Annotated in this window: 191 protein-coding genes, 10 tRNA genes and 2 pseudogenes (1 of these 203 running past the window's edge); 77 read left to right on the top strand and 126 right to left on the bottom strand. The window is 68.6% G+C overall.

The features are described 5' to 3' along the window. From VXJ25_RS04425 to VXJ25_RS04375, 11 genes are all read right to left on the bottom strand, one after another. Positions 1-406, bottom strand: the 5' end (the start) of a protein-coding gene (locus tag VXJ25_RS04425) for an FtsW/RodA/SpoVE family cell cycle protein (protein ID WP_407941910.1). It extends 776 nt beyond the left edge of the window; the window shows 406 of its 1,182 coding nt (coding positions 1-406); it begins with the start codon at positions 404-406; the stop codon falls past the left edge of the window. Between the two features lie 57 nt (positions 407-463). Then, the gene (gene mrdA / locus VXJ25_RS04420) at positions 464-2,506 is read right to left on the bottom strand and encodes a penicillin-binding protein 2 (protein WP_330958003.1); all 2,043 of its coding nucleotides are present in this window, start codon (positions 2,504-2,506) and stop codon (positions 464-466) included. Positions 2,507-2,510: 4 nt separating this feature from the next. After that, the gene (gene mreD / locus VXJ25_RS04415) at positions 2,511-3,059 is read right to left on the bottom strand and encodes a rod shape-determining protein MreD (RefSeq protein ID WP_330958002.1); all 549 of its coding nucleotides are present in this window, start codon (positions 3,057-3,059) and stop codon (positions 2,511-2,513) included. Between the two features lie 9 nt (positions 3,060-3,068). Continuing rightward, complete coding sequence (mreC, locus tag VXJ25_RS04410; RefSeq protein ID WP_330958001.1) at positions 3,069-4,139, bottom strand: rod shape-determining protein MreC; 1,071 nt, start codon at positions 4,137-4,139, stop codon at positions 3,069-3,071. Between the two features lie 15 nt (positions 4,140-4,154). After that, the gene (gene mreB, locus VXJ25_RS04405) at positions 4,155-5,198 is read right to left on the bottom strand and encodes a rod shape-determining protein (RefSeq protein ID WP_330958000.1); all 1,044 of its coding nucleotides are present in this window, start codon (positions 5,196-5,198) and stop codon (positions 4,155-4,157) included. A gap of 49 nt (positions 5,199-5,247) precedes the next feature. Further along, on the bottom strand, positions 5,248-6,573 hold the full coding sequence (locus VXJ25_RS04400) for a tetratricopeptide repeat protein (protein ID WP_330957999.1): 1,326 nt from the start codon (positions 6,571-6,573) through the stop codon (positions 5,248-5,250). A gap of 25 nt (positions 6,574-6,598) precedes the next feature. After that, positions 6,599-7,147: a peptidylprolyl isomerase gene (locus VXJ25_RS04395; protein ID WP_330957998.1), complete on the bottom strand. Its 549-nt coding sequence runs from the start codon at positions 7,145-7,147 to the stop codon at positions 6,599-6,601. 112 nt (positions 7,148-7,259) lie between these two features. Further along, a complete protein-coding gene (locus VXJ25_RS04390) occupies positions 7,260-8,228 on the bottom strand; it encodes a zinc ribbon domain-containing protein (RefSeq protein ID WP_330957997.1) in 969 nt (322 codons plus the stop codon). Between the two features lie 119 nt (positions 8,229-8,347). After that, complete coding sequence (gene acnA / locus VXJ25_RS04385; RefSeq protein WP_330957996.1) at positions 8,348-11,023, bottom strand: aconitate hydratase AcnA; 2,676 nt, start codon at positions 11,021-11,023, stop codon at positions 8,348-8,350. Next, positions 11,020-13,434, bottom strand: a complete 2,415-nt coding sequence (locus VXJ25_RS04380; protein WP_330957995.1) for an HAD-IC family P-type ATPase — start codon at positions 13,432-13,434, stop codon at positions 11,020-11,022. Before VXJ25_RS04380 ends, acnA begins: the two co-directional genes overlap by 4 nt. Positions 13,435-13,688: 254 nt before the next feature. Beyond that, positions 13,689-13,765: transfer RNA gene (locus tag VXJ25_RS04375), tRNA-Arg, on the bottom strand. A gap of 136 nt (positions 13,766-13,901) precedes the next feature. Between VXJ25_RS04375 and aroF the strand changes: the two genes are divergently transcribed. The 8 genes from aroF to VXJ25_RS04335 all read left to right on the top strand — a co-directional run bounded on the left by aroF (position 13,902) and on the right by VXJ25_RS04335 (position 23,055). Then, complete coding sequence (aroF, locus tag VXJ25_RS04370) at positions 13,902-14,921, top strand: 3-deoxy-7-phosphoheptulonate synthase (RefSeq protein WP_330957994.1); 1,020 nt, start codon at positions 13,902-13,904, stop codon at positions 14,919-14,921. A gap of 2 nt (positions 14,922-14,923) precedes the next feature. Further along, the gene (locus VXJ25_RS04365) at positions 14,924-15,838 is read left to right on the top strand and encodes a prephenate dehydrogenase (RefSeq protein WP_330957993.1); all 915 of its coding nucleotides are present in this window, start codon (positions 14,924-14,926) and stop codon (positions 15,836-15,838) included. Beyond that, a complete protein-coding gene (gene aroB / locus VXJ25_RS04360) occupies positions 15,835-16,938 on the top strand; it encodes a 3-dehydroquinate synthase (protein WP_330957992.1) in 1,104 nt (367 codons plus the stop codon). Before VXJ25_RS04365 ends, aroB begins: the two co-directional genes overlap by 4 nt. A gap of 10 nt (positions 16,939-16,948) precedes the next feature. Continuing rightward, entirely contained in the window at positions 16,949-18,268 is a 1,320-nt protein-coding gene (gene aroA, locus VXJ25_RS04355) for a 3-phosphoshikimate 1-carboxyvinyltransferase (RefSeq protein WP_330957991.1), read from the top strand. Continuing rightward, a complete protein-coding gene (gene aroC / locus VXJ25_RS04350) occupies positions 18,258-19,394 on the top strand; it encodes a chorismate synthase (protein ID WP_330957990.1) in 1,137 nt (378 codons plus the stop codon). The genes aroA and aroC overlap by 11 nt, the downstream gene beginning before the upstream one ends. 41 nt (positions 19,395-19,435) lie before the next feature. Beyond that, the gene (pheA, locus tag VXJ25_RS04345) at positions 19,436-20,581 is read left to right on the top strand and encodes a prephenate dehydratase (protein WP_330957989.1); all 1,146 of its coding nucleotides are present in this window, start codon (positions 19,436-19,438) and stop codon (positions 20,579-20,581) included. A 2-nt stretch (positions 20,582-20,583) separates the two neighbouring features. Then, positions 20,584-21,918 (top strand): shikimate kinase, encoded by a 1,335-nt coding sequence (locus VXJ25_RS04340; protein ID WP_330957988.1) that lies wholly within the window; start codon positions 20,584-20,586, stop codon positions 21,916-21,918. A gap of 159 nt (positions 21,919-22,077) precedes the next feature. Beyond that, positions 22,078-23,055, top strand: a complete 978-nt coding sequence (locus VXJ25_RS04335) for a type II 3-dehydroquinate dehydratase (RefSeq protein ID WP_330957987.1) — start codon at positions 22,078-22,080, stop codon at positions 23,053-23,055. Between the two features lie 25 nt (positions 23,056-23,080). On the opposite strand, the gene VXJ25_RS04330 is transcribed toward VXJ25_RS04335, so the two are convergent. Beyond that, entirely contained in the window at positions 23,081-23,680 is a 600-nt protein-coding gene (locus VXJ25_RS04330; RefSeq protein ID WP_330957986.1) for a 5-formyltetrahydrofolate cyclo-ligase, read from the bottom strand. 151 nt (positions 23,681-23,831) lie between these two features. On the opposite strand from VXJ25_RS04330, the gene VXJ25_RS04325 reads away from it, so the two are divergent. Next, complete coding sequence (locus VXJ25_RS04325; protein WP_330957985.1) at positions 23,832-24,599, top strand: M48 family metallopeptidase; 768 nt, start codon at positions 23,832-23,834, stop codon at positions 24,597-24,599. Between the two features lie 62 nt (positions 24,600-24,661). Continuing rightward, positions 24,662-25,714 carry a tryptophan--tRNA ligase gene (gene trpS, locus VXJ25_RS04320; protein ID WP_330957984.1) on the top strand — a complete coding sequence of 351 codons (1,053 nt, stop codon included), beginning with the start codon at positions 24,662-24,664 and terminating at the stop codon, positions 25,712-25,714. A gap of 108 nt (positions 25,715-25,822) precedes the next feature. Here the strand turns inward: trpS and VXJ25_RS04315 are convergent, their stop codons facing one another. The 8 genes and pseudogenes from VXJ25_RS04315 to argF form a co-directional block, all read right to left on the bottom strand. Next, positions 25,823-27,031 carry an ATP-binding protein gene (locus VXJ25_RS04315; RefSeq protein WP_330957983.1) on the bottom strand — a complete coding sequence of 403 codons (1,209 nt, stop codon included), beginning with the start codon at positions 27,029-27,031 and terminating at the stop codon, positions 25,823-25,825. Between the two features lie 87 nt (positions 27,032-27,118). After that, positions 27,119-28,801, bottom strand: coding sequence for a dihydroxy-acid dehydratase (ilvD, locus tag VXJ25_RS04310; protein ID WP_330957982.1), 1,683 nt, complete (start codon positions 28,799-28,801; stop codon positions 27,119-27,121). Positions 28,802-28,848: 47 nt separating this feature from the next. Next, a complete protein-coding gene (gene ilvA, locus VXJ25_RS04305; RefSeq protein ID WP_330957981.1) occupies positions 28,849-30,045 on the bottom strand; it encodes a threonine ammonia-lyase in 1,197 nt (398 codons plus the stop codon). Positions 30,046-30,090: 45 nt separating this feature from the next. Further along, positions 30,091-31,809 (bottom strand): biosynthetic-type acetolactate synthase large subunit, encoded by a 1,719-nt coding sequence (ilvB, locus tag VXJ25_RS04300; protein ID WP_330957980.1) that lies wholly within the window; start codon positions 31,807-31,809, stop codon positions 30,091-30,093. 400 nt (positions 31,810-32,209) lie between these two features. After that, positions 32,210-33,241 (bottom strand): annotated as a pseudogene (ilvC, locus tag VXJ25_RS04295) (ketol-acid reductoisomerase); the annotation flags it as partial. An 86-nt stretch (positions 33,242-33,327) separates the two neighbouring features. Continuing rightward, positions 33,328-33,834, bottom strand: coding sequence for an acetolactate synthase small subunit (gene ilvN, locus VXJ25_RS04290; RefSeq protein WP_330957979.1), 507 nt, complete (start codon positions 33,832-33,834; stop codon positions 33,328-33,330). Beyond that, positions 33,835-35,505 (bottom strand): biosynthetic-type acetolactate synthase large subunit, encoded by a 1,671-nt coding sequence (gene ilvB, locus VXJ25_RS04285; RefSeq protein ID WP_330957978.1) that lies wholly within the window; start codon positions 35,503-35,505, stop codon positions 33,835-33,837. A gap of 10 nt (positions 35,506-35,515) precedes the next feature. Continuing rightward, complete coding sequence (gene argF, locus VXJ25_RS04280) at positions 35,516-36,523, bottom strand: ornithine carbamoyltransferase (RefSeq protein ID WP_330957977.1); 1,008 nt, start codon at positions 36,521-36,523, stop codon at positions 35,516-35,518. 296 nt (positions 36,524-36,819) lie between these two features. On the opposite strand from argF, the gene ppk1 reads away from it, so the two are divergent. The 7 genes from ppk1 (at position 36,820) to VXJ25_RS04245 (ending at position 44,965) form a co-directional block, all read left to right on the top strand. Continuing rightward, positions 36,820-39,528, top strand: coding sequence for a polyphosphate kinase 1 (gene ppk1 / locus VXJ25_RS04275; RefSeq protein WP_330957976.1), 2,709 nt, complete (start codon positions 36,820-36,822; stop codon positions 39,526-39,528). 137 nt (positions 39,529-39,665) lie between these two features. After that, entirely contained in the window at positions 39,666-41,009 is a 1,344-nt protein-coding gene (gene rlmD / locus VXJ25_RS04270) for a 23S rRNA (uracil(1939)-C(5))-methyltransferase RlmD (protein WP_330957975.1), read from the top strand. A gap of 264 nt (positions 41,010-41,273) precedes the next feature. Next, positions 41,274-41,780, top strand: a complete 507-nt coding sequence (locus tag VXJ25_RS04265) for a hypothetical protein (RefSeq protein ID WP_330957974.1) — start codon at positions 41,274-41,276, stop codon at positions 41,778-41,780. 12 nt (positions 41,781-41,792) lie between these two features. Next, on the top strand, positions 41,793-42,560 hold the full coding sequence (erm(G), locus tag VXJ25_RS04260; protein ID WP_330957973.1) for a 23S rRNA (adenine(2058)-N(6))-methyltransferase Erm(G): 768 nt from the start codon (positions 41,793-41,795) through the stop codon (positions 42,558-42,560). Positions 42,561-42,880: 320 nt separating this feature from the next. Further along, a complete protein-coding gene (locus VXJ25_RS04255; protein ID WP_330957972.1) occupies positions 42,881-43,066 on the top strand; it encodes a ferredoxin in 186 nt (61 codons plus the stop codon). A 109-nt stretch (positions 43,067-43,175) separates the two neighbouring features. After that, positions 43,176-43,838 carry a Maf family protein gene (locus VXJ25_RS04250; RefSeq protein ID WP_330957971.1) on the top strand — a complete coding sequence of 221 codons (663 nt, stop codon included), beginning with the start codon at positions 43,176-43,178 and terminating at the stop codon, positions 43,836-43,838. A 101-nt stretch (positions 43,839-43,939) separates the two neighbouring features. Continuing rightward, a complete protein-coding gene (locus VXJ25_RS04245; protein WP_330957970.1) occupies positions 43,940-44,965 on the top strand; it encodes a P1 family peptidase in 1,026 nt (341 codons plus the stop codon). Here the strand turns inward: VXJ25_RS04245 and VXJ25_RS04240 are convergent. Both VXJ25_RS04240 and glf read right to left on the bottom strand, forming a co-directional pair. Further along, positions 44,962-45,996, bottom strand: coding sequence for a glycosyltransferase family 2 protein (locus tag VXJ25_RS04240; RefSeq protein ID WP_330957969.1), 1,035 nt, complete (start codon positions 45,994-45,996; stop codon positions 44,962-44,964). The genes VXJ25_RS04245 and VXJ25_RS04240 overlap by 4 nt on opposite strands. Before the next feature lie 59 nt (positions 45,997-46,055). Continuing rightward, on the bottom strand, positions 46,056-47,255 hold the full coding sequence (glf, locus tag VXJ25_RS04235) for a UDP-galactopyranose mutase (protein WP_330957968.1): 1,200 nt from the start codon (positions 47,253-47,255) through the stop codon (positions 46,056-46,058). A gap of 195 nt (positions 47,256-47,450) precedes the next feature. On the opposite strand from glf, the gene pta reads away from it, so the two are divergent. Continuing rightward, on the top strand, positions 47,451-48,431 hold the full coding sequence (gene pta / locus VXJ25_RS04230) for a phosphate acetyltransferase (RefSeq protein WP_330957967.1): 981 nt from the start codon (positions 47,451-47,453) through the stop codon (positions 48,429-48,431). A 128-nt stretch (positions 48,432-48,559) separates the two neighbouring features. Here the strand turns inward: pta and VXJ25_RS04225 are convergent, their stop codons facing one another. Both VXJ25_RS04225 and pckA read right to left on the bottom strand, forming a co-directional pair. Continuing rightward, the gene (locus tag VXJ25_RS04225; protein WP_330958093.1) at positions 48,560-49,081 is read right to left on the bottom strand and encodes a low molecular weight protein-tyrosine-phosphatase; all 522 of its coding nucleotides are present in this window, start codon (positions 49,079-49,081) and stop codon (positions 48,560-48,562) included. 146 nt (positions 49,082-49,227) lie between these two features. Further along, positions 49,228-50,820 (bottom strand): phosphoenolpyruvate carboxykinase (ATP), encoded by a 1,593-nt coding sequence (gene pckA / locus VXJ25_RS04220; protein ID WP_330957966.1) that lies wholly within the window; start codon positions 50,818-50,820, stop codon positions 49,228-49,230. Between the two features lie 290 nt (positions 50,821-51,110). Here pckA and VXJ25_RS04215 point away from each other — a divergent pair, with 290 nt between their 5' ends. Then, positions 51,111-51,986, top strand: coding sequence for an aldose 1-epimerase family protein (locus VXJ25_RS04215; RefSeq protein ID WP_330957965.1), 876 nt, complete (start codon positions 51,111-51,113; stop codon positions 51,984-51,986). A gap of 54 nt (positions 51,987-52,040) precedes the next feature. Further along, the gene (locus VXJ25_RS04210; RefSeq protein WP_330957964.1) at positions 52,041-52,547 is read left to right on the top strand and encodes a GNAT family N-acetyltransferase; all 507 of its coding nucleotides are present in this window, start codon (positions 52,041-52,043) and stop codon (positions 52,545-52,547) included. Positions 52,548-52,557: 10 nt separating this feature from the next. Here the strand turns inward: VXJ25_RS04210 and VXJ25_RS04205 are convergent, their stop codons facing one another. The 7 genes from VXJ25_RS04205 to rnd all read right to left on the bottom strand — a co-directional run bounded on the left by VXJ25_RS04205 (position 52,558) and on the right by rnd (position 58,725). Beyond that, the gene (locus VXJ25_RS04205; protein ID WP_330957963.1) at positions 52,558-53,181 is read right to left on the bottom strand and encodes an HAD family hydrolase; all 624 of its coding nucleotides are present in this window, start codon (positions 53,179-53,181) and stop codon (positions 52,558-52,560) included. A gap of 169 nt (positions 53,182-53,350) precedes the next feature. Beyond that, positions 53,351-54,532 (bottom strand): acetate/propionate family kinase, encoded by a 1,182-nt coding sequence (locus VXJ25_RS04200; RefSeq protein ID WP_330957962.1) that lies wholly within the window; start codon positions 54,530-54,532, stop codon positions 53,351-53,353. A 202-nt stretch (positions 54,533-54,734) separates the two neighbouring features. Then, positions 54,735-55,082 (bottom strand): histidine triad nucleotide-binding protein, encoded by a 348-nt coding sequence (locus tag VXJ25_RS04195; RefSeq protein WP_330957961.1) that lies wholly within the window; start codon positions 55,080-55,082, stop codon positions 54,735-54,737. 33 nt (positions 55,083-55,115) lie between these two features. Further along, positions 55,116-55,397 carry an exodeoxyribonuclease VII small subunit gene (gene xseB, locus VXJ25_RS04190; RefSeq protein ID WP_330957960.1) on the bottom strand — a complete coding sequence of 94 codons (282 nt, stop codon included), beginning with the start codon at positions 55,395-55,397 and terminating at the stop codon, positions 55,116-55,118. 33 nt (positions 55,398-55,430) lie between these two features. Further along, on the bottom strand, positions 55,431-56,774 hold the full coding sequence (xseA, locus tag VXJ25_RS04185; RefSeq protein WP_330957959.1) for an exodeoxyribonuclease VII large subunit: 1,344 nt from the start codon (positions 56,772-56,774) through the stop codon (positions 55,431-55,433). A 1-nt stretch (position 56,775) separates the two neighbouring features. Next, positions 56,776-57,459, bottom strand: a complete 684-nt coding sequence (locus tag VXJ25_RS04180) for a zinc metallopeptidase (RefSeq protein WP_330957958.1) — start codon at positions 57,457-57,459, stop codon at positions 56,776-56,778. A 138-nt stretch (positions 57,460-57,597) separates the two neighbouring features. Beyond that, on the bottom strand, positions 57,598-58,725 hold the full coding sequence (gene rnd / locus VXJ25_RS04175) for a ribonuclease D (protein WP_330957957.1): 1,128 nt from the start codon (positions 58,723-58,725) through the stop codon (positions 57,598-57,600). Between the two features lie 171 nt (positions 58,726-58,896). Here rnd and VXJ25_RS04170 point away from each other — a divergent pair, with 171 nt between their 5' ends. Next, positions 58,897-59,889 (top strand): diacylglycerol/lipid kinase family protein, encoded by a 993-nt coding sequence (locus VXJ25_RS04170; RefSeq protein WP_330957956.1) that lies wholly within the window; start codon positions 58,897-58,899, stop codon positions 59,887-59,889. Here VXJ25_RS04170 and VXJ25_RS04165 read toward each other — a convergent pair. Continuing rightward, positions 59,886-60,620 carry a TetR/AcrR family transcriptional regulator gene (locus tag VXJ25_RS04165; protein ID WP_330957955.1) on the bottom strand — a complete coding sequence of 245 codons (735 nt, stop codon included), beginning with the start codon at positions 60,618-60,620 and terminating at the stop codon, positions 59,886-59,888. The genes VXJ25_RS04170 and VXJ25_RS04165 overlap by 4 nt on opposite strands. A 180-nt stretch (positions 60,621-60,800) precedes the next feature. On the opposite strand from VXJ25_RS04165, the gene VXJ25_RS04160 reads away from it, so the two are divergent. Beyond that, on the top strand, positions 60,801-62,270 hold the full coding sequence (locus tag VXJ25_RS04160) for a radical SAM protein (RefSeq protein WP_330957954.1): 1,470 nt from the start codon (positions 60,801-60,803) through the stop codon (positions 62,268-62,270). A gap of 581 nt (positions 62,271-62,851) precedes the next feature. Here VXJ25_RS04160 and VXJ25_RS04155 read toward each other — a convergent pair. Beyond that, positions 62,852-63,553, bottom strand: a complete 702-nt coding sequence (locus VXJ25_RS04155; RefSeq protein WP_330957953.1) for a TetR/AcrR family transcriptional regulator — start codon at positions 63,551-63,553, stop codon at positions 62,852-62,854. Positions 63,554-63,767: 214 nt separating this feature from the next. Here VXJ25_RS04155 and VXJ25_RS04150 point away from each other — a divergent pair, with 214 nt between their 5' ends. From VXJ25_RS04150 to VXJ25_RS04135, 4 genes are all read left to right on the top strand, one after another. Then, entirely contained in the window at positions 63,768-64,544 is a 777-nt protein-coding gene (locus VXJ25_RS04150; protein WP_330957952.1) for an acyl-[acyl-carrier-protein] thioesterase, read from the top strand. Positions 64,545-64,546: 2 nt separating this feature from the next. Continuing rightward, a complete protein-coding gene (locus VXJ25_RS04145; RefSeq protein ID WP_330957951.1) occupies positions 64,547-64,969 on the top strand; it encodes a (deoxy)nucleoside triphosphate pyrophosphohydrolase in 423 nt (140 codons plus the stop codon). Between the two features lie 103 nt (positions 64,970-65,072). Beyond that, entirely contained in the window at positions 65,073-65,921 is an 849-nt protein-coding gene (thyA, locus tag VXJ25_RS04140; RefSeq protein WP_330957950.1) for a thymidylate synthase, read from the top strand. A gap of 8 nt (positions 65,922-65,929) precedes the next feature. Then, complete coding sequence (locus VXJ25_RS04135; protein WP_330957949.1) at positions 65,930-66,442, top strand: dihydrofolate reductase; 513 nt, start codon at positions 65,930-65,932, stop codon at positions 66,440-66,442. A 92-nt stretch (positions 66,443-66,534) separates the two neighbouring features. On the opposite strand, the gene VXJ25_RS04130 is transcribed toward VXJ25_RS04135, so the two are convergent. Both VXJ25_RS04130 and VXJ25_RS04125 read right to left on the bottom strand, forming a co-directional pair. Next, positions 66,535-67,203: a hypothetical protein gene (locus VXJ25_RS04130; RefSeq protein ID WP_330957948.1), complete on the bottom strand. Its 669-nt coding sequence runs from the start codon at positions 67,201-67,203 to the stop codon at positions 66,535-66,537. Continuing rightward, complete coding sequence (locus tag VXJ25_RS04125; protein ID WP_330957947.1) at positions 67,200-68,084, bottom strand: PLP-dependent transferase; 885 nt, start codon at positions 68,082-68,084, stop codon at positions 67,200-67,202. The genes VXJ25_RS04130 and VXJ25_RS04125 overlap by 4 nt, the downstream gene beginning before the upstream one ends. Positions 68,085-68,289: 205 nt before the next feature. On the opposite strand from VXJ25_RS04125, the gene VXJ25_RS04120 reads away from it, so the two are divergent. Further along, positions 68,290-70,371 carry a DUF3825 domain-containing protein gene (locus tag VXJ25_RS04120; protein WP_330957946.1) on the top strand — a complete coding sequence of 694 codons (2,082 nt, stop codon included), beginning with the start codon at positions 68,290-68,292 and terminating at the stop codon, positions 70,369-70,371. Between the two features lie 146 nt (positions 70,372-70,517). On the opposite strand, the gene thrS is transcribed toward VXJ25_RS04120, so the two are convergent. Further along, positions 70,518-72,281 (bottom strand): threonine--tRNA ligase, encoded by a 1,764-nt coding sequence (thrS, locus tag VXJ25_RS04115; protein WP_330957945.1) that lies wholly within the window; start codon positions 72,279-72,281, stop codon positions 70,518-70,520. A gap of 260 nt (positions 72,282-72,541) precedes the next feature. Between thrS and VXJ25_RS04110 the strand changes: the two genes are divergently transcribed. Further along, entirely contained in the window at positions 72,542-73,408 is an 867-nt protein-coding gene (locus VXJ25_RS04110; RefSeq protein WP_330957944.1) for an HD domain-containing protein, read from the top strand. Between the two features lie 272 nt (positions 73,409-73,680). On the opposite strand, the gene pflB is transcribed toward VXJ25_RS04110, so the two are convergent. The 3 genes from pflB to VXJ25_RS04095 all read right to left on the bottom strand — a co-directional run bounded on the left by pflB (position 73,681) and on the right by VXJ25_RS04095 (position 77,653). After that, entirely contained in the window at positions 73,681-75,948 is a 2,268-nt protein-coding gene (gene pflB, locus VXJ25_RS04105) for a formate C-acetyltransferase (protein ID WP_330957943.1), read from the bottom strand. A gap of 4 nt (positions 75,949-75,952) precedes the next feature. Continuing rightward, complete coding sequence (gene pflA, locus VXJ25_RS04100) at positions 75,953-76,693, bottom strand: pyruvate formate-lyase-activating protein (RefSeq protein ID WP_330957942.1); 741 nt, start codon at positions 76,691-76,693, stop codon at positions 75,953-75,955. Positions 76,694-76,840: 147 nt separating this feature from the next. After that, positions 76,841-77,653 (bottom strand): Crp/Fnr family transcriptional regulator, encoded by an 813-nt coding sequence (locus tag VXJ25_RS04095; protein ID WP_330957941.1) that lies wholly within the window; start codon positions 77,651-77,653, stop codon positions 76,841-76,843. Between the two features lie 193 nt (positions 77,654-77,846). Between VXJ25_RS04095 and VXJ25_RS04090 the strand changes: the two genes are divergently transcribed. Beyond that, positions 77,847-79,391, top strand: coding sequence for a tannase/feruloyl esterase family alpha/beta hydrolase (locus tag VXJ25_RS04090; RefSeq protein WP_330957940.1), 1,545 nt, complete (start codon positions 77,847-77,849; stop codon positions 79,389-79,391). 90 nt (positions 79,392-79,481) lie between these two features. On the opposite strand, the gene VXJ25_RS04085 is transcribed toward VXJ25_RS04090, so the two are convergent. From VXJ25_RS04085 to VXJ25_RS04045, 9 genes are all read right to left on the bottom strand, one after another. Continuing rightward, the gene (locus VXJ25_RS04085; protein ID WP_330957939.1) at positions 79,482-79,913 is read right to left on the bottom strand and encodes a zinc ribbon domain-containing protein; all 432 of its coding nucleotides are present in this window, start codon (positions 79,911-79,913) and stop codon (positions 79,482-79,484) included. Between the two features lie 234 nt (positions 79,914-80,147). Next, a complete protein-coding gene (locus VXJ25_RS04080; protein ID WP_330957938.1) occupies positions 80,148-80,570 on the bottom strand; it encodes a 6-pyruvoyl trahydropterin synthase family protein in 423 nt (140 codons plus the stop codon). A 28-nt stretch (positions 80,571-80,598) separates the two neighbouring features. Continuing rightward, entirely contained in the window at positions 80,599-82,059 is a 1,461-nt protein-coding gene (locus VXJ25_RS04075) for a bifunctional folylpolyglutamate synthase/dihydrofolate synthase (RefSeq protein WP_330957937.1), read from the bottom strand. Positions 82,060-82,082: 23 nt separating this feature from the next. Continuing rightward, complete coding sequence (gene folE, locus VXJ25_RS04070) at positions 82,083-82,736, bottom strand: GTP cyclohydrolase I FolE (protein WP_330957936.1); 654 nt, start codon at positions 82,734-82,736, stop codon at positions 82,083-82,085. Continuing rightward, positions 82,733-83,590, bottom strand: a complete 858-nt coding sequence (locus VXJ25_RS04065; RefSeq protein WP_330957935.1) for a bifunctional 5,10-methylenetetrahydrofolate dehydrogenase/5,10-methenyltetrahydrofolate cyclohydrolase — start codon at positions 83,588-83,590, stop codon at positions 82,733-82,735. The genes folE and VXJ25_RS04065 overlap by 4 nt, the downstream gene beginning before the upstream one ends. After that, a complete protein-coding gene (locus VXJ25_RS04060; RefSeq protein ID WP_330957934.1) occupies positions 83,590-84,222 on the bottom strand; it encodes a cyclodeaminase/cyclohydrolase family protein in 633 nt (210 codons plus the stop codon). The genes VXJ25_RS04065 and VXJ25_RS04060 overlap by 1 nt, the downstream gene beginning before the upstream one ends. A gap of 99 nt (positions 84,223-84,321) precedes the next feature. After that, positions 84,322-85,989 carry a formate--tetrahydrofolate ligase gene (locus VXJ25_RS04055; RefSeq protein WP_330957933.1) on the bottom strand — a complete coding sequence of 556 codons (1,668 nt, stop codon included), beginning with the start codon at positions 85,987-85,989 and terminating at the stop codon, positions 84,322-84,324. A 135-nt stretch (positions 85,990-86,124) separates the two neighbouring features. Further along, a complete protein-coding gene (locus VXJ25_RS04050; RefSeq protein WP_330957932.1) occupies positions 86,125-86,769 on the bottom strand; it encodes a 5-formyltetrahydrofolate cyclo-ligase in 645 nt (214 codons plus the stop codon). 53 nt (positions 86,770-86,822) lie between these two features. Next, a complete protein-coding gene (locus VXJ25_RS04045; protein ID WP_330957931.1) occupies positions 86,823-87,449 on the bottom strand; it encodes a flavodoxin family protein in 627 nt (208 codons plus the stop codon). A 298-nt stretch (positions 87,450-87,747) separates the two neighbouring features. Here VXJ25_RS04045 and VXJ25_RS04040 point away from each other — a divergent pair, with 298 nt between their 5' ends. The 3 genes from VXJ25_RS04040 (at position 87,748) to VXJ25_RS04030 (ending at position 90,951) form a co-directional block, all read left to right on the top strand. After that, positions 87,748-89,037, top strand: coding sequence for a M20/M25/M40 family metallo-hydrolase (locus VXJ25_RS04040; protein WP_330957930.1), 1,290 nt, complete (start codon positions 87,748-87,750; stop codon positions 89,035-89,037). Between the two features lie 83 nt (positions 89,038-89,120). Beyond that, positions 89,121-89,981, top strand: coding sequence for a tRNA threonylcarbamoyladenosine dehydratase (locus tag VXJ25_RS04035; RefSeq protein WP_330957929.1), 861 nt, complete (start codon positions 89,121-89,123; stop codon positions 89,979-89,981). Between the two features lie 118 nt (positions 89,982-90,099). After that, positions 90,100-90,951: a TatD family hydrolase gene (locus tag VXJ25_RS04030; RefSeq protein WP_330958092.1), complete on the top strand. Its 852-nt coding sequence runs from the start codon at positions 90,100-90,102 to the stop codon at positions 90,949-90,951. A 480-nt stretch (positions 90,952-91,431) separates the two neighbouring features. Here VXJ25_RS04030 and VXJ25_RS04025 read toward each other — a convergent pair whose 3' ends face one another. The 11 genes from VXJ25_RS04025 to VXJ25_RS03975 all read right to left on the bottom strand — a co-directional run bounded on the left by VXJ25_RS04025 (position 91,432) and on the right by VXJ25_RS03975 (position 106,644). Further along, the gene (locus tag VXJ25_RS04025) at positions 91,432-94,119 is read right to left on the bottom strand and encodes a valine--tRNA ligase (RefSeq protein WP_330957928.1); all 2,688 of its coding nucleotides are present in this window, start codon (positions 94,117-94,119) and stop codon (positions 91,432-91,434) included. Positions 94,120-94,323: 204 nt separating this feature from the next. Beyond that, positions 94,324-95,931: a coiled-coil domain-containing protein gene (locus VXJ25_RS04020; protein WP_330957927.1), complete on the bottom strand. Its 1,608-nt coding sequence runs from the start codon at positions 95,929-95,931 to the stop codon at positions 94,324-94,326. 222 nt (positions 95,932-96,153) lie between these two features. Beyond that, positions 96,154-97,431, bottom strand: a complete 1,278-nt coding sequence (clpX, locus tag VXJ25_RS04015; RefSeq protein ID WP_330957926.1) for an ATP-dependent Clp protease ATP-binding subunit ClpX — start codon at positions 97,429-97,431, stop codon at positions 96,154-96,156. A 3-nt stretch (positions 97,432-97,434) separates the two neighbouring features. Next, a complete protein-coding gene (locus tag VXJ25_RS04010) occupies positions 97,435-98,055 on the bottom strand; it encodes an ATP-dependent Clp protease proteolytic subunit (RefSeq protein ID WP_330957925.1) in 621 nt (206 codons plus the stop codon). Positions 98,056-98,168: 113 nt separating this feature from the next. Further along, a complete protein-coding gene (gene tig / locus VXJ25_RS04005; protein WP_330957924.1) occupies positions 98,169-99,527 on the bottom strand; it encodes a trigger factor in 1,359 nt (452 codons plus the stop codon). 62 nt (positions 99,528-99,589) lie between these two features. Continuing rightward, a tRNA-Leu gene (locus VXJ25_RS04000) sits at positions 99,590-99,676 on the bottom strand. A gap of 170 nt (positions 99,677-99,846) precedes the next feature. Next, positions 99,847-103,065, bottom strand: a complete 3,219-nt coding sequence (gene carB, locus VXJ25_RS03995; RefSeq protein ID WP_330957923.1) for a carbamoyl-phosphate synthase large subunit — start codon at positions 103,063-103,065, stop codon at positions 99,847-99,849. Then, the gene (gene carA, locus VXJ25_RS03990; protein ID WP_330957922.1) at positions 103,065-104,315 is read right to left on the bottom strand and encodes a glutamine-hydrolyzing carbamoyl-phosphate synthase small subunit; all 1,251 of its coding nucleotides are present in this window, start codon (positions 104,313-104,315) and stop codon (positions 103,065-103,067) included. Before carA ends, carB begins: the two co-directional genes overlap by 1 nt. 439 nt (positions 104,316-104,754) lie before the next feature. Then, positions 104,755-106,083 (bottom strand): NADP-specific glutamate dehydrogenase, encoded by a 1,329-nt coding sequence (gdhA, locus tag VXJ25_RS03985; RefSeq protein ID WP_330957921.1) that lies wholly within the window; start codon positions 106,081-106,083, stop codon positions 104,755-104,757. A gap of 305 nt (positions 106,084-106,388) precedes the next feature. Beyond that, positions 106,389-106,464, bottom strand: a tRNA-Gly gene (locus VXJ25_RS03980). A 103-nt stretch (positions 106,465-106,567) separates the two neighbouring features. Next, positions 106,568-106,644 (bottom strand) — tRNA-Pro (locus tag VXJ25_RS03975). A 209-nt stretch (positions 106,645-106,853) separates the two neighbouring features. Here VXJ25_RS03975 and VXJ25_RS03970 point away from each other — a divergent pair. The 3 genes from VXJ25_RS03970 to VXJ25_RS03960 are packed head-to-tail and all read left to right on the top strand — an operon-like array spanning position 106,854 to position 110,147. Then, positions 106,854-108,182 (top strand): efflux RND transporter periplasmic adaptor subunit, encoded by a 1,329-nt coding sequence (locus tag VXJ25_RS03970; RefSeq protein ID WP_330957920.1) that lies wholly within the window; start codon positions 106,854-106,856, stop codon positions 108,180-108,182. Positions 108,183-108,186: 4 nt separating this feature from the next. Then, a complete protein-coding gene (locus VXJ25_RS03965) occupies positions 108,187-108,930 on the top strand; it encodes an ABC transporter ATP-binding protein (protein WP_407941909.1) in 744 nt (247 codons plus the stop codon). Further along, a complete protein-coding gene (locus VXJ25_RS03960) occupies positions 108,927-110,147 on the top strand; it encodes an ABC transporter permease (RefSeq protein WP_330957918.1) in 1,221 nt (406 codons plus the stop codon). The genes VXJ25_RS03965 and VXJ25_RS03960 overlap by 4 nt, the downstream gene beginning before the upstream one ends. A gap of 179 nt (positions 110,148-110,326) precedes the next feature. Here the strand turns inward: VXJ25_RS03960 and VXJ25_RS03955 are convergent, their stop codons facing one another. The 3 genes from VXJ25_RS03955 to pdxR (VXJ25_RS03945) form a co-directional block, all read right to left on the bottom strand. Then, positions 110,327-111,544 carry an iron-containing alcohol dehydrogenase gene (locus VXJ25_RS03955; protein WP_330957917.1) on the bottom strand — a complete coding sequence of 406 codons (1,218 nt, stop codon included), beginning with the start codon at positions 111,542-111,544 and terminating at the stop codon, positions 110,327-110,329. Between the two features lie 100 nt (positions 111,545-111,644). Further along, positions 111,645-113,129, bottom strand: coding sequence for an aldehyde dehydrogenase family protein (locus tag VXJ25_RS03950; RefSeq protein ID WP_330957916.1), 1,485 nt, complete (start codon positions 113,127-113,129; stop codon positions 111,645-111,647). A gap of 141 nt (positions 113,130-113,270) precedes the next feature. Further along, positions 113,271-114,695, bottom strand: coding sequence for a MocR-like pyridoxine biosynthesis transcription factor PdxR (gene pdxR, locus VXJ25_RS03945; protein ID WP_330957915.1), 1,425 nt, complete (start codon positions 114,693-114,695; stop codon positions 113,271-113,273). A gap of 277 nt (positions 114,696-114,972) precedes the next feature. Here pdxR (VXJ25_RS03945) and VXJ25_RS03940 point away from each other — a divergent pair, with 277 nt between their 5' ends. Continuing rightward, the gene (locus VXJ25_RS03940) at positions 114,973-115,914 is read left to right on the top strand and encodes a diacylglycerol/lipid kinase family protein (RefSeq protein WP_330957914.1); all 942 of its coding nucleotides are present in this window, start codon (positions 114,973-114,975) and stop codon (positions 115,912-115,914) included. Positions 115,915-116,022: 108 nt separating this feature from the next. Here the strand turns inward: VXJ25_RS03940 and ptsP are convergent, their stop codons facing one another. The 5 genes from ptsP to VXJ25_RS03915 form a co-directional block, all read right to left on the bottom strand. Beyond that, positions 116,023-117,726, bottom strand: coding sequence for a phosphoenolpyruvate--protein phosphotransferase (gene ptsP / locus VXJ25_RS03935; RefSeq protein WP_330957913.1), 1,704 nt, complete (start codon positions 117,724-117,726; stop codon positions 116,023-116,025). A 140-nt stretch (positions 117,727-117,866) separates the two neighbouring features. Continuing rightward, entirely contained in the window at positions 117,867-118,793 is a 927-nt protein-coding gene (gene pfkB / locus VXJ25_RS03930; RefSeq protein WP_330957912.1) for a 1-phosphofructokinase, read from the bottom strand. A 47-nt stretch (positions 118,794-118,840) separates the two neighbouring features. Continuing rightward, the gene (locus VXJ25_RS03925; protein ID WP_330957911.1) at positions 118,841-119,296 is read right to left on the bottom strand and encodes a PTS sugar transporter subunit IIA; all 456 of its coding nucleotides are present in this window, start codon (positions 119,294-119,296) and stop codon (positions 118,841-118,843) included. Between the two features lie 258 nt (positions 119,297-119,554). After that, positions 119,555-120,535: a magnesium transporter CorA family protein gene (locus VXJ25_RS03920; RefSeq protein ID WP_330957910.1), complete on the bottom strand. Its 981-nt coding sequence runs from the start codon at positions 120,533-120,535 to the stop codon at positions 119,555-119,557. 30 nt (positions 120,536-120,565) lie between these two features. Next, positions 120,566-121,252, bottom strand: coding sequence for a hypothetical protein (locus VXJ25_RS03915; protein ID WP_330957909.1), 687 nt, complete (start codon positions 121,250-121,252; stop codon positions 120,566-120,568). Positions 121,253-121,444: 192 nt separating this feature from the next. Here VXJ25_RS03915 and VXJ25_RS03910 point away from each other — a divergent pair, with 192 nt between their 5' ends. Both VXJ25_RS03910 and VXJ25_RS03905 read left to right on the top strand, forming a co-directional pair. Then, the gene (locus VXJ25_RS03910; protein ID WP_330957908.1) at positions 121,445-122,932 is read left to right on the top strand and encodes a C1 family peptidase; all 1,488 of its coding nucleotides are present in this window, start codon (positions 121,445-121,447) and stop codon (positions 122,930-122,932) included. Positions 122,933-122,967: 35 nt separating this feature from the next. Continuing rightward, positions 122,968-123,861 carry a LysR family transcriptional regulator gene (locus VXJ25_RS03905; RefSeq protein ID WP_330957907.1) on the top strand — a complete coding sequence of 298 codons (894 nt, stop codon included), beginning with the start codon at positions 122,968-122,970 and terminating at the stop codon, positions 123,859-123,861. 16 nt (positions 123,862-123,877) lie between these two features. On the opposite strand, the gene VXJ25_RS03900 is transcribed toward VXJ25_RS03905, so the two are convergent. From VXJ25_RS03900 to VXJ25_RS03865, 8 genes are all read right to left on the bottom strand, one after another. Beyond that, a complete protein-coding gene (locus VXJ25_RS03900) occupies positions 123,878-124,072 on the bottom strand; it encodes a hypothetical protein (RefSeq protein WP_330957906.1) in 195 nt (64 codons plus the stop codon). A 350-nt stretch (positions 124,073-124,422) separates the two neighbouring features. After that, positions 124,423-125,832, bottom strand: a complete 1,410-nt coding sequence (locus tag VXJ25_RS03895; RefSeq protein ID WP_330957905.1) for a TrpB-like pyridoxal phosphate-dependent enzyme — start codon at positions 125,830-125,832, stop codon at positions 124,423-124,425. 375 nt (positions 125,833-126,207) lie between these two features. Beyond that, a tRNA-Arg gene (locus tag VXJ25_RS03890) sits at positions 126,208-126,284 on the bottom strand. Between the two features lie 23 nt (positions 126,285-126,307). After that, positions 126,308-127,009: an NUDIX hydrolase gene (locus VXJ25_RS03885; RefSeq protein ID WP_330957904.1), complete on the bottom strand. Its 702-nt coding sequence runs from the start codon at positions 127,007-127,009 to the stop codon at positions 126,308-126,310. A gap of 90 nt (positions 127,010-127,099) precedes the next feature. Beyond that, positions 127,100-128,428, bottom strand: a complete 1,329-nt coding sequence (locus VXJ25_RS03880; protein ID WP_330957903.1) for a C40 family peptidase — start codon at positions 128,426-128,428, stop codon at positions 127,100-127,102. A gap of 346 nt (positions 128,429-128,774) precedes the next feature. Then, a tRNA-Lys gene (locus tag VXJ25_RS03875) sits at positions 128,775-128,850 on the bottom strand. A 43-nt stretch (positions 128,851-128,893) separates the two neighbouring features. Continuing rightward, a tRNA-Lys gene (locus tag VXJ25_RS03870) sits at positions 128,894-128,969 on the bottom strand. Positions 128,970-128,988: 19 nt separating this feature from the next. Continuing rightward, positions 128,989-129,064: transfer RNA gene (locus VXJ25_RS03865), tRNA-His, on the bottom strand. 258 nt (positions 129,065-129,322) lie between these two features. On the opposite strand from VXJ25_RS03865, the gene VXJ25_RS03860 reads away from it, so the two are divergent. The 3 genes from VXJ25_RS03860 (at position 129,323) to VXJ25_RS03850 (ending at position 131,729) form a co-directional block, all read left to right on the top strand. Continuing rightward, entirely contained in the window at positions 129,323-130,195 is an 873-nt protein-coding gene (locus VXJ25_RS03860; RefSeq protein WP_330957902.1) for a transporter substrate-binding domain-containing protein, read from the top strand. Positions 130,196-130,261: 66 nt separating this feature from the next. Continuing rightward, the gene (locus VXJ25_RS03855; RefSeq protein WP_330957901.1) at positions 130,262-130,915 is read left to right on the top strand and encodes an amino acid ABC transporter permease; all 654 of its coding nucleotides are present in this window, start codon (positions 130,262-130,264) and stop codon (positions 130,913-130,915) included. Next, the gene (locus VXJ25_RS03850) at positions 130,908-131,729 is read left to right on the top strand and encodes an amino acid ABC transporter ATP-binding protein (RefSeq protein WP_330957900.1); all 822 of its coding nucleotides are present in this window, start codon (positions 130,908-130,910) and stop codon (positions 131,727-131,729) included. The genes VXJ25_RS03855 and VXJ25_RS03850 overlap by 8 nt, the downstream gene beginning before the upstream one ends. 646 nt (positions 131,730-132,375) lie before the next feature. Here the strand turns inward: VXJ25_RS03850 and VXJ25_RS03845 are convergent. From VXJ25_RS03845 to VXJ25_RS03835, 3 genes are all read right to left on the bottom strand, one after another. Continuing rightward, positions 132,376-133,389, bottom strand: coding sequence for an aspartate-semialdehyde dehydrogenase (locus VXJ25_RS03845; protein ID WP_330957899.1), 1,014 nt, complete (start codon positions 133,387-133,389; stop codon positions 132,376-132,378). Between the two features lie 127 nt (positions 133,390-133,516). Further along, complete coding sequence (locus VXJ25_RS03840; RefSeq protein ID WP_330957898.1) at positions 133,517-134,863, bottom strand: aspartate kinase; 1,347 nt, start codon at positions 134,861-134,863, stop codon at positions 133,517-133,519. 1 nt (position 134,864) lies between these two features. Beyond that, complete coding sequence (locus VXJ25_RS03835; protein ID WP_330957897.1) at positions 134,865-135,998, bottom strand: homoserine dehydrogenase; 1,134 nt, start codon at positions 135,996-135,998, stop codon at positions 134,865-134,867. Positions 135,999-136,113: 115 nt separating this feature from the next. On the opposite strand from VXJ25_RS03835, the gene thrC reads away from it, so the two are divergent. The 5 genes from thrC to VXJ25_RS03810 all read left to right on the top strand — a co-directional run bounded on the left by thrC (position 136,114) and on the right by VXJ25_RS03810 (position 141,498). After that, on the top strand, positions 136,114-137,604 hold the full coding sequence (gene thrC / locus VXJ25_RS03830) for a threonine synthase (protein WP_330957896.1): 1,491 nt from the start codon (positions 136,114-136,116) through the stop codon (positions 137,602-137,604). A gap of 3 nt (positions 137,605-137,607) precedes the next feature. Further along, positions 137,608-138,666: a homoserine kinase gene (gene thrB / locus VXJ25_RS03825; RefSeq protein WP_330957895.1), complete on the top strand. Its 1,059-nt coding sequence runs from the start codon at positions 137,608-137,610 to the stop codon at positions 138,664-138,666. Positions 138,667-138,715: 49 nt separating this feature from the next. Beyond that, on the top strand, positions 138,716-139,312 hold the full coding sequence (gene thrH, locus VXJ25_RS03820; protein WP_330957894.1) for a bifunctional phosphoserine phosphatase/homoserine phosphotransferase ThrH: 597 nt from the start codon (positions 138,716-138,718) through the stop codon (positions 139,310-139,312). Positions 139,313-139,350: 38 nt separating this feature from the next. Continuing rightward, a complete protein-coding gene (locus VXJ25_RS03815; RefSeq protein ID WP_330957893.1) occupies positions 139,351-140,265 on the top strand; it encodes a proline iminopeptidase-family hydrolase in 915 nt (304 codons plus the stop codon). Between the two features lie 243 nt (positions 140,266-140,508). After that, positions 140,509-141,498: a hypothetical protein gene (locus VXJ25_RS03810; RefSeq protein ID WP_330957892.1), complete on the top strand. Its 990-nt coding sequence runs from the start codon at positions 140,509-140,511 to the stop codon at positions 141,496-141,498. Between the two features lie 394 nt (positions 141,499-141,892). Here VXJ25_RS03810 and VXJ25_RS03805 read toward each other — a convergent pair whose 3' ends face one another. Further along, the gene (locus VXJ25_RS03805; RefSeq protein ID WP_330957891.1) at positions 141,893-142,723 is read right to left on the bottom strand and encodes a histidine phosphatase family protein; all 831 of its coding nucleotides are present in this window, start codon (positions 142,721-142,723) and stop codon (positions 141,893-141,895) included. A 204-nt stretch (positions 142,724-142,927) separates the two neighbouring features. Between VXJ25_RS03805 and VXJ25_RS03800 the strand changes: the two genes are divergently transcribed. Both VXJ25_RS03800 and VXJ25_RS03795 read left to right on the top strand, forming a co-directional pair. Further along, positions 142,928-143,293 carry an arsenate reductase family protein gene (locus tag VXJ25_RS03800; protein WP_330957890.1) on the top strand — a complete coding sequence of 122 codons (366 nt, stop codon included), beginning with the start codon at positions 142,928-142,930 and terminating at the stop codon, positions 143,291-143,293. 40 nt (positions 143,294-143,333) lie between these two features. After that, on the top strand, positions 143,334-144,512 hold the full coding sequence (locus VXJ25_RS03795) for a toxic anion resistance protein (protein ID WP_330957889.1): 1,179 nt from the start codon (positions 143,334-143,336) through the stop codon (positions 144,510-144,512). Positions 144,513-144,645: 133 nt separating this feature from the next. Here the strand turns inward: VXJ25_RS03795 and VXJ25_RS03790 are convergent, their stop codons facing one another. The 6 genes from VXJ25_RS03790 to VXJ25_RS03765 form a co-directional block, all read right to left on the bottom strand. Beyond that, on the bottom strand, positions 144,646-145,002 hold the full coding sequence (locus tag VXJ25_RS03790) for a DUF1304 domain-containing protein (protein WP_330957888.1): 357 nt from the start codon (positions 145,000-145,002) through the stop codon (positions 144,646-144,648). A gap of 229 nt (positions 145,003-145,231) precedes the next feature. Next, positions 145,232-147,736 (bottom strand): phosphoketolase, encoded by a 2,505-nt coding sequence (locus VXJ25_RS03785; RefSeq protein WP_330957887.1) that lies wholly within the window; start codon positions 147,734-147,736, stop codon positions 145,232-145,234. Between the two features lie 263 nt (positions 147,737-147,999). Then, the gene (locus tag VXJ25_RS03780; protein ID WP_330957886.1) at positions 148,000-148,983 is read right to left on the bottom strand and encodes a D-isomer specific 2-hydroxyacid dehydrogenase family protein; all 984 of its coding nucleotides are present in this window, start codon (positions 148,981-148,983) and stop codon (positions 148,000-148,002) included. Between the two features lie 47 nt (positions 148,984-149,030). After that, the gene (locus VXJ25_RS03775; protein WP_330957885.1) at positions 149,031-149,870 is read right to left on the bottom strand and encodes a TMEM164 family acyltransferase; all 840 of its coding nucleotides are present in this window, start codon (positions 149,868-149,870) and stop codon (positions 149,031-149,033) included. Beyond that, complete coding sequence (locus VXJ25_RS03770; RefSeq protein ID WP_330957884.1) at positions 149,867-150,556, bottom strand: NUDIX hydrolase; 690 nt, start codon at positions 150,554-150,556, stop codon at positions 149,867-149,869. The genes VXJ25_RS03775 and VXJ25_RS03770 overlap by 4 nt, the downstream gene beginning before the upstream one ends. A gap of 10 nt (positions 150,557-150,566) precedes the next feature. Then, complete coding sequence (locus VXJ25_RS03765; RefSeq protein WP_330957883.1) at positions 150,567-151,502, bottom strand: sirohydrochlorin cobaltochelatase; 936 nt, start codon at positions 151,500-151,502, stop codon at positions 150,567-150,569. A 106-nt stretch (positions 151,503-151,608) separates the two neighbouring features. Between VXJ25_RS03765 and VXJ25_RS03760 the strand changes: the two genes are divergently transcribed. Further along, on the top strand, positions 151,609-153,168 hold the full coding sequence (locus VXJ25_RS03760; protein ID WP_330957882.1) for an alpha-amylase: 1,560 nt from the start codon (positions 151,609-151,611) through the stop codon (positions 153,166-153,168). A gap of 49 nt (positions 153,169-153,217) precedes the next feature. On the opposite strand, the gene VXJ25_RS03755 is transcribed toward VXJ25_RS03760, so the two are convergent. Continuing rightward, entirely contained in the window at positions 153,218-153,817 is a 600-nt protein-coding gene (locus tag VXJ25_RS03755) for a uracil-DNA glycosylase family protein (RefSeq protein ID WP_330957881.1), read from the bottom strand. 438 nt (positions 153,818-154,255) lie between these two features. Between VXJ25_RS03755 and VXJ25_RS03750 the strand changes: the two genes are divergently transcribed. Next, complete coding sequence (locus VXJ25_RS03750; protein ID WP_330957880.1) at positions 154,256-154,834, top strand: hypothetical protein; 579 nt, start codon at positions 154,256-154,258, stop codon at positions 154,832-154,834. A 3-nt stretch (positions 154,835-154,837) separates the two neighbouring features. Here VXJ25_RS03750 and hslO read toward each other — a convergent pair whose 3' ends face one another. Then, a complete protein-coding gene (gene hslO / locus VXJ25_RS03745; protein ID WP_330957879.1) occupies positions 154,838-155,830 on the bottom strand; it encodes an Hsp33 family molecular chaperone HslO in 993 nt (330 codons plus the stop codon). Between the two features lie 256 nt (positions 155,831-156,086). Between hslO and VXJ25_RS03740 the strand changes: the two genes are divergently transcribed. After that, positions 156,087-157,337 (top strand): AlbA family DNA-binding domain-containing protein, encoded by a 1,251-nt coding sequence (locus tag VXJ25_RS03740; RefSeq protein ID WP_330957878.1) that lies wholly within the window; start codon positions 156,087-156,089, stop codon positions 157,335-157,337. Positions 157,338-157,434: 97 nt separating this feature from the next. Here the strand turns inward: VXJ25_RS03740 and VXJ25_RS03735 are convergent, their stop codons facing one another. The 4 genes from VXJ25_RS03735 to VXJ25_RS03720 form a co-directional block, all read right to left on the bottom strand. After that, complete coding sequence (locus tag VXJ25_RS03735; RefSeq protein ID WP_330957877.1) at positions 157,435-158,220, bottom strand: SDR family NAD(P)-dependent oxidoreductase; 786 nt, start codon at positions 158,218-158,220, stop codon at positions 157,435-157,437. Continuing rightward, positions 158,217-158,969, bottom strand: coding sequence for a VUT family protein (locus tag VXJ25_RS03730; RefSeq protein ID WP_330957876.1), 753 nt, complete (start codon positions 158,967-158,969; stop codon positions 158,217-158,219). The genes VXJ25_RS03735 and VXJ25_RS03730 overlap by 4 nt, the downstream gene beginning before the upstream one ends. A gap of 140 nt (positions 158,970-159,109) precedes the next feature. Beyond that, positions 159,110-159,904: a lysoplasmalogenase family protein gene (locus VXJ25_RS03725; RefSeq protein WP_330957875.1), complete on the bottom strand. Its 795-nt coding sequence runs from the start codon at positions 159,902-159,904 to the stop codon at positions 159,110-159,112. A 108-nt stretch (positions 159,905-160,012) separates the two neighbouring features. Next, a complete protein-coding gene (locus VXJ25_RS03720) occupies positions 160,013-163,366 on the bottom strand; it encodes a DUF3427 domain-containing protein (RefSeq protein ID WP_330957874.1) in 3,354 nt (1,117 codons plus the stop codon). Between the two features lie 912 nt (positions 163,367-164,278). On the opposite strand from VXJ25_RS03720, the gene VXJ25_RS03715 reads away from it, so the two are divergent. The 4 genes from VXJ25_RS03715 (at position 164,279) to VXJ25_RS03700 (ending at position 167,125) form a co-directional block, all read left to right on the top strand. Then, complete coding sequence (locus VXJ25_RS03715) at positions 164,279-164,710, top strand: Hsp20/alpha crystallin family protein (protein ID WP_330957873.1); 432 nt, start codon at positions 164,279-164,281, stop codon at positions 164,708-164,710. A 242-nt stretch (positions 164,711-164,952) separates the two neighbouring features. Next, positions 164,953-165,669, top strand: coding sequence for a tRNA (cytidine(34)-2'-O)-methyltransferase (locus VXJ25_RS03710; RefSeq protein ID WP_330957872.1), 717 nt, complete (start codon positions 164,953-164,955; stop codon positions 165,667-165,669). 41 nt (positions 165,670-165,710) lie between these two features. Next, positions 165,711-166,490, top strand: a complete 780-nt coding sequence (locus VXJ25_RS03705; protein ID WP_330957871.1) for a putative ABC transporter permease — start codon at positions 165,711-165,713, stop codon at positions 166,488-166,490. Between the two features lie 236 nt (positions 166,491-166,726). Then, a complete protein-coding gene (locus VXJ25_RS03700) occupies positions 166,727-167,125 on the top strand; it encodes a GtrA family protein (protein WP_330957870.1) in 399 nt (132 codons plus the stop codon). A gap of 18 nt (positions 167,126-167,143) precedes the next feature. On the opposite strand, the gene VXJ25_RS03695 is transcribed toward VXJ25_RS03700, so the two are convergent. Next, positions 167,144-167,968 (bottom strand): Cof-type HAD-IIB family hydrolase, encoded by an 825-nt coding sequence (locus VXJ25_RS03695; protein WP_330957869.1) that lies wholly within the window; start codon positions 167,966-167,968, stop codon positions 167,144-167,146. A 270-nt stretch (positions 167,969-168,238) separates the two neighbouring features. Here VXJ25_RS03695 and VXJ25_RS03690 point away from each other — a divergent pair, with 270 nt between their 5' ends. Then, positions 168,239-168,841 (top strand): ribonuclease domain-containing protein, encoded by a 603-nt coding sequence (locus tag VXJ25_RS03690; RefSeq protein WP_330957868.1) that lies wholly within the window; start codon positions 168,239-168,241, stop codon positions 168,839-168,841. Positions 168,842-168,938: 97 nt separating this feature from the next. Beyond that, positions 168,939-169,217, top strand: coding sequence for a barstar family protein (locus VXJ25_RS03685; protein ID WP_330957867.1), 279 nt, complete (start codon positions 168,939-168,941; stop codon positions 169,215-169,217). Between the two features lie 20 nt (positions 169,218-169,237). Here VXJ25_RS03685 and VXJ25_RS03680 read toward each other — a convergent pair whose 3' ends face one another. After that, complete coding sequence (locus VXJ25_RS03680) at positions 169,238-169,840, bottom strand: pentapeptide repeat-containing protein (RefSeq protein WP_330957866.1); 603 nt, start codon at positions 169,838-169,840, stop codon at positions 169,238-169,240. 385 nt (positions 169,841-170,225) lie between these two features. Here VXJ25_RS03680 and VXJ25_RS03675 point away from each other — a divergent pair, with 385 nt between their 5' ends. Further along, positions 170,226-170,387 (top strand): hypothetical protein, encoded by a 162-nt coding sequence (locus VXJ25_RS03675; protein WP_330957865.1) that lies wholly within the window; start codon positions 170,226-170,228, stop codon positions 170,385-170,387. 447 nt (positions 170,388-170,834) lie between these two features. Here the strand turns inward: VXJ25_RS03675 and VXJ25_RS03670 are convergent, their stop codons facing one another. From VXJ25_RS03670 to VXJ25_RS03645, 6 genes are all read right to left on the bottom strand, one after another. After that, on the bottom strand, positions 170,835-171,212 hold the full coding sequence (locus VXJ25_RS03670) for a peptide chain release factor-like protein (RefSeq protein ID WP_330957864.1): 378 nt from the start codon (positions 171,210-171,212) through the stop codon (positions 170,835-170,837). Positions 171,213-171,305: 93 nt separating this feature from the next. Beyond that, entirely contained in the window at positions 171,306-172,472 is a 1,167-nt protein-coding gene (locus tag VXJ25_RS03665) for an iron-containing alcohol dehydrogenase (RefSeq protein ID WP_330957863.1), read from the bottom strand. A gap of 299 nt (positions 172,473-172,771) precedes the next feature. After that, positions 172,772-172,846 (bottom strand) — tRNA-Val (locus VXJ25_RS03660). Positions 172,847-172,948: 102 nt separating this feature from the next. Next, the gene (locus VXJ25_RS03655; protein ID WP_330958091.1) at positions 172,949-173,728 is read right to left on the bottom strand and encodes an energy-coupling factor transporter transmembrane component T family protein; all 780 of its coding nucleotides are present in this window, start codon (positions 173,726-173,728) and stop codon (positions 172,949-172,951) included. Further along, the gene (locus VXJ25_RS03650; protein WP_330957862.1) at positions 173,728-174,603 is read right to left on the bottom strand and encodes an energy-coupling factor ABC transporter ATP-binding protein; all 876 of its coding nucleotides are present in this window, start codon (positions 174,601-174,603) and stop codon (positions 173,728-173,730) included. The genes VXJ25_RS03655 and VXJ25_RS03650 overlap by 1 nt, the downstream gene beginning before the upstream one ends. Further along, a complete protein-coding gene (locus VXJ25_RS03645; protein ID WP_330957861.1) occupies positions 174,594-175,913 on the bottom strand; it encodes a Gx transporter family protein in 1,320 nt (439 codons plus the stop codon). Before VXJ25_RS03645 ends, VXJ25_RS03650 begins: the two co-directional genes overlap by 10 nt. A 178-nt stretch (positions 175,914-176,091) precedes the next feature. Between VXJ25_RS03645 and VXJ25_RS03640 the strand changes: the two genes are divergently transcribed. From VXJ25_RS03640 to VXJ25_RS03615, 6 genes and pseudogenes are all read left to right on the top strand, one after another. Further along, positions 176,092-176,601: a GtrA family protein gene (locus VXJ25_RS03640; protein WP_330957860.1), complete on the top strand. Its 510-nt coding sequence runs from the start codon at positions 176,092-176,094 to the stop codon at positions 176,599-176,601. 63 nt (positions 176,602-176,664) lie between these two features. Further along, positions 176,665-177,315 (top strand): pyroglutamyl-peptidase I, encoded by a 651-nt coding sequence (pcp, locus tag VXJ25_RS03635; RefSeq protein WP_330957859.1) that lies wholly within the window; start codon positions 176,665-176,667, stop codon positions 177,313-177,315. A 195-nt stretch (positions 177,316-177,510) separates the two neighbouring features. Further along, a complete protein-coding gene (locus tag VXJ25_RS03630; protein WP_330957858.1) occupies positions 177,511-177,735 on the top strand; it encodes a nitroreductase family protein in 225 nt (74 codons plus the stop codon). Positions 177,736-177,767: 32 nt separating this feature from the next. Next, a pseudogene (locus tag VXJ25_RS03625) lies at positions 177,768-178,022 on the top strand (nitroreductase family protein); the annotation flags it as partial. Positions 178,023-178,523: 501 nt separating this feature from the next. Beyond that, positions 178,524-179,936, top strand: a complete 1,413-nt coding sequence (locus VXJ25_RS03620) for an AAA family ATPase (protein ID WP_330957857.1) — start codon at positions 178,524-178,526, stop codon at positions 179,934-179,936. A gap of 6 nt (positions 179,937-179,942) precedes the next feature. Continuing rightward, positions 179,943-180,605: an RloB family protein gene (locus VXJ25_RS03615; RefSeq protein ID WP_330957856.1), complete on the top strand. Its 663-nt coding sequence runs from the start codon at positions 179,943-179,945 to the stop codon at positions 180,603-180,605. A 265-nt stretch (positions 180,606-180,870) separates the two neighbouring features. On the opposite strand, the gene VXJ25_RS03610 is transcribed toward VXJ25_RS03615, so the two are convergent. Continuing rightward, a tRNA-Val gene (locus tag VXJ25_RS03610) sits at positions 180,871-180,945 on the bottom strand. A 150-nt stretch (positions 180,946-181,095) separates the two neighbouring features. Next, the gene (locus tag VXJ25_RS03605; protein ID WP_330957855.1) at positions 181,096-181,590 is read right to left on the bottom strand and encodes a YhcH/YjgK/YiaL family protein; all 495 of its coding nucleotides are present in this window, start codon (positions 181,588-181,590) and stop codon (positions 181,096-181,098) included. A gap of 308 nt (positions 181,591-181,898) precedes the next feature. Between VXJ25_RS03605 and brnQ the strand changes: the two genes are divergently transcribed. Beyond that, positions 181,899-183,293, top strand: a complete 1,395-nt coding sequence (brnQ, locus tag VXJ25_RS03600; protein WP_330957854.1) for a branched-chain amino acid transport system II carrier protein — start codon at positions 181,899-181,901, stop codon at positions 183,291-183,293. Here the strand turns inward: brnQ and VXJ25_RS03595 are convergent. After that, entirely contained in the window at positions 183,290-184,078 is a 789-nt protein-coding gene (locus VXJ25_RS03595) for an alpha/beta hydrolase (RefSeq protein ID WP_330957853.1), read from the bottom strand. The two genes, brnQ and VXJ25_RS03595, sit on opposite strands and share 4 nt — an antisense overlap. A gap of 272 nt (positions 184,079-184,350) precedes the next feature. Between VXJ25_RS03595 and VXJ25_RS03590 the strand changes: the two genes are divergently transcribed. The 3 genes from VXJ25_RS03590 to VXJ25_RS03580 are packed head-to-tail and all read left to right on the top strand — an operon-like array spanning position 184,351 to position 186,679. After that, on the top strand, positions 184,351-184,911 hold the full coding sequence (locus VXJ25_RS03590; protein ID WP_330957852.1) for a glutathione peroxidase: 561 nt from the start codon (positions 184,351-184,353) through the stop codon (positions 184,909-184,911). After that, complete coding sequence (locus VXJ25_RS03585) at positions 184,911-185,483, top strand: MarR family winged helix-turn-helix transcriptional regulator (protein ID WP_330957851.1); 573 nt, start codon at positions 184,911-184,913, stop codon at positions 185,481-185,483. The genes VXJ25_RS03590 and VXJ25_RS03585 overlap by 1 nt, the downstream gene beginning before the upstream one ends. Continuing rightward, the gene (locus VXJ25_RS03580) at positions 185,480-186,679 is read left to right on the top strand and encodes a cation diffusion facilitator family transporter (RefSeq protein WP_330957850.1); all 1,200 of its coding nucleotides are present in this window, start codon (positions 185,480-185,482) and stop codon (positions 186,677-186,679) included. Before VXJ25_RS03585 ends, VXJ25_RS03580 begins: the two co-directional genes overlap by 4 nt. A 149-nt stretch (positions 186,680-186,828) precedes the next feature. Here VXJ25_RS03580 and eno read toward each other — a convergent pair whose 3' ends face one another. From eno to VXJ25_RS03565, 3 genes are all read right to left on the bottom strand, one after another. Beyond that, positions 186,829-188,124 carry a phosphopyruvate hydratase gene (gene eno, locus VXJ25_RS03575; RefSeq protein ID WP_330957849.1) on the bottom strand — a complete coding sequence of 432 codons (1,296 nt, stop codon included), beginning with the start codon at positions 188,122-188,124 and terminating at the stop codon, positions 186,829-186,831. 540 nt (positions 188,125-188,664) lie between these two features. Next, positions 188,665-189,792 carry a 5-methyltetrahydropteroyltriglutamate--homocysteine S-methyltransferase gene (locus VXJ25_RS03570; protein ID WP_330957848.1) on the bottom strand — a complete coding sequence of 376 codons (1,128 nt, stop codon included), beginning with the start codon at positions 189,790-189,792 and terminating at the stop codon, positions 188,665-188,667. A 73-nt stretch (positions 189,793-189,865) separates the two neighbouring features. After that, complete coding sequence (locus VXJ25_RS03565; RefSeq protein ID WP_330957847.1) at positions 189,866-190,795, bottom strand: LysR family transcriptional regulator; 930 nt, start codon at positions 190,793-190,795, stop codon at positions 189,866-189,868. A gap of 256 nt (positions 190,796-191,051) precedes the next feature. Here VXJ25_RS03565 and VXJ25_RS03560 point away from each other — a divergent pair, with 256 nt between their 5' ends. Beyond that, positions 191,052-192,311: an Nramp family divalent metal transporter gene (locus VXJ25_RS03560; protein WP_330957846.1), complete on the top strand. Its 1,260-nt coding sequence runs from the start codon at positions 191,052-191,054 to the stop codon at positions 192,309-192,311. A 111-nt stretch (positions 192,312-192,422) separates the two neighbouring features. Here VXJ25_RS03560 and VXJ25_RS03555 read toward each other — a convergent pair whose 3' ends face one another. From VXJ25_RS03555 to ahpC, 6 genes are all read right to left on the bottom strand, one after another. Continuing rightward, on the bottom strand, positions 192,423-193,286 hold the full coding sequence (locus VXJ25_RS03555) for a class C sortase (RefSeq protein WP_330957845.1): 864 nt from the start codon (positions 193,284-193,286) through the stop codon (positions 192,423-192,425). A gap of 88 nt (positions 193,287-193,374) precedes the next feature. Beyond that, entirely contained in the window at positions 193,375-195,036 is a 1,662-nt protein-coding gene (locus tag VXJ25_RS03550; RefSeq protein ID WP_330957844.1) for a SpaH/EbpB family LPXTG-anchored major pilin, read from the bottom strand. 86 nt (positions 195,037-195,122) lie between these two features. Further along, positions 195,123-196,796, bottom strand: coding sequence for an isopeptide-forming domain-containing fimbrial protein (locus VXJ25_RS03545; protein ID WP_330957843.1), 1,674 nt, complete (start codon positions 196,794-196,796; stop codon positions 195,123-195,125). After that, positions 196,783-199,347 (bottom strand): DUF7601 domain-containing protein, encoded by a 2,565-nt coding sequence (locus VXJ25_RS03540; protein WP_330957842.1) that lies wholly within the window; start codon positions 199,345-199,347, stop codon positions 196,783-196,785. The genes VXJ25_RS03545 and VXJ25_RS03540 overlap by 14 nt, the downstream gene beginning before the upstream one ends. A 247-nt stretch (positions 199,348-199,594) precedes the next feature. After that, complete coding sequence (locus VXJ25_RS03535; protein WP_330957841.1) at positions 199,595-201,304, bottom strand: FAD-dependent oxidoreductase; 1,710 nt, start codon at positions 201,302-201,304, stop codon at positions 199,595-199,597. 91 nt (positions 201,305-201,395) lie between these two features. Then, positions 201,396-201,959, bottom strand: coding sequence for an alkyl hydroperoxide reductase subunit C (ahpC, locus tag VXJ25_RS03530; RefSeq protein ID WP_330957840.1), 564 nt, complete (start codon positions 201,957-201,959; stop codon positions 201,396-201,398). Positions 201,960-202,250: 291 nt separating this feature from the next. Between ahpC and VXJ25_RS03525 the strand changes: the two genes are divergently transcribed. After that, positions 202,251-202,646, top strand: coding sequence for a Fur family transcriptional regulator (locus VXJ25_RS03525; protein WP_330957839.1), 396 nt, complete (start codon positions 202,251-202,253; stop codon positions 202,644-202,646). A gap of 107 nt (positions 202,647-202,753) precedes the next feature. Here VXJ25_RS03525 and VXJ25_RS03520 read toward each other — a convergent pair whose 3' ends face one another. Continuing rightward, a complete protein-coding gene (locus tag VXJ25_RS03520; RefSeq protein ID WP_330957838.1) occupies positions 202,754-203,302 on the bottom strand; it encodes a helix-turn-helix domain-containing protein in 549 nt (182 codons plus the stop codon). A 701-nt stretch (positions 203,303-204,003) separates the two neighbouring features. On the opposite strand from VXJ25_RS03520, the gene VXJ25_RS03515 reads away from it, so the two are divergent. Then, positions 204,004-205,722: a DUF438 domain-containing protein gene (locus tag VXJ25_RS03515; protein WP_330957837.1), complete on the top strand. Its 1,719-nt coding sequence runs from the start codon at positions 204,004-204,006 to the stop codon at positions 205,720-205,722. A 170-nt stretch (positions 205,723-205,892) separates the two neighbouring features. Beyond that, entirely contained in the window at positions 205,893-206,321 is a 429-nt protein-coding gene (locus VXJ25_RS03510) for a hypothetical protein (RefSeq protein ID WP_330957836.1), read from the top strand. Between the two features lie 652 nt (positions 206,322-206,973). Here VXJ25_RS03510 and pdxR (VXJ25_RS03505) read toward each other — a convergent pair. After that, a complete protein-coding gene (pdxR, locus tag VXJ25_RS03505; protein ID WP_330957835.1) occupies positions 206,974-208,398 on the bottom strand; it encodes a MocR-like pyridoxine biosynthesis transcription factor PdxR in 1,425 nt (474 codons plus the stop codon). Between the two features lie 243 nt (positions 208,399-208,641). On the opposite strand from pdxR (VXJ25_RS03505), the gene VXJ25_RS03500 reads away from it, so the two are divergent. Continuing rightward, positions 208,642-209,427, top strand: a complete 786-nt coding sequence (locus VXJ25_RS03500; RefSeq protein WP_330957834.1) for an SDR family NAD(P)-dependent oxidoreductase — start codon at positions 208,642-208,644, stop codon at positions 209,425-209,427. 57 nt (positions 209,428-209,484) lie between these two features. On the opposite strand, the gene VXJ25_RS03495 is transcribed toward VXJ25_RS03500, so the two are convergent. Continuing rightward, positions 209,485-210,816 (bottom strand): MFS transporter, encoded by a 1,332-nt coding sequence (locus VXJ25_RS03495; RefSeq protein ID WP_330957833.1) that lies wholly within the window; start codon positions 210,814-210,816, stop codon positions 209,485-209,487. 661 nt (positions 210,817-211,477) lie between these two features. Here VXJ25_RS03495 and VXJ25_RS03490 point away from each other — a divergent pair. Further along, positions 211,478-211,906, top strand: coding sequence for a Dps family protein (locus VXJ25_RS03490; protein WP_330957832.1), 429 nt, complete (start codon positions 211,478-211,480; stop codon positions 211,904-211,906). Positions 211,907-212,124: 218 nt separating this feature from the next. Here VXJ25_RS03490 and VXJ25_RS03485 read toward each other — a convergent pair whose 3' ends face one another. From VXJ25_RS03485 to thiM, 12 genes are all read right to left on the bottom strand, one after another. Next, positions 212,125-212,661, bottom strand: coding sequence for a MarR family winged helix-turn-helix transcriptional regulator (locus tag VXJ25_RS03485; RefSeq protein WP_330957831.1), 537 nt, complete (start codon positions 212,659-212,661; stop codon positions 212,125-212,127). Then, positions 212,661-213,461, bottom strand: a complete 801-nt coding sequence (locus VXJ25_RS03480; RefSeq protein ID WP_330957830.1) for an SDR family NAD(P)-dependent oxidoreductase — start codon at positions 213,459-213,461, stop codon at positions 212,661-212,663. Before VXJ25_RS03480 ends, VXJ25_RS03485 begins: the two co-directional genes overlap by 1 nt. A 155-nt stretch (positions 213,462-213,616) precedes the next feature. Then, entirely contained in the window at positions 213,617-214,273 is a 657-nt protein-coding gene (locus VXJ25_RS03475) for an NAD(P)H-dependent oxidoreductase (protein ID WP_330957829.1), read from the bottom strand. Between the two features lie 177 nt (positions 214,274-214,450). After that, positions 214,451-214,597, bottom strand: a complete 147-nt coding sequence (locus tag VXJ25_RS03470; protein ID WP_330957828.1) for a hypothetical protein — start codon at positions 214,595-214,597, stop codon at positions 214,451-214,453. Continuing rightward, the gene (locus VXJ25_RS03465) at positions 214,567-215,016 is read right to left on the bottom strand and encodes a hypothetical protein (protein ID WP_330957827.1); all 450 of its coding nucleotides are present in this window, start codon (positions 215,014-215,016) and stop codon (positions 214,567-214,569) included. The genes VXJ25_RS03470 and VXJ25_RS03465 overlap by 31 nt, the downstream gene beginning before the upstream one ends. Positions 215,017-215,169: 153 nt before the next feature. After that, a complete protein-coding gene (locus tag VXJ25_RS03460) occupies positions 215,170-216,441 on the bottom strand; it encodes an ATP-binding protein (RefSeq protein ID WP_330957826.1) in 1,272 nt (423 codons plus the stop codon). Positions 216,442-217,181: 740 nt separating this feature from the next. Continuing rightward, positions 217,182-218,276 carry a glycerol dehydrogenase gene (locus VXJ25_RS03455; RefSeq protein WP_330957825.1) on the bottom strand — a complete coding sequence of 365 codons (1,095 nt, stop codon included), beginning with the start codon at positions 218,274-218,276 and terminating at the stop codon, positions 217,182-217,184. Positions 218,277-218,671: 395 nt separating this feature from the next. Next, entirely contained in the window at positions 218,672-219,355 is a 684-nt protein-coding gene (locus tag VXJ25_RS03450) for a TetR/AcrR family transcriptional regulator (protein ID WP_330957824.1), read from the bottom strand. Between the two features lie 8 nt (positions 219,356-219,363). Beyond that, on the bottom strand, positions 219,364-220,146 hold the full coding sequence (locus VXJ25_RS03445; RefSeq protein WP_330957823.1) for a hypothetical protein: 783 nt from the start codon (positions 220,144-220,146) through the stop codon (positions 219,364-219,366). A gap of 133 nt (positions 220,147-220,279) precedes the next feature. Beyond that, entirely contained in the window at positions 220,280-221,005 is a 726-nt protein-coding gene (tenA, locus tag VXJ25_RS03440; RefSeq protein WP_330957822.1) for a thiaminase II, read from the bottom strand. 177 nt (positions 221,006-221,182) lie between these two features. After that, the gene (gene thiD / locus VXJ25_RS03435) at positions 221,183-222,781 is read right to left on the bottom strand and encodes a bifunctional hydroxymethylpyrimidine kinase/phosphomethylpyrimidine kinase (protein ID WP_330957821.1); all 1,599 of its coding nucleotides are present in this window, start codon (positions 222,779-222,781) and stop codon (positions 221,183-221,185) included. Then, positions 222,768-223,661: a hydroxyethylthiazole kinase gene (gene thiM / locus VXJ25_RS03430; protein ID WP_330957820.1), complete on the bottom strand. Its 894-nt coding sequence runs from the start codon at positions 223,659-223,661 to the stop codon at positions 222,768-222,770. Before thiM ends, thiD begins: the two co-directional genes overlap by 14 nt. A 341-nt stretch (positions 223,662-224,002) precedes the next feature. On the opposite strand from thiM, the gene VXJ25_RS03425 reads away from it, so the two are divergent. From VXJ25_RS03425 to VXJ25_RS03415, 3 genes are all read left to right on the top strand, one after another. Next, entirely contained in the window at positions 224,003-224,527 is a 525-nt protein-coding gene (locus VXJ25_RS03425) for a nitroreductase family protein (protein ID WP_330957819.1), read from the top strand. A 360-nt stretch (positions 224,528-224,887) separates the two neighbouring features. Beyond that, positions 224,888-226,234, top strand: coding sequence for an AAA family ATPase (locus tag VXJ25_RS03420; protein WP_330957818.1), 1,347 nt, complete (start codon positions 224,888-224,890; stop codon positions 226,232-226,234). A 55-nt stretch (positions 226,235-226,289) separates the two neighbouring features. Further along, on the top strand, positions 226,290-227,054 hold the full coding sequence (locus VXJ25_RS03415) for an RloB family protein (RefSeq protein WP_330957817.1): 765 nt from the start codon (positions 226,290-226,292) through the stop codon (positions 227,052-227,054). Positions 227,055-227,144 lie beyond the last annotated feature (90 nt).

Raw genomic sequence — 227,144 nt, 5'->3', positions numbered from 1 at the left:
CCGGCTTCGCTATCTCCGAGGGCTGGAACCTGAGCCCGATGACGGGCAGAGAGACCCAGCCCGTCATGCCGAGCGCGCTGTATCCGAGGCCCGGGATGGAGGGCATCAGCATCAGCGCCACGTCGAGCACGAAGAGCGCCCTGGTCATGCCAGCGAACTGCCGGTAGTCGTAGCGCCAGACGAGCGCGGCGACGACGAGGCCCATCGCGACGCCCAGGACGTGGCGCGGGAAGGACGCCTCGCTGATGGTGAGCGACGCGGACCAGATGACCACGGCGCCGAACGCCACGACGAGCAGGTTGGGGACGAGCTCCGCGAGGTAGAGGCCGCCGAGCCGCCCGCGCCTCTGGAGCCTGGTGCCCTGCGTGCCGAACCTGGTGAGCGCGGACTCGAGCGCCGACGCGATCGAGCCGAGGGCCGACCCGAGGTCCCTCACGGCCGAGTTGTCTGCCACTCCTGCCTCCTAGTCGCCCGACGTGATGCCCGCCATGACCTGGAGCTCGTCGTCGGGGGCGTTGTATATGGCGCCGAGGACGTCCCTGACCACGTACATGGCGGAGTACCCGCCCCAGGTCGCGTTCTCGAGCGCGCTCGCAATTACGTACTTGGGGTCGTCCGCGGGGGCGTACACCACGAACCAGCCGGTCGGCTGGTGCCCGCTCCTCTCTGCGGTGCCCGACTTGCCCGCGACGGAGACGGGCAGGCCCGCGAAGTGCTTGGTCTGGTACTCCGACTCCTCGGTGATGACGCCGACGAGGCCTCCCTCTACGAGCTTGCGGTAGGCCTCGCTCTCCTCGCAGCTCCTGAGGACGCTGGGCTTGTACTCCATCACAGAGCCCGTACCGGTCTGCGACTTGACGCACTTGAGGACGTGGGGCGTCCACACGTCTCCCCCGTTGGCGATCGAGGCGTAGACGCACGCCATCTGCAGCGGCGTGACGAGCAGGTCGCCCTGGCCGATGGAGAGGTTGACGTAGTCGCCGCCCTTCCACTGGCGGTCCTCCTCCGGGAACGAGCTGTAGTAGTCGTACTTCCAGGCAGCGTCAGGCACGCGGCCCGCGCTCTCCCCCGGCAGGTCGATCCCCTCCAGCGAGCCGAGCCCGTATTCGCGGAACTTCTCCTGCATGCCGTCGTTATTGGAGGAGGCGAGGTAGTAGCCCTTGCCGATCTCGTAGAAGACGACGTCGCAGGAGTAGGTGATGCCCGTCTGGAGGGTCATCGTGCCGTGCCCCGTCTTCTGCCAGCACCACTTGCCCGACGCCTGCCCCAGGCCGGTCCACCAGCCCGCGCAGTAGTAGGTGGAGGACGGCGTCGCGATCCCGTCGTCGAGCGCGGCGAAGGTCGTCAGGGGCTTGATGGTCGAGCCGGCGGGGTAGGTGCCCGATATCGCACGGTTGACCAGCGGGTAGTCGTTCTCCTCCGACCCGAGGCTCTCCCAGTCGTCGTTGGAGATCCCGCCCACGAAGATGTTGGGCGAGAAGTTCGGGCGGCTCGCCATCGCGAGCACCTCCCCGTTGGTCGCGTCCAGGACCACGACGGAGCCGGACTTGCACTCGGCGCTCACCGAGCTCCGGAGCGCCTTGATCACGGAGTCGAGGGCGGCCTCCGCGGCCTTCTGGAGGTTCGCGTCGAGCGTGAGCACGACGTCGGAGCCGCTCCTGGGCGCGACCGTGGAGGAGTAGTCGAGGACGTTGCCCTTCGCGTCGACGTATACCACCTGCTCGCCCCGCACGCCCTGCAGCACGCTCTCGTACTGGTACTCCACACCCGACTGGCCGACCGTGTCTCCCGTCTGGTACTTGATCGCGCCCTCGTCCTCGTTCTCCTGCGAGGCCTTGAGCTGCTCGGTCGTGACCGTACCGGTGTAGCCCACCACGTGGGAGGCGAGGCTTCCGAGCGGGTAGTAGCGCACCGTCCGCTCCTCGACCGAGACGCCCTGGAAGAGGTCGGGGTGCTCGCCGATGTAGGCGACGACGCGCCGCGAGACGTCGCGCGCCACCGTCCTCGAGGCCTGGGCGCCCTGGGTCTGGTCCTCGATGCTGCGCTTGACAGCCATGTAGGGCATGCCGATGAGGTTGCCCAGCAGCTGCAGCTCCACGTCGTCGTTCGCCACGTCCGGGTCCGCCACCACCGTGAGGCTGGGACGGTTGGACACGATCTCCACGCCGTTGCGATCGAGGATGCGACCACGCGGCGCCGAGAGCGATATGGTCCTCGTGCGGTTGGACTCCGCCTGGCTCGTGTACTCGTCGCCCGAGAGGAGCTGCATCGACCAGATTCTGCCGATAAGGACGACGAAGACCCCGGCGATGACGCCGGCGAGGCCCACGAGACGCCCCTTGATGCTGGAGCCGCCGGACCCGTCCGTACCGCCGGCAGCCTTCGGCGCGGCCCCGCCGATGTCGAAGGTGAAGCGCGCGTCGCCCTTGCTGTGGAAGACGAAGGCGAGCACGCCCGCCACGACGAGGCAGACGACCACGACGACGAGGAGGACCCTGAGCGCCATCACGCTAGAGTCCCTTTACGCTGTAGTGGGACCCGCGGCGCGGCCGAGCGCTCACGCCGCCGGCCGCGTCCTTCGTGAAGTGGTGGTTGAAGGGTAGGTACGCCACGAACGTCAGGGCATAGGAGGGAAGCGTCCTCAGCACGACGACGTCGAAGAGCGAACCGGCCTGGCCCATGGCGAGCATCGCAAGGTGGTAGACGAAGATCACGACGAGCGACGATATGGCGAAGCTCGAGAGGCATGCCGCCGCGCCGTCCGAGAAGCGGTTGCGCTCCTCGAGGCCCAACACGTAGGAGGTCAGCGTCAGGAGCAGCGCCACTAGCCCGACGGGGCCTGTCGTGGAGAGGTCGAAGACGAGCCCGGCGAAGAAGCTGTAGACGACCCCCCTGCGGCCGCCGACGAGCAGCGAAATGCAGAACGCGAAGATCACCGCGAAGTTGAACCGCCCCGACCCGAAGGCGAGGTTTGGGGCGAGGGCCAGCTGCAGGACGAAGCAGAGGGCGGCCAGCGCGACGTTGCCGTACCTGCTCCTGTTGGCGTCCTTCTTCTGCATTGTCCCCCCCTATCCCTGGTCCGAGGTGCCCGAGGCCGTCGTGGACGTGCCCTTCGTGGAGCCGTCCGCCGCGGAGCCGTCCGAGGCGCCCTTCGACGTGGCGGTCGTTGCGGACGAGGAAGTAGAGCCTGCCGTCGAGGAGCCCTGCTTCGTGCTCGTGCCCGACTCTTGGGCGTCCGCGTCCGCGATGTCGCCCGCCGTGGCCTGCTGGTCGCTCGAGAGCGACGTAATGACGAGCACCTCCTCCAGGTTCTCGGGGTTCGCGAAGAGCTTGACCTCGATCGTGTAGTAGAGGGCGCCTGCCGCCTTGGAGACGCTCGTCACCTCTCCGACCGGAAGCCCCTTGGGGAAGACGCCGCCGAGGCCGCTTGTCACGACCGTGTCGCCGACGTTCACCGTCTGGTCGAGCCTGATGAGGGAGAGCCTGACCGTCCCGTCGGGTGAGCCTTCGATCATGCCCTGGGCTCGGCTGGACTGGACCATGGCCGAGATGGACGAGTTCTCGTCGCTCAGGAGCCGGACGGTAGAGGAGGTCGGCGAGCACTCCGAGATCTGGCCGACGGCACCGTTGGCGTCGACGACGCACATGCCGACCGCCAGCCCCGCCGTCGAGCCCTTGTCGATCGTGACGGTGTCGCTCCAGGAGTCCGCTGAGGACCCTATGACAGAGGCTGCGACCGACGTGAGGTTGTAGCTGCTCTGTACGTTCAGGAGCTGCTCGAGCCTGCTCGCGGTCTGCTGGGCCTCCTCCAGCTCAGCGTTCTTCGACTTGAGGCTGGCGTTCTCCGCCTCGAGGTCGGAGAGCGTCCGCTCGTCGGCCGTCAGGTTGTGAAAGACGTTCGCCATCCCGTTGAACGGCAGGCTCGTGACCGCGCCGACGTAGCGAACGGGCGTCGTCACAACACCGAAGACGCTCCTCACGCCCGTGAAAAAGCCCGAGCCCGCCTCCTGGCTGCTGAGCGTGAACATGAAGAGCGACACCACAACGAGCAGCACGGTCGTGAGACCGGCTCCGCTGTTCGTCTCGGCCCTCCTGAAGCCGCTGGTGCTGCGGGGCTTCGAGCCCCCCATCCTAGGCATAGGCGACCCTCTGTCCTACAGGCCCGCGCTCTGGACGAAGCCACCCGAGAGGGCGTTGGCCTCAAGGACCTTCGCGCAGCCGTTGACGACGTTCTCGAGGGCTGTGGGGCTCACGTTGACGGGCACGCCCGTCTCGTCCCTCAGTCTCTGGTCGAGCCCGCGGAGGAGCCCACCGCCGCCGGTCAGGAGGATGCCGTAGTACATGAGGTCGCTCGCGAGGTCGGGCGGAGTCGCGTCGAGCGCGTCGCGCACCGTCTTGGTGACCTCGTCCAGCGGCTTGTCGAGCGCCCGGCGTATCTCCTCGCTCTCGATGCGGACGGTCTTGGGCATGCCGCTCATGACGTCGCGACCGTTCACCTCGACGTCAAGCTCCTCGGCGAGGGGAGCCGCCGAACCGACCTTGATCTTGATGTCCTCGGCGGTGCGCTCGCCGATGGCGAGGTTGTAGACGTCACGGACGTGCTCGAGAATCGTCTGGTCGAACTCGTCGCCCGCGGTCCGTAGCGACTTCGAGACGACGATGCCACCCATGGCGATGACGGCGACCTCGGTCGTGCCACCGCCGATGTCGACGACCATGGATCCGGTCGGGTCCTCGATGGGCAGGTCCGCGCCGATGGCGGCGGCCATGGGTTCCTCGATGAGGTAGGCCTGGCGCGCGCCTGCCTGGATGGTCGCCTCGAAGACCGCGCGCTTCTCGACCGAGGTGACGCCCGAGGGCACGCAGATGACGACGCGGGGGCGCGGCGACCAGGGGTAGCGGTGCGGCCGCGCCTTCTCGATGAAGTAGCGGAGCATGACCTCGGTCACGTCGAAGTCCGCTATGACGCCATCCTTGAGCGGGCGCTCCGCGATGATCGAGCCAGGCGTCCGGCCGATCATGCGCTTGGCGTCGGCACCGACCGCGAGCACGCGGTCCTCGTTCTTGTCGATCGCCACGACCGACGGCTCGTTGAGCACGATGCCCTGCCCCCTGGCGGAGACGAGCGTGTTTGCCGTACCGAGGTCGATCGCGAGGTCTCCCCCGTACTCGCTGAACACTGTGTCGAAAAACGCCATTGCTCCCTATCCTTACCGCGGGACCTGCCCCGAGAAAGAGCTGCTACGACTAGTTGGAAGAGACGGTCCCCGTGGTGGTGGAGCTGCCGTCCTGGGAGGCGAAGTTGGGCGTGACGCTCTCGACCTTCCAGCCGGCGCCGTCACGGGTCAGCTCGACGGTGTACGACTGCGTCCCGCCCTGGGAGAGCGTGGCGGTCACCATCACGGTGGAGCTCTTCATGGAGCGGTTCACGCCGTTGATCGTGAGCGTCGCGTTCATGGGCAGGATCGCCTCTATCTGGCTCGCGTCCGCCTCGGAGACGTCGGCGGCAATGTAGGCCCCGACGTCACCACGGTCGGACTTCGCGGCGAAGAGCTCCTGGACGACGGTCTCCTGCGTGGGCAGGCCGAAGCCACGCCAGTACGCGAGGCCGCAGATGCCGCCGCCGACGATCACGATGATGATCAGCACGGCGAGGACCTTGCGGCCGCGATGGCGCTTCTTGCGCTCGCTCTTGCGGCGCTTGCGGTCGTCCTCCATGAGCTGCTCCTCCGTGACGGAGAAGAAGCCGGTGTCCTCGGGGGACGGCATGAGGTTGCCCGTGGTCTCGCCGGTCGGGTCGAGCGGATCGAAGGAGACGGGGCCGTAGCCGGCGGCCGCGAGGAAGTTGTCCGTGTCGGAGGGCCTGTTGGCGCCCTTCGCGGCGACTGCGTTGCGCGCGGCGTCGAAGGATGCCTGCGCCTCGGGCGCGAGCACGTAGGTCCCGTCCGCCGTAGCGTGCGTGAACGCATCCACCGCCTCGCTCATGCGGTTGGCCGCGACGTAGGCGAGCGCCAGCTCGCAGTAGATCGCGTTCTGATTCTGGACCATCGTGGAGAAGTCGAGCGCAGTGCGATACGACTCGATTGCGTCCGTCGGGCGCCCGAGCTCCATGAAGCAGTCGCCGAGCTTCCGCAAGGCCTCGCAGGGGTCTGGGTTGCTCTCGTCGATCGCGGCGTTGCGGTACGCGATGCCCGCGCTGCGGACGTCGCCCAGGGCGGCATAGGCCGCTCCGAGGGCGAGGTAGGCCTTGTAGGGGGTCTTGTAGCTGGCGTCCTGGGTCGCCGCGGACAGGCTGTTGACCGCCTCGTCCAGGCGGCCGGCAGCGATGAGGGCGCGCCCGCGGTTGGTGCTGAGCGCCCCCTTCTTGCCGTAGGAGTCATCTGCAAGCGCGTCGGCGTAGGCTGCGGCCGCGTCCTCGAAGCGGTGCAGCTTCATCAGGGCGTTGCCACGGAGGTGGTCCGCGCGGCCGGAGGCCTCCCCCGCCGACTTGGCCTGGGCGAGCTGCATGGCGGCCAGACTCCAGTTGCCCTTCTGGTAGGCGGCGACCCCCGCCTCAAACATCTGCTGATTCAACCTGTCCTCCTATGTGAGCCGACGCCTAGGCCTCTCGGTGCTCGATCCTGATAGACCTGATGAGGTCACCGGCCCTGAGCTGGCCGATGACGTCTCTGCCCGCGACCGTCTGGCCGAACACCGTGTAGCCGGAGTCAAGGGAGTGCTGGGGCCCCAGGCAGAGGTAGAACTGGGAGCCCGCGGAGTCGGGGTTCTGGGAACGAGCCATAGCGAGGGCACCGTCGTCGTGGCGGTTCCTCGGGTTGGTCGTGAACTCCTGGCGGATGCGGTACCCGGGGCCGCCCGTACCGGGATAGCCGTCCGGACCCCTGCGGCCCGCGACCACGTCCTCCGCGGACATGTCGCGCGTGTTGGGGTCGCCGCCCTGGATGACGAAGCCGGGCACGTAGCGATGGAACTTGAGTCCGTCGTAGAAGCCGGACAGCGCCAGCTCGCAGAAGTTCGCCACGTGAATCGGGGCGCCCTCCCCGTCGAGGGCGACCTCCACCACGCCCTTGGACGTGTCTATGACTGCGACCTCGTCGCCCTTGACCTCGTACTCCGGCGTGTAGAGGGGCTCTCCGAACAGACCCATGCCAATCCTTTCGCATCAAGCGCGCACACCTTGCGCTGTGCGCCATTTTATCAGCCTGCCCAACCGTTCACACATTGAGCAGACGCGGCTATCAACTATACACGGCGCCGCGCTACTGCTGCCGCACGGGCTTGGCCGCCTCGTACCCCTCGTCGAAGAGTGACTTCCACGTCTCGGAGCCGCTGCCGCTGGAGTTCGAGCCGAGGTAGCCCGTGACCTCCTGGGCGGCGTCGGAGGGCGCGGACGCCGACGCTACGGCATCCCATGCACGCGTGATCGCATCCGCCCGATTCCTGAGGTAGCTTCCGAGCTGGGTCAGAGTCCCATACTCGTCGGAATAGGGCGAGTCGCTCATGTCATACCCGGAGAGCTCAGAGATCTTGTTCGAGAGCTCGATCGAGATGGCCTGTGCGTCAGCCGCACCCTGCTCCGCAGACCCGTCGGCACCCCCGACAAGCTCCTTCAAGGTCGACTCGTTGCCGTCCAGCCTCTGGGAGAGCGATCCGAGACTCTCCCAGAAGCCCGCAAGCTCGTCGTAGTACGCGTCCCCGGATGCGCTCTCGGATGTGTCCGCGCCCTGCTTGCTCTTGTCCTGGCCGGTGAGGGTCTCCAGCACTCCGGGGAAGCCCGCCCAGGAGGTGTCCCTGTCCACCATTGCGTGCGTGATGCGGGAGTTAGGGTTCCAGGGCCTCGTGACGAGCAGGAACCCCCCGCCGACGACGACGAGCGCCGCGGCCGCCGCCACGACGGCCACCCTCAGGTGCGGCATGTGCTCGAGTCGCGAGGCGGCGCTGTACCCGTCGGTCGGCTGGTCCGGAATCACGCTCTCGGGGGTGACCGCCCGTGGCGCCACGCCGCGCTCCTTGGTGCTCCGGGCGAGCGTCAGCTCCACGTCCTCGTCCGCGAGCGGAAAACCGCAGCACGGACAGACCGTCTCACCAGGTGGGACCTGAGCTCCGCAGTTCTTGCAGAAGATGTCTCGCTTCTCCTCGGCATGACGGCTGACGGTTATGCTCGCGTGGCAAGCCGGGCACACCTTTGCGCCCTGCGGCAGCTGCGTGCCGCAGACTGGACATTTCAAGGATTGCCTCCGTGGTACGAGTGTGGTTCGTTGCTGGCTTCGTTTCGCTTGCGGTCCGCGCGACAGCGCCCGGCGTGCGTGGGCTTGAAATCGTACGCCTCCGCCGTCGCGTTTGGCGGCTACGCGAGGAGAATGTTGAGAACGTACGGCAATATTCCACCCGCGGCCAAGAAGCGCCCCTCCATGGGCGTGTCCACGCGCACGACGCAGTCGAAGTCTACCGCCGACCCATCGTCGCGCACGGCCCGCACACGGACCTCGCGTTTCGCGGGCAGCCCACCGGTGAGGTCCACCTCCTCGATCGTGTAGGCCTCCGTCCCGTCGAGGCCGAGGGACTCGGCGCCCTGGCCGTCCTCGAACTGCAGGGGCAGCACGCCCATCTGGACTAGGTTCGACCGATGGATCCTCTCGAAGCTCTCGGCGATGACGGCGCGCACGCCGAGCAGTGCCGGTCCCTTGCCGGCCCAGTCGCGGCTCGAGCCCGATCCGTAGAGCTTGCCCGCCACGACCACCAGTGGCACGTCCTTCTCGCGGTAGTCCATTGCGGCGTCGTAGATGGAGGTCAGCTCCCCCGTCGTGAGGTCGCGCGTCCAGCCGCCGACCCTGCCCTGGGCGAGCTTGTTCTCGAACTTCACGTTGGCGAAGGTGCCCCTCATCATGACCTCGTGGTTGCCCCTCCGGCTCCCGTAGGTGTTGAAGTCCTCCGGGCGCGTGCCGTGCTCGGTCAGGTAGCGCGCCGCGGGCGAGTCCTTCGCGATCGACCCCGCCGGGGAGATGTGGTCCGTGGTCACGAAGTCGCCCGCGAGGACGAGGGCGCGAGCGTCCGCTATGGAGATGCGCTCCTGCTTCCTCGCGAGCTCGAAGTATGGTGCCTTGCGCACGTAGGTGGAGTTCGGATCCCACGGGAAGGTCTCGGAGCCCTCCGCTTCGATCCTCCTCCAGGCCTCGGAGCCCTCGAGAAGCCCCTCCGCACCGTCCCGATACAGCTCGGGCGCAAGGACGCCCTCGAGCGCGGCAGCGATCTCCGCGTCAGTCGGCATGAGCTCGCTCAGCATGACGGGAGTCCCGTCGCTTCCGTACCCGACCGGCTCGTGGGCGAGGTCCACGTCCATGGTGCCCACCAGGGAGTACGCAACGACGAGCGCCGGCTGGCAGAGGAAGTTCTGCGAGACGTCGGGCGATATGCGGCCGTCGAAGTTCCGGTTGCCGGAGAGCACGCTCGTGAGCTCCGCACAATCAGCGACTGCCTTGAGCGCCGGCGCGATCTCTCCGGAGTTCCCGATGCACGACATGCACCCGAACCCGCAGGTGTAGAACCCGAGCCGGAAGAGCGGCTCCGTGAGGTGCGCCCTCTCGAGGAGCAGCTCGGTGGCGTGGCTTCCGGGTGCGAGGATCTTCTTCACCCAGGGCTTGGGGGCGAGCCCGCGCTCCACGGCCTTCCTGGCGAGGATGCCCGCACCCACCATCATGGCAGGGTCGGTCGCCGTCGTGCAGCTCGTAATGGCCGCGATGGCGAGCGCGCCGTGACCGAGCTCGTAGGTCTCCCCTCCCAGCTCCACCTCGAAGGACTCCGAGAAGTCGCGCTCACGCGCGGCGGCCGCAGTGCGGAGCCGCTCCTTGAGGCCGGCCGGCGTCACACGGTTATGCGGCCTGGACGGACCCGCGAGGCTCCATTCGACGTCCGAGAGGTCCAGCTCCACGACGCGGGAGTACGCCCTCCCCTCGGACTGGCCCCAGATGCCCTGGCGCCTGAGGTAGGCCTCCGCAAAGGCGACCTCGCCCTCGTCACGGCCGGTCAGTCGCAGGAACGAGGTGGTGCTCTCGTCGACCGGGAAGAGGGTCGCGGTCGCCCCGTATTCGGGCGTCATGTTTGAGACGCAGGCGCGCTGCGTAGGCGTGAGGCTGGAGACGCCCGGTCCTGACACCTCGACGAGGCACCCGACTACGCCCTCCTGGCGCAGGAGCTGCGCCACCGTCAGCGCGAGGTCCATCCCGGAGACCCCGTCGCGCAGCCGTCCGGTGAGCCTGAGCCCGACGACGGGCGGAACCAGCATCGTGATGGGCTGTCCCAAGGCCGCCGCCTCCGCCTCTATGCCTCCGACGCCCCAGCCGAGGACGCCAAGGCCGTTGGCGGTCGGCGTGTGGGAGTCCGTCCCGACGAGCGTGTCGAAGCACGCGACCTCGGCTCCCTCGGACATGGCGTCGAGCGTGACGACCTTGGCGAATCGCTCGATGTTGAGCTGGTGGCAGATGCCGCCCCCGGGAGGGACGATCTCGACGTTCTGGAAGGACTTCGAGGCCCATTTCAGGAAGGCGAAGCGCTCGCGGTTGCGCCTCGCCTCGAGCTCCTCGTTCCTCTCGCGCGCCCCCGCCTCGCCAGCGCAGTCGGCGATGACCGAGTGGTCGACGACCAGGGTGCACGGGATGTGGGGGTTTACGAGGGACGGATCCCCACCACGCTCGGCCATGGCGTCGCGCATGGCGGCGAAGTCCACGAAGACGGGAACCCCGGTGAAGTCCTGGAAGAGCACGCGCGCGGGCATGAACTCGATCTCCTCGCCCTGCTCGCCCGCGGTGCCGGCGCTCACGACCCGCCAAGCCGCCTCGACCGCCCCCTCGTCCGTGGAGGCGCGACGCACCACGTTCTCGAGGAGGACCACGAGCGCCCGCGGCAACCTGTCCGCGCCGGGGATCCGAGAGACGTCGTACATCGTGCGCTTGATGCCGCCTTCGGCGAGCTCCACGGGCTTGCGGGCTGCCCTGACGGCGTCCTCGAAGGTCTTGTCATACGTCATGAGAAATCCTCCAGCTTCCGGGCGATGCGCATCAGCACGCCGTCCTCGCCCTCGCCCATGTTGTCGTACAGGATATTGAACGTGACGATCGAGCCCACCCCCATGGCAGCCAGATATAACCCCATGGTAACGGTCGGACGCGCGATCATGAAAAGGTCCGGGAAGAGCACGCACCCGCCGAAGAAGATGACGACGACCATGACGGCGAGCAGCGCGCGGTAGGCGTCCATCGGCTGCGAGATCTTGACGATGAGCGCGAGGCCCACGAGACCCGTGAGGGCCATGCAGAGCGTTGAGGTCTCCTCAAATCCGAACACCCCGAGCCACCTCAGCAGCAGCGTGACCGCCACCACGAGCACGATGGTCGCCGACGCCGGGAGGGAGCGCCTGAGGACGTTGTGCAGGAAGGCCCCCTTGACCCGCTCGTGGTTTGGCTCCAGGGCCAGCGCGAAGGAGGGGAAGCCGATCACCGCGGCCGAGACCAGCGTCATCTGGATGGGGATGAAGGGATAGGGGGCGAGGAAGAGGCAGACGAGGGCGAGGAGCGCCGAGAAGACCGTCTTCACGAGGAAGAGCGACGCCGAGCGCTGCAGGTTGTTGATGGAGCGCCTCCCCTCGGCGACTACCTGCGGCAGGTGGGAGAAGTCGTCGTCTACCAGCACAATCTCGGCGATGTTGCGACTCGCTGCCGAGCCTGAGGCCATCGCTATCGAGCAGTCCGCCCTCCTGAGCGCGAGGACGTCGTTGACGCCGTCGCCCGTCATGGCGACCGTATGCCCCTGCTCCTGGAGCGCCGTGACGAGCGAGCGCTTCTGCTGGGGCGTGACGCGGCCGAAGACGTTGCAGGTCCTCGCCGCCCGCCGGACGTCCTCCATCGTGCGGAGCTCGCTCGCGTCCTGCGACCGCTCCGCCCCCTCGATCCCGGCGCGCGCGGCTATCGCGGAGACCGTTGCGGGATCGTCGCCCGAGATGACCTTGAGGCTCACGCCCTGGCGCTTGAAGTACTCTATTGTGCTCGCCGCAGTGGGGCGCATCTCGTCTCGCAGGCACACGAACCCGAGGACCTCGGGCTCGCCGAGGATCTCTCCAGACCCTCCGAAGCCCGACACCTCGCAGACGCAGATGACGCGCTCGTTGGGATCCAGCGCGTGGAGGGACGCCGCGTAGCCCTCGTAGCCCCTGCCGAGGACGAACTGGGCGGCGCCCATCACGAAGGCGCGACCGCGCTCGGTCACGCAGCCCGAGTACTTCCTCTCGGAGCTGAAGGGGACGACGCGTACCGAGGCGTCCGCCTCGACCCCCTTGCCGCTGAGGTAGGAGTCGATGGCCACGGCCGTCTGGTTCGCGTCCGCGCGATTGGCCGCGCACACCGTCGCCGCCGCACCCTCGAGCGGGCCCAGGCCGGCGCCTTCGCACGGACGCAGGTCGCTGCCGAGCTCGCGCGCCACCTCCATGCGCCCGCTCGTGATGGTGCCCGTCTTGTCGAGGCAGAGCATGTCGACCCTTGCGAGCGCCTCCACGCAGTAGCTCTGCTGCACGAGCACCTCGTGGCGTGCGAGCCGGGTCGTCGCGATCGCGAACACGGAGGACGTGAGCAGCACGAGGCCCTGCGGCACCATGCCCAGCACGGCCGCCACCGTCGAGAGGATCGCACCGTTCACGCCCACCTGGCCCTGCAGGTACGTGCGCAGGAAGAGGGCCACCCCGAGCGGGACGAGCGCGTAGGTCGCCAGCCTGATGACGAGCCTGAGCGAGCTCAGGATCTCCGACTCGACCTCCTTCGCCGCACGCGCCTCGGCGTTGATCTTGGCCGCGAAGCCGTCCATGCCGACCTCCGACACACGCGCGCGCACGGCGCCGGTGGCAACGTAGCTCCCCGAGAGGAGGCGGTCGCCCGGTCGCTTCTGCACGAGCCGGCTCTCGCCCGTGAGAAGGCCCTCGTCGACCTCCGGCGACCCTTCCACGACGACGGAGTCGGCGGGTATCTGGTCTCCGTGCCTCAGGATGACGAGGTCGTCGAGGACGAGTTCCTCGACGCCGACCTCCGACTCCCGCCCGTCCCTCACGACGCGAACCTTGTCGGCCGTCAGGATGGAGAGCTTGTCCACCATGCGCTTGGCACGCAGCTCCTGGGTAACGCCTATCAGGAAGTTGGCGACGACGAGCGGCATGAAGGTGATGTTCTCGTAGGACCCCGTGAGCGCCACCAGTGCGGCGAGGGCCAGGACGACCCCGTTGAAGAGGGTGAACAGGTGCTTGGAGACGATCTGCCCCACCGACGCCGTCTTGACGTCGGTGTTCGCGTTGACCTCGCCCGCCGCACGCCTGCGCTCCACCTCCTCCGAGGTGAGCCCGCGGGTCCCAAGGGAGCCTTCGCCGGCGCCCGCGCCCTTGGTTCGCCCGTCTGCCAAAGCGCCCACCCCCTACCAAGCGTCGTCCCAGCCACGAAAGAAGACAGGCACCCATTGTAGGCAAGGCGCCCGACCGCTGATTACGACAGGGAGACCATTTGTTACAAGCCATAGGCCTGGATGGCTGTGGACACCTACCATCTCTGGCACAAGCCCCACGCGGAGTCGCGAGAGGAGCCAGCGCGCCTCCGTCCAAATGGGACCATGCCCGTGACATACGTTGGAAAAGAAGCTGGAGTATAAGGGAAAAGAAATGGTGATCCCGGTGGGGCTCGAACCCACGACCTTTCGCTCCGGAGGCGAACGCTCTAATCCGCTGAGCTACGGGACCACTTAGCAAGCACGGCACTGCCGGCAACTCCGAGAGGAGAGTATATCGCTCTTCTCGCGGATTTGTAGTATGACATACCAACTATCCATCAACCCGGCGACGCGCGCCGTCCGCCGAGGGAGGCCATCTAAGACACATGATCGCAGTCATCAAGCAGAGCGCAACGAAGGACCAGCTCGACGGCCTCGTCGACTGGATCGAGGGCCGTGGGTTCAAGACCAACGTCTCCCAGGGCGACAACGAGACGATCGTGGGCATCATCGGCGACACGACCCAGATCGACCCCTTCCTCCTCGAGTCTATGGACATCGTCGAGCGCGTGCAGCGCGTCACGGAGCCCTTCAAGAAGGCAAACCGCAAGTTCCACCCCGAGGACACCGTCGTCGACTGCGGTCACGGCGTCTCCATCGGCGGCGGCAGCTTCCAGGTCATCGCAGGGCCCTGCTCCGTAGAGGGCGAGAACCTCCTCCGGATTGCGCGGGCCGTCAAGGCCGCCGGCGCCACCATGCTGCGCGGCGGCGCCTACAAGCCCCGGACGAGCCCCTACTCCTACCAGGGCATGGGCCCTCATGGGCTCGACCTGCTCATGGAGGCGGGCGGAGAGCTCGACATGCCCGTCGTCACGGAGGTCATGGACCCGCGCGACGTCGCCCTGTTCGTCGACAAGGGCGTCGACGTCATGCAGATCGGAGCCCGCAACTCTCAAAACTTCGCACTGCTCAGGGAGGTCGGAAAGACCCGGGTGCCGGTGCTGCTCAAGCGCGGCTTCGCGATGACCATCGACGAGCTCCTCATGGCGGCCGAGTACGTGATGAGCGAGGGCAACCCCAACGTCATCCTCTGCGAGCGCGGAATCCGCACCTTCGAGACGCGCACCAGGAACACGTTCGACGTCAACGCCATCCCCGTCCTGCATCACCTCTCCCACCTGCCCGTCGTCGGGGACCCGAGCCACGCGACCGGCTACACCCGCTACGTGCGCCCGATTGCCTACGCCGCCTGCGCCGCCGGCGCCGACGGCCTCGAAATCGAGGTCCACGACCGGCCGAGCGAGGCGTGGTCTGACGGTGCCCAGGCCCTGACGCCCGCCCAGTTCGCCGACGCGATGAGGCGCCTCGCCCTCATCCGCGAGGCCGCCTGCGCGGAGACGGAGTAGCTATGGCAGAGGAGACAAACGCCCGCGTCCTCGCCTCTGGGCCCACCATCCCAGAGAACCCCGCATTCGTGCCCGGGCGCGTGGGCATCGTGGGGCTAGGCCTCATGGGAGGCTCCTTCGCCCGCGCCCTCCACCAGGGAGGCCGCGAGGTGTACGCCTGGAACCGGACGCGCCAGACGCTCGAGCTTGCCATGATCGACACCGTCGACGGCGAGCTCACCGACGAGGCGATACCCACCTGCGAGCTCGTCATCCTGTGCGGCTACCCCGCAGTGAGCATCGAGTGGCTCGAGAAGATGGCGGACCTGATCTCCCCGGGTGCCATCGTCATCGACACGGTCGGCGTCAAGCGCGTCATCTGCGAGAGATGCTTCGCCATCGCCGAGGGGCGTCCCTGGTACTTCGTGGGCTGCCATCCCATGGCGGGGACGCAGTACTCGGGCTACGCGCACTCGCGCGCGAACATGTTCCACAAGGCGCCCATGGTGATGGTGCCGCCACCGGGCCTCGACGACCTGACCCGCCTCGACCTTCTCGACCGCGTCGAGCGACTGCTTTCGCCCGTGGGCTTCGGCCAGTACACCGTGACCACGGCGGAGCTGCACGACGAGGTGATCGCCTTCACCTCCCAGCTCGCCCACGTGGTCTCCAACGCCTACGTCAAGAGCCCCTCCGCGAAGGTGCACAAGGGCTTCTCGGCCGGTTCCTACCGCGACCTCACGCGCGTCGCGCGCCTCAACGCCCCCATGTGGACGGAGCTCTTCCTCGATGACGCCGACAACCTCTCGCGGGAGATCGGCATCCTCATCGACAACCTGCAACAGTACAAGGACGCGATCGACGCCCGCGACGCGAACGCCCTGGAGGCGCTCCTGCGCGAGGGCGACCGCCGCAAGAGGGAGGTCGAGGGACGATGAGCACGCGCAAGGATACGGTCGTACCCGTGAGGACGCCCTCTCGGTCCTATGAGGTCCACGTAGGGCGCGGGATGCTCGACGAGGTGGGCCGGCTCGTGCGCGAGTCGGCGGGAGGCGAGGTGGCTGCCGTCGTCACGGACTCCAACGTAGGGCCGCTCTACGCCGAGAGGGCGCTCTCCTCCCTCGCGGCCGCGGGCTACAGGACCGCGCTCGTGAGCTTCCCGGCGGGAGAGCGGAGCAAGCGGCTCTCCACGCTCGGGGACGTCCTCGAGAGCCTCGCCGAGGAGGGGCTCGGCCGCGACGATGTGGTTGTCGCCCTCGGCGGCGGCGTCTGCGGCGATATGGCGGGCCTCGCGGCCGCCCTCTACCAGCGCGGCTGCAAGGTCGCGCAGGTGCCGACCTCCCTTCTCGCCATGGTCGACTCCTCGGTCGGCGGCAAGACGGCCGTGGACCTCGAGGCGGGCAAGAACCTCGCAGGCGCCTTCCTACAGCCCTCGGTCGTCGTCGCAGACGTGGACTGCCTCGACACCCTCTCGCCCGAGCTGCTCCGAGACTCCTGCGGCGAGGTCATCAAGCACGGCGTCATCGCGGACGAGTCGCTCTTCGAGGAGGTGGGGCGCCGCCCGCTCTCCTCGGCCGGCTACCCCAAAGACGAGCTCGTCCGCGTCGTCGCGCGCAACGTCGAGATCAAGCGCGACGTCGTCGTGGCGGACGAGCGCGAGCACGGGCTCAGGCAGACCCTTAACTTCGGCCACACGATCGGCCACGCCATCGAGGCCGCGAGCGAATTCAGGCTGGGACACGGCACCTGCGTCGCGGCCGGCATGTGCTGCATGTCGAGGGCCGCGGCGGCGAAGGGCTGGTGCTCTCAGCAGACGGCGCGCGCGGTCGAGAGGGTCGTCGCCGCGCACGGGCTCCCCCTCGACACCGACCTCGACCACGACCTGATCATGCACTTCGCCACCCACGACAAGAAGCGGCACGGCGACTCCGTGAACGTCGTCGTCCCCAGGCGCATCGGCTCGGTCGAGATCCGCAAGACCTCCCTCGGGGAGCTTCGCGAGCTCGTCGACCTCGGCTGCGGCACCTGCCCACTCTAGTTGGAGGACCATGGATATCGTCTGTCATCCCACGCCCCTCTCAGGAGCGCTCCCCGCGATATCGTCCAAGTCGATTGCACACCGACTGCTCATCCTCGCGGCCGTCTCCTCGTGCACGACCGACGTACACTGCTCGACGACGTCCGCGGACATCGAGGCGACCGCAGGCTGCCTGCGCGCGCTCGGCGCCCGCGTGACCCGGACGCAGGTCGGTTACCGCGTCGTCCCCGTTCCGGAGGCGACTCGTCGCCCCGCGCGCCCGGTGCGCGTCGACTGCGGCGAGTCCGGGTCCACCCTGCGCTTCCTCGTCCCCGTCATCTGCGCGCTGGGCGGGCCAGTCGAGGTCGTCGGCCACGGAAGGCTCGCCGACCGGCCCCTCGAGCCGCTCCTCTCCGAGCTGCGCGCCCACGGGGCGACAATCTCGGAGGAGGGAAGCTTCCCGCTCAAGGTCTCAGGCCCGATCTCCTCCGGCCGCTTCCGCCTGCCTGGCGACGTCTCCTCGCAGTTCGTGAGTGGTCTCCTGCTCGCGGCGCCGCTGCTCAGAGGCCCCGTCGAGGTCGCCGTCACGGAGCCGGTCGAGTCCCTCCCCTACGTCAACCTCACGACGAGCGCCCTCGCCACCTTCGGCGTCGACGTGTCGGTGCGCCACGAGGAGGAGGGCGGCGAGGGCCTCACGGTCTTCTCCCTCGCGCCCACAGGCGTCCGGCCCGCCTCGCCGGGGCTCTGCGAGGTCGAGGGCGACTGGTCAAACGCCGCGTTCTGGCTCGCAGCCGGTGCGCTCTCGGACGGCGGCGTCGCCGTCACGGGGCTCGACCTCTCGAGCGCCCAGGGCGACCGTTCGATCCTCGCCGCGCTCTCCTGCTTCGGCGCGCGCGTCGCAAGGAGGGGCGGGGCGGCGCGCGTCACCAAGGACAGGCCGCGTGCCACGACCCTGGACGTCTCCGACTTCCCCGACCTCGTGCCGCCGCTCGCCGCCGTGGCGGCGCTCTGCCCCGGAACGACGCGCCTCACGCACGCCGGCAGGCTCCGCCTCAAGGAGTCCGACCGCCTCGAGACGGTGTCGGCCGCGCTCCGTGCCCTCGGCGCGGACGCGCGCGCCGTGGGGGACGACCTCGTGATTGTGGGGCGCGAGTCTCTTCTCGGCGGCGAGGTCGACGCCGCAAACGACCACCGGATCGCGATGATGGCCGCCATCGCCGCCACCCGCGCCACCGGGGACGTGACCATCCGAGGCGCGGAGTGCGTCTCAAAGTCCTACCCCGCGTTCTTCGAGGACTACGAGCTGCTCGGCGGCTCCGTCACCAGGAAGGGGGACGAACATGCCCTCTAGCTTCGGCACCACGCTCAGGGTCACCGTCTTCGGCCAGTCCCACTCGGAGGGGATCGGCTGCGTCGTGGAGGGGCTGCCGGCAGGCTTCGGCGTCGACCTCGACGCCCTCGCTGCCTTCATGGCGCGTCGCGCGCCGGGCCAGGGACCCTGGTCCACCCCGCGCAAGGAGCCCGACGCCGTCCGCGTGCTCTCGGGGCTCAACGTGCAGGGCGAGACGTGTGGTGCGCCGCTTGCCCTGGCGATCATGAACACCAACACGCGCTCGCGCGACTACGACAACCTCCTCGCGGTGCCGCGCCCAGGCCACGCCGACTTCACCGCGTGGGCGAAGTGGCACGGAAGCCAGGACGTCCCAGGTGGCGGGCACTTCTCCGGCAGGCTCACGGCCCCGCTGTGCGCGGCCGGTGGGATCGCGCTCCAGCTGCTCGAGGAGAAGGGCGTCCGCATCCGCTCCCACCTTGCGCAGGTGGGGTCCGTGCGTGACGAGCGCTTCTCGGCCCTCGACAACTCGCCGGAGTCGGCGCGCGCCTTGGCTTCGCAGATGGAACGCTTGGCCACAGCGTCACCGCTGCCGACCATAGACCCCGAGGTGGGCCGGGCGATGCTCGACGAGATCGAGTCCGCGCGACGCGACCTCGACTCGGTCGGCGGCCTCGTCGAGTGCGTCTGCTGCGGCCTCCCCGCGGGGGTGGGGTCCCCCATGTTCGACGGCATCGAGAACACCATCGCCCGGGCGGCCTTCGGCATCCCCGCCGTCAAAGGCATCGAGTTCGGGGCGGGCTTCGGCGTCGCCGCGATGCGGGGCCACGAGGACAACGACCCCTACGTGGTACGCGACGGGCGCTGCGCCCCCGCGACGAACAACGCCGGCGGCGCCCTCGGCGGGATAAGCACCGGCGCCCCCATAGTCTTCCGCATCGCCATGAAGCCGACCTCGAGCATCGCCCGCGAGCAGGACTCGGTCGACCTCACCACGATGGAGCCTGCCAAGCTCAGGGTCCACGGCAGGCACGACCCCTGCGTGGCGGTGCGCGCCGTCCCCGTGAGCGAGGCCGTGTGCGCCCTCGCCGTCCTCGACTCCTGGCTGAGCTGGCCACCGGAGGGCGAGCCCCTCTCCCTCTCCTAGGCGCCTAAACGCCCTGACCCAACACGACCGAAAGGCAACCCATGAGCGACCTCCTCGAGATACGCAACCGCATAGACGCCATAGACGGGCAGATCCTGGACCTCTTCAAGGAGCGCATGTCCTGTGCGGCGGAGGTCGCCGAGTACAAGCGCGACACTGGCAAGCCCGTCTACGACGCGGCCCGCGAGCGCGACAACATCCAGCGAGCGGCCGATCGGGCCGGGGCAGGCCTCGAGCACTATGCGGCCGTCCTCGAGTCCCTTCTCATGGAGGCCTCCCGGGACGCCCAGTACCGCAGGCTCGGGAAGAGCAGCGCGGCCGCCACGACGGTCGCCGCGGCACTCGCCTCCCAGCCCCCCTACTTCCCCGAGCGCGCCTTCGTCGCCTGCCAGGGGGTCGAGGGCGCCTACCAGCAGCTCGCCGTGGACCGCCTCTTCAAGCGCGCGAACATCGCCTACTTCGAGACCTTCGACGCGGTCTTCTCCGCCGTCGAGCGCGGGATCGTGAAGTTCGGCGTCCTTCCGATAGAGAACTCGACCGCCGGCTCCGTCAACCATGTCTTCGACCTCATGATGCAGCACGACTTCCACATCGTGAGGACCTGCCGCTTGAAGATCGACCACAACCTCCTCGCCAAGCCCGGTCAGCGCAAGGAGGACGTCCACATCATCTACAGCCACCAGCAGGCGATAAGCCAGTGCGCCGACTACATCTCGACCTTCCCCGACGTGCGCGTACACGTGACGGAGAACACGGCCATGGCCGCACGGATGGTGGCGGAGTCCGACCGCGACGACGTGGCCGCGCTCGCCTCGGCCGCCTGCGCCGACCTCTACGGGCTCGAGGTCCTCGAGCGCAGCGTCCAGGACCTGCAGAACAACTACACGCGCTTCGCCTGCATCAGCCGCGACCTCACCATCTACCCCGGGGCGGACCGCTCGACGCTCATGATCGAGACGAAGCACGAGCCTGGCGCCCTCTACAAGGTCCTGGCGCGCTTCTACGCCCTCGACATCAACCTCGTGAAGCTCGAGAGCCGCCCCATCCCCGAGCGCGAGTTCGACTTCATGTTCTACTTCGACGTGGACTGCCCCGCCGCCGCACCCGAGTTCCAGACCCTCATGAACTCGCTCTCCGACGTGTGCGAGGAGTTCCGCTACCTCGGCAGCTACACGGAGGTGCTCTAGACATGGCAGAGCAGCGCACAGAGGGAACCCCGGCTGGCGAGGGGTGCGGACGGGAGCGCCCGACGGAGGACGGGGTCGTCTTCGGCCTCCTCGGACGGACGCTCGCGCACAGCTGGTCGCCCCAGATCCACGCCGCGCTGGGCAGCGTCCCCTACGCCCTCATTGAGCGCGAGCCCGAGGAGGTGGAGGGATTCGTCCGGCACGGCTCCTGGCGGGGCCTCAACGTCACCATCCCCTACAAGAGGCGCGCCTTCGAGCTCGCGGACGAGCACACGCCGGCCGCCAGGCGCCTCGGCGTAGCAAACACCCTCGTCAGGTTGGCCGACGGCCGCATCCTCGCCGACAACACCGACCTCACCGGCTTCGCCTGGATGCTCGAGCGCTTCTGCGTGCGCGAGCTCTCGGCGCGGGACGCCCGCAGCGCCCTCGAGGGTCGCGAGGCGCTCGTCCTCGGGTCGGGAGGGGCCTCGCACGCGGTGGTCGCCGCCCTCGAGGACGCGGGGGCGCACGTATCCGTCATCTCGCGCTCGGGCGACGACACCTACGAGACCCTGGCGGAGCGCCACCCGGACGCCGCGCTCGTCTGCAACGCCACGCCGGTGGGGATGTTCCCCGGCTGCCCCGCCTCGCCCGTCCCGGAGGGCGACCTTGCCCGCCTGAGGGGCCTCGCCGGCGTCCTCGACGTCGTGTACAACCCCACGCGCACGGGCATCTGCCTTGCCGCGGAGCGCCTCGGCGTCCCCTCCGAGAGCGGCCTTGCCATGCTCGTCTCGCAGGCCTGCCGCTCGAGCGAGCGCTTCCTCGGCCGCGAGGTCGACGACGCGCTCGCGGCCGCCGTGGAGCGGGACCTTCGCGCCCAGACGCTCAACGTCGCCCTCATAGGCATGCCAGGCTCCGGGAAGACGACCTGCGGCAAGAGGCTGGCGCGCCTCCTCAAGCGACCCTTCGTCGACCTGGACGACGCCTTCGGCCTCGACCACGGCATCTCCCCCGCCGCCTGCATAACCGAGCGCGGAGAGGCTGCCTTCCGGGCGCTCGAGACCGAGACGCTCTCGCGCTATGCGTCCCGCTCGAGCCTGGTCATCGCCTGCGGTGGCGGCGTCGTGACGCGGGAGGAGAACTACGCGCTCCTGCGCCAGAACAGCACGATCGTTGCGCTCGACCGGCCGCTCGAGCAGCTCTCGAGCAGGGGCAGGCCGCTCTCGGCGAGCAGGGGCGTGGAACGGCTCGCGCGCGAGCGCATGGGGCTCTACCGCAGCTGGGCAAACCTGGTGCTCGCCTGCACGGGTTCGGCCGCGGGGGACGCCGAGGCCATCCGGGGCGCACTCGGCCTCTAGCGCGCCTTCCATACCACAACTCAGCAGGCGACAGGGCCCTCGACCGTCCACCGATGTGGGGCTCGGCTCCCCGTCACCACGGTGCGCACTCGTATAATCGTATTCGTTGGATACGATTTAGTACAGCTGCCAGTACAGCTGCCAGTACGGGTGGGTCGCGTGGATAAGGACAAGATCGCGGAGCTGGTCATCGACGCCGTGGGCGGTACCGGCAACATCAAGGCGAACGGCGTTTGCATGACCAGGCTGCGCCTCACGACGCGCGACCCCTCGAAGGTCGACGACGCCTCCCTGCTTGCCATCCCCGGGGTCCTGGGCGTTCGCCATCGCGGTGGCGCCGGCGTGGAGGTGGTCTTCGGGCCTCGCATCGTCGAGGACGTCTGGCGCGCCTTCGTGGCAAGGACGGGGATCCCCCCGAAGGACGGCAGGACCTTCTTCGCCGGCGTGGGCGGACGGGCGGCGCAGCCCGTGGTGCACAGTCCCTCCACCGCCTCAGGCGGAAGGCCCAAGGCGGTGGAGGCCCCGTCCGCTCCCGAAAGGCCGGGTGGCGACTCGTCAGCCAAGGACGTCACGGAGGCGGCCCGCACCAAGGGAGGGGTGGTGAAGGTGGATAGCCAGGAGGACATAGCGGCGCTCGTGCAGCTTCTCGACGGCTCCGCGCCTGACGCGGGCGAGACGCCACGGCCCCATGCCAAGGCTGCCCTCCTGGTCATCAACGGGCCCAACATCAACATGCTCGGCGTCCGCGAGCCCTCCATCTATGGCACGCACGACTACCACTACCTCGAGCGCCTCTGCCAGAAGGCGGCGCGCGAGGCGGGCTTCGCCACCTGCGAGGTCTTCCAGTCCAACCACGAGGGCGACATCGTCGACAAGATCCAGGAGGCTCTCGGCGCCTTCGACGGCATCGTGATCAACCCCGCGGCCTACACGCACACCTCCGTCGCGATACTCGACGCGCTGAAGGCCGTCGCGCTTCCCGCGGTCGAGGTCCACATCTCCCAGGTCGACCAGCGCGAGGGCTTCAGGCGCATCTCGTTCGTGCGTCTTGCCTGCTTCGAGACGGTGGCCGGACTCGGGCTCGAGGGCTACGCCAAGGCCATCCGCGACCTCGCGGCACACATCGGCCTCGGCTAGTCCGCGTCCCCGCTAGGGCCAGCCGCTAGAGCCTGCGGCAGCGCCAGACGCTCCCCTCCGTCACGAGGACGTCGACGGGCACGTCGTGCTCGTCGTGCGGGAGCGGGTTGCTGCTCACCTGCATCGAGCGGACCAGGCCGATCTTCTCGCCCGGGTAGAAGGCCAGGAACTCGTCGTAGTAGCCAGCACCGTAGCCCACGCGGTAGCCCTCCCCGTCGAACACGAGGCCGGGGACGAGGCAAACCGAGCCCACCATCTCGCCCGCCTCGAGGGGCTGCTCCCCCACCGGGGGCACGCGCATGCCCCGCGAGGCGAGCTCCACGCCGTCCGCCGACGCGACCTCAAAGAAGGAGAGCCTGGACGTCCTGGGCTGGAGATAGGGCAGCGCGACCCTCTTGCCCTGCGCGAGCGCCCGCTCGATGACGGGCCTGGTGTCCATCTCCTCGTGGAAGGGCACGTAGGCGAGGACGAGGCCCGCCTCGCGGTACTCGCGCACCATGCCCAGCATACGGACGACCGCACGGTCGACGCCTGCGGCCAGACCCTCGGGGAAGTTCCTACACAGCTCGAGGTAGCTCGAGCGCAGGGCCGACTTGCTCGCGTTCTCCCCATAGGAGCTTGCCATGGGTCCCCCTTCCGACTCACACTACGATACCGTATTGGAGTTGCGAAACGGGAATTGATTCGCATTGAGACCATTTTAAGATTCTACCTCGGGCGTGGGGGCAGGGGCCCGGACGCGCGAGGACCGGAGGGGAGGCACTACCCTGGAAGCCATGCGACCCGACGACTCCTACGTGCTCCGGCTCGACGGCATCAGCATCGAGGTGACCCGCAAGCGCGTCAGGAACGTCAACCTCAGGGTCCGTGCGGGCGGCGAGGTGCGCATGAGCGTGCCCCTGAGGACCTCCCGCGCAGCCGCGGAGGCCTGCGCGCGCGCTCACCTCGCGTGGATACGTGAGAGGCGCGCCGAAGCCATCGCTCGGGAGGAGCGCCTCGCCACGGACGTCTCCGCCGGCGAGCTCGTCTCCGTGTGGGGGCGGCCCCGCACGGTCCGCCTCCGCGCGGACGGGGAGACGCCGTCGTGTGCCCTCGAGGGTGCGGAGCTCGTGCTCTCGGGGCCCTCGTGGCTCCTCGGCGACGCGAGCCGGGCCGTGGGGGCACGCCGCGTCCTCGTGGCCGACCTCCTCGCTTCCGAGCTCGCGCTGAGGCTGCCCGAGGTCCTGTCGGCATGCGAGTCCGAGGTCGGGAGGTGCGCGAGCGCGGTGTCGACGAGGTGGATGAGGACCCGCTGGGGCTCCTGCACCCCCAGGACCGGTCGCATCCGCCTGAACGTGGCCCTCGCCGAGCGAAGCCCCTCCTGCCTCGTGACGGTGGTGACCCACGAGCTCTGCCACCTCGCCGAGCCGAGCCACGGCCCCGCGTTCTACTCCCTCATGGACGCCCACTGCCCCGGCTGGCGCGCGGCCCAGGCCGAGCTCGACGCCAACCCGCCGCAGATGTTCGGCCCAACCGCGAAGTCCGCCCCAGGATCGGCCGGCTAGGCTTACCATAGAAGACCGTATGCGGGCGCGCAGACCGGCGCGCCAGGAGGATGGGAGCCAACATGCCCAACGAGGGAAGCTACGAGGCGGCCCTTCGCCGCTCAGACCAGATCCAGGCCGACATCGCCGCCGGCAAGACCGAGCCCTACGTGATGCTCACGGGCGACCGCCCGACGGGCCGGCTGCACCTGGGGCACTACTTCGGCACGATCAAGGAGCGCGTGAGGCTGCAGGACGCCGGCGTGAGGACGAACATCATCATCGCCGACTATCAGGTCATCACCGACCGAGACACGACCGAGCACATCCGCGACAACGTCTACAACATGGTCATGGACTACCTCGCCTGCGGGATCGACCCCGACAAGACCATGATCTTCACGCACTCGGCGGTCCCGGCGGAGAACCAGCTCATGCTCCCCTTCCTCTCGCTCGTCTCCGAGGCCGAGCTGCAGCGCAACCCCACGGTCAAGGCCGAGATGGAGGCGTCGGGCCACTCGCTCACGGGTCTGCTCCTCACCTACCCGGTCCACCAGGCCTGCGACATCCTGTTCTGCAAGGGCAACATCGTCCCGGTCGGCCGTGACCAGCTGCCCCACATCGAGGTGACCGCCAAGATCTCCCGCCGCTTCAACGAGCGCTACGGAAGGGTCTTCCCCGAGGTCAGCGGCCTTCTGACCTCGACGCCGCTCATCCCCGGCCTCGACGGGCGCAAGATGAGCAAGTCGTACGGCAATGCCATCTCGATCTCCATGACGGCCGAGGAGACGGCCAGGCTCATCAAGAAGTCCCGGACGGACTCCGACCGCCACATCACCTTCGACCCCGAGGGGCGCCCCGGCGTCTCGGCCCTGCTCACGACCGCCGGCATCTGCACCGGCCGCGACCCGGAGGAGATTGCCGCCGAGATCGGAGACGGCGGCTCCGGCCAGCTCAAGAAGTACGTCACCCAGGCGGTGAACGACTACTTCGCGCCGATCCGCGAGCGCAGGCACCGCTTCGAGGCCGACCTCGGCTACGTGCAAGACGTCCTCCACGACGGCAACCGCCGCGCCAACGAGATAGCCGAGTCAACCCTGCAGGAGGTCCGCGAGGCCATGGGGATGGTCTACTGACACGAGCGCCTGATCGCAGGAGCACGAGGCGGGCCCAGGCACCGGACTTCCCGGCACCTGGGCCCGCCTCAGGTCGCGCGCGCTGCCGGCCCGACCGTACGCGGTCGGCTAGAGCGCGACCGAGCCTGACTCCACTGCGTCGACGAACTGCCGGGCGCCGCGGGCCGACCGGCCGCCGCGCCTGAGCGCGAACTTCTCGGCCGCGGCGTCGAGCGCCTCCGGGTCCGCCGCGAGCCCGCGCTGGGCGGCGAGGCTCCTCACGATGTCGAGGTAGGTCCTCTTGTCGGGCCGGTAGAAGCTCACGTGGATGCCGAAGCGCTCGCTCAGCGAGATGATCTCCTGCATGGTGTCGTTGCGGTGGACCTCGTCTCCCTCGCGGTCCGAGAAGCTCTCCTTCACGAGGTGGCGCCGGTTGCTCGTGGCGTACACCACGACGTTGCCCGACTTCGCCGAGACCGACCCCTCCAGGATCGCCTTGAGCGCGGCGTAGTTGTCGTCGTTGGCCGAGAAGGACAGGTCGTCGATGAAGAGGATGAACTTGAGCGGGTTGGCCGTGAGGGCGTCCAGGAGCTCGGGGATCTGGTGGAGCTGGTCCTTCCTGACCTGCAGGATGCGAAGCCCCTCGCCGGCGAGCTCGTTGACCACGGCCTTCACCGTAGAGGACTTGCCGGTCCCTGCGTCGCCCGTGAGCAGGATGTTCGCCGCAGGACGACCCGCGAGGAGCGCACGGGTGTTGTCCAGGATGACGCGCTTCTCGCGCTCGTAGTCCACCAGCTCGGAGAGGCGCACGGGATCGGGGTACTTGACCGGCTCGATCGCGCCGTCGTCATCGAGGAGGAACATGCGGTAGCGCGCGTAGATCCCGAAGCCGTAGCGACCCATGTCTTCGACCCGCGCATGGTAGGTATGCGCCAGCTCGACGCGCTCCCCCTCCTCGAAGGCGGGCAGGAACCGCTCCCCCGGAAGCCCGGAGCGCAGGTCGTCGACCGTGAGGTCCGCGACCTGCTGGAAGGTCTCGAGCTCCTCCTCGACGGCGCGCCGCATGGACGCGGGGACCTCCTCGCCCGCCGCCCTCAGGCGCGTGTAGGGGTTCTCGTCGTCACAGACGGCCTCGCGCACGTACCCCGAGAGGCCCGCAGAGCCGCCCCGCTCCACGAGCGCCGCGACGAAGGTGGCGTACGTGGACACGCCCGGATCCCTGACGAGGTCTCCCAGCGAGGAGATCACAGGGTCATGGAGCAGGTCGCGGAAGACCACGAGGGCGTCCAGGCGCATAGCGAGCTCGCGCATGGCCTCCCCCTTGCTGAACTCCGACATTTCCCTTCCTTCCCGGGCCGAAACCCCTAGGAGACGCGCGGGGCGCAGCAGCACCCCGCGCGTCCGGAAAGCCCTCTGGCGCGTCCCCTAGTTCAGGACCGCTCCCTTGGCACCGCTCGAGACGAGCTCTGCGTAGCGCCTGAGGTAGCCCGTGAGCTCCTTCTTCTTCGGAGTGAACTCGCTCATGCGGCGCTCGTACTCCTCCTCGGGAATCTTGAGCTCGATCCTGCAGTTGGGGATGTCGATCGAGATGGTGTCGCCCTCCCGCACGATGCCGATCGGCCCTCCCGAGGCGGCCTCGGGCGACACATGGCCGACGCAGGCGCCGCGGGTCGCTCCCGAGAAGCGCCCGTCCGTGATGAGCGCCACGGAAGTCCCGAGGCCGCGCCCCATGATCGCCGAGGTCGGGGTGAGCATCTCGCGCATGCCGGGACCGCCCTTGGGGCCCTCGTAGCGGATGACCACGACGTCGCCGGGGTTGATTTGGTCGGCGTCGATCGCGGCCTGGGCCTCCTCCTCGCTCTCGAAGACGCGCGCGGGGCCCTCGTGGACGAGCATCTCGGGGGCCACGGCGGAGCGCTTCACGACCGAGCCCTCAGGCGCCAGGTTGCCGCGCAGCACGGCGATGCCGCCCGTCGGCGAGAAGGGGTTGTCGGGGGTGCGGATGACCTCGGGGTTCCTGTTGCGGGCCGACGCGATGTTCTCGCCCACGGTCCTGCCCGTCACGGTCATGCAGTCGCGGTCTATGAGCCCGAGCTTGTCAAGCTCCGCCATGACCGCGGGGATGCCGCCCGCCTCGTCGAGGTCCTCCATGTAGGTGGGGCCGGCCGGTGCGAGGTGACAGAGGTTGGGGGTTCGCTCGCTCATCGCGTTGGCGTCGGAGAGGTCGATCTCTATGCCGCACTCGTGCGCGATGGCAGGCAGGTGCAGCATCGTGTTGGTCGAGCATCCGAGCGCCATGTCCACGGTCAGCGCGTTCCTGAAGGCCTCGCGGGTCATGATGTCTCGGGCCGTGACGTGGCGCCTGAGCATCTCCATGACGGCCATGCCGGCGTGCTTGGCGAGCTGGATGCGCCTGGAGTAGACGGCTGGGATGGTGCCGTTGCCGGGAAGCCCCATGCCGATGACCTCGGTCAGGCAGTTCATGGAGTTGGCGGTGTACATGCCGGAGCACGAGCCGCAGCTCGGGCAGGCCTTGCACTCGAACTCGTGGAGCTTCTCCTCACCGATCCTGCCGGCGCTGTAGGCGCCCATCGCCTCGAACATCGACGAGAGGCTCGTCTTGTGGCCGTCGATATGTCCGGCGAGCATGGGGCCACCGGAGACGAAGGTGCACGGCAGGTCGAGGCGGGCGGCGGCCATGAGCAGGCCGGGCACGTTCTTGTCGCAGTTGGGGATCATGACGAGCGCGTCGAAGCCGTGCGCGCGGGCCATGCACTCCGTCGAGTCCGCGATCAGGTCGCGCGTGACGAGGGAGTACTTCATCCCCGTGTGACCCATCGCGATGCCGTCGCAGACGGCGATGGCCGGGAACACCACGGGCATGCCGCCGGCCTCGGCGACGCCCATCTTCACGGCCTCCGTGATCTTGTCGATGTTCATGTGCCCCGGCACGACCTCGTTGAAGGAGCTCACGATGCCGACAAGCGGCCTCTCGACCTCCTCCTCAGTCCAGCCGAGGGCGTTGAACAGGGAGCGGTGGGCGGCGTTCGCCGCGCCGAACTTGATGGCGTCGCTCGTGACGCCCGCGCGCTCAGGGTCCTTCTCCATGGGTTCCTCCTTCTGGGCGCCGCCCCGAGGCGGCTCCGACGATTGCGTCAGTTGGCGAGCGAGAAGCCCGCGTCTTGCAGGTGCTCCCTGATCTCCTCGATCTGCTGCGCGTCGCGGGTCTCCATGCCCACGCGCAGGATGCAGCTCGAGATGGGCAGGTCGGGGTCGCTCAGGTCGTAGTCGACCGAGACCACGTTGGCGCCGAGCTCAGCGATGATGCGGCTGACCTGCTCGAGCTGGCCGGGCTTGTCCGTCAGCCTGAGCGAGAGCGTGACCTTGCGCCCGCTCATGGCCAGGCCGCGGTTGATTACCCGCGACAGGATGTTGACGTCGATGTTGCCGCCGGAGACCACGCATACGACGCGCTTGCCCGCGAGCGGCAGGTGGCCGAACATGCAGGCCGCGACCGGGGTCGCACCCGCGCCCTCCGCCACGAGCTTCTGGCGCTCCATGAGCGCCAGGATGGCCGCGGCGATCTCGTCGTCCGAGACGGTCACGATGTCGTCGACGTACTTCTCCACCATCTCGAAGTTCAAGGTCCCGGGGACCTTGACCTGGATGCCGTCAGCGAACGTCACCGCCGAGTCCGAGGAGGCCCACCTCCCCTCGTGGAAGGCGTCCGCGAAGGCCGAGGCCCCCTCGGCCTGCACGCCGTAGACCTTGCACTCCGGGCGCAGGCTCTTGATGGCGAGCGCCACGCCCGAGATGAGCCCGCCGCCCCCCACCGGGACGACGACCGCGTCCACCCCATCCAGCTGGTCTAGGATCTCTAGGCCGATGGTGCCCTGGCCCGCGATCACGTCCTCGTCGTCGTAGGGGTGGATGAACGTCGCGCCCGTCTCGTCCTGCAGGCGCACTGCCTCGTCGTGGGCATCGTCGTAGGTGCCCTTGACGAGACGCACCTCGGCGCCGAGCCGGCGCGTGTTCTCGACCTTCATGATGGGCGCGCCGTCGGGCATGCACACCACGCTCTTGACGCCCAGGTGGGTCGCGGCGAGGGCGACGCCCTGGGCGTGGTTGCCCGCGCTGCAGGCGATGATCCCGTGCGCGAGCTCCTCCTTGCTCAGCCGGTTGATCTTGTAGTACGCTCCGCGGATCTTGAACGAGCCCGTCACCTGCAGGTTCTCCGTCTTCAGGTGCAGGTCCATGCCGTCGACCAGGTTGGGCGCCGCGATGAGGTCGGTCTTGCGCGCGACCCCGCGCAGCGCATAGGCCGCGTTGTACACCTTGTCCAAAGAGAGCATCCTCGCTGTTCCTTTCTCGGGAAGCCGCCGTTTCTAGGGTCCGGATCAGACCGCCAGGAAGTTGGTGATGTGCTGGCCGCCGGGCACCATGGGGCGCACCATCTCGTCTCGGTCGAGCACCACGTCGATCACATAGCCGTGCCCGCAGTCGAGGGCCTCCCGCAGCGCGTCCTCGAAGTCCGCCACGGTCGAGACGCGCCTGCCGTCCAGTCCGTAGGCGCGTGCGAGGTCCGGCCACGAGGGCGGGCGGTCCAGGTTCGTCTGCGAGTAGTGCCCGTTGTAGATCAGCGTCTGCCACTGGTGCACCATGCCCAGCACCTCGTTGTCGTAGATGATGGTGATGATGGGCAGCTTGTAGTGCTCCTCGGTTGCGAGCTCGATGCAGTTCATGCGGAACGAGCCGTCGCCCGTGACGTGGATCACGCGCTTGGTGGGGTTGCCCACCTGCGCGCCGATGGCCGCGCCGAGGCCGAAGCCCATGGTCCCGAAGCCGCCCGAGGTGATCAGCTGGCCGGGGTAGTCGTAGTGGAAGTGCTGGATGGCCCACATCTGGTGCTGGCCGACGTCGGTCGAGACGATGGTGTCCTGCGGGCACAGGCGCGCGACCACGCTGTCGACCTGCTTGGGCGTGAGGTGACCCTCCTCCTCGTCGTAGACCGTCTCCGTCGGGTAGGAGAAGACGAACTCCTTCCAATCGGAGTGGTCGAGCTGCCCCTCGGGCTCGAGCCTCTGGAGCAGGAGCTGGAGCACCTGGCGCACGTCGCCCAGGATCGCCTGCTCGCAGTGGACGTTCTTTCCGACCTCCCTCGGGTCGATGTCGATCTGCACGACCTTCGCCTTCGCGGCGAAGGTGTCGGGCTGGAGCGCGATGCGGTCGGAGAACCTGCAGCCGAGCGCAAGCAGCAGGTCGCAGTTGTCCACGGCCATGTTCGAGGCCTGGGACCCGTGCATGCCGATCATACCGGTGGTCAGCGGGTCGCGGCCCCTGAACCCGCCGCCGCCCATCACCGTGATGGCCACGGGCGCGTCGATGAGGTTCGCGAAGCGGTTGAGCTCGCCGTTGGCCCTGCTGCGCACCACGCCGCCGCCGCAGATGATCATCGGGCGCTTCGAGGAGAGCACGAGCCTCGCCACCTCGTCCACCGCCCCCTCGTCGACAACGGGCGGCTCGAGCGAGGCGCGCAGCCCCTCGGGCAGGAGGCCCGGCTCGAGGCGCGCGAGGTGCTCGGAGAGGTGGACGGGCGCGTAGGACGTCATGGTCTGGGTGACGTCCTTGGTGATGTCCAGGAACACCGGGCCCGGGCGCCCCGAGCGCGCGACCAGGAACGCGGCGCGCACGACGTCGGCGAGCTCGGCCACGTCCGTCACCTGGTGGGTCCACTTCGTGATGGGGCGCATGACCGCGGTGCTGTCCACCTCCTGGAAGGAGTTCTTGCCGAGGAGTTGGGAGGTGACGTTGCAGCTGATCGCGACGATGGGCGAGCTGTCCGCCATGGCGGTCGCGATACCGGTGGTGAGGTTCGTGGCGCCGGGGCCGGAGGTCGCGAAGCACACGCCCACGCGGCCCGTCGAGCGCGCGTAGCCGTCCGCCGCATGCGCCGCTCCCTGCTCGTGGCTCACGAGGTAGTGGCTGATGCCGCTCGTCTGGTAGAGGGCGTCATAGACGTCCAGGATCGTCCCGCCAGGATAGCCGAAGACCGTGTCCACGCCCTGCTCCTTGAGGCACTCCAGAAGGATCTGGGCTCCCGTCAGCTGCAGCTCCATAGAATCGCTCCCCCCTGCTCCCAACCGCGGACGGCGCGGCTGATGCCTAATAAAAAGAGTCCCCGCCTGCGGCGAAGACCCATACGTTGCAACCCCTTCGGAGAAGGACGTTGCAACTAGCTCTCAATTAGAATCTCGACGGAGGGGACAGGTGCGGATGCCCCAGCTATGGTCCCTGCCATCTCTCCTCCTTCGAGGTCCCTTGCTGCTAACGATGCAAGATGTTCCCACACCGGCCGGCCCGGCCCGCCAGCCCGGCCCCTGTCGTAACAAAGTGGTTGCAATGGGAGTTCACGCGCAGACGCGTCCCCAGACGACAGAGGCCGCCGGCAGACGGAAAGGCGGCCCCTCCCATGTGGAGGAGCCGCCCAAGGCGCGCCCTTCTCGGTAAGGCTCGAGCCTAGTTGTTGAGGAGCTTGTCCTCGTCGTTCCAGGAGTAGAGCGCACGGATCTTCTTGCCGGTCTGCTCCATCAGGCTCTCGGCCTGCTGGCGACGCATGGCCTTGAAGTGGACCTGGTGCGTCTCGTCGGACATGTCGAGCAGGAACTCCTTGGCGAACTCGCCGTTCTGGATGCGCTTGAGGTTGTGGCGCATGCCCTCCTTGGCGGCCTCGGTGATGACGTTGGGGCCAGCGGTGTAGTCGCCGTACTCAGCGGTGTTGGAGATGGAGGAGCGCATGCCCGCGAAGCCGCTCTCGTAGATGAGGTCGACAATCAGCTTCATCTCGTGGATGCACTCGAAGTAGGCGTTACGCGGGTCGTAGCCAGCCTCGACCAGCGTGTTGAAGCCCGCCTCCATGAGGTCGGTAACGCCGCCGCAGAGCACGTTCTGCTCGCCGAAGAGGTCGGTCTCGGTCTCGGTCTTGAAGTCGGTCTCGAGAAGGGCCGCGCGGGCTCCGCCGAGGGCGGCGCCATAGGCGAGCGCAAGGTCGAAGGCGTCGCCGGTGGCGTCCTGGTGGGCGCAGACGAGGCACGGGGTGCCCTTGCCCTCGAGGTAGGTCGAGCGCACGGTGTGGCCGGGAGCCTTGGGGGCGACCATGATGACGTTGCAGTCCGGACGGACCTCGATGCAGCCGTAGTGGATGTTGAAGCCGTGGGCAAAGGCGATGGTCTTGCCGGGCGTCAGGTTCGGCTCGATGTCCTTCTTGTACATGGCGGCCTGGTACTCATCGTTGATGAGGATCATGATGATGTCGGCCCACTTGGCGGCCTCGGCGTTGGAGACGACCTCGATGCCCTGCTTTCGGGCCTTCTCGGCGGACTTGGAGCCCTCGCGCAGGCCGACCTTGACCTCGACGCCGGAGTCCCTCAGGTTGAGGGCGTGCGCGTGGCCCTGCGAGCCGTAGCCGATGATGGCGACGTGCTTGCCGTCCAGCTTGCTGATGTCGCAGTCCTGTTCGTGGTACATCTTGAAGGCCATCTTGCGAATCTCCTTTCGGAAGGTGTGGCACCGCGGGTTTCGCGGTCACCGTATGGTATGCGCAGCTCGCCGATGGAGCCGCCGATGAAACACGCCTCTTACAGCTTGGTAACCTTGCGCATTACCGTAGCGCCGCGCTCGAGCGACACCACGCCGGTACGGCAGATCTCGAGGATTCGGTAGTCGCGCATGAGGTCGATGAAGGCGTCGATCTTCGGCGTGTCGCCCGTCACCTGGATGACGACCGCGTCGCGCGTGTAGTCGAGGATCTTGGCGTCGAAGGCGTCCACGAGGTCGAGCACGGCATGGCGGTCCGCCGCGTCGTAGTCCATCTTGATCAGCATGAGCTCGCTCGAGACGGACGCGCCCTTCTCGAACTCCTTCACCCCGACGATGTCGGGCAGCTTGTGCAGCTGGCTGACCAGCTGGCGCTTGGCCTGGTCCTCGCCGTCGAAGATCACGGTGATGCGCGAGAAGCGCGGCGACTCGGTCTCGCTCACGGTGAGGCAGCTGATGTTGAACATGCGGCGCCTGAACATGCTCGTGACGCGGTTGAGCACGCCGAACTCGTTCTTGACGAGGATGGCGAGGGTGTATCTCTGCATCTACTCATCCCCCCTCGTGATGAGGTTGTCGAGGGTGCCGCCGGGCAGCATCATGGGCAGCACGAGCTCGTCCTTGTCGATGGGACACTCCACCAGGTAGGGGCCCTCGGCGGCGAGGGCGCGCCCGAGCGCGCGCCCCAGCTCCTCCACGGAGGAGACGCGCTCTGCCTCGGCGCCGAAGCCCCGGGCGACGGCGACGAAGTCCGTCCTCCGGTCGAGGTCGGTGTTGGAGTAGCGCCCGTCGCAGATGAAGCGCTGCTGCTGGCGGACCATGCCGAGCACCCCGTTGTTGAGCAGCAGGATGGTGACGGGCACCCGGTTGGTCACGGCCGTGGCGAGCTCGGTCATGCACATGCCGAAGCCTCCGTCGCCGATCACGAGGACCACGCGGTCGTGCGTGCCGAGCGAGGCGCCGATGGCCGCTCCCAGCCCGAACCCCATCGTGCCGAGCCCGCCGCTCGTGATGAAGGAGCGCGGGCGCCTGAAGGTCAGCATCTGGCTCGCCCACATCTGGTGCTGGCCGACGTCGGTCACCACGGGGACGTCGGGCGTGAGGCGACGGTCGAGCTCGCGCATGACGTTGGCGGGCGTGAGGCCCTCCCGCGCGTCCTCGCAGGCGCGCTCCTCCTCCCTGAGCGAGGCTATGGTCGCGTCCCAGTCTGGGTGGGTCGTCTCCTCGAGGAGCGGGATGAGGCGGTCGAGCGTGAGCGCGAGGTCGCCCTTGAGGTCGTAGGTGTCCGGGATGTTCTTGGAGAGCTCCGACTCGTCGATGTCGATGTGGACGATGCGCGTTCCCTGGGCGAAGCTGTGACGGTCGCCCGTCGAGCGGTCGTTGAAGCGGACGCCGAGGGCGATGATGCAGTCCGCTGCCGCCATCGCCTTCGTGGCGGCGTAGTGGCCGTGCATGCCCTCCATGCCGAGGAGCCGCGGGTTGTCGGAGCTTATGGCAGAGACGCCCATGAGCGAGGTGGCGATGGGCGCGTCGATGACGTCCGCGAGACGCGCGACCTGCTCCTCGGCGCCCGACGCGATCGTGCCGCCGCCGCAGTAGACGTAGGGGCGGCTCGACTTGTTGATGCACATCGCGACCTCCGGCAGGAGGTCGCCCTCGTAGGGGGCCACCGGGTCGGGCTCGACGGGGGCCTCCAGGGGCTCGAAGTCGCACGTGGCGCGCTGGGCGTCCTTCGCGATGTCGACGAGCACGGGCCCGGGCCGGCCGGAGCGCGCGAGGCGGAAGGCCTCGCGCAGGGTCGGGGCGATGTCGCGGACGTCTCCGATGAAGTAGTTGTGCTTGGTCACGGGCAGCGTGATGCCCGTGATGTCGATCTCCTGGAAGGAGTCTGTGCCGATCTGCGACCACGGCACGTTGCCGGTGATGGCGACCAGGGGCGTCGAGTCGAGGAAGGAGGTCGCGATGCCCGTGACGAGGTTGGTCGCGCCGGGCCCGGAGGTCGCGATGCACACGCCGGGCCTGCCCGTTGCGCGCGCGTAGCCGTCGGCCGCATGGGCGGCCCCCTGCTCGTGCGCCACCAGGACGTGCCTCAGCTCGTCGGAGTACTTGTAGAGCGAGTCGTAGATGTCGATGACCGTCCCGCCCGGGTAGCCGAAGACGACGTCCACGCCCTGCTCCACCAGGGTCCTCACGACGATGTCTGATCCGCTCAGCTTCACGTTCCCCTCCCTACTCCTCGGGGTTCTTGAGCGTCGCGTACATGACGGCCTTGATGGTGTGCATGCGGTTCTCCGCCTCGTCGAACACGTGGCTGCGCTCGCTCCGGAAGACCTCGTCGGAGACCTCCATCTCCCGCACGCCGAACCTCTCGGCTATCTGGGCGCCCACGGTGGTCTTGGTGTCGTGGAAGCTCGGCAGGCAGTGCAGGAAGATGGCGTCGGGGCGCGCCTGCGCCATCACGTCCGCGGTGACGCGATAGGGCTCGAGGAGGGAGATGCGCTCCTCCCAGAGCTCGGCCGGCTCACCCATCGAGACCCAGATGTCCGTGTAGAGCACGCTCGCGTCGCGGGCGCCCTCCTCCACGTCCTCCGTGAGGGTGATCGTGGAGCCGCTACCCTCGGCTATGGCCCGGCAGGTGGCGACGAGCTCGTCGTCCGGCATCTGCCTCTTTGGCCCGCAGGCGCAGAAGTCGATGCCGAGCTTGGCGCAGACCACCATGAGCGAGTTGCCCACGTTGTTTCCGGCGTCACCGAAGAACGTGAGCTTGCGCCCCTTGAGGTCGCGGCCGAAGACCTCGCGGGCGGTCAGGACGTCGGCGAGCATCTGGGTCGGGTGGAACTCGGTGGTGAGGCCGTTCCAGACGGGCACGCCGGCGTTGGCGGCGAGCTCCTCCACGACCTCCTGGCCGAACCCGCGGTACTCGATGCCGTCGTACATTCGGCCCATGACCTTTGCGGTGTCCTCCACGGACTCCTTTGTGCCCAGCTGCGACGAGCCCGGACCGATGTAGACGGCGCCCATCCCCAGGTCGTGCGCGGCCACCTCGAAGGAGCTGCGCGTCCGCGTGGACGTCTTCTCGAAGATGAGCGCGACGTTCCTCCCCTCGAGCAGGCGGTGCGGCGTCCTGGCCTTCTTGAGACGCTTGAACTCCGCGGAGAGGTCGAGGAGGTACTCTATCTCCTCCGGCGTGAAGTCGAGCAGCTTGAGGAAGCTGCGGCCAGAGAGGTTGACGGTCATCTGGGGCTCCTTTCGGCGGTCGTGTTTCGGTGCCGTGAAGCTGCCATTCTATGCCCGGCGGAGCCCGCGGACGCCCAGAACGCCGTTCTGGTCAAGAGCACGTAACGAGCGGAGCTCCACTCGACGGACGGGAGGGCGGGTGCTTACGGAAGTCTTATCAAAGTGCAGTTCTCCATTACCTATAGTTTGAGTCACGTGTCCCCCGCCCGAGCGTCCGGGGACACCTCACGCGAAGCGAAGCGGCAACAGTCCCCGAGGGCCGGCCCCCAAAGGGGCGAGCAGAGTCAGGAGCGCATATGAGCAAGAAGAGCGACAAGCCCGACCAGCAGGACGCCACCTTGCGCGACGCCGGCGACGACCAGCCCGCCGCCGCGGACCACGGCTCCGGGCGCGACTTCTCCTACACGCAGAACCGCGAGGTGAGCTGGCTCAACTTCGACGACCGCATCCTGGACGAGGCCCTCGACCCCACCGTCCCCCTCTTCGAGCGGCTCAAGTTCGTCGAGATCTTCGGCTCGAACCTCGACGAGTGGTTCATGATCCGCGTCGGCGGCCTGTCCGACCTCGCCCGGCTCAAGCACCAGCCGCGCGACAACAAGTCCGACCAGACCCCCTCGGAGCAGCTCGAGACGGTCTTCTCGATCCTGCCAGGCCTGCTCGAGCGCCAGGCCTCCGCCTGGGAGAAGGTCACCTCCGAGCTCTCGGCCAACGGCCTCTCCTACGTCGCGCCCGGAGACTACCTCGAGGACGACGTCGAGGCCGTCGAGAGCTACTACGCGAGCTTCGTCGCGCCCATCAACTCGCCCCTGATCATCGACCCGCGCCACCCCTTCCCCAACCTGCGCAACTCCTACCAGTACGTCGCCTGCACCCTCGACGGCGCCGACGAGCGCGGCGTGCTCGGCATCGTCGAGGTGCCGCCCTCGCTGCCGCGCGTGGTCGAGCTGCCCTCCACCACCAAACTCTACCGCTACACCCTGCTCGAGGACGTAATCGCCTACAAGCTCTCCGACTGCTTCGGCGGCTACGTGCCGCGCAACCACGCGGTCATCCGCGTCACGCGAAACGCCGACATCGACCCCGACGGCGAGGGCGTCGAGGAGGAGGAGGACTACCGCCTCCACATGAAGAAGGTACTCAAGAAGCGCCAGCGCCTCCAGCCGATCCGCCTCGAGATCCGCGGCGAGCTCGACCGCAAGCTCGAGGCCTCCATCATCCGCGAGCTGGGGCTCACCAAGGAGCGCGTCTCGAGGGTCCGCATCCCGCTCGACCTAGGCTTTATCTACGGACTCGAGGGCAAGATCCCCGACGAGGTGCACAGCAGGCTCGTCTACGAGCCGTTCGTCCCGCAGATCTCGCCCATGGTCGACATGGCGAGGCCCCTGCGGCCCCAGGTCGAGGACCACGACGTCCTTCTCTTCTACCCCTACGAGTCGATGGACCCGCTGCTCGAGCTCCTGCGCCAGGCCGCCAACGACGACGACTGCATCTCCATCAAGATCACCCTCTACCGCGTGGCCAAGCAGTCGCGCCTCTGCGAGAGCCTCATCTCGGCGGTCGAGAACGGCAAGGACGTCACCGTCCTCATGGAGCTGCGCGCCCGCTTCGACGAGGCGAACAACATCGCCTGGGCGGAGCGCCTCGAGAACGCGGGCTGCACGGTCATCTACGGCCAGGAGGGATACAAGGTACACTCCAAGATCTGCCAGATCACCTACCACAACGGCGGCAGCATAAAGCGGATCACCTGCCTGGGCACCGGCAACTTCAACGAGAAGACCGCCAAGCTCTACTCGGACTTCATGCTGCTCACCGCCCACGAGGGCATCGCCGAGGACGGCAACTCCTTCTTCCGCAACCTCGGCGTCGGCAACCTGCGCGGCACCTACAAGTACCTCGGCGTCGCCCCCGTCGGCCTGAAGCCCCTCGTCCTCAGGGGCCTCAACAGGGAGATCCGCCACGCGCGCGAGGGCCTGCCCGCGCAGGTCTTCATGAAGATGAACTCGCTCACCGACCGCGACGTCATCGACAAGATCGCCGAGGCCTGCCAGGCGGGCGTCCACGTGATCATGATCGTGCGCGGCATCTGCTGCATCAAGGCGGACGTCCCCGGCAAGACCGAGGGGCTCGTCGTGAGGGAGATAGCCGGCCGCTTCCTCGAGCACGCCCGCGTCTACGCCTTCGGCGTCGACGTCGACACCGTCTACCTCTCGTCCGCCGACATGATGACCCGCAACACCGAGCGTCGCGTCGAGATCGCCTACCCGGTGCTCGACAGGACCTGCCGCGAGCTCGTGATCCAGTACATGAACTTCCAGCTCGCCGACAACGTGAAGGCGCGCCAGCTCACGAGCGAGGGCACCTGGAGGAAGCTCGACGCCGAGCCCGGCGAGCCGAGGGTCGTCTGCCAGGAGGCGCTGATGCAGCTCGCGTACCTGCGCGCCCGCAAGTCCGACGTGAGCATCCTCACGCCCTCCGGCACCATCACCCCCAAGCTCTCGCGCAGCGTCACGGACCGCCTCCTGTCGCTGCCCGGCATCGGCACCTACGACGACGACCACGACGCCCCCGTCTCGACCCTCCCGAAGGCGCCCTTCCCCGACGTCCGCGGGTGGACGGAGGAGATGCCTCGCGCAGACGCCGAGAACCTTCCGGGAACGCCCGCGCCCGAGGCGCAGCCCCTCACTCCGACCAGCGACGACACGCGCTCTACGGAAGGCTCCAAGATTGAGCCTCAAGCTGAGGTCGAGGGTATGGAGCCCGCCGAGAAGAACCCTCAACCCAAAGTCGAGCCTCCCTCCCTGGACGGCACCACGACCGGGCGTGTGGCGTCGGGGGTGGCACCGGACCTCGACGGAGCCGAGGCGGGCCGCGAGGCCGCCCCTGCTGGCACCGGCGCAGGCGTCGGGCCCGAGGCGCCCGAGGGCGCGAGTCGCACGACGACGGCGCTGCACCTCATCGGCATGGGCCTTAAGATGCTGTTCGGTGGGGGTCGCAAGGACTAGCGACAGGCAGGGCGAGACCGGGCGGTGGAGCACCCGCCTCCCCCGCCCGTCCCCGCTACGTCTATACTCAAGTGACTGGCAGTGTTTGACGACGAGGCCAGAGGGACGCCCTCTGGCCTCGCTCCTTAGGGGGAAGCATGGGTGTTACCGGAGGAAAGGCCCTGAGGCTGAGGGTCGAGCGGATGGCCTACGGCGCGGACGCCATCGCGCGTACCGACGACGGCGAGACCGTCTTCGTGAGCGGGGGCGTCCCGGGCGACCTCGTCGACGCACGCGTCACGCAGGACGCGGGGACCTTCCTCAGGGCCAGGGTGGAGAGCGTGCTCGAGCCCTCGCCCGACCGGGTGCGCCCGGCCTGCCCGCTCGCGGGCGCCTGCGGCGGCTGCCCTTGGGCGAGCCTCTCCCGCCCCCTGCAGCTCTCCTCGAAGCGCGCGTCCGTCGTGGACTCCCTCGTCCGGATCGGGCGCTTCGACCCCGACGAGGCGGAGGGCCTCGTCGCTCCCTGCGAGGCCCCCTCGGCGCCCTGGGGCTACCGCAACAAGATAGAGCTCGCGTTCGCGCGCAACGGGAGGCGCTCCATCATAGGCATGCACGGGACGGACGGCACGAGCGTCGTCAAGGTCCCCAAGTGCCCGCTGCTCTCCGGCAAGAACCAGGCCCTCGTCAAGTCGGTCTCCGGCGCCCTCACCTACCTCGCCAACTCCGACCGGCTGAGCTTCGAGCGCATCGGCCTCAGGGTCTCCGAGCGCACCGGCGACGTCGAGGTCGCGTTGTGGACGAGGCCGGAGGCCTTCCCCCGCGCCCGCGCCGCCAAGATAGTGGGCGACGCCGTCAAGGCGACCTCCGTCGTGCGCGTCATGACCAAGGGCGCGAGCAAGGCGCGCAAGATCGCGGGCCTCGAGGTTCTCTCGGGCAAGGGGCACTGGAAGGAGTGGATCGGCGGCGAGACCATGCGCGTCTCGGCCCCCTCGTTCTTCCAGGTCAACACCACCGGGGCCGAGCGGCTTCAGGAGCTCGTCCTCGAAGGGCTGAGCCCCACTCCCGACGACGAGGCCATGGACCTCTACTGTGGGGCGGGCACCTTCACGCTGCCGCTCGCCAGGCGCTGCGGCTACGTCTCCGCCGTCGAGTCGTACGGCCCCGCCGTCCGCGACCTCAGGCGCAACCTCGAGCGGGCGGGCATCGGCAACGCCGACCCCATCGGCGGCGACGCCGGCCTCGAGTTCCCGGACACCGACGCGGACGTGATTGTCGTCGACCCGCCGCGGGCGGGGCTCGCGGCCGACGTCGTGCAGAAGCTCTCGGCGCAGCCCGCGCGCGCAATCGCATACGTCAGCTGCGACCCGGCCACGCTCGCGCGCGACCTCGCGCGGTTCCGCGCCGAGGGAGCCTTTCGGCCCCTCTCCGTCACGCCCGTCGACCTCTTTCCCCAGACCTTCCATGTGGAGACGGTCTGTTTGCTGTCAAGAAAAGATAAATAAGAGCCAAAAAGTGGCGTATTTCCGGGCTTTTTGCGAGGTGAGCATCATCAGAGGAGCCTTGCGAAAAGCTCGGTTTTCTTATATGGAAACATATCCATTAAGCAAATTTTCAGAGGGCCGGAAAATGAGTGGTAGGGTTTACGCTGTGGATTAGATGTCATAGGTTGTGGCAGTGATATAGATAACAAGACTGACCGCAGTTCAAGCCACTCGATACTAAGGGGCAGACTTGGCAGTGGAATAGATAACAGGAGGTGTCAGGACATGGATGACAGAAATCACGATGAAATTGTATCGGAACAAAATGAAAAATTAAGAATACAGAGAAATTATTATAGAAGACTCCATGTCGATGACCTTTGCATTCTTAATGCAGAGGAGTACTACGAGAGTCTTAAAGATTGGAGTAAGTTTAAAGAACCAAGAGATACGAGCAAACGTGATGCTGAGAAGGATTCAAAGGTAACATTCTGGTTGAAATGTAAATCAATCTTCTCCGATAAGGCAAAAAGAGAATTAGAAGAGAAACGCAAAGAAGCGAAGGTGTTGCAGCAAGAATATGAGCAGTATCATCAAAAAAGAGTTAACAGAATGCGTGCTCAATTTGAGGAACAACAGAGGAAGAATCATGAGTCAGTGGATGAAATGAAATCCATGTATGCTAAAGGTGATAAAAAGCAAATTATCAACTTCTTTAATGCAGTTTTAGTTAACGATGATTTTACGCTTGATATTTTATATAGGAAGGAAAGATATTTCACAAACGATTAAGGAGAGGTTATAATGAACAAAGTAAATATAAAAGATAGTCAAAATTTTATTACTTCAAAATATCACATAGAAAAAATAATGAATTGCATAAGTTTAGATGAAAAAGATAACATCTTTGAAATAGGTGCAGGGAAAGGTCATTTTACTGCTGAATTGGTAAAGAGATGTAATTTTGTTACGGCGATAGAAATTGATTCTAAATTATGTGAGGTAACTCGTAATAAGCTCTTAAATTATCCTAACTATCAAATAGTAAATGATGATATACTGAAATTTACATTTCCTAGCCACAATCCATATAAAATATTTGGCAACATACCTTACAACATAAGCACAAATATAATTCGAAAAATTGTTTTTGAAAGTTCAGCCACAATAAGTTATTTAATAGTGGAATATGGTTTTGCTAAAAGGTTATTAGATACAAACAGATCACTAGCATTGCTGTTAATGGCAGAGGTAGATATTTCTATATTAGCAAAAATTCCTAGGTATTATTTCCATCCAAAACCTAAAGTGGATAGCGCATTAATTGTATTAAAAAGAAAGCCAGCAAAAATGGCATTTAAAGAGAGAAAAAAATATGAAACTTTTGTAATGAAATGGGTTAACAAAGAGTATGAAAAACTGTTTACAAAAAATCAATTTAATAAAGCTTTAAAACATGCGAGAATATATGATATAAACAATATTAGTTTCGAACAATTTGTATCGCTATTTAATAGTTATAAATATTTAACGGCTAAAAACAATAGGCCCCATGCAACTGTAAATGTTTAGTTATAGGTAGGGTAGCATAAGTTAAAATGCTATTCTGCCTTTTAAAAGTATGGTATACATTCCAGAGAGAGATTGGATATGTTCCCGTATACCGATAGTGCCAAAAGCGAAGTGGATATGTTTCCGAGAACGGACGTACTCAAATGACATTCATTCTGTCCTCTCCAGCCACGTCGAGACGGTGACCCTGCTCGAGCGGGCCTAGAGACGACGCCAGGGGCCTCACTTTTGTGACTTTAGGGCTAGCGCATCCGGACGCGAAAGAGTAAAAAGATAGAGGAACTTGGGCAAGGGCCCAAGAGTTAGTGAGAGGAATGAACATGAAGGCAACTGTTTCCGAGGATTGCATCGGCTGCGGTCTCTGCGAGTCCACCTGCCCCGAGGTCTTCGCCATCGGCGACTCCGGCATCGCCGAGCCCATCGTCGACGAGGTTCCCGCCGACGCCGAGGACACGGCCCAGGAGGCCGCCGACAACTGCCCCGTCTCCGCCATCACCGTGGAGTAGCGCGAGCGCAGCAAAGGCAGGGGCAGCCCGGAGGGACTCCGGGCGAACCCAGGCGAACGCGAGGCGCCCCGTCACCGAGACGGGGCGCCTCTTTCGAACGGAGCATCCCATGATCCTCGCATCGGCATCACCACGCAGGCGACAGCTCCTCGAGCGCGCGGGCTTCTCGCTCGAGGTCCGCCCCGCCGACATCGACGAGACGAGGCGGGTGGGCGAGGCGCCCGTCGACCTCGTGCGACGCCTCGCGACCGAGAAGGCGCATGCGACCTGGTCCTCACTCGGCGATTGCGGCGCCTCGGAGCCGCTCGTCGCCGCCGACACCATCGTCTGGACCGCGTCTGGCGAAGTCCTCGGCAAGCCCTCCGACGAGGACGCGGCGGTGCGCATGCTCCGCGAGCTCTCCGGAGTGGTCCACCACGTCACCACGGGCGTGTGCCTCATGCTCCCGGCTCCCGGCACCGCGGTGGAAGCCCCTGTCGAGTCCAGCTTCACGGAGACGACCTCGGTGCGCTTCTACCCCCTCACGGACGAGGAGATCCGGGCGTACGTCGCCAGCGGCGAGCCGATGGACAAGGCCGGCGCCTACGGCATCCAGGGCACGGGCGGCCTCTTCGTCGCCGGCATCGAGGGAGACTGGAGCAACGTGGTGGGCCTTCCCGTCGCTCGCCTCGTGAGGGAGCTCGACGCCCTTCTCCGCTCGCGCGGAGGGGCGGAGAAGGACCTGCTCTTCGAGCTGCTCTCCCGCAAGCCGGGCGACCCGAGCGCCCTCTGAGGGCGGACGCGCCCGCCCCAGCCGCGCCTCCCGCCCCGCACGGCACCCAACCCGGTTTCCAGCCCGCAATTGCCCGCACGCGCGTCAGAAAGGCGGCAGCCATGCCAGAGCCCACGCCCACGAGCGTCACCCAGATCCCCGGCGTCTTCGCCGCTCACGCCACCCTCGCCGAGGGGGGCACCGGCTGCACCGTGATCGTCTGCCCCAAGGGGGCGACGGGAGGCGTCGACGTGCGCGGCGGCTCGCCCGCCACCCGCGAGACGGACCTCCTGCGTCCGGAGGAGACGGTACAGGTGCTCAACGCCGTGGTGCTCTCGGGTGGCAGCGCCTACGGCCTCGCCGCCTCCTGCGGCGTCGCCGAGGAGCTCGAGCGCCAGGGGATCGGCCTCAACGTCGGTGCGGGCGTCGTACCCATCGTCTCCTCGGCCTGCCTCTTCGACCTGCCCGTCGGCGACTTCTCCTCCCGTCCCGGCATCGGCGAGGGCGCCGAGGCGACCAGGCGCGCCCTCGCCTCCCAAGGCGTCCCCCTCGAGCGCGGCTGCGTCGGCGCCGGCACGGGCTGTACCGTCGGCAAGCTCGCAGGGCCCGAGCGCGCCATGAAGTCCGGGGTCGGCGAGTGCGTGCTCTGCTCCGCAGACCTCGTGTGCGGCGCCGTGAGTGCCGTCAACGCCCTCGGCAACGTCTGCGACCCGGACACCGGCGAGGCGATCGCGGGCACGCTCTCCCCCGACGGCACCCGCGTGGCGGACGCCTGCGAGCTCCTGCTCGACGCCAACGAGCGCTCGGGATTCTCGAAGACCGCAGAGGAGAACGAGCGCGCCAACGCGGCGAGGCAGCCCGCGCCGCGCACGAACACCACGATCTCCTGCGTGGTGACGAACGCCCGCCTCACCAAGGCCCAGGCCACGAAGGTCGCCCAGATGTCGGCCGACGCCTACGCCCACGCGATCCGGCCGACGCACACGACCTCCGACGGCGACACCGTCTTCGTGATGGCGACGGGCGACGTCGATGCCGCCCCCGACGTCGTCGGCGTCCTCGCGACGCGCGCGCTCGAGCTCGCCATCGCCGACGCCGCCCGCTCCGCTTGGGGGGCGTACGGCCTCAAGGCGGCCGCGGACCTCTAGTTGAACTTCACCAGTCGCTGCGCGATGCGGTAGATGATGATCGTGGCCTTCTCGCCGCCTGCCTTGGGGAGGTTGCTGTAGATGCCCACGAGACCGTAGCGCACGCGCAGGTACATGCGACGGTCGTAGCCCTTGAGCTCGTCCCAGAGCCCCTTGAGGTTCGCCTTCGCGTCGGGCTTGTCGGAGAGCTTCGAGAAGACCGAGCTCACCGCCATCATCAGGGTGAAGTAGCCCATCATGTAGGAGCGCAGCCTCGCGCTCGGCACGTCCTCGTAGAGGTGGTAGGCGTGCATCATGACCCGCGTGATCCTGAGCTGCTGGTCGATCCTGGAGACCATGACCTGCTCGTTCACGCTCTGGTCCCCGCGGCCGATGAAGTAGCGGTAGAGGTCGACCGGCAGGTAGTAGATGGTCTTGCAGCGGGGCAGCGGCACGTAGGCGTAGATGTTGTCCACGTAGAAGGTGTGCGCCGGCATGGGGACGCCGCCGTCGCGCAGGACGTCCGTGCGGTAGCACAGGGAGTGCATGAGCAGGTTCTGCGAGAGGTTGAAGTGCCCGATCTGGTCCCACGTGATGACCTTGTTCTTGGGGACCGCAAAGCCGTAGTCGACGACCTTCTGGGTGTCGTCCTCCACGTGCTCGTACACGTAGTTGGTGATCACTAGGTCGACGCGGACGTCGTAAGCGATGAACGCGCGGAGCTTGTCGAGGAGCTGGCGCAGCGCGTCCGCGTCCACCCAGTCGTCGGAGTCGACCACCTTGTAGTAGGTGCCCTCGGCGTTCTCCAGGCCCTTGAGCACGGCGATGCCGTGACCGCCGTTCTCCTGGTGCACCGCCTTCACGATGGTCGGGTAGCGCTCCTGCCACCCCTGCGCCTTGGCCAGGGTGTCGTCCTTGGTGGAGCCGTCGTCCACGACGACGATCTCGACGTCCTCGGCGTAGCCGCTCCCCTCGAGTATGGAGCTGATGCAGTGGTCCATGTACTCCGCGGAGTTGTAGCACGGGATGCCGAACGTGATGGTCTTGTTCATAGGTCGCCTACCCCACAAAGAAAGAGCCGCCGCACGTGGCGGCGGCGAGGGCTCCGGGTCTAGTGCTGGCTGATCAGCTCGTCTGATAGGTCGAGCGCGGAGGCCGTGACCCCGTCCATGTCGTAGTAGCGGTACTCCGCCAGGCGTCCGACCACGTGGAAGTTGAGCAGTCCGGCGACCCTGTCGCGGTACCTCCTGTAGAGCTCGAGGTTCTCTGGCTCGTTGATCACGTAGTAGGGGGTCTCGCCGACGCCGGGCAGGTAGGTGCGCGAGTACTCGCGCATGATGGTGGTCTTGCCCGGCACGACCTGACCGGTCATGTTCTTGAACTCCGTGATACGCGTGAAGTTCTCCGAGACGGTGTAGTTCACGGTGCCGACCGGCTGGAACTGGTCCTCGTCCAGCGTCTCGAAGACCATGTCGACCGTGCGGTACGGCAGGGCACCGAGGTCGAAGTCGAAGAGCTCGTCCAGGGCGCCGGTGTAGATGACCTCGCCGCCGTAGCTCTTGCCACAGACCGAGAGCTTGGTGTCCGTGATGTCGAAGACGTCGCGCGCGTCCACGTCGAGGAAGACGTCGATGAGGTCGTGGCCGAGCATGCGCTCGAAGAGCTTGGTGTAGCTCTCCGCCGGCATGCCCTGGTGCGGGGCCTGCGGGAAGTAGCGGTCGTCGTTGCCGACGAAGACGGGGACCCTGCCCATGACCGCGGGGTCGATCTGGTCGGGCGTCTTGCCCCACTGCTTCATCGTGTAGTGCAGGAAGACGTTCTCGTAGACGTAGTCCGCGACGCGCTCGAGGTCGGGGTCGTTCTTCTTACGGAGCTCCATTATGGGGACCTTCTTGTCCTGGCCGAAGGTGCCCACGAGCTTCTGGTAGAGGCGCTCCCCCTCCTCGTCGCCGAAGGCGAGCTTGAGGGAGGCGTGGTTGAAGGGGACCGGCATCAGGGTGCCGTGCACGTTGGCGAGCACCTTGTGCTGGTAGGGCGTCCAGTCCGTGAAGCGCGAGAGGAAGGTGTCCACGCGGTCGTCCGTCGTGTGGTAGATGTGCGGGCCGTACTTGTGGACAAGGATGCCCGCCTCGTCGTAGTAGTCGTACGCGTTGCCCGCGATGTGGTCCCTGCGCTCGAGCACGCACACCTTGTAGTTCACGGCCTCGGCGAGGCGACGAGCACAGACGGCACCGGCGAAGCCCGCACCGACAATGATCGCATCGTACGCGTTCGGATTGAATCCCGCGGGCAGCCCGCTCTCTATGCTCATTGAGGACCTCTGGTTTCTCGCCGGTTGGAAGGTGGGCTCGAACGTGCCCAAGAACTCGGACAGATTCTAGCACGCACCCCTATAATGACTACCGGTTACACCAAATACTCAACGTACGGCACGTTGGGAAGCCCGAGGGGCACCTGCGACGACCGGCCGCGGCGCACCCTGGGCGCGAGGAGGAGGAGACCTCACATGAGCGAATTTCTGGATAGGATGAAGGCTTGCGCCACGGCCGACCGCAAGACGATCGTGCTCCCCGAGGGCGAGGACCCGCGCACCATCGCCGCTGCCGAGAAGATCGTGGCGGAGGGACTGGCGAACCTTGTCATCCTGGGCGACCCCGAGACGGTCAAGGTCGAGGGGGTCACGGTCATCGACCCCAAGACCTCTGACAGGCACGAGGCCTACGCCGAGAAGTTCGCCGAGCTCCGCAAGAAGAAGGGCGTCACGCTCGAGCAGGCGCGCGAGCAGATGGACGACGCCACCTACTTCGGCACCATGATGGTCAAGATGGGTGACGCCGACGGCCTGGTCTCCGGCGCCTGCCACTCCACCGCAAACACCCTGCGCCCCGCGCTCCAGATCCTGAAGACCGCCCCGGGCACCAAGCTCGTCTCGGCCTTCTTCATCATGTGCACCGACAAGCCCGAGTACGGCGAGAACGGCACCCTGCTCTTCGCGGACTGCGGCCTGAACATCAACCCCACCGCCGACGAGCTCTCCGAGATCGCGATCGCCTCCGCCGCGTCCTGGAGGACCTACATGGGCAGCGACCCCAAGGTGGCCATGCTGTCCTTCTCCACCAAGGGCTCCGCGAAGGGCGACGTCCCGACCAAGGTCCAGGAGGCCACCGAGCTCGCGCACCAGAAGGCCCCCGAGCTCGCCCTCGACGGCGACCTCCAGCTTGACGCCTCCCTCGTCCCCGAGGTCGCGTCCCTCAAGGCCCCCGGCTCCACGGTCGCCGGCCACGCCAACGTCCTCGTCTTCCCCGACCTCGAGTCCGGCAACATCGGCTACAAGCTCGTCCAGCGCTTCGCGGACGCCGAGGCCTACGGCCCCATCCTGCAGGGCATCGCCAAGCCGGTGAACGACCTCAGCCGCGGCTGCTCCGCCGACGACATCGTGGGCGTCGTGGCCATCACCGCCGTCCAGGCGCAGATGGCCGACAAGTAGCACGTACTGGACGGCTCGCGGAGGGCACGACGCCTTTCCGCTCCAGCAGAGGAGGCCCGTCACCGTCACGGTGGCGGGCCTCCTCATCGAAAGGTTGGGACCAGATCGTCCTGTCGCCGGCACGCTCCCTACTCGGGACTTTGGCTCAGCAGCCTCTGCAGCATGGCCGAGCAACCAGCGTAGACGTCTCGGAAGGTGGCGTTGAAGTCGCCCGTGTACCAGGGGTCGGCAACGTCGCGAGGGGTGCCGGTCCAGTCCATGAGCAGCGACACCTTGCCTAGTGGATCTGAGCGGCGCGCCTGGTCGGGCGAGACGGGATCCCACGAACAGCCGTAGCCCTTCTCGCCCGAGAGCAGCCTGTACATGCCCGCGAGGTTCTCCGCGTCCATGCCGACCAGGTAGTCGAAGCGCTCGTAGTCCGCAGGACCCATCTGCCGGGAACGGTGGTGGCCGCACGGGATGCCCTCGCGCGCCAAGACTTGACGGGTACCCGGATGCACGTCGTTGCCGATCTCCTCCTGGCTCGTCGCCGCAGAGTCCACCAGGACGCGCTCGCGGACGCCAGCGCGACCGGCGAGCTCCCTCATGACGTACTCGGCCATCGTCGACCTACAGATGTTGCCGTGGCAGACGAACAGGATCCTGTGCATCAACGGGACCTCCCCTCGTGGGCCGAGACCGCCCCGGCCGTTGGGACATCGCCTACATGAACTCGTGGGCGATGGGACCGAGCGCGCCGAAGGGCGTAGCTGCACTCCTCGTCGGCGCGCTCGGGCACCATGTCCAGCTCGTCCCCTTACGCCGAGTGCGGGCCGGCGGCGCGGACCTCCTCGGCCATGTCCGGGTACTTCTCGGCCGCGTTCCTCTCGAACATCGCCGCGAGGCGCCTCGCCTGCTCGTCGTAGGCGGCCTTGTCCGCCCAGGTCTCGCGCGGGTTGAGCACGTGCTCCGGCACGCCCTCGATGTGCTGCGGGACGTCCAGGTTGAAGACGTCGTCGTGGACGAAGCGGCCCTGCTCCACCGCGCCCGTCAGCGCCGCCGTGACCATGGCCCTCGTGTAGGAGAGCTTGATGCGCTCGCCGGTGCCGTAGGGGCCGCCGGTCCAGCCCGTGTTGATGAGGTAGACGCGCGTGCCGTAGCGCTCCATGCGCTCGCCGAACATGTCCGCGTAGACGAGCGGGTTCAGCGGCATGAAGGGCTCGCCGAACAGGGTGGAGAAGGTCGGCGTGGGCTCGGTGATGCCGCGCTCGGTGCCCGCAACCTTGCTCGTGAAGCCCGAGACGAACTGGTACATGGCCGCGTCCTTGCTCAGGCGCGAGATCGGCGGCAGCACGCCGAAGGCGTCTGCGGTGAGCATGATGACCACCTTGGGGACGCCGCCGTAGCCCAGGAGCTGCGCGTTGTCGATGTACTCGACCGGGTAGGAGACGCGCGTGTTCTCCGTGAGCGAGCCGTCGAAGTAGTCGGGCTCGCGCGTGGCCGGGTTGACCACGACGTTCTCCGCGAGCGCGCCGAAGCGGATGGCGGAGTAGATCTGCGGCTCGGTCACGTAGGAGATGCGGATCGCCTTGGCGTAGCAGCCGCCCTCGAAGTTGAAGACGCCGTCGTCGGCCCAGCCGTGCTCGTCGTCGCCGATCAGGGCGCGGTTGGGGTCGGCGGAGAGGGTCGTCTTGCCGGTGCCGGAGAGCCCGAAGAAGACGGCGGTGTCGCCGGTCATGGGGTCCATGTTGCAGCTCGAGTGCATGGGCAGCACGCCCTCCTCGACCGGCATCAGGTAGTTCATGGTCGAGAAGATCGACTTCTTGATCTCCCCGGAGTACTGCGTGCCGGCGATGACGATCTGTCGCTCCCTGAAGTTGATCATCACGCAGGCCTCGGAGTTGATGCCGTAGCGCTCGGGGTCGAGCTTGAGCATGGGCGCCGCCAGGACCGTGAAGTCGGGCTCGCCGTAGTCCTCGAGCTCCTTCTGGCTGGGGCGAACGAGCATGTTGCGGACGAAGAGCGCCTGGCTGGCGAGCTCGCAGACGACGAAGTACTTCCGCGCGTACCTGCGGTTAGCGCCGGCGAGCCCGTGGACGACGAAGAGGTCGCGCGAGGCGAGGTAGTCGCAGACCTCCCGCTTGATGGCGTGGTAGGTGTCCTCGCTGATGGGCATGTTGACGGAGCCCCACGCGATCTTGTCGTGGACGTCCTCGGTGTCGACGATGAAGCGGTCCTTGGGGGAGCGGCCCGTGTAGCGGCCGGTGGTGACGGCGAAGGCGCCGGTGTCGGTGAGCACGCCCTCCCCGCGCGAGAGCGCCTTCTCCACGAGAACTGCCGGTGACGCGTCGATGAGGACCGCACCCGTGCGGTCCTTGATCCCTGCCTTTGTGAGACGATCGTCGATCATGGTGCCTCCTCTTGAGACCCGGGGTGGCCCCTGGTGCCGCCTGCCGGCCGGGTCCTGGTGGACGTGCGGGCAAACTCGGTCAAGTATGCCCCACGCGTGCCGCCGACGGCCCATCCGTAACAGGATGGTCGCCTTACCTGCGGCTCTTCGGGGGCGAGCGGCAGCGTTTTTTCTCCGGGCGCCGGTCCGCCGGGGCCCGTAAGGTGCGATACTCGAACACGCGGCGCGAGAGTCGGCCGAGGCTGCGCCCTGGCCGCGTCAGCGCCTTGGCCACGAGGTTGGGGGACACGATGAGCATCACCACGATTCGCACGGACGGTCTCGAGGCAAGCGTCGACTCGGCGGGCGCCCAGCTCATGAGCCTCAGGCTCGAAGGCGTCGAGTACCTCTGGCAGGGCGACCCCACCTGGTGGCCCCGGAGGGCGCCCGTGCTCTTCCCGATCGTGGGCAACCTGCGCGACGGGCGCGCCGAGTCCGCCCAGGGCGAGGTGCGCCTCGGCCGGCACGGGCTCGCCCGCGGCCTCGAGCACGCGATCGAGCGCGCCGAGGCGGACTCCGTCACCTACGACCTCAGGAGCACGCCCGAGACCCGCGAGCGCTACCCCTTCGACTTCGAGCTCGAGATGACCTACCGCCTCGCTGGCGGCGCCCTCGAGCAGCGCTTCGTCGTGACCAACACCGGCAAGGTAACGCTGCCCTACGTCGTCGGCGGCCACCCCGCCTTCAACGTGCCCCTCGCGGCCGGCGAGTCCTTCTCCGACTACCGCCTCGAGTTCGCGCGCCCCTGGACCTGCTCGAGCCCCGTGCTCGAGCCCGAGAGCGGCCTGTGGGACCGAGGCCGGAAGGTCCCCCTCCTCGAGGATGCAGACGTCCTGCCCCTCTCCCGCGAGCTCCTGGCGCACGACGCGCTCCTGCTCGCAGACGTGCCCGGGCGCACGGTGACGCTCGCCGGCCCCGCCGGCCACGGGGTCAGGGTGGACTTCGACGGCTTCGACTACCTGGGCGTCTGGAGCGCCGCCAACGACGCCCCCTTCGTCGCGATCGAGCCGTGGCGCGGTCCTTCGACCTTCGCGGACGCGGACGACGTCTTCGAGCACAAGCCGGGGATGGACTTCCTGGAGCCTCAGGAAAGCTCGGAATATTGGTTTAGGATAATCCCCTTCTGAGCATAATCCCCTAGGCCCTGCGCGGGCGATGCCACGAGACGAGAAGGATGGACCATGAGAATTCGCAAGGCCACCGAGGCCGAGATCAGCTCCTGTGTCGAGCTCTACGAGGTGGCGCGCGGCTACATGCGCGCCAACGGCAACCACGTGCAGTGGACGGGGGGCTACCCCTCCCTCGAGACCGCCCGGCACGACTTCGAGCAGGGCCACCTCTACGTCTGCGAGGAGGACGGCAGCCTGCTCGCCTGCTTCACCTTCTTCCTCGGCCCCGACCCGGCCTACGCCAGGATCGAGGACGGCGCGTGGATCAACGACGACCCCTACTGGGTGATGCGCCGCATCGCCGTCGGGGTGCAGGGAAGGGGCGTGGGCTCCTTCTGCCTCCACTGGATCAAGGAGCAGTGCGACAACGCCCGGGCAGACACGCACGAGCTCAACGCGGCCATGCAGGCCGTCTTCGTGAAGTGCGGCTTCGCCCGCTGCGGCACCATCTACACGGCCGAAGGCTCGCCGCGCGTGGCCTACCAGTACGTGGCCACCGAGGCGAGGCTCGCCTCCTAGGGGCCGCCCCCTAGAGGAGCTCGAGCACCTGGCGCGGCTCCTCGAGGCGGGCGACCTCCCCTACCCCGCGCCTGAGGGGACGGGGCCGCCAGGCGGCGAGCGCGAAGTCCACGCCCGCAGCCCGGGCGCACTCGGCGTCGACGAGGCCGTCGCCCACGTAGAGGACGTCTCCTGCCTCGGCCCCGCTCCAGGCGAGGTAGGACTCGAGCGGCTCCGGGTCGGGCTTGTGCCGTTCCGTGTCCTCCGCCACGACAACGTGCGCGAGCAGCCGCGAGACGTCGAAGGTCGCGAAGCCGCGCTCCATCTCGGAGCGGGTCTCGGCCGTCACCGCCCCGAGCCTCACGCCGCTCCGGGCGAGCCCGGCCAGGACCTCGGGCACGCCGTCGAAGACCACGACCTCGTCCCAGTGCGCGAGGAGGTTCCTGATCCAGCGCTCCTGCGTCCCCTCGTCGCCCGGCAGCCCCATGCGCTCGAGCGCGGGCCCAGCGGGCAGGCCGTTGCCGAGCGCCGCCTCCTGGGGAGTGAGCCTGCGGCCCACGAGCTCCAGTGCGAGGTCGTCGAGGCCCGCACGAATCGCCCGCGTCGAGTCGATGAGCGTGCCGTCTATGTCGAAGACCACGTCCGTGTAGCGCATCTGCCACCATCCCTCTCGCGCCCGGCGCGCCCGCAGGACCCGCCGCGGCAGGGCGCGGCGGGCGTCCTGCCGGGCCGCCACCACATGCGAGGGGGCGGCGGCCGCAAGCGACCACCGCCCCGAACGACGGGTCCTTGTCGGACCCTTGTCCTTGTCGGACCCTATCTCGCTACTTGGAGAGCAGCTCCTGGACGTCGAGGGCGATCATGAGCTCCTCGTTCGTCGGGACAACGAGGACCTTGATCTTGGAGTCCTCCGTGGAGATGACGCGCGGGTCGTCGGAGCGGACGGAGTTCTTCTCCTCGTCGATCTTGACGCCGAACCACGCGAGCTCCTTGCAGATGGCGGAGCGGAAGGTGTCGGAGTTCTCGCCGATGCCGGCGGAGAAGGCCATGGTGTCGAAGCCGTGCATGGACTGGGCCATCTCGGCGATCAGCTGGGAGGTGCGGTAGAAGAACATGTCGAGGGCCATCTGGCAGTGGGCGTCGCCCTTCTGGGCGCGCTCCTCCACGTCGCGGGTGTCGGAGGACACGCCGGAGATGGCGAGGATGCCGGACTGCTTGTTCATCATCGTGTCGACCTCGTCGATGGTGTAGCCGCCCTCGCGCACGAGGTAGCAGACGGTCGCCGGGTCGATGGTGCCGCAGCGGGTGCCCATGATGAGGCCGTCGAGCGGGGTGAGGCCCATCGTGGTGTCCATGTCGTGGCCGTCCTGGATGGCCGAGAGGGACGCGCCGGAGCCGAGGTGGCAGGAGACGAGCTTGTGGACGTCGTCGCCGAGCAGCTCCTTGGTGGTCTTCCAGATGTAGCGGTGGCTCGTGCCGTGGGCACCGTACTTGCGGATGTGCAGCTTGTCGACAACGTCGCGCGGGAGGGCGTAGCGGTGCGCCTTCTCGGGGATGTTGTAGTGGAAGGAGGTGTCCGCCACGATCACGTTGCCGATCGAGGGGAACATGTCGCGGCAGATCTCGATGACGTCCGCCTCGGCGTAGTTGTGCAGCGGCGCCAGCGGGGCGACCTCGCGGACCCAGCCGAGCGTCTCGTCGGTGACGACCTTGGACTCGGGGAAGTACCAGCCGCCCTGAACGACGCGGTGGCCGATGCCCTCGATCTTGCTCTGGTCGAAGCCGGCCTCCTCGAGCAGCTGGAAGACGTGCTTGATGGCCGTCTTGTGGTCGGGAAGGGCGACCTCGAGCTTCTGCTTCTCGCCGCCCCTCACCGTGTAGCCGATGAAGGAGCCATCGATGCCGATGCGCTCGCAGTTGCCCTTGGTGAAGACCTCGCGGGTCTCGGTGTTGAGCAGCTGATACTTGAGCGAAGAGCTGCCGGCATTGATAACCAGTACGTTCATGAATTCCTCTCCTCGAAGACCTGGTCGTCCCGTGAACGGGCCGAAAAAATAACGGGCAGTTAGAATAATAACCCCAAAGACAACCATCCGGGGCGAATTGGGGCGACGCCCTCCTGTCCGGCGGACGGAGGGCGTCGCTCGGCGGGGGGGCTCGCGCGCGGCGCACGCACCCAGCGGGGCCGCCGCGCCTCGTGCCGCCTGCCTACCGCTCGGGCAGCAGCCCCTTGCCGAGGAACTCGCCGCCGAGCACGTGGACGTGCAGGTGCTGCACGACCTGGTCGGCGTCGGCGCCCGCGTTGGAGATGACCCTGAAGCCGCTCTTGTCGACGCCCGTGCGGCGCGCGACCTCCCTCACGGCGCGGCCGAGGGCGGCAAGCACCTCGTCGGGCACGTCCTCGCCGAGGTTCACGTAGTGGGCCTTGGGCACCACCAGCACGTGGACCGGCGCCTCGGGGTTCGCGTCCCTGAAGGCGCAGACCAGGTCATCCTCGTAGACGTAGTCGCCCTCGATCTCGTGGTTTGCGATCTTGCAGAAAATGCAGTCCGACATAGCGTCTCCCCTACTCTCGCGTCTTTTCGTGCCCTACTCGCCCAGGAAGGCCGTCGACGGCGCGTCGGTCGTGTCCGGCAGCGCCTCGTCGTTGCTGGCGTCGAGAAGGACGCGCACCTTCTGCTCGGCGTCGGCCAGCCGCGCCCTCAGGCTCTTCAGCAGCTCCACGCCGCGGCTGTAGCGCTCGAGTGACTCCTCGAGCTCGAGGTCGCCGGCCTCCAGCGAGCGCACGATGTGCTCGAGCTCCGTCGACGCCTCCTTGAAGGTCATGTCCTCGACCCTCCTGGGCTCGTCCTTGGTCTGCTGCTCCTCCATTGGCTTCCTTTCTCGCGCGCCGGCGGCCCGCCGCTAGCGCCCTTCCCTCTTCTCCGTGACCTGGGCCTTGACCGACCCCCTGCCGAGCAGGACCTCGATGCCGTCGCCGCGCTCGACCTGCCCCGCGTCCGAGATGACGTGGCCTTCCGCGTCGCGCGCGATGGCGTAGCCGCGGCCGAGCACCTTGAGCGGCGAGAGGGCGTCGAGCGAGGACGCGAGCCGCGCGAGGTCGGACTCGTAGGGTCGAAGGAGGCGCGGGCCCACGTCGATCAGGCGCGTCGCGTCCTGGTCGAGGGCGCGGCGACGGCGCTGGAGCGACGTCGGGATCGCATCGTGCAGGCGCTGCTCGCTCATGCGCAGCTGGTCGAGGCGGTCCGTGACCATGCTCATGGGCTCGCGGAAGACCCTGCGGCTCGCGAGGGAGCCCACGTAGACCTCCTCGCGCCCGAGTCGCGCCCGCTCCGAGCGCCCCGCGCGGGCGCCGAGCTCCTCGACGCGCTGCGACTCGCGCGCCACCATCGTCGCCACCGCCTTGCCGAGGCGGTCCTGGCGTGCGTTGATCGTCTCCACCACCTCGTCGATGGCGGGCGCGACGGACTCGGCGGCTGCGGTGGGCGTGGAGGCCCTCCTGTCCGCGACCATGTCGCAGATGGAGGTGTCGGGCTCGTGGCCGATGCCCGTCACCACCGGCACCGGGCAGGCGGCGACCGCCCGGGCGAGCGCCTCGTCGTTGAAGGTCATGAGGTCCTCGAAGGAGCCGCCGCCCCTCACGAGCAGGATCGCCTCCGGTCGGGCGGCGGCGGCGACCGCGAGCGCCCGGATGATGGTGGCGGGCGCCCCCTCACCCTGGACCTTGCAGCCCACCTCGTCTATCTCCACCAGGGGGTTCCTCCTGCTGAGCGTGCGTTTGACGTCGTCGATGACGCTGCCGGACAGCGACGTCACGACCGCCACCCTCGTGCAGAAGCGCGGGATGGGCCTCTTGCGGGCGGGGTCCATGAGCCCCTCGCGCTCGAGCCTGCGCGCAAGCTCGGCGACGCGCTGCCTGAGCAGGCCCTCGCCCGCCACCGAGACGGAGCGCGCCACGAACGAGAGGCGCCCCGTCCTCTGGTAGACGTCGAAGCGCCCGGAGAGCTCGAGCTCCATGCCGTCGCGCAGGTCGATCCCGGCGTGCTGATAGGTGCCCTTCCACACGATCACGTCCATCGCGGACTGGTCGTCCTTCACCTGGAAGTAGCAGTGCCCCGAGCGGGCGTTGGGACCCCTGAAGCCGGTCACCTCGCCGGTGACCACGAGCGTGGGAGTGGACGCCACCCGCTGCTTGGCGAGGGAGACGGCGTCGGAGACGCTGAGCGTGACCTTGTCCTCGGCCGCCATGCTAGTCCCTGTCCGTCCGGCCGACGAGGTAGAGCAGCTGCAGGACCGAGACGAGCGCCGCCGCCACGTAGGTGAGGGCGGCCGCCGTGAGGACCTGGCGCGCGCCTCGCTCGTCGATCGCGAGCCCCGCCTGCGAGAGGTAGGCGACCGCCCTGCGGGAGGCGTCGATCTCGACGGGCAGGGTCACGAGCTGGAAGACGACCGAGAAGGCAAACAGGGCGATGGCGAGGTAGACGAAGCCGGTGAGCCCCAGGAATACGCCGACGAGGAACACGACCGCCCACGCCTGCTGCGAGAAGTTCACGACCGGGACGAGCGCCGTGCGGACCCTGCCGGGCACGTAGCCCTTCGCCGTCTGCACCGCGTGGCCCGCCTCGTGGCAGGCCACCGCGACCGAGGCCACCGACGCCCCCTCGAAGTTCTCGTCCGAGAGGTGCAGCCTGTTGTCGCGCGGGTCGTAGTAGTCCGTGAGGTGGCCGGACACGCGCGTGATGCCCACGTCGCGCGCCCCTCCGTCGTCGAGCATGCGGCGGGCGACCTGCGCCCCCGTCATCCCGATGGAGCCCGTCACCTTCGACCACTTCCTGTAGGTCTTGTTGATGTAGCCCTGCGTCAGCCCGCCCAGGGCCAGCGACACCACGACGAGCAGGATGTAGGGCAGGTCATAGTAGAAATAGAACGGCATAGCCTCCACCTCGCAATCCGCGCCGGGCCGCCTTCGCCGACGCCTTGTGTGGTTGTACCCATAAGTCCCGCGCCGCCTCCGGCAGACGCCTGCAAGACCCTAGTCCACGAGGGGGACACGAATTCGCACGGTCACCCCCTACAGGACCTCGATCCTCCCGTCCTTGACCGTGAGCCCCACCGACCCCGAGAGCAGCCCCTCGAGGTCCCTGCCCGCGATCTCGTAGCGCCAGCCCTCCGTGATCTGGGTCGGGCGGCCCTGGGCGAACTCGAGCAGGTCGTCCCTCGTGGCCACGAGCTGCGCGGCGACCCCGGCCCGCTCGGCCTTGAGGCGAAGCAGGGCGTAGAGCAGGTCGACGATGCCCTCGGTCTCCCCCGACGGGCGCTGGCGCCGCCTCATCTCGGGGCACTCCGACGGGTCGCACTCCACCCCGCGCCTCACGGCCTCGAGCAGAAGCCCCGCGTCGCGCGTGCCCACCGAGTCGCCGCCGCGGATCTTCTTGAGCGACTGGATCGTGCGGGGCGCCCTCTTGCAGACCTCGACGATCACCTCGTCGGAGAGCACCCACTTGCGGGGGATGTCCCGGCGCGCAGCCGTCTCCTCGCGCCAGGCGCACACCTCGCGCGCGATGGCCAGCTGGCGGCGGGTCAGCGTGCTCGCGCGCTTGAGGTGCAGGTAGGTCTCGCGCGGGTCGCGAACGAAGTTCCCCTTCGCCGCGTGCGCCGCCATCTCGGGCAGCACCCAGGAGAGGCGGTCGGCCCTCACGAGCTCGTCCATCATCTCTGAGTAGATGCCCGTGAGGTAGCGCACGTCGTCCTCGGCGTACTTGAGCTGCTCGGGGTCGAGCGGGCGCTTCGACCAGTCAGTGAGGGACTCAGCCTTGGGCAGGCGCACGCCGGTGTAGGCCTCGACGAGCGCCCCGTAGCCGATCTGCATGCGGTGCCCCAGGAACGCGGCGGCGACCTGGGTGTCGAAGACGGGCTCGGGCACGCAGCCCATGGCGTCGAAGATCACCTCGAGGTCCTGGCCGCAGGCGTGGAACACCTTGGTGACGTCGGGGTTCTCGAAGAGCGCCCTCAGGGGCGAGAGGTCGTGGATGCGGATGGGGTCGATCGCCGCTATCCTGTCTCCCGCGGCGACCTGCACGAGGCAGAGCAGCGGGTAGTAGGTCTTCTCGCGCAGGAACTCGGTGTCCACCGAGACGACCCTGAGGCCGGACGCGTACGCGCAGAACTCCGCGAGCTTGCCCTCATCCGATATGTACACTGAACCTCCCGGCTGGGACGCGTGCGAAACGGTTACCATGGGCCGAAGGGGCACCCGCTTGGCACCCGCAACCAGCTCCTGCTACGGGCCCAGGCATCCTCCGCCCGGTCCATCATAGCCACAATCCGGACCCTCCCCTCCCATGAGGCACCCGGCGAACGAGGAGAGAGCATGCGCACACTCATCGTCCACAATTCCCAGTCGGGCTTCGGCTCGGACGCGATCTTCGAGTTCGAGCGCTCCCTCCTGCACCCCGGCGACGAGTGCGTCATGCGCATCGTGCGCGAGAAGGGCGACGACGCGCGGGCCCTCGCCGACGCCGAGGAGTTCGACCTAGTCGTGATCTCGGGCGGCGACGGGACGGTCGCGAACATGCTCTACGCCCTGCGCGACCGTGGCGTCCTCACCTGCGTCTTCCCCTCGGGCACGGCCAACCTCTTCTTCAACTGCCTCGGCAACGCGGCCGAGCCCGCCGCGATCGCGCGCGCCTGTCGCATGGGCCGCTGCGCGAACACGGACCTCGGCGAGATCATGTGGCTCGACGAGCGCGGGCGGCGCCACCGCACCGGCTTCGGCCTCATGGCTGGCCTGGGCTACGACGCCCAGCTCATGCAGGCCGCCGTCGCCGCCAAGCGCAGGCTCGGCCAGGCCGCCTACTTCACCGCGGCCCTCTCCAACACCCACCCCACGGTGCAGCGCTTCACCATTACTGTGGACGGGGTCACCTACGAGCGCACGGGCATCTCCTGCATGGTCGCCAACAGCGCGACGATCCAGGGGGACATAGAGATCGTCCCGGGCTGCGCCCTCGACGACGGCACCCTGACGGTCATCATGCTGGAGACGGAGGACGCCGCCCAGCTCCTGAAGCCGCTCTTCCTCGGCCTCATCGACCGCGAGGGAAGGAAGATGGGGCGGCCCCACATCGAGTCCTGGACCGGCCGCGACATCAGGGTGGAGTCCGCCCTGGCGATTCCCATGGAGGTCGACGGGGACGCGGTGGAGGGGCCCGTCAGCACCTACATCGCGCGGGCGCTCCCGGCCTGCAACCAGCTCGTCGTCGACGCGCTCAGCCCCTACGCGCCCGACAGGGAGGGCGAGCCGCGCTTCGGCGAGGTGGACGACGTGGCCTTCCCGCCCTTCGGCGAGGCCCTGAGGCGCTAGCGGGCCGTCTCGCCGCGGGTCGTCTCGCCGCGGGCCGGCGCCGGACGGGGGGCCTGGCCCGCGTGCGTCGCGTTCGCGAGCCACGAGGGGCGCGCGGAGGGCAGCATGCAGGTGGCGTCGTAGTACGCCTCGTGCGCCGCCCTCATGTCGCTGCCGTCGGACAGCCACGGCAGGAAGAGCTCCGAGGCCTGGTGCACCGAGACGATGTAGCCGAAGAGGTCGAGGGGCTTCTCGGTGTCCTCCATGTACTCCGGGTAGGCGAGCGTCAGCTGCGCTATGACCCAGGCCTCGGTCTCGAGGCTCTCGAGCTCACGGCCGTCCTTGATGTGGGGGCGGATCCCGTCGCAGATGACGCGGGTCATGCTCACGCGGATGTTCACGTCCGGCAGGTCTATGTTGCTGAGTAGAACGAGGTCGGGAAGGACGTCGTCGAAGGTCGCGAGAAGCGTCCTCATGTAGCGGTTCGTGTCCGCGTGGCCCCCGGCCTCGTCGGCCGCGACCTCGGTGTTGGCGAGCACGTGCATGGCGAGGCGGTCCAGGGTGTTCTGCGCCACCTGGTGCGCGAGGTCGTACTTGTCGGCATAGTGCCTGTAGAAGGTGCCCTTGTTGACGAGGGCCTCCTTGGTGATCATCTGCACGGTGATCTTGTCGAACGGGTGCTTGGCGAGGAGCTCGAGGAAGGTCCGCTCGATGTTCCGCTTCGTCTTGTACACGCGCATATCTTCGCTCATAGGCAATTTCCCCACAGTCCGTACGATATGCATACGCTCCGTCTCTTTTTGGGAAGATATCATACCATTCGAGCGGATTCTGTTTCTTGCGCTCCTGCGTGCGACTTCAGAGAATCTCACGTGAGCGGTGGCCCGCGCGACCTGCGGGGCCGCTCCAGGCGTCGAAGGAGAGAGGTAATCATGCAGTCTAAGATCGCGCACGCGGCGGAGCGCAAGGCGTTCAGCGTCGCAATCGACCAGATCCTCAAGGCGGGCTCCGGCGAGGACCGCGAGAAGAAGCTCGAGCACGGCGTCAGCATGGCGGAGAAGCTGCTCAAGGACGTCGCGCCCGGCGTCGTCAAGGGCATCAAGACGGGCCTCAAGCCCGGCAGCAAGTGGGAGAGGTGGTTCTTCGACCTCATCGACCAGACGGACCCGCACGTGCTGCGCACCGCGATCCTTAACGGCGGCTACGAGGCCGGCTTCCGCGGCTTCCGCACCTGCATGGAGAACGCGGAGGACCTCGGCTGCAACGTGCCCTGGATCATCCTCTTCGACCCGACGAGCGCCTGCAACAAGCACTGCGTGGGCTGCTGGGCCGCCGACTACGGCAACCGCCTCAACCTCACCTACGACGAGTGCGACAAGCTCATCTGCGAGTCCAAGGCCCTGGGCACGCACCTGTTCATGCTGACCGGCGGCGAGCCCCTCGTCCGCAAGGGCGACGTCCTCAAGCTGGCCGAGAAGCACGACGACTGCCTGTTCAACATCTTCACCAACGCGTCGCTGGTGGACGAGGCCTTCTGCCAGAAGGTCCAGGAGCTCGGCAACATCGTCTTCTCCGTCTCCCTCGAGTCCTACGAGGCCAGCGTCAACGACGGCCGCCGCGGCGCCGGCTCCTTCGAGGAGGTCATGCACGCCTTCGACCTGATGCACGCCCACGGCCTGCTCTACGGCACCTCCACCTGCTACACCCGCGCCAACACCGAGCGCGTCTCCTCCGACCAGTTCTTCCAGCTCCTGGTCGACAAGGGCTGCCGCTGGGCCTGGTACTTCCACTACATGCCCGTCGGCGAGGGCGCCAGCGCAGACCTCATGCCCACGCCCGAGCAGCGCGAGTACATGTTCCACCGCATCCGCGAGGTCCGCGGCTTCGAGGGCGGCTACCCCATCTTCGCGATGGACTTCCAGAACGACGGCGAGTTCGTCGGCGGCTGCATCGCGGGCGGCAGGATCTACTGCCACGTGAACGCCCGCGGCGACGTGGAGCCCTGCGTCTTCATCCACTACTCCAACGCCAACATCCGCGACGGCGCGTGGGTCGACTGCCTCAAGCAGCCGATGTTCCAGGCCTACCGCTCCCGCTACCCCTGGAACGACAACATGCTCCAGCCCTGCCCCATGCTCGAGAACCCCACCATCCTCCCCGAGATGGTCAAGGAGGCCGGCGCCCACTGCACCGAGTACGTCACCCCGGTCACCCCGGAGAGCATCGAGGAGCGCACCGCGCCCTACGCCGCCAGCTGGGCACCCACGGCCAACAAGCTCTGGCTCGAGGAGCATCCCACGGGCAAGAAGGTCTTCAACGACGGTGTCAACGACCTCGAGCCCGAGGAGAAGGTTCGTCGCATGAAGGCGAACGACGAGGAGCGCGAGGCGGTTCTCGACTAGCGCAGTGATGCAGGCGCTCGGCGGGTGCACGTACCAGACCGTATGCCGCTCGAGCGTCAACCGTTTAGTGGGGCGGGGTCCTGGTGGGCCCCGCCCCCTCTTTGCGGCCCCTCTTTGTGGCCCCTCTTTGTGCGCGCGACAGGCGCGGCAGCCGGGCGCACCGGCTTCTGCGAGCCGAGCTCGCTCAACTCTCACGCATGGCCTGTGCGATTCTCGGAGTTATGGACGGGTCCGGAGGCGTCCGACGACGTCGCGGAGGCATGCAACTCGCATTTGCCCAGGATTGGGCTTGGTCTCTCGGAGCCGTTGGCGCTCATCCCGCTCACGAGCGCCAGTCAACCATGGCTGACTCGTCCACAGGTCCCGGATTTGCACGGATGCGGAGCGGGGGCTGCGCACGGACCCCGACGGCGGCCCGCGCGGCGCCTCCGCTCCGACGATCCACCGACCCGATGCAGCCCTTCCGACCGGATTCTGCATTTGGATAGCTTGGGGGCGGGGCAACCGGTACGGCGCCACGCGGACTCCCGCACGTCCGCCGAAGCCCACGCGCCCGCCACCCAGGAGGGGGCCTTTCCTCGCTAGCTCTGCAGCACGACCTTGCGCGAGGCGCTCAGGCGCTTGATGCCCTCGACGAGCAGGTCGTAGGTCAGGGAGCTGACCTCCTCGGTCTCCTCCGCGCTCATGTCGTTGTCGCGCGTGAGCCACCTGAGCGTGAGTGACACGATGCCGCCGGCGATGTAGTCAGAGAGGTAGGCGGTGCGCTCCTGCGAGAGGTTCCCGCTCGCCCCAGGCATCCCGGACGTCCTGGGCATCAGAGGTGCCCCCTCTGCCCCGGTCGTCCCCATCTCCCCGCACGCCGACGAAGCGCCCACCTCGGCGCCACCGGAGTAGCGGCTGAGGAGCCGCCTGCTCAGGACGGAGCGCACCTCGTTGGAGACCTCGAGCCGCGCCGAGGTCATGAACACCCTCCCGAAGGGGCTCGACGCGTCCTTGGACTGGGCGTATATCTTGCGGATAATGGCATAGACGCCGCGCAGGGACGTGGAGTCGCCCTCATCCAGGATGCGGACGACCTCCGTCGCTCCCTCCTCCACGACCTCGTCGACCACCTGCGACACGGAGTCGTAGTGCGCGAAGAACGTGCGACGGTTGATGTAGGCGGCGTCCGCGACCTCGCGCACCGTGATCTCGCGCGGGTCGTGATCGCGCATCAGCTCGATCACCGCCTCGCGAATCGCGCGCTTGGTCTTGATGACGCGAATGTCTGTCTCTCGGGCCATGCCATCCACTCCAATCCTCACCACGATACCACCATCGCAGACGGGCGGTACGAAGCCGGACTGCTAGCGGGCGGCACGAAGCCGGCCAACTCGCGGAAGACGCATCCGCGGCCAGCGCCGACCGTCCCATGGACAGCAGGCGTAGGCCGAGGCGGCGCGCTGGCAGGGCGGGCGCCGGGTGCTAACGTATACGAAGCCAACAGTGAGGAGTTGCATGTATTCGTTCGAAAGCAGGGTCCGCTACAGCGAGTGCGACAAGAGCGGCAGGCTCTCCATCGTCGGCCTGATCGACTACCTACAGGACTGCACGACCTTCCACTCCGACCACGTCGGCCACGGGCTGGAGTTCATGGCGGCGCACGACTACGCCTGGTTCATCGCCGCCTGGCAGATCCACGTCCTCAGGCTCCCCAGGTTCGCGGAGAAGATCCGCGTCTCCACGAACGCCTACGAGATGGGCAGCGTGACCTCCAACAGGAACTTCTCCATCACCGACGAGGGAGGCGAGCCCTGCGTGCTCGCCGACTCCATCTGGTTCACCTACGACACGGCGGCAAAGAGCCCCTGCCGGATCCCGGACTTCGAGCACGTCTACGTCACCGGCGAGCCGAGGCTCGACCTGCCGCGCACCTCGCGCAAGATCAAGGTGCCCAAGGGCGGGGTCGAGCTCCCGAGCTTCCACGTGGTCGAGCAGATGCTCGACACCAACAACCACGTCAACAACGCCCAGTACGTCTCGATCGCCGACGGCATCGTCCGCGCGCGCGACCCGGAGTTCTCGACCCGCGTCATCCGCGTGCAGTACCGCAGCATGGCGCTGCTCGGGGACGTGGTCTGCCCGCGCCTGCACGCGACGGAAGGCGGCTACATCGTCGACCTCGCCGACGAGTCGGGGTCGTCCTACGCAATCGTGAGCTTCGAGTCGCTTCCGACGGAGCCCGGCGCCCCGGCGCCGCTCCCCTCGCCGTCGGGCGCCGGAAGGGAGGCCTAGCCATGGCAGAGCGTAAGGTCCACGCCGTCTGCGCCGTCATCAGCCGCGACGACTCCGTGTTCTGCTGCCAGCGCGGGCACGGCGACATGCAGGGAGGCTGGGAGTTCCCCGGCGGCAAGGTGGAGAAGGGCGAGACGGGCGAGCAGGCCCTCAGGCGCGAGATCTCCGAGGAGCTCGCGGCGCGCCTCTCCACCGTGTGGTTCCTCGACACGGTGGAGCAGGACTACGGGGACTTCCACCTCACGCTCGACTGCTACGTCTGCACCCTCGCGCCCGGCGAGGAGCCGACCCTCCTCGAGCACTCCGACGCGCGCTGGCTCGGCCGCGACGAGCTCCTGGACGTTGACTGGCTGCCGGCTGACCGCAAGGTCGCGATGTCGCTCGGCGTCCTCTGGGACGCGCTGTTCTCGGCGGAGCACCTGTAGGGGACCGGGAGGGGCTCTTGGAGACCGACGACAAGCGCGCGACAGGCGGCCTCTCCGCCTAGGGGCTGCCCGAGGGCAGCGGACGACGACAGATTGGAGCCACATGAGCAAGGCAGACGAGATCTTCGTCGCCATGTGCGACGACATCATCAAGAACGGGACCACGACCGAGGGCCAGAAGGTCCGCCCGCACTGGGAGGACGGCACGAGCGCCTACACCATCAAGCGCTTCGGCGTGTGCAATCGCTACGACCTCAGGGAGGAGTTCCCGGCGCTCACGCTCCGCAGGACCGCCCTCAAGAGCTGCATGGACGAGGTCCTCTGGATCTACCAGCGCAAGTCCAACAACATCCACGACCTCCACAGCCACATCTGGGACGAGTGGGCCGACGAGACGGGCTCGATCGGCAAGGCCTACGGCTACCAGGTGGCCCAGAGGAGCCACTACCCCGAGGGCGACTTCGACCAGATGGACCGCGTCCTGTGGCAGCTCGAGCACGAGCCCTACAGCAGGCGCATCATGACGAACCTGTACAACTTCCACGACCTCTCGGAGATGCACCTCTACCCGTGCGCCTTCAATGCGATCTACAACGTGACGCGCGCGCCGGGCGACGAGAGGCCGACGCTCAACCTGCTGCTCGTCCAGCGCAGCCAGGACGTCCTCGCGGCCAACAACTGGAACGTCTGCCAGTACGCGCTCCTGCTCATGATGGTCGCGCAGGTCGAGGGCATGGTCGCCGGCGAGCTCGTCCACATGATCGCGGACGCCCACATCTACGACCGCCACGTCGACGTCGTACGCGAGCTCATCGAGCGCCCGCAGTACCCGGCCCCCAAGGTCTCGCTCAACCCCGAGGTCACGGACTTCTACGACTTCACCACCGACGACCTCGTCGTCGAGGACTACCAGCACGGCCCGCAGGTCAAGAACATCCCCATCGCGATCTAGGAGGCCAGATGAACGCGATCGTCTCTGTGACGGGCGACTGGGGCATCGGCTCCGAGGGCAGGCTCCTCGTGAGGAACAAGGCCGACATGCACCGCTTCGTCGAGCTCACGATGGGCGGCACCGTGCTGATGGGCCGCAAGACCTTCGAGAGCTTCCCCGGCGGGGCGCTCAAGGGGCGCCGCAACGTCGTCCTCACCCGCGACGGGGGCTTCCGGGCCGCCGGCGTCGAGGTGGTCCACGACGTCGACGAGGCCCTGCGCGCCGTCTCGGAAGGGGCAGGTGAGAAGGGCGGGAAGGGCGAGAAGGTCTGGCTCATCGGGGGCGAGAGCGTCTACCGCGAGCTCCTCCCCGCCTGCGAGCTCGCCTACGTCACGAAGAACGACGTCGTGCTCCCCGCCGACGCCTTCTTCCCCGACCTCGACGCGAACCCGTCATGGGTCGTCGCCGAGGAGGAGCCCGGAGGGGTGACCGCCGGGGGCGTGCCCTTCTCCTACGTCACCTACCAGCGCGTACGCCCGTAGGTACGGCGGGGTCGCCGGGGAGCGTGCCATGCGCGACCGCACCGTGGCGCGGGTCCCGGCGCGCGGCCGGCGCCCGCGCCGTGGCGCCTCCCCTACCAGGCGACCTGCTGACCGGCGAAGAAGACGGAGACGAGCTCGTCCTCGCTGCCGTCCTCGAGCCTCCAGGACGAGCCGTCGGCGCGGCGGAGCCTGAGCTCGCCGGAGGCGCTGACCGTCTCCGTCGACGCGTCGACCTCCTCGTAGAGGAGCTCCGCGTAGCGCCTCGAGATCGCGTCCTTGTCGCCCGCCGCGTACGCCTGCTGGCCATCTTCGCTCTCGAGCCACGCGTCCGCGCGCGCCTCCGCGGAGGCCATCGCCGCCGAGAAGTCCGCGTTGGAGCTCGAGACGGCCACGACCGCCTCGTCGCCCGTGACCTGGACGGAGTCGATCGTGTAGTCGAAGTGCCTCCCGAGGTGCGACATCAGCTCGTAGAGGTCGATGCCCTCCCCCGCGAGCTCGGTCGCCGCCGCGTCGAGCTCCGCCGCCCCGGAGGTGCCCACGAGCCCCTCGAGGCCCTCCCTCGTGGGGTCCTTGAGGACGTCGAGGACAGCGGCTGCGGACGCCCGAGCCTGGCCCGCGTCGTCCGTGCACGCCGCGAGGCCGACAGGCGCGACGAGCGCGAGGGCGGCCGCCAGCGCGAGGGCTACGACCCGCCACGTCCTTGTCAGCGCCGCCCGCCGGACCGAGCGCCAGGCTGCTGGACGAACCCCTCGCGACCTCATGCGGTCGCGAGGACGCGCTCGAGCTTGGAGACGAACGGAAGGGGCTTCGCGTGGCCGCAGCGCAGGCGGACGAGGGCATGCAGCGGGTCCTTCTCGCCCTGCGCGAGCCTTAGGAACTCCACGCCGTCGCCCCCGGGGGCCCACGGGTCCAGCACCTCGCGCGCGCTCTCGAGGACACGGGCCATGGAGCCGGTGTCCGTGAGGTCGAGCTCGAAGTCGACGCAGCTCCCGAAGCCGTTCCTGATGATGCTCGACGCCACGGCGAACGACGGGTCGTGCGGCAGACCCGGGTAGTAGACGTGGGCGACCTTAGGGTGGCAGAGCAGGTAGTAGGCCACGACCTGCGCGCAGTCAAAGGCCGCGCGGCGGCGCTCGTCGAAGTCCTCCAGGCCGGTGGCGAGCTCTACGACCTCTGCCGCCGTGGGCCTCCGGATGCCCTTGAGCCTCCGGCCGAGGTCGGTGACGGCCTGCACGGCGTCCCTCGAGACGCTGATCGCCATGAGGTTGGAGCCCTCGCGCTGCACCACGTGGTCCAGCTCCTCGTAGGCGATGTGCGCCCCGAGGCGCGTCGCCTGGCACCCGAAGGAGGTGGCCAGCGTGTTGTCCGCCACGAGGAGCTCCCCGGCGTCCCGGGCGTCGCCGGCGGCCTGGCGCACGTCGTGGCACGTGACCGGCCTGCCGCCCAGCACGCGCAGGAACCTGACCTTGCGCTCGAGGCCCAGCCGCCTGAGTGCCCCGATGCCGTCCTCCATCGCCACGATGCGGGTCCGCACCGCGCACAGCCGCCTCGAGAAGCCGTCCTCGATGGTGGCGAGGGCGTCCTCGTACGCGGCTTGGTCGTCCAGTATCCCCTCCAGCTCGGCCGCGCGTCCAGATTCCAAGGCGTCTCCTTCCCCTCGTGTCCTCTACGCTCCTTTCTTAAAGCAGAGTGTAACATCGCCTGAAAGCGCCATCAGCAAGGATACGACCGGTGCGCGCCGCGTGGGCGAGCCACTGGTCCAAGACAGGGTGGCAGGCGGCGCGGGAGGGTGTGCTGGTGCTACCATCGTCTAGCACACTACGAAGGGACCACAATTGCAGCCTACCTTGACACCTGGGAATAAGCTCTACTTTTATCGCCTCCTCTCGGAGCGCTTCGGATTCGGCCGTCAGACGTTCGTGACGCACGTCGAGGAGGTGCTCGCAGAGGACGGCCTCTCGGCGGCGGACCTCGGCATCGCCTCCACGCGCGAGCTCCTCGAGATGCTCGACGAGTTCGTGACCATCCTCGACTTCAAGGGAGGCCGCTCCTACGTCCGCATCGAGCGCCTCCCCGACTGGGACAAGTACCTCGAGGCCGCCGAGGACGACAAGGACCGCAAGGCAGCGGGCGGCAAGCCCTGGAGGAAGGGACGCCAGCCGAAGGGCGCGCGGCCTACCAGGCCGAAGTGCGTGCGCAAGGCGAAGAAGCCCGCGGAGCCCGAGGCCGTGGCGGCCCCCGCGGAGCCCGAGGCCGTGGCGGTCCCCTTGGAGCCCGAGGCCGTGGCGGCCCCCGCGGAGCCCGAGGCTGTGGCGGCACCCGTGGAGCCCGAGGCCGTGACGGGCGATGCGGCTGAGAAGCCCGCGGAGCCCGAGGCTGCATCCGGCGAGGACGTGCGCGTCGCGCCGGCCTCTAGCGAGGAACCTGCGAGCGAGGCTGCCGCCGACGAGGCTCCGGCCGACGAGGCGCCGACCGCCGAGGCCGAGGTCGACGGCGAGGACGGCACAGCCGAGGCGCCGGCCCGCCCCTCCGCAGAGCCCACGACGCCCACGTCCTTCTCCGCCCCTGCCGCGCCCGCGGCCCCCACGGCATCCGCCGCACCCGCGGCACCCGTCGCGCCCGTGGCGCTGCCCATCGCCGTGGACGAGGCGCCCGACCTGCGAGGCATCCCGACCGACTTCACCGCCGAGGTGCACCTTCCCACGCGCCTCGCCGGCGCCCTCGCGCGCGCCCTCCCCTTCGACGCGAACCTCCCCAAGGTGCTCGACGAGGACTGGGCCTACGCCGTCTCGACCGGCGCCGTCCGGGGAAGCCGCACGCGCGTCTCCTTCCCCCTGCGCTACCTCCACGCCGACGGCACCCCCATCGAGCTCGCGCTCGCCCATGGGAAGGCCGACCCCACCGGGAGGTCCTGGCGCGTCGAGCGGGTGGACGACGACGCGACCGGTGCGGCCCTCGAGGCCGCCGGCCCCTCCGGGTGCCCCGTCGAGGCCGAGCCCTGGGAGCTGCTCGTCCCCGCGCGACGCGACTTCGAGGAGCGCGTCAGCGTGAGGCGCGAGTTCGCCTCCCTCGTCGCCATCCCCTCGTGGGACGCCCTCGTCGGCGCGCTCGCATCCGCCTGCGCGCCCGATGGGTGGCGCTTCGAGAAGGACGGCGACGTCGCGGACTCCCACGGGCTTCTCCGCTACTACCTCTGCGCGACCGTGTTCCGCATCAGGCGCCAGGGCAGGCTCGTCCAGGACGCCTCGGGCAGGAGGGCCGCGCTCGACACCGGCCTGCGCGACCCGCGCGGGCTCGACGTGTACCTCGTCCTCAAGGCCACGGAGGAGGGCGGGGCCTCCGGCGTCGCCGCGCCGTGGACGGCCGACGCAGTCGTCGCGGCAGACCCCCTCGCCGACGAGCGGCCCGCAGCCCTCGCGGCCTTCGGGGAGCTTCCGCTGCCCGCGAGCTACCTCGACGCCGCGGAGGGCCTCGTGCCCGCGCTGGACGCGAAACTCGAGCTCGACCTCGGGCAAATCGCCCTGCACCAGCTGAGCCGGCTCCCGCGCGCCTTCCTGGAGGAGGCGCTCGCGGAGAGTCCGCGCACGTCCGGGCTCCTGGCGAAGGGCTCCCCCGACGATCTGGGTCGAGCGGTCCTGGAAGACGAGGCCCTTCTCGCCCGTCTGGCCACGCCCATCGAGCGGGCGTGCCGAAGGGCGCTGCGCTCGGCCGCGCTCGGCTACCGTCCCTGCGTGCCCGCCTACGTGCCGGCCACCGATGCGGTCGTGCCCCTGCTGCCGGTCGCGCTCGCCGGGGACGCCATCGACTGCTGCGTCGCCCTGCGGCCGTCTGGGGACGGCACCTATGCGGCAGGCGCCTTCCTCTCGCTGGCAGACGCCCGCGCCTGCGCCCGGCCTGCCTGCGCCTGCCCGCCCGCCTGGCTCCTCTGACGTCGGCGCCGCGGCGGCGCACCTGCGCCCGGCGCAGACGTCCCCCGACGAGGAAGAGCCCCCGTCCCGACCCGTGCTCGGGTCCCGGATGGGGGCTCTTCTGCCAAGGCGTGGGTGGCCGCAAGCGCCTGCGGCCTCGGCGCCCTCTAGCCGCGGCGCTCGCGGATCTCGGCCGTGACGTCGGCGATGAAGTCGTCCAGCTCGGCGGTGTGCGTCTCGTTGGTGCGGTCGCGCACGGAGATGTTGCCGGCCTCCTTCTCCTTCTCGCCGAGGATCAGCATGTACGGCACGCGGTCGATGCTGCGGGCCTCACGGATCTTGTAGCCGATCTTCTCGTCGCGCTCGTCCACCTTGACGCGCACGCCGGCGTCGCGGAGCTTGCGCGCTACCTCGTCGGCGTACTCGCGGGTCTTCTCGGAGACGGGGAGCACCTTGACCTGGCAGGGCGAGAGCCAGGTCGGGAACTTGCCCGCGTACTGCTCGGTCAGCATGCCGATGAAGCGCTCGAAGGAGCCGAAGCCCGCGCGATGGATCATGATCGGGCGCTTCTTGCTGCCGTCCTTGTCGGTGTACTCGAGCTCGAAGTTCTGCGGGAGCTGGAAGTCGAGCTGGATGGTGCCGCACTGCCAGGTCCTGCCGAGGCAGTCCTGCAGGTGGAAGTCGATCTTGGGGCCGTAGAAGGCGCCGTCGCCGGGGTTGAGCGTGTAGTCGACGCCCATGGCCTCCAGCGCGTCCTTGAGGCCCTGCTCGGCGAGCGCCCAGTCCTCGTCGGAGCCCATGGAGTCATCCGGACGGGTGGAGAGCTCGACCTTGTAGGGGAACCCGAACTGCTTGTAGTAGGCCGTGATCAGGTGCGCGACGTCCGTCACCTGCTCGGTGATCTGGTCCGGGCGGATGAAGAGGTGCGCGTCGTCCTGCGTGAAGGAGCGCACGCGGAAAAGGCCGTGGAGGGCGCCGCGCAGCTCGTGGCGGTGGTCCTTACCGGCCTCGGCGAGCTTGAGCGGCAGGTCACGGTAGCTGCGGGGGCGCGACTTGTAGATCAGGCAGGCGCCGGGGCAGTTCATCGGCTTGATGGCGTAGTCCTCGTCGTCGATGGACGTGGTGTACATGTTCTCCTTGTAGTGGTCCCAGTGGCCCGAGGTCTCCCAGAGCTGGCGGGAGAGGATGATCGGCGTGTCGACCTGCTCATAGCCGTACGCGTCCTGCATCTCCATCCAGTACTGCTTGAGGGAGTTGACGATCCTCATGCCGTTGGGGAGCCAGAAGGGGAAGCCCGGACCGAAGTCCGAGAACATGAAGAGCTCCATCTCCTTGCCGATCTTGCGGTGGTCGCGCTTCTCGGCCTCCTCGAGGAGCTTGAAGTAGGCGTCCATCTCATCCTTGTTGCGGAACGCGACGCCGTTGATGCGGGTGAGCATCTTGTTGTTGGAGTCGGCCTTCCAGTAGGCGCCGGAGACGGCCGTGAGCTTGAAGGCCTTCAGCGCCTTGGTGTAGAGGAGGTGGGGCCCCACGCACATGTCGACGTACTCGCCCTGCTGGTAGAAGGTGATGCGCACGCTGGGGTCGAGGTCACCGATGTGCTCGACCTTGTAGTCCTGGCCGCGCTCCGCCATGAAGGCGACGGCCTCGTCGCGCGGCTTCTCGAAGGCCTGGAACTTGAGGTTCTCCTTGCAGATCTTGCGCATCTCCGCCTCGATCGCGGGGAAGTCCTCCTCGGAGACCTTCCTGTCGCCGAGATCGACGTCGTAGTAGAAGCCGTTGTCGGTCGCGGGGCCGTAGGCGAACTTCGCCCCGGGGTAGAGGCGCGCGATGGCCTGGGCCATGATGTGGGCTGCGGAGTGGCGGATCACGTGGAGTTCCTGGTCCTCGGGGATCTCCTCGACGTGGCCGTCGTTGAACAGTGCCTTCATGTGATAAAACCTCTCACTTGGATGTCTTCTGGCAAACGGTTGGTGGCGACTGCCGCACGGCTGGGCCGCAGCAAAAGGGCAGGCGCCTACCTAGTCAGCGTCCCCGGCGCTCCCGCGCGAGGCAGGTCTGATCCTAAGCGCATTCTTGCCTCCGTATAGCTCGACATACGCAGGAAAGTCTACACCACCTGACGCCCGAGCACGAAGCCGGTCCCCACCGGGACCGCTTCGTCACGCAAGCAACGCAAGGAGGAAAGACCATGGAAATCGACCGCGAGAGGGCGCGGGCCGCCTTCGACGCCTACGTGGGCGGCTTCGACGCCGGCGACCCCAAGATCTCGCTCAAGGCGGAGCACACCCTGCGCGTGGCGCAGCTGGCCGAGAAGATCGCGCGCTCCGAGCTCCGCAGCGAGGCGGGCGCAGGGCCCGGCGCGGACCCGGAGGCCTCCGCGGACGCAGGGCGCGGCGCGGACCCGGAGGCCTCCGCCGACCTGGCATGGCTCCTCGGCCTGCTCCACGACGTCGGCCGCTTCGTGCAGGTCCGCACGTGGGGGACCTTCGACGACTCCCGCTCCGCGAGCCACGCCGACCTCGGGGCGCGCGTGCTCTTCGAGGGCTTCGCGGGCGCACCTCCCGCCATCCGCGACTTCGTGGAGGACCCCTCCGAGGACGACCTCCTCCGCACCGCCGTCGCCCTCCACAGCTCCTGGCACCTGCCTCCCCGCCTGGACGAGCGCACGCGCTTCTTCTGCCAGGTGCTGAGGGACGCGGACAAGGTCGACATCCTCGAGGTCAACTGCGTGCGCCCGGTCGAGGACATCTACGGCATCAGCGAGCGCGACCTGCTCGGAAGCGAGCTCTCCGAGGAGAGCAAGGCCTGGTTCTGGCGCCACTCCACCATCCCCAGGGCCGCGCGCCACCATCCAGCAGACGTCCTTCTCGGCCACGTCTGCTTCGTGTGGGACCTCTGCTACCCGGAGAGCCTGCGCGAGACCGTGCGCCAGGGCCACCTCTTCCGCATGGTCGAGCGGCCCTGGGAGAGGCCGGACACGGCCCGCGAGTTCGCGCGCATGGACGCCCACCTCAGGTCGTGGCTGGCGGCGGCGGGCTACCTCGCCGCCGAGTGACCCGGCCATAACGGCGCGGGCCGATGCCGCGCCCCCCTGCCCCGGAAGTTGTGTCATGGCCAGGCGATTGCGACCGTGTTCACCGAGGGGAACTACGCACGATTGGCTTTAAGTTTACTGAAATCCCTGCAAATCCACAAACCCAAACTCTATCGTGCGTAATTCCGGCTTCGGCAGACGCCCCGCATCCCTCCGAAAGGGATGCGGGGCGCTCCGTAGGTCCGGGCGCCCCGTAGGTCCGGGCGCTCCGTAGGTGCGGGACGCCCGTCGCCCTACATCCTGTCGTGGCAGGTGCGGGCGATCACGTCGAGCTGCTGCTCGCGCGTGAGGTCGATGAACTTCACCGCGTACCCCGAGACACGGATGGTGAAGTTGGCGTACTCGGGCCTCTCCGGGTGCTCCATGGCGTCCTTGAGCTTCTCTACACCGAAGACGTTCACGTTCAGGTGGTGCGCTCCGTTGGCGAAGTAGCCATCCATCACGCTCACGAGGTTGCGCACGCGCTCGTCCTCCGTGTGCCCGAGCGCGCCGGGGTTGATGGTCTGGGTGTTGGAGATGCCGTCCAGCGCGTACTCGTAGGGCAGCTTGGCCACGGAGTTGAGGCTCGCGAGCAGCCCGTTCTTCTCCGCCCCGTAGGAGGGGTTGGCGCCGGGCGCGAAGGGCACGAAGGCCTCGCGGCCGTCCGGCAGGGCGCCGGTGGCCTTGCCGTAGACCACGTTCGAGGTGATCGTGAGGATCGAGGTCGTGGGCTCCGAGTCGCGGTAGGTGTGGTGCTTCCTCACCTTGGTGATGAAGGTGCGCAGGAGCCAGACGGCGATCTCGTCGGCCCTGTCGTCGTCGTTGCCGTAGCGGGGGAAGTCGCCCTCGACCTCGAAGCCGGTGGCGACGCCCTCCTCGTCGCGCACGCAGCGGACGCGGGCGTACTTGATGGCGGAGAGCGAGTCGACCACGTGGCTGAAGCCGGCGATGCCCGTGGCGAAGGTGCGGCGCACGTCGGTGTCGATGAGCGCCATCTCGGCGGCCTCGTAGTAGTACTTGTCGTGCATGTACTGGATGAGGTTGAGGATGTTGACGTAGAGGCCGGAGAGCCAGTCCATCATCAGGTCGAACTTGTGCATGACCTCGTCGTAGTCGAGGTACTCGCCCTGGATCGGCGCGAGCTCGGGACCCACCTGCAGGTGCCTGCCGGTCCTCTTGTCCAGGAACTTCTCGTCCTTGCCGCCGTTGATGGCGTAGAGGAGGCACTTGGCGAGGTTGGCGCGCGCGCCGAAGAACTGCATCTCCTTGCCGGTCTGCGTCGCGGAGACGCAGCAGCAGATGCTGTAGTCGTCGCCCCAGACGGGCCTCATCACGTCGTCGTTCTCGTACTGCACCGAGGAGGTGCGAATCGAGATGCGCGACGCGTAGGCGCGGAAGGCCTCGGGCAGCCGGCGCGAGTAGAGCACGGTGAGGTTGGGCTCGGGGGCCGGTCCCATGTTCTCCAGCGTGTGCAGGAAGCGGAAGTCGGTCCTGGTGACCATGTGGCGGCCGTCCTGGCCGAGGCCCGCGACCTCGAGCGTCGCCCAGACGGGGTCGCCCGAGAAGAGCTCGTTGTAGGAGGGGATGCGGGCGAACTTGACCATGCGGAACTTGAGCACCAGGTGGTCGATGAGCTCCTGGGCCTCCTGCTCGGAGATCCTGCCGGCCGCGAGGTCGCGCTGGAGGTAGATGTCGAGGAAGGTGGAGATGCGCCCGACGGACATCGCGGCGCCGTTCTGCGTCTTGATGGCGGCGAGGTAGCCGAAGTAGAGCCACTGCACGGCCTCGCGAGCGTCGGCGGCCGGCCGGGAGATGTCGAAGCCGTAGGCGCGCGCCATCTCCTTCATGCCGGCGAGCGCGCGGATCTGGTCGGCCACATCCTCGCGCAGGCGGATGACGTCGTCGGTCATGGTGCCGTCGCCGCAGTTGGCGAGGTCGGCGCGCTTCTGCTCCACAAGGAAGTCGATGCCGTAGAGGGCAACGCGGCGGTAGTCGCCCACGATGCGGCCGCGGCCGTAGGTGTCGGGCAGGCCGGTGATGATGTGGGAGTGGCGCGCGGCGCGCATCTCGGGGGTGTAGGCGTCGAAGACCGCCTGGTTGTGCGTCTTGCGGTACTCGTTGAAGATCTTGTCGAACTTGTCGTTCACGTGGTAGCCGTAGGTCTCGGCCGCCTGCTGCGCCATGCGGATGCCGCCGTAGGGCATGAACGCGCGCTTGAGGGGCTTGTCGGTCTGCAGGCCCACGACGCGCTCGAGCTCGGGGTGCTCGACGTCGATGTATCCGGGGCCGTAGGCGGTGAGGCCTGAGACGACCTCGCACTCGCACTCGAGGACGCCCCCGCGGGCGCGCTCCTCGGCCTGCAGCTCCTGGACGCGACCCCAGAGGCGCTCGGTGGCCTCGGTCGGCCCCGCGAGGAAGGACTCGTCCCCGTCGTAGGGCTCGTAGTTGCTCTGGATGAAGTCGCGCACGTTCACGTCTCGCCGCCAGTGGGTCCCCTTGAACCCGGTCCACTCCTCGCGCATGCCGCTACCTCCTCGTCTCGGTGGCGCGGAGGATCCGCTCCGCGTTCTCTATCCTTGCCGGCGCGGGCGGCTCGACGCCCTCGAGGGGGTAGTCGAGCCCCAGCTCGCGCCATTTGTAGGCACCCATCGTGTGGTACGGGAGCACCTCGACGCGCTCCACGTTGGAGAGCGACGACACGAACTCCGCGGTCCGCGCGAGGTAGGCGTCGTCGTCGGTCACGCCGGGCACGAGGACGTGCCTGACCCAGACCGGCTGGCCGATCTCGTCGAGGTGGGCGAGGCCGTCCAGGATGTTGGCGTTCCCCCTGCCCGTGAGCCACTCGTGGCGGGCGGGGTCGATGTGCTTGAGGTCGGCGAGCACCAGGTCGGTCGCGCCCATGAGCTCGTCGAAGCGCGCGAGCCAGCCGGGCTCGCGCGTGAAGGGCGCGAGCGCCGTGTCGAGGCAGGTCGAGATGCCGCGCTCGTGCGCTTCGCCGAAGAGGGAGAGAAGGAAGTCGAGCTGCAGGAGCGGCTCGCCGCCCGAGACCGTGATGCCGCCCTCCTCGCCCCAGTAGGCGCGGTAGCGCTCGGCGCGGTCGAGGAGCTCCGTGGAGTCCGCAAGCTCGCCTGCGCTCGCGTCCCAGGTGTCCGCGTTGTGGCAGTAGCGGCACCTGAGGGCGCAGCCCTGCACGAAGACAACGAACCTGACGCCCGGCCCGTCGACCGACCCGAAGGTCTCTATGGAGTGGATGCGACCCTGCGCCACGCGTACCCCCTCAACACCTTGCGCCCTCGTCAACTGACAAGCACAAGATATCGGCGGTCCGCGCGCAGTTCCTTGATTCTGGTCAAGGAAGCGGGATTTCCCCAAATACTAGCGGGAAGCACACATTTCGCCGGGAAGGGGCGCGCCCTACTCGTCGCTCTCGGACTCGGCGATGCGGCGCAGCCTCTCGTGGTCGGTGACCACGAGCTTGCCGCGGCCCAGGCGCTTGATGACGCCCTCGCGCGCGAGCCTGGACACGTTGCGCGAGACGGTCTCGGGCCTCAGGCACACCGAGCCGGCGATGTCCTCGAGCTTGAGCGAGATCTCGCCGTGCAGGCAGCGCTTCTCGCGAAGCAGCAGGTAACCGGCCACGCGGCGCCTGGGGTCGCGCACCCCGAGCAGCATGGCCTTCTCCTCCGCCTCCACCAGCTCGGTGGAGAGCATCCGGATGAGGGCGAAGCTCGCCTGCGGGTTGGAGGAGAGCATCCGCTCGAAGCTCCTCCGGCTGATCGAGCAGACCTCCGCGTCCTCGAGGCAGCCGACGGAGTAGTGGTAGGCGCTCTCCTCCATGAACATGCCGTGCCAGATCGCCTGGCCCTCGTGGAGGACGTCGAGCACGATCTCCTCCCCGTCCACGTCGGTCCGGAAGGTCTTGATGCGCCCGCGCCTGATGACGAGGATGGAGCTGATGGGGTCGCCCTCCCTGACGACGGTCTCCCCGTGCGAGAAGGACCGGTGGCTGGCACCCCGCATGAGCTCGAACTTGGCCTCGCGGGGGAGCTTCGCGAAGAGGCGGATGCCGTCGAGGCAGGAGCCGTCGGGACCCGAGCGCAGGGGGCAGGCGCCGTGCCTCCCGAGCTCCCCCGCCGCCATGGGAGCCACTCCGCGCGCCGCCGCGACGCCGACCGAGGCCGCGCGCCCCCCTCCCTGAGACTCTCTCCCGAAGACCCCCTCGCCCATGTCTCCCCCTTCTCGCGCGACCACCATACCAGAGGCGGGCCGCCCACACGCGAGACGGTCCCCCGCGCGCACGGACGGAGCCGGCCCACGCGGCCGCACAGGTGCTACGATGCCCCCGCGGGGAGGTGCCATCCCCGCGACGCCCGGCATCCCGCCGGGACGCGATCCCAGGCGGCACGTATGCGAGGTCACCATGAGCACACAAGCAGAGCGCTGGGGCGAGACGCCCCTCCCCTCCCACATCCCCCGGGACCTTATTGACCTCCCCACGGGCGGCGCGGAGGTCGACCTCGTCAGCGAGGAGGACGAGGACGGGCCCGACCCCTACTGGCTCGTCCGGGGGCGCATCCTCCCCGCGGGCGGCACCGCGGAGCCCATCCGCTTCGAGGCGCGCCTGCCGCGCTACACCTGGAACGGCAGGATGCTGCAGGTCGGGGGCGGCGGCTTCGACGGCTCCGTCCCCCTCATGGACAGGGTGGGCGTCGGCTCGGAGCAGTGGTACGGCGTGCCCACGCCCGTGGAGCAAGGCTACGTCGTCTACGGCAGCGACTCGGGCCACAGCGCCCCCGCGGGCGGCCTCGCCCAGCCCGAGCAGGCGACCTTCGCCCTCGACGACGAGATGCTCGCCAACTTCGCGCACGAGCACGTCAAGAAGGTCCACGACGTGGTGGCGGCCCTGGTCCGCGACGCCTACGGCACGAGCGCCGAGCACAGCTACTTCTGCGGCTCCTCCAACGGCGGCAGGGAGGCGCTCAAAGCGGCGCAGCTCTACCCCGCCGACTTCGACGGCGTCATAGCGGGCTACCCCGCCATCTATTGGGTCGCGATGGGGCTCTGGGGCTCCCGGTGCGGGGACATCGTCCAGCGCGCAGGGGCCGACGCGTGGATTGGCCCCGAGCTCTGGGAGCGGGCGGAGCGGGCGGTCGTGAGGACCCTGGATGGCCTGGACGGCCTGGAGGACGGTCTCGTCTGCAACCTTGCGGCGGCGTCCGGAAGGCGCGACGAGACGCTCTCGGTGCTGGCGGGAGTCCTGAGCCCGCACCAGCTGGACCTCGTCTCCGCCATCGCCGCGCCCTACGACCTCAAAGGCATCGGCTACCCCCTGGCCGACGAGTACCCCGGCCCCGCCGTCGAGCTCGGCGAGCCCCTGCGAGACGACTCCAACCTGGTCGCCATCAACGTGCTCCCCAGCAGCCCCACCGAGCGCGACGGGCTCGTCACCCAGTTCGCCGACGACTTCCTCTCCTACCTGGTCATGCGCGACCCCGGCTTCGACCCGCGGGACTTCGACGCAGGCGCCCACGCAGACGAGCTGATCGCGGCGGCCCGCCTCTTGGACGCCTCGTCCACCGACCTCGACGGGTTCGCCCACCGCGGGGGGAAGCTCGTGGTCTACCACGGGACCTACGACCAGCTCATCGCCTTCCCGGCAACCATCCGCTGGTTCGAGGCGCTGGCCGGGCGCTACGGCGAGAACACCAGCGACTTCGCGCGGCTCTTCGTGGTGCCTGGCATGGGCCACGGGATCGGGGCGTTCGACATGGGCGCGGACCTCCTGGGCGCACTCGACGAATGGGTCTGCGCCGGCACCGCCCCCGACGGCGTCGTGGCATACGACCGCCAGGGGCGCGAGGGGAGCCACCCCCTCCCGCTGTTCGCCTACCCGCGCTACGCGCGCTACTCAGGGGGCGACCCCGCCAACCCCTCTAGCTACGTGGCGGCAGGACCGCGCCCCTAGGGGCGAGACGAGGGGAGGGCCCCGGCCGAAGCCGGGACCCTCCTCTGCTCAGTCTGCCTGGTCGGCCTCGGCCGGGCATGCACGGGCGGGCTACTGGATCCTCGTACGGCAGTACGGGCAGACCTTCCAGTCCGCGTTGAGCGGGCGGTGGCAGGTCGGGCAGACGTTGCGGACCTGCGTGTTGCACATTGGGCAGACCACGAAGTCCCGGTCGATGGGCGCGCCGCACTGCGGGCAGATGCCGTAGTGCGAGAGCTGGTGCTCGCGCAGGGCGATGTCGAGGTCCTGCTCCTCGCGGTCGACGAGGTAGGAGCTCGGGCGCAGGATCACGTAGGCGAGCAGACCGATGATGGGGATCACGGAGATGATCGCCCACAGCCACCAGGGGTTCGCGCCCCTGCGCTGGGCGTCGCGGACCACGTAGACGATAGAAAGGACGTACAGCATCACGATGAACGCGACGATGAGGTAGAGGACCATCCTCACCTCGGGCGTGATGATCTGCTCGAGAAGATCAGACATGGGCACAGGCTCCTTTGGGGTTCGTCTCAGGCGCTGGCAGCCAGGCCGTGCCGGCACCGCTGGCAGCCCTCCGGCCAGCAAGCCGCCAGCCAAGCTCTCTTGATTGTAGCAAAGGCGCCCTGGTGGCGTGGCGACGCCGGCACGACTGCGCGGCCGTGCGGCCGGCGGGCGCCAGCCTGGCGAGGGGGCGGCGGGCCCCGCCGCACCGCCGTCGGAGCGCCGGCGACAACGCGCCTAGCCCACGAAGTAGGTCGCGCAGTTGAGCGGCGTCTCGTAGCAGTCGACCTGGCTCACCGGCAGGCCGCGCGCGAGGAGGCGCTCCGCGAAGTGGCGCGCGAGGTTCTCGGCCGTCGTGCGGAAGGGCAGCACGGTGAGCGAGAAGCCCTCACGCTCCAGCGCCTCGAGCGTCTCCGGCGCGAGCGACCCCTCCTCCACGAGGAAGGTGTGGTCGAGCCGCGCGGCCTCCTCGCGCACGACGCGCTTGAAGGCCCCGAAGTCGAGCACCATGTCGCGCTCGGTGCCCTCCTGGCCCAGGCCGTCCTGGCGGATGTAGGCGACCATGCGCCAACGGTGCCCGTGGAGGTTCTCGCACTTGCCGTGGTAGTCGGTCAGGAAGTGGGCCGAGTCGAAGCTCGCCTCAGTCTTGAGTCCGTACAACCTGCTGCTCCTTCCCCGTGGCCGGCGCCTACGCGCGCCCGGCCGTGATGTCGTCTCCCCCGCGCCTGTTCTGGACGCCCGGCCTCAGGATGGCGGCCACCTCGCCCGCCGTCGTGATCGAGCCGCAGGCCACGTACGCGACCTCGGCGAGGGCCGCGCAGGCCTCGGGCACGGAGCCGAAGGTCCCCGAGACGGGCCTTCCCTCCCGCAGGAAGGCCTCCGCGAGCTCTGGGGCCGGAAGCGCCCTCGGCGAGGAGGTCTCGGTCACGTAGACCTCGGGGAACTCGGGCGCGAGCAGGCGCACGATGCCCTTGACGTCCTTGTCGGCCAGGACCGCGCAGAGAAGGGCCGGCCGTTCCGCCTCGTTCGGCGCGACCTCGCGCACGGACTCGAGGAAGGCGGCGACGCTCTGCGGGTTGTGGCAGGCGTCGATGAGGACGCAGGGGTCGGCGCGCAGGACGTCGAAGCGGCCGGGCGTGGGGCAGCGGACCACCGAGTCGAAGAGGCGCTCGTCGTCGAGGCGCCGCCCGAGCCAGCGCTCGCAGAGGACGGTCGCGCAGGCGACGTTGGCGGCCTGGTAGGCGGGCTTGAGCGCGGAGAGGCCCTCGTGGGTGCTGCCGTCGGGCAGGCGAACGTCGACGATGAGGGCGGCGCCGATCCTGTCGGGGCGCTGGCGCACGTGGAAGGTCGCGAGCGGCAACCCCTCGTGGGCCCGCGGCTCGCCGGGCTGCATCACGCCGGCGGCGTCGGCTGGCTCCTCGGGCCTCACGAGCACCGGCGTCACACCCTCCTCCTCGCAGCGCGCGAGGAAGACGTCCTCGACCGAGGCGGGCGTCGCCGTGCCCGCGCCGAGCACGCAGGTGCGGCCGCGCCTGATGATGGCGGCCTTCTCGCCCGCGATCTTCTCCAGCGTGTCGCCGAGGATACGCATGTGGTCGAGGCCGATCCCGGTCACGGCGACGCCCTCTATGGACTTCACGGCGCTGGTGGCGTCCCAGCGGCCGCCCATCCCGCACTCGAGGACCGCCACGTCCACGCCGGCCTCGGCGAAGACGACGCAGGCGGCGACGGTGATGAGGTCGAACTCGGTGACGTCGTAGGGGCGCTCGCCCGCGGCCGCGCGGCGCGCGTTGACGCGCAGGCCCGCCTCGCGGGCCGCCGCGACGCCGTGGGCGAAGGCGGGCTCGCTCACGGGGTGGCCCTGCACCTCCATGCGCTCGGTCAGGCTCACGAGCTCGGGCGACGTGTAGAGCGCCACCCGCAGGCCCTCGCCCATGAGGACCTGCGCCGCGAAGCGCGAGGTCGACGTCTTGCCGTTGGTGCCCGCGACCTGCAGGCTCCTGAAGGCGAGGTCGGGGTCGCCGAGCTCTGCCAGCATGTCCTCCACGCTCTCGAGCATCGGCTGGATGCCGAAGCGCCGGGTCTCGCGCAGCCGAGCCGTCGCCTCTTCGTAGGTGTATTCGGGAATCTCGAACGGAACCTGGTACATGTCTCTCCTCGCGCGCCTCGCGCCTACTTGCCGAGGAGGCGAAGGGCCTCCTCGCGCGTCCTTATGTCCTCCCTGAAGACGCCGCGCACGGCCGACGTCGTGGTGAGCGACCCGGCGCTCCTCGCGCCCCGCATGGTCATGCAGGTGTGCTCCGCCTCGAGGACGACCATCGCACCCAGGGGGTCGAGCTCGGCGACCAGGGCGTCTGCTATCTCGGACGTCAGCCGCTCCTGCACCTGGAGGCGCCGGGCGTAGCCCGTGACGCAGCGCGCTATCTTCGAGAGCCCCGTGATGCGGCCCGCCCGCGGGATGTAGGCGACGGAGGCGCGTCCCACGAAAGGCAGGATGTGGTGCTCGCACATCGAGGAGAACGGGATGTCCTTCACGACCACCATCTCCTGGTTGTGGTCCTCCCTGAACTGCCTCCTCAGGTGCGCCCCGGGGTCCTCCTGCATGCCGCCGAGCAGCTCCTCGCAGGCGCGCGCCACCCGCTCGGGCGTGCCCGCGAGGCCCTCGCGGTCCGGGTCCTCCCCGATGGCGAGGAGGAACTCGCGCACGGCGGCCTCCGCCCTCGCCTTGTCGAGGCGGGCGAAGCCCTGGTCGTTGAGCTCGCGCCCGAAGGCGTCGCGCTCCCCCGTCAGCTCCGCCTCGCGGTAGGAGCTCGTCTCCTCGATCATCTTCCCACGCTCCTCTCCGCGGCCTCGACCACGTGCATGGCCAGGCAGGCCGTCGTCACGGCGCCCACCCCGCCCGGCACGGGCGTGATCGCGCCCACGACGGGCTCCACGGCTCCGAAGTCGACGTCGCCCACGAGCCTGCCCGCCTCCTCGTCCCAGTTGATCCCCACGTCGACCACGACCTGGCCCGGGGCGGCGCACGAGGCGTCGAAGATGCCCGCATGCCCCGCGGCGACGACCACGACGTCCGCCGCCCGGCAGTGCGCGGCGAGGTCGCGCGTCCTCGAGTGGCACGTCGTGACGGTCGCGTCGGCGCCCATGAGCATCATCGACACGGGCCGGCCGATCACGAGGGAGCGGCCGACGACGCAGGCGTCGGCGCCCGCCAGCGCGACCCCGTAGTGGCGCAGGACCTGCATGACCGCCTCGGCCGTGCACGGCGGGAAGCCCACCGCCCGCCCCTCGAAGACGCCCAGCAGCGAGGCGGCCGTCGCGCAGTCCACGTCCTTCTCCGGCGCGATCGCGGCGCACGCCGCAGCCTCGTCGAGCCCCTCCGGCAGCGGCCTCATGAGGAGGCACCCGTGCACGGTGGCGTCCTCGCCCACGCGCTCGATCGCAGAGACGAGCTCGGCCGAGGTGCATCGGTCGCCGAGAAGGACGTGCTCCAGCTCGATCCCGCAGGCGGCGCAGCGCTTCTCGATCCCCCGCTCGTAGGAGAGGTCCGCCTCCCGCGCGCCCACCCGCACGACGGCGAGCTTCGGGACCACCCCCGCCGACGCGAGCGCGGACGCGCGCCCGGCGACCTCCTCCACGAGTGCCTTCGCGACCGGCGCCCCCCTCATCAGCCGTGCCATCACTCAGCCCCCCTGATCTTCTCCATGACCCTCGCTTCGACGGCCTCGGCCCTCGGCACGTACGTGGCGAGCAGCTCGTCGCAGCGCGCCTCCGTGGCCTCGGCCCACGCGCGGTCGGCGAGGTTGGCGGTGTTCACGAAGACATTGAGGCTCGCCGCCTCGAGCGCCGCGCGAGCGAGAAGGGCCGCCACCCCCGCGTCCGAGACGAGCAGCCTCGAGCACTTGCGCTGCGCCTCGTCGACGAGGTCGATCGTGCGCGCCACGAGCTCCATAGCCTCCATCGGCGCCGCGCAGGCGTCCTTCGTCGCCCGCTCGAGGGTGGCCGCGCGAGCGGGGTCCGTCCTCGGGAGGGCGTAGGCCCTCGTCAGCGGCTCAAGGGCGGAGGCGTCGGCGTCGACGAGCTCGAGGAGCCTTAGGCGGACCCCCTCCGCCTCGCCGAGGATCCGCTCGAGGTCGCGCTCGTGCTCGGCATAGCGCGGCTTGCCTACGGTGAAGACGGCCGTCATCGAGCAGAGCGCGCTCGAGAGGGCACCGACGTAGGCGGCGGCACTCCCGCCGCCCGGGACGGACAGCTTCGCGGCGAGCCTCTCGGCGAACTCCGCGCAGCTCGCGTCCACGACTCTCTGGTACATGGAAGCCAACTTTCTCACGGTGGTCATCTGCGCCACAGACGAGGCGGGGCACTCCGGATCGGGGCGCCCCGCCCGCATGGCCTCGCTCGGTCTCGTCGCCTAGAACAGGCCGACGATCCTGCCGTCCGGCGTCACGTCGATCTTCTCCGCGGCGGGCACCTTGGGGAGGCCCGGCATCGTCATGATGTCGCCGGTGAGGGCGACCACGAAGCCCGCGCCCGCGGACACCTTGAGGTTGCGCACCGTGATGCGGAAGCCCTCGGGGGCCCCCAGCTTGTGCTGGTCGTCGGTGAAGGAGTACTGGGTCTTGGCGACGCACACCGGCAGGCCGCCGAAGCCGAGGTCCTCCAGCTCCTTGAGCTGCTTGGCCGCCTTGGTCGTGTAGTCGACGCCGTCGGCGTGGTAGACCTTGGTCGCGATGTCCGAGATCTTATCGCCCAGGGACTCGTCGAGCTCGTAGGCGAAGCGGAAGTCGCTCGGCTGCTCGCACAGGCGCACGACCTCCTCGGCGAGCGCGAGGCCGCCCTCGCCACCCTTGGCCCAGACCTCGGAGAGCGCGACGTTGACGCCGAGCTTCTCGCACTCGCGCTCGACGAGCGCGAGCTCCGCCTCCGTGTCCGTCGGGAAGGCGTTGACGGCCACGACGACCGGCAGGCCCCAGACGTCCTTGACGTTGGAGACGTGGCGCAGCAGGTTGGGCAGGCCCGCGCGCACGGCCTCGAGGTTCTCCTCGCCGAGCTCGGCCTTCGGCACGCCGCCGTTGTACTTGAGCGCGCGCACCGTCGCGACGAGCACGACCGCGTCGGGCTTGATGCCCGCGTAGCGGCACTTGATGTCGAGGAACTTCTCCGCGCCGAGGTCCGCGCCGAAGCCGGCCTCAGTGACGACGTAGTCCGCGAGCTTCAGGGCCGTGGTCGTGGCCTCGACCGAGTTGCAGCCGTGGGCGATGTTGGCGAAGGGCCCGCCGTGGACGAAGGCGGGGTTGTTCTCGAGCGTCTGCACGAGGTTGGGCTTGATGGCGTCCTTGAGCAGCGCCGTCATGGCGCCCTCCGCGTGGATGTCGTGGACCGTGACCGGCCTGCGGTCGTAGGTGTAGGCCACGACCATGCGGCCGAGGCGCGCCTTGAGGTCCATGAGGTCGGTCGCCAGGCAGAACACGGCCATGACCTCGGAGGCCACGGTGATGTCGAAGCCGTCCTCGCGCGGCATGCCGTTGGCGACGCCGCCCAGGCCGTCGACGACGCTCCTGAGCTGGCGGTCGTTCATGTCGACGCAGCGCTTCCAGACGATGCGGCGCGGGTCGATGCCGAGGGCGTTGCCCTGCTTGATGTGGTTGTCGAGCATGGCGGCGCAGAGGTTGTTGGCGGCGCCGATGGCGTGGAAGTCGCCGGTGAAGTGCAGGTTGATGTCCTCCATGGGGACGACCTGGGCGTAGCCGCCGCCCGCGGCCCCGCCCTTGATGCCGAAGACGGGGCCGAGCGAGGGCTCGCGCAGGCAGAGCAGGGCGTTCTTGCCCATCCTGCAGAGTGCGTCCTCGAGGCCGACGGACGTGGTGGTCTTGCCCTCGCCGGCCGGCGTGGGGTTGATGGCGGTGACGAGCACGAGCTTGCCCTTCATCGGGGCGTCCTTGAGGGCGTGGATGTCGACCTTGGCCTTGTGGTTGCCATAGAGCTCGAGCTGCTCGGGCTTGAGGCCGGCCCTCTCGGCCACCTGCGTGATGGGGAGCATGGTCGCTTCCTGGGCGATCTCGATGTCCGTCTTTGCCATCCTTGGTTCCTTTCGCTTTATGGCGCTGGTCGACGCCAATGGTTACCGGGTTTCACGGGACGAACTGACCACCTCCCATTGTGCCCCACCGTCGCCCCCGCGTCGCGAAAACGGGCGCTCGGCCATCCAATAGACTCATACGGCGCAACTCGTCCTGAGGCAGCCGCCCTCGGTGACGACGACGCCCACCGCACGGTCGTGCGGCTCGGCCTCGAGCGCGTCGAGGAGCGAGGCCTCCCGGCAGAGCCCGGCCGCAGCTCCGCAGAACCCCGCGAGGAACGCGTCGTAGAAGCCGCCCCCGTAGCCGAGCCTCAGGCCCGTGCGGTCGAAGGCGAGCCCCGGCACCACCGCCAGGGCATGCGCGTCGAGCGCGTCCGGGCAGACGCGGCGGTCAGGGTCGCCGGCGGGCTCCAGCACCCCGAAGGAGCTCCTCTCGAGCGACTCCTCGAACCCGTCGCGCGCGTCGACGAGGTAGAAGCCCATGCGGTGCGGCCCCTCCACGCGCGGGAGCGCGACGGCCTTGCCCGCAGCCCACGCGTCCCGGATGACCCCCCGCGTCTCCACCTCGTCGCCTATGGCGAGGTAGGCGAGGACCACGTCCGCCCGCGCGAACTCGGGAAGGGAGACCAGGTTCTGCCGGATCCGCCCGTCCGCCCGGGCGCGCGCCTCGGCGCCCAGGCGGGACCTCGCCACGAGCATGCGCGCCCTCAGCTCCCGCTTGGCCTCGCGCACGCCGGGGGTGCCCGCACGGACGCCCTCGCCTCTCGCGTCCTCGCTCATCGGCCTCGCCCGCCCTTCTCGGCCAGCGCGCCGGCAGCCCGCCTTCGGCCCGGCTACTTGCCGTCCGCGAAGTTGGTCCACTTGGGGTCCTCCACCTCGGGAAGGCCGTAGGCCTCCTTGCCCAGGGCGATGGACTTCACGAGGAACGCCAGGTTGCGGCCGAGCATCCGCATGGTCTGGCAGCCCTCCACGTCCTTGAGGACGTCCTCGGGCGTGTTGCCGTGCACGCTGTTCCAGTAGCGGCTCGAGGCGACCGGCATCTGCGAGATGGTGAAGTACTTGTTGAGCTGGTCGAAGGTCGCGCTCGCTCCGCCGCGCCTGCAGCTGACGACTGCCGCGCCCACCTTGAAGCGCGTGTCGAAGTCCTTCGCGTAGAAGAGCCTGTCGAGGACCGAGGTCACGGTGCCCGTCGCGCTCGCGTAGTGGACCGGGCTGCCGACCACGAGGCCGTCCGCCTCCTCGAACTTGGGCAGCAGCTCGTTCACGACGTCGTTGCGCACGCACGCGCCGTGCGTCGCGCAATAGTGGCACGCCATGCAGCCGGCGCTCGGGTCGTTGCCCAGCCAGACCGCCTCGCACTCGACGCCCGCGGCCTCGAGCTCCCCCTGCACGAGCCCGAGCGCCGTCGCCGTGCAGCCAGCCTTGTGCGGGCTGCCGTTGAGGAGCAGAACCTTCGCCATCCTTCTCTCCAATCACGAGTCACGGGGCCTCGCCCCCTCCCATCCGCTCTGGATACGCTAGCGCTCTTTCCCCGGCGGCGCAAAGGGCCTGGGCCCAACCCCAGGAGAGGCGGGGCTGCGGGCGCCGCCCTCGGCAGCGAGGCGTACGCGCTCGCCACCATGCGGGGCACCCGCGCCTCCCTCGCCGTCCTCTTCGCACTGGCCCTCGCCGACCTCGCCCTCCAGCTGCGCGTCCTTCTCGGCGGACGCGCAAGGGCCGGCGCTCGTGCATAATGGGCGCAAGGACCGAGGAGGAAGCATGCCCACTCACGACCAGACGCGGCCGACCGACGCCGCCACGACCGATACCCCCGCGGCCGCCAGCCATGCGGCCGAGCCGCAGGCGACCGAGGGCAGCGGGGCGGCCGCGGTCGCCGTGACCCCGCCCGTCCGGCCGCGCCGCCCGCTCCCGACCATCGCGAGCACCCGCGCCTACGCCTCGCGCGTGCTGCCCCAGGAGGTCGAGCTCCTGAAGACGCTCGCGCGGATCCCCTCCCCCTCGGGGCACGAGGAGGCCCGCGCCCGCTTCGTAATCGAGTGGCTGCTCGCGGCCGGCGCCTCGCGCGTCAAGGTCGACGACGCCAAGAACGCCATCTGCCTCGTCGGGGACCCGGACGCCCCGAGGCTCGTGGCCTTCTCCGCCCACACCGACATCGTGGCCCCCGACCTCTCGCGACTCCCGATGCACGAGGACAAGAACCGCCTCTTCGCGCCCGGCGTGGGCGACGACACGGCCAACCTCGTCGGCCTGCTCATGGCGACGCGCTTCCTCCTCGCCAACCAGGAGCTCCTCCCCACCGGCACCGCAGTCCTCGTGGTGGCGAACTCCTGCGAGGAGGGCCTCGGCAACCTGCGCGGCACGCGCGCCCTCTATGAGGAGTACGGGGAGAGGATCTGCGAGCACCACAGCTTCGACCTCTACCTGCCGCAGGTCATCACCCACGCGGTCGGTTCGCACCGCTACCGGATCACCTGCACGACCCAGGGCGGCCACTCCCTCAGGGACTTCGGGCGCACCAACGCGATCGAGGTCCTCTGCCAGGTCGTGGAGGGCCTCTACGCGCTCGAGCCGCCCGAGGGCGTGACGTACAACGTCGGCACCATCAAGGGCGGCTCGACCGTCAACAGCATCGCGGCGAACGCGACGATGACCGTGGAGTACCGCGCGCAGAGCCAGGCGTCGCTGCTGCGCCTCCATGACCGCCTGATGCACATCGTGCACGAGGCCGAGCGCCCCGACGCGCGCATCGACGTGGAGCTCATCGGCGACCGCCCGTGCGACAGCGGCGTGGACCAGGAGAAGCTCGCCGTCATCGAGAGCGAGGCCGCCGAGGTCGTGGAGGCCGTCACGGGCGAGAAGCCCGACCTCACGCCGGCCTCCACCGACGCAAACATCCCCCTCTCCCTCAAGGTCCCCGCCGTGAACGTGGGCGCCGTGCGCGGCGGGCTGCTCCACACCCGCGACGAGTGGGTGAGCGAGGCGAGCCTCGTCGACGGCCTCACGGTCATCCTCGGCATCATGCTCAAGGCGCTCGCGCGCTATCGTTAGGGTCGCCGGGTTCAGGGTCGCCGGGGGCAGGGCCGCCGGGGTCAGGGTCGACAGCGGTACGCGGAAGGAAGGCGGGGGTCCAGGTGCAGAAGGCAGAGACGGAGCGGGACGCGCGACAGGCGGTGGGCGCGTGGACGCCCGCGCGCGAAGGGGCGGCAGGCTCGCAGGCGGTGGCGCGCGAGGAGACCGCGACCGACCGCCTCCAGATCGTGCTCGGCCGCGAGGGCCTGGATCGTCTCCGAGCCTCGACGGTCATGGTGCTCGGCCTCGGCGGCGTGGGCTCCAACTGCGTGGTCGCGCTCGCCCGCGGCGGCGTCGGCGGCCTCGTGCTCGTCGACCGCGACGTGGTGGGCCCCTCCAACATCAACCGGCAGGCGGTCGCGCGCGTGAGCACCCTCGGCCGCGACAAGACCGAGGCGATGCGCGAGCTCGTCGCGGATATCAACCCCGCATGCCACGTGACCTGCCTCAAGGCCTTCATCGAGAAGGACCGCGTCGCCGAGCAGCTCGGCGCCCTCCCCCGGCCCGACTACGTGGTCGACGCCATCGACACCGTGGCCCAGAAGCTCGCGATCGCCCGATGGTGCGCCGACGAGGGCCTGCGCGAGATCTCCTCCATGGGCGGGGCGAACAAGATCGACCCCACCCGCTTCCGCGTCTCCGACATCTCCCGGACCGAGGTCGACCCGCTCTGCCGCGTCATGCGCAAGGAGTGCCGCCGTCGCGGCATCAAGGGCCTCAAGGTGCTCTGGTCCGATGAGGTCCCGCTGTCCGTGGAGCCCATCGACGGGCCGCGCGACCACAGCACGAGGCCGGCCGACAAGGGCTCCATCCTCGGCACGATGAGCTACATCCCGCCCGTCATGGGGCAGGTCATCGCCGGCCGCGTCATCTGCGACCTCGTCGGCCTCGAGTGCGCCCAGCCGGGACGCGGGGGCTGGTAGCGTGGGCGCGCGTGAGGCAGCGCTCCCTCGCGGCGAGGGACGCACCAGAGGCACGGGAGACCCCTGCGGCGCGGCGTATGCTCGCGACACGCCGGACGCGCACGGCGGCTCCCCGCGCCTGTGCGATGCCCACGTCCACCTCGACCTCATGTCGAACGCGGCCGACGTCGTGGCACGCGCCGAGCGCGACGGCGTCGCCCTGTTCGCCAACACGGTGGAACCCGCGGCGTACCTCGCCGCGCGCCGCGAGCCCTGGTCCTTCTCGCCCAACGTGAGGCTCGGCCTGGGCCTGCACCCGTGGTGGGTCGCGGACGGCCGCGTGGGCGATGAGGACCTCGAGCTCCTGGATTCACTGGGCGACGTCCCCTACGTCGGCGAGGTGGGGCTCGATTTCTCCGACCGCCACACCGACCCCGCCTCCCACGACCGACAGCTCGCGGCGTTCCGGCGCGTGGCACGCGTGGCGGCGCGCTCGGGGGCGGTTGTGTCGATCCACTCGGTTGCCTCCGTCGACGCGTGCCTGGACGTCTTGCAGGAGGCTGGGGCCCTGGACTCCGCGGATGCCGGTGCCGCTGGGACCGCCGGGGCTACCGGTGCCGCCGACGGAGCCGCGGGGCGCTGCCGCTGCGTCCTGCACTGGTTCTCCGGCTCCACGCCGGAGCTCTGGCGCGCCATCCGGGCCGGCTGCTACTTCTCCGTGAACGAGCGGCAGGTCCGCACCCGAAGGGCGAAGGAACAGCTGAAGCTCGTACCGGCAGACCGGCTCCTGCTTGAGACGGACCTCCCCGCGCACGAGGGCGAGCCGCTTCTCGAGGGGGAGTTGGAGGGCTCGCTCGAGCGCGCCCTCGTCGGTCTCGCGCGGATCCGCTCCGCAGGCCGCGCCGGGGCCGGCCCGCAGGTCGACCCTGCCTTCGTGGAGGCGCTCCGCGCGACCTGCGCCCACAACTCCCGTCGGCTCCTCGGGCTGTAGCCTGCCCACAGGCGGCGGCACGGGCGGCGCCGCGTTTCTCGATTCGGTTTGTGCAATTCCGCCACTTGGGGACGGGTCGCGGGCACGCCGGGGGCCATCCCTTGCCCACGGCCACGCCTCCGGCTTCTTCTGGTCTCCGAATCCTGGGGAAACGTCGAAACCGAGATCCGAATCGAGTCACCAGGCGCCTCCGGTTCGCCCGTGACCCATCCCTAACCCGTCAAATTGCACAATCCCGTGCTGAGAACTGCGTCGGAGGTGCGCGATGCCGGGCGGGCGGCGCCCCGCGGCAGCACGGGCGGCGCCCCGCGGTGCCCCGAGGCGGTCCGGGCAAGCACGAGCCCCGGCGGGCACGTGGCCTGCCGGGGCTCCTGTGGTGCAGCATCTCTCGCTATGCCCGCCTGGGCCTTCGCGAGGTTCCTCGAGGCCCGCCGAGGCACGCTCGAGGCCTACCGTAGGCCACGCGACGCACGCGCGAAACTACGCGAGGTCCGCGATCTGGGACTTGAGCTGCTGGATGGTCAGCTCGAGCTCGTCTCGCTGCTCGTTCTTCTTGGCCACGACCTCCGGGGTCGCCTTCGCCAGGAAGCCCTGGTTGGAGAGGGTGCGAACCACGCCGGCCAGCTGCTTCTCGCTCTTGGAGAGCTCCTTCTCGAGCCGCTTGGACTCGCTCGTCAGGTCCACCAGGCCGCCCAGGGTCACGAAGATCTCGAGGCCGCCGTCGACGAAGGAAACCGACCCGGCGGGCTTCTCCTGGTCGGGACCGAGGGAGAGCTCGCCCACGAAGCCCACGCGCCTGATGAAGTCGCGCTGGCTGTCGAGCACCGCGCTGTCCTCGGCGGTCGCCCTGACGGCGACGTCGAGCTCGGCGCGGGGCGACAGGCGGTAGCGCGCACGGGCGGAGCGCACCTGGGAGATGACGCGCTTCGCCAGCTCGAACTCGCCCTCGGCGCGCTCGTTCACGAACCGCGCGAGGCGCTCGGGCTCGGGCCACGCTGCGAGCATCAGGAACTCGGCGGAGTGGTCGTCCAGGCCGCTGGCGGGCAGCGAGTCCCAGATCCTCTCGGTCACGAACGGCATCACGGGGTGCATGACCCTGAGCGCGCAGTCAAGCACGAAGACGAGGTTGCGCTGGACCTGCAGCTTCTCGGCGGCGTCGCCGTCCAGCAGGCGCCCCTTGCAGAGCTCGATGTACCAGTCGCAGACGTCGCTCCAGAAGAAGCTCTGGACGTTGCGGGCGTAGTCGCCGAAGTTGTACTCCTCGAGGTCGCGCGTGCTGCTCTCGACGATGCGCGCGAGGCGCGAGAGCATCCACGCGTCCTCGGGCGTCTCCGCCTTGGGCTCGCCGGGGGTGTAGCCGCCCAGGTTCATCTGGACGAAGCGGCTCGCGTTCCAGATCTTGGTCACGAACGAGCGCGCGGCGTCCGTGCGCGGCGAGTCGATCAGCTTGCGCGTCTTCTTGTCCAGGTTGGCGTCGAACTTGACGTCCTGGTTGTTGGTGATGAGGGTGAGCAGGTTGTAGCGCATCGCGTCCGCGCCGTACTTCTCGATGAGGTCCATGGGGTCGACGCCGTTGCCCTTGGACTTGCTCATGCGGCTGCCGTCCTTGGCGAGGATGGTGGCGTAGATGTAGACGTCGTGGAAGGGCACCTCGTCGGTGAAGTACAGTGAGCTCATGATCATGCGGGCGACCCACAGAGCGATGATGTCGCGGGCGGTCACGAGGACCTTGGTGGGGTGGTGCCCCTCCATCTGCTCGGGGTGGTCGGGCCAGCCCTGCGTGGCGAAGGTCCACAGCTGGCTGGAGAACCAGGTGTCCAGCACGTCCTCGTCCTGGTGCACGTGATGACCGCCGCACTTGGGGCACACGTCCGTGTCCTCCATGAGGGCGTCCTCCCAGCCGCAGTCCTCGCAGTAGAAGACGGGGATGCGGTGGCCCCACCACAGCTGGCGCGAGATGCACCAGTCCTTGAGGTTGTCCATCCAGGTGAGGTAGGTCTGCGTCCAGCGCGCGGGGTGGAAGCTGACCTCGCCGTCCTTGACCACCTGGGTCGCGCGCTCCTTGAGCCTGTCGACGGCGACGAACCACTGCTCGGAGAGCCAGGGCTCGAGCGCGGTGCCGCAGCGGTAGCAGTGCATGACCGAGTGGTCGAGCTCCTCGACGTGGTCGAGGAGGCCGTGCTCGTCGAACCAGGCGACGATGGCCTCGCGCGCCTGGTCGCGGTCCATGCCGCTGAACTCGCCGTAGCCCTCGACCACGTGCGCGGTCTCGTCGAAGATGTTGATCTGCTCGAGGCCGTGCGTCTGGCCCATTGCGTAGTCGTTGGGGTCGTGGGCGGGCGTGACCTTCACGAAGCCGGTGCCGAAGCCCTTGTCGACGTGCCAGTCCGAGAAGATCGGGATCTTGCGGCCCACGATCGGCAGGACGACGTTCCTGCCCACGAGCTTGGCCTTCTCCTCGTCCTCGGGGGAGACGGCGACGCCGGTGTCGCCGAGCATGGTCTCGGGGCGGGTCGTGGCGACGGTGATGTAGGAGACGCCGTCCACCGGCTCCTCGAGGGGGTAGCGCAGGTACCAGAGGTGGCCCTTCTCGTCCTTGTACTCTGCCTCGTCGTCGGAGATGGCCGTGCGGCAGTTGGGGCACCAGTTGACGATGCGCTTGCCGCGGTAGATCAGCCCGTCGTGGTACCAGTCGCAGAAGACCTTGCGGACGGCTTTGGCGTACTCAGGGCTCATCGTGAACTTCTCGTCCTCGAAGTCGATCGAGCAGCCCATGCGCCTGATCTGCGAGACGATCGTGCCGCCGTACTCCTTGCGCCACTTCCAGCACTCCTCGAGGAAGGCGTCGCGGCCGATCTCCAGGCGGGAGATGCCCTCGCTCTTGAGCTTCTTGTCCACCTTGGTCTGCGTCGCGATGCCGGCGTGGTCGGTGCCGAGGATCCAGCGGGTCGACCTGCCGCGCATGCGGTTGTAGCGGACGTAGGTGTCCTGGATGGTGTCGTCCATGGCGTGACCCATGTGCAGGATGCCGGTCACGTTGGGGGGCGGGATCACGACCGTGCAGTCCCCCACGCCCTTGCTGCGCCGGTAGCAGCCGGCCTTGATCCAGCTATCGATAAGCTCCTGCTCGTTGGTACTGGGGTCGTACGTCTTGGGCATCTCTTCCACGCTGATATCACCTCACACGTCGCCTCGGACGGTCGGTGTCGGCACTCGTGTATTGGGCGCGCGCCGCCGGGCGGGGCATTGCCGATAAGCGCCTGCGAAGCGCAGACGGAGTAGAGCATACCACGCCCGGCCGGGCGCGAACCCAACCGGGCGTGGCTACGTGGTTCCTGTGGGCGCCTCGCGCGTGGCCAGGCGACGGGCTCCCTAGTGCGAGTCGATCTCGGCCATGATGAGGGCGACCTCAGCGTCCGCCAGCTTGGAGTTCGCCGCGTCGAGGCGCGCCTGTGCGGCCGCGAGCTCCTCCTTGGAGCGGCGGTAGGCCGCCGCGAGCTCGCCGACCTTGGTCTCGCACTCCCCGAGCGCGGCCTTGTGCGCCTCGATCCCGGCCTCCATCTCGCCCACGGCGCGCTCCTGCGCGGCGAGAAGGGCGTCCGCCTCGCGGTTCGCCTCCTCGCGCGCGCGGATCTGCTCGTCGGCGGTGGCGAGCGCCTCCTGCGCGGCCTCGCGCTCGGCGCGCGTGCGCTCCACCGCCATCACGGCCTGGCGCACCTCCTCGCGGCGGGTCGCGAGCGCGTCCGAGGCGACCTGGCTCGCGTGGCCCTGGCGCACCGCGTCGTCCTGGAGCTCCTTCAGGCCCCTCTGCAGCTCGGCGTTGCTCCGTGCGGCCGCCTCGCGCTCCGCCTTAGCGCCCGCCACGGTGGCCTCGGCCTTCTCGGCCTCCTCCTCGAGGGCGCGCAGCTCCTCCTCGGCGGCCTCCCGGGCCGCCTTTTCCCTCACGACGGCGTCCTTTGCCTCAGCGAGCTCGCGCTCGGCGCGCGCGAGCCCCGCGTTGGCGTGGTCGAGGTCGCCCTTGGCCCGGTCGCAGGCGAGCCGCGCGCGGATGGCCTCGACGTCCGCGTCGGCGAGGGCCGTGAGCGCCTGGGTGTTCACGGTCATCGCGGCGCTGCGCACGTCGCTCGCGCTCGCATACGCGGAGACCGCCTCCGAGTAGGCGCCCTTGGCCTGCTCGTCGTCCGCGTAGGCGTCCTGCTGCCGCTCGTGCATCTCGGCCTCCGCCCTGTCGCAGGCGGCGATGGCCGTCTTGAGGTTGAGCTGGGCCTCGTCGTAGTCGTGCTTGGCGGCAGCCGCGGCCTTCTCCGCCAGGATCTGCTTCTTGCGCGCGGCCTCGTAGGCGCGGGCGACGTCCTCCGAGGCGGCCTTCGCCTCGTCGTAGACGCCCTGCCTGGCGCCCACCTCCTCCTCGAGCCCCGAGGCGACGTCCGGCCCCTCCCCCATGCGCTCGCGCGCGGCCTCGAGCGCCTGGCTGGCCGCCTGGGAGGCGAGCTCGGCGCTCTCCTGGGCCGCCGTGGCGACGTCGAGCCTACGCTGCGCCTCGGTCGCGCGCTGGACGCGCTCGTCCAGGTCGGCGCGCGAGGCGCTCGCCGTGCTGCCGGCCTCCTCGAGGCGGCGCTGCGCCTCCTTGAGGGAGCCGTCCGCCTCGTCGCGGGCGCGCTCGGCCTGCGCGATTCCCTCCTCCAGCGAGGCGAGGTGCGCCTTCGCCTCCTCGAGCTGCCGCTGGGCGAGCTCGAACTCGAGCTTTGCCTTCTTGGCGGCGACGGTGTCCGCCGTCCCTTCGTCCCTCCTGGCCTTGAGGTCGGCCCTCAGCTGGTCGAGCTTCGAGCGCGCCTGGGCCCTCTCCTGCTCGGCGGCCTCGAGCGCGCTCTTTGCCGCCTCCGCGGCGGCGTACGCCTCGGCGCGCTCGGCCGTCCTCGCCCCCACCGCCTTGCTGGCTTCCTGCTGGGCCTTACGCGCCTCAACCAAGCTGTCGACCATACGAGCCCCCAACGATTCCCAAGGGCCGGCCCTCCCGGCCCCGAAGCAGTAACGAGTGTCCGCTCTAGGATAGCAACTACCCCTACCCCGCGCGGGCGGACCGGCGCCAAAACGGATTTGCGAGCAGAGGGGCGCGCCCGCCTCGCGGTCGCGCCCCTCTGCCTTGTCGTGTGGTCGCGGGCCTGGCGCCCCTCGCGGACGATGGGCGCCCTTCCCTCGGCCTTACGCGGACGCGCCGGCGGCGTCGCGCTCGATGACGGGCTCGCTCGTGCCGTCCACCGCGCCCTTGGTCACGGTCACCTTGGTGACCGTAAGGTCGCTCGGGACGTCGAACATCGTCCGCTGGAGGGTCGCCTCCATGATCGCGCGCAGGCCGCGGGCGCCGGTGTTGCGCTTGATGGCCTGGTGGGCGATCTCGGTGAGCGCGTCATCCTCGAACTCGAGGTCCACGCCCTCGATCGCGAACATCCTGCGGTACTGCTTCACGAGGGCGTTCTTGGGCTTCGTCAGGATCTCGACGAGGTCGGCCTCCTTGAGCTCGCGCGTGGAGCAGATCACGGGGATGCGGCCCACGAACTCGGGAATCATGCCGAACTTGTGCAGGTCCTCGGGCATGACCCGGCTCATGAGCTCGTCCTCGTTGTCCTCGACCTTCTGGGCGAGCGTACCGTTGAAGCCGATGCCCTTCTTGCCGACCCTGTCGGCGACGATCTTGTCGAGGCCGACGAAGGCCCCGCCGCAGATGAAGAGGATGTTGTTCGTGTTGATGTGGATGAGCTCCTGCTGGGGGTGCTTGCGCCCTCCCTGGGGAGGCACGCTTGCGTCCGTGCCCTCGATGATCTTGAGCAGGGCCTGCTGCACGCCCTCGCCGGAGACATCCCTCGTGATGGAGAGGTTCTCCGCCTTGCGCGCGATCTTGTCGATCTCGTCGATGTAGACGATGCCGACCTCGGCGCGCGAGACGTCGCCGTCTGCCGCGGTGATGAGCTTGAGGAGGATGTTCTCCACGTCCTCGCCCACGTAGCCCGCCTCGGTCAGGGTCGTGGCGTCGGCGATGGCGAAGGGCACCTCGAGGAAGCGCGCGAGCGTCTGCGCGAGGAGCGTCTTGCCCGTGCCGGTGGGACCGAGGAGAAGGATGTTGCTCTTCGCGAGCTCTACGGACTCCTCGCCCTCCTCGGCCCTGTCCGCGCCGGCCACGATGCGACGGTAGTGGTTGTAGACGGCCACGCTCATCGCGAGCTTGGCCTCCTCCTGCCCCATCACGTACTGCGAGAGCTCGTCGTAGATCTCGTGCGGCGTGGGGAGGTCCTTTATCGGGGCGTCCTCCACCGGGCCGAAGTCGTCCTCCGGCTCGCCCTCGGAGTCGCGGATGATGTCGCCGCAGGCCTTGACGCACTCGTCGCAGATGTAGACCCCGTTGGGCCCCTGGATGAGCTTGCGCACCTGGCTCCTCGACTTGCCGCAGAAGGAGCACCTCATATCGTCGTTGTATGACGCCATCCGCTACTCCTCGCTGGACTGCTCGCTGCGCGACTTGACGACGCGGTCGATGAGGCCGTACTCGAGGGCCTCCTGGGCGCGCATGTAGTTGTCGCGCTCGGTGTCCGCGTTGATCTTCTCGGTCGTCTGCCCGGTGTACTCGGAGAGCAGCTCGTTCATGTGGTTGCGGATCCACCTGGTCTCGTCGGCCGCGATCTGGATGTCGGTCTGCTGGCCCTGGGCGCCGGAGCTCGGCTGGTGGATCAAGATCATGGAGTTGGGCAGTGCCAGGCGCTTGCCCTTGGTGCCGGCAGCGAGCAGCACGGAGGCCATGGAGGCGGCCATGCCGACGCAGATCGTCGAGACGTCCGGCTTGATGAAGTTCATCGTGTCGAGGATGCCCAGGCCCGCGTAGACCTCGCCGCCGGGCGAGTCGATGTAGAGGGAGATGTCCTTGTCGGGGTCCTGGCTCTCGAGGTGGAGGAGCTGCGCGATGACGAGGTTGGCGGAGTCGCGCGTGATCTCCTCGCCGAGGAAGACGATGCGGTCGTTCAGCAGGCGCGAGTAGATGTCGTAGCTGCGCTCGCCGCGCGGGGTCTGCTCCACGACGTAGGGGATCAGGGGGATGCTCTTCGGGTTTACCATGCGTACCTTCCTTCTGTGACGTGTGCCCCGGGAGCTAGGGCGGCTCCCGGGGCACGTCTCATTCCGGGGGCTATATACCCAAATCCCCGGTCGTATACCAATCGGCGCAGGCGCTACTCGGCATCGCCATCGGTCGCGGCCTCGGCGTCGCCCTCGGCCTCGGCGTCCTTGGCGGCCTCGTCCACGACGGTCACCGTGCAGTTCTCCACCAGCCAGTCGACGGCCTTGGTGCGGCGGATGGACTCGCGGATGGCCGGGAGGCGGCCCTCCTTCTTGAACTCGGCGACGGAGGCGTCGACGTCGTCGACGCCGGCCTTCTCGAACTCGCCGCGGACGTCCTCCTCGGTGGCGTCGAAGCCGAGCTTGGCGGCAAGCGCGTCGAGGGCGAGCGCCTGGCGGGCGCGCTCGTCAGCCTGCTGGCGCAGGTCGGCCATGAACTCGTCGGTCGAGATGTTACGGACGTGCAGGTAGGCGTCGAGCGTCAGGCCCTGGCGCTGGAGCTGCTGGAGGAACTCGCTGGCGAGCTCGTTGAAGACGTTGTCGGCGTAGTTCTGCGGGACCTCCTCGAGGGTGAGGTGCTTGCCCATGGCCTCGACGACGCGGTCCTCCTTGAGCTCGGGGAGGCGGTTCTTCTTGTCCTCCTCGATCTCCTGCTTCACGGCGTCCTTGAGCTCGTCGACGGTGTCGAAGCCGAAGTTCTTCTTGACCATCTCGTCGTCGAGCTCGGGGGTAACGGAGTGCTTGAGGCCGGTCAGCTTCACCTTGGCGGTGTGCTTGACCTCCTTCTTGTCCTCGCCGGTGCCCTCCTCGGTGGTCCAGGAGACCTCCTTCTCCTCGCCCTTGCCCATCCCGACGATGCCGGAGAGGAGCTCGGCGGGCAGCATCTTGCTGGAGAGGTCGAACATGCGGCCCTCGCCGGCGAAGCGCTCGGCGCCCTCGACGCTCTCGACGTCGCAGACCGCGGTGTCGCCGGACTCGGCGGGACGGTCCTCCTCGACGTCCTCGAGGGTGGTGCGGTAGGAGACGATCATGTCGAGCTGGGCCTGGACCTCGGCCTCGGTGGCCTCCTCGGGGGGCATCTCAATCGCGGGGGCGTCGTAGGAGTCGAGCTCGACGTCCGGGCGGACGGGGATGGTCGCGTTGAGCTCGTAGTCCGCGTGCTCGACGACGTTGGCGGGCTCGTCGCCGTAGTCGACGCGGGCGACGGGCACGCAGTCGAGCTCCTCGAGCATCAGCGGGGAGACCTCGCTCACGAGGTCGTTGGTGGCCTGCGCGAGGACGGCCTCCCTGCCGATGATGCTGTTGATCACGGGACGGGGCGCGTGGCCGCGACGGAAGCCCTGGAAGTTGTACTGACGGGCGATGTCCTTGTAGGTCTTGGCGACCGCGGCGTCGACGTCCTTCTTGTCGACGACGACCTTGGCGACGAGCTTGCCGTCCTCGGGCTTCTCAGTGGTGACGGTGATGTTCAACGTTCCTCCAGTGTCTCATGGCCTCGGGCTTACCTTGAGGCCCGACTGCCGTTTCTACCAGATGGTGCGGGCGAAAGGATTTGAACCTTCACGGGATCTCTCCCACTGGAACCTAAATCCAGCGCGTCTACCTGTTCCGCCACGCCCGCGTGGGAATAAACAGCTCTCTGACTATAGCAAATGTCCCATCCGTTGCCACCTGGCATTTCGTTTTCCACGCAAAGCGACGCCCGGGGGAGCTCCCCCGGGCGTCGCCTGCGCGTCCAGGGCCCAAGGCCCGCCTCGTCCGGCCGGCCGCGCGCCCGCTTGCGCCCCGCCGCTACTTGAGCGGCAGGTCCTGCAGGGCGTAGGGCTTGAGCGTCGTGGCCTTGAGCGCGGCGATGGCCTGGATGAGGGCCGTCGCGCCGCTCATGGCCGTCACGAGGTCGACGCCGTACTCCACGGCGGCGGCGCGGATCTGGTAGCCGTCGCCGCGAGAGCGGCTCCCGTGGGGCGTGTTGATGATGAAGGAGATCCTGCCCTCGGAGATGGCGTCGATGATGTTGGGGTGCGGCTCGCTCGCCATGTTGATGTTCTCGCACTCGATGCCCGCGGCGCGCAGCACCTTGGCGGTGCCGCCCGTGGAGAGGATGTGGTAGCCGTCGTTCAGCAGCGCCAGGGCGACCGGGGCGATGTTGCGCTTGTCGCGGTCGCAGACGCTGATGAAGACGTTGCCGCTCATCGGGATGGAGTAGTTGATGGCGTCGCGGGTCTTGGCGTAGGCCTTCGGGAAGGTCGTGGCGATGCCCATGACCTCGCCGGTCGACTTCATCTCGGGACCCAGGCGGGTGTCGGCGCCGGGGAAGCGCGACCAGGGCATCACGGCCTCCTTGCAGGCGTAGTAGCCGAGGTCCTTGCCCTCCTCGGGGAGGTCGAACTCGGAGATCTTGTGGCCCGCCATGATGAGCGAGGCGTACTTGGCCAGGGGCACCGTCGTCGCCTTGCTCGAGAAGGGCACGGTGCGGCTGGCGCGCGGGTTGAGCTCGATCACGAAGACCTGCTCGTCCTTGACCGCGTACTGCACGTTGAGGAGGCCCTTGATGTGGCAGCTCAGCGCGAGCCGACGGGTGATGTCGCGGATCTTGGCGACGATGGAGTCGGAGAGCGAGAAGGGCGGGAAGCAGCAGGCGGAGTCGCCAGAGTGGATGCCGCACTCCTCGATGTGCTCGAGGACGGCGCCCACGTAGCACCGCTCGTCGTCGCACAGGGCGTCGACGTCGAGCTCGATCGCGTCCTCGAGGAAGGCGTCGAGGTAGACGGGGTGGTCGGGCGAGACCTGCGTGGCCTCCTCCATGTAGGTCCTGAGGTCCTTGTCGTCGTAGACGATCGCCATGCCGCGGCCGCCCAGGACGTAGCTCGGCCTCACGAGCAGCGGGTAGCCGATGTGGCGCGCCACGCGCTTTGCGTCGTCGAGGGTCTCTGCCGTGGAGCTCGGCGGGTAGGCGATGTCGAGGCGGTCGAGCAGCTCGCTGAAGCGCTCGCGGTCCTCGGCGAGGTCGATCGCCTCGGGCTGGGTGCCCATGATCGGCACGCCCGCCTCCTTGAGGCGGTGCGCCAGGTTGATGGGCGTCTGGCCGCCGAGGGTGACGATCACGCCCGCGGGCTTCTCGACCTCGACGATGTTCATGACGTCCTCGAAGGTCAGGGGCTCGAAGTAGAGGCGGTCGGAGGTGTCGTAGTCGGTGGAGACGGTCTCGGGGTTGCAGTTGACCATCACCGTCTCGAAGCCCTCGGCGTGCAGGGCGTAGGCGGCGTGGACGCAGCAGTAGTCGAACTCGATGCCCTGGCCGATGCGGTTGGGGCCTGCCGAGAGGATGATGACGCGCGGCCTGTCGGCGGGGCGGAACTCGCTCGCGCCGCCGCGCTCGTAGGTGAGGTAGTGGTAGCTCGTGCGGCTCTCGAACTCGCCGGCGCAGGTGTCGACCGTCTTGATGACGGGGCGCACGCCCATGACCTCTCGCAGCGCGCGCACGACCTTCTCGTCCTGGCCCGTGAGGTGGCCGATCTGCACGTCGGAGAAGCCCATCTGCTTGGCGGCGAGCATGCGCTCGGGCGTCATCCCGGAAAGGCCCGCGTCGCGGATGGCGCGCTCGGCGCGCACCACGTCGGCGATGCGGTCGACGAACCACGGATCGATGTGGGTCATCTCGCAGACGCGCTTGACACCGTAGCCGCGGCGCAGCGCCTCGGCGACGTAGAGGATGCGCTCGGGCGTGGGGGTCGAGACCAGCTCGTCGAAGTGCTCCTCGTCGAAGGCGTCGTTGCCGTCGGCGCCGAGGCCCATGTGGCCCTTCTCGAGCGAGCGCATGGCCTTCTGCAGGGCCTCCTCGAAGGTGTGGCCGATCGCCATGACCTCGCCGACGCTCTTCATGCGCGTCGTGAGGCGGTCGCTCGCGCCCTTGAACTTCTCGAAGGCGAAGCGCGGGACCTTGACCACCGTGTAGTCGATGGAGGGCTCGAAGCAGGCGGGCGTCGCCTGGGTGATGTCATTGGTGATCTCGTCGAGGGTGTAGCCCACGGCGAGCAGCGCCGCCTCCTTGGCGATCGGGAAGCCCGTCGCCTTGGACGCGAGAGCCGAGGAGCGGCTCACGCGCGGGTTCATCTCGATGACGATGACCTCTCCGTCCTTGGGGTTGACGGCGAACTGGACGTTGGAGCCGCCCGTCGCCACGCCGACCTTCTCGAGGATGGCGAGGGAGTAGTCGCGCAGGCGCTGGTGCTCCATGTCCGTGAGGGTCTGGGCGGGGGCGACCGTGATGGAGTCGCCAGTGTGGACGCCCATCGGGTCGAGGTTCTCGATGGAGCAGATCACGATGCCGTTGCCGGCGGAGTCGCGCATGACCTCCATCTCGTACTCTTTCCAGCCCTCGAGGCTCTTCTCGACCAGGACCTCGGTCGCCGGGGAGAGGTCGAGGCCCTCGGTGGCGATGCGGTCGAGGTCCTCGTCGGTGTAGGCCATGCCGCCGCCGGCCCCGCCCAGGGTGAAGCTCGGGCGGATGACCACGGGCAGGCCGATCCTGTGCGCGACCTCGCGCGCCTCGTCCAGGGTGTGGGCGATGCCGGCCTCGGCGCACTTGAGGCCGATCTCCTCCATCGCCTTGGCAAAGAGCTCGCGGTCCTCGCCGCGGTTGATGGAGTCGAGGTCGCAGCCGATCACCTCGACGCCGTACTTCTCGAGCACGCCGGCCTTGCCGAGCTCGACGGCGCAGTTGAGGGCCGTCTGGCCGCCCATGTTGGGCAGCAGCGCGTCGGGGCGCTCGCGCTCGATTATCTTGCTCACGGCGCCGAGCGTGATCGGCTCGACGTAGGTGCGGTCGGCCGTGTCGGGGTCGGTCATGATGGTCGCCGGGTTGGAGTTGACGAGGACGACCTCGTAGCCCTCCTGTCGCAGCGCCCGGCACGCCTGGGTGCCGGAGTAGTCGAACTCGCAGGCCTGGCCGATGACGATGGGGCCGGAGCCGATGACGAGGATCTTCTTAATGTCGGTGCGCTTGGGCATTAGAAGCGCCTCCCCTCGCGGACGTCGATGTCGAGGTAGTCGTCGCGGCCCTCCATCAGGCGCGCGAAGGCCTCGAAGAGGTAGCTGGAGTCGTTGGGACCGGGCTTGCTCTCGGGGTGGTACTGGACCGAGAAGGCCGGGACGTCCAGGAACTGGATGCCCTCCGGCGTCCCGTCGTTGAGGTTGACGTGGGTGAGGCGGATGCGGCCGTAGCGCTCGTTCCTGACGACGGGGGCGACGTGCAGGCGACTCCAGTGGCGCAGGTCATCGTGGTGGGTGGACTCGCCGCCCGAGAGCTCGGGCACGAGGTCGCCCAGGCTCGGGAAGACCATGCCGTAGTTGTGGTTCTGGGCCGTGATCTCCACCTTGCCGGTGAGCAGGTTCATGACCGGCTCGTTGCCGCCGTGGTGGCCGTAGGGCAGCTTCTCGATCGAGCCGCCCGCGGCCAGGGTGAACATCTGGTTGCCCAGGCAGATGCCGAAGCAGGGCAGCTTGCCGAGAAGCGCGCGGGCCGCCTCGCTCGTGCTCACGACCTGCTCGGGGTCGCCGGGACCGTTGGAGAAGAACACGCCGTCGGGGGCGAGCTCGAGCACGCGGCTGGCGGGCGTGTCCCACGGGACGAGCGTGACCTCGCAGCCGTGCTCGCAGAGGCCCTCGACGATGCCGCGCTTCATGCCGCAGTGGTAGGCCACGACGCCGAAGCGCCGCTCGCCCTTGGCGGGCACGACGGTCTCCTCCGCAGGGGAGACGTCCTCGACGAAGTTGTGGCTCGAGATGGGCTCGGAGGCGCGCACGCGCGCGACCAGGCTCTCGGGGTCGAGGTCGACCGTGGAGATCGCCGCGCGCATGGCACCGGACTCCCTGATCTGGAGCGTCAGTGCGCGCGTGTCGACCCCCTCGATGGAGACGACGCCGGAGCGCCTCAGCAGGTCCGGGAGCGACCCCTCGCTCTGCCAGTTGCTCGGCGTGTAGCACATGTCGTGCACGACGAGTCCACGCAGCGCGAGGCCGGGGGCCTGGAGGTAGCGCTCGCACACGCCGTAGTTCCCGACCTGCGGGTACGTGAGGGTCACGATCTGGCCCGCGTAGCTCGGGTCGCTCACGATCTCGTCGTAGCCGACCATGGAGGTGTTGAAGACGACCTCGCCGAAGGCCTCGCCCTCCGCGCCAGACGCGTAGCCGGCGAACGTGCTGCCGTTCTCGAGCGCCAGAAGCGCCCTCGGCCGGTCCTCGCTCACCAAGAGGTTCATGCGCATCCCCTTTCACTGTTCGTCTCGCCAGCCGGTCCGCGCCCCTCGGCACGCCCGCCAGGAGGCGGCTCCCACCTCCTGGGATATCAGAGACCATATATACAACAAAGGGAGCAGAACCGCCCGCAGGCAGTCGCTCCCCTATCGTCTGTATGCGCTCAATACCAACTGGACTCCTTGACGGCATCTCGGTACCGCCCTTAAAGGCAGGGACAATTGTAGGCGCTTGCCCGAGGGGGCGTCACACCCCTCCCGCCCGCGTAAGAGAATCGACACAAAACCTCTCCCCCGCGAATCGTGCGCCCCATTGTACGCCTTGGCGTTCGTCGAGAAGGACGCGGGGCCCCGAGAAGACCGCGGGACCCCGGCAAGTCCGGGGCCCCGCTACCCTTGCGCAAGCCCGTCCCGTGATGGCCGGGCCTCTCCTGTCGCCTGGGGCCTAGACGCCCTGGGCCATCATCGCGTCGGCGACCTTCAGGAAGCCGGCGATGTTGGCGCCGAAGACGAGGTCGCCCGCATGGCCGTACTCCTCGGCCGCGCTCGCCGCGGCGTCGAAGATGGAGTTCATGATGGCGTGGAGCTTCTCGTCCACCTCGTCGAAGGTCCAGGAGAGGTGCTCGTGGTTCTGGGACATCTCGAGGCCCGAGGTCGCGACGCCGCCGGCGTTGGCAGCCTTGCCGGGCGCGAAGAAGACGCCGTTGTCCATGAGGTACTTGGTCGCGTCGGTCGTGGTGGGCATGTTGGCGCCCTCGACGACGTACTTGACGCCGTTGGCGACGAGCGCCTTGGCGTCCTCGAGGCCGAGCTCGTTCTGGGTCGCGCACGGCATCGCGACGTCGGCCTTCTCGCCCCAGGGGCGCTCGCCCTCGTGGTAGACGGCGCCGGGCCTGCGCTCCGCGTACTCCTTGATGCGGCCGCGCTCGACCTGCTTGATCTGGCAGACGAGGTCGAAGTCGATGCCGGCGGGGTCGAAGACGTAGCCGTTGGAGTCGGACGCGGTCACGACCTTGGCGCCGAGCTGCTCGGCCTTCTGGATCGCGTACTGCGCGACGTTGCCGGAGCCCGAGACGACGATGGTCTTGCCCTCCATGGCGTCGCCCTTGTAGGCGAGCATCTTCTGGAGGAAGTAGACCGCGCCGTAGCCCGTGGCCTCGGAGCGCGCGAGCGAGCCGCCATAGGAGAGTCCCTTGCCGGTGAGAACGGAGTCCCACCTGCCGGTCAGGCGCTTGTACTGGCCGAAGAGGTAGCCGATCTCGCGGGCGCCCGTGCCGATGTCACCGGCGGGGACGTCGGTGTCCGGGCCGATGTACTTCACGAGCTCGGTCATGAAGGACTGGCAGAAGCGCATGACCTCGGCGTCCGACTTGCCCTTGGGGTCGAAGTCGGATCCGCCCTTGCCGCCGCCCATGGGCAGGGTCGTGAGCGAGTTCTTGAAAATCTGCTCGAAGCCCAGGAACTTGAGGATGGACAGGTTGACGCTCGGGTGCAGGCGCAGGCCGCCCTTGTAGGGCCCGATGGCCGAGTTGAACTGCACGCGGTAGCCGCGGTTGACCTGGACCTTGCCCTCGTCGTCGACCCAGGGGACGCGGAAGATGACGACGCGCTCGGGCTCGACGAGGCGCTCGAGCAGGCCGGCCCTCTCGTACTCCGGGTGCGCGTCGAGCGCGGGCTGCAGGGTGGTAAGGACCTCCGAGGCCGCCTGGATGAACTCAGGCTGGTCGGCGTAGCGCTCCTCGAGCTCGGCGATGATCCTCTCGGAATAGGACATGTCGCTCCCTTCTCGCCGCCTTGGGCGGCGTCCTCATGGGACGGGTACGTACCTCTGGGCTAAGGTACGGCCGGGGCGTTTCGAATCCTATGAAGGTTCGCGTCTTGTAACACCGGACGCATCGTCTCGCAACCTAGCGGAAAACTTCCCGCATCCGTCTCGCAACCTCATGGCAACGCTTGGCGACGGATGGCGCAGGAGCCCGGCGTCGAGGGTCGCGACAGGCGCCGCCATCGAGAAGGGCGAGAGGCCGAGGGGGCCACGAGACGAGAAAGGCCACGGCGTAGCCGTGGCCTCGTGTGCGATGGAGCGGCGGACGGGACTCGAACCCGCAACAGGCAGCTTGGAAGGCTGCTGCTCTACCAATTGAACTACCGCCGCAGCGCTCGGGCGAACCCGAACCTCTCCCATCCTAAACCAAGCCCACGCGGCAGCGCAACTCCCGGCGCCTGGCAGGGGCCCCAAGGGGCCCCTCGGATGCGAATGGTCGGGGCGACTGGATTCGAACCAGCGACCCTCTGCTCCCAAAGCAGATGCGCTACCAAGCTGCGCCACGCCCCGACGCTAAGTGCTCAGTATAGGATACCGTCACCCTGCGGGCAATGGTCTTTCTCGCGCTGGCAAGCGCCGGGGGACCGCGTGCGGAATCCTCCGCGTCCGCGCCGAGCGCATCACGGATACTGGTCCCAGCTACGACGAGCGTCGCCAGAACCCTGAGAGCCGATCCCGAGAGCCCCGGCCCGAGCGGCCGCCTAACCGAGGAGGACACCATGACGTCCACCCCCGACAGCCCGAGCAGGCCTCCCGCGCCGGAGGAGGCCCAGGCCGAGAGCCAGGCCACGCTCCGCGTCCCCTCCCCCGCCGCCGGCACCACTTCCGAGGAGGACGCCGAGGCCAAGCGCGCCCTGGAGAGCCTCATGGCGCACCGTCGGCGCCGCCGCACGAAGAGGGTCGTCGCGCTCGTGGTCGCCCTCGCCGTCGTCGCCGCGGTCGCGGCCTTCGCAGCCCTCGGCTCGCGACAGCCCGACCCCTCCGAGGCAATCGTCCCGACCGTCACCGTCACGCGCCAGGACTACACGGAGAGCGTCAAGGCCTCCGGCAGCGTCGAGCCCGTCGAGTCCGTCCAGGTGACCCCCGAGGTGGACGGCATCATCCAGAAGGTCTACGTCCGGCAGGGGGACCGCGTCGAGAAGGGCGACCCCCTGCTGCTCATCGGCAACGACGCGCTCGACAAGGCGGTGCGCGACGCCGAGCTCCAGCTGCGCTCCGCGAAGAACCAGCTCCGGTCCGCACGCGAGTCCTACCAGGCCGCCTACGACGCCTACTACGCCGACGAGACGGGCTCGATCGACGTCTCGACCGTCAACTCCGCCGCGGACGCGGTCGACGCGGCCCAACTCGCGCTCGAGGGGGCGCAGTCCTCCTACGATGACGCGGTGGCCAACGCCGACAAGCGCACCGTCCTCGCCCCCGCCTCCGGCTCGGTCGTCGTCATGAACGCGGTCGAGGGGGCCCAGGCGGGCTCCGGCGGCACGGGCGCCGCCTCCAAGGACTCCTCCGGGGCCCTCATCATGATCGGCGACCTCTCCCAGATGAGCGTCACGGTGCAGGTGAACGAGCTCGACATCGCCAAGGTCCAGGTGGGCCAGCCTGCCACCGCGACCTTCTCCGCCCTCCCCGATCTCTCCCTCGACGCCGAGGTGACCAACATCGCGTCCGTCTCCTCCTCGGACGCCTCCTCGGCGGGCTACGGTGGCACCGTCGTGACCTACGCCGTGAGGCTGCTCGTCCCCGAGCCCGACGCCTCGCTCAAGCCCGGGATGACGGCGAACGTCGACATCACCTGCGCGAGCATCCCCGACGCGCTCACCGTGCCCGCGAGCGCCATCGGCACGGACGCGGACGGCGCCAGCTACGTGTGCGTCGTCACGGGCTGGGAAGGGACCGTCCCCGCGACCGAGCGGCGCCGCGTGGACGTCAGGGCCTCGGGAGGCTCCGACGTGGTCATCGAGGGCGGCGTCTCCGAGGGGGACGAGGTCCTCGAAGACGCGCAGGCGGAGCCCGGGGACGCGCCCGCCCCCTCCGGCGTGGCGGCCTAGCATGGTGGCCCCGGTCATACGCGCCAGTGGCCTCTGGCGCATCTACGCCACGGGCGCCGGCCTCACCTGCGCCCTGCGCGGCGTCGATCTCGAGGTCGCGCGCGGGGAGTTCCTCGCCATCATGGGACCCTCCGGCTCTGGCAAGTCCACCCTCATGAGCATCCTGGGCTGCCTCGACAGGCCGACCTCGGGCACCTACGAGCTCTCCGGGATCGACGTCTCGACCCTGAGCGACTCGGAGCTCGCCCAGGTGCGCTCCGAGGCGCTGGGCTTCGTCTTCCAGTCCTTCAACCTGCTCCCGCGCGCCACGGTCATCCGCAACGTGATGCTGCCGCTCGTCTACACCCGCCGCCCCGCGCGCGAGCGCGAGCTGCGCGCCTGGCGCGCCCTCGCGGAGACGGGCCTGCCCGAGGAGCTCTACTACCACCGCTCCAACGAGCTCTCGGGAGGCCAGATGCAGCGCGTCGCGATCGCGCGAGCGCTGGTCTGCGACCCCGAGGTTATCCTCGCCGACGAGCCCACCGGCAACCTCGACTCCGAGACGGGCGAGCTCGTCATGGGCATCTTCCGCAGGATGCAGTCGAGGGGCAAGACCGTGGTCCTCATCACCCACGACCCGGAGGTCGCGGCCTGGGCCGACCGCGTGGTCCACATCCGGGACGGCCGGCTCCTCACCGACGAGCAGGAGCGCGCCTTCGTCCGCGCGATGAGGCAGGGGGCGACCGAGGGGGAGGCGAGAGGGGCATGAGGGCGAGCGACCTGTTCTACGAGACCTTCTCGGCCATCCACGCCAACCGGGGGCGGAGCCTGCTCACGGTCCTCGGCATCGTGATCGGCATCGCCGCCGTCATTTCCATGACGGCGCTCATCGACGGCGTGAAGGCCTCCCTCGTCGGCGAGCTGGGCCTCGACCAGTCGCGGACGGTGATGATCACCTGCTACGTGGGGCGCGACCTCACGTCGGACGACGTCGACGCCTTAGAGGAGGGCCTCTCCGACCAGTACGACTTCATCACGGGGACCGCGTACGCGAGCGGCGACGCCACGAACGGCGTCGCGACCGCGAGCCTGAGCATCCAGGGCGTGGAGCCCGAGTACTTCCAGGCGACCGGCGTCAAGGCCTCGGCGGGCAGGCTCGTCTCCGAAGGCGAGGCGAGCGTCGGCGCCCGCGTGATCGTGCTCGACCGCCAGTCCGCAGACCAGCTGTGGCCGCAGGGCCCCGACGCCGCGCTCGGCCAGACCCTGAGGCTCGGCAACGACGACTTCACTGTCGTGGGCGTCACCGAGGCGAGCCTCTCGGGCGGCACGAGCTACGTCCCCCTCAAGACCGCGGAGGCGCGCCTCACCGGGAGCTCTGCGATCACGCACGTCGTGGGCTTCGCGCGCGAGGGCGAGGACATGGACTCGATCGCGGCCACGACCGAGGCCTACCTCAGGCGCTACTTCAACGTGCCCGACGACGCCGTGACGGACGGCACCTCGAGCTCGCAGTACTACATCAGCGTCATGACCATGGCCTCGATCCTGCAGCAGCTCGACTCCACCATGGCCGCGTTCCAGCTGCTCATGGGCGCCGTCGCGGGCGTCTCGCTCGTCGTGGGCGGCATCGGCATCATGAACATGATGCTCACCAACGTCACCGAGCGCATCCGCGAGATCGGCCTCAGGAAGGCGCTCGGGGCGCGCCGGAGCGACATCACCCTGCAGTTCCTGCTCGAGTCCGTGATGCTGTGTCTGATCGGCGGCGTCATCGGCATCCTGCTCGGCTACGGCAGCGCCTCCGTCCTCGCCGCCGTCGCGTCGTCGTCCTCAATGATGGACGGCATGCAGGTGACCCCGGTGATCACCCCCACGGCCGTCGTACTCGCCACCGGCATCTGCGTCGGCATCGGGGTGCTCTTCGGCTTCTACCCCGCCTGGCGCGCCTCGAGGCTCGACCCCGTCGAGTCGCTCCGCTACCAGTAGGCAGGGGCGAGTCGCGCGGCAGCTCCGCCCCCCACGCGACGCCACGGCGCGCAGGCGCGCGCCGTGGTACGCCTCTCCGAGGCGGGAGGTTGCGAACGAAGGGGGCGCCGGACCTGGTCCGACGCCCCCTTGCGCTACGCGCTCCTCCGGGATGCCCGGGCGGGCGGGTTCCTCTCTCCTTAGAAGTGGATCTCCTCGTCGAAGTAGCAGGCGGTGAGCAGCTTCTCCATCTGCTGCTGGTTGACCGGGCGCGGGTTGGCTCCGGTGCAGGCGTCCAGCAGTGCGTTGGCCGCGATGTCGGAGAGCTTCTTCTCGAACTCCTCCTCGCTCACGATGCCGTCGCCGTCCGCCACGAGGGCGCCGCCCTGGCCGTAGTTCTTGATGGCGTGGGGGATGTTCATCTGGTCGTTGAGCCAGCGGACCCACCCGATGAGGTTCTCGACCTTGTCGGCGCGCGTCAGGCCTCCGAGGTTCAAGACGTCGGCGATCTGGGCGAAGCGCTCGGCGGTGGCACCCACGCCGGCGTTGAAGCGGATGACCTTGGGCAGGTACATGGCGTTGGCGCAGCCGTGGATGATGTGGCCGTTCTCGAACGCGGCGCCGGTCTTGTGCGCCATGGAGTGGACGATGCCGAGCAGGCCGCTGGAGAAGGCGACGCCCGCGAGGCACTGCGCGTCGTGCATCGCGGCGCGGGCGGCCTGGTCGCCGGAGTAGGACTGCACGATGTTGTCGCGGATCATGCGCATAGCGTGCAGGCCCATGGCGTCGGTGTAGGGGCTGTGCGCGGTGGAGACGTAGGACTCGATGGCGTGGGTCAGCGCGTCCATGCCGGTGAAGGCGACCATCTTGACCGGGAGCTTCTTGACGAGCGCCGGGTCGACGATCGCGACGTCGGGCGTGATCTCGAAGTCCGCAATCGGGTACTTGATACCCTTGTGGTAGTCGGTGATGATCGAGAAGGCAGTGACCTCGGTGCCCGTGCCGCTCGTGGTGGTGATGGCGCAGAAGTGGGCCTTCTTGCGGAGCTTGGGCAGGCCGAACGGGGTGGTCATCTGCTCGAAGGTGATGTCGGGGTACTCGTACTTGATCCACATGGCCTTCGCGGCGTCGATCGGGGAGCCGCCGCCGACGGCGACGATCCAGTCGGGGCCAAACTCCTGCATGACCTTGGCGCCCTTCTCCACGGTCTCAACGGAGGGGTCGGACTCGATGCCCTCGATGACCTTGACCTCGAGCCCGGCCTCCTTGAGGTCCCCGAGGATGACGTCGTAGTAGCCGTTGCGCTTCAGCGAGCCGCCGCCCATGCACAGGACGGCCTTCTTCCCCTCGAGCGTCTTGAGCGCATCGAGCGCGCCCTCACCGTGGTAGACGAAACGCGGATTGATGAACTGCTGCATGGTGATCCTCTCTTTCCGATGCCGATACCCGCAAAGAGGCTATATCTTTTTTGATATAGCCTCTCCGTACACACAACCGTCGCTCTATCAGACCTTCCCGCTACTTGTGGGGGTAGAACCCGGAGGGGCCGTCGTTGGTGTTGACCATGACGTTCTTGACCTGAGTATAGGCATTGAGGATCATCTTGTGCGTCTCACGGCCTATACCAGAGGTTTTATAACCACCGAAGGGCGCTCCAGCAGGAATCTGGTTGTAGGTGTTGACCCACATGCGACCCGTCTCCACCCCGCGCGCCACGCGGATGGCGCGGTTGATGTCGCGGGTCCAGACCGCGCCGCCGAGACCGTAGTCGGAGTCGTTCGCCATCGCGAGGACCTCCTCCTCGGTCTTGAACTTGATGACGACGGCCACCGGCCCGAAGATCTCCTCGCGGGCGCAGCGCATGGCGTTCGTGGCATCGGCGATCAGCGTGGGCTTGTAGAAGACGCCCTTGGCGCACTCCCCCTCCGTGTAGGCCTCGCCGCCACAGAGGATCGTCGCGCCCTCCTCGCGGGCGAGGTCGACGTAGGACTGCACCTTCCTTGCCTGCGCAGGGTTGATCTGGGCGCCGAGCTGCGTCTCCGGGTCGAGCGGGTCTCCGATCCTCACCTTCTCGAACTGGTCCACGGCGGCCGCGACGAACTCGTCGTAGATGCCCTCCTGTACGAAGACGCGAGAGCCCGCGCAGCAGACCTGCCCCTGGTTGAAGAGGATGCCGAGCTGGAGGCCGTCGATGGCCTGATCGAGGTCGCAGTCGTCGAAGAAGATGCTGGCGCTCTTGCCGCCCAGCTCGAGGGTCGCTGGGATCAGGCGCTCTGCGGCCGCGCGGGCGACGGAGCGGCCGACCTCGGTGGAGCCGGTGAAGGCGAGCTTCCTGAAGCCGGGGTGCTCGAGCATCCACTGGCCCGACCTCGAGCCCTTGCCCGTAATCACGTTCACGACACCCTTGGGCAGGAGGTCGCCGACGAGGTCCATGAGGACCAGCAGCGAGAGGGGCGTCGAGGAGGAGGACTTGATGACCACGCAGTCGCCCGCCGCGAGCGCCGGCGCCAGCTTCCACGCCGCCATCAGGAACGGGAAGTTCCAGGGGACGATCTGCCCCACGACGCCGATGGGCTCGCGCAGCACGACGTTGAGCAGCCCGCCCTCGAGGACGGACGCGCTGCCCTCCTCCGAGCGGATCACGCCGGCGAAGTAGCGGAAGTGGTCTGCGCCGTACGGCACGTCGATGGCCTTGGTCTCGCGGATGGGCTTGCCGTTGTCCAGCGTCTCGACGCGGGCGAGAAGCTCTGCGTTCTCGTCGATGACGTCCGCGATGCGCAGCAGGAGGTCGGCGCGCTCGATCGGCTGGACGGCGGCCCAACCGGGCTGCGCCGCCCAGGCCGCCTCGACCGCGGCGTCGACGTCCTCCTTGGTGGCCTCCGCGCACTCGGCGAGGACCTCGCCGTTCGCAGGGTTCACCGTCTTGAAGGTCCCCCCGTCCGAAGCCGGCCTGAAGGCGCCGTCGATGTATAGTCCGTAGCTGCTCCTGAGCTCGTATGCCATGATGCTTCCCCCTTCTTTCGGAAGTCGGTCGGGCCCATCCGGGCCCCCTGTGGACATCTGGCACCCTACCCGAGGCCACAGGGAGGCGACAGGTTCGCATCACGACTTTTTTTGCAGTCCGGTTTCGGCCGAGCGGACGGCTCAGCGACGCCCACGACTCGCCTCGGCGCGGGCGATGTCGTCAGCGAACACTTCCTCCAGAATCGACACGAGCTCGCCCACGCGCGCCTCCTCGACGCTCGCGGTGTTGAGTACCACGTAGCCCGCATGGAGCACGTCCTGGCAGGCGCAGTGCTCCGAGAGCATGTCCAGGCTCAGGCTCCTCTCCGCCGCGGCCTCGACGATCTGGCGGTCGCTCATGCGCGTGTCGACGGAAAGGAGCAGGTGGGTCCCCACCTCGCTGGGCAGGAGGTGGCCGACGAGCGAGAGCCTCGAGGAGTCGACCTTCTCGACGAAGACGTCGCGCTGGCGGCGGTAGTAGCGCCTGAGGTGGTTGACGTGGCGCCTGAAGTGGCCCTCGGAGATGAACTCGGCGAGCGTCGCCTGCTCGAGGCTCGACGCGGTGCAGGAGTAGAAGCCCGCCTGGTCGCGGTAGATCTCCATGAGACGGTGGGGCAGCACCATGTAGGAGATGCGGATCGAGGGCACGAGGGTCTTTGAGAAGGTGTTGAGGTAGATGACCCTCTCGGACTGGCACATGCCGAACAGCGTGGGGAGGGAGCGCTGCGAGTAGCGCAGCTCGCTGTCGTAGTCGTCCTCGATGACGAGGCGCCTCGGCTCCGCCTCGACCCATCTCAGCAGTTCCTCGCGCCTCTCCATCGGCAGCACCGCGCCCGTGGGGAAGAGGTTGGCGGGCGAGACGAGCACGGCCTGGGCGGAGGTCGCGCCAAGCTCCTCGGTCCTCATCCCGTGCAGGTCCGCAGTGACGAACTCCCAGGTGGCGCCGCTGTTGCGCGCTATCTGCACGAGCTTCTTAGGGTAGATGTCGCCCGTGACCAGCCGGGGTCGACCTGCCAGCAGGTGGATGAGGCGGCTGTAGAGGAACTCCGTCCCGGCACCGACCACCACGCAGGCGGGGTCCACCACGATGCCCCGCGACTCGAAGAGGTACTCCGCGATCGCCCGGCGCAGCTCGTAGAGGCCGTTCAGGGGCACCGTCTCGTACATCTCCGAGTCCTGGGCGGAGAGGATCCTCCTCATGCAGCGCACCCAGGTGTTCGCCGGGAAGAGCCGGATGCCGTTGCGGTTGGCGTTGGCGTCGAACACCTTGCGCGCGCCCTCGTCCGGATCCTCCTCCGACTCCTCCTCCGGCAGCTCGCGCGCCGCCACCTCGGAGACGTAGAACCCGCTGCCAGGCCTCGCCAGCACGTATCCCTCGCTCGCAAGGAGGTCGTAGGCGCGCTCCACCGTCGAGACGCTCACGCCCAGGCGCTCGGCAAGCTCGCGCTTGGAGGCCAGCCGCACCCCCGCCTGGAGCGCGCCGGAGCGGATGTCGCGCCTGAGGCAGCTATGGAGGTACTCGTACTTCTTGAGGGACCCCCGCCCCTCGAGGTCATGTGGATACATTCCGCGCCTCTCCCCGCCCGGTGGCGCCGGCTCGCGACAGACCCCGACGCTCCTCGACTGACCCGTTATTCTCGTCCAAACTATATCTATTAAATCATGTCGATTGACCGGTCACTTGTCATCGGGCGGGCACTCTGGCGAACTCGGAATACCTCCGACGGCAGCAGGTGCCACCGCGAGCGGCCGCACCCGTCCCGCGGGACCCGCCTGGGCTAACATCGAGCCCGAAACGGGGCACCCCCGACGGGCGCTCGTGGTGACGTGGCGGAGGGACGACATGGCAGGCGTGGAGTTCGGCAGGTCCCTCATCATCGCGAACCCTGCCTCGCGCAGCGGGCGTGGGGCTGGCGCCGCCGTGCTCGTGGGCCGCTTCTTCGACTGCTACGGCTCGCTCACGGACGGGCACGAGCTCGTCCTGACCGAGGGACCGGGCGACGCGCACCAGCTCGCCGCCGGCTCGGCGGGCTTCGACACGGTCTTCTCGCTCGGGGGCGACGGACTTGCCCACGAGGTGGCCTGTGGCCTGATGGAGGTGCCAGCCGGCAGGCGCCCGCGCTTCGCCCTGATCCCCATGGGCTCCGGCAACGACCTCGCGCGGACCTTCCATGCGACGAGGAACGACCCCGACCACGCAATCGCCGAGCTTGTCTCCGGCAAGGAGCGCTCGATGGACCTGGGGCGCGTCAACGACACCTACTTCGTCCAGACGCTCTCCTTCGGCATGGACGCGGCGATCGCGCTCGACACGACGAGGCGCCGCGCCGAGGACGCGACGCAACGGGGTGCCGCGCTCTTCGCCACCTCGGGCGTCAGGCTCTTCTCCTCTGGGATGCGCGGCTGGGCCTTCGAGGCGACCTGCGACGGCGAGGCGCTCGAGGGCACGGACATCGTCTTCGCCGTGCAGAACGGCCCCACCTACGGCGGAGGCTTCAGGGTGTGTCCCGACGCCGACCCCGCAGACGGCAGGCTCGACCTGTGCTACTCGCGGCGCCGGCCCCACTCCGCCACGGCGCTCGGGCTCTTCGGTCTCGCACGCCTCGGCCTGCACACCCACTCGAGCGTGCTCGCCTTCCGCGACCTCTCCCGCCTGGACGTCCGCTTCCCTGAGGGCCCGCCGCCCTGCCAGGCGGACGGTGAGCGCCTCGACGCGGACGAGTACCACGTCACCGTCGAGCCGGCGGCGCTCAGGGTCCTTGTCCCCGCCGCCTGTCCCTGGTAGGCGACGTAGGCCCTGGTACGTGGCATAGCAAAGGAGAAGGGCCGCCCCCTCGCGAGGGCGGCCCTTTGCGTCAGGCGCGGTGCCAGCCGATCTTCTCCGGGCGGACGCCTACTTCGCGGCGGCCTGCAGCGCGGCGCGGACCTCGGCGGAGGTCTCGAGGCTCATGACCTTCTCGGTCAGGGCGTCCGCCTCCTCCATCGTCCACTCGGAGATGGTGCGGCGCGTGCGCAGGATCGACGGCGCGGACACGGAGAACTCGGTCAGGCCGAAGGAGAGCAGCACCGGGATCAGCAGCGGGTCTGCCGCGGCCTCGCCGCACATGCCGACCATGATGCCCTGCTTGACGCCGTTCTGGATGATGGTCTTGAGCGAACGCAGGACGGAGGGCTGGTAGACGTTGTAGAGGTACGCGACACGGTCGTTACCGCGGTCGGCGCACATGGTGTAGCCGATCAGGTCGTTGGTGCCGATGGAGAAGAAGTCGCACTCCTTGGCAAGCAGGTCGGAGATCAGCGAGGCGGACGGGGTCTCCACCATGGTGCCGACCTCGATGTCCTGGTTGTACTTCACGCCCTCGGCGTCGAGCTCCTTCTTGCAGGTCTCGACCAGGGCCTTGACCTGACGGACCTCGTCCAGGGTCGTCACGAGCGGCAGCATGATCTTGATGTCACCGTAGGCCGAGGCGCGCAGCAGGGCGCGGAGCTGCACCTTGTACTGCTCGGGGTTGTTGAGGCAGTAGCGTACGGCGCGGAAGCCCATGAACGGGTTGTCCTCGCGCTTCATGTCGAGGTACGGAATCTCCTTGTCGCCGCCCACGTCGAGGGTGCGGATGATGACGGGCTTGTCCTTCATCGCGATGGTGACCTTCTGGTACGCGGAGAACTGCTCCTCCTCGCTCGGGAGCTCCTTGGCGTCCATGAAGAGGAACTCGGAGCGGAACAGGCCGACGCCCTCGGCGTCATGCTCGAGCGCCGCGGTGGCGTCGCCGGGGTTGCCGATGTTGGCGACGAGCAGGACCTGCTTGCCGTCGGCCGTCTTGGTCGCGACGCCGCGGAAGGCCTCGAGGGCCGCCTTGTCGGCCGCGTACTTCTTGGCCTTCTCGGTGTAGGTGGAGAGGAGCTCGTCGTCCGGGTCGACCACGACCTGGCCCTTGCCGCCGTCGACGACGACCATGTCGCCGGTCTTGATGTTGGAGGTGCAGTCCGCGACCGAGAGGACGGCGGGAATCTCGAGCGCGCGGGCGATGATGGCCGAGTGGGAGGTGCGGCCGCCGGTCTCGGTGACGATGGCGACGACGTTGTCCCTGTCGATGTCAGCGGTCATCGATGGGGTCAGCTCGTGGACGATGATGACCGAGTGCTCGGGGAGGCTCGAGAGGTCGACCAGCTCCTGGCCGAGGAGGTCGGCGAGGAGCGCCGTCTTGACGTCGGCGATGTCGGCGGCGCGCTCGCGGAAGAGCTCGTCCTCCATGTTGGAGAACATGTTGTAGTACATGTCATACGCCTCGGAGACGCCCTGCTCGGCGCACATACCGCCGTCGATGGAGCCGTTGACCATCTCCTTGATGCCGTCGTCCTCGGCGAACTCGATGTGCGCGTTCATGATGCCGGCCTCCTTCTCGAGGCCGTTCGACTTCATGCGCTCGATCTGGGCGTTGGTCTGCCCGATGAACTTCTCGATCGCGGCGGCATAGCGGGCCTTCTCGGCGTCCACGTCCTCCGGCTTGTGGGGCGTGAAGGTAAGGTCCGGCTCCACCGCTACGCGCGCTACGCCGATGCCGATACCATCAGATGCGTTGACACCCTCAAACATGTGGCTCCCCTTTCATGCTGCAGTACAAACACCCTCTGAAACACTTTATTACAGATTCAATCTCTGCTGGCCGCGAATCTCGGAAGGGCTGACGGAACTTGTCCGCCAGCCCCTCCGAGTCCAACGTATGCGCCGGGGCGCTAGTCCTCGATGCCCATCTGCTTGTGGAGAGCCTTCACGACGCGATCGATGGTCGAGCGCTTGGCGATGGCCTTGGAGCCGGCCGTCGCCGTGCCGCAAGCGGACGCGAAGATCAGGGCGTCCTCGAACGAGGCGCCCTCGTTCACCTTGGCGATGAAGCCCGCGACCATAGAGTCGCCCGCACCCGTCGCGTTGACGAGCTTGATCTTGGCCGTCGGGACGATGTGCTCCTCGTCGTTTTCGTCCACCAGGGCGGCGCCGTGGCCGCCGCACGAGACGATGACGTTCTGGGCACCGAGCTCGTGGAGCTTGTGGGCGTAGGGCATGCAGTCCTCCGGCGTCTCCGGCTGGGCGCCGAAGATGCGGCCGACCTCGTGGTTGTTGGGCTTGATGAGGAAGGGCTTCGCGGAGAGCGACTCCATGAGCAGGTCGCCCGGGGCGTCCACCACGAAGCGGATCCCGCGGCCGTCCAGGCGGCGCATGATGACGTCGTACATGTTATCGGGCAGAGACTTGGGGATGGAGCCCGTCAGCACGAGGGTGTCGCCCTCGCCGATGCCATCGATGCGGTCGAGGAGCTCGTCGACCTTCTTCTGTGAGATCTTGGGGCCCATGCCGTTGACCATCGTCATGACGATGCCCTGCAGCTTGACGTTGATGCGCGTGTTGCCCTTGTCGAGGAGGACGAAGCTGGAGGCGATGCCCTTCTCCTGCAGGCGATGGATGAGGTACTCCCCCGTGAAGCCGGCGGCTATGCCGAGCACGACGTTCGAGACGCCGAGCTCGTTCAGGAGGGTCGAGATGTTGATGCCGTTGCCGCCGATGTGGATCTCCTCGCTCGAGGAGCGGTTGGTAAAGCCCATGTCGAGCGTCAGCGGGTGCATGACGTAGTCGATTGCGGGGTTGAGTGTCACGGTGTAGATCAACGGGTGCTCCTTTCGACCGTGCCCGGACCAGGGCCTGCCCTCGCGCGCTAGTCCGCGAGCCTCTCGTTGATGGCGTCCGCGATGGCCTCCGCGTCGTCGCTCCCGAGGATCGTGGAGCAGAAGTCCGGCTGCATGAGCATGGATGCGATCTTGGCGAGGACGGCCAGGTGCACGCCACCCTGTGGGTCGGTGGGGGTGAAGATGGCGATGGCCGCCTTGATCGGCTCGCCGTCCATGGACTTCCAGTCGACCTCGCCGGAGAACTTCACGACCATGACGCTCGTGCGCTCGATGGCTGCAGACTTGGCATGAGGCAGGGCGAACCCGCCGACCATGCCCGTGGAGCCCTGGGCCTCGCGCTCGCGGAAGGAGGCGAGCACGGCCTCGCGGTCGCTCGCGACGCCCAGCTCCACCGCCTTGTCGGAGAGGAACTCGAGCACCGCGTCCACGGTCTTGGAGGGGTTGTCGAAGAAGACGTCTTCCTTGCTTACCAGATCTGCCATATCAAAGCTCCCATCTCATCCGTCCGGATAGCTTCACCACGCCAAATCAAGCCACGGCGCTGCAGGACCGCGTTACCTCTACCTGATTATAAAGACCTAAAGAGGATTTTCTCGCACCTCTTCTCACCCAGCCCCTATTTTTCCGAACCCCATAAATCCGCGCGACTTGACCTCGAATGGGGGACATGTGGCCTGGCGCCGCGGCGGGCTCCATACGGGCCCGGCTGGGCTGGTGCGGCCCCGACCGCTCGCGCCGGCCTAGCGGGTGGCGCGGCTGCGCTCGATCCAGACGAGGGCCGCCACGGACATCACGAGCGACAGGGCGAGGGGGAAGGCCCAGGAGGAGTCGAGGGGCAGCGGCGTGTTCATGCCGTAGAAGCCGTACACCATGGTGGGCACGCTCAGCACCAGCGTGATCACCGCGAGCACGCGCATCGTGTCGTTGAGGTTGTTGTTGATGAGCGAGCCGATCGTGTCCATGGTCTCGTTGATGACGCTGCTGTAGATGTCGCACATCTCCATGGCCTGCCTGACCTCGATGCCCACGTCGTCGAGGAGCGCCCTGTCCTCTGGCCTGAGCGCGACCACGCGCCCGTAGCCGATCCTGGCAATCGTGGTGTCGAGCGCCTTCAGGGAGGTGGAGAAGTACACGAGCGACTTCTCGAACCCGAGCATCTTCATGAGGTCGGAGTTGCGCATCGTGTGGCGCAGGGTGCGCTCGTTCTCGCGGAACTGACGGTTGATGGAGCGCAGGTCCACGAGGTAGTGCTGCGATATATCGAGCAGCAGCTGCAGAAGCATTCTGGCGTGGTGCGAGGTGTCCATCTCGCTCAGGCGCCCCTCGCGCGCCGCCCTGATCGTGCTATTCTGCCTGAGCGCGACCGTCACGACGACGTCCTCGTCCTCGAGGAAGAGCACCGAGAGCGGGTGCGTGTCGAACTGCACGATTGAGGGGTCGACGACCTCGTCGCCCTCCTCGATGGCGGGGCAGTCCACGATCACGAGCGTCTGGCCGGTGGTGGCGTCGTAGTCGACGTGCGAGGTCTCCTCGTCGTCGAACGCCGAGTCGACGAACTCCTCGACCACGCCCAGCTCGTCGATGAGCCAGTTGCGGTCGTCGCCGGTCGGCTCCGTGACGCTCACCCAGCAGCCCGCCGAGATCTCGTCGACCTTGGTGGTGTAGGCGATGAGGCCGCCGTCCTTGCAGCGCTTCGAGCGCGTCTTGTAGAAGTCAATCACAGGAGCCCCTATCGTCGACAGGCCACAAGGTTATCCCACTTCGAGCATCCGCCTCGCCCGCGCGACCGCGCGCGCCGGGTAGCCGGGCTCGTCCTCGTCCGCGCAGTCGACGACGCGCGCGAACCCCGCCGCCGCGGGGGCGCCCTCCCCCGCCGCCGGGGCCTCCGCCGGCGCGGCGAGCTCGACGCCGAGGCGCTCGAGCCAGGCGAGGTAGGGCCCGCACGCCTCCTCGGGCAGCGCGGGGACGGGGTCCGAGAAGAGCGTCACCGCCTCGCCCCGCCGCGCGAGCCAGATCGCGCAGGCGAGAGCGCAGAGCCCTCCCCCGACGACCGCGACGCGCGCGCGGATGCCGGCCCCCGCGGCCTCGGCCCCGTCCGCAGAGGCGTCTGCGGCGCGCTCGGCGTCCGCCTCGAGCCACAGAAGCGCCACCGCGCGCTCCACCTCCGAGAAGCGCACCGGCTCGGAGCGGCGGCGCCGGCCCCGGATGCAGTGCCGCTCGCACTGGGTGGAGGTGTCGCAGGAGAGGGCGCAGGCGAGCGCGAGGGGGTTCGCCTCCATGAGGAGGTCGCCCGCCTCGAGCTCCCTCCCGCTCCTGAAGAGCTCGATGACCTCCGGGATCGGCGTCGCCACCGGGCAGTTGTCCTTGCAGGTGGGCTTGCCGCAGCCGAGGCAGCGCTCCGCCTCGTCGCGCACGCGCCCGAGCTCTTCCTCGTCCATGCGTCCCCCCGTCATCCGCCGCGCCGACCGACCGGGTGGCCCCGGGGCGGCGGTCCTTCTCACATGCTCGCGCCCCACGGGCGCCTGCCCCATGATATCCGCCCCAGGGGCGGAGGCGCTCGGGACTCCGCCCATGGAGTGGTAACCTCTTGCCTCGTATGAATCGACCTCTTTCCTTAGGAGGGAAACCACATGGCCAACAGCAAGGCAACCGCGCCGGGAGCGCTCTGCGCCGACTGGGCCCGCGAGCAGAGCGAGTCCTTCTCCAAGGACCGCACCAACCGCGTCGCGCGCAACGCCGTGACCGCGGACGGGATCATGGCCGCGGCGCGCGACATCTCCAAGATGCGCACCTACCACGACACCTACGGCATCTCCCGCCCCAAGACCGGCGACGTCACCAACCAGCGCCAGAGCGGGCGCTGCTGGATGTTCGCCACCTTCAACGTCGTGAGGGCGAAGACGATGAGGCTGCTCGACGTGGACAGCTTCGAGTTCTCCCAGTCCTTCGGCATGTTCTACGACAAGCTCGAGAAGACCAACTCCTTCTTCGAGAACGTGATTGAGACGGCCGACGAGCCCATCGAGGGGCGCGAGGTCTCGACGATCCTCGACAACGGCATCGAGGACGGCGGCTACGTGCCCTTCGCGTTGAACATCATCCAGAAGTACGGCCTCGTCCCCAAGGACGCCATGCCCGAGACGGCCTGCTCCAAGAACTCCGCCGAGATGAACCAGCAGCTCGACCGCCTCGCTCGCAAGGGCGCCCTGGCGCTGCGCCGCGCCCACGCCGACGGGGCCACCGACGACGAGCTGCGCGCCCTCAAGTCCAGCCTCATGGCCGACGCGCACCGCCTGCTCTCCGTCTGCCTCGGCGAGCCCCCCACCACCTTCGACCTCAAGGTGAAGGTCGGCAAGGACGCCAAGGTGGACCCGGCCAAGCTCTCCGCCGTCGAGCCCCAGGAGCCCACGGCGGATGACAAGGGCGAGAAGGGCGAGAAGTCCGACAAGGACGAGAAGTCCCTCATCCTGCGCGACGAGGGCATCACGCCCCTCGAGTTCGTCGAGCGCTACGTGGGGGTCGACCCCACCGACTGGGTGGACCTCATCTCCTGCCCGCTGCCCGAGTACCCCTACGGCCACGCCTACCACCTGCGCCGCGTCGACTCCATCGTCGGCGGCCAGCCGCTGCGCTCCCTCAACTGCGAGATGGACGTGCTCGAGGACGCGGCGATCCGCTCGCTCAGGGCGGGCGTGCCCGTGGCCATGGCCTGCGACGTCATGAAGGAGTTCCCGCGCCACATCGATGACTACAAGTACGTGCTCGCGACCGACACCATGGACTTCGACAGCCTCTTCGGCTGCGAGCTCGAGATGGGTCGCGAGGACCTCGTCCGCATCCGCGAGACGTACCTCTCGCACGAGATGACCTTCCAGGGCGTCGAGCTCGGCGCCGACGGCCGCCCCGTCGCGTGGAGGATCGAGAACTCCTGGGGCAAGGACGCCGGCAAGGACGGCTACCTCATCATGAGCGCCGACTGGTTCCGCACCTACGGCGGCAACGTGACCGTGCGTCGCGAGTTCGTCGACGAGGCCACGCTCGAGCTGTGGGACACCGTCCCCTCCGAGGACGTGGAGCCCTGGTCCTCCATCGCCTGCAGTCTGGCCCCGAAGGACTAGCGGCCACCCGCAGGCCTCGCGCAGAAGGGGGCGAGATGAACCTCAAGCAGCTGGAGTACTTCGTGGCCATCGCGGAGGAGCACCAGATCACCGCCGCCGCACGGAGGCTCCACATCTCGCAGCCGCCGCTCTCCTACGAGCTCTCGCAGCTCGAGCGCGAGCTGGGCGTCCTCCTCGTGACGCGCGAGGCCCGCGGCGTGTCCCTGACCGACGCCGGGCGCGTCCTGTACAAGCGCGCCCGGAGCATCCTCTCGCTGACGAGCGCGGCGGCGGCGGAGGTCGCCAACGTCGGCAGGGGCCTCGCCGGGACCCTCTCCATCGGCATGACCTCGTCCTCGGGCGCGATGTCGCCCGGCGAGGCCATGCGCGGCCTCGCGGCGGGCCACCCGGACGTCTCCTACGAGGTCCACGAGGGCAACACGTACGAAGTGCTCGAGATGCTCGAGCAGGGCATCGTGGAGCTCGGCTTCGTGAGGACGCCCTTCCCCACCACGGGGCTCGTCTGCCGCTACTTCGCGCCAGAGCCGCTCGTCTGCGTCATGGGACCCGACGACGCCGTGGGCGGGGACGGCACCTGCTCCGTCGAGGACCTCGCCGGCGTGCCCCTCATCATCTACCGGAGGTTCGAGGCGCTCATACGGAAGGCGTTCGAGGACCGCTCGGTCCCCCTCGGCGTCGTCTGCCTCAACGACGACGCCCGCACGACCATCAGCTGGGCGCGCGCGGGCATGGGCGTGGGCATCGCCCCCGTGAGCGCAACGCGCCTCCTCACCATGCCGGACCAGGTAGTGAAGACCCTGGACTGCGCCGAGCTCGCCACCCGCCAGGCCGTCATCTGGCGCATGGGGCGGGCGCTCTCGCCGCTCGCGGAGCGCCTCGTCGCCCGCCTCGAGGAGACGTACGGAGACGAGCTCGTGCCGGAGGCCTGATCCGGCTACCGGGAGGCTACGCCTGGAGGCTCCCGGCCCTCCTCAGGCGAGGGCCCTGGCGGGTGCCCTTCTCGAGGCCGGCACCCTCGGACCCGTCGTTCAGGACGCGGCCGGGCTCGCGGCCCGTGCCGGCGATGAGGGGCACGCTCACGAGCGAGAGTACGACGACTGCGAGAGCGACGAGAGACTGTGCATCAAGTCCTGCGAACATCGTGACCCCTTCCCTCCAATGTCGGGCGCCTCGACCTTCCGCAGGGCGTCCTTTGGTCTGCTTCTATTATAACACGTACCCCGATTCCTTCACACCAATCGGAGGAATTTACGTCCAGCTCTTTCGTGCGGTGGACGGTGGGCTGCGGCTCGCCTGCGGCCAGACTCCGGGGCACCTGCCGCACGACCGACGTGTTCCCCACTTTTACCTGGTATGTTGTTCACGTCGGTCACATTCTCCAGGCGTTATCGCGCGCAGCCGCCGAGGTCCTTCTCCATGGAACTCTTATAACACCAGAGTCGAAGGGCGACCCCGCGCACGCGCACGCGCGGGGGGGGGCAAAAGGCGACCTACTGGATGCCGGGGATGTGCGGGATCGTGTCGAGCCCGCGCTGGAGCTCCTCGTCCGTCGGCTCGTGGTCCTCGAGCTCGCCCTTGTTGTACTTGTCGTAGGCGACCATGTCGAAGTAGCCGGTGCCCGTGAGGCCGAAGAGGATGGTCTTGGCCTCGCCGGTCTCGCGGCACCTCTCCGCCTCGCGGATCGCCTGCAGGATCGCGTGCGAGCTCTCCGGGGCGGGAAGGATCGTCTCGAGCTTGGCGAACTTCTCGGCCGCGCCGAAGACGTCGGTCTGCTTGACCGCGACCGCCTCCATGTAGCCGTCGTGGTAGAGCTTCGACACGATTGGACTCATGCCGTGGTAGCGCAGGCCGCCGGCGTGGTCGGGGCTGGGGATGAAGCCGTTGCCGAGGGTGTACATCTTGCAGAGCGGACAGGTCTGGCCCGTGTCGGCGAAGTCGTAGGCGTAGACGCCGCGGGTGAGCGAGGGGCAGCTCGCGGGCTCGACGCCGACGAAGCGCGTGTCGGGGTGGGTGCCCAGGATCTTGTCGCGCATGAAGGGGGCAATGAGACCGCCGAAATTGGAGCCGCCGCCGCAGCAGCCGATCACGACGTCGGGGTACTCGCCCAGCTCCCGCATCGCCTCGTAGGACTCCAGCCCGATGACCGACTGGTGCAGCACGACCTGGTTGAGGACGCTCCCAAGCTGATAGCGGCCCTTGTTGCCGGGGACGTTGAGCGCGCGCTCGACGGCCTCGGAGATGGCGGTGCCGAGCGAGCCCGTGCACCCGGGATCGGCGCCCAGGATCTTCCGGCCAGCCTCGGTGGTGTCGGAGGGGGACGGAGTGATGGAGGCGCCGAAGGTCTGCATCACGCTTCGGCGGAAGGGCTTCTGTTCGAATGAGCACTTGACCATGAAGACGTCCAGGTCGAGGCCGAAGTGAGCCGCGGCCTCGGAGAGGGCCGTGCCCCACTGGCCGGCGCCCGTCTCGGTCGTGATGTTGGTGATGCCCTCCGCGTAGGCGTAGTAGGCCTGCGCGAGCGCCGAGTTCAGCTTGTGCGAACCCGAGGTGTTGTTCCCCTCGAACTTGTAGTAGATCCTCGCCGGCGTGTCGAGCGCGCGCTCGAGGTTGTAGGCGCGGCACAGCGGGCTCGGACGGTAGACCTTGTACATCTCGAGCACCGGCTCGGGGATGTCGAAGAAGGGGGTGTCGTCGTCGAGCTCCTGCTCGCAAAGGGCGCGCGCGAAGACGGGGGCGATGTCGTCCACGGTCGCGACCCTGCCGTCAGGCAGGCGCATGGGCTCGGGCTTCTCGGGCATGTCGGCACGCAGGTTGTACCAGGCCGTGGGAATCTGGTCCTCGCGGAGGTAGGTGCGATAGGGGTCGTCGTGCTTCCTGGCGTCGGTCGTCTGGTCGATCATCCTCTTGCCTCTCTACTCGCTAACGTGCCGTCAAGGTCCTCGCCGCCTGGCGCCTCCCGCGCACACGAAAAGGGCCCCCGGAACTTGTCCGAGGGCCCTTGTGTAAGCGTCATGCGCGGGTGGCCGTCGTCAGTCCGGAAGGGAGTCAGTCCTTGTCCACCACCACGCGCCGGCGCACGCACGGGCGCCGAGTGCGATGTAGGAGGTCTTGGGGGACATCTTCTCTTCCCTTCCTGTGGGCGACGTTAAGGGAGAGACTAGCAGGCTCTTGTTACGTCGGCGTTACTTCTCGCGGGGATTTCGGGCGCCGGCGCCGAGGCTCGCGACCGAAAGCGAGACCCCCGTCCGCAGCGTCCGGACGGGGGTCGTGTCCTCTGGTGCTCCCTGCGCGGTTCGAACGCGCGACCTTGGGATTAGAAGTCCCCTGCTCTATCCAGCTGGGCTAAGGGAGCAGAACGTGGTGCAGTCACCCATTCTAGCGCAAGCCCTGCCGCGATCCGCGCGGGGCGCGCGAATCCTCCGACCGCGCGTCCGCCGCGGCCGACCCAGCCGTGGCCGGCCGGCCCATGCCCCGGGCGAGCGCCTCGTACACGGAGATGACCGTCTTGGAGTCCTCGACCAGGCCGGCGCGGATCGCCGCCATCACGTCCTCGAGAGGCAGCCAGACGACGTCGACGAACTCGCCCTCGTCGGGCGAGGCTTCGTGGCGGTGCAGGCCGTGCGCCATGAAGATGCGCGTCTTCTCGTCGTTGAAGCCGGGCGCACCCGCGCTCACCGCGATGCGCTCGAGGCTCTCCGCCACGAGGCCCGTCTCCTCCTCCAGCTCGCGGGCGGCGCAGACGGCGGGATCCTCGCCCGCCTCGAGCTTGCCCGCGGGTATCTCGAGCGTCATCCTGCCCAGGGCGACGCGGTACTGCCGCACCAGGCAGATCCTCCCGTCGCGTACGGCGCACACGCCCGCCCCGCCGTGGTGGAGAAGGACGTCCCGCCGGGCGTGCGAGCCGTCGGGGCAGACGACGTCGAGCCGCTGCACCTCAAAGATGAGGCCCTTCCAGGCCACCTCCCTCGAGGCCACCCGCTCGACGAGCCTGTCATCGGGCCGCAGGAGCTCCTCGACGCGCTCCGTCGAGCCGACGCCGAGGCCGTCCGACCGTTCACTCCCCACGCTCTCGTCCATCGACGCCTCCCTGCAATCCCGGCCGCCCGGGGCGCTGCGCCCTCCGGGGCGCCGCGCCCGGACCAACGCTGCGCCCGAGCTAGCGCGTGCCTAGTACGTGCCGCCCCCGATGAAGCTGTACACCGAGGCGATGCAGACCGTGCGACCGGGGCTCGGCGCGTGGATCATCTGGCCGTTCCCGATGTAGATGCCCACGTGGCCCGAGGACGGGAAGACGAGGTCGCCCACGGAGAGCTCGCTCATCGAGGTCTTCCAGTCGCCCGTGGCCTGAAGCGAGCCGATCATGTCATAGGTGGTGCGGCCGCGCTTGTAGCCGTAGGAGTAGCAGACGAGGCCGGAGCAGTCGACGCCGCTCGCGCTCGTGCCGCCCCAGACGTAGGGCACGCCGATCATGGAGTAGGCGGTGGAGAGGCCGCCGCCGGAGGCTCCGCCCGTGGAGCTGGACCCCGTGGAGGAGCCGCCCCCGGACGCGGGCTTGTCGGAGCCGCCCCCGGACGCGGGCTTGTCGGAGCCGCCCCCGTTCGAGCCGCCCTCGGGCGCGCGGTTGTCGGAGCCGCCGTTGGAGCTGGGGCTTTCGGGGTCCCCGGCGGCGTCGTCGGAGCCGCCGCCCGAGACGGTCTCGGAGGCCGAATCGGAGCCGCCCGCAGAGCCGCCCGAGGGCTGCGAGCCGCCGTCGCCCGCCTGGGCCCCGGCGTCGCCAGATGCGGCGGTGGAGCCGGTCGCGCCGGACGCTCCGGTCGACGCCTGCACCGTGCTCACCGCGTTTGCGAGGTCGTCGCTCACGACGCCCCTAGAGTCCACCTGGCCTCCCGACGCCGCCGCCTCGGCGGCGAGCTGCGCCTGGACCTCGGCGCTGAGGCTCTGGTAGTAGCTCGTGGCCTCGCCCAGCTTCTGCTGGTAGGCGTCGACCTCCTGCTGGGCGGAGTCCATGGCGTCCTGCTGCTTGGCCTGCTCGACCTTGAGCTCGGCCATCTTGTCGTTGAGCTCGCGCGAGAGGTCGTTGACCACCTGGATCTGCGACGCGTAGGCGCTGTTCACCTTGTCGGCGTAGTAGAGGTTGTCGACGAGCTCCTCCGGGCTCGACGAGCCCATGACGAGCTCGAGGAGCGTGCGCGTCGTGTTGCCCTTGTAGTTCGTGCGCATGGTGCCGCCCAGCTGCGAGCGAGCCTGGTCGAGCCTGACCTGGGTGTCGTCGATGTCGTGCTGCGTCTGGTCGATCGAGGCCTGCGTCGCCTCGTAGTCGTCGGCAGCCTGGGAGAGCGTGGACTGGCTGCTCTTGAGCGCAGAGCCCAGCGACTCCATGTTCGTCCGCGCCTCGTCGAGGCTCGGCGCGGCGAGTGCGGTGACGGGCGCCAGGCCGAGGCCGAGGCCTGCGACCGCGGCGGCCGTCGCCACCGTAGCTATCCTTCTTCTCAGCAATGAACCATCCTCCCGGATACGGCTTTCGCGAATCGTGCGAGGACCTTCGTCAATGTTGCGTAAAGGTCTAAGACGGGTTCGGGCGCCTTCGTGCGGCGTGGGAGGGCGGGCGACGCCGCCGGAGCCCCCGCGCACGAACGAACGTGCCTCCGAGCGCCCGTCCTTATCACTTTCCCATAACGGGGGACGCGGCATCGCAAACTACAGAGGTTCTCCTCGTTCCCAAAGCCCCTTGAAAGCGGGCGGCCTCAGAGGGAGGCCTCCTCGGAGGGAGCGGGCCTTTGTGGCCCGATAGGAAAGGGCGACGAAAAAGCCCCCGGCGCAAGCGTCCGGGGGCTGTACCTGCTGGTGCGTCGTGAGGGGGTCGAACCCTCGACCTTGGGATTAAGAGTCCCCTGCTCTACCAACTGAGCTAACGACGCGTATTCAGTTAAAACGCACCTCTCGGTGCGCGGGAGAAAACGATGGTGGGTCGTGAGGGGGTCGAACCCTCGACCTTGGGATTAAGAGTCCCCTGCTCTACCAACTGAGCTAACGACCCATCTGCTTGATGGAATGAATGGGGTGGGTAGAGGGGCTCGAACCCTCGACCTACGGAGCCACGGTCCGTCGCTCTGCCAACTGAGCTACACCCACCATCTGTATTCCGTCAGGCGGCTTGATTATTATGCACAACGCCCCCAGCGAATGCAAGCGACTTCCCGAATTTTTTCTCGCGCCTCCACGCGGGAGCCTTGCACGCCCTTCGCACGCGGCGGGCACCCTGCTTTACCGTAGTAAAGTTTTTACATACAGACGCTTGACGTAGGCCCGCCGTCAGGTGATGCTCTTTAGCGTAGTAAAGCGCTCTAGCCGAAGGCGCCCACGCCGCCCCCGGCCCCGAGAGGAGACCATATGAAGTACCCGAGCAACCTCACCCGCCGCGGCTTCGTCGGCGCCGGCGCCGCGCTCTCCGCGACCGCCCTCCTCGGCCTCACCGCCTGCGGCGGCTCCGCGTCCCAGTCCTCCTCCGCCCCCGCAGGCGGCGGCTCCTTCGACGGAAAGTTCGTCGTCGGCTTCGACCAGGAGTTCCCGCCCTACGGCTACGTCGACGACTCCGGCAACTACGCCGGCTTTGACCTCGACCTCGCCCAGGCCGTCTGCGAGAAGGAGGGCTGGACCTACACGCCCAACCCCATCTCGTGGGACGCCAAGGACGCCCTGCTCAACAGCGGCCAGATCACCTGCATCTGGAACGGCTTCACGGTCGAGGGCCGCGAGGACGACTACACCTTCACCGCCCCCTACATGGAGAACCGCCAGGTCATCGTCGTGCGCTCCGGCTCCGGCATCTCGAGCCTGGCCGACCTCGCCGGCAAGAACGTGATCACCCAGGCCGACTCCGCCGCCCTCGACCTCCTCTCCGCGGACGGCGCCCAGGCCGACCTCGGCGCGACCTTCGCGCAACTCCAGACCATCGACAACTACAACACCGCCTTCATGATGCTCGAGAGCGGCTCCGTCGACGCCGTCGCGATCGACTACCCCGTCGCCGTCTACAACATCGGCGACCGCCTCAACGAGTTCACGATCCTGGACGAGGCGCTCAACTCCGAGCACTTCGCCGTCGGCTTCGCCAAGACCGACCAGGGCCAGACGCTCGCAGACACGGTCGAGAAGGACCTCAAGGAGCTCGACGCCGAGGGCAAGGTCAAGGAGCTCTGCGAGAAGTACGCCGACCAGGGCGTCTCCTACGACCTGTGGGTGCTCCCGAAGGCGGACGCGTAAGGGACCCGGACATCGATCGAGCGGGCAGGCGCGCCTCGTGCGTGCCTGCCCCTTTTGGGGTGACACATGCAACTCTCCACCATGACGGGCATGCTGGTCCAAGGCTACGGCGTGTCCCTCCAGATCTTCTTCGTTACCCTCGTCTGCGCGAGCCTGCTCGGCATCCCCGTCGCGCTCGGCAGGCTCTCGCGCGTGAGGCCGCTCTCCGCCGTCGTGGGCCTCTACATCTCGCTCATGCGCGGCACGCCCCTCATGCTCCAGATGTTCGCCGTCTTCTTCGCGCCCTACTACGTCTTCGGCATCCAGACGGACTCGAGCTTCATGTTCACGGCCTGCCTCATCGCCTTCGTGGTCAACTACGCCGCCTACTTCGCCGAGATCTACCGCTCCGGCATCCAGAGCATCCCCAAGGGCCAGTACGAGGCGGCCCAGGTCCTGGGCTACTCCAGCGGGCAGACCTTCCGTCGCATCGTGCTGCCGCAGGTCGTCAAGCGCATCCTGCCCGCCATGGGCAACGAGATCGTCACCCTCGTGAAGGACACCTCGCTCGCCTTCTCCATCGGCGTCGCCGAGATGTTCACGACCGCGCGCGCCCTCGTCGCGAGCCAGCGCTCCATGATGCCGTTCGCCATCGCAGCGCTCATCTACTGGGTGACCTGCCTCGTGATCGAGTTCCTTCTCCGCCGCGCCGAGAGGAAGCTGAGCTACTACCATGACTAACGAGAAGAACGACGCACGGACCGCGACGGATGCCGCCGCGAGCAGGCAGGCCGCCGCGAGCGGGCGGCCCGCCGCCGTCACGGTGCGCGGTGCACGCAAGGCCTTCGGCTCCAAGGAGGTCCTGCGCGACGTCTCGCTCACCATCCACGAGGGCGAGATCCTCTCCCTCATCGGCCCCTCGGGCGCCGGCAAGTCCACCATGCTGCGCTGCATGACGCTGCTGGACCGCTTCGACTCGGCCGACTTCTCCTACGGCGACCTCGAGGTTTGCACGCCCGAGAGGGGCTACCTCCCCCAGGCGGTGCGCGAGGCGCGCATGCGCTTCGGCATCGTCTTCCAGAACTACAACCTGTTCCCGCACATGACGGTCCTCCAGAACGTGACGGACGCCCCCGTCGTGGTACAGCGGCGCGACAAGGCAGAGGTGGAGGAGCAGGCCCGCGCCCTTCTCGCCCGCCTCGGCCTCACCGAGCATGCCGACAAGGTCCCCGACCAGCTCTCCGGCGGGCAGCAGCAGCGCGTCGCCATCGCGCGCGCCCTGTGCATGAACCCGCGCGTCATCTACTTCGACGAGGCGACCTCGGCCCTCGACCCCAAGCTGACGGCCGACATGCAGCAGCTCATGCGCGAGCTTGCCGACGAGGGCATGGCTATCGGCATCGTGACGCACGAGATGGGCTTCGCCCGCTCCGTGTCCGACCGCGTCTGCTTCCTCTTCGACGGGCAGATCGCCGAGGAGGGCACGCCGGAGGAGGTCATCGAGCACCCGGTGGACGAGCGAACCAGAAGCTTCCTGAGCCGCGCGGAGGACTAGGGCTCACGGCACAGGCGGAGCCCCGCGGCGCGTCTGGCGCCTGGCGCCGCGGCGCGTCTGACCCCGCGGCGCGTCTGGTGCCTGCTGCCACCCCCTGACGACGCGACCAGGCACCGTAGGGGCCTGCGATGCAGTCCTGGGGACAGCCCTGTGCATCTTCGCCACTTAGGGACGGGTCGTGGGCGCTTCAGGTGCCTCCAGGCACCGGTCCAAGGCGCTACCCAGGCTGTGGCGCATCCAAATCCTGGGCAAACGCGATGACGGGTCGGCAGGGAGCAAAGTTAGCCCCTGCCGACCCGTCCATAACCCGGCCTATTGCACCGATCGCGCGTGGAAATCTCGACGACCCCGTCGAGCGCAGCGCACCCTTTGCGTCGCCCACCACGACAGCGCTCACGGCGCCGCGCCAGCAGCCCCAGCCCTGTGCATCTTCGCCACTTAGGGACGGGTCGTGGGCGCTTCAGGTGCCTCCAGGCACCGGTCCAAGGCGCCAGGCGCATCCAAATCCTGGGCAAACGCGATGACGGGTCGGCAGGGAGCAAAGTTAGCCCCTGCCGACCCGTCCATAACCCGGCCTATTGCACCGATCGCGCGTGGAAATCACGACGACCCGTCGAGCGCAGCGCACGCAGCGGCGCGTCCCCGGCTAGACCAGGTACTCGGCAATCTGCACGGCGTTGGTGGCAGCACCCTTCCTGATCTGGTCGCCGCAGCACCAGAACGTGAGCGAGCTCACTCCGTCGGGCGCGGAGAGGTCGCGACGGACGCGGCCGACGTACACGAGGTCCTGGTCGCTCGTCTCGAGCGGCATGGGGTAGCGCAGGTTTGCTGGGTCGTCCACGACCTTGACGCCAGGGGCGGCCGCAAGGGCGGTCCGCGCCTCGTCGGGCGTGATCGGACGCTCGAACTCGACGGTGATGGACTCGGAGTGCGAGCGCATGACCGGGACGCGCACGCAGGTGCAGTTCACGCGCAGATCCGGAAGGTGCATGATCTTGCGACCCTCGTTCTGCATCTTTAGCTCCTCGGAGGTGTAGGCCTCCTCCTTGAAGCCACCGATCTGCGGGATGAGGTTGGCAGCGAGCTGGTAGGCGAAGGGCGCGGTGTCGCCCATCTCGCCGCCATTGGCGACGACGCCCATCTCGCGCTCGAGCTCGCGCAGGCCCGGCATGCCCGCGCCGGAGGCGGCCTGGTAGGTGGAGACGATCAGGCGACGCACACCAGCGACCTCGTGCAGGGGCCAGGTGGGGACCAGGCCGATGATGGTCGCGCAGTTGGGGTTCGCGATGATGTTCTTGGGGTGATCGGCGATGTCGCCGGCGTTGATCTCGGGGATCACGAGCGGCACCTCGGGGTCGAGCCTGAAAGCGTGCGAGTTGTCGACGACGACGGCGCCACGCGCGGCAGCCTCGGGGAGAAGGACCTTGGCGACGTCGTCGCCTGCGGCACCCAGGACGATGTCGACGCCCTCGAAGGCCTCGGGCGCCGCCTCGACGACGGGCACCTCCTCGCCGCGGAAGGTCACGGTCCTGCCGAGGGAGTGGGCGCTCGCGAGGGGGACGAGCTTGCCTACGGGGAAGTCGCGTTCCTCGAGGCAGCGCAGCATCTGGGTGCCCACGACCCCCGTGGCGCCCAGGATGGCAACGGTCTTATCGCTCATATGAAAGCCTCTCCGGCCCGGCGCCTGGCCGGGCCTCTCCAATCGGGCCTGTGGCCCTGGCCTGTCTCCTTGGGGTTCGCTTGCAGTCCGCGTACGGCCAGCGCACCGCCCGCGTGTAACCTGCTCGCTAGTTGATCTGGCGCCCGTCGCTCTCGACCTCGGCGGAGCCGAAGGTGTCGTAGATGACCTTGATGGCGCGCTCGAAGTCCGCGTTGTTGACGCCCAGGATGATGCTGATCTCCTGCGAGGACTGGGTGATCATGCGAATGTTGATGCCCGCTTTGCCGAGCGCCCCGAAGATCATGCCCGAGGTGCCGGCGCGCCTGCTCATGTTGCGACCGACGACCGAGATGAGCGCGAGCCCGTCGACCACCTTCACCACGTCCGGGCCGATCTCGTGCTGGATGTCCGCGACGATCGAGTAGATCGTGTCCTTGACGTCGTTGCCGTTGACCACGATCGCGAAGGAGTCGACGCCCGTCGGGATGTGCTCGATGGAGACGCCGTAGCGCTCGAAGATGCTGAGCGCCTTGCGGACCGTGCCGACCTCGTTGGACATGTGGGCCTTCTGCACGTGGACGGCGAGGAAGTCCTTCTTGCCGGCGATGCCGGTGATGAGGTGCTCGCGGGCGTGCTCTCCGGCGTTCTCGCGGATGATCGTGCCCGAGTCGTCGGGCTGGTTGGTGTTCTTGATCTGGATGGGGATGTTGACCTCGCGGACCGGGAAGATCGCCTCCTCCTGCAGGACGGAGGCGCCCATGTAGGAGAGCTCGCGCATCTCCTCGAAGGTGATGCGGTGGATGCCACGGGGGTTCTCCACGATGTGCGGGTCGGCCGCAAGGAAGCCGGAGACGTCCGTCCAGTTCTCGTAGAGGCCGGCGTCGAGGCAGCGCGCGAGGATGGCGCCCGTGATGTCGCCGCCGCCGCGCTGGAAGAGCTTGATCGCGCCGTCGACCGTGGCACCGTAGAAGCCGGGGAGCAGGAAGGAGCCGTCGTTGCGCACGACCGCCTCGCGGATCTTGGTCTGGGTCCGCTGCATGTCGACCTTGCCGTCGTGGTGGAAGACCACCACGTCCGCCGCGTCGACGAACGGGATCCCCAGGTACTCGGCCATGAGCTGGCCCGTGAACCACTCGCCGCGCGACACGACGTACTCGGGCGAGTAGGTCTTGATGTTCTCGATGAAGCGCGCGAACTCGTCGGCCACGGGGAACTTGAGGCCGAGCTCGCGAGCGATGTCCATGAAGCGCTCCTCGATGGTGGCGAGCAGCGTCGTGCAGTCAACGTGGTACTCGATGTGGGCGTTCACCAAGAGGAGGAGGTCGGTGATCTTGTTGTCGCCCGGGCGCCTCCTGCCCGCCGCCGAGACCACCACGAACTTGCGCTCGGGGTCGGCCTCCACGATCTTCTTGACCTTCTTGAACTGCTCGGCGTCGCAGACGCTCGAGCCGCCGAACTTTGCGACCTTGATCACGTTACGCCTCCTTGGCGATTGCGGCCATGAACGCTGCGGGGTCCTTCTCGAGGACCTTCGAGAAGGTCTCGCGCGCCTCCACCGCAGTCAGGTGCTTGAGCATCCAGGCTCCCGAGGCGTACCACTCTGCGTCGCGCGGCGCGCCGACCGTCGTCCTATATACATAGTTGCTGGTGAGCAGCGAGGGGTCGTAGGCGAGCCCGCGCGTGAAGTCGTAGCACGGCACCCTGCCCGCCGCCGCGTCGAGCACGTCCTGGACCATCGCGTTGCCGGTGGGCAGGCTCCCCGCCCCCTGGCCGTAGAACTTGAGCGGACCCACCGTGGCGCCCTCGAGCGACACGAGGTTGAAGTTGGAGGGCACCGCGGCCTCCATGGACTCGCGCGGCACGGCAACCGGCTCGACCGCGACCGCGTAGCTGCCGTCGCGCTGCACGCCGCGCCCGAAGAGCTTCACCTGGAGCCCCTTGTTCTCGAACATCAGCATGTCGCGCTTCGTCAGCGTGCGGATGCCGGTGACCGGCAGGTCCTTGGTGCACGCCACGTCGAACGCCACGCTGGCCGAGATGATCGTCTTGTTGCGGACGTCCACGCCGTCGATGTCGGCCGAGGGGTCCCTCTCGGCGTAGCCCAGCTCCTGCGCCTTGCCGAGCGCGATGTCGAAGTCCAGGCCCTCCTTCGCCATCGAGTCGATGATGTAGTTGGTCGTACCGTTCATGATGCCCGAGAAGCTGCTTATCTCGTCGATGCGGCGGGCCTTCTCGATGGACGCGATCCAGGGGATGCCGCCTCCGACGGACGCCTCGATGAACAGGCCCACGCCGTTCTCGAGCGCGAGGGCCGCGAACTCGTCGAAGAACTCGGCGACCACGGCCTTGTTGGAGGTGACGACGGACTTGTGCGCCCTGAGCGCGCGGCAGATGAAGGTGTGCGCGGGCTCGAGGCCGCCCATGCACTCGACGACGACCTCGATGCTCGGGTCGTCCACGATCTCGTCGTAGTTGGGGGTCATGCGGGGCTGGGTGCAGTTCTTGGGGAGGTCGAGGATCTTCTCCACCTCGACTCCCCGAGCACGGCCCTCGACGATCGTGACGACGCCTCGCCCCACCGTGCCATACCCGAGAACGGCTATCTTCATCGTTCTCCAATCTTTCTAACGTGTGACGCAGCATCCCCGAGCCTGTCCCACGGCCCTGTCTTCGCCTATGATGCAAGAGCATGGCGCAAGTCCATCTAGCAGCGAGGAGTGCAGAGTGAGCACTTTTTACCACAGCACGAGAAGCGGCACCGATCCTGTAACAAGCAAGCAAGCAATCCTGAACGGGATCGCCCCCGACGGTGGGCTCTACGTCTCCGACGCCATCACCACGACCGCACTCGACCTCGAGGGCCTCGCCTCGGCCGGCTACCACGAGGTCGCCCGACGGGTGCTCGGCGCGCTCCTCCCCGACTTCACGGCCGGCGAGGTGGCCGCCTGCGTCGAGGCCGCCTATGGCGACAACTTCGACACCCCCGAGGTCACGCCCGTCACGCCCCTGGGCGCAGACTGGCTGCTCGAGCTCTACCACGGGCCCACCTGCGCCTTCAAGGACGTGGCGCTGCAGATGCTGCCACAGCTCATGAGCGTCGCGCGCAGGGGCGCCGGCGACGGCAGGAACGTGATGATCGTGACCGCGACCTCGGGTGACACCGGCAAGGCGGCGCTCGAGGGCTTCGCGGACGTAGAGGGCACGGGCGTCACCGTGTTCTACCCCGCCGGCAAGGTCTCCGACGTCCAGCGCCTCCAGATGGTCACCCAGCGCGGCTCCAACGTCGCCGTCTGCGGCATCCGCGGCAACTTCGACGACGCGCAGACCGAGGTCAAGCGCATCTTCGCCGACGAGGGCCTGCGCTCCCGGCTCGCCGCCAACGGCACGGTCCTCTCCAGCGCCAACTCGATCAACGTGGGCAGGCTCGTGCCCCAGGTCGCCTACTACCTCTACGCCTACGGCAGGCTCGCGGCCGCAGGCGCCATCGCGCCCGGCGACGCGGTCGACTTCTGCGTGCCCACGGGCAACTTCGGCGACGTCCTGGCGGGCTTCTACGCAAAGCTCCTGGGGCTGCCGGTCGGCAGGCTGATCGTGGCCTCCAACACCAACAACGTCCTGACGGACTTCATCACCACGGGCACCTACGACCGCAGACGCCCCTTCCACAAGACCATCTCCCCCTCCATGGACATCCTCGTCTCCAGCAACCTGGAGCGCCTGCTGTACTACCTGTCCGACGGCGACGTCGAGCTCGTGGCCTCCTACATGTCCGACCTGGCCGAGAAGGGCCTCTACACCGTCTCGCCCCAGCTCCTCGCCCGCCTGCAGGAGACCTTCGCGTGCGGCTGGGCCGACGACGAAGCGACGCGCGCCACCATCCGCTCCACCTGGGAGGGCGAGCACGTCCTCATCGACACGCACACCGCCGTCGCGAAGAGCGTGCTCGACGCACGCCCCAGCGAGGGCCGCGAGCGCGTCTGCCTCTCCACGGCGTCGCCCTACAAGTTCTCCTCCGACGTGCTCGCGGCCCTCGGGCGCGACACCTCCAACCTCGACGGCTTCACCTGCATGGACGAGCTCGCCCGCCTCACCGGCACCGTCGCCCCCAGGCAGCTCTCCAGCCTGCGCGACGCGCGCGAGCTCCACCTCGACGTCTGCGACCGCGACATGATGGGCTCCTTCGTGGAGTCCGCCTGCGCGCGCGTCTTCGCGTAGCGCATGGCGGCCCGGCAGACGTCGGCACAGGGCGCCCCGCTGGCGGATAAGGACGCGGGCGCGGCGCGGCCTCAGCCGCCTGCGCGGGTGTGCGTGCGGGTGCCGGCGACCTCGGCCAACGTGGGCGTGGGGTTCGACGTCCTCGGCGTCTCCCTCGACCTCTTCGCGTCCTTCTCCTTCTCGCCTGCCTCCGAGCTGCGGATACTCGGCTGCGACGAGCGCTTCCGCGGGTCGGACAACCTCGTGTGGACCTCCTACCTCACGGCCTGCCGCGAGCTCGGCGCGACTGCACGGCCGCTCGAGATCGTGATCGACTCCCCCATCCCCGCCTCCGGCGGCATGGGTTCGAGCTCGGCCTGCGTCGTGGCCGGCATCGTGGCCGCGCAGCTCCTCTCCGGCCACGGCTACGACGCCGACGAGGCGCTCGACGTCGCGACCCGGATCGAGGGCCACCCGGACAACGTCGCCCCGGCGATCAAGGGGGCGCTCGTGAGCTCGTTCGTCGACGAGGACGGCTCCGTCTGCGCCCTGCGCTGGAACGTGGCGCCCAACCTGCGCTTCGTCTGCATGGCTCCCCCCTACCGCGTGCTCACGAGCGAGGCGCGCAAGGTCGTGCCGCGGACCGTGCCCACCCAGACCGCAATCTGGCAGGTGGGCCGCTGCGTCGCCATGGTGCAGGCGCTCGAGCGCGGCGACGCGGCGCTGATATCGCGCTGCTGCCACGACCGCCTGCACGAACCCTACCGAGCGCAGCTGATCGCGGACTACGAGCGACTCCGAGCGACCTCCTACGCGGCCGGGGCCTGCGGCTTCGTCATCTCCGGCTCCGGCGCGACCATGCTCGCCATCGCCGACGGCGACGAGGTCGCGGACCACGTCGCCGCGGCCGCCACGGCTGCCGTGGAGGGGCTCTGGGTGCGCGTGCTCAGGGCGGACGACCGCGGCACGACGTACGAGGTCGCAGGTCCGGACGCGGGCGCTGCGGGGACCGGTGCCGCAGCCGGCGCGGGGACCGCGCCCGCGGGTGCCGCGGCCGGCGCGGCCCCACGATCTTCTCGGTAGAAAACAGCGAGGCGCGTGCTGGACACGCGCCTCTCGAGGAAGGACGACCATGGACATCGCCTGCCTGGACCTTGAGGGCGTTCTCGTGCCGGAGATCTGGATCGCGTTCGCCGACGCGACCGGCATAGACGAGCTGAGGCGCACCACGCGCGACGAGCCGGACTACGGCAAGCTCATGGACTTCCGCATGCGCGTGCTCGATGAGCACGGGCTTGGGATCCGCGAGATCCAGGACGTCATCGACACTATCGACCCGCTGCCCGGGGCAAGGGACTTCCTCGACCGGCTGTGCAGCGAGATGCAGGCGGTCATCATCTCCGACACCTTCGAGGAGTTCGCGCGGCCGCTGATGCGCAAGCTCGGCTGGCCGACGATCTTCTGCAACTCGCTCGAGGTCAGAGACGGCAGGGTGGCCGGGGTGAGGATGCGCTGCCCCGACTCGAAGCTGACCACGGTGCGCGCGCTGCAGTCCGCCGGCATGCAGACCATCGCGACCGGCGACTCCTACAACGACCTGGCGATGATCCGCGCCTCCAAGGCGGGCTTCCTCTTCCGCACGACCGAGCAGATCAGGCGGGACAACCCCGACCTGCCGGCGCTCGAGACCTACGACGAGCTGCTGCGCGCCTTCGAGGACGCGCACTAGCACCCTGCTACGCGGCTGGACGGAAAGCGAGATCGTCGATGCAGACACGCGAGACCTATGTCCCCTTCCGCGGCTACCGGACGTACTGCCGCGTGGTCGAGCCCGACCGCCCGCAGTCGACGGCGGCGGGCCTGCCCAAGCCGCCGTTGCTGCTGCTCCATGGCGGGCCCGGCTCCTCCCACAACTACCTGGAGCTTCTCGACCCGCTCGCCGACCGCGATGGACGCGCGCTCGTCATGTACGACCAGCTTGGATGTGGCCTCTCTTGGGACCCCTCGATGGCCGACCACCCCGAGCTGTGGCGCGCCAAGACCTGGCTCGAGGAGCTCGAGGGCGTCGTGCGCGCCCTCGACCTCGACCGCTTCCACCTGCTCGGGCAGTCGTGGGGCGGCATGCTGGCTATCGCCTACCTGTGCGAGCGCCGGCCGCGCGCCGTCGCGTCCGTGACGCTCTCCAGCACGACCGCGTCCGCACGGCTCTGGGGCGCCGAGGGGCACAGGCGCCTGCGCTACCTCAGCGAGGCCGAGCGGCGCTGCATCCTGGACGCGGAGGCGCGCGGCGACTTCTCCGGCAGGGACTTCGCGGCGGCGATCGAGCACTACATGGAGCTCTTCTGCATCGGCCCTCTCACCGAGGACGACCCGGAGTGCGTACGCCGTCCGCACGCGGGCGGGCGCGTGCCCTACGTCGTGGCATGGGGAGACAACGAGCTCATGCCAACCGGGACGCTCGCCGACTTCGACTACTCCGCCCGCCTGGGGGAGGTTCCCTGTCCGGCGCTCGTCATCTCGGGCGAGGAGGACCTCTGCACGCCGCTCATCGCCAAGCAGCTCGCAGACGGCATCCCTAACGCTCGCTGGGAGCTCTTCGCCGACTGCCGCCACATGTGCTACTACGACGACACCCCACGCTACCTCGCACTTCTCGAGGCATGGCTGAACGAGAAGGACTAGGGGGCAGCTGGCGGCCCCGGGCGTGGGCTCGGGCGTGCGGCGGCCCCTGGCGCGCGGCGACCCCGCGCTCACGAACATGGAAGCCTGGCACAGAACGCCCACACCAGCCGCGGTGACCAGGCCTTACGTGCGCCGGCTGCGAGCACGCTGCCACAAGGCCGCCAGAGGCTCACAAGGCACGGCGACGCATCCTCTGCTATGGTTCCCGCACCAGCACGCATCGGAGCCCAAGGGGGCGAGCGGATGGCCCGTGGCTACGGGAAGTCGCAGAGCGCATCGATCGAGGCTCACGCCCGGTCGGCGGAACGCCGCGGGAGATGCCTTCGCCCGGACGACCCCGCAGAGGCGGCCCTCCTCAGGCAGCGCGTCCGCGGCGGGACGTTCGTCTCGCCCCGGCGGGGCCTGTTCGCGCGCACGAGGTACTGGGAGTCGCTGACGCCCGCCGACAGGGTGCTCCACGTGATGAGGTCGGTGTCGGACTCGACCGGGAGCTGGGGCTTCCGGCAGGCGCCTGCGGCGATCGCGCACGGGCTCGAGGTTCCGCTCCTCGATGCCGACGTGCTGAACGTCAGGACCTCTCGCACGCGCCCCTCGGGCACGGGCGGCGTCTTGGTGCGGCAGGACCCCTCCCACCCGTTGGAGTTCGTGATGGCGAACGAGGCCAGGGTCACCACCATCGCCCGGACGCTCCTCGACTGCCTCTCCGAGCTGGACTTTCCCCGGGCGCTCTCCGTCGCGGACTCATATCTCCGTAGCCGTCAGGTCCAGCTGGACGACCTGAGAAGCGAGCTCCTCGCCCTGCACGTCCGCGGACGCGGCGAACGCGAGGCACTCGACAGGGCGCTCGGGGTCGCGAAGTGGGCCAACCCGCTGAGCGAGAACGGCGGGGAGTCGTACGCCCGGGCCACGATGCTCTCGCTGGGCTTCGCCGCCCCGCAGCTCCAGGCGACGTTTCCCGACCCCCTCAGGCCCGGGCACGTCTTTCGCGTCGACTTCTGCTGGGCCGCGGCAGACGGCGGACTCATTCTCGGTGAGCTCGATGGCCTCGAGAAGTACTACGAGCCCGAGATGACCGGAGGACGTCCGGTCGCCGAGGTCATGTCCAGAGAGCGCATCCGAGAGTCGAAGCTCAGCCTGCTCGGTGCGAAGGTCGTCCGGTTCACCTTCTCGGACGTGTTGCATACGGAAGGGTTTCGTACGCTCCTCAACTGCGCCGGAGTGCCGCGGCGTTGACGCGTGACGGGAGGGCCGATGGGAAGCCCCGAAATGCGGCTCCGGCCTTGGCCGCACAGGCCGCGTGTGGCCGCCTGGCGTCGTGGACCTCTATGCTGCGTTCCACAGTTCACCTCTGCGTGCCGGGCGTAAACTACGCAAATCGCTTTTTCCGAACATTTTTTCGATTTTTTGTCCGATAAACGCGATTTGCGCCCCCGGCAAATCGCGTTTATCGGACAATTTCTGCCGATTTTATTCAGTAAAAGCGATTTGCTCAATTCTTTTGCAATTTTGATTTTCGGTGCCCTCCCATTCTCGGGACGCGTACGGCGTGCACAGGGACTGCGGGAGGGACGGGCGGCCAGACGACCCCGAGTCCCGTCCGCGTCCAAATGCCGCGCATCGGGTCACGCTATCGAGGTTCACCGTACCGCGTCTTCGCGAAGTCCTCGCCACTCAGCGGCAGCTGGACGAGCCGGAAGCTCATCCCATGGCCGAGGCCTCCGCGGACGACGTCGGGGCTACCGCCCGCGCCAGCGACCCCACAGCTGTCCACGCCACCAGCGCCACCCGCGCCAGAGCCGCCGTCAGCGCCCGTGCCAGCGCCCGTGCCAGCACCTGCGGCAGCGCCGCCCGCAGCGGCGTCACGTTCCCCATCCGCCTCGCAGCCCACCACGACGCCGATCCCCGCGTTGGGCGTACGCACCGTCAGGCTCCTGAGCCTGCGTCCGAGCGGTCCCATGTCGCCCGCGAACTCGAGCAGCACGTACCTGAAGAGCGCACCGTGCGCGACCACCAGCACGGCATCGTCGTCCGCGCTCTCGGAGAGCATCCGCGAGAACGCGCGCCGGACGCGAGCGCGCACCTGCCGCCCGCTCTCGCCGCCGACGGACGAGAAGTCCTGTCGCACGAAGCAGCGGACGAAGCGGGGCGCGAAGTCGGCATACCTCTTGCCGTCGACTTCACCGAAGTCGAACTCTCGCAGGTCGTCGAGGGTACGGACCTCGAGTCGGCCCGTCTCCCCCATGCCGTCGACCAGCAGCCGGGCGGTCTCTTGCGCACGCCCCAGCGGCGAGCAGTAGCAGCGCGCGAAGCCGATCCCCGCAAGCGCGCGGGCGCTCTGCTCGATCACGGGAAGCGTCTCTGGCACAAGCGGCGAGTCGACGCGGCCTCCCTGGATGACGCCTTCGTCGTTGAACTCGGTCTTGCCGTGGCGGACGTAGTAGAACGTGACCGTCTTCATCCAGCCTCCCCGCCGTGACCCGCCGCTCGCAGGAGTCGCCCGGCACGCACGGGCGGCGCGCGGTGCGCTGGCCCCAGCGCAGCGGCCAAAGCCGTCCGGCGCCTACCCCGGCGCAGGCCCCGCCCCTCCTTCGATTCGTGGGATACTCTACACCCAGACGCCCTCGCGCACGAGCGGCCGTCGCGCACCGAGGAAGGAGACCCCATGGAAGTCCTACTCATCGAGTATCCCAGGTGCTCCACCTGCAAGAAGGCCAAGCGGTGGCTGGAGGACCACCACGTCGCCTTCCAGGACAGGAACATAGTGGAGAAGAACCCCAGCGCCGAGGAGCTCGCCGCATGGCACGCCGCATCCGGCCTGCCCATCCGCCGCTTCTTCAACACCTCGGGCAGGCTCTATCGCGAGAAGGGCGTCAAGCAGCGGCTCGACGACGGCATGAGCGACCAGGAGGCCTACGCGCTCCTCGCGACCGACGGCATGCTGGTGAAGCGCCCCTTGCTGCTCGTCGACGGCAAGCCCCTCACGCCGGGCTTCAAGGAGGACGCGTGGTCAGAGGCGCTCGGCGTCTAGCCGAAAGCACATCGTAGGAAACCCAATCCCAGGAGGCATCATGGCACAGGAAACCGCGCTTCCCAGCGACCCCCGACCCGGCGCGCCGGCCGACCCGCCGGCCGTCTCGCTCGAGTCCCTCATGAGCCCGACGGCCGCCACCGCGGACGACCTCAGCCCCCAGGGCCAGACGGAGCAGCAGGTCGTCGCCCGCGCGACCGCACTCTCCCCCGAGGACAAGCGCAAAGCCGACGAGATCGCGCGCACCATCGACTTCGGCCAGGCGGCGATAGACCAGACCTACGCCGCCGACGCCCAGCGCGACATGGCGGACTTCTCCGACACGGTCCTCGCAAAGGTGTCGAGCAAGGACACCGGCGAGGCAGGCCAGCTCCTGCGCGAGCTGCTCACGACCGTGGACGACAGCTCGCTCTCCGGCATCCGCAAGGTCCCGATCATCGGCAACGTGGTGATGAAGGCCGACCAGATCCGCCGCGAGTACCAGAAGGTCGCGCCGCAGGTGGACGAGATCGTCGGCCGGCTCGAGCAGAGCCAGGCGCAGATGATCTCAGACATCGCGATGTACGACCGCCTCTACGAGCGCTCCGTGGCGCAGTACCGCCAGCTCAAGATCTACGTCGCCGCCGGCGAGCAGGCGCTGGCCGCGTTCCGCGCCGACCAGCTGCCGCGCCTCGAGCGTGAGGCCCAGGCCTCCGGCGACCCGATGGCCGGCCAGGTGCTCAAGGACTTCAAGGGGAAGCTCGACCGGTTCGAGAAGCACCTCGACGACCTGGACCGCGTGAGCGTCGTGGCGCTGCAAAGCTGCCCCCAGATCAAGATCCTGCAGAGCGCCGACCAGGTCATCGCCGACAAGATCTCGACGACCGTCAGCCTCACCATCCCCATGTGGAAGAGCCAGATGGTGATCGCACTCGGCCTCGAGAACCAGCGGCGTGCGCTCGACCTGCAAAAGAACGTCGACGACGTCACCAACCGCCTGATGCGCGAGAACGCCAAGGCCCTCCACCAGGGCGCCATCGACACCGAGAAGGCCAACCAGCGCGGCGTCGTGGACGTCGACACGCTGCAGGAGGTCAACTCCGAGCTCATCGCCACCATAAAGGACACGATCCAGGTCCAGGAGGAGGGCCGCGCCCAGCGCGCCGAGGCGCAGCAGCGCATGCGCCAGATGGAGGCCGACCTCAAGGAGGCCCTTCTCGAGCAGGCGCGGCGCCTGTAGCTGGGCGCCCGCGGTCGAGAAGGACCGCCCCCCCAGTGGCCCCCGGCCCCCAGGGGCCCCAAGGGCCCGGGGGCTCCCCCGGTAAGCCCCGGCCCCCGGGGGCAGCGAGGACTCCGGGGGACCTCGCTGCCCCCTACACGATCATCGAGAGCAGGGCGACTATGGCGAAGCCGCCCTGCTTCACCAGGATGCTCTTGCTCACCGTCATGCTCCCGTACGCGGCGACCGCCACGATGTAGACCATAACCGCTGCGAGCATGACCTTCGAGTCCGCGACCCAGGCCGCCATGAGCGAGAGGCCCGCGATGCCGAGGTTGTAGACGCCCTGGTTCCTCATCGAGACTTGCATGTCCTCGTGCTTCAGGCTCTCGGGATCAAGTCCGAGCGCCTTCGCCGTGGTGTCCGAGGTCGTCATGACCGTCTCCAGGATGAAGATGTAGACGAACTCCGCCGCGACCAGCGTCGCAATCCACTTGGTGATCTCCTGCATGTGCTTCCCTTCCTCTAGGCGCCCGTTGCGGACGCAGGTGGCCGTTGCGGACGCAGACCCTCGGTGCGACCGCCTGTCATACGAGAAGGGAGGGCCGCAGCACGCTGCGTGCCCTCCCCCTCATCTCGCCGGGCCGGGCGACGCCGTCTCGGCACCGCCCGGTCCGGACTCTCAGTGCCCCGGGGACCCTCAGTACCTCGTGGGCCCCTCGCGGCATCCTGGCGGCAGGCTACTCGTTGTCGCCGCCGGTGGCCTTCGTCGCGCTGATCGCGGCGCCGCGGTCCTTGGCGCCGTGCCACACCCAGTCGGTGAACGCGGGGTGGTCGTAGCCGTTGTCGACCGCGAACTGGAAGGCGTCCTCGCGGAACTTGTTCCACTCGGCGATCTGGTCGGCCCACTTCTCGGCGTCGAGGATGCCGAGGGCGTCAGCGGCGAGCGCCCAGCGGTCCATGTGGTTCAGGCGCAGCATGTCGTACGGCGTGGTCGTGGAGCCCTGCTCCTCGTAGCCGTGGACGTGGAAGTTGTCGTGGTTCGGGCGGTCCCAGATGAGGCGGCGGATCGTGCCGGGATAGGCGTGGAACGCGAAGAGCACGGGCTTGTCGGCCCCGAAGAGCTCGACGAAGCGCTCGTCGCTCATGGCGTGGTCGTTCTCGGAGGCGTTCTGCAGGCTCAGCAGGTCGACCACGTTGACCACGCGGACCTTGACACCGAGCTTGTCGAGCAGCTCGACGGCGGCCATGGTCTCCTGGGTCGGCACGTCGCCGCAGCAGCCGAGGACGATGTCGCAGTCCTCGTCGGAGGTGGCGGTGGAGGCCCACTTCCACTCGGCGGCGCCCTGCTTCAGCTCCTCGCGGGCCTCGTCGAGCGAGACCCACGTCGGCGCGGGCTGCTTGCCGGCGAAGACGGCGTTGATGCAGTTGGTCGAGGTGTAGGCGCGCTCGGCCACGGCGAGCAGCAGGTTCGCGTCAGCCGGGTAGTAGATGTTCACGACGTGGTCGTTGTTGAAGTCCTTGTTGAGAAGGACGTCGACGAAGCCGGGGTCCTGGTGGGAGAAGCCGTTGTGGTCCTGGCGCCAGACGTGGCTGGAGAGCAGCATGTTGAGGCCGGAGATGGGCTTGCGCCAGGGGATGTGGCGCACGGTGGCCTCGAGCCACTTGGCGTGCTGGTTGACCATGGAGTCGACGATGTGCACGAAGGACTCGTAGCTGGACCACAGGCCGTGGCGGCCGGTCAGCAGGTAGCCCTCGAGAAGGCCCTCGCACTGGTGCTCGGAGAGCTGCTCGATGACGTTGCCCACGGGCGAGATGTGCTCGTCGTTGGCGGGGTCGTCGTTGAGGTCGCCGTTGAACCACTGCTTGTCGGTCACCTGGTAGCTCGGCTGCAGGCGGTTGGATGCCGTCTCGTCGGGCCCGAAGATGCGGAAGCGGTCGCGGTTGTCGTTGATCAGCGCGCCGGTGTACTCGCCGAGGACGCGGGTGGCCTCGGTGGCGCCGGAGCCGTGGCCGGCCTCCTCGACGTCGACCGCGAAGTCCTCGGCCTTGGGGAGGTCAAGCTCCTCGCGGACCCTGCCGCCGTTGGCGTTGGGGTTGGCGCCCAGGCGAAGGTCGCCCTCAGGCATGAACTCGGTGACCTCGGAGCGGATGGCGCCCTTCTCGTCGAAGAGGCCCTCCGGCTCGTAGGACTCCATCCAGCCCTTGAGGACCTCGAAGTGGGCCTCGGTGTCGCGGGCGGACGCCAGCGGCACCTGGTGGGCACGCCAAGAGCCCTCGGTCTTCTTGCCGTCGATCTCCTTGGGGCACGTCCAGCCCTTGGGGGTGCGGAAGATGATCATCGGGTAGAACGGGCGGGACGCCTCGCCGGCGGCCGCGCGGCTCTTGATGTCGCAGATCTCGTCGAAGACGGCCTCGAGCAGCGCCGCGAAGCGACGGTGGATGGAGGAGTGGTCCTCGTCGTCGAAGCCGGCGACGAAGTTGTAGGGGTGGTAGCCCATGCCGCGGAAGAACTCGTCGCGCTCGCCGTCGGAGATGCGGGCGAGGATGGTCGGGTTGGCGATCTTGTAGCCGTTCAGGTGCAGGATCGGCAGGACGATGCCGTCGGTCAGCGGGTCCATGAACTTGTTGGTCTGCCAGCTGGTGGCAAGCGGGCCGGTCTCGGCCTCGCCGTCGCCCACCACGGCGACCGCGAGCATGCTGGGGTTGTCGAGCACGGAGCCGTAGGCGTGGGAGAGCACGTAGCCGAGCTCGCCGCCCTCGTGGATGGAGCCGGGGGTCTCGGGCGCGTAGTGGCTGGGGATGCCGCCGGGGTAGGAGAACTGGCGGAAGAACTTCTGAAGGCCGGCCTCGTCGTCGGTGATGTCGGGACGGACCTCGCGATAGGTGCCGTCGAGCAGGGACTGGGAGGTGCCGGCGGGTCCGCCGTGGCCGGGGCCCATCAGGAAGATGGCGTTCTGCTGGTGGTCGTGGATGAGGCGGTTGACGTGGCCGAAGAGGAAGTTCAGGCCGGGCGTGGTCCCCCAGTGGCCGACGAGGCGGTGCTTGACGTCCTCGCGGGTGAACCCATCCGGGCCGTCCTGGTTCTTGAAGTCAGCCCTCATGAGGGGGTTGGAGCGAAGGTAGATCTGGCCGACGGAGAGGTAGTTGGCGCAGCGCCAGTACTTGTCCAGCCAGGAGATCTCCTCCTCGCTCACAGGGGTGTTGAGCTTCTTCCAGGGAGTGCCGATCGTGGGTTGTGGCATGTCGTTCTCCTTCGTTGCTCGCCTGCATCTCTTCCGAAACATACGCAAGTTAATGGTATGTTCCGATACCTACAACGTTCGTAAGATTCAGAGTGTTTCTGAATCTGCACACAAAGTATCCTACATTTCCCGCAATATGTACCGCTCCCGTAACTATACGCCCCGTTCCCCGCTCAGTAATCGAGAAGAGAACATTCACTTTGTTCAACTCTGTTTACTGACTACCTTCGAATTTTTAGGGCCTCGGCGCCCCTCCACGCGCGCTACCTGACCTCGAAGGGCGAGTCCTCCCCGCGCGAGAACGCGAGCAGCGCGCCCGTCGAGCTGCGCACCATGTTCCGGACGTCCTCCTCCGTGTAGAAGGCCATGTGCGGCGTCACGATCACGTTGGGCAGCCCCTTGAGCACCGCGCGGTCGCGGTTGGGCAGCACGTCGCGCGAGCGGTCCAGGTAGTAGAGGTCGCTCTCGTTCTCGATGGTGTCGAGCGCCGCTCCCCCGAGCTGGCCCGTCTCGACGGCGTCCACGAGGGCGGCGGTGTCCACGAGCGAGCCGCGCGCGGCGTTGACGAGGATGGCGCCGCGCCTCATCCGCGCGAAGGCGGCCGCGTCGATCATGTGGTGGTTCTCGGGCAGGCCGGGCGCGTGCAGGGTGACGATGTCCGACGAGGCGAGAAGCTCGTCCAAGCTCACGTAGGTCGCGAGCCTGCCCACCTCCTCGGAGGGGTAGGGGTCGCAGGCGAGGATCTTGCAGCCGAACCCGGACAGGTGGCGCACCACGGTCGCGCCGATGCGCCCCGTCCCCACGACGCCGACCGTCGCCTGGGAGATGTCGAGCCCGATCTTGCCGTGCAGGCCGAAGTCCTGCGCGTCGTCGGTCCGCTCGATCAGCTTCATCTTGCGCGCCGCCATCATCATCAGCATGATCGCGTAGTTGGCGACGCCCTCGGGCGGGTAGGCCGAGTGCGCCACGCGCATCCCGATCGAGCGCGCGTGAGCAACGTCGATGTGGTCGTAGCCGATCGAGCGGGTGGCGATCCAGCGGGCGCCCAGGTCGTGCAGGGCGTCGAGGCGGGCCGCGTCCATGGGGTTGGTGATGCAGCTGATGGCGTCGTGACCGCGCGCGAGGCCGAGGTTCTCCTCGCTCGGGTACTCCGAGGTCCACCCGAACTCGAAGCCCTGCTCCCCCGCGTACCCCTCGAGGTAGCCGAGCTCGTCGTACTCCCTGAGCGCAAACGCGAACAGCCGCATCTTTCCTCCCCTGCGCATGGCGCGCGTCTAGACCTGCGCGGGCCGCCTCACCGCCGGCGTCCCCGCGCCTCGCTCGCATGATAGGACAAAGGCAGGTGCGCCGCGAGGGCGTACCACGCGATCCAGACGCCGTAGGCGCCCAGCGCGTAGGGCACCAGGTAGCCGGGGTTGCCGAGCAGGTCCGCGAAGGCCTCGAAGGGCGTGTTCGAAAGCGGCCGCGTCACGAAGAAGAAGTTGGTGTCGAAGACCGGGTTGGCCAGCCGGAAGAGGGCGCCGGCGAGAAGGGCCGCGAGCGCCGGGATCCAGCTGCGCCGCACGCTGGGCGAGAAGTCGCCTCCGGCCACGGGCGCCCACGCGCACACGAGCAGCAGCGTGTGCTCCGCGAAGCCCCCGAGCGAGGCGTACGTGAGGATGGGGCAGTAGCTCCAGCCGGGGAAGAGCAGCGCGGAGAGGCCGCCGGTCGCGCCCCACGCGAAGAGGACCTCACCCACGGGCTCGCCGGCGCCGGAGTCGCACGTGAGGGCGTAGGCGAGCGCCAGGTACTCGCAGAGGTTGCAGACGTGGAGCGGCCAGAAGATGGGGACGAGCAGGCCGTCGGCGGCCAGCGCCACGTCGCGGGAGGCGAGCAGCGCCAGCGGGACGGCGGAGGTCGCGACGAGCATCCTGCGGCGCGGCGAGCCGGGCGCGAGGCCGGCGGGCAGCCTGCAGTAGCGGCGGAGCAGCAGGGAGAAGGACGCGAGGCAGCAGGCGAGGACCGCGAGGTGCTGGGGCCCGAAGGTCGCGAAGCCCTCGCCGCGCGCGAGAAGGACCGGCTCCGGCGTCAGGAACCAGGCGAGCCCCTCGCCGAGCGCGGCCGCCACCGGGCCGATTCCGAGCGCGGCGCTCATCGGGGGCCGCCCGCCTCGCCCGTCCCGCCCGCCGCGGTCCGCCCGGGCGAGCCGGGAGCGCCGCCGCCTCGGGCGGACCCCTCGGCCCAGGCGCGCATCGCCACGTTGAGCTTGGGATAGATGCGCTCGCGCATCCACGGCTCCGCGCTCGCCTCGACGGCGCCCTCAGGAGAGAACCACCTGAGGGCACGGTTCTCGTCGGGCTTGGGGCGCAGCGGCTCGGCGGGGTCGGCGACGACGAGCCAGGTGAGGTTGAGGTGGACGTGCGAGCCCACGTACCGACCGCGCTTCTCGTGCCCGTCCACGGCCAGGACCTCGAGCGATATGGGGCGGCGCAGCGCGGGCTCGAGCCTCGTGAGCCCGCTCTCCTCGCCTACCTCGCGCAGGGCGACCGCGAGGAGGTCGCGCTCGCCGTCGGCGTGGCCGCCGAGCCAGCTCCACGAGCGGTAGGTGAGGTGCCAGCACATGAGCACCCGCGAGGCGGACGCGTCGCACACCCAGGCCGAGGAGGTCAGGTGGGCGCGGTCGTTGTCGCGGCCCCAGACGTCCTCGCGCTCGAGCAGCCGGAGGATCCGCTCCCTGTCGCGCTCCTCCTGCTCGTTCACGGGCCGATAGGAGCGCACCAGCTCGACCGTCGCCCTGGCGCCGGCGTCCGAGGGCGCCCTCCTCGCACCAAGCTCGCCCATGCCTGTCACCTCATTCGCCCGCGCGGCCCGCCGCCGGCGCTCCCGCAACCTGCCCGCCCGCCGCCGGCTCGACCGCCGCCGGCGCGCCCGGCACCCTCGCGGCAAGCTGGCGCAGCGCCTCGTCGAGGTGCTCGAGCAGCAGCGACCGGACGTCGATGAGCGAGACGAGCCCGCCCTCGCGCACCTCGACGCCGTAGAGCGAGCGCTCGAGCGCTGCGCGCAGGCTCTCCCCCGCGTCCGCCCCGATCCGCGCGCGCTCGAGGTCGCCGGCCGCCATCATGAGCGGCACCAGCCTGACCGAGAAGGCGCACGGGGCCTCCTCCGCCACACGGCGCAGCAGCCCCGTGGGGTCGGCGTCGAGCGGGCACACCCAGAGGTCGGGCCTCCCGAGTCCCCGGAGGGCGACCTCGAGCAGGGAGAGCGCCCCGGAGCCGGCCGCGCCCGCGCGAGACCCTCCCCCGTCGCCCACGAGGACGGTCACGGCGTTCCTCCCCTGCGGCAGGGCGCGGACGAGGGCCTCGGCCAGGCGCCTCGCGTCGGACGTGCGCGAGACGAGCGGCCTGCCCAGCGCGACCTGCGCGAGGCCGGCCGGCGCGCTCGCCACCTCGGCGCGGAGCCGCGCGAGGTCCGACCCGTCCGCGACCAGCGCCGGAAGCACGGCCGCGCGCGCCGCACCGGCCCGTGCGAGGGCGTCGAGCGCCTGGGACACCGAGCGCACCTCGCCCCCGTCCGGGAGCGAGCCCGGCTCCCCGACAACCGCGAGCTCGACCGGCGCGGTCGGGTGGGCGCGGCGCACCTCGTCGAGGAGGGGCCGGTAGCAACCCACGAGCCCGCCCGTGGCAGCGCCACCGCAGGCGACCACGACGCCCGCGCGGCCGTCCGCGGCAGCGTCGCAGGAGGGCGCCACTGCGCCCGCGCGCGCAAGCATCCGACCCCATGCGGACATCGGCACCCCCTCCCCGGACGCCCCCGTCGCGCGTGCCGCCGACGGGTCCTTCTCGCCCAACTCTAGCAGGTCGGCGGCAGGTCGGCGGCAACGCTACCTCCACACGGTGGCGCTACCATTCCACCAGAGCGGCATCGTCTGGGGAGGCTCCATGAACGGCACCATGATGCAGGCATTCTCGTGGTACCTGCCGGCGGACGGCAGGCACTGGGCGACCCTCGCTGCGGACGCCAGGCTCTTCGCCGACGAGGGGATCACGGCGGTGTGGCTCCCGCCGGCGTTCAAGTGCGCGAACGGGCCCGGCGACACCGGCTACGGCGTCTACGACCTCTGGGACCTCGGCGAGTTCGACCAGAAGGGCTCCGTGCGCACCAAGTACGGCACCAAGGACGAGTACCTCGCGGCCATAGACGCCTTCCACGAGGCGGGCATCCAGGTCTACGTGGACGTGGTACTCAACCAGCGCATGGGCGCCGATGCGTGGGAGCGCGTGCGGGCGCGCGAGGTCTCGGCCACGGACCGCGAGCGCGACACCTCGGGCGAGGAGACGATCGGCGCGTGGACGCGCTTCTCCTTCCCGGGGCGCCACGGCAAATACGACGACTTCTGCTGGGACTGGCACGACTTCCACGCCGTGGACTTCGACCAGCTCACCGGCCGCTCGGGCATCTGGCTCTTCTCGGGCAAGAGCTGGAGCGAGGACGTGGAGCGCCGCGAGAACGGCAACTACGACTTCCTGATGGGCGCAGACGTCGACCCGCTCTACCAGCCCGTCCGCGACCAGCTCATGCGCTGGGGCGAGTGGTACCTGGACCTGACCCACGCAGACGGGATCCGCCTGGACGCGGCCAAGCACATCTCGCGCGGCTTCGCGCTCGACTGGCTCTCCCGGATGCGGGCGCACGCGGGGCGCGAGCTCTTCTGCGTGGGCGAGTACTGGTCGCCGGACGTGGGCGAGCTCAAGGACTACCTGGGCTGGGACCGCAGCATGAGCCTCTTCGACGTGCCGCTGCACTACAACCTCTTCCGCGCCTCCAACTCCTTCGGCGAGCAGGACCTGTCGCGGATCTTCGACGGCACGCTCGTGCAGACCGACCCCACGAGGACCGTCACCTTCGTGGAGAACCACGACACGCAGCCGCGCCAGGCGCTGCAGTCGAGCGTGGAGGAGTGGTTCAAGCCCGCCGCCTATGCGCTCATCCTGCTCAGGCACGAGGGGTACCCGTGCGTCTTCGAGGGCGACCTCTTCGGCATGCCCAACGACGGCGAGCCGGCCGTGCCCGAGCTGTCGCTGCTCATGGAGATCCGCCGGCGCTTCGCCTACGGGGAGCAGCGCGACTGGCTCGACGACCCCGACGTGATCGGCTGGACGCTCGGCGGCGACCGCGAGCACGCCGGCAGCGGGGTGGCCGTCGTGCTCACCGACCGCGACGGCGGCACCAAGCGCATGTACGTGGGAGACGAGAACGCCGGCGAGACCTGGATCTGCGTCATGGGCAACGAGGCCTCGGTGACGATCGGCCCGGACGGCTGGGCGTCGTTCCCGTGCGCCTCCGGCAGCCTCGCCGTCTACGTGCCGCGTGACGCGACCCTCGTCTTCGAGCACGACTACCGCGACTACGTGCAGGCGGCGGCCACCGCGCCCAACCCCTCGCCGGCGGGCTAGGCGTCCGCAGCCGGGCGCGACCCCCGCCTGCCCCCGCGATGCCCGGCGGCTAGGCGAGGGCCTCCGCCACCCGTGCCCTCAGGTCGGGCAGGACCTCCTCCTCGAACCAGGGGTTCCTCCTCATCCAGATCTGGTTCCTGGGCGAGGGGTGGACGAGCGGGAAGTACTCCGGCAGGTAGCTCTGGTAGTCGCGCACGACGCCCGTGAGCGGAACGGACGACTTGAGCCCGAGGTAGCGGTGGGTGGCGTAGGTCCCCACGAGGACCGTGAGGCGCACCTCGGGCATCATGGAGAGAAGGACCGGGTGCCACTTCTCCGCGAAGCCCTTGCGAGGCGGCAGGTCGCCCGACTTGCCCTTCCCGGGGTAGTAGAAGTCCATGGGCACGATCGCGACGCGATGCGGGTCGTAGAAGGTATCGCGGTCGACGCCCAGCCAGTCGCGCAGGCGGTCGCCGCTCTTGTCGTTCCAGGGTATGCGCGTGTCCTGCGCGACCCTCCCCGGCGCCTGGCCGATGACCACGATGCGGGAGTCCGCCGCGACCGCGTAGAGCGGGTCGATCCCGCGCTCCGTGTACGACGCGTTCTGCCCGTCGGCCCGAATGGCCTCATACACCTCGTCGAACGTCTGATACGCCCTCGACTCGTCCATCTCGACCCCTCCCCTGGGGCGGCTGCCCGGCGGCCTGCCGCCGCCCCAGGCGCCGCCTGCGCTCTCCTGAGCTCCGACGCCTACGAATGTACCCCGGGCTCGCCGGCGCGGCAATGCGGGGGCGCGGGGCGACGCGCCCGGCTGTGCGCCCGGCGCAGGCCGCCACGTTACCGAGCTTTAACCTCCTCCCCCCTTGCGCGGCGCGCGGGCTCGGCCTATAGTCCAGCGGTACGAGAGCAGTCGGAGGAACCGGAGAGGAGGCGCCACATGTCGCAGAACGCTCGCACTTCCCAGGCATGGTGGTGGCGCCCCGCTCATACGACCGGTCGATCGTGAGTCTCTCGCGCCATACCTGCGCATGCGAAGGGGGCTTCCGGATTGGCCGGAAGCCCCCTTTTCCATGCCGTCGTCGAAGAGTCAGGAAGAAAGGAACCAGCCATGTCCCAGTCCCAGGCCACCACCCAGCAGCAGCCCCGCACATACAGCCACTCCGGGGGCAGCAGGCTCGACGTCCGGGCCCTCGTCCTCCTCGCCGTCCTGCTTGCGGCGGGCATGATCTTGAACTTCACGGTCGGCAAGGCGATCTCGGGCTTCTCGGGCGGCCTCATCAGCCCCGAGTTCATCATCTCCGCCTTCTGCCTCACCATCCTCGTCGTGAGGCCCAAGGTCGGTGAGGCCCTGGTCATCGGGCTCATCTCCGCCGCCGTGATCCAGGTCACCACCACCTCGCCCTTCATCGACTTCGCTGCCGAGGGCGTGGCCGCCATGCTCATGGCCCAGATCGTGCGCGTCGGCATGAGGGGCGCCGCCAAGAGGTTCGTGCCCTTCGTCGGCACCCTCGTGACGACCGTCGTCTCCGGCGTCATCTTCATGCTGATCAAGATCGCCCTCGTGGGCGCCGCCAGCCAGCTCGTCGCCGCGATGCTGCCGGTCGTGATCGCCTCCGGCGCCTTCAACGCAATCCTCGTCCAGGCGCTCTACCTGCCGATCCGCAAGGCCCTCAAGATCGAGGGGTAGCCGCTAGCCGTCGAGGAGGGCCTTGAGCTCGTCGGGCTCGAAGCGGTACTCCCTGCCGCAGAAGTGGCAGTGGACGAGCGCGGGCTCGCCCTTCTCGACCATCGACTCGAGCTCGTCGCGGCCGAGCGCGAGGACGATCCGGGAGGCGCGGTCCTTGTCGCACCCGCAGCGGAACTCCGCCGGCATCGCGTCGAGCTCCTCGTACCCCATGCCGCGCAGGAGGTAGCCGAGGACGTCGGTCGGGGACATGCCGCGCTCCTGCATCTCCGTCACCGACTCGACGCCCTTGAGGTTGGCGGAGAGCTGGTCGATCAGGGCGTCGTCGTAGCCGGGCATGAGCTGGACGACGAAGCCGCCCGCCTGCCGCACGCTCAGGTCGACGTCCACCAGGACCCCCACGCCGACCGCTGTGGGGATCTGGTCGCTGACCGCGAAGTAGTAGGTGAGGTCGTCGCCGACCTCGCCCGTGGCGAGCGGCACGGTGCTCGAGTAGGGCTCCACGCCCGGCAGGTCACGCACGACCGTCAGCGTGCCCGCGCCGATGCCGCCCCCGACGTCGAGGTGGTTGTCGCCCTTGAGGTCGAGCCACACGTTGGGATGGTTGGCGTAGCCCTTCACCTGTCCCTTGTTGTTGGCCGTGACGGTCAGGCCGCCGATGGGGCCGTCCCCGGACATGACGAGGGTTATGAGCTCGTCCTCGTCCTTGGACATGGCGCCCATCATCAGGCCGCCCATCATGAGGCGGCCCAGCGCCGCCGTCACGAGCGGGCTCGCGTGGTGGTTGTCGCAGGCGGTCTGGACCGTGTCGCGCGCCGTGACGGCGAAGGCGCGCACGAGCCCGTCGGCCGCGGTGCCCCTCACGATGTGGTCGCCCCCGCGGACGCGGGCGTCCCTGAAGTCGATGAGCTCCGCGCCCGTGGCGGCGCCCGTGCCCGCGACGGCGCCCGTGCCCGTGCCCACGCCGGCGCCCGCGACGCCGTTGTCCTTCTCTGCCATGTCTCCCCCGTCTCTGGCCGCGGCCACCCTCGCCGCCCGGCCCTTGCTCGTCTTTCCGTCTCTCGTACCCAACCGAGCGGCCGGGCCTCCCCGGGACCGCCTTCGGCGCGAGAAAACCGAGCGGCTCCATAGGAGGCCCCGGGCCAGGCCTCCGGGCCCGGGTCCTTCTCGCCCGCCGCACGCGGACGCGCGGCGCGGCAGACCTTGCCGGCTGGCATACTGGGTGGAGGCGACGCCCATCGATCGAGGGGGAGCCATGTTCAGCCCGTTTCGCGCGCCCGACGGCAGTCAGAAGACCATAGCCGAGGTCGGCTGGGAGGACCTGGCCCAGCTCAAGGACATGGACGAGGGCTTCGTGCTCGAGTTCAAGTGCTCCGACACCGCCTCCGTGCGGCGCAAGATCCCCAAGATCGTCGCCTCCTTCGCCAACTCGCGCGGCGGCTGGCTCGTGATCGGCATCGCCGACGACACCAAGGAGGTCACGCCCATCCCCCGGCCGCAGGCGGACTTCTCGCAGACGGTCGGCGAGCTCTGCCGCAGGCACGTCTCGCCCGCGCCGCCCTTCGAGGCGCGCTTCGTCGAGGACCCGGGCAACCCGGGGCAGGGCGTCGCCCTCGTGCAGGTCGGCGAGGGGGACTTCCCGCCCTACGTGGCCGACGGACGGGTGGAGATCCGCGAGGGCTCGACCTCGGGACCCGCGACCGGCGGCGAGCTGGTCGAGCTCTACGGCAAGGCGACGAGGCGCCACGCGGAGGTCGCCGGCTTCTGCCACCGGACGGTCTTCTTCCCGGACGCCGGACCGGCCGGCGCCGTGCCCCTCTTCGACCTCTACCTCTACCGGATGGGCATCCGCCCCGCCGAGGCCGTGGGGAGGGCTGAGGTGGAGGGGCACGTGGCCGCCATGCGCGCGTGCTTCTCGCGGCAGGGGATGTCGTGCCACGTGCAGCACGCCCACGACTCGCTGATCCTGCGCGGCACGCCGCCCCTGCGGCTGGGCGAGGCGCACTCGGCCATAGAGCTCTTCGGCGACGAGTCGATGAAGCTCACCGTGCCGGCCGTGCCCCTGGACGGCGTCGAGCGCACCCGGGCCCTCGCCGCGCTCTCGGACTTCGGGCAGCGCGTCCCCGAGGGCTCGGTCATCGTCGACGCGCGGCAGACGCTCAGGCGCGTGACCCTCATGGCCACCGTGCTCGACCGCTACGTGCGCGAGCGAGGGCTCTCGTGGCGGGGCTACGCCGTGGTGTACGAGCTCGAGAACATGGCCGGCGTCATCCTCTGGAGCGCGGGCGAGGAGTACCGCGCGTACGCGAGGCGCCACGGCGCCCTGTTCTGCGGGACCACGGACTGCCGCAGCCACGTGCGCTACCTGGACGACGGCGCGCACGACTCCTTCCGCGCGCGGCAGTTTGCCGGCAGCCACTTCTTCGAGGCCTGCGGCCTGCCGCTCGGCTCGCACGACCCAGAGGACATCCAGCTGGTCGACGCTCTCCTCAGCACGAGCCGCTGACGCCGGACGGGCGCGGGAGGGAGGCTCTCGCGTCGCATGCGCCCGGCTCGCTTCGCGTGCGCGCTCGGCGCCGTCCCGCCCTGGGCGGGGCGGCGCCCTACTCTGGCCAGACGAAGTCGAAGCTTCCCGCCTCGCCGCCGTCCACGAGCAGGTTCTGGCCGGTCATGAAGCGGTTGTCTACCGCGACGAAGTAGACCCACGCGGCGATCTCCGCGGGGGTGGCCCAGCGTCTGAGCGGCGTCAGGGCCATGACCCGCGCCCAGAGCTCGGGGTCGTCCGTCACGGGGCGGTTGAGCTCGGTCAGGACGCCGCCCGGGTCCACGCTGTTGCAGGTCGCCTGCGGCGCCAGGCGCTGCGCGAGGTTCCGCGCGTAGGCGAGCACGCCGCCCTTCGACGCCGCGTAGGCGGGGAACTCCGCGCCGGTGTGTCCGCTCGAGGACCCCACGAGGACCACGGCGGCGACCTCCGCCGTCGGCCGGCGCCCGCCGGGCTCGAAGGCGAAGGCCTCGCAGGTGTTGAGGGCGCCCTTGAGGTTCACGTCTATGTCGTCCGCCGTGCCCTGCACGCCGGCATTGGCGACGACTATCTCGGGATGCAGGCCGCAGGCAATCGAGCGGAGCGCGGCCGCGTCTCGGACGTCGACGACGACGTGGTGGTAGCGCGGGTGCGAGAGCGAGGCCGGGAGCACGTCCAACCCCCACACGGCGTGCCCGCGCTCGCAGAAGAGCTCCGCCGTCGCCCGCCCGATGCCCGAGGACGAGCCGGTGACGAGCACGACGAGCGAGCGGCCGCGGGCGTCGAGGGGCAGCGAGCGCAGGTCCTCCTCGCCCGCCGGGGCGCCGGCGCGCGCCGTGGGCGCCACGTCCTTCTCGCCCGCCGTCACCGCGCCAACTCGCCCTCGGTCGCGAGCCCCGCGCCGCCGTGCAGCCGCAGGTACTCCTCGCCCACGTGCTCGCGCTCCCAGCCGCGCACCACGCGGAAGCCCACCGGCGAGAGGAAGACCTCGCAGAGCAGCTCGACCAGGGCGCCGGTCAGCGAGCAGCCGATGACCTGGGCCCACGACCAGCCGAAGAAGGCGTGACTCACCAGGATCGCGAACGTGAGGTTGTCGACGAACTGGCCTGCGAGCGTGCTCACGTAGGAGCGGGTGGCAAAGGCGGCGAAGCCGTCGCGGCGGAGAAGGCGGCCGATGCCCTCGTTCGTCAGCGAGTTCACGACGGACGAGACGAGCATGGAGACCATGGAGCCGACGACGACGTACCACGAGCCGCCGAAGGTGGCGTTGAGCGCGGCGTTGACCTCGAGGCTGCCCGTGTCGTAGTAGGCGCCCCACATGCCCGGCGTCAGGCTCATGAGCCAGAAGAGGGCGCAGACGGCGAGGTTGATGCCCTCGGCGAGGACGCTCACCTCGACGGAGGCGCGGGCACCGAAGCGCTTGCAGATCATGTCCATGCAGAGGAAGCTCACCCAGCTGACGCTGACGCCGCAGTCGAGCGCCAGCCACGGGAGCGACACGAGCTCCTTGTTGGCGAGCAGGTTCATCACGACGACGCTCACGACGAAGAGCGCCACGGTCGCGCTGGGGATGCTGCGGAGCAGGACCTTGTAGTCCCGCACGATGCGGTTGAGCATGCTTCTCTCCCGGTTTTGATTGTTTGCAAGCAGGTTTCACCTGGGACTGCTTGGAGGGCCGCGAATCGGCCGCGGAACATGGTAGCGCATCCGCGCGCGCGAGGAGGGGCGAGAAGGACGTGGGGGCCGCGCCGCCGCGCCTACGCGGCGGCCGGCAGCGCGAGCGATAGGGCGATGAGCAGCTGCGCCGCGTAGTAGGTGCCCAGGCTCCAGGCCCGGCGCGCCCCCGTGCGCTCGCGGCCGAAGGTGTTGAGGGCGAGCAGCGAGTCGGACACGAGGAAGAGCGCCGCGCCGGAGGCGAGCGAGCCCGTGGCCGCACCTGGCGCGAGCAGCCACCAGGCGCAGGCGAAGGAGAGGAACTGCGCGAGGACGAGCAGGTAGAGTGCACCGAGAAGGGCGCGCCTGCCCCTGAGGCGAACCCCGCGCGAGAGGGACAGGGCGACGGCGCCGCCCAGGGCGAGCCCCGCGAGCGCGGGCGCGGCCGTGGCCGGCACCACGCCCGCCATGCCAGCCGCCGCCCGCACGCGCGGCACGAGGTAGCCCAGGTACGCAAGGTGCCCGAGGAGGAACGAGAGGGCCCCCGCAGCGAACAGGTGGTGCGCGCGCCGCTTGACCTCGGGGACGAAGCGCAGCGCGTGCAGGACGTCGCCCGCGGCGCCGAGCGCCAGGCCGGCCACGGCGAGGGCGGCGCCGGGGAGGGGCGGCGAGGCGGGTCCGGCGGCTGCGGCGGCAGCTGCGGGGGCCGCGGCCGCGGGGGCCGAGGCGGCGCACCACGCGCCGAGCGACCCGAGGGCCACAAAGGCAGCGGAGGCGAGAGCCTTCAGGACGGCCGCACGGCGGTAGGCCCCGCGCAGGTCGGATGCCACGAAGGCCGCCTGGAGCGCGATGCCCGCGAGGGCGAGGGCGCAGGGCGCAAGTGGGTTCGTCAGGCTCACGGCCCCTCCTCCCGTCGTGTCGGCGCGGCGCGAGCCCGCGGTCCTTCTCGCCCGCGCCCTTCTCGAGCCGGGCGGCGCACGTCGATTCCACCTTAGGCCACGGCGCGCCTAGCCCGCCAGGCAGTTCGACCTCCGGAGGAACTTGGCCGGCATCGGGCGCTCGAGGCGCCAGACCACGCTCATGGGCCGCGAGCCCTCGTGCGAGACGTAGTCGACGAGCCCCAGGAAGGTGAAGGGCGCCGTGCCCGCCGCGTCCGTGCGCCACTCGCGCACGAAGAGCAGCACCTTGGTGCCGAGCTCGCGGTGGTGCACGTAGCGCTGGCCCACCCTGCTCGTCTCCGAGGTCGTGGACTGGCTCTGCCAGTGGAAGAGGCTCTCGCTGATCGAGTAGTCCTCGTACATGGTCGTGGGCGAGTAGTCGCGCTCGGACTTGTTGAGCGTGTTGATCAGCACGTCGCAGCCCTTCTCCGGCAGCCACTTGACCCCCTGGCGCACCACGCCGGGGTTGAGGTAGTCGAGCCCCACGAAGATCTGGTCGCGCGTGTACTGGCAGTGCAGGTCGAGCGGGCACGCGAAGCCGGGGTCCACCGGCTCGTCGACGAAGTCTATGTGGTCGAGCTGCCAGCGGAGAAGGTCGAGGAGCTCCTGGCCGAGCACCCGGTTCGACATGGCGCGCGCGAGGTCGCGCAGGGTGTCGCGCTCGAGCCGCTCGCCCTTGGCCTCAGGGAAGAGCGTCACCTGGAACATGCGGAGCCAGCGGACCTGCGTGGGCGAGAGGTCCTTCTCCGCCAGCTCTCCAACGCGCGGCAGCGCGTCGAGCAGGAAGGAAATCCAGCGGCGCGAGTCCATGGAGCAGACCCGTGCCAGGGCGCGGGTCAGCGCGGCCTCGTCCGGGTCGGAGAAGTCCGCGCGCACGCCGGCCTCCACGGCCATGCGGGAGAGGCTGCCGCGGCTGAAGACCTCCTTGGGGTCGGCGCCGGTGCGCTCCAGGAAGCCCGCGAGCGTGAGCGGCGCTCCGGTGTCCTCCTCGAAGGTCGCCAGCCGCGACACGATCCCCGCCCGCGTGGCGACCGACGCGCGGATGCCCTCGAGCACGTGCTCGGCCGCCACCCGCTCGAGGTGCACGTAGCAGCCCCGCGGCACCGAGGGGAAGTCGTTGTCGAGCTCGCGCCAGACGCCGCGCCGGGTCGGCTCCAGCAGCGCGGCCAGCTTGGACTCGAAGTCGTAGTGGGCGTTCTGGCGGCCGATGAAGTCGAGCACGGTCAGGCAGTCCTTGCCCTCGGCCAGGCGCAGGCCGCGACCGAGCTGCTGCAGGAAGACGGTGAGCGACTGCGTGGGCCTGAGGAACAGCACGGTGTTGACCTCGGGGATGTCGACGCCCTCGTTGTAGACGTCGACCGTGAAGACGAAGCGCAGCTCGCCGGACCTGAGCCGCTCCTTGGCGCGGGCCCTCTCGTCGGCGGGCGTCCCGCCCGTGACGGACGCCGAGGGCAGGCCCATCTCGCGGAAGCGCGCCGCCATGAAGTCGGCGTGCGCGACCGAGACGCAGAAGCCGAGGCCACGCACCTCGTCGAGGTCGGACACGTAGCGCCGGACGGTCTCGGCCACCATGCCCGCGCGGCGCCGCGCGACGCCCGCGCTGTACACGTAGACGTCCTCGAGCTGCGAGTCCTCGTAGCCGCCGCGCGTCCAGCGCAGGCCGCTCAGGTCCACGTCGTCGGCGACGCCAAAGTACTGGAAGGGGCAGAGCAGCTTGCGGTCGATCGCCTCCGGCAGGCGGATCTCTGCCGCGACCCTGCCGTCGAACCAGGACAGGATGCTGCGGCCGTCGGCGCGCTCCGGCGTGCCCGTGAGCCCGAGGAGGACCCGCGGGCGGAAGTGGTCGAGAAGGACCTGGTAGGACGGGGCGGCGGCGTGGTGGAACTCGTCGATCACGACGTAGTCGTAGAAGCCGGGGTCAAGCCTCTCGGCGAGCCGCGCGGAGTTCAGCGACTGGATGGAGCAGAAGAGGTGGTCGAGCGAGCCGGGCCGCTCGCCGCCGACGAGCAGCTCGCCGAAGTTGGGGTCGCGCAGGACGCCGCGGAAGGTGCCGAGCGCCTGGCGCAGGATCTCCTCACGGTGCGCGACGAAGAGCAGGCGGGGCACGGCGGGGGCGCCCGGGGCGGCGGGCGCGGGGCCCGGGGCGGCGGGCGCGGGGCCCGGGGCGGCGGGCGCCACGCCACGGTAGCGCCGGCAGAAGTCGCGATAGTCCAGGGCGGAGATGACCGTCTTGCCCGTACCCGTCGCCGCGACGACGAGGTTGCGCCAGTGTCCGCCGACCTCGCGCTCGGCGCGGAGCCTGTCGAGGACCTGCTGCTGGTAGGGGTACGGGCGGATGTCGAAGAGCGCGGTGTCCACGGTCGCGGCCACGCCGGCGCCCGCCCCGCGCTCGCGCCGAACCGCCTCGACGAAGCGGTCGTGCTGCGACTCGTCGTAGCGCTCGAACTCGTCCGACTCCCAGTACGACTCGAAGGTCGCGCGGATCTTCTCGATGGTCTCGGGCATCTCCTGGCGGGCGATCTTCACGTTCCACTCGAGGCCGCTCGTCATCGCCGGGACGGAGAGGTTCGACGAGCCGACGTAGGCGGTCGTGAGGCCGGTCGCGCGCTCGAAGACGTACGCCTTCGCGTGCAGGCGCGTGCCGCGGGTGTCGTAGGAGACCTTGACCTCGGCGCCGGGCAGTCGGCTCAGCTCGTCGAGGGCGCGGACGTCCGTCGCGCCGATGTAGGAGGTCGTGATCACGCGCAGCCGGCCGCCACGGCGGGCGAAGTCCTCGAGCTGTTCGACGATCACCCTGAGGCCGGACCACTTGACGAACGAGACGAGCATGTCAACGGCGTCCGCCGAGGCGATCTCGCGCTGGAGCTCCGTGCCGAGCTGGGGCTCGGAGCGCGCGCCGGTGAAGAGGGAGCTCTGCGACATCGGCGTCTGCGGCCGCGGAATGCGGGCGAGAAGGGCGGTGGGGGCCGTGGCGGGGTCGGCGCCCGGGGCGGGGTCGGCGCCCAGGCCGGCGCCCGGGGCGGGGTCGGCGCCCAGGCCGGCGCCCGGGGCGGGGTCGGCGGCGCCCGGGGCGGGTGCCCCTGCCAGCGGCAACACCCCAGCAAGGCCGCCCCTCGGCACGAGCGAGAGGAGCTGGCGGGCGGACGCGTCGACCCGCGCGCCGGCGTCCGATCCAGGGGATGTCGCCAGCGCGTCAATCATCCGGTTGGCAAGGGCGACCTCCGCGGCAAGCGCGTCCTTCTCGCCCTCCCCCACCCGTGCGAGCTCCGCACGCGCGACCGAGGCGACGTAGTCCGCGAGCACGCGCGACGCCTCCGCGACGTCAATCTCTCGCGTGGTGGGCTCGAGCGTGACGGAGGCCTCCTCGATCCGCCTTCTCAGCCCCTCGCTCACGGTCTGCTCGTACAGCCCGGCCCTCAGCATGCGCGGCCCCCTCGGTCCTTCGGCCTGCCCCCGTCCCCCGGGCGCACGCGCGCGGGCTCGGAGGGCCGGCCCGTCACCAGCCATCCGAACCAGGATCTCTCAGCCGGGCGCGAGGCGCAAAGGGCAATCCGCGTTCAGGAGGGATTCGCCGGGCTGGGCAGGCGGTGGCCGGGAGGAGGCTGGTGCGAGCTGGGGCCCGGGGCGGCGGCCGGGACCCGGCCGCCGCTGCTGCCAGCTGAGGTTGGATCTACCGCCGGCCGCCGCTGCCGTCAGCGGAGGGCAGCCCTGCGGCTAACCCGCCATCGCGGCCCGCTGTGGGCCTCCCTGCGCCCCGGCCCCCGGGCCTCCCGCTGCCCATCTCTGCGCATCAATGGTGAAACGAAGAGCCGCAAATCGCTCTTTCCCGACAAAATCCGCCGATTTTGTCCGCTAAAAGCGATTTGGTGGAGGAGCAAATCGCGTTTTCTCGACAAAATATCGAGGAATTGTCCGCAAAAAGCGATTTGCTCACGAAAGGGCCGTGCAGGCGCGTCGCGCCGGCACGGCCTAGATGTCATGGGGCGGACAAGGACGGCTTAGAGGGGCTCTCAGCGGCTCGCCCGTTTGGGGGTGCCGGACCGATCGGCGTGCACGTGCGGGCTTGCACGTGCGGGCGTGCTCGTGCGCGGGCGTCCCCGTGCGGGCGTGCTCGTGCGCGGGCGTCCCCGTGCGGGCGTGCTCGTGCGCGGGCGTCCCCGTGCGGGCGTGCTCGTGCGCGGGCGTGCGCGGCGTGGTATGTGTCACATACTTAAGTGTCATGCACTGAGATTTCTTTCCATTGTACGTATAAAGTTCGCGAAAGCGGGCACATAGTACAGCGAACCCAAGGAAGCCCAAAGAAGGGGCGTCCACCACATAGAAGGAGTGGTAACGATGGCAGGCATGGTTCCCTTTAGTGACCGCGAGCAGGCACTTCGCAGGGCATGGCCGTTCGGTGCTCTCGACGACTTCTTCGCGCCACTGGCAGCGTTCGACTCGTCCGACGCCTTCAAGATGAACGTCGAGGACAAGGGCGACTCGTATGAGGTGACCGCAGAGCTCCCCGGCGTCAAGAAGGACGAGGTCGAGGTCGAGCTCAGCGAGGGCAGGCTCTCCATCTCGGTCGACAAGAAGGAGTCCGACGAGGACAAGAGCAAGGACTGGCTGCAGAAGGAGACCAGCGAGTGGAAGGCTACACGCGGCGTCTACCTCAAGGACGCGGCGGACGAGGGTCTGACGGCCAAGCTGGCCGACGGCGTCCTGACGGTCGGCGTGCCCAAGCTGGCCGAGGCCAAGTCCAACGTCACCAAGGTCACGGTGGAGTAGCCGGGCAGGGCTTCGGGGCACACGAGGCGGCAAGGCCGTCATGTGCGACAAGGACCGCAAGGCCGATAAGGACGGCAAGGCCGGCATATTGCCGACAAGCTGGATGAGCTCCATCGACTCGGGGCGGCGCTTCGGCGCCGCCCCTCTCTTTTACCGAGGCCCCATGCGCGACCGCGCACGCGCTACAGTGGGGTGACCCGACCTGATGCCTTGACCCTGATACGCGACAAGAAGGGGCGCCGATGCTCAACGTCGTGCTCGTGGAACCAGAGATCCCTGCAAACACCGGCAACGTCGGGCGTACGTGCGTACTGTGCGGCGCGCGGCTGCACCTCGTCGGCCCCCTTGGCTTCTCGCTCGGCGAGCGCGAGCTCCGGCGGGCTGGGCTGGCCTACTGGGAGAGCCTCGACGTCGTGACGTACGCGGACTGGGACGACTTCGTGGCGAGAAACCCGCTCGTCAGGGAGCAGCTCGCGGAGACCGAACGGCCTGCGCCGACAAGACCGGGCGGGGCGACGCGGGATCGCGCGGCGACGGAGCAGGTTGCCGCGGGCGGCTCGGACGCGGCGCCAGGGTCCGGTGCCGCCAAGCGCGCCGCGTGGGAGCCGCGGGTGCACCTCCTCACCAAGGCCGGCGGGCGCACCTACAGCGACAGCCGCTACCACGAGGGCGACTATCTGGTGTTCGGCAAGGAGAGCGCAGGTCTTTCTCGCACGCTCCTACACGGGCACGCGGAGCTCACGGAGAGGATTCCCATGCGCGGCGACGACGCCCTGGGCAACGCGGACTCCTGGCACGAGACGTTCGGCCGCCTGCACCCCGAGCTCGAACGCGACGTCTGCGGCAACTACGTCGATCCGCGCACGTCCGTGGTCACGTCGCTCAACCTCTCGAACTCCGTCGCCATCGTTCTCTACGAGGCCGAGCGGCAGTTGGGGTTCGCGGACATGCGACCGTAGCGGCAAGTGGCAAGCGGCAAGCGGCAAGCGAGGGAGGCGTCATGGACATCTGCGGCTACGTAGCGTGGTTCGGCCTGTTCAGCGTGCTTGGCTGGGTGTACGAGTGCACCTACTGCGCGATCAAGAACAGGCGCTGGGACAACCGCGGGTTCCTCTTCGGGCCCGTCTGCCCCATCTACGGGTTCGGCGTCGTCGCGGTCGTCGCCGTCGCGCAGGCCCTGCCGCGCGGTGGCGGCGACGTCGCATGGTGGCAGGTCTTCCTCGGCGGGGCGGCCGGCAGCGCCATCCTCGAGTATGGGACCTCCTACGTGCTGGAGCGGTTCTTCCACGCGCGCTGGTGGGACTACAGCAACATCCCGCTCAACCTCAACGGGCGCGTCTGCCTGCCCTTCGCGCTGGGCTTCGGGGCCGTGGGCACCCTGCTCTACTACTTCGCCTGCCCCGCCATCGCCGCCGCCACGCCGAGCCTGCCGCTCGTCGCGTGGGAGCTTCTCGCGCTCATCACCGTCTCGCTCATGTCCGCCGACCTCGCCCTCACGCTGTCGACGCTGACCGACCTCACCAAGCGCATAGAGCGAGGCCGCGACGACTTCGACGCGGTGATGGAGACCGCCGTGGACGACATCGCATCCGGACGCAGGCCGCTCGGGGACGACCTCGAGGAGGCCGCCCGCCGGGGCGCCGAGGGCATGACGCTCGTCGAGAGGCGCGCGCTGCGGAGCATCCGCAGCTTCGGCTCGAGGGCGCGCGAGGAGAGCGCGGCAAGGCTGCGGCGAGCCACGTGCGAGCTCGAGGACAGGCGGCGGGACCGGCGCAGGTAGCGCAGGCCTGCGAGAAGGACCCGCCGTCGCAAGCGGCGTGCGGGACCGCAGCGAGGACGCGCCGCCGCAAGCGGCGTGCGGGCCCCGCGCGGGGCTCGCCTTCCGGGCGATTCGTGTTTTGTCGCTAGAGCGGGTCCTTCTCCGCCCCGACGGAGCGGCCCGGCAGGTATCCTCGTGTACTGTCACGGGCCGCGACCGCAGGGTCCGGAGCGAACCCGTCCGTCACGGAGGACGACATGTCAATCAAGAGCCTCATCGCCCAGTTCCTGAAGTTCGGCGTCGTCGGCGTGCTCGCCGCGATCATCGACTTCGGCGTGATGATCCTGCTGCACGAAGTCTTCGGCGTCGACCCCGTCGCGGCCGCGGCCGTCTCGTACGTGGTCTCGCTGATGTTCAACTACTGGGCATCGATGCGCTACGTCTTCCGGCACCGCGACGACCTCTCGCGCTCGCGCGAGTTCGTGATCTTCATCGTCCTGTCGACCATCGGCTTCGGCATCAACGAGGTCGTCATGTGGGGCGGCACCGAGGCGCTCGGCGACGAGTGGTACGTCGTCGTGAAGTTCTTCGCCACCGCCATCGTCGCCCTCTGGAACTTCTTCTCGCGCAAGAAGTGGCTCGACGCCTCCGAGTAGAGGCAGCCGAGCGGGGCGCTACGCCAGCAGGTAGTCGCGGACGGCCTGCGCGCACCCGCCATGGTCGTTGTCGGCGACCACCACGTCGGCGGCCTCGAGCACGTCCGGCGAGGCGTTGCCCATGGCGACGCCGAGGCCCGCGCGCCTGACCATGTCCAGGTCGTTGCCCGAGTCCCCGACGGCGATGCTGGCCTCGACGGGGATCCCGAGGGCGCGGCAGAGGCCCTCGAGCGCGCTCCCCTTGCTGACCCCTCGGGCGGTGAGCTCGAGCGACGCCCACTCCGTGTAGGCCCACTCCACGTCGAGCCCCCGCTCGACGACGCGGTCGCGGATGCGCTCGCGCATCTCGGTGCTCCGGCAGTGCAGGTTGTACTTCGCGATCTCTCCCGCGTGCGCGAGCGCCCACGCGCGGACGTCTGGCACGAAGTTCGCGGCCCGCTCGAACGTCTCCCTGAAGTTTGCCAGGTTGAAGTCACCGAGCCGGTCGAGGTAGCCGGCGGGCTGGAAGATCTCGGTGCCGGAGAAGACCTCGCTCATGGCGTCCTCCCCCTCCCACGCGTCCAGGATCTGGGGGACAAGATCCTGGGGCAGGCACTTCTCGGTGACGAAGCGGCGCTCCCGGAAGTCGTAGACGCCCGCGCCGGTGATGCAGATGGCGTAACGCACCTCGGGCAGGCGCTCCGCGTAGCTCGCGATGAGGCTGGGCGACCTGCCGGTGGCGATGGCGACGACCTTGTCGCGCGCCGCCGCCTCGCGGATGGCGTCCAGCGTGGAGGGCAGGATGCCCTTGCTGGAGTCGAGCAGCGTGCCGTCCATGTCGAACGCGATGAGCTGGTAGTCCATGGTCCTCCTTCGTGGGTCCCGGGCGGGTGCTGGGCAGGCGTCGCCACGTCTGCCGCCGGGCGGGCGGGTGCCGTCAGGGCGGTCCCCTGCTCCTTGACTATAGGCGAAGCCCGCCGCACGCTACAGGCGTCGGGGCGTCCAGAAGATGAACCATGGCCGTAGAATGGTGCGAGCTACGGGCAGGAGGGCGTGATGTCGAAGCGTTGGGCGGGCAGCGGGGAGCACGGGACCGGACGGGAGCGTCGAGCGTCGGGGCGGGCCGGGGGCCTCGTGCGCGCTGATCATCACGTGGGCCTGGCGCGCGCCAGGCGTGTGGGTGCCGTGCACGGCGGACGCGCGGGCCTCGCGGCGGCCCTCTTCGTGGCCATCTCGACCGCCCTCGTGGCGCTCTCGCTCGGCGGCTGCGGCGCGGCGGGACCAGGGACGACGCAGGGCTCCCCAGCGGGCGCGGACTCCCCTGCGAGCGAACGGCAAGACTCCGGCCAGGCCACCCAAGGCGAAGGCACGGGGACGCACGGCGCGGCAGTCGCCGTCACGAGGGGCGAGCCGTACACCAGCAAGGAAGAGGTCGCCGCCTACCTGCACGAATATGGGGAGCTGCCGCCGAACTTCATCAGCAAGACGCGCGCGCGGGCGGCGGGCTGGATCCCCAGCGAGGGCAACCTGGACGAGGTCTGCCCGGGCAAGAGCATCGGCGGAGGCGTCTTCCACAACGACGACCACGCCCTCCCCGAGGCGAAGGGCAGGACCTGGCGCGAGTGCGACGTCGACTACCATGGAGGGACGCGCGGGCCCGAGCGGATCGTGTACTCGGACGACGGGCTGATCTACTACACGTCGGACCACTACCGGACCTTCGAGCAGCTCTACTGAGAGGTCGGGCGGGAGGCCGCCTTGCTGTGGCCTGGCGGCGGACCCGCGTGGCGGTATCACAGGTGGCCCGGACGGCCCCGTGACGAAGGGAGCAGGGATGGCGACGGTCAAGTTGCGCGAGCTGGGCAGTGAAACCGACCAGGAGGTCTGGGACCTCATAGCGAGGAAGCTCAAGCTTCCGGCCTACTTCGGCAAGAACCTCGCAGCCCTCGAGGACTGCCTCGAGGACATGGACACGAGCACGCGCTTCGACGTGACGCGGGCGCGGGAGGGGGTGCCCGCCGCGCGCCGAGACCTCTTCGACGGCATCTGCTCGGTGGTCGCCCGCGTCGCGCTCGAGAACGACAACGTGCACCTCACCGTCTACACCAAGTAGCTGCCGGACGTCCTTCTCCCCTACCTGACCCTCACGCCGAGAAGCCCCGCGAGCTCGGGGAGCTGCTCGATCCCCACAACGGCGTCGCGCAGCTCGCGGAAGGTGTCGCTCACCCGCATGCCGCCGATCTCACAGCTCGTGAGGTCCACGCCGGCGAGCCTCGTCTGGAAGAGCTCGGCGCGCGTGAGGTCGCACCCGTCCAGCACCAGGCCGCCGCGGATGCGCAGCTGCGAGAGCGCGGCCTCGTGCAGGTCGCAGCCAGCGAGCTCGACGCGCTCGAGCTTTGACTCCGCGAGCCCCAGGTACGAGAGGTTGCATCCCGAGAGGCGCACGCGCGTGAGCACCGACTTGTGCAGATCGGCGCCGGTGAGGCGGCAGTCCCTCACCGTGGTGTCCCGCCAGAAGCCGGTGTTTCCCGCCAGGTTGGCGAGGTCGCAGTCCTCCAGCGCGCACCGCTCGAAGCAGGGGCGCTCGAAGCGGGCACCGGCGAAGGTGCACCCCCGGAACGTGCAGTCCTCGAACTCGACGTGGCCGAGCCGCTCATCGTCGAGGTCCTCTCCCTCGAACTCCAACCCGCGGACCTCGCCGTCCGTCTCCACGATCGCGTCGCGCACGCTGGCCATCGGCACGCACCCCCTCAATGGGCATCAGGAACCAGGTCCAGGCCCGGGCACGCCGGGACGGCGCCGGGACGGGACGGCGCCCCCGCCACAAGGAGCGCCGGACAAGGACAGGAGACTATGTTCCCAGGCCGCCTCGGTGCGAGTCAAGCGCGAAGCGTGGACGGCTTTCGACAGCCGCAGGCGTGACATCGGCGGATGCTGCGGCGAGCGAGCGCCACGGCAGGTCGCAGCGGCTGGCACGCCGCGCCTACGACAGCTACCATGGCCGAAGGCACGGGCGGGACGCCTGCGCGAGAGCGCCGGGCGAAGCGTCGACGAGACGTCATGCGGGGGCGATCACATGCAGCGGGCACCACGGGTCGGGGAATCGACGAGACAGGAACGTATGGACTACGTGAGCGGGCGGTTCCCGTGCATCGGAGACTGCGACCTGTGCGGGAACTGCGCCACCTTCCACGGCCGAGAGCCCCTGCTCGCCTTCGCCGACTACCTGAGCGGCGAGGCGGAGTTCGACGAGGTCCTCGCCCGCTACCGCCGCGCGCGGTAGTAGAGGGTACGCGCCGAAGGCCACTCTGCCCCTGGCCAGCCACCGCGCCCAGACCCACCCCCGCAATCACCTGCATTGAGACGTGCAAATCTCAGACTTATGGACGGGTCCCGCCAGTGCCGCGGGACCCACGCCCGTCGGGCCTCGGCCGCCAACAGGTAATCCCTCGAGGTGGCACCCCGCCGCGCGCGGCTATCATCCCCCCACCGGCCGCCGGGGTGCCGGGGGAGGCGTCCACAACTCGGAAAACTGCACCCCCGCGCCGGTGGGGCTGCGCCGGGGACCGTTCTGGCGAGCGGAGCGCCCGGGGCGATGCAACTTTTTCGCCGATTTGTGCATCTGAGCTACTTGGAGAGGGGTCCGCGCCGCCCCGCCGCCTGCGCGCGGGGTCCGCGCCGCCCCGCCGCCTGCGCCCGGGGCGTGCCGCCCCTCCACGCGGGGTCCCGCCTACTCGTCCATGCCGGGCCGGCGGCGCAGGCGCTTGACCGCGCCGCGCCGGCCCTTCTCGTCGAGTCGCCTGCGCACGGAGGCCCTGGTCGGCTTTGTCGCGCGACGCTTCTTGGGCCGGCGAGAGCGCCGCTGCAGCTCCGCCCGGATCTTCTCCAGGCAGCGCTCGCGGTTCTGCAGCTGGCTGCGAGACTCCCGGCTCACGACGACGATGCCGGTCGGCACGTGGCGCATGCGCACGGCCGAGTCGGTCGTGTTGACGCCCTGTCCGCCGGGCCCGGTGGCGCGGAACGCCTCGGCCTCGCACTGGCGGGCGAGCTCCGCCGCGCTCAGGCGCGCGAAGCGGGCGTAGTCCTGATATGTGAGCCTCTTCTCCATGAGCAGACCTTACACCAAGGCGCGGCCGCTAAGGCGCGGCCGCGGTCGATCGCCCCGGAGACGCGCGAGGCACCCGGCCCCGTCGTCGCCCAGCTAGAGGCTCTCGCGGAAGATCCGCTCGACCTCGTCGGTCGTGAGCTTGTGGTAGCCGCCGTCCAGGATGATGGTGGCCCTGACGGCGGCGGGGACGAGCTCCTCGGTGAGGCCGAGCTCGCGCGCGTGGCGCACCACGCCGATCTCGTCCATCCAGGCGCTCAGGGCCTCGAGGCCCGCCTCGGCGAGCTGCTCGGTCGTGCGACCCTCGGCCGGCACGTCGAACACGTTGGTCGCGAAGCGCGCGAACTTCTCCCTGCCGTAGGGCATGACCAGGCGGTAGTAGGGCAGCGCCACGGCCGAGAGCGTCATGCCGTGCGTGGCGTCAGTCACCGCGCCGATGGCCTGGCCCAGCATGTGGACCTCCCAGTCCGTGGACTTGCCGCACGCGAGGAGCGTGTTGAGCGCCCAGGTGCAGACCCAGCTGATGTTGGAGCGCGCCTCGTAGTCCGTGGGGTCCTTCACGGCGATGCGGCTCGCGTGCACGAGGCTCCTCATGAGGCCCTCGGCGATGTAGTCGCTCGTGTTGTCGTCGGTGCCCGAGAAGTACTGCTCCTGGATGTGGTTGAAGGCGTCGAAGATGCCCGCCCGCATCTGGTAGTCGGGCACGGTGAAGGTCAGCTCGGGGTTCACGATGGCGAACCTGGGCATCACCTCGGGCCCGAAGACGTGGCCGATCTTGAGGCCCTCCTCGTGGTTGGTGATGACAGAGCCGGCGTTCATCTCCGAGCCGGTGCCGCTCATGGTGAGCACGTCGCCCACGGGGATGATCTTGCCGGTGGGCTGCTCCATGTTGAGGTACAGGCGCTCCCACGGGTCACCCTCGGTCCAGGCGGAGACCGAGACGCCCTTGGCGTAGTCGATCGTGGAGCCGCCGCCCACAGCCAGGATCAGGTCGACGTCGTTCTCGCGCGCGACCTTGGCGCCCTCCCGCAGCTTGTCGGCGGTGGGGTTGGACATGACGCCGGGCACCTCGACCACGGACTTGCCGGCGGCGTCGAGCGCCGCGATCACCTTGTCGTACAGGCCGCTGCGCTTTATGGACCCGCCACCGTAGGTGAGAAGGACCCTGGGCCCGAACTTGGCGAGCTCGCCGGGAAGGTCGTCCAGTGCGTCGGGGCCGAAGTGTACACGGCAGGGGTTCTCGTAGGTGAAGTTTCCGAGCATGGTCGTTCCTTTCGTCTGTCATGCGTGGCATGAGGTCGCAGGCCTGGTGCAGGTGACGGCGCGGGGGCTGGCCCGTCGCCCATACGGGGCAAGAGGCCTAGGGACGCCGCTTCCCTGGCGACGTTTCCCTGGCGACGCTCTCCTGGCGACGTTTCCCTGGCGACACTCTCCTCGAACGCCATTCTCGTACCTGAAGTGAGGTTTAGGTCAAGGGGGACGCGGCTCATCATGAGCAGTGCACAAAAGGCGTGGACCAAAAGAAAGCAGCCCAGAGACGATGCCTCTGAGCTGCGAATGTATGGTGGGCGTTAGAAGATTTGAACTTCTGACCTCTTCCGTGTCAGGGAAGCGCTCTCCCCCTGAGCTAAACGCCCGAATATGCGGCCGCTAGTGCGGCGAAAAGACACTATAGCCGAACGTCCCGGCAATTTCAACCGCGGTTTCGCGCGGCAGGCGAGAAAACCGTCCGGCCGCGGCTACGCGACGATGGCCGCCACGAGCACCGCCACGCCGAGGAGGGCGAGCAGCCCGTCGGACGTCCGGAAGCGATACGCCCTGAAGCAGGAGCGGCACGCGCGGGCGTCGTAGCCGCGGTTCCCGACGGCGAGCGCAAGCACCTCCGCGCTTCGGTACGCCCTCACGAAGACCGGCACGACGACCGGCAGCAGAGCGCGCACCCGCGCCGCGACGCCGCCCTCTTCGAGCCGGGCGAGACGTGCGACCTGCGCCTCGCGCACGCGCCCCCACTCCCGCACGAGCACCGGCACGTAGCGCAACGTGATGCCCATCGCGAGCGAGAGGTCGTTCAGCGTGGACCGCCTGCGCACCAGTGGCGAGAGGAGCGCGCAGGTGGCGTCGGTGAGCTGCGTCGGCGTGGTCGTCCGCGTGAGGCAGGACGCGACGAGAAGGACGAGCACGAGCCGCGCGTCCGCGAGCGCGCCGACGAGGGCGCCCGACAGGTCGAGCACTACGGGCCCCAGGGCGATGACGGCCGTCCCGTCCCGCGCGAGAACCGCGTCGAAGAAGAGCACGAACAGCATAAGCCACGAGAGGGGCTTGAGCGCGCGGAGCGCGGAGCGCGGGCCCATGCTCCCCAAGGCGAGGGCCGCGAGCGTCGCCGCGACGGCCGGCAGCAGGCCGGCGACGTCGCGCCCGACGAAGAGCGCGACCATCACCAGCAGCACCGCCACGACCTTGGCCCGCGGGTCCGCCCGATGCAGGGGCGAGTCTCCTGCGGCGTAGCCGCCTGCGACCATCACGCCCCCTCCCCCGCCGGCCGGGCGCCACCCGTGGGCCGCTCGCCGGGTACGACCGCATCGAGAATCGCGCCAGCCAGCGAGTCGTACGGGACCCTCGCGAGGCCGCACGCGCGTCCGGCCCGCTCGAGCGCGTAGGCCACCCGAAGCAGCCCCGGCGCCTCAAGCCCGGCACGTCGCAGGACCCCCTCCTGGCGAAACACCTGGTAGGGCACCCCCTCGTAGGCCACCTGCCCGTCCGCCAGGACCGCGACCTCGTCCGAGGCGCGCGCAAGCACCTCCATGTCGTGCGAGACGAGCGCGACCCCCACGCCCTTCTCCGCCAGCGAGCGCACGAGGCGGACGAGCTCCTCGACGCGTGCTGCGTCGAGCCCGGCCGTCGGCTCGTCGAGGAGCAGGTAGGGCGTCTGGAGCGCGAGGACGCCGGCGATCGCGACCGCGCGCTGCTCCCCGCCCGAGCACTCGAGCGGGCTGCGCTCCAGGGACCAGTCGAGGTCGAGGCCCACCGCCCCGAGCGCGCGCGTGACCCTGCCGAGGACCTCGTCATCGGGAAGGCCCAGGTTGTTGGGGCCGAACGCGACGTCGTCGAAGACCGTGCGCGCGAAGAGCTGCCGCTCGGGGCCCTGCCCCACGAGCCCCACGCGCGCATGCCACTCCCGCCCGCGCGCGGAGGCGCGCTCGCCCAGGCTGTCCACGGCGACGCTGCCATCGTAGCCGCGCTCGAGCCCGGCGAGGCAGCGCAACAGGGAGGTCTTGCCTGAGCCGGACGCCCCGGCGACGCCGAGCACCCGGCCAGGCGCCACGTCGAGGTCGACGCCCGCGAGGACCCGCCGCGCGCCATAGGAGAGGGAGAGGTTCCTGCACGTCAGCGGCATAGTGCCCCCACGAGCTCGAGCGGGTCGGCCGTGAGCGGGACTGCGACGCCCCGGGCCCTGAGCTCACCGGCCAGGCCCATCACGGCCGGCAGCTCCAGGCCAGCGCGCTCGAGGAGCGCACCGTCCGCCGCCAGGCTGTCGGGCGGCTCGCACGCGAGCAGCCGCCCGCCGGAGAAGACGCACACGCGGTCGGCGCGCAGGGCCTCCTCCATGCGGTGGGTGACCAGCACGACGCCGACCCCGCGCTCGCGCAGCCCGTCCACGAGCGAGAAGAACCTCTCGGTCGAGGCCGCGTCGAGCATGGCCGTGACCTCGTCGAACGCGATCACGTCGAAGTCGCCGGCGAGAAGCCCTGCCACGTTTGCCTTGCTGCGCTGGCCACCGCTGAGCTCGTCGAGCGGCCGGTCGGCGAGCTCGCGGATGCCGAGGGCGCCGAGCTCGGCGTCGGCCCTCGCACGCATCTCGCACGGGTCTGCGCCGCGGTTCTCGAGCGCGAAGGCGACGTCGTCCTGGACGACGTCGCACACCGCCTGGTCGTCGGGGTCCTGGAAGCAGAGGCCGACGCGGCTCGCGCGCCCGCCGGCGGCGCGGGTCGTCCGGCCGTCGGCGGCCTGACCACCCCGGCCGCCTGGACCGGCCGGACCGGCGGCCACTGCTACCTGCGCGTTCTTCTCGGCCGCCCACTGAAGGGCGAACGAGGTCTTGCCCGAGCCGTTCCTGCCGACGAAGGCGACGAGCTCCCCGGGCGCCACCTCCAGGTCGACCTCGGACGCGACGCGCGGGCGTGCGGGCCGGCGGCGCAGCGAGGCGAGGACGCCGCGCGCGACCATGCCGGTGAGGGCGCCCGTCGCGCAGGCGGCGGCCGCGAGCACGGGCAGGGAGAGAAGGACGGCCGGCGCGGAGAGCACGAGCGTGGCGACGAGGACCTGGCCAGCGTTGTGCATGATTGCGGCGACCATGGAGGTGGCGACCTCGCCCGCGTCGAGCACGCGCTCCATGAGCAGCATCGACAGGAAGGCGAGGAGGGTGCCGGCGGCGCTGTAGGCGATCATCATCGGGGAGCCGAAGAGGAAGCCTGCGGCCAGGACCTTCACCACGGCGACCAGGGCGGCGGCGCGCGCGTCGACCGTGCAGAGGCAGACGAGCACGGCTACGTTGGAGAGGCCCAGCTTGACGCCGGGGAGCGCCGTGGGCAGCGGGACCATCGACTCGACGTAGCTCAGGACGAGGCCCACCGCCGCGAGCGTGGCGACCTGGGTCAGGCGCTCGACCGAAGGGCGGCTGGCACGGACCTGGCCCGCTTCTCCCACGACGCTCGCCTCCCCCACTGCACCCGCACTCCCGGCGGCGGAACGTCCTTGTCCGTCGTGGACGGGACGCCGCCTTCCGACCGCCACGCTCTTCTCGTGGCACGATTTGGGCATAGAACTTACCACAGGCAGCCGCGGGCCGACGCCCACGCGGGACGACAGCAAGGGAGAGGAAGCCATGTCCGCGTTCTCCGAATGGACCAGCACGCACCAGACGCTCTGGGAGTTCATCAAGTTCAACGTGCTGAGCAACATCTCCACCATCACGCGCTTCGCCTGCACCTGGCTGGGAACGGCGGTCTTCATCAACGCGCTGGGGCTCACGGCCCCCTTCCGCTTCCTCGTCTTCGACTACACCACGGCGGGCTCCAACGGCGTGGGCGGCTTCGTCACCTTCCTGATCGCCGAGGTCCTGGCGCAGGTCGTGAACTTCTTCGTGCAGATGAAGTGGGTGTTCAAGTCTACGGCGGACTTCTCCGAGGCGGCGCCCAAGTTCGCCGTGCTCGCGGTGTTGATCGTCGTGGTGAACCTCATCCTGCCCGGCCACGTCACGAGCTTCTGCGAGGCCACGTGGGGGCTCGGCGCGGGCGTATCGGGTACCATAGCGTCCGTGCTCAACACGCTCCTTGCCGTGGTCGTCTCGTTCCCGCTCCTCAAGTTCTGGATCACGCCCGCCACCGGCAGGTAGCGGAGGGGCCGGCCGCGAGGGAGCGCGGGCGGCAGGGACGGTCGAATCGAGAGGGGACGTGCGATGGGCAGGAAGATTCTAGTCACGGGGTTCCAACCGTTCGGCGGCGAGAGCATGAACCCCGCCTGGGAGGCCGTGAGGCGGCTCCCCGACACGATCGGCGACGCCACGGTCACGAAGGTGGAGGTCCCGGTCGTCTTCGGCAGGGGTCCCGAGGCGGTCGAGCGGGCCGTCGAGGAGGTCGAGCCGGATCTCGTGCTCTGCGTCGGCCAGGCGGGCGGACGCGCGAAGGTCACCCCCGAGTTCGTCGGCATCAACTACGCCGACGCCCGCATCCCGGACAACGACGGCTGCCAGCCCATCGCGGAGCGGATCGTGGATGGCGGTCCCGACGCCTACTTCGCGACGCTGCCGGTCAAGGCCATGGTCCAGGCGATGCGGGAGGCGGGCGTCCCCGCCGAGGTCTCCTACACCGCCGGCACCTACGTGTGCAACGACGTGATGTACTCGCTGCTCCACACGCTCGCCACGCGCCACCCCGAGGTGAGGGGCGGCTTCCTGCACGTGCCCTACGCCACGGAGCAGGCGACGCACCTGCCGGCCTCGACGCCCTCCATGTCCGTCGACGATATGGCACGCGGCATCGCGGTCGCGCTCGAGGCGGCCCTCACGCACGAGAAGGACGTGGACGTCGCGACGGGCTCGACGCACTAGCGACCGCGCGCGGCTCGCGGCGGCGTGCCGCTTGCGGCGGCGTGCGGCTTGCGGCGTGTGGCGGCGCCACGGGGAGGGGCCGGCTCCCGCAGGGGCCGGCCCCTCTGCCGCACGCGCTTCTCGCCCCGAGGCGCCGGGTGCGACTAAACTGGCCTCATCGCCCGCAAGGGAGCCCAAAAAGAGGAGGACCATCCCATGGAGTTCACCGACGTTGTCAAGAAGCGCTACTCCTGCAAGAGGTACAGCGACCGCGTGGTAGAGGAGGACAAGCTCCAGGCGATCCTCGAGGCCGGGCGCGTGGCGCCGACCGCGAAGAACCTGCAGGAGCAGCACGTCTACGTGCTGCGGTCCGCGGAGGCGCTCGAGAAGCTCGACGGCCTGACCCCTGCCGCTACGGCGCTCCGACGGTCCTTCTCGTAGCCTTCGACCGCGACAACGTCTACACCTACCCCGACAGCGAGCGCACCTCCGGCGTCGAGGACGCGAGCATCGTTGCGACCCACATGATCCTCGCTGCCGCGAACGAGGGCGTGGACTCCTGCTGGGTGAACCGCCTGAACCCCAACGCGGTCGCGAAGGCCTTCGGCCTGCCGGAGAACGAGGAGGTCCTCTGCGCGATGGATTTGGGCTACGCCGCAGAGGGCGCGACCCCTCTCCCCAACCACTCCTCGCGCAAGGACCTGGCGGAGACCGTCACGCGGCTGTAGGGCCGACGAACCGGCACCGGGACAGCTCGCCGGGCAGTACGACGGGCCCGTCGCCTCACCGCGCAGGGCGACGGGCCTGTCACGCGCAGGGCGACGGGCTCGTACCCGGTCCGGGGATAGGGACACGCCATCCCGGGATTACGCACGGCTGAGATCTGCGCGGACAAAAGCCCAGTTGGCAGTTCCCCCAGAGCTCAGCCGTGCGTAACTCGACAGGACGCAGGACCGAGACGCGCAAACCCAGTCGCTCGGAAGGCGAGCGCGACGGGCCTCGGGACCACGACCACTGCCTCCGGTTTGTCTCCCCCGACCATGAATCGGGTTGCATTCCGCAAGTCAGGAACGATTCTGTGTATGAGCCTTCTTTTTTGTGTGAACAAGCGAATTCTGCGTATTTTCGCAGAATTCGCTTGTTAACGAGCTTCTCGCTTCTCTATTCTGAGCATACTCACCCTACTGACGTCATTGAGTCGCCTAGGGCAGCCTTAGGAGGTGCGACAGGTGCTCATCAACTTCAGCTTCTCCAACTTCAAGAGCTATCGCGAGGCACAGCAGTTCTCCATGCAGCGGACGTCCAGTGCGCAGAAGCACGAGAGGGCAGGCTGGAGGTGGAGGGAGTACTCCACCGTCTCTGGCGTCTACGGTGGCAACGCCTCCGGCAAGTCCGCGTTCCTCGACGCCTTCGGGTTCGTCGCGCGCTTCGTCACCGATGGCTTCGACCCCAACTTCGACCTCGGAGCAAGGCTCCAGCCCTTCAGGCTCGATTCCGACTCGCGGAACAGGCCCTCCGAATTCCTCGTCGACTTCCTCGGTACCGACGACGTCCGCTACGTCTACGAGCTGAGCGTCGGCAACGGAATCGTCGAGTTCGAGTCGCTCCGCACATACGGGGGCACGCGAACGAGCAGGGTCTTCGAGCGCGAGCGCGAGAACGGCGGCTATTCATACCGCTATGGCAGGTCGTTCAAGGGAGGAAAGAGGGCGTTTGAGCGGATGGCTCGTCCCGAAAGCCCCTACCTCTCCGTCCTCTACGCTGCAAACGCGCCCTCCGTCAAGCCTGCGTGCGAGTTCTTCCGCAACCGCGTCGGCTTCTATAGGGCGTCCCTGTACGAATGCGAGCTCGCCAACCTCTCCGAGGACCTTCGGAGGGGGACGCCGACGGCCAAGGCGCTTACCCGGCTCATGGCCAGTACCGACCTCGGAATTTCCGTGGTTCAGAGGAAGGACCTGCTCGACGAGCTGCAGGAGTCGAGCCAACAGCCAGGAAACCCTAGAGAGGGGGGCTATGAGGACCTCGCCTCCGGCATCCTCGCCCTCGGGCATCCCGAGCTGTCGAGGGAGGAGCGTCGCAAGCAGGCACAGAGCCTCGCAAAGATGCAGCCAAGTCCACGCTACGAGTTCGTGTTCACCCACAGGGGCATGGAAGGCTTCGAGGAGACGTTCACGCAGAGCGAGGAATCGAATGGGACCCTCGCAGTCCTCGCGTTCTTCTCGCTTGCCCTGAGGCTCCTCAGCACGAGGTCGGTGGGGTTCATAGACGAGGTGGACTCGAGCCTCCATCCCGTCTACGTACAGGAGCTCGTCGAGCTGTTCAAGGACCCGAGGACGAACCCCCACCAGTCGCAGCTCATCTTCACGACCCACGACGTCTCACTCATCACCAGGGCAGGCGCCGACCAGAGAGTTCTCGACCAGGACCAGATCTGGCTCGCGGAGAAGGACACCGAAGGCCGCTCGACCCTCTACCCCGTCACCTCCGTCCGTTCAAGATGGGACGAGAACTTCGGCAGGAACTACCTTCACGGCGTCTATGGCGCGAACCCAAGGCCCGCGTTCCACGAGGCGTTCGCCTCTGAAATGGCACGCCTGCAGGAAGCAGACGCCGCGTTAGTCACAGATGAGCCGAGGGGGTGAAGACCGATGACCAGCAAGCACAGGGGCCTTCGAGCGGGCCGCCCGATGGCGAACCACCGAGCGAGGAAAGCCCGCTTTCTCGTCATCACCAACGGAGAGGTGACTGAGCCCGAGTACTTCGACGGCCTCGAGAGAGAGCTCAAATCCACGGTGATCACTGTCCGACACTTCAGAGAAGATCCGGCGAAGCTCGCAGAGGAGGCAAGGGACCTCAAGTCGAAGGAGGAGGGGCACAGAAGGGCTGGCAGCGTCCGCGATTCAGACGCATTCCGACGAGTATTCGTCGTGACCGACGTAGACCAGTTCACGTCAGACCAGTTTCAGAAGGCAGCACGCATATGCAGGGGTTCGGGCATTGAACTGATTATCTCTAACCCATGTTTCGAAGTCTGGCTAATCGATCACCTCTCGTGCTGCCCCGAGAGCTTCACCACGGCAAGCGATGTCGAGCGTAAGGCCCACGACCTCAAGATAGTCAAGGGCAGCCGGGACAAGCACGTCGACTACCCTGTCATCCAGGGAAAATGGCCTGACGCTTGCAACAATGCCCGTCGGCACAACGCACCAAGCCGACGTCAGACTCGGGAGAGCCTGGGCAGCACGAGCTTCGGCCCCTGGACCGACATGCCGAACCTCATCGGGTGCGTGGCATCGGAGAAGTCCAACTAGCGGCGCACTACTGAGCGCTCCTCGAACTCCTCGAACGACCGGCATCCGCCGGAGAGCTGGTTGCGATAGACGTTGTAGCGTCTCACAGGGCCATGCATGCTGGGACCGGTCCTGTAGTCGGTGGCGACGATGCCTGCGAACCGGCTCTGCTTCCCGAGATGGGCCCAAGGGTCGTTCAAGAAGCGCTTAAACTTGGAACCGCCGAGTTTTGGTTACGGTTATACGAAAAAAGGTCAGAGACTTTTTAGCCTCTGACCTGCATTTATGGTGGGCGTTAGAAGATTTGAACTTCTGACCTCTTCCGTGTCAGGGAAGCGCTCTCCCCCTGAGCTAAACGCCCGTGTATATGGCCGCTCGCGCGGCACTTGGATAAGTATATGAGAAGCAGGCACGAGATTCAAGGATTTTCTCGACAAGATATCAAGGCACCGACCTCGTGAGCGACCGGACCCTCGTCGCCTTCGCGTGAGGGACTAGCACGGGAAAGGGGCTAGAGTTGGACGTCCTTCTCCCACAGCCTGTCGACCGCGAGCTTGAAGCAGACCTTGCGGATGGGCTCGGGCTCGCCACCGGGCACGACGACGGTCGGCATGTGGGGCTCGCCGACGACGAAGAGCGCGAAGCGGCCCGGCCCCAGCGTAGCCGCCAGGTAGTCGTCGGGGTCCTCGGGATGGAGCAGGGCGAAGTCGTCCTTCTCGTCGAAGGCGCCCTCGGGGACGGTCGGGCCGGAGGTGGTGCGGAAGGACTCCGCCCCCTCGAGGTCCATCTGGACGTCCATGTAGTCGTGGTGCACCTCGTAGGTGGCGTCCTCCGGCCGACGCGTGGTCGGGCGCATGACGTTCGCGAAGAGCAGGTCGCCACGCAACTTGGTGCAGCCGTCGGGCAGGTCGGCCGGGTCGTTCTCGGCCAGCCAGTCGATCAGTGCGTCGAGCCCGCGGTAGAGCCCGCGGTAGCGGTCGATGGCAGCGGTTCCGTCGTAGATCATGGGTTGCCTCCAGTCCTGCGCCGCCACGTCGCGGCGCTGCACAAGCATACCCGTCCGCGGCGGGCGGGGCCGCGACGACCCGGGACGGGCAGGACAGCACCGGCCAGTGCCACGCTCCACGCCGAAGACCGGGCGCGCGACGCCGGCGGGCGCTCAGCTCAACGCCGGTCCGTTGCATCTTGCCAAGCCGAAGGATAGGCTGAGGGGTTACGCCACGGCGCAGGCGCCTTGCCGCTGCCGACCCGCATCGGCACAGATGCGCCGCACCGCCGAATCGTCGAGTCGCGGAGTCCTTGGGAGCAGAGCGGATGCATCTATCGAGCGAACAGGTCACGGACGGTACCCTGGGCCCACGTGGGTCCCTCGCGGTGGGGGTCGCCCTCTTCTCGATGTTCTTCGGGGCGGGCAACCTCATCATCGCTCCGCTGCTGGGCGTGCAGGCGGGCCCCTGCGTCGTACCGGCGACCCTCGGCTACCTCGTCTCCGGCGTCGGGCTGCCCATCGCGACCATCGTCGCCATCGCCCGCGCCGGCACCGCGGACGCACTGCTCGACCGCATCGGCCACGGGTTCTCGCGCGTGTTCACCATCCTCGCCTACCTCGCGATCGGCCCCCTGCTCGCCATACCGCGCACCGCCTCGACGTCCTTCGAGATGGTGAGGCCGCTGATCCTGGGCGCGCAGGCCGGCGCGGGGTCAGCCGCCGCGGGTGCAGCGGCAGGTGCGGCCGTCGCCCTGCCCCAGCTGCTCTTCTCGCTCGCCTTCTTCGCAGCGGCGCTCGCGCTCGCGCTTCACCCCGCCAGGATCGTGCGACTCATGGGCAAGGTCACGGGACCCCTCCTGATCGGCCTCCTGGTGGTGATGGTCGCCGCACAGGTCGTCGCCCCCGCCGGCGACCCTCTGGCCGAGGCGCAGCAGGCCTACGCCACGGCGCCCGCCGTGGCGGGCTTCGTGCAGGGCTACCAGACCCTCGACCTTCTCGCCTCCCTCGCCTTCGGCGTGGTGATCACGAGCAGCGTGCGGCGCCTCGGCGTCACCGACCCCGGCGCCCAGGCGCGCCAAGTCGCGCGCTCGGGCGTGGTTGCCGGCGCGCTCATGGCGCTCGTGTACTGCGCCCTCAGCTACCTCGGCGCGCGCATGGGCACCGTCGCCCCCGAGGCGGCCAATGGCGCCGAGGTCATCTCCCTCTCCTCGACGTTGCACTTCGGCACGGCGGGCACGGCCCTCACCGCCGCGGTCTTCCTGGTAGCCTGCTTCAACGTCTGCGTGGGGCTCGTCTCGTCGATCGGCGAGTACTTCTCCAAGGCCTTCCCGAAGGTCCCCTACCGCGGCTGGGCGATCCTCATCGCCTGCATCTCCTGCGTCCTTGCCAACGCCGGCCTGACCTCGATCCTCGCCTACTCCGTCCCCGTGCTGATGGCGCTCTACCCCATGGGAATCTGCGCCATGCTCATGGGCCTCCTGCCCGGCTCGGAGGCGCACGCAGGCGCATGGCGGGTCGCGATGGCGTGCGTCGGCGTGGTGAGCACGGCCGGCGCCCTCCGCGACGCCCTCGTGCCCGGGCTCTCCCTGCCCTTCGACGCGCTCCCGCTGGCGGACATCGGCCTGGGCTGGGTCGTGCCAGGAATACTGGGACTTATTATTGGCTATATCATCGAGGCGGCACGCCACGGGCGAGAAGGACGCGGGGACTCCCGCGGCTAGCGCCCACCCGGGCCCTCGACGCCCGGCGCACCTCCGCGCTTGACGTCATCGACGAACCGGACGGTCTCCTCCACCTGCCGCGACGGACAGATCATCGCCTCGCCGTCGGCGAGCTGCGCTCCATAGCTGCCGAACTGCGCGTGGTTGCCGCCAGGTATGACGAGCTCGTGCGCGTCGCGGGGCAGGTTGCCGAAGTCCTCCTGGTAGGTCTCGCGGTTGAGGACCCCGTCCCGGGAGCCGTACGCGCTCAGCACCTCGAGGCCGGAGTCCCTCAGGTCCTTGGTCGAGTACGCGGCGAGAAGGACCAGTCCGTCGAGCTCGTCCGCGTGGTCCGCCGCGAAGTCCGCCGCCATTGCGCCGCCGAGCGAATGGCCGGCGACGTACCAGTGCTCCACCTGCGGGAACTCCGCCATCGCCCGCGCCGCCGCACCCTCGTCGAGTATGGCGAGGTCGAGTGGCATGGAGACGTCGACGCAGACCCAGCCCTTCGCCGCAAGCTCGTGCATGAGCGGGGCGTACGCCCGCTCGTCCACCTTCGCTCCAGGGTAGAAGATCAGGCCGTAGGTGTTGTCGGGGTCCTCGTCGGGACCCACGAAGGCGTAGCCGTCCTCGACCTGATCGACCCGCACCGCGTCATCGCCCACAAGCGCCGCAAGCGCGGTCGCGTCGGGCCGGTAGTGGCCGAGGAGTCCGAAGGCCGCCGTGCAGGCCGCGGCAAGGAGAAGGACCACGGCCACCACGCGCGCGCCGCGCCACCTGACGGGTCGTCCCTTCTCCCCTGTCATCCTCGCAACCCCTCTCCGCAATCCGCACAGGAGGTAGCCTACCATCACCCGCGCCACGGAGCCCGCGACCCCCCGAGTTTCTCCCCCAGCCGGCCTCACCGCGGAGCCCGCGACCACCCGGGCTCCCCCAGGCGGCGCGAGCCGTGCCCCCGTTCCACAATCTCATTGTGTGCAATCGGTTGTGTCCCATCTTTTTGCAAGCGCACCCTCCGCGTCGGCGCATACTGGACGCGTAACCAAGCGCCGGGCGAGGCCCGGAGGAGGGAGCCACCATGGCATCCGACAAGACCGTGGACTACCACGACTTCAGCGTGACCGCGCAGGACGGCAGCGCCGTCAGCCTCCACGACTACGACGGCAAGGTGCTGCTCGTCGTGAACACAGCGACCGGCTGCGGCTTCACGCCCCAGTACGAGGACCTCGAGCGCATCTACGCCGCCCACCGCGACCAGGGCTTCGAGATCCTGGACTTCCCCTGCAACCAGTTCGCCGACCAGGCGCCCGAGTCCGACGAGGAGATCAACCGGTTCTGCTCCCTCAAGTTCAACACCGAGTTCCCCCGCTTCAAGAAGCTCGACGTGAACGGTGACACCGCCGATGCGCTCTTCGCCGCGCTCGCGACGGAGCGCCCCTTCCAGGGCTTCGGCAGCGGCATCAAGGCAAAGGCACTCGAGAAGTTCGCCCGTATGAACAACAAGAAGTACGGCGACAAGGCCTACGTCATGTGGAACTTCACCAAGTTCCTCGTCGCGCGCGACGGCCACCTCGTGGCGCGCTTCGAGCCCACCGCCGACATGGCCGAGGTCGAGCGCGCAATCGAGGCGGAACTCTAGTGGGCGCGACGTCCGAGAAGGACCTGGGGCCGACCGGCCCCGGCGCCCCGGGCGCCGAGGGGGCGGCCGCCGCCTCCCGCGACGACCCCTCCTGTGAGGCGCTCCTCCTCGACAACCAGCTGTGCTTCCCGCTCTACGCCTGCTCCAAGGAGGTCGTGCGCAGCTACCAGCCTCTTCTCGCCCCCCTCGGCCTCACCTACACGCAGTACCTCTGCATGATGGTTCTCTGGGAGGAGCAGGTGACGAGCGTGCGGAGCCTCGGCGAGAGGCTCTACCTGGACTCCGGCACGCTCACGCCGGTCCTCAAGAAGCTCGAGGACCGGGGCTACGTGACCCGCGAGAGGAGCGTCGCCGACGCCCGCGTCCTCGAGGTCAGCCTCACGCCCGAGGGCCGCGCCCTCCGCGACCGCGCCGCCTCCGTCCCCCCGGAGATGGCCTGCCACGTGCACCTCTCTCCCGAGGAGGCCGTCGAGCTCAAGCGCCTCCTGGTCAAGGTGCTCACCCAGGTCCGCGGCGGCGGGGCGGGCGGTACCGGCACATGCGCGCAGACGAAAGGAGAGGACGGGGAATGAGCATCATGAACACGGAGGACAACGAGAGGGACAAGGCACCCGCGCCCGGACGTAAGAAGGGCAAGGCGCCCTCGCCCATCCCGACCACCGACCGCGAGAGGACCATCGTCCGCACCAGCATCCTCGGCATCGTGGCCAACGTGCTGCTCGCCGGGTTCAAGGCCGCGGTGGGCGTCCTCTCGAACTCCATCGCCATCACCCTCGACGCCGTAAACAACCTCTCCGACGCGCTCTCCTCGGTCATCACGATCGTGGGCACCAAGCTCGCCGGACGCGCGCCGGACAAGCGCCACCCCATGGGCTACGGCCGCGTCGAGTACCTCACGGCGATGGTCATCTCGGTCATCGTGCTGTACGCCGGCATCACCTCCGGCGTGGAGTCCGTGCAGAAGATCATCTCGCCCGAGACGCCGGACTACTCCGCCGCCGCGCTGGTCGTGGTCGCCGCCGGCGTCGTTGCCAAGGTGCTCCTCGGCCGCCACGTGCAGTCGGTCGGCCGACGCGTCAACGCAGACTCGCTCGTGGCCTCGGGCCAGGACGCGCTCTCGGACGCGGTGCTCTCCGTGTCCACGCTGGGTGCCGCCTTGGTCTACCTGGCGTTCGGCATCTCGCTTGAGGCCTGGGTCGGCGCCGTCATCTCCGCGTTCATCGCGAAGGCCGGCCTCGAGATGCTCTGGCAGACGCTCAGCCAGATCCTCGGCGAGCGCATGAGCCCGGAGCTCGCCGAGAAGGTCAAGGGCGTCATTGCCGAGGAGGACCGCGTCCTGGGCGTCTACGACCTCATCCTCAGCAGCTACGGGCCCGAGCGCAGGGTCGGGTCGGTCCACGTCGAAGTCCCCGACACAACCACGGCCGAGGAGGTCGACGAGCTCGAGCGGCGCATCGCCCAGCACGTCTTCGAGCGCACGGACGGCCAGGTCATCATCGCGGCCGTGGGCATCTACTCGAGGAACACCAGCAAGGCCGTCGCCGACATGCGCGAACGCGTGAGGCGCATCGTCGTGGGCCACGACCACGTGCTGCAGTTCCACGGCTTCCACGTGGACGAGGCTCGTCACCTGCTCGAGTTCGACGTGATCATCGCCTTCGAGTCGCCCGACCGCCAAGGCGAGTTCCACCAGATCGTGCGCGAGGTCGAGGATGCCTTCCCCGACTACACCGTGCGCGCCGCGCTCGACAGCGACGTCACGGACTAGCCTCCCCGGGCGCTCGCCTGGCAGGCGCGGGCGAGAAGAGCGCGGCGGTGCGGGCTTGCCCCGCACCGCCGCGTTGCGTCTACGTAGAAGCCGCGGATGTCCCTAGCCTGCCAGATGTCCCTAGCCCGCCAGCCTTGCTCCGAGTTCTTCTATGCGCGCGAGATGTTGTAGAACGCGGAGCGGCCGGCGTATTCGGCGGCGTCGCCCAGCTCCTCCTCGATGCGGAGCAGCTGGTTGTACTTGGCCACGCGGTCGGAGCGCGCGGGCGCGCCGGTCTTGATCTGGCCCGCGTTGGTCGCCACGGCCAGGTCGGCGATCGTGGTGTCCTCGGTCTCGCCCGAGCGGTGCGAGACGATCGTGGCGTAGCGGGCGCGCTGCGCCGTCTGCATGGCCTCGAGGGTCTCGGTGAGGGTGCCGATCTGGTTGACCTTTACGAGCAGCGCGTTTGCCGCGCCCAGCTCGATGCCGCGCGAGAGGCGGGCGGTGTTGGTGACGAACAGGTCGTCGCCCACCAGCTGCACGCGCCTACCGAGGCGCTCGGTTAGCTGGCGCCAGCCGTCCCAGTCCTCCTCGGCAAGGCCGTCCTCGATCGAGATGATCGGGTAGGACGAGACGAGCTTGTCCCAGTAGTCGACCATCTCGGCGCTCGTGAGCGTGCGGCCCTCGCCCTTGAGGACGTAGGTGCCGGTGGCGGCGTCAAAGAGCTCGCTCGTGGCGGGGTCCATGGCGAAGACGAAGTCCTCGCCGGGCTTGAAGCCCGCCTTCTCGACTGCCTTCATGAGGTACTCGAAGGGCTCGGCGTTGGTCTTGAGGTCGGGGGCGAAACCGCCCTCGTCGCCCACGCCGGTGGAGAGGCCCGCGTCCTTGAGCACGCCCTTCAGGGTGTGGTAGACCTCGGCCGACCAGCGCAGCGCGGTGTGGAAGTCGGGAGCACCGACGGGCATGATCATGAACTCCTGGAAGTCCACGTTGTTGTCGGCATGAACGCCGCCGTTCAGGATGTTCATCATCGGCGTCGGCAGCGTATGCGCGTTGGGGCCGCCAAGGTAGGCGTAGAGCGGCAGGCCCGCGGACTGCGCTGCCGCGCGGGCGGTTGCCAGGCTCACACCCAGAATCGCGTTGGCGCCGAGCTTGCCCTTGTTGGGGGTGCCGTCGGCCTCGACGAGCGCGGCGTCGACGGTGCGCTGGCTGCGCGCGTCCAGGCCGAGAACCGCCTCGCGCGCCTCGCCGTTCACGTGGGCGACGGCCTTCTCGACGCCCTTGCCCTGGTAGCGGCCGGCATCTCCGTCGCGCAGCTCCACGGCCTCGAACTCGCCGGTAGAAGCGCCCGAGGGGACGATGGCCCTGCCGACGGAGCCGTCCGCGAGCGTGACCTCTGCCTCGACCGTGGGGTTGCCGCGGGAGTCCAGGACCTCTCGCGCGTGGACCTTCTCGATGGTGCTCATGGTGTGCAACCTTTCGTTTCGTCGTCGGACGGGGCCGAGTTCTCGTCCCCTCGTCCACACGTATGTTTACCTAACCTTACTTATGTGTACCCATCCTGGGCGACAATAACGCGGGGCTCGCCTCTTTATGGCCCTTTTTGTTTTGGCCCTTTTTGGGATCTGGTGGACAGCACGCGCCACGCTCTTCGGAAGGCCGGCGCGGCTCTTCGGGAGGCCGGCGCGGCTCGGCCACCTGGATTCCTTGGCCCCGCCAGTCGTCTCTTCGACCTCCCACTAGGAACAGCGAGTAGCCTTGAGCGTGAAATTACGCACGACTGAGTTTAGGTTTGTGGATTTGCAGGCATTTCAGATACCTTAAGTACAACCGTGCGTAGTTTCGCTTCGAGCGCCCGACCGCGAGGGCCAGTGCGCCCACATCGCGCCCCATCCTCCCAGACGAGGGGGCGCCATGAGAGGGCACTTTCGGACGGGCCCACGTGGTCGGACGCCACCGCGGGCCGGACGCCGCCGCGGCAACGTCTGGCCCCGGGCCCACGCGGCCTATCCCCAGACGCGCTCGGCAACCTCGCGTACGAGGGCGACCTTCGCCCACTGCTCGTCCTCGGTGAGCTTGTTGCCAATCTCGCACGACGCAAAGCCGCACTGCGGCGAGAGGCACAGGCTCTCGAGCGGCACGTACTTCTCCGCCTCGCGGATGCGCGCGACAATGGCCTCGGGGTCCTCGAGCGCACCCCTCTTGGTCGTGACGAGCCCCAGCACAACCTTCTTGCCCGCCGGCACCTTGGCCAGCGGCTCGAAGCCGCCCGAGCGCGCGTCGTCGAACTCCAGGAAGAAGGCGTCGACGTCCTCGCGGGCGAGCAGGAAGTCTGCCACGTCGTCGTAGCCGCCCTCGCAGGCCCAGGTGGAGTGGAAGTTGCCGCGGCACACGTGGGTGTTCACCGTGAGGTCGGCGGGACGCCCCTCGAGTGCGCGGTTGTTGACGTCGAGCAGGGCCTCCTTCACGCGCTCGAGGCCTGCCGCGTCCGTACCGAAGAACTGCTCGGCGTGCGGGTCCACGACCATGCCCCACGAGCAGTCGTCGAACTGCAGGTTGCGGCAGCCCGCGGCATACACGTCGGCGATAAAGGCGCGGTAGGCCGCCACGACGTCATCGGCGAGCTCCTCGTCCGTCTCGTAGTAGCGGCGCGTGGCCTCGAGGTTGAAGGGCATCGCGAACTGCTCATAGAACTGCGCAGGCGCAGGGATCGTGAGCTTGGCCACGCACTTCTCGTCCTCGAGCGCCTGGACGAAGCGGAAGTGCTGGATAAACGGGTGGCCGCCGCTATAGGCAATCTTCCCGGTGAGGTAGGTGTCGTCGATCTTTGCCGCCTCGTCGTGGAAGGGCAGGCCGGTCTCGGTGGGCTTGTGCGCCACGCCGTCGAACGCCCACATGAAGTCGAGGTGCCAGGTCTCGCGGCGGAACTCGCCGTCGGTGATCACGCCCAGGCCGGCGGCCTTCTCCTTTGCGACCAGGTCCCGGACGCACTCGTCCTCGATGGCCGTGAGCTCCTCGGCCGAGATACGCCCGGCCTTCCAGTCGACACGGGCCTGCTTCAGGCGCGCGGGCCTGAGGAAGCTACCGACCACGTCGAAGCGATGCGGGGTCTTCTTGTCATATGCAATGCTCATGGGGCTACCTCTCTCCTGTCGTTGACACCAGATATGGTGCCCCTTGTGAGAAGCCAAAGGAACTATCGATGCGCTATTGCTTGCTATAGCCAGAGGCTATGTACTTTGCAACGTAGGCGCTCAGGTGCTCGAGGTAGCGCTCCGCCATGGGCGAGAGGGGCCGACGCGGCTGGTGGATGTAGCCCAGCTCCATGGTTCCGCCGTCCGCGAGCGGCACCGCGACGATCTCGTCGCCGTTGAGGTCCGCACTCAGGATGCCCGAGGAGACCGTGTACCCGTCGAGTCCAATGAGCAGGTTGAAGAGGGTCGCGCGGTCCGTGACGACGACGGCCTTGTCGACCTGCTCGGTGATGTGGGGCTCCTCGGCGAAGTAGAACGAGTTGCGCGAGCCCTGGTCGTAGGAGAGGCGCGGATAGGGCGCCAGGTCCGCGAGCGTCACGGACGCGCGCGCCGCCAGGGGGTTGGCGCGGCTTACAAACACGTGCTCGCGGGCCTCGAAGAGCGGCTCGAAGCGCAGCTCGGCATCGCGGATGGCGCTGGTGAGCACCTCTCGGTTGAAGTCGTTCCGATAGAGCACGCCCAGCTCGGAGCGCTGCAGGCGCACGTCCTCGATGGTGCCGAAGGTGGTCCCCTCGCGCAGGCTGAACTCGTAGCGGCTCTCGCCGTGCTCGCGCACCAGCTCGGCGAAGGCGTTGACCACGAAGGCGTAGTGCTGGCTCGAGACGCCGAAGACGCGGCGCGGCGGGGTGCCGTGCTTGTACTGGGCCTCGAGGAGGGCGGCCTGCTCGACGACCTGCCGCGCGTACGAGAGGAACCGCGTGCCGTCCTCGGTGGGCACAACGCCCTTGCTCGAGCGCTCGAAGATGGTGATCCCCATCTCTGCCTCGAGCTCCGAGACCGCCTTGGAGAGCGACGGCTGCGCGACGAAGAGCCTGCGCGCAGCCTCGGTGATGGAGCCCGCCGTGGCCACCTCGACCACATAGCGGAGCTGCTGCAGCGTCATGGCATCCCCTCCCGTCCCCGTGCGCGCCGGACCGAACCGCGCGCCACAGCCTCGATGGTACACGCCCGCACCACGCCGCGCTGATTTGCCGTTCTCGGCATATGCCACGGCACTATAGTGAATAATGATACATGTTACTGATAATAACGGGGCACCCCCGCCGAAGGCTCGGATGGGCCCAGGCCCGCCGCGTGCGGCGGGCCTGCATGGGCTACGGACCTCTTCGCCGGGGGCGCCTAGGAAGCGAGGACGAGACATGGACGTTCGCGAGGAGCTGGCGGCGCGCTACGGCGCAAAGAGGACCGGGGGCCACGGCGGTCTCGAGATCCTGAGGCACATCGGACCCGGCCTGCTGGTCACGGTCGGGTTCATCGACCCGGGCAACTGGGCGTCGAACATGGCGGCGGGCTCGCAGTTTGGCTACGGCCTCCTGTGGGTGGTCACGCTCTCCACCCTGATGCTCATCCTGCTGCAGCACAACGCCGCACACATCGGCATCGCCACCGGAGACTGCCTGGCCGAGGCCACGCGCAAGCACCTCCCGCGCTGGCTGGGCACAGCCATCCTCGCCACCGCCTACGCGGCGACCGTCGCCACCGCACTGGCCGAGGTCCTCGGCGGCGCGATCGCGCTCCAGATGCTCTTCGGCCTCCCGGTGCGCGTCGGCAGCCTCCTCGTGGGTGCGGCCTCCGTCGCCATGCTCGCCACCAACTCCTACAAGCGCATAGAGCGCTGGATCATCGCGTTCGTCTCGCTGATCGGCATCGCCTTCCTCGTCGAGCTCGCCCTGGTGAGCGTCGACTGGCCGCAGGCGGCCGCCTCCTGGGTCACCCCGAGCTTCCCCGCGGGCTCGACCGCCATCGTGATGAGCGTCCTGGGCGCCGTCGTTATGCCGCACAACCTCTTCCTGCACTCCGAGGTGATCCAGAGCGTCCACTACGAGCAGCAGGGCGAGGAGGTCGTCCGCGAGCGACTGCGCTACGAGCTCTTCGACACGCTCTTCTCCATGGGGATCGGCTGGGCGATAAACTCGGCGATGGTGATACTCGCCGCCACGACGTTCTTCTCGCACGGCGTCGTCGTGGACGACCTCGCGACCGCGGCGGCCACGCTCTCCCCCATCCTGGGGCCCGCGGCGTCGACCATCTTCGCCATCGCGCTGCTGCTGGCCGGCCTCTCCTCCTCCGTCACCGCCGGAATGGCGGCTGGCACCATCAGCGCGGGCATGTTCGGCGAGGAGTACGACATCCACGACCGGCACTCCTCGGCGGGCGTCGCGCTGTGCATGGCCGTGGCAACCCTGGCGTGCCTGCTGGTGCGCGACACCTTCCAGGGCCTGGTGCTCTCCCAGGCGCTACTCTCGCTGCAGCTCCCAATCACCATCTTCACGCAGATCCGGCTCACGAGCTCCAGGCGCGTGATGGGCGCCTTCGCCAACTCGCGGCTCACGAACGCGCTCTTGGTGGCCACGGGCGTCGTGGTGACGGGCATCAACGTGGCGTCACTCGTCGGGTAGGCGCGACTCGCGGGGGAAGGGGGTCGCACCCGCGTCGCGCCGCGTTCACGTCCGAGAAGGACGTGCGCCCGCCGGGCCCGGCCCCGTGCCGCCCCCTCCCCTGGGCCGGGCCTAGCCCCGCCGGCGCGCCTTGCGACGACGGTGGACCACCACGTCCACGGCGACGCCGGCGAGCGCCGCGGCCACCACGACGACGGCCCACTCGCGCGCGCCCCAGTGGCGCTCCGTGACGGCCGCCTGCTCCTCGGCCTCCTCGGGCTCGTAATCCGTGCGCTCGCAGTGCACCAGGAGCCTATGGTCGTTCACCCCGTAGGGGGTGCAGGTCACGAGGGTGAGCAAGTCCTCGCCCGGAGCGATCCCGAGCGAGGAGACCTCGTCGGGCCACACCACCTCCGAGGACGTCACGCGGTAGGCGTAGGTGTCCCCCATGGTGTGGAGAAGGACCAGGTCCCCCGGGACGAGCTGGCGGATGTCGTCGAACATGCGGAGGTTCCGCATGCCCGAGTGCGCGGTGATGACGCAGTGGGTGGACGCCCCGCCCACGGGCAGGCTCGTGCCCTCCAGGTGCCCGACGCCGGCCATGAGCGCGGACTCGCTCGTGCCGTGGTAGATGGGCATGCTCACGTCGATGGAGGGAATCTCGACCCAGCTCATCATGGGGTCGCGGTCGTAGGTGAGCTGCCTGGAGTAGTCGACGATGTCCGCGGGGTCGAGGTCCGGCTCCTCGCCGGCGAGCACCTGGTTGTAGGAGCGCGCCTGGTCGAGGTACCACTGCCTCTCCCCCGACGGCATCGAGTCGACACGCGCCGACACCTCGGAGATGGTCGCGCCCACGCCGTACTCCTCGAGCGCATCTACCACCCACGGCCACACCATGAGGCCCACGCCGAGAAGGATGAGGCCCACGGTGATGAGCCGGTCCGCCCACCGCGGCAGCCGACGCCGCCTCTCGTCGTGCTTGGCATGCGTGCCCACACGCGCCTCCCCACCAGATGGGCCCCGCACGCGGCGGGGCCCACGACTTGCCAACCTTTGCAACCTGCGCTACGTACCGGCAGCCACGCTACTCCGCACTATCCTCGGCGTTCTTGCGGGAGCGGACGAGATGCGTGATGCCCAGGGCAAGAACGGCACCGCCAGCGATCCAGGTGATGGTGATGCCCGCCTGGCCGGTGAGGGGCAGGCTCATGCCCGCCTTGTCCTTGACAACCAGGTCGACCACGCCGTCATAGACGTTGATGTCGGACACGTTGGCGTTCGAGGTCTGGACGCGAATCGTGTCGATATCGCCCGTGGCCTCCTTGTAAACGGGATAGATCTGGAAGGTGAAGCTGGGCACCGTGTTGTACCCATCGGGAGCCTGGGTCTCGACGACCGTGTACTCGCCCGCGTCGAGCCCCTTCACCGAGATGCTGCCGTCGGCGCCCGACGTGAACTCGTAGGCCGTATCGCCGAGCGTGCCATCCTGCTGCACGTACTTCTTGCTCGCGTCGCCGCCCTCGTCGGCACCGGTGGCCTGGATGGTGAACTTGGCGCCCTGAAGGCCCTTGGAGTTATCCGAACTGTCGACCTTCATGAGCATGAGCTGGTAGGTGTAGTCGCGCACCGTCGCCGGCGTGGTGTCGCCGTGATCGTTAGTACCCGGGTTGTTGGAGTACGTGAGCGTCACCGTGTTGTCGTTGGATTTGCTGGCAACCATTGCCTTGTTGTTGAGCTTGGCCGTGTAGTACACGTTCACCACGGAATTGGACGTGATGGAGATAGCGTTGTCCTTCGTATCCTTCACCGACTTGAGGTCGTTGATGGTAACGGTGAGCGTGTTTTTGGCGGAATCGAGAGCGACGGTGTAGTCATCGGCGCGCACCTGGGTCTCGGTCTGGGCGGCATCCCCCGTTGCCGGGTTCTGCACCATGACCTTGACCGAGTCCTTATTAGCCGAAAGCCCCGAGTCGAGGACGTCCTTGAAGGAGTAGTAGTACGTGTCGTAGCTCGCAAGCGCCGTGGCGACCGTGCCCGTGAGCTTGTAGTCGACGTTCTGGCCGATCTGGGAGTCCGCAACCTTTGCCCAGTCGGAGCCCGTCGCGTCGTTCTTGATGAACTTGCTTACGGTGGGCAGGCTCGACTTCTGGTCGACCGTCACTGCGCTGCCGCCGACCACCGCGTAGATGGGGGCGGTACCCACCTTATCGATCAGGCCGTCCGTCGTGTCACTGTCGGTCACGAACAGCCAGTAGCCCTCATCGAGCGTCGCCTTGGTGTCGGGCTTAATCGTGGTCGCAGTCGCACCCGCCGTGCGCATGGCGGCGGCGATTTTGCCGAACGCATCGTCGGCATCGACAACGGTGGCCGACCCCGACCCAGACGCATGCTCGCTCAGCCAGTCGGCTGCATCCTGCGCGGACGTGCCCGCGTAGGTGGGCTCGACGGCCTTGATCGCGGCCTCGACAGCCGTCTGGGCCTGGGTGCTGCCCCAGACGATGTTTGACACCGCCTTGGACGTCGTGGCGCCCACCGTCTGGTCGGCAACGTCCGCCTTGAAGAGCTGATAGCCCAACAGCGTCGTGGTATCCGACGAGACATGCGTGTTCGCTTTGATCGTGATGTCGCCCTGGGTCGCCGTCCCGTCTGCCGCGAACGCTGCGACCGGTGCCGCGACCGGGCCGAGGGCCATCGTGAGCGCCAGGCCGGCCGTTACCGCCATGCGTGCGATACTGTGCTTCCTCATGGTCTTTCCTCTCTAACCTTCGGGCGCTTCGCCCAGGTCACATAAACCTATCCCGTCTCCCATGCAAACCGTGGTGGCTTCCGGCATTAGGGCCGGCGCTTTGGATCTCCCTTCCTTCGCCGGATCGCGAACACGATCAGAGCCGCACCGACCACTGCAAGGCAGATGGCAGGCAGGTACGACGTTGGGTCCCCGGTGAACGGAGAAGAGCCACCCGGCCTGCGAGGCGCGGGCTTGTCGCTCGAGGGAACGGCCGTGGTGCCGTTGAGCACCGAGACATCAGCCTCACCGGAGTCCTTGTCAAAGCTGTCGGCCCTCAAGGGCAACTCAGCCGAAAGGCGCTCGTCACTGGTCGAGCGGAGAATCTGGGGATCAAGCCCTACGGTCAGCGTGATGGAGGGTGCGCCCGAGAAGGACGCGTAACCCTCGGGAGCCTGGACCTCCTCAACCTTAAAGGTGCCGGAGTCGACGCCGCGCACCGCAATGGCGCCGTTCTCGTCAGTGGTCACGGTGGCGTCGTCCGTGGTCCAGGTGCCGTCCTGCGTGAGGTGGTACCCGCGGTCGTCGGTCACGCGCAGCACGGCGCCAGCCAGGGTAGCCTCGCTCGTGGCGTCACGCTTGAACAGGTTGAGGTCCCACGTGTAGGCGATGGCCTCGTCCTCCTGCGTCTTAGCCTGCGTCTCCGAGTACGGCGTGCTTGGATAGCGAAGCGTCACCGTGTTGGGGTTGCCGTGCGCCGCTCCGCGCTCCGCGTCCTGCACAAGCGGTGCGTCGTAGACCACGCAGGCCTCAAGTCCCAGGTCGGCGTAGACGCCGTGGCTGGATGCGGAGGCGATGAGGTCGGCAACATCGACATCGAAGGTCGATCCGTTCTCGCCTGCGGGGCGTGTTACGTATTCCTTCTCGTCCAGCTCGACCCAACCGTCGCCGGGCTTGGTTCCCTTCGCCCATGGCGAGGCGCCCGCCGGAGCAATGTACACGTGCACGTCGCTTGGCTGCTCAAGGCCGGAGGACAGCTCGTCATGGAAGGTGATCGAGTACGTCTTGTAGGCGGAGTCGGGCGAGAGGTTCACAGGAACGGTGGCAGCAAGGCGCCAGTCGAGCTCGTCCCCCACGGTGGCGTCGGCCTGCTTCTGCCAGCTGTTGCTCGAGTCCTCGAGCACGCTCTTCTCGACCGTGGGCACCGAGGTCTTGGTTGTCGCCGTGACGTCCGCGCCGCCCACAACAACGAGAATCGCCGCGGTGCCGGACTGGCCGGCGCCCACGGAGTCGCCATTGGCGATGAGGAGCCAGTAGCCCTCATCGAGCGTCGCCCGCGTACCTGCGGTAACGTTCGCCGTGGGCGCGTCGCCCGCGAGCGAGCGCGCTATGGCGGCGGGCACGGAGGAGGCCGTTGGCGCGGAGGCCGCGTCGCTCTGGACGTTCTCGTTCAGCCAGTCGGCAGCGTCCTGCGCGGTGGTGCCGCTGTAGGACTGGTCGACGGACTTGATGGCGGAGGTGACGGCCCTCTCGGCGGCATCGCTTGCCCACTTGACGTTGGCGAGGATCTTGTGACCGCTCGCGGCATCGCTCACGTCTGCCTTGAAGAGCTTGTAGGCGTCAAGCGCGGTCGACGCGCCATCGGTTGCGGTGACGGTGAGGTTGCCGGTCCCGCCCTCCGCGAGCGCGCGGACGGGCGAGCAGAGCGCGAACACGCAGACTGCCAGGGCGGTCGCGATGCAGATTGCAATGGTGCGCGAGATGGACTTAGTCACGGCCATCGCCTCCCTTCTCGGCTGCGTGGTGACGGATGTGCGTCCATGCCGCCGCAGCGGCAAGCGCGCCGAGGCCTATGGCATAGGTGACGCCAAAGCCTGCCTGGCCCGAGAGGGGCAGCGTGACCGCACCGCGCGTGTTGGTGAAGGTCGCCTGCGCCGTTTTGCCCTTGGCGATCGTGCCTTCGGCGTTCTCGGACGAGGTGACGTAGTCGCCGTTCGACTCCTCAATCACTTTGTAGGTTGCACCGGCAGGCAGGGCCGAAGCGGTCTTGGTCTCGCCGTCCTTGAGCGTGAAGGTGGCCGTGCCGTCGTCGAAGGTCATCTCGCCATAGGTGCCGGAGAGATGGGCACCCGAGCCGCCCAGCTCCACGGTGAAGGTGAATTCGCGGGTAGAACCCACCTCGCCCTTCACGTGCTTGGTCACGGAGAGGGAACCCTCTTTGATGGCGTTGTTCACGGCGACCGTGGCGTCAGCGGAGAGCGCGCCGGACGCCGGCTTGGAGCTTCCGTTATAGGTCGCGTCGTAGAGCGGCGCATCGGTCGCGGTGCTCGCGGTCTCCTCCACCGTGTAGGTGGTGCCGGACGGGATGCCCGCGATCGTGACCTGCTGGCCGGCAGTCAGCGTCACCGAGCCCGTGCCGTCGGCGCCGAACGCGATCTTGCCGTCGGCCGGGGCCGTGGCGCCCGAACCGGACACGCTGCCGCCCGTGTAGTCGTATTCGCCGGAAAGCGGGGTGCCATTCGCGTCCTTCAGCGTGACCTTCAGGGTGAAGGGCTGGGAGGCGTCGGCCGCTTGGCCCGAGACGGTCTTGCTCAGCGTAAGCTTGTAGAGACGGGTGTTGGTGAAGGCAGCCGTAGCGGTTGCGTCCTTGGCTATCGCGCCCGAGGTGCCCGTCGCGGTAGACGCATAATCCGCATTCGACGTTTCGGCAACCGTGTATGTCGTCCCCGCAGGCAGATGCTCGGCCTTTGCGCTCTCGCCGGCCTTAAGGGTGACCTTTGCCACGCCGTTCGTGAAGCTCATGTCACCGTACGTGCCGTTGATGTTCGTATCGCCCAGCGTGACCGTGAAGGTGAAGGCGGTTGTGGAGTTCGTCTCCCCCACCACCGACTTGGAGACGGTGAGGCTGCCCTCGTTCGCAGGAGCGAGCCGCAGCGTGGCGCTCACCGGCTTCTGCTTGATGACCGCACCGATCATGTGCTGGAAGTTCTTGCCGTCGGAGGCGGTGTAGGTTTCGGGGTGGGGCGAGTACTGGCGGTACTCCTGCAGCCAGGTGAGCGTGTCGGAGGCCGTAATCTCCATATCGGTCGCAGTCGGCTTCGTCGTCGAGGCGAGGAAGAAGCTCGTTCCGGCAGTCACCTTCGTGATCGGCGTCCCATCGGGCTTGTGAGCCGACACGCCCGAGGGGAGCGTGAGCGTGTACGTGCCATAGTAGTTCTTGCCTTCGGTCACCGAGAGCGTGCCTGTCTTCCACACCCCGTACTCGGGGTCGTAGACGAACTGGCTGTCGCCGGTGATCTTCACGTTGCCCGCATCGGGTTCGGCGCGCAGGACCTGGTCGGCGGTGGCATAGTTGAGCAGCTTGACGGCGAGCGCCTTCTGCGTGACCTCGCCGCTCTTCGAGGTGAGCGAATTGTTCTCGATGCCGTAGTCGCCGAGCACGGCCCAGATGGCGTACTGGGTAGCGTTGTAGGCCTCAGACTCGGTCACCGTATCGGCGTCGGAGTGGTTCCGGTCCCACAACTTGAGCGGCGTTTCGTTGTCGGTGGCATAGGCCATGGCGACCGCTGCCTGGTAGAAGGGCGTGGCGCGGATCTCCGCCGACGTGTGTCCGGAGGGGGTCGTGGCACCGGTAAAGTAGTAGTTGAAGAGCTCATCCGCCACGAACTGGCTGAGCTTGTTGAGGTTTGCGGTGTTGTCCGGGTAGTCGCTGTAGGAGAACACCGTGTCGCCGATGGAGTCGGGGAAGTCTGACCTGATCCAGCTTGGCGGGTTGAGCAGGGCGTTGAAGGCATCCGCGGAGATGCCCGTGGTCGAGTCGACGACGGTGTACATGTTCATGCCGTTGTAGGGGTAGCCCGCGTAGAGGATGGCGAGGAGCTTGTCCATGCAGGCATCGTAGTCGGCCTGGGACTTGAATTTTTGCGGCGTCAGATAGCCTTCGATGTAGGAAGGCACGTTGGAGATGCTCGGCGTGGTATGCGGCCAGTGCGACTGGTTGTTCATGCAGTAGAGGATGATGCGGCCGCTGGCGCTTTCGGGGTCGGGCACGTAGTGGATTTCGGTTTTCTCGTCGTACTGAATCTGCACCGTGCCGGAGCCGCCCGAGGCGGTCTCGGCAGAGACGTCCTCGGTCGCCACCTCGCCCTCGCTGGTCGCAGCCGGCGTCGTGGCCTCGTCTCCCGCAGTCGCGGCTTCGGCTACGGCCACGCCCTCCGCAGCCGTTATGTCCGCGGTGCCGTCCGCAGCGTCGATGCCGGCCCCTGCGACCACCTCGGCGACGGCGCCCGTCGGCAACAGGCAGAGCGCCAGCACGAGACCGGCGACTGCCAAGAGGGCGAGCGCGCACGCCCTTCTCGTTGTTCTCATATGCTCTCCAGTAGGACGACCCAGACGAACCCTCGTCGAGACCTTGGCTCCAGCGATACGTGCAGGCACCCTCAGGGACGTGCAGCCTCCCGACGACTAACAAGGTATCAGAACGAAATAGTACTAGGAGACTATTCTTTTCTCCGACACCTCGGTGCAGCAGACGGCGGGCGCCCGCTTGGCGCGGGTGCCCGCCTGCGAGCCACGTCGGCTACCCTACGAGGGAGAGGATCTCCGAGAGACCCTTCTTGCCGAAGCTCACGCGCTCACCCGCGCCGTCCTCCACCACGAGGCACGGGACGCTCATGACCGAGTAGCGCTCGCGCAGGCCGGGGAAGCGGTTGACGTCGTAGACGTCGGCGGTTACCAGGGGGTTGTCCGCCGCCATGCGCTGGCAGGCCACGACCACGTCCGGGCACATGGTGCAGGAGAGCCCCACGAGGACCCGTAGGCTCACCGGTCGCGAGATGGCGGCGATGGCCGCGCGGTCGGCTTCGGCGACGGGCTGACCCGGGCCGGCGGTGTTGTAGAGCCCCAGCACGAACGAGGTGAACTCGTGGCCGCCGGGCACGCCGTGGAAGGCGAGGCCGGAGGGCGTGCCGTCCGCGCGCACCACCTCGACGAAGGGCAGCTCGGACGCGTCGTCCGCGGAGGCGTCCGCCTCCTCCACCGTGAGCTTGTCCGTCTGGGCGGCGAGCGCGCGCATGTACGCCGCAAGCTCGGCCGAGACGTCGCCGCCGTCGAGGTGCAGGCGCAGGACGAGCGGGGCGTCCATGCGCGAGAAGACCGCCTGGAGCTGCTCGGCCATCTCGGCGTCGATCGGAGAGCCAGGGCTGGCCGCGGAGGCCGCGACCACGCCGCCCGCGGCCGCGACGGGGCCGGACGCGCCCGGGGCGGCAGCGGGGGCCGCCGGCTGGCCTACACCCGCACGCACGCGGCTCGCCGGCTGGACGGGCACGATCCCCGTGCGCTCGCGCGCCGCCTTGAGGTAGCGCTCCATCTCGGTCGCGGTGGCCGCGCCCTCGCCGACGGCGGTTGCGACCTGGCGCAGCCGCTTCTGGCAGACGTCGCCGGCGGCAAAGAGGCCGTCCGCGCTCGTCATCTGCCGGTCGTCGGTCACGACGTAGCCCCGCTCGTCGAGCTCGCACAGGCCGGACACGAGCGCAGTCGCCGGTGCATAGCCCACGAAGACGAAGACGCCCACCGCTCCGCCGTCGGCCGACGAGTACACGCTCTCCTCGCCCGTCGCGAGGTCGCGCCACCGGACGCGGCGCACCACCGAGTCGCCCTCGACGGAGACGAGCTCCGCGTTGGTGAGCACGGTGACCCTCTCGTTCGCCAGGGCCGCGTCCGCCGTAGCCTTGGCGCAGGTGAAGCCGTCGCCGCGCACCAGGACGGTCACGTGCGAGGCGTAGGTCGTGAGGAAGACCGCCTCCTCGGCCGCCGCGAAGCCACCGCCCACCACGAAGACCTCCCGGCCCGAGAAGAACTCGCCGTCGCAGGTAGCGCAGTAGGCAACGCCGTGCCCGCGGAACTCCTCCTCCCCCGCGAAGCCCGCGCTCCTCGGGGAGGCACCGGTTGCGAGAAGGACCGCGAGGCTGCGAACGTCGCCGCGCGAGGTGCGCACCACCTTCACGTCGCCCGACAGGTCGAGCGACTCCACGTCGGCGAGCAGCATCTCCGCGCCGAAGGCCTCGGCCTGCCGGCGCATGGTGTCCGTGAGCTCTGCCCCACTCGCCGATAGCACGCCCGGGTAGTTCACGACCTCCGAGGTGATGGTTATCTGGCCGCCGAAGCGCTCGCGCTCGACCACCAGGACGCGGTACCGCGCGCGGGCGAGGTAGAGGGCCGCCGTGAGCCCCGCGGGGCCTCCGCCCACCACGACCGCATCGTAGACTCGCCCGTCGTCCTTCTCGCTCATGCCATTCCTCCTTCTCCGCCTCGCGGCATCGCAGGGGCCCGCCGGCTGGCGGCGGGCCCCGTGGTTCGGGTCCTTCTCCCCTAGGGGTTCCCTAGAGCTGGCCGACCAGGTCCAGGGAGGGCTTCAGGGTCTCGGCGCCCGGCTGCCACTTGGCGGGGCACACCTGGTCGCCGTGCTCGCGCACGAACTTGGCGGCCTGGACCAGGCGCAGCAGCTCCTTGGCGTTGCGGCCGATGCCGCCGGCGGTGACCTCGTAGACCTGGATCCTGCCGTCGGGGTCGACGATGAAGGCGCCGCGCTCGGCGAGGCCGTCGGACTCGATCAGGACCTCGAAGTCCTCGGCGAGAACGTGAGCGGGGTCGGCGAGCATGGGGTAGCCCACCTTCGAGATGCGCTCGGACTCGTCGTGCCAGGCCTTGTGGACGAAGTGGGTGTCGCAGGAGACGGAGTAGACCTCGCAGCCCTCGGCCTTGAAGGCGTCGTAGTTCTCCGCGAGCTCCTCGAGCTCGGTCGGGCAGACGAAGGTGAAGTCGGCGGGATAGAAGAAGAACAGGGCCCACTTGCCGAGGACGTCCGCCTTGGTGACGGTCTTGAACTCACCGTTCTGGAAGGCCTGGACGGAGAACTCGCCGATCTCCTTGTTGATGAGGGACATGTGACGCTCCTTTGCTGTCGTGGCGCCTCTTTGGCACCTCTTTATTCGTACTGAGTCTTATTATCGTTATTGGTGGCGTGATTGCAAGGGGGAATTCGGGAGAATTTCCTCGGGTCGCCCCGGCGTGCGCCCGGGGCGGGGCCGGGCGGGGGCCAGTGCACGGGCGATGGGGTTGGGAGGGGTATATTATTGATATGTAGTCCTATTATCCTGAAGCGGCTTTGGGTACCATTGAGGCATGAGAGAAGTGCGGGGCGGCTTCGCCGGCCCCGTCAGAACAGGGAGCCTGACATGGAGAGAAGGAACACGCGTCAGCGCCAGCTGGTGCTCGAGGCGGTGCGGGAGCTCTGCGACCACCCCACCGCCGACGAGATATACCTGCACGTGCGCGAGCAGGACGACCACATAAGTCGCGGCACCGTCTACCGCAACCTCCACCTCCTCGCCGACTCCGGCGAGATCCTCTCGGTGAAGACCCCCGGTGGCGAGCGCTTCGACCGGCGACGCGACCACCACGCGCACCTCGTCTGCTCCGTCTGCGGCAACGTGACGGACGTCTCGGTGCCAGACGAGACCGACCTTTGCGCCTCGGTGCAGCGCGCGACGGGCTATGCCGGCGTCACTGCGAGCACCATCCTGACGGGCGTCTGCCCGGCCTGCCAGGAGGCGCAGGCGAAACAGGCCTAACTGCGGACTACGGCGCGGGACTGGGAGCCGGGGCCGGATCCCGTCCGACGCCCCGACCCCGTGCCCGTCGCACGCTTCCCTAGCGGGACCTTCGTGCGCCTGAGCACCTACCTCCCCATCGGCTTGTACGAGCCCGTCAGGCGCTTCCTGCGCCTGAGCTGCGCGACGAAGTTCGCGAGCACCACGAGCACCCCGGCCGCCGCGCACGCGTAGCTCACGGGCACAAGCCAGAAGTCCTCGTGCAGCACGCCACTCGAGTCCACGTAGGCAACCGAGTTCTCGGCCACGACGGCAAGCACGGTCGCGACCACGATGAGCAGCGCGCCCACCACGGACATCGCGAGGCTCATGCGCATCCACCTGCCCTCGGCACCGTCGCGGATGAGCTTCTCGGCCAGCGCGTCCTTCTCGGCCAGCGCGTCCTTCTCGGCCTTCGCGTCCTTCTCACGTCCCATGTCCTGTCCTCCCAGTATTAGTTCGTCGAGGGAGACGCCGAACGTCCGGGAGATGGCTATGACCACCTCGATGTCGGGCAGGTTGCGGCCGTTCTCCCAGTTGGAGACCGCCTGCCGCGTCACTCCGATGCGTGACGCGAACTGCTCCTGCGTGAGGCCGGCGCCCATGCGCACGGCCTTCACCCTCTCGCCGAATTCCATTCGTCCCCCTCCTTACTGGGCCCAGCTTCGACCGGGCGAAGGCTTCATGCAAGAAAGCATAGCTTGCGACGGCGCGTCCGGCACGACACCGGAACTGTCGCGCCTGGTAGCTGGGGTTTTAAGGCGCGTAGTGCACGGCGGAGGGCGAAGCCCGCCGGAGGTCGGGGCGCACGGAAGGGCGACTCGTCGAGGCATCCGGCTACCACTTGGACGGCCGCCGAACCAGCCCCGCGCGTCCGCCCTCCCGGGATCGCGCGGGAGGGCTCGCCCCTAATTACGCACAGCTGTTGTTTATATTAGTTTTTTATTGTAATTAACTGGGCTTTTGTGACTCCGATTTCTACCGTGCGTAACTCTCGTCCTCAGCCGTGCCGTTGCCAGTCGCGCGCCCTCCCGTTCCCGGACGCGCGCGGGCGGCGCATCTCGTGAGGCGCGCGCCCGCGGTACCCCCGCGCCCGCGGTACCCCCGCGCCCGCGCCCCCCCGCGCCCGCGGAACGCGGCATCGCAGGCCCCATGTCCTTCTCAGCCCCTCTTAAATGCTAGTTTCACAGTAGCTTTTTGTGAATGTGTCCGTGACAACAGTTTGCCTAGCCTTACTTACGTATCCTTGACGTCGGAAACCGACGAGGGGACGCCAGCCGGCCACACGACCTGGGATGCCAGGGCCACGGACGGTCGCGTCCCGGACAAGGAGCACGCCATGGCAGAGACACTCGACCTCACGAGGAGCGTTCACGACCTGGCCCAGGAACACCCTGGGTTCGTCGAGGTCATGGCGGGCCTCGGATTCACCGACATCACCAAGCCGGCCGCGCTCAACACCGTCGGCCGCGTCATGACCGTGCCGCGCGGCTGCTCGATCAAGGGCGTGAGCCTCGAGGACGCCGTCGCCGCCTTCGAGGCGGCGGGCTTCTCCGTCACCGGGGCCGTGCCCGAGGGAGCCCCCGCGGGCGAGAAGGACGCGGGTGCTGCGGGTGCTGCGGGTGCCGCCCCCGCCCCGGCCGCCAGCGCCGCCGCGGGCCCGGCCGCCAGCGCCGCCAGCGCCGCCGTGGGCCCGGCCGCCAGCGCCGCCGCGGGCCCGGCCACCCTCGACGAGGCGGGTCGCGCCGAGCTCCTCAAGAGCTACGTCGCACGCCTCTCCGCCGGCGAGGCGCTCGAGGACGTGCGCGCCGACTTCGTCGCCAACTTCAGCGACGTTGACGCCGGCGAGATCGCCCGTGCCGAGCAGGGGCTCATCGAGGGCGGCACCAAGATCGCCGACGTTCAGCGCCTCTGCGACGTCCACTCCGCCCTCTTCCACGGCGCCACCCGCGAGGAGCGGATCGCCAACGCCGAGGAGGCGGTCATGAGCTCCGTCTCCCAGGGCGCGGCCGACCTCAACACGAGGTTCCTCTGCAACCTGCCCGGCCACCCCATGCACGTCTTCTCGATCGAGAACCAGGCCATCTCCGACCAGCTCGCCCGCACGCGCGCCGCGGTCGGCACGCCCGCGCTCGACGACGAGCTGCGCACCCTCCGCAAGCTGGGCATACACTACGCCAAGAAGGGCGACCTCCTCTACCCCGTACTCAAGGTGCGCCACGGCTACTCCGGCCCCGCGGACGTGATGTGGGGCGTCGACGACGAGATCCGTGCCGAGTTCGGCACCCTCGCCTCCGCCCAGCAGCGCGACGACGCCTGGGCCGGGCGCCTCGACGCCGTCCTCACCCGCGCGGAGGAGATGGTCTACAAGGAGGCCAACATCCTGCTGCCGCTGTGCGCGCAGAACTTCACGGGCGACGAGTGGCTGCAGATGTACGCGGACCTCAAAGGCTACGACCTGTGCCTCGTCGAGGACGCGGGCACCTGGGGCGCCGGCGAGGAGTTCTGCCACAGGCGCGCCGAGAGGGCCGCGGCGACCCTGGGCGAGAAGGACGTCGCGCCCGCGGGCGCAGGCGCGGGCGCCGCAGCCGCCACGGGCGCGGGCGCCGCAGCCGCCACGGGCGCAGGCACGGGCGCAGGCGCAGCCGCCGCGGGCAGCGCGGTGCCGGGCGAGGTTCGCCTGCCCACCGGCAGCATGAGCGCCGCCCAGCTCGACGCCCTTCTCAACACCATCCCCCTGGAGCTGACCTTCGTCGACGACGCCGACATCAACCGCTACTGGAACGACGACGGCGAGAAGAAGCTCTTCAAGCGGCCCGAGTCCGCGCTCGGCCGCGAGGTCTGGAGCTGCCATCCCCCCAAGGTCCAGGAGATGGTGCGCCAGGTGATCGGCGCGCTCAGGAGCGGCGAGCAGGACTCCGTCGACGTCTGGATGGAGAAGGACGGCGAGCCCGTGCTGGTGCGCTACATGGCCGTGCGCAACCGCGAGGGCGCCTACCTCGGCACCCTCGAGGCCGTCCAGCGCCTGGGCTTCGCGCGGGACCACTTCAGGTCCTAGGCGGAGGCCGCGCGGGCGCGGGCTCGGGTACGGGCGCGGACCCGGGCACGGGCGCGTCGGCAGCGCCGCGCGATTGCGGGCGCGGGCCCGCATCGGCTCCACGTCCTTCTCCGCTAGGTACTTATATAGGCAAGACAGCTAACAAGGCAACAGAGAGGCAAGGAGAACACATGAACGACCTTCAGAACGAGCTGGCCGGGGCGACCGTCGCCCTCGGCGCCACCATCACCGCAGCCATGGACGACGTGCCTGGCTTCGTCCCCTGCGGGACGCCGTCGCAGGTCGTGACCGGCGCGCTCGCGGCCGCCGGCGCAAGCGAGGCGCCCGCCGACCTGCCGGCCCGCATCCAGCAGGTGCACGGCTTCGTCGAGCACGTCGCCGACCACCGAGGCGTCGCGCCGCACGCCGACACCGACGTCAAGTCGATCTCCCCCACCGCGCAGCAGCTGCTCGAGGCTCTTCTCGGCTTCGCCGCCGCCGCGGACGCGGAGGGCGTCACGCCCGACGAGGCCGAGTGGCTCTACCGCTCGCTGGCTGCCGTCGAGTCCGGCGACGACGAGCGCGCGACGGCGCAGCTCGCCGCGGCTCCGCGCAGGTAGCAGGCTCGCCGCACCAGCCCGCGTGGCCCGCGGGCTGGTGCTGGCTCGGTCGCGGCCCGCGGGTCCGGGCGCGGCCCGCGACCAGCAAGTCCTGACGGCCTTCCGAAGCCGCCGCCGTTCCAAGGCCCCAAACGAACGAGCCACTGAGAGCCCCTCTAAGCCGTCCTTGTCCGCCCCATGACTTCTGGGCCGTGCCGGCGCGACGCGCCTGCACGGCCCTTTCGTGAGCAAATCGCTTTTAGCGGACAATTCCTCGAGATTTTGTCGGGAAAACGCGATTTGCTCCTCCACCAAATCGCTTTTAGCGGACAAAATCGGCGGATTTTGTCGGGAAAGAGCGATTTGCGGCTCTTCGTTTCACCGTTGATGCGCGGAGTTGGGCAGGGGGAGGCCCGGGGGCCGGGGCGCAGGGAGGCCCACAGCGGGCCGCGCGCCTGTACTGAGCCCCCGCGTCACGGCTGCGCGCAGGCCATCCGCGCAGGTCGCGCAGTCTTGTGCCGGATGCGCGCCTCGCGGCCCGACCCGCGCCCGGCCCGCGCCTCGCGGCCCGACCCGCGCCCGACGCCCCCGCTCGCGCCCGGCGCGCCCGGCCCGCGCCCGGCGCCCGGCGCCCCCGCGCCCGGCTCGCCCGCGCCCGGACTCCCCCGCCGACCTACGGCAGCACGCCGACGCTCTGCCTGCTCAGGCAGAGCATCAGCCGCGACATGCCCTCGTGCAGGCGCTCGGGCGGCACGGACGCGTAGTTCACGATGAGGTCGCGGCCCATGCGGCCCCAGGGATGCGCCGCGTAGTCGCCCACGAACGCGAACCGGATGTCGAGCGACCGCGCGTTCACCCTCATCTGCTCGCGCGTCACGTCGCCCTCGCCGAGCCGCAAGATCACGTGCGTGCCGGCCTCGGGGACCACGACCTCGCCCATCCGGTCGAGCCCCAGCCCCGACATCTCCGACAGCACCTGCGCGCGCTCGCGGCGGAAGAACGCGTTGAGGTGGCTCAGGTGCCGCTCGAAGTGGCCGTCCGCCAGGAACCGGGCAAGCACGTACTGGTCCGAGCCGGAGACCGTGCACGAGAAGAACGTCTGGGTCCGCCGGTAGCGCGCCACCAGCTCGGTCGGCAGCACCATGTAGGAGATCCTCAGCGACGGCACGAGGGTCTTCGAGAACGAGTTGAGGTAGACCGTGCGCCCCCCGAAGTCGCTCTGGAAGATCGGCGTCGTCGTGTTGCCGAACGAGTTGACCTCGCTGTCGAAGTCGTCCTCCACCAGGTAGCGGCCGGCGTCCTCGTACAGCCACGAGAGCAGCTCGAGCCTGCGGCCAATGGGCATGACCGAGCCCAGCGGGAACGAGTTCGCGGGCGAGAGGTGCACCAGGCTGGCACGGCTGCGGGAGAGCGCGTCCAGGCGCACGCCCTTCTCGTCCACCGGAAGAAACTCGCTGGCCAGGCCGTTGCGCGCCGCGATGTCCGCGAACTTGTGGTTGCCGGGGTCCTCGAGCCCCAGCACGGTGCCCGGCTCGAACAGCTGCATGAGCCGGCCGTAGAGGTACTCGGTGCCGCAGCCGACGATGACCTGGTCGGGGTCCACCTCCATGCCGCGGTAGCGCCTGAGGTAGTCGGCGATCGCGTGCCTGAGCGTCCTCGTGCCGTTGTAGGGCACGGTGGAGAAGAACCTCTCGTCGCGCACGGCGAGCATCTCGCGGGTGAGCTTGGTCACCGTCGACGCGGGGAACAGGCTCATCTGCACCTTGTTGGACGAGAAGTCCGCGAAGTAGGCGTGCTCCTCCTCCATGAGGGGCAGGCTCGTGGTCGGCCGGTGCCCGGGCGGGCGCCGGCGCCCCTCGATGCGCTCCACGAAGAAGCCGACCTTCTCCTGCGAGCGCACGTAGCCCTCGACGACCAGCAGGCGGTAGGCGTTCTCCACCGTGATGACGCTGACGCCGAGGTGGTCGGCGAGTGCGCGCTTGGAGGGGAGCCGCTGGTCGGCGGGGATCTTGCCCCTCAGGATGTCGTCCCTGATGCACTGGTACAGGTAGAGGTACTTGGGGGCGCCGCCCCTGTTCCCCATCTCATAGGTAAGCATTCCGCGCCTCCGAACCGCTCACGAAACCGGGCGCGCCGCGGGCGCCCCGCGTCGCTGCGCGCGTCGTCGCGGCTGTTGGGAGTACGGGCCGCAGCGCGTCCGGCCGAGAACTGACCTTAGAAGAAAAGCCTCAATTGATTATATACGTCGGCCCAGACCCACCATAAGATGCTGCCTTGAGAGAGCGCGACGGGCCGCAAGGCGCCCGTCGGCTGGCATCACACCACGACTAGGGGGTATCTCATGTTCAACTACACCGGCAAGGTCGTCGCAGTCACCGGAGCCTCCTCCGGCCTCGGCAAGCAGATGGCCGAGGGCTTCGCCGAGCAGGGCGCCAACCTCGTCCTTCTCGCCCGCCGCGTCGAGCGCCTCGAGGCGAGCGCCAAGGAGCTGAACGAGAAGTACGGCGTGGAGGTCCTGCCCCTCGCCTGCGACGTCACCGACGATGCATCGATCGACGCCGCCCTCGCTGCCGCCGACGAGAAGTTCGGCCACGTCGAGGTCCTGGTCAACTCCGCGGGCGGCGAGAAGGGCACTGGCACCAAGCTGGTCGACTTCAAGCGCAGCGACTGGGACTTCACGATGAACCTGGACCTCACCTCCATCTTCACCATGTGCAAGAAGTTCGGCGGCTACATGCAGAAGGGCATCGAGTCCGGCAAGCAGGGCTACGGCCGCATCATCAACATCGCCTCAATCTACGGCCTGGTCGGCAACACCGCCATCCCGACCATCGCCTACCACGCCTCCAAGGGCGCGGTCGTGAACTTCACCCGCGGCGCGGCGGCCGAGTTTGCCCCCACCGGCATCACCGTCAACGCCATCTGCCCGGGCTACTTCTACACCGAGCTGACCACCGAGACCCTGGACACCGAGTACTTCCAGAACTTCGCCAAGTCCACCGTCCCGATGCAGCGCTACGGCCACGAGGGCGAGCTCTGCTCCGCCGCCGTCTTCCTGGGCGCCGAGGAGTCCAGCTACGTCACCGGCCAGATGCTCGCGGTCGACGGCGGCTACACCGCGGTCTAGCGCGAGAAGGACCGGGCGCCCCAGCGCGGCGCCGCTGGGACGCACGTCCTTCTCCGTCTAATCGGCTGTGCCGGCCCCGGGGCAATCTGCCTTGCCGGGGCCTCGCCTCGACCTGCCCTCGAGCACGAGCATCGCCAGGCCCAGCACGAGGATGGCCGCGCCGGCAACGGAGAACCACGCGCTGACGCCGAGGGCCTCCGCGACGGGCGCCGCCACGGCGAGGCCGACGGGGGTCGAGAGCATGGACACGATCTGGAAGGCCGAGAAGGCGCGCCCGAGCTTTTCCGGCGCGATGCTGCGCTGCATGTACGCGACGATCGGCACGTTGTAGCAGGTGGCGCTCGCGCCCATCGCACCGCAGAGCGCCACGAAGGCGACCCAGCCCCCGAAGCTCCTCGGCAGCAGGCCGGAGGCCAGGCACACCGCCCCCAGAGCGACGGTGGACCAGAACGACGCGCGCACCTCGTCGCCGAAGCTCGCCTTGGCGACCACGAGGCCGGCGAGGAGCATCCCGAGCGCCCAGCTCATCTCCACGATGCTCCCCTCGAAGGCCCCGAGGCCGAAGTAGTCGCTGGTCATCAGCGGATAGAAGGACGACAGCGGCATGAAGAACACCATGAACACGAAGAGCGACACGATGACCTGCGTCAAGGTGCGGTCCTCCCAGAAGACGGAGAGGCCGTCCACCAGCTCGCGGATTGGGTGCAGCTCGGGCCGGGGGCCGGGCGCGCGGTGGTCGGGCACGGGGACGCGCGCGAGCGTGGCGGCCGCGACTAGGGCGCCGGCGAGGTCGGTCAGGAGCACCGCCGGCAGCGGGAGCGCAGCGAAGAGCGCGCCTCCCACCACCGGCCCCAGGACGTAGGAGGCGCTGCTGACGGCCTGCGCCATGCCGCCCGCCTCCACGAGCGAATCCGCCGGCACGATCTGCGGCACCATGGCCTGCATCGCCGGCGACTGGAACGAGGTAGCGGCGGAGCGCGCGGCAAGGAGCACGATCACGGTCGCGACCGTGACGCCCCACGAGCCCATGGCCAGCGCGAAGGCCGCAGCCATGGCGCCCGCCGCGAGGTCCGAGGCGATGCAGACGCGCTTTCGGTTGCGGCGGTCGGCGACGATGCCCGTCACGGGCGAGAGGAGCGCGCCGGGCAGGAAGGCCGCAAGGCCAGCGAGGCCCATGGCGGCAGGCGACCCGGTCGCCTGCGCGAGGTACCAGACCAGGGCGAACTGCACCGCGGAGCTCCCCACCTGGGACACGGCCTGCCCCGCGAGGATGGTGTAGTACGGCTGCCTCCAGGCGGTCTCCGGGGGCGCGGTGGAGGCGCCGGGCGCGCCGGGCGCGGACCTCGGGCCCACGACGTCCTTCTCTCCTGCAAGGTCCTTCTCGCCCACGGCGGCCCCCTCTCCAGGGAAATCAAATGGGGCGAAAGTATACCACAGGCCACGGGACGCGGAGCATGCGACGCCCGGCCCGTGAGTGCGGCATCCACCTCCTGGCGGTGGCGCCCGCCCGTGGCCACGACGGAAGTGCGATGCGAACACCCGGCCCGCGGTCCTTCTCCCTGGCGTCGCCTCGCCTTCGAGCGCGACCTGGTGCCGTGCTCCTGGATTCCGATGCTCCCGTTACGTGAGCAAATCGCTTTTTCCGAACATTTTTTCGATTTTTTGCTCACTAAACGCGATTTGCTACCCCCGCAATTCGCGTTTACGCGACAAAACCTTCGAGAATTGTCCGATAAAAGCGATTTGCTCGCATTCATTGCTTTATTGATGTACTGCGTTCGAGGGGGCGCGCGAGGCAGTCGCGACCCGCGCGGGGCCGTCGCGACCCGCGCGAGGCCCACGGCCCGCGCGAAGCCCCGCGGCCCGCCGAGGCCCCGCGGCCCGGCTGAGCGCACTGACGGCCGCATCGCACGCACTTGTGTAGGAGATGTGAAGTCATTATTAGGATAGATTCCTGTTTACAAGTGCGCACTCGTTGGGTATAGTTCCACTAACAAGAAACAGTCCTATTAAGAAACATCCGATAGGACCAGACAGAAAGGAACTCACCATGGAGACCAAGCTCAACGCCCTTCTCGCCAACCTCACCGTCGAGTACCACAAGCTCCAGAACCAGCACTGGTTCGTCAGCGGCAACGACTTCTTCCAGGCACACGCCCAGCTCGAGGAGCTCTACGACGAGCTGCTCCCCGCAATCGACGATGTGGCCGAGCTCATCCTGCAGCTGGGCGGCAAGCCCATCGCCTCGCTCTCCGAGGTACTCGCCGCATCCGACATCGAGGAGCGGCCGGACGAGGCGCTCACCAGCAAGGAGGCCTTCGCCAACACGCGCGCCGACCTCTCTCGCATCCTGGAGCAGGTCAGCTCGATCAAGGCGCACGCCGACGCCGAGTCCAACGCGCTCGTGAGCGCAAAGATGGACGACTACATCGCGAGCCTGTCCAAGACCCTCTGGATGCTTCGCCAGCAGGCGGCCTAGGGAGTGGGCCACGCCCGGAGAGAAGGACCTCGCCTCGTAGAAGGGCCTCATTCGGAGAAGGGCCCCTCCAGCGAGGCGGGCCCTCCCGGGGAGAAGGACCTCGTCCGAGCGAGCCCGCCCGGGCGCAAGGCCGGCCACATGAAGGCATGCGAGGCGGGAGGTCCGCGCTTGAGCGGGCCTCCCGCCCTTCTCTTGGCGGGTCTCCCGCCCCTCTCGGCCTAGACCTTCTCGAGAAGGCGTGCGACGGTATCCATGGCCTGCGCGAGCTCCTCGCGCTCGGACGCGCTCAGGTGCGAGAAGATCGCCTGCACCTGGCGCGAGCCTTGCATGATGTGGTCGTCCACGTAGGCGCGGCCCTCGTCGCTCAGCGCCGCGACGTGGCCGCGCGCGCTGGCGGAGTCCGCGGCGAGCGTGACGTGGCCCACCTCTGCGAGGCGGGCGAGCATCTTGGAGACGTGCTGCTTGGAGGTGCGGAGCTCGCGCGCGAGGTCCTGCTGGCGCAGGGGTCCGCGCATGTAGAGGAGCTCCAGGAGCTCGACCTGCGCCTGACCGAGCTCGCCGCGGTACGTGTCGCGGTAGGGCGCCATGACCGTGCGCTCGAACACGACCCGCATGCGGTAGGCGGGCCTGAGGGCTACGTCAGTAGCCTCCTCGGCGGAGCCCACCGGGTCTGCGGCAGTCTCAGGGGCCCTAGCGGGCGACGGGGTCTCGCCCACCGTGGTGGTGCCCGTCGCCCCACCGAGATCCGCGGGCACTACCAGGTCCTCGAGCCGGCGGAGCGGAACTGCGCCACCGTGGGGGCGTGCGAGTTGAGGCCGCCGTCCACGTTGATGACCTGCCCCGTCACGTAGGCGCTCTCGTCGGAGGCGAAGTAGGTGCAGGCGTTGGCGATGTCGTCCGGGCAGCCGTAGCGGTTGACCTCGATGTTGCTCAGGAAGACGTCCTTGAGCTGCTGCGGCACGTGCGCCTCGTTCTGCGGCGTGACGATGAGGCCGGGGCGCACGCAGTTGCAGCGGACGTTCTCCTTGCCGTACTGCAGCGCCACGGAGGAGGTGAGCATGTCGACGCCGGCCTTGCTGCAGGCGTAGGCGGTCGAGCCCAGGTCGCCCGAGATCGACGCCATCGAGCCGATGTTCACGATGGAGCCGCCGCCGGCCTCGCGCAGGTACGGGAGCGCGGCCTTTATCGCATAGAACGTGCCGCGGACGCCGGACGCGAACATGGCGTCCCAGTCCTCGAGCGAGATCTCGTCCACGCGGCCGTCCTTGAGGCCCACGCCTGCGGCGTTGTTGACAAGGACGTCGAGGTGCCCGAAGTCCCGCGCGGTGTCGGCCATCAGCGCGTCGACGGTCGAGAGGTCCGTGAGGTCCATGCGATGGAAGCTCGCGCTTCCGCCCTCGGCCTCGATCTGAGCCACGACCTCCTGTCCGCGCTCCTCGCGCCTGCCGCAAACGACCACGTGCGCGCCCTCGGACGCGAAGCGCCTCGCGATGCCGATGCCGATGCCGCTGGTGGAGCCCGTCACGATCGCGACCTTGCCCTTGAGCCTGTCCATGCGCGTCTCCTTCTCCCCTCGCCGGCCCTCGACGGGCGAGGTCCGTCCCTGTCCGTCATACACATATGACTACCAGATACGGTCATATGTGTATGACCGTATCTGGCGAGCGAATGCCAGCGCACGGCGAGCGGGCGAGAAGGACGCGAAGCGCCTCACGCCTGAGCGGCCACTTCCTTCTCCACCTCGGTGAGCCAGCGACGCCTCTCGCCCTCGTCGGTGGCATCCATACCGCCCAGGTTATGCCAGGTTCCCGCGCCGCAGCCCAGCTGCCAGAAGGTCGCGTCCAGAAGCGTGCCCTGGATGCCGTCCCCCAGCCGCTCCCGCATGTAGTCGGTGGGGTTGGACGAGGTCGTGTACGCGTCCACGCGCCCGATGTTCTGGAGCTTGCCGGCGAGCCCCGCGCCCGTGGCCTCCCACGAGAACCCCGGCAGCATGACGCGGTCGAGGAAGCCCCGAAGCATCGCCGGCACGTCGTTCCACCAGACCGGGAACACGAGCACGAGACGGCGACACCTCGCGAGCAGGCCCTGGTAGCGAAGGACGAGCGGGTCCGTCGCCTCACCCGTGGAGTAGTGCGCGAGCTCCGCCGCGCTCATCGCGGGGCTGAAGCCGTCGCCGTAGAGATCGATCACCTCGAAGCTCGCGCCGGAGCGCCCGAGGCCGCGCTCCACCGCCTCGAGCACGGCGTGGGTGTAGCTGCCCTCCCACGGGTGGCAGTAGACGACGAGCGCGTCGAGGGGTGTGGCGGCGGCGGGCGCGGCGGCGGGCGCGGCGGCGGGCGCGGTGGCGGGCGCAGCTTCTGGTTCCATAGCGGGTCCTCCTTGGTCTTCCGGTACCGGACGAGCACGATGGTATACCCAAGCCTCGTCGGGAGAAGACCCAAGCGCCGCTAGAAGGCTCCTGCCGTCGAGGGCACCCTCGTCGTAGGGGATGCCGCACAGGCTCCAAAGCGCATAACCCCCTGCGGAGGCAAGGCCGCACCTGCCCTACATCGCCAGCGCGAGCGCCACGCTCACGACGCCGATGAGCGCGAGCGGCAGGCAGCCGTCGACGAACGACGGCAGCGGTGCCAGCCGGTAGTACAGCACATAGCAGACGAGGCTCACGACGAAGCCCGCGATTGCGAGCGCCACGGCGAGCGCGGCCGCGCGGCCGCGCCGCCGCGACCCGCGCTCCCCAGCGCCCAGGCGCAGAGCAGCTCCATCCCCAGCCAGGCCACGAACAGCACCAGCTCCGTCGTCGGCTGCCGACCGAACGCGCGCGTGGTGACGGCGAGAAGCACCAGGTAGAGCACCACGGACCCCACGGCCACCGCCGGCACCGCGCCGCCGCGCACCAGCTGAGCCGCGCCAGCGCACGTCCTTGTCGCCCCGAGGAGCCCGCATGCGGCGGCACCCAGAATCGCCGCCACGCCGACGCCGCGGATCGCCCCCTGCGCCTCTCCCCCACTTACCTTGGGCCAGAAGAAGATGGCCCACCAGGCCAGGTACAGCGCGCAGCACGCTGCCAGGAGCCAGTGGCCCTGCCGCATCTGAGAGATCGAAGCATCCATGCAAGCCTCCCCGTCACGCATCGTTCGCACCGATCATCTGCCGCCGGGCGCGTCGCCCACGGCCGCCGACCGCGTCGCCCACGGCCGCCGGTCGGCGTTCCTGCGGGCCGCCCGTGCCCGCCGCGCTCCGCGCGACCTCCGGCGCCGGTACGGCTACCCCTCCAGCAGGAACCTCCAGAGCGGGATGACCTCGACCCTGCCTCCGCCGGCCTCAATCGTCCTCTCGTCATCCGCGTACGTGACGATGACCGAGCGGCGCGGGGCGAGCCTTCCGTCGCGCGCGAGGGCCACGAGGCTCGCCACCTCCCGCCCTTCGCTGCCAGAGTCCAACGTATAGGAGACCTGCACCGCAAGCGAGGCGTCCGGAACGTAGAAGTCCACGTCGATGCCAGTCCTGGCAGACTTGAAGTAGTAGACCCCGTCGCCGAACCGCCTCCTGAGCCCCAGGGCGACGGCGTTCTCGAGCAGTGACGACGCCTTGTCCACGAGGAAGAGCCCCAGGACGCCATTGTCGCAGAAGTAGAAGCGGGGCGTGCCCTCCCGCTGCGAGAAGCGCGAGGCAAAGTTCCTCGTCCGGAAGAGGAGATATGCGTCCTCCGCATAGGAGAGGTAGTCGATCACCGAGTCCACGCTGATGGAGGCCCCATTCGCGCAGACGGCCTTCCGGAGGAATGCGAAAGTGACCTCGCTCGTAACCGTCTCCGCCACCTTCTTGACGAGCATCCTCAAAGTCGGCACCGACCTGATTGCATGACGGGCGGCAATGTCGCCAAGGAGCACCTTCTGGTATACGCCCTCCGCATAGGAGCGTCTGTCGAGAAACCCGACGGACTCAGGGAGGCCGCCCTCGCGGAGATAGTCGCCCGTGGCCCCCTGCACCCTGCCGACGAGGTCGGCCGTGAGCAGCGCCTCCTCGCCATGGTCGATGCCGCACGCCGTGAGGTATTCGTCGAGGCAGTAGGGCATCAGCTCGCACACGAGGTAGCGGCCGCCAAGGCGCTGCTCCATCTCGCTGCTGAGCATCTCGGCGTTGCTGCCCGTGACGTAGACCCGTCGCCGCTCGTCAGCCAGGCGGCGTGCGAACCGCTCCCATCCGACTACGTTCTGGACCTCGTCGAGGAAGAAGTAGGGCTCCTCGTCCGTCAGCTCGGCGGCAGTCTGAACGACGTCATCGAAGTCGGCGAGGGTGAAGCCGAGGAGCCTCTCATCCTCGAAGTTCACGTAGACGACCTGGCTCCATTCGGCGCCTTGGGCGACGAGCTCGCGCGCTCGCTCATAGAGGAGGGTCGACTTTCCCGCGCGCCGCATGCCGACGATGATGTAGTTGGCGCCAGGCTCAAGCACGTACCTGCGAGGGACGATGCGCATGCGCTGGATAACGCGGCGCTGGTCGAATATCACCCGCTTGATGACATCGTGGTTCATGGTACGACCCTCAAGTGTCGATTACAGTCGATAAAAACTCATCTAATTGTCGAGTATAGTCGATACCCGTGGTTGAGCCAGGCTATCGCTCCCGTCGCGATCGGTGTCCAGTCGTCTGCCCCGTCGCGAACCGGGCTGCGGGCCGTCGCGCCATCAGCCCCGCCGGCGAGCACGACGGGGCAACGGCACCAGGACCCCGACGCAACTTCTCCAATGGGGTTGTGCATTTAAGCGGGTTAGGGATGGATTGGGACGTCCTCGCAGGCCTGCCGGGCCACCGCTCGTCGGCTCGGATTCGCATTTGCCCAGGATTCGGGTTGGCAGAGAGACATCGGACGCGCAATTCCCCTCCCTCGCCGAACCGCCTGCAGCCCGCGACCCGTCCCTAAGTCGCCGAAATGCACAAGTCGGTGTGAGCGTTGCACGGAGGCCCCGCGAGGGCAGGTCCGGCAGGTCCGGGGAGCGGCAGGTGCAGGCAGGTCAGGGCAGGTCCGGGCAGGAGCGGCAGGTCCGGCAGGTGCAGGCAGGCGCGGCAGGTCCACCGCCCCCAGGCTCACGCCGCGGACGCCGGTCGCCGGGGCGACGCCGTGCGGGCACCTCCACGAAAAGGGTCGTTCCGGCAGGCATCCTGCCGGAACGACCCACAAATGCGCACTTCAGGCGCTAGGGCAATGCAATCGCACGGCCGCCACGCCAGCGCGGCCGCCACACCAGCACGGCCGCCGCACCAGCGCGGGTGCCTACTTCCCGAGCAGCGCCCTGCCCTGGGCGTCAGTCGCGACGATGGCGGCGTAGAGCTCGTCGGGCGTGACGTCGCCCGCGAGGTTGTGGATCGTCTCGCCTGGGACGCAGGCGTTCTTCGCGATCGTGCGGATCTGCTCGTCCGTGGTGATGCCGAGCTCCTCGAGGGTCACCGGCAGGCCGACCTCCAGGCAGAAGCCCTGGATGTCCTCGAACTCCTCCTTCGTGGCGCCCTCGAGCGTGAGCTGCACGAGCGTGCCGAAGGCGACGCAGCAGCCGTGCGGCGCGCTGTGGCCGCCGAGCGAGGTCAGGCCGTTGTAGAAGGAGTGCGCGGCCGCGCAGTTGACGTTGTCCGCGCCGACGCCGGACAGGTAGACGTTGGCCTCGATGATGGCGTCGAGCGCCGGGGTCACCACGTTGTTCTCGCACGCGGCGATAGCCTGCTTGCCGTAGTTGCGCAGGGTCTCGTAGCAGAGCCTTGCCAGCGCCATGCCAGCACGCGTGATGCCGGTGCCCTCGAGGCTCGGCGACTCGGTGCGGATGGAGGCGCGGCCCTCGAAGAAGGTGCCGAGCGCGTCGCCCATGCCCGCGACGAGGAAGCGGACGGGGGCGTTGGCGATGACCTGCGAGTCCACCATGACCGCGTCGGGGTTGGTGGGATAGAAGAGGTACTTGTCGAAGCTGCCGTCGTCGTTGTAGATGACGGAGAGGCCCGTGCAAGGCGCGTCGGTCGCGGCGACCGTCGGGATGATGACGACGTGCTTGCCCGTGTAGTAGGCCGTGGCCTTCGCCGTGTCGACCGCCGAGCCGCCGCCGCACGCGACGACCGCGTCGATCTTGTCCTCCGCGACGATCTGCTTCATCTTCTCAATCTCGCCCTTGCTGGAGATGCCGCCGAAGACCTCCCAGCGACGGTACTCCGGGCCGTCGCCGAAGCTCTGCTCGACCTGGTCGTGGCAGGCCTTGTAGCCGCTCTTGGAACAGATGAAGAGCCAGCGCTGGCCCATGTAACCCATCTCTTCCTTGAACTTGAGCAGAGCACCCTTCCCCTGGACGTACTTCAGAGGCTCACGCATGGCACGAAGCAGCTTCATTCCGATCTCCTCCTGTCAGGTGGTGCGAACTCGCACGCGTTGGGTCTGCCGCCGGCTTTTGTCGGTAGGCGCTTGACGCCCCCGATTCTGACCGGGTCATAACGAGTTAGCAATAGCCCTCCGTTGATGATAAAACCGTGTCATACGGGCGTAACAATCGGCCCGCAGGGGGCGCGCAGCTGCCCGCTCGCTACGGGCAAAGCGAGTGACCTGCTCACAAATTGCGGGTCAGTCGACGCAAACGGCCCATACGGACCAGTCTGGACCAGAGCGAGAAGGACCTGCGGCATGGAGCAGGTCAGTGCTGGCGCAGGTGGTGCGCCAGGGGCGTGCCGACCCGGCGCCAGGCCCGCGCCAGCCCGGTGCCAGCCGGGTGCCAGGCCCGCGCCAGGCGGCTACGACTCCCGGTACAGCACCGAGCGCAGCAGGGCGACAAGGTCGTCGCAGTCCTCGCTCCCTAGCACGAGCAGGGCGAGAAGGTCGCGCATCACGACGCGGGCGAGCGCCTCGGGGGTGAGCCCGTCCGCGAACGCCCGGCCAGACACGCGCCCGTCGCGTGCGAGGGCGGCCAGGAGCGCCCGCTCGACCCGTGCCAGGAAGGCGTCCATGCGGCACCTCCCATCCTCCGCGTGCCCCGCCTGGGCGACGAGGTCGAGGCCGTGCTCCTGCGCGAAGCCGGGATAGGCGGCGAGCCGCAACCGCGCGCCCGAGAAGAGCGCGCGCACGTAGCCGGGAAAACCGACGTCCTTCTCGCCCGCGACGGCCGGCGCTTCGCCCGCGGCGGGCAGCGCGTCGCCCGCGGCCAGCTCTTCGCCCACGGCGGCCGGCGTGTCGCCCGCGGCGGCCGTCGCTTCGCTCGCGGCGGGCAGCGCGTCGAGGTCGAACACCTCGCGCCAGACGTCGGCCGTGACCGCCGTGAGCAGGGCGCGCTTGTCCGGGAAGTAGTGGTAGAGGGTGCCCGGGGCCACGCCCGCCGCCGTCGCGACGGCACGCACGCTGACGCCCTCGAGCCCGCCCTCGCGCACGAGCCGCCGGCACGCCGCCAGGATGTCCTCCCGCGAGGTCGCCTGAGGCTTCACGCCAGCCCCTACAGGACGGGCAGCAGCTGCAGGCCCATGGCGATCATCCACATGTAGGTCAGGGTCTTGGGCAGCATGAGCGCGCCGACGGCGGGACGGCGCTTGGCAAGGAAGGTGACAGGCAGGTAGAAGCCGAAGCTCAGCGCGATGGCGATGCACATGCGCCACATGCGCAGGCCACCGGCGTCGCCGGAGATCGCGAACAGTGCGATTACCAGCGCTCCCGTGACGACAAACGGCACGTTTCGCAGGAGCGACCAGCGCAGGTTCTCGCGACCCGAGGTCCAGTCGTTCTGCGGGAGCAGACAGACCACGATGCGCACGGCCGCCGACGCGACGATGAGCGCGCCGATCGCGGCGGGCGCCCCGACGCCGGGGAAGAGCTGCAGCCAGATGAGGTAGAGGAGCACGTAGAACACGGTCATCGTGACCGAGGCGACCTGCGTGCCGCGCCCGAGGCGGGCCTGGGTGTCGTCGCGCACACCGAACAGGTGCATCTGCACGCGCGGCACCAGGTGGAACGCGTCGCCCGCCCCCAGCACGAGCGCCAGCAGGCCGTAGAGCACGAACACGGTCCGGCCGGCGGCGAGCGAGAAGAACGTGATGCCAGCGACGAGGTCGTACAGCAGGTAGGCGATGTCGAAGACACTCTCGCCGATCCGCATGCCGCGGGGCATGGGGTCGCGCGCGGGCGCGGCAGGCGCGGGCTCGGCAGGCGTCTCGGACACGGCGGATGTTGCAGGCTCAGCAGCCTGGGAAGTAGCGTCGATCTTCGTGGCAGCCTGGAACATGGCCGCCCCCTCTCTCTCCCTGCGGGGCGGCCCTCCGCCGTCCCGGCACCCAATGTGAACGACGTTCATATTGGGTGCGGGGCGCAAGGGAGTCAACCGCGGCAGGCAATCGTCACGAAACCGTCCTTCTCCCCTACTCCTTGTTCCAGCACATGTCCCAGAACCTGTACTCGAACTCGCTGCAGTCGAGCACAATCCTCTCGAGTCGCGCGACCCTCTCGGGCGTGTAGTCCGCGGAGAGCCGGTCGAGCATCTCGATGTCGTGGTCGTTGGACGCGCGGTACCACTCGCTCGAGTAGGTGTGGCGCCACTTGGCGTAGAACTCGTCGGACGTGGCGTTCTCGCGCGCCTCGAGCTTGTCGCCGATGTACTTGTAGCTCCACGAGCACGCCGTCACGGCCGCCATGATCTCCGCCGGACCCTCGCGCAGGGCGACGTTCATCATGTAGCTGGTATAGGCGTTGTTCGCGAGCGACATCGGCGTCCGCTCGACCTCCTCGGGAGAAATGCCGAGCTGGCCCAGGTACTCGTCGTGCAGGCTCTGCTCGGCCTGGAACGTCGACGTGATGAAGCTCGCGAACTCGCGCGCGTCTCGGTCGCACTCGCTCTTCACGACGCCCAGCGCGAAGACGCGCGCGTACATGGAGAGGTACTTGTGATCCTGCACCATGAAGTGCGCGAAGCGGTCGTGCGAGAGCGAGCCGTCGCCGAGCCCCTGCACGAAGGGGTGCTGGTAGCAGCGCTCCCAGATGGGCAGCGCGGAGCGGAAGATCCTCTCCGAGGTCCTCCCGCCCGGCTTGCCGGAGACGGGCATCGTGTCTGCGTCGATAGCCTTACCTGCGGTTTCCTGCATGTCCATACCTGCTTCCTTCCTTCAGTCCCGTGTCAGATTCACGCCAGCCCCGTGCCAGCGCCACACCAGCCGCGCGCCAGCCGCGCGCCAGCCGCGCGCCGGCTGCGCGTCAGCCCCGTGCCAGCCCCGTGCCGGCGCCACACCAGCCGCTCGCCAGCACCGTGCGAGAAGCCCGCGCACCCGCTACTCCCCCGGACCCTCGACGAACCTGCTCGCCAGGTCGAACCCGTGGTCCATGGGACCCGAGCCCGCGCCGAGGTCGAGCATCGCCGCGAGCGCGCCGGAGACGTAGTCCTTGGCCCTCATTACAGACTCGTCGAGCCCGAAGCCCTTCGCCAGGTTGGACGCGATGGCGCTCGACAGCGTGCAGCCCGTCCCGTGCGTGTTGGGGTTCTCGACCCTGCGGCCGCGGTACCAGCGGCACTCGCCGTCTCGCCACAGCACGTCGGAGGCGTCCGCCAGGCTGTGGCCGCCCTTGACCAGTACCGCGCAGCCCAGACGCCGCCCGACCTCGGCTGCCGCAAGCTCCATGTCCTTCTCCGTCTGGATCTCGTGGCCCCAGAGCACCTCGGCCTCGGGGCGGTTGGGGGTGATCACGGTCGCGCGCGGCAGCAGCTCCGCGACAAGGGTCCCCACCGCGTCCTCGCTGATGAGCCGCGCGCCCGAGGTGGCGACCATCACGGGGTCCACGACCACGTGCTCCGGACGCCAGCGGTCGATCCTCTCGGCGATTGTGCGGATCAGCGGCGTGGCCGACACCATGCCGACCTTCACCGCATCGGGTCGGATGTCAGAGAAGACCGCGTCGATCTGCTCGCCCAAGAACTCCGGCGTGACGTCCATGATCGAGGTGACGCCGCGGGTGTTCTGCGCCGTCAGGGCCGTGATGGCGCTCGTGCCGAACACGCCGTTCGCCTGCATCGTCTTGAGGTCCGCCTGCACGCCGGCACCGCCGCTCGAGTCCGAGCCGGCGATCGTGAGCGCGCAGCGCACGCCGTCGAGCATGCGGCGCGTGCGGACGAGAAGGTCGTGCGCGGCGAGGCGCACGTCCGGCCGCGCGAACAACGCGCTGATGGTGGCGACGCCGACGATTCCGGTGCCGGCCAGCTCGCGCACGTTATCGCGGCCGATGCCGCCGATCGCCACGACGGGGATCGAGACGGCTGCGCAGATCGCTGCCAGCGTTTCGCGATCCACGTCGAGCGCGTCGTCCTTGGAACCGGTCGGGAAGACTGCACCCACGCCGAGGTAGTCGGCCCCGCGCTCCTGGGCGAGAAGGGCCTCGTCCACCGTCTGGGCGGACACGCCGAGGATCATGTCTGGCCCGATCAGCGCGCGTACGGCACCGGCCTCCATGTCGGACTGGCCGACGTGCACGCCGTCGGCGCCGGCTGCCACGGCGACCTCCACGTCGTCGTCCACGATCAGGGGCACGCCGACAGCGTGGCAGACCTCCCGGAGCCGCACGGCCTCGTCGAGCAGCTCGTCGCGCCCGAGGTCCTTCTCGCGCAGCTGCACCATGGTGGCGCCACCCTCGACGGCACGTGCGACCTCCTCCTCGAGCGTGGTCCCGTCGAGCCAGCGGCGGTCGGTCACCGCGTAGAGCACGAGGGTCCTGGGGTCGAGCCCGCCGTCCGCGAGCCGGAACGCCGCAGGCCCGGCCGGGTGCGCGGCCGCAGGCCCGTCCGGGTGCGCGGCCGCCACCCCGGCCGCCGCCCCGGCCGCCTCCGGCGCTGCGACCGCGCGCGGGTCCCTCTCGCCCGCTCCCCTAGCGAAGCTCACAGCGCTCACCCCCGTCGAGGGCGGCGCCGTCCAGGTGCGAGAGCGCGTCGATGATGCGGTTGCGCAGGGTCGCGTTGCCCTCGTGCGGCGCGAGGTGCGCACTGCCGACCTCGCCGGCCAGTCCCATGCAGGCCACGGCCGCGGCGACCGCGACCGTGGTATCGCCCGCGGCCGGGGCCGGGGTCGCGGCCGCGGCCGGGGTCGCAGCAGGCACGTCGCCCGCCGCCGGGGCGGCCGCGCGTGCGGCGGCGACGAAGGCGCAGATCACGCCGGAGAGCTGGCAGCCCGTCCCGGTGATGCGGCTCATCTCCGGCCGCCCGTTGCGGATCACGAAGCAGCGCCCGGCGTCGGCGACCAGGTCGATCGCGCCCGTTATCGCGACGGTCGCGTGGACGTCCGCGGCGAAGCCCTTCGCGAACTCGACCATGGCGTCGAGGTTCTGCTCGCTCACGGCGTCGGCCGCCGCCGCATCGACCCCGTGGGTCGAGGTGGTGCCGAGCGCGAGCGCGCGGACCTCGGACGCGTTGCCGCGCACGACGTCGGGTCGCGCCAGCTCGAGCAGCTCGAGGGCGGTCCTGGTGCGCAGCGGACTCGCGCCTGCGCCGACCGGGTCGAGAAGGACCACGTGCCCGAGCTCGCGCGCGCGGGCGCCGGCACGGCGCATACCCTCTATCGTGAGCCGGTTGAGCGTGCCGATGTTGAGGTCGAGCGCGTCGCAGATGGCGGTAATGTCGGCCACCTCTTCGGGCTCGTCCGACATGATGGGGCTCGCCCCCACGGCGAGGATCGCGTTGGCGACGTCGTTCACGGTGACGTAGTTGGTGATGCAGTGGACCAGCGGCGACGCCTCGCGCACGCGGTCCAGGCACGAGCCTAGCATGCTGCCTCCTCCAGACGCGACCTGGCTGCGTGCGCACGCCTCGGAGGAGACTCTCCCTACGCTGGCATTGTCCAGGTCAGGTTCCCGGGTCGGGGCCGCGGTGGGCCCCCTCTCAGCCGGCGTGCGCCAGCTCCCCTCTGTCCGGGCCAGTATAGCGCGAGGCTTGCGCCAGCGGGCGAGAAGGACGTGCCGCCGGCGGCCGCGCATCGACCGCCGCCTCAACACCACGGCCCTCCCCAAAAAGTCGCCCCGGACCCGCCGCGAGGGCGCATAATCGGGCGAGAGGGACGACGATGTCGAGAAGGACGCGGCGGCAGCGTCGCGGCCGAGAAGGAGGAGCCATGGAGCTCGAAGACGCGCTCAACCAGCGAAAGTCGGTCCGCAGCTACACCGGGGAGCCCGCGACCCCCGAGCAGCTCGAAGCGGTCCTCACAGCCGCGTACGAGGCGCCCATCGGCATGGGCAAGTACGACAGCATCCACCTCACCGTCGTGACCAGGCAAAGCCTGCTCGACGCGATCGACGCCGCGGCCGCGCGCCTCTTCGGCAACCCCGAGCTGCACCCGCTCTACGGTGCGCCGACGCTCGTCGTGGTCTCGAGCAGCAACGAGGGCAACGTGGCCAGCGCCAACGTCGCCGCCATCATCCAGAACATGTCGCTCGCCGCGGTCGACCAGGGCCTCGGCAGCTGCTACATCTACGGCGCCATCCGCGCGCTCGCGCAGGACCCCGCGCTCCTCTCCGAGCTCGGTCTGCCCGAGGGCTTCACGCCCCTGGGCTCGATCGTCCTCGGGCAGACCGAGGAGGGCTACGCGCCGCGCGAGATCCCTGCCGGACACCGCTTCGCGCAGAACGTCGTCGCGTAGGGGCGCGCTGGGAGGCGAGCGCTGAGAGGGTCGCCACGAGGGGTGCCGGGCCGCTGCGCCCGGCACCCCCTCTCTGATGCCTCGGGCGCGCCGCATGTCCGCGACGCCGGCGCCCGCGCGGGGCCCGTCCTCCACCTGCTTGGGTGACCACGGCGCACCTCGGTCGAGGTGCTGCGCCCGATTCCTTGGAGACGTGACCGACCCCACTGCGGAGGCATTGCAAGCGGAGTCGGGCCATTGCTAATCACTATAAATTAATGCGTTTTTCGCCGAAGATGCGCGAAACTCGGTGTATTTCTTTACAGGCATCTCCTATAATATCTTCCGATGACCTGCTTTGAGTCATTAGAAGGAGACAGGATGCTCATCCTCTTTTCGGTGAAGAACTACAGGTCCATCCGAGCCGAGCAGGAGCTCAGCCTTGTCGCGTCCCAGTACTATGGCGGGAGGAACGCGAGCAGGGACGACCAAAAGAATCGCGACCGACAGACGATAGACAAGTCCCTGCCCGGCCTATCGAAGAAGAAGTACCTTCGCGCTGTCGCAATCTACGGCGCCAATGGCTCCGGAAAATCAAACGTCGTGCATGCCATGGCGGCGATGCAGCGAATCATCCAAGGTTCTGCGTCCTATCTACCAGCCGACCGCATACCGTACGACCCGTTCGCCCTGGACGCCGAATCCAAACAATCCCCTACAGAGTACTTCGTCGCCTTCCTCTGGGGCGGGACACGCTACGAATACGAGTTCTCCCACGATGAGCAGAAAATCGTCTTCGAGCAACTCAGCTCCTTCCCCAAGGGCCAGAGGCGCATCTTGTACAGGCGCTCGACTAGCCCCGAGAATCAGACCGAGGTGAGCGGATCGACGTACCTGCCCGTCAGCGACACGGTTGCCAGCATGCTCAACCCCAACGTGCTGCTACTCTCCTTCCTCTATGCCCACCCAGGGCTCCGAGGGTACGAGGAAATCTCGAAGGCAGGAGAGTTCTTCCAGAACGGCCTCATCATCCTCGATCACGTCCGAGACCGCTGGAGGGAGTTCCCGGTCTCCGGCGAGGTGCTCGACGGCACGATCGGAAGCGACTACCAGAGGGCGCTCATCCAAGAGATGATAAGAGACTCGGACGTCGGCATCCGTTCCGCGAGGATTGTACGGAGAAAGAAGGAGGGTCAAATCTCTCGTGGTGACGCAGGCGAGAACGACGTAGACCTCAGCGAGGACGTGACGAAGACCATCATGCTGGACCACGAGGGCATCGAGGGAGGGGGCGAAATAAACCTCGCTAACGAGTCTCTTGGAACCATGCAGGTGTTCTCGTTGAGCTCCTTCATCGGGGAAGCGCTGGAGCACGATGCGACACTCGTCGTCGACGAGTTAGACGCCTCGATGCACCCGATCCTCGCGCGGCAAATCGTGGAAATGTTCGAGCGCCCCGACCTGAGGGACCGTTCCGCGCAGCTCGTCTTCACCGCCCACCAGCCCTACCTCATGTCAGACAGCACCCTGGAGCGAGACCAGGTCTGGCTGACCGACAAGGGCTCCGACGGAGGGACGGTGCTGCACCCGCTGTCCGACTACTCACCCCGCAAGGGCGAGCCCATCGCGCAGGGGTATCTCCTTGGCAGGTATGCTGGCGTGCCAGTCCTTCCCGAGGACTTCGGTGTCCCGTCCACGCCCCATGGGGGTGGCGATTCGATTGGGTAGGCGTCACGGGTATGACCGCAAGCGTCCGACCAAGGACCCCCGGCCCTCGATTGTCGTGCTCGTGGAGGGCGCGGTCACCGAAGTCGAGTATCTGAGCGCGCTGCGGGATGCCTTGGGCATCCCGCGCACCCTGATGCCGATCTCGAGCGCCATCCACTCCGACGCCGACGGGCTCGTGAAGGAAGCAAGGGAGCTTCTGCGTCCCGCCAGAGGCGGGAGAAGGGCGGGCGAGAACGGCGTTCCCGACGAGGTATGGGCAGTCTCCGACACCAAGAGCGAGCATGGGAACGGAAGCCCTGAGAACATAGCGCACGCCATCAACCGTGCGGGAGACCATGTTTACCTCGTGCTCGACTCGCCGAGCATAGAGTACTGGTTCCTCCTCCACTTCAAATACACGACCCGCTGCTACGAGAGTGCCAAGGCCGTCATTGACGAGCTTCAAAAGGTCCTGCCGGATTACTCGAAGCAGGAGCACTCTCAAGATTGGGCCTATCTGATAGGCAGGACGAACATAGCCCTTCGGCATGCGAGCCAAGTCCGCAAGCAACGTGAAAGCGCCGACCTGAGACAGCCCATCGCAGACGCCGACATCCTGGTCGCCAGGATGATGTGGCTAGGAAAGAACGAGCTTCCCAGCACGGGCGACGACTCTCAAGGGAGCGAGCGGAATCGTATCCCGCTCCCCACACGCGAGGACCTCTATTCGCGGAAGCACCTGCACGGAGGACAGGAGCGCGACGGCCAGCCGACTGCGCCCAATACGGGCCAACGGGCTGACGCGGTAGATCGTGTCGTAAAAGTTGGTGTAAGCGCCTAAACCAGGCGGGCTGAAAGGAAGCGGCCGCCGTCCTAGAATCTGAAATCGCGACAAGTCAGGTTCGAGGAAAGGACGACGACCGCATGGAAA

Origin of the sequence: Olsenella absiana, assembly GCF_036408855.1 — a bacterium.
GTDB classification, from domain to species: domain Bacteria; phylum Actinomycetota; class Coriobacteriia; order Coriobacteriales; family Atopobiaceae; genus Olsenella_K; species Olsenella_K absiana.
The sequence above is the reverse complement of the archived record's forward strand: the minus strand, read 5'-3'. Positions and strand labels throughout refer to the sequence as shown.

Bases quoted from the DNA above. Each gene is read 5' to 3' on its own strand.
- VXJ25_RS04170 (WP_330957956.1), top strand. From the start codon at position 58,897: ATGCGCACACTCATCGTCCACAATTCCCAGTCGGGCTTCGGCTCGGAC.
- pflB (WP_330957943.1), bottom strand. From the start codon at position 75,948: ATGCGCGAGGAGTGGACCGGGTTCAAGGGGACCCACTGGCGGCGAGAC.
- aroA (WP_330957991.1), top strand. From the start codon at position 16,949: ATGGATATCGTCTGTCATCCCACGCCCCTCTCAGGAGCGCTCCCCGCG.
- thrH (WP_330957894.1), top strand. From the start codon at position 138,716: ATGGACATCGCCTGCCTGGACCTTGAGGGCGTTCTCGTGCCGGAGATC.
- VXJ25_RS03755 (WP_330957881.1), bottom strand. From the start codon at position 153,817: ATGGACGAGTCGAGGGCGTATCAGACGTTCGACGAGGTGTATGAGGCC.
- VXJ25_RS03535 (WP_330957841.1), bottom strand. From the start codon at position 201,304: ATGAGCGAGAAGGACGACGGGCGAGTCTACGATGCGGTCGTGGTGGGC.
- folE (WP_330957936.1), bottom strand. From the start codon at position 82,736: ATGATCGAGGAGACGAGCTCCTACCGCGAGGCGGAGCTGACGGGGGAG.
- VXJ25_RS04045 (WP_330957931.1), bottom strand. From the start codon at position 87,449: ATGGCGAAGGTTCTGCTCCTCAACGGCAGCCCGCACAAGGCTGGCTGC.
- VXJ25_RS04365 (WP_330957993.1), top strand. From the start codon at position 14,924: ATGGCAGAGGAGACAAACGCCCGCGTCCTCGCCTCTGGGCCCACCATC.
- VXJ25_RS03475 (WP_330957829.1), bottom strand. From the start codon at position 214,273: ATGGAACCAGAAGCTGCGCCCGCCACCGCGCCCGCCGCCGCGCCCGCC.
- VXJ25_RS03900 (WP_330957906.1), bottom strand. From the start codon at position 124,072: ATGTTCGCAGGACTTGATGCACAGTCTCTCGTCGCTCTCGCAGTCGTC.
- VXJ25_RS04110 (WP_330957944.1), top strand. From the start codon at position 72,542: ATGGAAATCGACCGCGAGAGGGCGCGGGCCGCCTTCGACGCCTACGTG.
- VXJ25_RS03550 (WP_330957844.1), bottom strand. From the start codon at position 195,036: ATGAGGAAGCACAGTATCGCACGCATGGCGGTAACGGCCGGCCTGGCG.
- VXJ25_RS04245 (WP_330957970.1), top strand. From the start codon at position 43,940: ATGCCAGAGCCCACGCCCACGAGCGTCACCCAGATCCCCGGCGTCTTC.
- VXJ25_RS03940 (WP_330957914.1), top strand. From the start codon at position 114,973: ATGGCAGGCGTGGAGTTCGGCAGGTCCCTCATCATCGCGAACCCTGCC.
- VXJ25_RS04150 (WP_330957952.1), top strand. From the start codon at position 63,768: ATGTATTCGTTCGAAAGCAGGGTCCGCTACAGCGAGTGCGACAAGAGC.
- VXJ25_RS04180 (WP_330957958.1), bottom strand. From the start codon at position 57,459: ATGCCGTTCTATTTCTACTATGACCTGCCCTACATCCTGCTCGTCGTG.
- VXJ25_RS04095 (WP_330957941.1), bottom strand. From the start codon at position 77,653: ATGGGCGAGGGGGTCTTCGGGAGAGAGTCTCAGGGAGGGGGGCGCGCG.
- VXJ25_RS04065 (WP_330957935.1), bottom strand. From the start codon at position 83,590: ATGGCACGGCTGATGAGGGGGGCGCCGGTCGCGAAGGCACTCGTGGAG.
- VXJ25_RS03590 (WP_330957852.1), top strand. From the start codon at position 184,351: ATGGCATCCGACAAGACCGTGGACTACCACGACTTCAGCGTGACCGCG.
- eno (WP_330957849.1), bottom strand. From the start codon at position 188,124: ATGAGCACCATCGAGAAGGTCCACGCGCGAGAGGTCCTGGACTCCCGC.
- VXJ25_RS03785 (WP_330957887.1), bottom strand. From the start codon at position 147,736: ATGCCACAACCCACGATCGGCACTCCCTGGAAGAAGCTCAACACCCCT.
- VXJ25_RS03855 (WP_330957901.1), top strand. From the start codon at position 130,262: ATGCAACTCTCCACCATGACGGGCATGCTGGTCCAAGGCTACGGCGTG.
- mreD (WP_330958002.1), bottom strand. From the start codon at position 3,059: ATGCAGAAGAAGGACGCCAACAGGAGCAGGTACGGCAACGTCGCGCTG.
- VXJ25_RS03465 (WP_330957827.1), bottom strand. From the start codon at position 215,016: ATGGATGCTTCGATCTCTCAGATGCGGCAGGGCCACTGGCTCCTGGCA.
- VXJ25_RS03740 (WP_330957878.1), top strand. From the start codon at position 156,087: ATGTTCAGCCCGTTTCGCGCGCCCGACGGCAGTCAGAAGACCATAGCC.
- pdxR (WP_330957835.1), bottom strand. From the start codon at position 208,398: ATGCTTACCTATGAGATGGGGAACAGGGGCGGCGCCCCCAAGTACCTC.
- VXJ25_RS03460 (WP_330957826.1), bottom strand. From the start codon at position 216,441: ATGAACCACGATGTCATCAAGCGGGTGATATTCGACCAGCGCCGCGTT.
- VXJ25_RS03800 (WP_330957890.1), top strand. From the start codon at position 142,928: ATGGAAGTCCTACTCATCGAGTATCCCAGGTGCTCCACCTGCAAGAAG.
- carA (WP_330957922.1), bottom strand. From the start codon at position 104,315: ATGAACCTCTTGGTGAGCGAGGACCGGCCGAGGGCGCTTCTGGCGCTC.
- gdhA (WP_330957921.1), bottom strand. From the start codon at position 106,083: ATGTCCTATTCCGAGAGGATCATCGCCGAGCTCGAGGAGCGCTACGCC.
- VXJ25_RS03490 (WP_330957832.1), top strand. From the start codon at position 211,478: ATGGAGACCAAGCTCAACGCCCTTCTCGCCAACCTCACCGTCGAGTAC.
- argF (WP_330957977.1), bottom strand. From the start codon at position 36,523: ATGACCGTCAACCTCTCTGGCCGCAGCTTCCTCAAGCTGCTCGACTTC.
- VXJ25_RS04200 (WP_330957962.1), bottom strand. From the start codon at position 54,532: ATGAACGTACTGGTTATCAATGCCGGCAGCTCTTCGCTCAAGTATCAG.
- ahpC (WP_330957840.1), bottom strand. From the start codon at position 201,959: ATGTCCCTCATCAACAAGGAGATCGGCGAGTTCTCCGTCCAGGCCTTC.
- VXJ25_RS03705 (WP_330957871.1), top strand. From the start codon at position 165,711: ATGGACATCTGCGGCTACGTAGCGTGGTTCGGCCTGTTCAGCGTGCTT.
- VXJ25_RS04250 (WP_330957971.1), top strand. From the start codon at position 43,176: ATGATCCTCGCATCGGCATCACCACGCAGGCGACAGCTCCTCGAGCGC.
- VXJ25_RS04090 (WP_330957940.1), top strand. From the start codon at position 77,847: ATGAGCACACAAGCAGAGCGCTGGGGCGAGACGCCCCTCCCCTCCCAC.
- VXJ25_RS03480 (WP_330957830.1), bottom strand. From the start codon at position 213,461: ATGGACAGGCTCAAGGGCAAGGTCGCGATCGTGACGGGCTCCACCAGC.
- VXJ25_RS04145 (WP_330957951.1), top strand. From the start codon at position 64,547: ATGGCAGAGCGTAAGGTCCACGCCGTCTGCGCCGTCATCAGCCGCGAC.
- pdxR (WP_330957915.1), bottom strand. From the start codon at position 114,695: ATGTATCCACATGACCTCGAGGGGCGGGGGTCCCTCAAGAAGTACGAG.
- clpX (WP_330957926.1), bottom strand. From the start codon at position 97,431: ATGGCGTCATACAACGACGATATGAGGTGCTCCTTCTGCGGCAAGTCG.
- ilvN (WP_330957979.1), bottom strand. From the start codon at position 33,834: ATGCAGAGATACACCCTCGCCATCCTCGTCAAGAACGAGTTCGGCGTG.
- VXJ25_RS03670 (WP_330957864.1), bottom strand. From the start codon at position 171,212: ATGGAGAAGAGGCTCACATATCAGGACTACGCCCGCTTCGCGCGCCTG.
- VXJ25_RS04075 (WP_330957937.1), bottom strand. From the start codon at position 82,059: ATGTACCAGGTTCCGTTCGAGATTCCCGAATACACCTACGAAGAGGCG.
- thrS (WP_330957945.1), bottom strand. From the start codon at position 72,281: ATGAAGGCACTGTTCAACGACGGCCACGTCGAGGAGATCCCCGAGGAC.
- VXJ25_RS04050 (WP_330957932.1), bottom strand. From the start codon at position 86,769: ATGAGCGAGGACGCGAGAGGCGAGGGCGTCCGTGCGGGCACCCCCGGC.
- VXJ25_RS03680 (WP_330957866.1), bottom strand. From the start codon at position 169,840: ATGGCCAGCGTGCGCGACGCGATCGTGGAGACGGACGGCGAGGTCCGC.
- VXJ25_RS03640 (WP_330957860.1), top strand. From the start codon at position 176,092: ATGTCCGCGTTCTCCGAATGGACCAGCACGCACCAGACGCTCTGGGAG.
- VXJ25_RS03790 (WP_330957888.1), bottom strand. From the start codon at position 145,002: ATGCAGGAGATCACCAAGTGGATTGCGACGCTGGTCGCGGCGGAGTTC.
- pta (WP_330957967.1), top strand. From the start codon at position 47,451: ATGAGCGAATTTCTGGATAGGATGAAGGCTTGCGCCACGGCCGACCGC.
- VXJ25_RS03765 (WP_330957883.1), bottom strand. From the start codon at position 151,502: ATGTCCGCATGGGGTCGGATGCTTGCGCGCGCGGGCGCAGTGGCGCCC.
- VXJ25_RS03910 (WP_330957908.1), top strand. From the start codon at position 121,445: ATGGCCAACAGCAAGGCAACCGCGCCGGGAGCGCTCTGCGCCGACTGG.
- VXJ25_RS03775 (WP_330957885.1), bottom strand. From the start codon at position 149,870: ATGAGCGCCGCGCTCGGAATCGGCCCGGTGGCGGCCGCGCTCGGCGAG.
- VXJ25_RS04210 (WP_330957964.1), top strand. From the start codon at position 52,041: ATGAGAATTCGCAAGGCCACCGAGGCCGAGATCAGCTCCTGTGTCGAG.
- VXJ25_RS03425 (WP_330957819.1), top strand. From the start codon at position 224,003: ATGGAGCTCGAAGACGCGCTCAACCAGCGAAAGTCGGTCCGCAGCTAC.
- VXJ25_RS04195 (WP_330957961.1), bottom strand. From the start codon at position 55,082: ATGTCGGACTGCATTTTCTGCAAGATCGCAAACCACGAGATCGAGGGC.
- VXJ25_RS03925 (WP_330957911.1), bottom strand. From the start codon at position 119,296: ATGGCAGATCTGGTAAGCAAGGAAGACGTCTTCTTCGACAACCCCTCC.
- VXJ25_RS03835 (WP_330957897.1), bottom strand. From the start codon at position 135,998: ATGAAGATAGCCGTTCTCGGGTATGGCACGGTGGGGCGAGGCGTCGTC.
- ilvB (WP_330957980.1), bottom strand. From the start codon at position 31,809: ATGGAGCTGCAGCTGACGGGAGCCCAGATCCTTCTGGAGTGCCTCAAG.
- tenA (WP_330957822.1), bottom strand. From the start codon at position 221,005: ATGGACATGCAGGAAACCGCAGGTAAGGCTATCGACGCAGACACGATG.
- VXJ25_RS03580 (WP_330957850.1), top strand. From the start codon at position 185,480: ATGAGCATCATGAACACGGAGGACAACGAGAGGGACAAGGCACCCGCG.
- VXJ25_RS03630 (WP_330957858.1), top strand. From the start codon at position 177,511: ATGGAGTTCACCGACGTTGTCAAGAAGCGCTACTCCTGCAAGAGGTAC.
- VXJ25_RS04130 (WP_330957948.1), bottom strand. From the start codon at position 67,203: ATGAGGTCGCGAGGGGTTCGTCCAGCAGCCTGGCGCTCGGTCCGGCGG.
- pheA (WP_330957989.1), top strand. From the start codon at position 19,436: ATGAGCGACCTCCTCGAGATACGCAACCGCATAGACGCCATAGACGGG.
- thrB (WP_330957895.1), top strand. From the start codon at position 137,608: ATGGCGGCCCGGCAGACGTCGGCACAGGGCGCCCCGCTGGCGGATAAG.
- VXJ25_RS03545 (WP_330957843.1), bottom strand. From the start codon at position 196,796: ATGGCCGTGACTAAGTCCATCTCGCGCACCATTGCAATCTGCATCGCG.
- VXJ25_RS04325 (WP_330957985.1), top strand. From the start codon at position 23,832: ATGCGACCCGACGACTCCTACGTGCTCCGGCTCGACGGCATCAGCATC.
- pcp (WP_330957859.1), top strand. From the start codon at position 176,665: ATGGGCAGGAAGATTCTAGTCACGGGGTTCCAACCGTTCGGCGGCGAG.
- ilvD (WP_330957982.1), bottom strand. From the start codon at position 28,801: ATGGAGAAGGACCCTGAGCGCGCGGGCGTCACGAGCGACGCCATCAAG.
- VXJ25_RS03960 (WP_330957918.1), top strand. From the start codon at position 108,927: ATGAGGGCGAGCGACCTGTTCTACGAGACCTTCTCGGCCATCCACGCC.
- VXJ25_RS04225 (WP_330958093.1), bottom strand. From the start codon at position 49,081: ATGCACAGGATCCTGTTCGTCTGCCACGGCAACATCTGTAGGTCGACG.
- VXJ25_RS04040 (WP_330957930.1), top strand. From the start codon at position 87,748: ATGCCCACTCACGACCAGACGCGGCCGACCGACGCCGCCACGACCGAT.
- VXJ25_RS04135 (WP_330957949.1), top strand. From the start codon at position 65,930: ATGAACGCGATCGTCTCTGTGACGGGCGACTGGGGCATCGGCTCCGAG.
- VXJ25_RS03810 (WP_330957892.1), top strand. From the start codon at position 140,509: ATGGCCCGTGGCTACGGGAAGTCGCAGAGCGCATCGATCGAGGCTCAC.
- xseA (WP_330957959.1), bottom strand. From the start codon at position 56,774: ATGGCGGCCGAGGACAAGGTCACGCTCAGCGTCTCCGACGCCGTCTCC.
- VXJ25_RS03730 (WP_330957876.1), bottom strand. From the start codon at position 158,969: ATGCTCAACCGCATCGTGCGGGACTACAAGGTCCTGCTCCGCAGCATC.
- VXJ25_RS03905 (WP_330957907.1), top strand. From the start codon at position 122,968: ATGAACCTCAAGCAGCTGGAGTACTTCGTGGCCATCGCGGAGGAGCAC.
- VXJ25_RS04160 (WP_330957954.1), top strand. From the start codon at position 60,801: ATGCAGTCTAAGATCGCGCACGCGGCGGAGCGCAAGGCGTTCAGCGTC.
- brnQ (WP_330957854.1), top strand. From the start codon at position 181,899: ATGCATCTATCGAGCGAACAGGTCACGGACGGTACCCTGGGCCCACGT.
- mreB (WP_330958000.1), bottom strand. From the start codon at position 5,198: ATGGCGTTTTTCGACACAGTGTTCAGCGAGTACGGGGGAGACCTCGCG.
- thyA (WP_330957950.1), top strand. From the start codon at position 65,073: ATGAGCAAGGCAGACGAGATCTTCGTCGCCATGTGCGACGACATCATC.
- aroC (WP_330957990.1), top strand. From the start codon at position 18,258: ATGCCCTCTAGCTTCGGCACCACGCTCAGGGTCACCGTCTTCGGCCAG.
- VXJ25_RS03560 (WP_330957846.1), top strand. From the start codon at position 191,052: ATGGACGTTCGCGAGGAGCTGGCGGCGCGCTACGGCGCAAAGAGGACC.
- VXJ25_RS04330 (WP_330957986.1), bottom strand. From the start codon at position 23,680: ATGGCAAGCTCCTATGGGGAGAACGCGAGCAAGTCGGCCCTGCGCTCG.
- VXJ25_RS03520 (WP_330957838.1), bottom strand. From the start codon at position 203,302: ATGGAATTCGGCGAGAGGGTGAAGGCCGTGCGCATGGGCGCCGGCCTC.
- VXJ25_RS03860 (WP_330957902.1), top strand. From the start codon at position 129,323: ATGAAGTACCCGAGCAACCTCACCCGCCGCGGCTTCGTCGGCGCCGGC.
- VXJ25_RS03525 (WP_330957839.1), top strand. From the start codon at position 202,251: ATGGAGAGAAGGAACACGCGTCAGCGCCAGCTGGTGCTCGAGGCGGTG.
- VXJ25_RS04055 (WP_330957933.1), bottom strand. From the start codon at position 85,989: ATGGCAAAGACGGACATCGAGATCGCCCAGGAAGCGACCATGCTCCCC.
- VXJ25_RS03895 (WP_330957905.1), bottom strand. From the start codon at position 125,832: ATGATCGACCAGACGACCGACGCCAGGAAGCACGACGACCCCTATCGC.
- VXJ25_RS03455 (WP_330957825.1), bottom strand. From the start codon at position 218,276: ATGAAGCTGCTTCGTGCCATGCGTGAGCCTCTGAAGTACGTCCAGGGG.
- VXJ25_RS04255 (WP_330957972.1), top strand. From the start codon at position 42,881: ATGAAGGCAACTGTTTCCGAGGATTGCATCGGCTGCGGTCTCTGCGAG.
- VXJ25_RS03500 (WP_330957834.1), top strand. From the start codon at position 208,642: ATGTTCAACTACACCGGCAAGGTCGTCGCAGTCACCGGAGCCTCCTCC.
- VXJ25_RS03700 (WP_330957870.1), top strand. From the start codon at position 166,727: ATGTCAATCAAGAGCCTCATCGCCCAGTTCCTGAAGTTCGGCGTCGTC.
- VXJ25_RS03795 (WP_330957889.1), top strand. From the start codon at position 143,334: ATGGCACAGGAAACCGCGCTTCCCAGCGACCCCCGACCCGGCGCGCCG.
- VXJ25_RS04265 (WP_330957974.1), top strand. From the start codon at position 41,274: ATGGATGACAGAAATCACGATGAAATTGTATCGGAACAAAATGAAAAA.
- VXJ25_RS03595 (WP_330957853.1), bottom strand. From the start codon at position 184,078: ATGACAGGGGAGAAGGGACGACCCGTCAGGTGGCGCGGCGCGCGCGTG.
- rlmD (WP_330957975.1), top strand. From the start codon at position 39,666: ATGGGTGTTACCGGAGGAAAGGCCCTGAGGCTGAGGGTCGAGCGGATG.
- VXJ25_RS03770 (WP_330957884.1), bottom strand. From the start codon at position 150,556: ATGGGCGAGCTTGGTGCGAGGAGGGCGCCCTCGGACGCCGGCGCCAGG.
- thiM (WP_330957820.1), bottom strand. From the start codon at position 223,661: ATGCTAGGCTCGTGCCTGGACCGCGTGCGCGAGGCGTCGCCGCTGGTC.
- VXJ25_RS04085 (WP_330957939.1), bottom strand. From the start codon at position 79,913: ATGTCTGATCTTCTCGAGCAGATCATCACGCCCGAGGTGAGGATGGTC.
- VXJ25_RS03955 (WP_330957917.1), bottom strand. From the start codon at position 111,544: ATGCAGCAGTTCATCAATCCGCGTTTCGTCTACCACGGTGAGGGCGCG.
- carB (WP_330957923.1), bottom strand. From the start codon at position 103,065: ATGCCCAAGCGCACCGACATTAAGAAGATCCTCGTCATCGGCTCCGGC.
- mrdA (WP_330958003.1), bottom strand. From the start codon at position 2,506: ATGGCGCTCAGGGTCCTCCTCGTCGTCGTGGTCGTCTGCCTCGTCGTG.
- ptsP (WP_330957913.1), bottom strand. From the start codon at position 117,726: ATGTTTGAGGGTGTCAACGCATCTGATGGTATCGGCATCGGCGTAGCG.
- VXJ25_RS03685 (WP_330957867.1), top strand. From the start codon at position 168,939: ATGGCGACGGTCAAGTTGCGCGAGCTGGGCAGTGAAACCGACCAGGAG.
- VXJ25_RS04215 (WP_330957965.1), top strand. From the start codon at position 51,111: ATGAGCATCACCACGATTCGCACGGACGGTCTCGAGGCAAGCGTCGAC.
- VXJ25_RS03845 (WP_330957899.1), bottom strand. From the start codon at position 133,389: ATGAGCGATAAGACCGTTGCCATCCTGGGCGCCACGGGGGTCGTGGGC.
- VXJ25_RS04060 (WP_330957934.1), bottom strand. From the start codon at position 84,222: ATGTACCAGAGAGTCGTGGACGCGAGCTGCGCGGAGTTCGCCGAGAGG.
- VXJ25_RS03420 (WP_330957818.1), top strand. From the start codon at position 224,888: ATGCTCATCCTCTTTTCGGTGAAGAACTACAGGTCCATCCGAGCCGAG.
- VXJ25_RS03655 (WP_330958091.1), bottom strand. From the start codon at position 173,728: ATGGTCGCAGGCGGCTACGCCGCAGGAGACTCGCCCCTGCATCGGGCG.
- VXJ25_RS03565 (WP_330957847.1), bottom strand. From the start codon at position 190,795: ATGACGCTGCAGCAGCTCCGCTATGTGGTCGAGGTGGCCACGGCGGGC.
- VXJ25_RS03750 (WP_330957880.1), top strand. From the start codon at position 154,256: ATGTCCCAGTCCCAGGCCACCACCCAGCAGCAGCCCCGCACATACAGC.
- VXJ25_RS03675 (WP_330957865.1), top strand. From the start codon at position 170,226: ATGGACTACGTGAGCGGGCGGTTCCCGTGCATCGGAGACTGCGACCTG.
- VXJ25_RS04340 (WP_330957988.1), top strand. From the start codon at position 20,584: ATGGCAGAGCAGCGCACAGAGGGAACCCCGGCTGGCGAGGGGTGCGGA.
- aroF (WP_330957994.1), top strand. From the start codon at position 13,902: ATGATCGCAGTCATCAAGCAGAGCGCAACGAAGGACCAGCTCGACGGC.
- VXJ25_RS04395 (WP_330957998.1), bottom strand. From the start codon at position 7,147: ATGGGTCTGTTCGGAGAGCCCCTCTACACGCCGGAGTACGAGGTCAAG.
- VXJ25_RS03715 (WP_330957873.1), top strand. From the start codon at position 164,279: ATGGCAGGCATGGTTCCCTTTAGTGACCGCGAGCAGGCACTTCGCAGG.
- VXJ25_RS03615 (WP_330957856.1), top strand. From the start codon at position 179,943: ATGACCAGCAAGCACAGGGGCCTTCGAGCGGGCCGCCCGATGGCGAAC.
- VXJ25_RS04165 (WP_330957955.1), bottom strand. From the start codon at position 60,620: ATGAGCGAAGATATGCGCGTGTACAAGACGAAGCGGAACATCGAGCGG.
- VXJ25_RS04020 (WP_330957927.1), bottom strand. From the start codon at position 95,931: ATGGTCGACAGCTTGGTTGAGGCGCGTAAGGCCCAGCAGGAAGCCAGC.
- VXJ25_RS03850 (WP_330957900.1), top strand. From the start codon at position 130,908: ATGACTAACGAGAAGAACGACGCACGGACCGCGACGGATGCCGCCGCG.
- ppk1 (WP_330957976.1), top strand. From the start codon at position 36,820: ATGAGCAAGAAGAGCGACAAGCCCGACCAGCAGGACGCCACCTTGCGC.
- VXJ25_RS03815 (WP_330957893.1), top strand. From the start codon at position 139,351: ATGCAGACACGCGAGACCTATGTCCCCTTCCGCGGCTACCGGACGTAC.
- pckA (WP_330957966.1), bottom strand. From the start codon at position 50,820: ATGATCGACGATCGTCTCACAAAGGCAGGGATCAAGGACCGCACGGGT.
- xseB (WP_330957960.1), bottom strand. From the start codon at position 55,397: ATGGAGGAGCAGCAGACCAAGGACGAGCCCAGGAGGGTCGAGGACATG.
- VXJ25_RS03805 (WP_330957891.1), bottom strand. From the start codon at position 142,723: ATGAAGACGGTCACGTTCTACTACGTCCGCCACGGCAAGACCGAGTTC.
- VXJ25_RS03970 (WP_330957920.1), top strand. From the start codon at position 106,854: ATGACGTCCACCCCCGACAGCCCGAGCAGGCCTCCCGCGCCGGAGGAG.
- VXJ25_RS04155 (WP_330957953.1), bottom strand. From the start codon at position 63,553: ATGGCCCGAGAGACAGACATTCGCGTCATCAAGACCAAGCGCGCGATT.
- acnA (WP_330957996.1), bottom strand. From the start codon at position 11,023: ATGACGTATGACAAGACCTTCGAGGACGCCGTCAGGGCAGCCCGCAAG.
- VXJ25_RS04010 (WP_330957925.1), bottom strand. From the start codon at position 98,055: ATGGTAAACCCGAAGAGCATCCCCCTGATCCCCTACGTCGTGGAGCAG.
- VXJ25_RS03695 (WP_330957869.1), bottom strand. From the start codon at position 167,968: ATGGACTACCAGCTCATCGCGTTCGACATGGACGGCACGCTGCTCGAC.
- VXJ25_RS03665 (WP_330957863.1), bottom strand. From the start codon at position 172,472: ATGCTCGGAAACTTCACCTACGAGAACCCCTGCCGTGTACACTTCGGC.
- trpS (WP_330957984.1), top strand. From the start codon at position 24,662: ATGCCCAACGAGGGAAGCTACGAGGCGGCCCTTCGCCGCTCAGACCAG.
- VXJ25_RS03510 (WP_330957836.1), top strand. From the start codon at position 205,893: ATGAACGACCTTCAGAACGAGCTGGCCGGGGCGACCGTCGCCCTCGGC.
- hslO (WP_330957879.1), bottom strand. From the start codon at position 155,830: ATGGCAGAGAAGGACAACGGCGTCGCGGGCGCCGGCGTGGGCACGGGC.
- mreC (WP_330958001.1), bottom strand. From the start codon at position 4,139: ATGCCTAGGATGGGGGGCTCGAAGCCCCGCAGCACCAGCGGCTTCAGG.
- glf (WP_330957968.1), bottom strand. From the start codon at position 47,255: ATGAGCATAGAGAGCGGGCTGCCCGCGGGATTCAATCCGAACGCGTAC.
- VXJ25_RS03650 (WP_330957862.1), bottom strand. From the start codon at position 174,603: ATGCCGCTGACGTGCAGGAACCTCTCCCTCTCCTATGGCGCGCGGCGG.
- VXJ25_RS04205 (WP_330957963.1), bottom strand. From the start codon at position 53,181: ATGCGCTACACGGACGTGGTCTTCGACATAGACGGCACGCTCATCGAC.
- VXJ25_RS03570 (WP_330957848.1), bottom strand. From the start codon at position 189,792: ATGAGCATTGCATATGACAAGAAGACCCCGCATCGCTTCGACGTGGTC.
- VXJ25_RS03720 (WP_330957874.1), bottom strand. From the start codon at position 163,366: ATGCTGAGGGCCGGGCTGTACGAGCAGACCGTGAGCGAGGGGCTGAGA.
- VXJ25_RS03445 (WP_330957823.1), bottom strand. From the start codon at position 220,146: ATGTTCCAGGCTGCCACGAAGATCGACGCTACTTCCCAGGCTGCTGAG.
- VXJ25_RS03885 (WP_330957904.1), bottom strand. From the start codon at position 127,009: ATGGACGAGAGCGTGGGGAGTGAACGGTCGGACGGCCTCGGCGTCGGC.
- VXJ25_RS04240 (WP_330957969.1), bottom strand. From the start codon at position 45,996: ATGAACAAGACCATCACGTTCGGCATCCCGTGCTACAACTCCGCGGAG.
- ilvA (WP_330957981.1), bottom strand. From the start codon at position 30,045: ATGCTCTCTTTGGACAAGGTGTACAACGCGGCCTATGCGCTGCGCGGG.
- VXJ25_RS03780 (WP_330957886.1), bottom strand. From the start codon at position 148,983: ATGCGGCTGTTCGCGTTTGCGCTCAGGGAGTACGACGAGCTCGGCTAC.
- VXJ25_RS03915 (WP_330957909.1), bottom strand. From the start codon at position 121,252: ATGGACGAGGAAGAGCTCGGGCGCGTGCGCGACGAGGCGGAGCGCTGC.
- VXJ25_RS03605 (WP_330957855.1), bottom strand. From the start codon at position 181,590: ATGATCTACGACGGAACCGCTGCCATCGACCGCTACCGCGGGCTCTAC.
- VXJ25_RS03950 (WP_330957916.1), bottom strand. From the start codon at position 113,129: ATGGCATACGAGCTCAGGAGCAGCTACGGACTATACATCGACGGCGCC.
- VXJ25_RS03515 (WP_330957837.1), top strand. From the start codon at position 204,004: ATGGCAGAGACACTCGACCTCACGAGGAGCGTTCACGACCTGGCCCAG.
- VXJ25_RS03710 (WP_330957872.1), top strand. From the start codon at position 164,953: ATGCTCAACGTCGTGCTCGTGGAACCAGAGATCCCTGCAAACACCGGC.
- aroB (WP_330957992.1), top strand. From the start codon at position 15,835: ATGAGCACGCGCAAGGATACGGTCGTACCCGTGAGGACGCCCTCTCGG.
- VXJ25_RS04315 (WP_330957983.1), bottom strand. From the start codon at position 27,031: ATGTCGGAGTTCAGCAAGGGGGAGGCCATGCGCGAGCTCGCTATGCGC.